Source organism: Pedobacter sp. Leaf170 (assembly GCF_920984665.1).
GTDB lineage: Bacteria > Bacteroidota > Bacteroidia > Sphingobacteriales > Sphingobacteriaceae > Pedobacter.
On sequence record NZ_CAKLBP010000007.1, the window covers coordinates 1 to 230,686 of the forward strand.

Genomic DNA, 230,686 nt, shown 5'->3' on the forward strand with positions numbered 1-230,686 from the left:
GGATGGTGGACTACAATTACCATCGACCACACCAGGCATTAAACTTCAAATCTCCTGTAGATTTATTGCAGGAAATTTGAGGACAAAATTATACTTTTGAATGGTCTGAAAAACAGGGGAGCTTACATATTCATCCCTAAGTTGTTTTGTGCTAAAGACCAAAGCAGCCTTTATATCATCAGCTTCGAGGATGGGATGCTCCTCTAAAATTTGTTCGTGTGTCATACCAGATGACAGAAGTTCCATAATATCAATGACGGTAAAACGATTGCCTCTTATTGTTGGCTTACCGCCCATAAGTCCAGGGATGAATGTAATTCTTTCTAATAGTTTACTTTCCTGACTTTTCATATTTAAAGATAAGAAATAATTATATCATAAAAAAAGCGCTAAGTAAATACTCAGCGCTCATTGCGAAATCTTTGCGTTCTATGCGGTTAAATTTAATAACCTAAAATCTTCAAAACCTGCTTACTATTTTGTTCCTCACCAAAAACCTCAAAATTGAAACTTTCATCTCGGTTTCTGCGAATTAATACGTGTTTTGGACTTGGCAATAAACAATGATGAATGCCTCCGTAACCGCTTAAAACTTCCTGATAAGCACCTGTGTGGAAGAAACCCAAATACTGAACTTTACGTGTTTTAGGCATAAATACACTATTCATGTGTGCTTCCTGGTTGTAATAATCCTGCCCATCGCATGTTATACCACCCAAGTTTACCCGCTCGTATTCAGCATCCCAATTGTTAATAGGTAAAAGGATATATTTTTGGTTTAAAGCCCAAACATCAGGTAAGTTAGTAATAAAAGAACCATCTAACATTAACCAACGCTCACGGTCGTTTTGCTGCTTTCTACCTAAAACTTTATATAAAATACCAGAAGCTTCAGCAACCGTATATTTACCAAATTCGGTAATAATATCAGGTTCCATCACATCATGGATTGCACAAATCTCTTTTATCCTTTTTACAATTTCGTTTACCATGTATTCGTAATCGAAATCGAAAACTAACGAATCTTTAAATGGCATACCGCCACCAATATCCAAAGTATCTAAATCCGGATTAATTTTTTTGAATTTGCAATAAAGCGTTACGTATTTTTCTAACTCATTCCAGTAATAAGGCGAATCAGTAATTCCCGAATTAATAAAAAAGTGTAATAATTTAACGCGGAAATTAGGGTTATGAACGATTTTATTATTGTAAAATTCAATAATATCTTCCATACGTACGCCCAAACGCGAAGTATAGAATTGCGAATCTGGCTGTTCCTCAGCCGCAATACGAATACCTAAATTACAAGGTGTATCAATATCAACCTCATCATCAAAAAGGTTAAATTCCTCTTTGTTATCTAATACGGGAATAATGTTTTTATAACCATCGTGCAACATATCAATAATATATTGCTTGTATTGGTAGGTTTTAAAACCATTACAAATAATGGTTGTATCTTTAGTTAAATGCCCTTTTTTCTCCAAAGCATCAACCATTGGCATATCAAAAGCCGAAGAAGTTTCTAAGTGAATATTGTTTTTTAAAGCTTCCTCTACAATGTGGCGAAAATGCGAACTTTTTGTGCAATAACAATATTTGTAATCGCCACGGTAATTGTTCTTTAAAATAGCAGTCTGGAAAAGAATTTTCGCTTGCTGAATTTTCTTGCTCACCAAAGGTAAGTATGTGAAACGTAGGGGAGTACCGTAAGTTTCAATCATTTCCATCAGGTTTAAATCCTGAAAATATAATTCATCATCTATAACATCAAAGCCTTCTTGCGGAAAGCCAACACTTAGATCAAGAAATTCTGAGTAACTCTGCATTTATAATTAAATAATTTTTGCAAAAATGTAATTTTAAATCGAGAATTAATCCTTATTGAAAATATTTTTACTGTATAGAAACGCAATAGTTTTTGGCAATAGCCTTCATCACCTCATTTGTAAATTCTTAAATTAAATTCGTCTTTAAATCATCTCAAAACATGCAGTGTTCTTTCTGCGAAAAAAAGCAGGCTTTTCAGAGTAGTTTTTTAAAATCTGCCTTTATCATTATAAATCTTCAAGAAATTTTTTTTGAAAAGCAACTGCAGTGCTCATCGCTCCCGAAAGCCCTGCCATTCGCTGTAGCCCTCGTAAAAAACTCGGGGCTGTCGCTGCTGTCAGGTTTAAATTACGCAGTTAGTTATTACTATTTATGTTTTTTTTAAATGCCAAAATCTTCGTCCTTAATAGATGTTGCAGCAAATTAAAATTTTTAGATATGTAATTGATTTAAATTTTAATTATCTTTAAATCAGTGTATTAAACAATATTTTAGTTTTTTTAAAGTAATTATTTCTATCAAACGTCTTTATTAAAAACCTTAAACATTACATCTGTAAATATCTTTAATATGATTTCGATATTTAAAACCAATATTCAATCAGGAGTTGAATTAAATCAAATTGCACAACATTTAAACAACTTATTGTCTGGTGCAAGCTGGAGTGTAGATTTGGCCGACTGCGATAAAATACTCAGAATAGATTCTAGCGTAGATAAAATTGGCGACGCGGTTTCGCTATTAACCAAATTCGGTTACAATTGCGAGAACTTGCAGAACTTTTATGCACCGCCGGTTTGGTAGGGAATTGATCGTAAATGGCAGGTAAGAAGCAATCTATTAATGAACTGCACTAAAGAGTGTTTCCCCGAATTGTAGGGGCATGCTGTGCCTCGCAATGACATGAATATTTATTTTTACCCTTTTCTTAAGTATTTTGTTAAAATCACGATGGTTTGCCCTTCAACCTTGCCTTCAATTTGTTCGGTATTATCATGTACCAAACGGATATTTTTAACCACAGTGCCTAATTTTGCACTTAATGTAGAGCCTTTAACATCCAGTGTTTTAATCAGCACTACCGTATCGCCTTCAAATAAACGGGCGCCATTGCTATCCTGGTGAAATTCAACAGTGCCATCCAATTCATGGTCGCCGGTTTTCTTTGCCCAGTCCAGTGTTTCATCCTCAAGGTGCAAAATGTCTAAGCTGTCAGCCGCCCAGCCTTCATTTCTCAATCTACTTAACATTCTCCACGCTACAACTTGTACCGCCGGAAACTCAGACCACATCGTTTCTGTTAATATTTTCCAATAATTAGCATCAAGTTGTTCAGTTTTTTCAATTTGATCTAAACAAGTTTTGCACACTAAAATGCTATTATCTGTATTGGCGTTGCTTGTTGGAGGAACTTCGTAAACGTATAAATTATTTTCAGCGGTGCATAATTCGCACTTATTGTCAGCACGTTTTTGCAATTCTTGTATTAAAGACATTTCAATATTGGATTTTTGGCGAAAGTAATAAAACTATCTTGAATGGATTGTGAGGTATATCACATTTGTTTCTGCCAGTGAGACATCAGCTGATAGAGAGGATGAATTAATTTAGATTCATCATTGCGAGGCATGAAGCAATTTTGGGCGATAGATTCTCTAAAAGATTGCCTCCCCGAATTGTTGGGGCAGGCTTTGCCTCGCAATGACGCAAATAGTCTAATGCTTAATTTCAGGTAAATGAATTTCAGCCAACATACACCTTGCGCTACCGCCACCATTTTTTTCTATGGTGTAAAGCGGTGCATAAATAATCCGCGAATATTTTTCTAATGTATTGATTTGATTTTTTGTTAATGAACGATAAGCTTGCTCAGACATTACTAACAAACTTTCTCCGTCTCCAGTAGCAACTTGCAGCATATTACCTGCAAAATGGTTCATCTGGTCAAAGCTTATCGTAATAATTTCCTTACCAGTTGATGTGATTACTTTATGTACAAAATCGCGTTCATAAAGATTTGGAATTGAATCTAAACAGATTACTGCAAACCGATCACCAATGCACATCATCACATTGGTATGGTATATCGGGAATCCACTTGCATCAACTGAATTAAATATAACCGATTTATAACCGGCTAACTGGCAAAAATTATTAAACGCCTCTACTTCGGTTCGGATGCTTAAACATGCGTAAGCGATTTTGTTTATCCTATCTAATACCATGCTACCGGTACCTTCAAGGAAAATATTGGCAGTTTCGTAAAAACTTAAATCGTTAATATAACTAACTTCAAATTTATCTTTCAAACCATCTAATATCTCTTGTCTACGCTCCAACCTGCGGTTTTCAGAAAACATTGGATAGAGAAAAATAGCTCCATCATCATGAAACGAAACCCAATTGTTTGGGAAGATAGAATCCGGCGTTTCTGGTTGTAAGGTATCATCAACAACTGTTACATCAACATTGTTGGCTCTTAATAAATCTACAAAACCATCAAACTCTTTCAAAGCCTGAACTTGCACATCACTTTCGGTTGAAGCAACCTGAAATTTATTATTTTCTGCCGTTTGCTCGTTGAATTTAAAATCAACCGGGCGTATCATTAAAATGTGGTTTGTTGTTTGCATTTTTAGGTTGTAAGTTTTAGGTTATAAGTTTTAAGTCGTGTGTTCTAATCGTATCACGTATAACTTAAAACCTATAACTTAATTCGTCTCTCAAAATTGGTAAACTCATGCAATGGAAGCCTCCACGGGCACGAGATAATTCTGCCGAAGGCATTAAAATTAAGGTATCGGTAATGGTTTCGGTATCTACTTTCCCACTTTCTAAATCCTGTATCAAATCTTTAACATCCACCACATCAAATCCGGCGGCTTTAAAGGCTTCAACTGTTTTATCGTTTCTGTCGTAACCCAAAACAACGCCTTCTTTAATGGCTAAAAGATTGCAAGAATCTGTCCATTGTTCCCGAGAATCATAAGGAAAAGTATTGTTTCCGCTGTAGATAATTTTGGTTGGTTTATCACTTTTTAAATCGTTCTGACTGATGTCGTTCAATAGTGCCTCTACGTGTTCGAACACCTTAGGCTGACCAGGGTTTGATTTCGTGAATTGAATTGCTGTGGTGGACTCAAGCTGTTCTGGCTCTTTTAAAAAATTTATAGGCTCATGCGGGTTATACTTGGGCGAATGCGCTATTGTGTTCAAAATTACCCATGTGTTTCGGTTTACTTGCGTAAAAACCGTATCCAGGTGCATATAATCTCTTTTACTCGGGATTTTAACCACCGTTACTTTTTCTACAACATTATTCTCGAACAGCAATTTAATAGCTTCATTTGCGCCATGTTCTGATGTTCGCTCACTGCAGCCAATCAGTACATGATTTTCGCTCACCATCATTACATCGCCGCCTTCAAGCGTAGTGCTAAAAGCAGGTTCATCGCCGGGGCGAAGGAAATGCATGGTAACATCAGGTATTTCGAGTACATTTTTGCGATAAGCTTCAAATAGCGGATGGTTAAAGAATATATAACGCATTAAAAGCGTTTCGCGAACGCGGGCTTTTTTTGCCGGTTTATTTAAAAGTATATAATTGTTAATTGTGGTGCCAACATCCCTGGTAAAAATTAAGTTAGGGATTGGTGCAAAAATCATCGTATCGTTGCCTAAAGTTCCGGATATAAAGATTTCGGCTAATTGTTTAGGGTCGGTATCAATTAATTCTAACTGAACTTTGTAGGTAACACCTTCTATTGCACAAACGGCTGCAACCAATTTTTTTCTAATTGATTCATTTTCGAGCATTTCGCTTAATAAATTCTGAATCTCGATAACAGATTTAGAACTATGAAAATCTGGATGGTTTGGTTTGTAGAAGTTTCTGTTTCCTTCTTCCGAATCAATTTCTGCAAGCTTTCCTTTGATTTTTTCAGGGTCGAGGAAATACATGAGCAACTTTATGTAGTAATCGTACTCACCTTTGCGGATGGTATCTAAGTGCACAATGTCTTCAAAAAGCCAATCTTGTGCTTTTGATGGCACAACTTTTCCTAAACCACTATCAGGACTGTGAATTAACAACTTACGCAACCGACCGATTTCGGTTTTTACGTTTACTTTAAAATTCTGATTTTCTGCGCTCATATATAAGTTAGTTATTGCAAATTTATTAGAATTATTCAGATATGAGAATTGAGATTGTAGATTTGAGATAGTGCTGCACAATAACGGTTCTTTATAGCACAAGCCCGGATTAACTAAACCTTCAATTACCATGGTCTGTGTCTTTACATGTAATTTAGTTTGATAAAAGATGTATTTCGGTCTGTGGAGACACAAACCGAGGCGTTAACTCAGCATTTAGATGCACAAAGCTGGATATGCACGCAGTAAGAAGGTACTTGGTTTATTGCATAAGCCCGGGTTAATTAAACCTCATAGCAACGGCAGCGCCCGATTTTCGATTTTTCATCGAAATAAATCGGGACTAAAGTGGATAGGAGGACTGATGTGCGCCAAGCGTACTGAAATTGCTTTTCAAAATTTAAATATTATAGCTCAGGCTTTGGTCTTTCAGCTTTCCGCTATAATACCTATTTTTGCGCCATGAATTTTATTATTACCGCTACGCTTGATGCTGTTAAAGCGCTTTATAACGAAGAAATAGCTGAAAGTGTTATCAATATACAAGAAACCCGCAAAGAATTTGAGGGACAGTTTACTATTGTTGTCTTTCCGATTACCAAAATTTCAAAGAAATCTCCAGAACAAACTGCAAACGAAATAGGCGAATATTTAGTTGTAAAAGTTGAAGAGGTTACTGCTTTTAATGTTGTAAAGGGATTTTTGAACCTGAGCATTTCAGAAAGTTATTTTTTAAAGCAGTTTAATGAAGAAACCCTTGCTGATGATTTCGGGGTTTTTAAAGCAAACGGAAAAAAGGTAATGGTAGAATACTCATCTCCAAATACCAATAAACCGCTGCATCTTGGTCATGTTCGGAATAATTTACTAGGCTATTCGGTTTCTGAATTGCTAAAAGCATACGGGTATGATGTTGTAAAGGTTAACCTGGTTAACGATAGAGGAATCCATATTTGTAAATCGATGCTGGCCTGGCAAAAATGGGGTAATGGAGAAACGCCGGAAAGCTCGGGTTTAAAAGGCGACCATTTAGTTGGTAAATACTATGTGATTTTTGATAAGGAATATAAAAAAGAGATTGATGCGCTAAAAGCTGAAGGAAAAACTGAGGAAGAAGCAAAGAAAAATGCACCGTTAATTAAAGAAGCACAGCAAATGTTGCTGGCATGGGAGCAAGGCGATGAAGCAGTAGTTTCGCTTTGGAAAACCATGAATGAGTGGGTTTATGCGGGTTTTAACGTTACCTATAAAAATCTGGGTGTTGATTTTGATAAATTTTATTATGAAAGTAATACCTATTTATTAGGGAAAGATACGGTTGATGAAGGTTTAGCGAAAGGTGTTTTCTTTAAAAAGGATGATGGATCTGTTTGGATTGATTTAACTGCCGATGGTCTGGACCAAAAACTGGTTTTACGTGCCGATGGAACATCGGTTTACATTACGCAGGATTTAGGAACTGCTGCAATGAAATATGATGATTACCAAATGGATGAATCTATTTATGTTGTTGGAAATGAACAGGATTATCATTTTAAGGTATTGTTCTTAATTTTAGATAAACTGGGTAAAAGTTGGGCAAAAGGTTTATATCATTTATCTTATGGTATGGTTGATTTACCAAACGGTAAGATGAAAAGCCGTGAGGGAACCGTTGTTGATGCGGATGAACTGATTGCGGATATGATTGCAACTGCTCAGGAAAAAACGGAAGAATTGGGTAAAATCAATTATTTCTCGGATGAATACAAAACAGAGCTTTACAAAAATATTGGTTTAGGTGCTTTAAAATACTTTTTACTTAAAGTAGAACCGAAAAAGCGTTTGCTTTTCGACCCAAATGAGAGTATTGATTTTCAGGGTAACACCGGACCATTTATCCAGTATACGCATGCCAGAATAAAATCATTGTTAAGTAAAGCTGCATACAAACCTGAAGTGGTTGGTCCGGATGCTGGTGCGTTGTTGCCTGTAGAATTGGAAATGATGATGTTGCTGACAAAATATCCTTCAGAAATAGAGATAGCGGCCAAAGCGCATAGTCCCGCGAGTTTAGCAAACTATTTATATGAACTAGCTAAGTTATTCAATAAATTTTACCATGAGATTCCGCCGATTGTAAAAACGGAAGCTGGCGCAAGCAAACAATTCAGGCTTAACTTGAGCAAGAGAACAGCAGATATTATTTATAAAGGTATGTTGATTCTGGGAATTACTTCGCCAGAAAGGATGTAAGAGCTATGCATGTTGTTTGATGGAGATGGATGATGTAAAATGGAAGATGGATGATGTTTGATGGAAGATGGAAGATGTACAGTGGAAGGTGTTTGATGGGAGATGTATTTTAGGGAGTTTTTTCCTGAAATCTTTAATCAACTTGTATGTATGAATTAATTTTGCTTTGCATTGCAGCCTTTGCTGCAGGATTTATAGATGCAATTGTAGGTGGTGGCGGTTTATTACAGACGCCTGCTACCTTGCTGATTCTACCAAATTATCCGGTGGCAACCTTGTTGGGCACAACTAAAATTCCATCGATTGCCGGAACCACTCTAGCTGCCATTAAATATTCGAAACATGTAAAATTTAATTACCAGGTTTTGGTGGCTTGTGCAATTACAGCATTTTTTTCTGCTTTAATGGGTGCATTTTTGGTGAGTAGGATTGATAATTCGGTTATAAAGCCTGTTATTCTGATTGTTTTAATTTTGGTTGCGTTATATACCTATTTCAACAAGCAGTTTGGTATTCATCAAGCTAAAGCTCATTCTATAAAACAGCAGGTTTTAATGGCTATGCTTTTTGGACTAGTTATTGGTTTTTATGATGGTTTAATTGGCCCGGGTACAGGTTCTTTTTTGATATTAGTTTTTATAGCCGTGCTTGGTTTTGATTTTGTAGCGGCAAGTGCACATGCTAAAGTTGTAAATATTGCAACCAATTTAGCTGCAATATTATACTTTAGTTCAACCGGACATATTTTATTTCAATATGCCATTCCAATGGCTTTATTTAATATTAGCGGAGCATATTTTGGTACTAAATTAGCTTTGCTAAAAGGAAATAAATTTATACGAATCTTTTTCTTAATCGTTGTTTTTGGTACAATATTAAGGTTTGCTTATGATGTTTTATTGAAATAATCTGTAATCAATTATCAAATAATTAATAACAAATTTCAATATCTAATAATCAATATTTAATATATAACATCAAAGGTTTTAATTGTTATTGATTCAATACACGTTGCTCCTTACCGAATGCCCGCAAGTCGGCAAACAATTTCCAATCTTTAGTAGATAGCATACTTGCGCAATTTTCAATTAATTATGGACAAGTATTTTAGGAGCACAACAGTTTAAATTTGTTAAGCTTTGTTGACCTTCTTTAATCTTGTTTTACAGCTACAGCCTTCTTTTTCCTGAATGTTGGGAAACTCATCGGGCTTTTTGCAGGTCTTTCATCACCCAATAGGGCACCCCATTGTTTAAATATATCGGTGCGGTCGAAAATAATTTTTAACACCGCTACTATCGGCAAGGCTAGGAACATACCGGAGACGCCAGCGATACTTCCCCCAATAAATACCCCTAAAATAGCAAACAATGCATTAATTTTTACTTTAGAACCAACAATACGTGGCATCAGAATATTGTTATCTAAGAATTGAACGAATGCGATAACTCCTAAAACCGTTAATACCGGCCATAATTCTTGTGATGAGGTTAGTGTTAGCAGTACGCCAATCAGGTTTCCGATTAATGCGCCTACATAAGGTATTAAATTTAATATGGCGAAGATTACACCAATTAGCAAGGCGTGTTTTATGCCGATTAACATTAAAATTCCACCCAATAAAATAGTCATATAAGTAATCTGAATCAATAATCCTATCAGGTAGCTTTTGATGATAGATTCTGTTTCGTAAATAGCATCTTTAACCTTTGGATGGTGTTCTGTGTTGAACCACATAAAGATAAATCTTAGTAAAATATCTTTATAAAAAAGCATTAAGTAGATATAAATTGGCAGTAAACCAATAAATACAAATACACCACTTAAGGTTACTGCCGCACCACCAGCCATTGATGTGCCCATATTCATCAAATCATCACTTTTGTCCTGGATAAAGGCTTTTTGTTGGTTGGTATCGTATTTAGAAACCCTGCTTATCCATTCGCTCAATGATGAAATATGTTGATTAACGTTTTGCTTTATTTGCGGGAAATCCTCTGCCAGGATGCCAATCTGATTGGAAAAGAACCAGATGATTAATCCGACAAAGAATACCATCAATAAAATTGGCAAAATGATAGATAAGGTTTCCGGGAACTTTTTACTTTTTAAAAAGCGATAAACCGGAAGTAGCATAATGCTTATGAAAAATGCCATTAAAATCGGCATTATAATGTCGCGACCGACCACCATTACCGCTACCAAAGCGATTAGGCCTAGTAATTCAATCGAACGTTTAACGGTTAAAGGTAAATTATTAGTCATAGTTTTGAGGTTTTCAGATAAACAGCCATTGCATCTAAATGTTTTAAGAATAATGATAATTGAGTTTGTTAATGTTTAATCGCTCCTTTCAACATTGAAAATTTGTTTAACAGGATATTGTTTTTATTTAATCCTTTAGATATTGAAAATTTGTCTAACTAGTTATTGTTCACTTGCTCCTTTGTACATTGAAAATTTGTTTAATTGGTTATTAATAATTGGCTTTTACCTAATTTAGGTATTAGCAAGTTAAACCCAGTGCGATATATTTTCCTTAAATTATTACTTTATCCTCATACTATTCATCATTTATTAAATTATTTTTGCGCTCGCATTAAAATAAGACATGGACAATCAGGATACTATCATTGCATTATCAACGCCACCAGGTTCGGGTGCTATTGGCGTTATACGTTTATCAGGCCCTGATGCCATACGCTTGAGTAATGCTGTTTTCTATGGTAAAAACCTTGAGGAGCAGGCCAGTCATACTTTACATTTTGGTTTAATTAAAGATGGTGAAAGTATTGTTGATGAGGTTGTTGCGGGATTGTATGTGGCGCCAAAGTCTTACACTAAAGAGCATGTTGTGGAGATTTCCTGTCATGGCTCTAACTATATTATTCAACAAATTATTAACCTGCTGATTAGTAAAGGGGCGAGGGCTGCAAAGCCTGGTGAGTTTACTTTAAGGGCTTTTTTGAACGGCGCTTTTGATTTAAGTCAGGCAGAGGCAGTTGCCGATTTAATTGCTTCAAATTCTAAAGCTTCTCACGATGTAGCCATGCAGCAAATGCGTGGCGGCTTTGCTACCGAACTAAAAGCTTTACGAGCGCAGTTAATTCATTTTGCATCGATGATTGAGCTTGAACTCGATTTTGCGGAAGAGGATGTAGAATTTGCTAATCGCGAACAATTACGTGCATTAGTTACTAAAATCAATCAGGTTTTAGGTAGATTGATTTCTTCTTTTGAAATGGGTAATGTAATTAAAAACGGTGTCCCCGTGGTTATTGCCGGTAAGCCTAATGTTGGTAAATCGACCCTTTTGAATGCACTTTTAAATGAAGAACGAGCCATTGTTTCGGACATTGCCGGTACTACCCGTGATACAATTGAGGATGAATTGACAATTGGCGGCGTGGTGTTTCGTTTTATTGATACCGCCGGGATTCGCGATACCGCTGATATTATTGAAGCGCTCGGCGTAGAGCGTACGCTCGAAAAAATGAAGCAGGCCAAGCTGATTATTTATATGGCAGATGCCAGCCAAAGTATTGCAGAGCTTGAAGAACAAATCCGTGGTTTGGTTCAGCTTGATATTCCTTATTTGATTTTATTGAACAAGGCCGACTTAATCAGTGATGAGCAGCAAAAAGCTTACAAGGATTTAAGTGTTGTCTTTATTTCTGCAAGGGATAATAAAGGTATTGAAGAGCTTAAGGCAACTTTGTTAGAACAAGTGAATTTACACCACATTAATACCAGCGAAACATTAGTAACTAACATCCGCCATGTTGAAGCATTAAAACAAACGGAAAATGCTTTGCAAAGGGTATTGGATAATGTAGATAATCCGGTTACTTCTGACTTTTTAGCAATGGATATTAAACAGGCACTTCACTATCTGGGCGAAATTACGGGAACGGTAACTACGGATGATTTGTTAGAAAATATCTTTACTAAGTTCTGTATCGGGAAATAGCATCCATCATTAATTAAACATCATCTTCGATTTGGCGGGACACATCTCCATAACTATTGGATTAAAAAAGCTGAAAAATCAATTTAGTACTATTACAGTACTCTATCTATGCTTTATCCCTACTTGATCTACGCTTTATCTGTACACTTGCGTGGGGGTTGAGGGTCATAAGGTTTATACGATAATTACTGTAGCGTGATATGTTTGAAAGGATGGGTTTTAGAACCTGTAAACAGGTTTTTTATGGAAAATAATTACCAATAAACCATTCGCTATCAGTTAAGTTTGGTATAACAATTTCTTATTTTTGAGTATGTCTGGAACATTAAATATTAAAAACAATGGTTCAATAGCTTACATCTGCATAAGTGAACTGCCATTATATGAGCATGAGCCTTTTTTCTTTGTTTATTGAGTTTTTGGATACTTTCCTAAACGTTTTGTTCCAGCGTCTCTTATCGTGTTTTTCGGTTTCCGCTGTAGTAATAGAAAAGATTTTATTTTTTCTTTTAGACCTTGACATGTGTAAATATATGAATTAGATATTTTCACTGAAGGAACGAAAAATAATTTTATCCTTAATTATTATATGAATTTGCATATAGTTGGGTGAAATGTTTTATTTTATATCTTTTTGAATATAATTAACTATATTTGATTGAAATACGAGTAATTGCATATAATGGAAAATCTTTCTCAGTTTATAAAAGCAAAACGCAGAGAAGAAAAGTTAACCCAAGAAGAATTCGCAGATAGGGCAGGTGTTGCCCTTACAGTGATACGTAAGATTGAACAGGGAAAACAAAATCTAAATTTATCTAGCGTAAATCAAGTACTAAAAATGTTTGGCTACGTGTTAGTTCCAATTGAAGAAAATCGTGTTTCTCAAAATAATGAAGTATGAGAGTAGCTGAAATATTTTATCAAGATATATTGGTAGGATTACTCATTGAGACAAATGATGGAGAGTATACGTTTGAATACGATAAGGATTATATCGAAAACTATCCAAATCAATTTCTTACTTTTTCTATGCCAGTAGTTATAGGAAAATATAAAGAGAATAGATTGTTTCCATTTTTTGAAGGCTTAATTCCAGAGGGATGGCTTTTGGACATTGCATCAAAAAACTGGAAAATTAATCCCAACGATAGAATGGGTCTACTTTTGGCCTGTTGCCAAAATTGTATAGGTGCTGTGAGTGTTAAACCCGTAAATGCAACCGATGAATAAGAACTGTTTATATTGTTATAATCAACTGCTAGAAGGAACAAAAGGAGATTTTCACGAGGATTGTACTTTAGATTTTTTTGGTACAAAAGAACAGCCGGATTTTTCATATTCTTTAGAGCAAATGGACGAGTTGGCGCAGCATGTTATCGAAAGAAGTATCGCAGTTCCTGGGGTACAGCCAAAGTTATCTTTGACGATGGTTAATTCTGCCTTAGATGATGGCAAGAACGGTAGGCTTACTGTAGTTGGTGCTTTGGGAGGTAATTATATATTTAAACCACCTTCGTCAATATTTCGAGAGATGCCACAAAATGAACATTTAACAATGCGAATGGCTAAAGCTTTTGGAATGAAAACTGCAAAATCTAGTTTAATTCGTTTGAAATCTGGGGAACTCTCTTACATCACCAAAAGATTTGACCGAACTGATTTGGGTGAAAAGAAACATATGATTGATATGTTTCAAATTTTGGAAGCCTTTGATAAATATAAAGGTTCCATGGAGAAGGTGGGTAAAGCAATAGGGCAATATTCCAATCGTACTGCATTTGACCAACTTTATTATTTTGAGCTAACTGTTTTTAGTTTTTTGACAGGTAATAATGATATGCACCTTAAAAATTTCTCGTTACTATTAGATAATGATAGGTGGAGTTTATCTCCGGCTTACGATTTATTAAATGTGGCAATCGTGAACCCTGAAGATAAAGAAGAACTAGCTTTAACATTGGAAGGCAAGAAGAAAAAACTAGGGGTGGAGCATTTTCAGTATTTGGGAAATAAGCTTGAGCTTAATAAAAAGCAAATCAACAACGTGTTTAAGCGCTTTGTTAAATTTAAACCTTTAGCAGAAGATTGGATTAGGCGTTCCTTTTTATCAGAAGAATACAAAAAAAAGTATCAAATTCTATTAGAAAGCCGATATAACGTTTTATTTAAAAATATGTAGATTTTTAACTTTTGTACCTTAGTTAACTACCTAATAATCAAAGTTACTCTACTTTCTGTATCGGCAAATAAAATCGATGTTTGAAGATGTTATCCTCATCCTCAATTCTTTGCAATACTATCGAAGGAAGATAAATATCCTCCAAATTGAAATTTTTAGTTCTGGAGGCATTGATTTAAATCTAAATATTCTATCAAGCTCTTTATACACTTTAACAATTGTTAAATGCTTGATGCCTATGCATTTAAAATTATGACTATACACGTTAAAATGCAATAGATTTTGAGCAATATCAAAATGTAATATTATTTAAATTCTCTATATTATTGTTATGTAATTATGGCAGAAGCTTAAAGAAATTATAACAGGAGTTGAGATTGTAGTATCAGCTTTTTGGATTTATTTATGCGCTGTAATTATTGAAATTATGTTAGTTTGATAAAAACATTAAGGCGAAACCGGATGGTTTCGCCTTAATAACTTAATTTAATTATTTGTGTAAAAATCTGGCTTAATTTCTTAATAATTCCAAATAAATCTTCTTTCGGTTGTTGGGTCAATTGCCACGTCAATATTAAACTTAGCTTCTGATTTGTAAGTTTTATCTTTATAAGTAGCCGGAATCCATTCCACATTAAAAACTTTATTGTCGAGGTCTACACTTGTTTTGTATTCGTAACCATCTAAAACATATTTTACGAAATATTTTACACGACCTGTTTCGCTGATGAGGGCAGTAACTTCACCCTTTAAATTAGCTTTTGATGTTTTCTGCTTTGCAGGAATTTGTTGAATGAATTCAGAAATCAATAAGCCTTTAAATTGTTCTGCAGAACAGATAGGAAAGGGTGCCTGAAATTTTTCTTGCACTTCGGCATTGCTGTCATCCACTTTAAATTCGTAATCCGCAATTTGCTTTTCTGATAACAAAATCAGTTTTTTTAGGTTGTAATTATACCTTAAAGTCACATTTCCGTTTCTATCAAAACAATACCAATCGTTTACCCGATTGCCATCTTTGTAGCTACCACTTAGCAAAATTCCTCCTTTGGAACTTGTAATCTTAAAAGGTCCGGATTTTTTACCGTTTTCATCGAGCTGATAATTCGCCACCGAATTATCTTTTAGTTTCTCCGTTTTATCAACATTAACTATTAAAACACTTAAAAATAGTGTCGAGACCGTGGTAATAAGTAAGCTTTTCATATTTTAAAATTTAAATAATTTAGATAGAATAAATTTAGTGTACAATGTGCACAGTTGCGCAAAATATGCTAAGTAAATGAGAAAGCGACCAAATAAAATACTTGGTCGCTTTCTTATGTTTGAAGCTAAAAAAACTTCATATTGGTAATCCTTTTTATCGGTTATCTAGAACCTTTATATTTTATTTTCAAAGAATAAACGCGTTTGGTTGACGTTTGATTCCAATCAAAGTTTAATGTAAAAGTTTTTGTAGCAGGATCGTATCTGTTTACAGAACCAGGTATGTTTGCTAATGTGGCATTACCTAGGGCTTTCATTGTAACCAGGTTTGTAGCCGGGTCAACTGTAGCTTGTAAGTTATCAATACCGCCTACACCTGATGAACCACCAGACCATCTTAGGTTACCAATTTGTACAGTCGTTAAGCTTACTGTAGTTAATGTAACATCAGGGTTTGTACCAGTCGGACCGTTTAATGCATCACCGGTAGTTGGTGTGGTCGGGTTTGAATAACGCTGAACAAAACTACCTTCCTGAGGTGTATAAATGCCGTCGTAAGCATTTTTTGCGTTTACGTTTAACAATATGGTTCTAAAGTTACCGCTAATTACTCCTGATGATGCTGAAGAAATGGTAATAGGCAAAACCTCTTGTTTACTAAAATCGAACTGACCCGGTTTTAAAGGAATTGTAAATGTAGCCTTGTTAGTACCTTGTTTAATAACTACACTTGTACCGGTAAAGGTAAAGCCATTGCCGTTTAACATTGAATAAGTTGTGCCTATCGCTGTATTATAAGTATCAATTGTACTAGCCGGGGCTAAGCCAATATTAACTGTAATATCTTGCGGCGCAAATTCCTGCGGACCAGAATAGCTTACCGTAATTGGTAAACTAGGTGTTTCTGTTGTTGCATAAGCAAAGGTATATAAAGAGTATGGTGCACCGGTTTTTACAATAGCAGCCGGATTAGCAAACTCGATAACATTTACACCTTTAGAAGGGTCAAGATCTGTTACACTATCCTTCAAACATGAAGAAAGTGTTGTAGCAATTGTAAGTGCTAATAGTGAATTAAATATGATTTTTTTCATTTTTCGATTAATTAGGATCCCAAAAAATTAATGATGTAAATTTATTGATGTTAGTCGGAACATTTGCTGGGTTTAAGTTATACTCCCTTTGACTATATAAAACTCTGGTTGGCAATCTATCAACATGGGTTGAAATAGATTTTAACGATGCAAATGTTAATATTGGATTAGTTGAAGTATTTACAATTCTAGGATACGTTGTTCTTCTAAATTCATTGAATGCTTCATCATTTGAAATCATATTTAAAGCAATATATTTTTGAGTGATGATTGCTTCAATTTTTTGGTCTGTAGTTGTAGCCAACGAAAAATTTACCAAAGGACTTGTTGCATTCAGCGTTCTGTATGAGGCTACATCAGTAGCAACATCTTTTGTGCCTGGAACAGTATTTGAAAAATCTTTGTACAAATAATTAAACGATTGCGTAATACCATTGTAGAAAGCAGTTTCCGCGTTGCCGGCAAGATAATTTCTGGTATAAGCTTCTGCTAATAGGAAATTTGCTTCAGTTGCTAAAATTAGTGGTGTTCCCATTGTTGGGCCTTTAACTACACCAAACAGAGGTGATCCAGATACGCCATCAGAAGCGCCACCGGTAATCCATGCAGAACCAGCAGCAGCAGCAGCAGGAACTGAAGATGATTCATCACCTAACTGGTTGATGATGTTAGATGGGAAACCTCTGTAGATAACTTTTCCTCTGAAAGCATCAGAAAGTTTGTTACCGTCGTAAAAGCTGTATATCCATTTTGTAGGAATCCTACTTGTTGTTGTGTTGGTACCTGTTGTCGTAAATCCTATTGAGTTGTAAATTGGATTTGGTCTATCTGTTTTAACATAACCAGGTTGAACAATCGCATCTGCTGTAAGCACACCAATAGTTGTATTAAAGCTGCTGAACGCTGGAGTTGTGTAAGCTTGTAAACTTGGTACACCAGCCATTTTAATCAGCATTCTTAATTTAACTGTATTGGCAAATCTTTTCCAGTTGTTCATGTCGCCACCAAAAAGTGGGTCGGCACTTGTAGCAACTTTTGCTGTTGCAGCATTTGCCTGTCCGGCTGTAATGTCAACAATTGCTTTATCTAAATCGGCAATACATGCTTTATATACATCGCTTGCAGGATCATATTTAGGTGATAAAACCGCTGTTCCTTTTAAGGCCTGAGAGTAGGGTACATCATTAAATTGATTCACCAAACGCTCAAAAGCAAAGGATTTCATAATTCTTGCAATAGAAGTCGAATAAATCAAAGTTGGATCTGTAGTCGTGTTCTCCAAAACATATTGGAAATCCTGTGCATTATCGTAAGTTGAATTCCACAACCCTTCGTAAGCATCAGTACCGAAATCGTAAGTTACTACCGAACCAAAGCCACCAAAACCACCTGCATTAGCTCTGGCTCCAGAAAAATCTGCTAAGCTTAAGTTAAATGAATTGCTAATAGAGGCTGCACCTACAATAGCCTGAGGTAATATTAAATTTGGGGTAGCCGATGTTAAACTGTTCGGATTGGTGTTTACATCAAGATACTTCTTACAAGCACTTGAAAAAATCACCATCCCACTAAGTAATATATATTTAAAAATCTTTTTCATATTCTTCTTTTGCTTATAACGTTACAGATAAACTAAAGCCGTAGTATCTTCCTGGAGGCGTTTGACCTAATGAAGAGAAACCAATGGCATTACTTGATGCACCTAAAGCACTATACTCTGGGTCTGTGTAAAGGTTTGTTTTAGGCGTAAATAACAATAAGTTACGTCCTTGTAAACTAATTGTAGCTCTTTTCACAAAGCCTACGCTTTTTAATACTGATGCTGGTAAATCGTAGCTTAATGATGCCTCACGTAATTTCCAGAATGCAGCAGAGAATGTATAGTTACTGTTAACTGCTGTATTTGTTGGTCCGTTTGTCCAAAAATCTACACCACCTGTGTATGTTGTAATGTTTGTGTTTTCAACATAAGTGTTGGTTGCAGGATCAAGGTATGACGAGTTTGGTACAACAAAACGTTCTCTGTTAAAGAAAGTTGTTCTGATACCAGCACCAGAGAAATCATAACTGCCAGCCCCAAAATACATTACATTACCAGTACGGTATTCCCAAACGGTTGCAAAACGTAAGCCTTTGTAAGATACACTAGCATCTAAGCCTAAACGTGTTTTTGGTTCAGTAATACCCAAAGTAGAGATAGTTGTGGTTGCAGATGGCATACCTGTAAGTCTATCAACAATTACTCTGCCTTGATTATCTTTTTGGTATGTTGTTCCTTTTAACAGTGGGAAAGGCTGGCCAACTTCTGCAACAATTTGTGCACTTCCGAAACTACCTAAATTGATGAACGATTGATCTGTACTGATTGAAAGTACTTTGTTTGCATTGTAAGTGTAGTTTGCACCAATGCTTACTTCAAGGCCACCAGCAGTTCTGATAGGGGTAACACGAACAGCAGTTTCTATACCTTTATTTTGCACTTCACCAGTATTAGTCAGGTAATTTGTGTAACCTGTTGATGAAGGAATCTGAGTACCGATAGTTTGGTCAACCGTGTTTGATTGATAAACGGTTAAGCTTGCTGTTAATCTGGACTTTAACATCTCTAAATCAAAACCAGCTTCAACCTGTGTAGTTACCTCTGGTTTAATGTCTGGAGATACTACCTGGTTACCAATTGTAAAACCTGGGACGTTGTTATACGGATATCCGTATGCTTGTCCGAAGGTTGTGTTTAATGCGTAAGCACCAAGGTTTACCAAACCTACTTTAGACCAACCACCACGTAATTTTAAGCTTTGAATGGTGTTTGAATTTTTTAAGAAAGGAATAGCATCAGAAGCTATGAAAGCTAAATCTGCCGCAGGGTAAAATAAAGATCTGTTTTCAGGATTCAATACTGATCTCCAGTCATTTCTACCGGTAACGTGTAAGTATAAATAATCTCTAAAACCTAAACGGGCATCTACATAAGCACCAAACTGTCTAACTAAAGAGTTTGATTCTGATGCACCAGGATTTTGCGTTGTATTACTAATGTTATATAAACCACCAATAACCATTGCTGATGAAGAAACGCCAATACCTTTAGCTATGTTGTTACGTGAACTTGCACCTAAAATAGCATTTAAAGAGAAATCTTTGTTCAGTCTTTTTTGATATTGTGCCTGAAACTCAGGGTTTAACTGTGTTGAATAATTTGCACCATCACTAACACCACCAACTATATTCTGGAAGTTTGAAGTAATTCCAAGTCTGTAATCAGAATATGTAAATTTATCTGTCCAAGCTTTATTAGATGAATTTTGAGTTGATAAACTTACACGGAATAAGATAGATAATTCTGTAATTGGTTTATAGCGTAATTGAGCATTACCAGTCAAATAATCATTTCTTACTAACTGACGGTTATTATCAATTGCGAAATATGGATTTTGATAATACTCATTGTAGTATCCGTTAGGATTTGAGAATGGATCTTCTTTCCAGTTTTTGTAAATAGTAAGCGGAATTTGTCCGGGAGTTTGTAAAACGTTATCAAATACTGAAGAGGTTGCAGTAGTTAAATTGTAACGGTTTTGAACATAGTTTGCATTAAATGAGAAATCAAACTTATCGCTTATTTTACGGTCGCCATTAACTCTGATGCTAAAACGGTTGTATTTATCGCCTGGCATTGTTGCCGTTTGGTCGAAATACTGACCTGAGATATAATAACTGCCTTTTTCATCACCAGAAGAAATACTTAAATCTTCCTGGTTACCAATACCAGTTTCCCAAAAGCTGTTTTTGTTTTGACTAGAATTAAATGAGTAAGGTACAGTTTGAATTGAACCATCAACTAATGGCTTACCAATCGGACGTAAAGAGCCATCAAATGCCGGACCATACTGCTGGTTTTCATACGGTGTGTAGGTTTTAATATCATCCGGACCGGTACCAGAACCAAAACGTTCTTGAATTTGAGGTAAGAATGCAGTTGATTCAAAAGTGCTTGTATGTGATGCTTTAATTTGAGCAACACCTGCTTTACCTTTTTTAGTTGTGATAATCAAGGCACCATTTGATGCATCCGAACCGTACAAGGCAGCAGCACCAGCACCATTTAAAACCTGGATATCTTCAATATCCTCAGGATTTAAATTACCTAAGATGTTACTTGGTACGATAACGTTATCTACAACTACTAATGCCTGGTTGTTACCAGTTAAAGAGCGGTTACCACGTAGTACAATACGAACGTTGGGGTTAACACCAGAACTTACCGCATTTACCTGTAAACCGGCAACTTTACCACTCAATGCACTGGCAACGTTAAATGCCTTACCTTGAGTAAGCTCGCCTGCCTTAATGGTTGTAGCCTGGTTACCTTGTTGTCTACGCTGGATGCTAACACCCCCAGCTGTTACCACAACTTCATTTAATGCCTGCGCATCAGAACTTAAGGAAATGTTAATTACATTACCTGTAGGGATGCTTGTTTCTGTAGTTTTGTAACCTAAGAAAGATACTACAATTGTTTTTGCATTTGCAGGAACCCTAAGGCTGAATTTTCCATCAGCTCCTGTTTGTGAACCCACGCCTGTGATGTTCTTTACTCTCACTGTTGCACCAGGGATGGGAACTCCGTCATCTTGTGAAGTTACTGTACCGGTTACTGTTCTCTCTTGTGCCATTGCAGTGCCCGCAACGAATACAAGTATGAACAAACTCTGTAAAAGTTTTTTCATGAATAATCGAATTTAGTTTAGTTAATGTTAAGTTAATTAGCTAAAACTAGGTCGAAAACTGCATGAAACAAAATTATTACATGCTAAATCATAGCAAATTTTGGAGTATTTGGCAAACCTGCAAAAATGCAATAAGTCAAGGTGAAAATATTAGCACATTTTTGCTGCGAAGATTTATTTTGGAGTTGATTTTGCCCTAAAACATTAGTTGAAATTCTATAATTTGTAGATTTTTCTTCTTTTTTTTTATATAAATACAAAAGCCCACTCTATTTTTAGATAAAGTGGGCAAAAAAGACCTTAAAAATGTTATATTAACTTAAAATTATCCAGTGAGCATTTCAAAATCATGAATGTATGCCTTTGGAGATTTGCCTACAATAGATTTGAAAACTCTATTGAAGTTTGGTATGCTGCTAAAACCGACCTTATATGCTATGCTGGATATATGATCTAGTTTTCCATCAAGAATTAAGCTTTTGCGGGCATAATTAATTCTAACTTCATTTAAATAAGAGACAAATGTGTGCCCGGTATGTTTTTTAAAGTATCTGCAAAAAGCTTGTGGTGTCATAAAAGCAATGTCTGAAACATCTTCGAGTGTAATGGCTTTATGGTAATTATCGGATATGTAATTAACAATCCGAACCAGTCTGTCGCCATCACTGTCAATTTTACCCAATTTAAACATATCAGAACATATTGGCGTAAAGTGTTCTTCTATTGTTTGTAAGGCAAGCATTAAATCAACAAAGTTAGAAAGCAATTTAACGCCGATTGATTTGTCAATAGCTTTCATCAATGAATAAATCATCTCTGCATGCTCTTCAGATATTTTAAAACCATTTTTATTCCTCGCTAAAAACTTTTTAACTGTTTTCATCTCAGGTAATGAAAATAGCGGACCTAGTTTCGCATCAACATCAAAATAGACAGAATGTGAGGAAACTAAGTTTACTTGATTTTGAGCTTCATCTATAGCGTTTTTAAAAAGATGGGGTAGCCCTGAACCGATTACAAATAAATCGCCGCTTTTAAAGTGTTGCATGTCATTGCCTGCAATAAGCGTACCGGTGCCGTGCTCAATGTAAGTGATTTGCCACTCCTCATGCCTATGCAGATATGGATAAAAATTGGGCGATTCAAATCGCTCAGACACTACGCTCTTGTCTTCAGAGACGAGAAAGGTGAATGGAAATACTTTCATTGTTTAGAGATGATTATAGGAAGGGAGCGCAAGTGTTAAATTAGATATTTTAGCACATTAAATGCAAAAAAATATAATGATATGTTAAAATCCAATTACATAATGTTAAAATAGTAACGAATTAGATACTTAACTATGGTTTGGCTTGTTAATTGTTATTGCAATAGCCTCCATTTTTAAAATTATTTAATTATTGTTTAGCATAAAATCATTTGTCATCAGGTACAGATGCTCAGTTTTTTTATATTATTCTGTGTAAATAAATACGGATAATTAGGTTTCTCAGATTTCGCTATAAATTAATTAGTTTGTATTTAAAGATTCTATTAATCAATAGTTTATAAAGCTGTTAGATTAGAATATCGTGCACCTACATTTCAATGGCATAGAAAAGAGAGCCGTAAATGGTTTGAAGACTGTTTATTACTCTATTTTTAATTTATCGATTAGAATTATCGCGATACAAAAATTCTGAAATATTAGAAAGTAATTGATAAAAAAAAGGAAATTTTTACCACGATAAATTTTCGCAAAAAAGGGGCTTCACAAAGCATTTTTTTTGGATGTTGTTTTTGCAAAATCTATTTTAGATATTCTGAAGCGCATGTTCAACAACTTCGCTTTCAAGCGGCTTAACAAAAAATGCTTTAACCATTGAGTATGTTTTCGCTTTTGCCTTATCTAAATCATCTACAGAAGATGTTAGAATAAATACGCGAACAGCATTTTTTAATACCATTTGTTCTAAGTTTTCTAAAACGGCCCAGCCATTCATAACGGGCATATTTAAATCCAGAAACATAAAAACCTGCTTATCCTGGGCGATTCGCTTCAAATAATTTAAGCCAAGTTCGCCGCTATTAAAAGCATGTATGGGTAATTCTGTATGTGCACTAATTATTTCCTTATTGATGAATAAACTATACTCGTCATCATCAATAAGCAGGATTTCATTTTCTATCATAGGGTGTATCAATAGAAATAGATTGTAGTATTAATTCGATTTTTAAATTCAAAAAACCGGTTAATAGTTCTAAAACTAATAATATCAGCAAACTAAGTAAAAACTTTACCATTCCACGTTATCCAGATAAATTAAGTATAAATAACCGGCATACGTATTATTTACAGAAAATCGTATTTATGGGCATTTTAACCATTGGAACAAACAATTTGGCACTTAAAACCTGCGTAGTCGCTCAACTTCGCTTTGTAATTAAACAATTACAAAATACTAAAATTTAAGTTATTGAATTGTTGTTTATTTAATAACTTAGAGGCTCTGAATTAATCGTCTTGAAATTTTTTTGGTCTGCTCTGACTATTTAAAATCGGCGTGTTATTTACGAAAAATGCAACCCTATGATAAATTTTGACCAAACATGTAATTTACTAAAAGAATCTAGTTTCTACTACATTATTATTGTAAACATGGAAGGCAAATACACTTTTACAAATGATAATTATTCGCAAAGATTTTCTCATGTATCAAGTGGTTTAATAGGTCAGCCGTTTCACATTACCATGCATCCGGATGATGTTGCTACCTGCGAAATGGTTTCTCAGGAATGTTTCCAGCAGCCAAATAAGTTATTTCCTGCAACCATCCGTAAACATGATGGTCAAGGCGGCTATATATTTACCCAATGGGAATTTCGGGCTATGTTTGATGAAAATAACCAGCCATCGGGTATGTTTTGCCTGGGTTATGATATTTCTGAACTGATGTTGGAAAGGCAACAATCTAAAAAGGTATCAGAAGAAATTAACGCACAATCAAGCTTGCTCGAAGAAATTGTATTTACGCAAAGCCACACTGTTCGAGCGCCTCTGGCAAACCTTTTAGCATTAACTCGGATTATGAAGAAAAATCTACACAACGAAAAATACATAGGACAGGTTTGCGATATGGTTCTCGATTCGGCTAAAAAATTAGATGAAATTATTACTGATATAGTTTTTAGCGTTAGGAAACATACCGACTCCCGCTAGTCATTCAAATGAGCATACAACCGCTCACAAATTATCTCTGGTGCATTTGGTTTCATGCATTAAAGCATCGTAAAAAAATATATCCTGTTGATATAATCTCGAAACTTTTTCCGATTCCTTAGGTTTCATTTTTATATGGAAACACATTTGGATATCTTGGTAGAAAAAAATTCTGCAGCGAATAAAAAACTTTACGATTACCAGCATCACGATCTAAATTTATTGTTCGAAAAGCTTTCTGCTCATGCCAATCATAAGGCGAAACTGCTTTATCAATTACCAACCGGTGGTGGTAAAACAATTATTTTTTCAGAGATAGCAAAGCGATTCATTCTTAATTATGGTAAAAAGGTAATTGTTTTGAGCCACCGTATTGAACTTTGCCAACAAACTACCAAAGCACTTAAAGGTATGGGTGTGGTAAACCGGGTAATAGATAGCAAGGTAAAAAAGATATCCATTAAAGACCATTTTGAATGTTATGTTGCGATGGTTGAAACGCTAAAGCGCCGGATTGATGAAGGACTGATAAATACATCTTCTGTTGGATTGGTTATCGTTGATGAAGCACATCATAATTCTTTCCATAAATTACTTTCTAAGTTTCCAAATGCTGCTGTAATTGGGGTAACGGCAACACCTTTCTCATCTGATGTTAATTTGCCTATGAAAGGTTTTTATGATGAATTGTTGGTTGGCGAATCTATTTCAAACTTAATTAAGCAAGGCTTTTTAGCCAAACCAAAACTGCACAGCTATGATGTTGAACTCAATACGCTTAAAACCGGTTTAACCGGCGATTTTACTGTAAGTACATCCGATGCCTTATATGGCTCGGAAGTTATGCTGGACTTGCTTTTGCATGCTTATGAATCTCATTCTATGAGAAAAAAGACCTTGATATTCAATAACGGGATATTCACTTCCAACCGTGTTGAGGAGGTTTTTAGCAAGGCAGGGTATGCTATTCGTCATTTAGATAATAAAACATCATCCGCAGAGCGGAAAGAAATACTAAAATGGTTTAAACGAACAAAAGGTGCAATTCTTAGTTCTGTTTCTATTTTAACAACAGGATTTGATGAGCCAAGCATTCAATCGGTTATACTTTACCGGGCCACCACATCATTAACTTTATACCATCAAATGATAGGGCGGGGTGCTCGCTGTTGTTCGGGTAAAAAGAAATTTTCGATTATAGATCTCGGTAATAATTGCGAAAGGTTTGGCGAATGGAATAGCGAAATTGATTGGAACCATGTATTTAATCATCCAGAAATTTACCATGAAAACCTTAGCCGTAGTACACAACAAACTCATGTTATTCCTATTGAGATGAGAAACACCTTTCCCAATAGTTTAGAGGTGTCTTTTGATGTTGTAGCTGCCTATCATAAAGCTCTGGAAGATGGTCAGAAGGCCAAAATTGTAATAAGGGATTCTATTCGTCAACATGCTTTAATGTGTTTAGATAATGCTGAAGGCGATTTAGCGAAAGCATTAGAGCTTTGCCATGTTTTGGATAAGGAAATTGATTACCGCATTAAGCTTTATGGAAAATGCCTGTCAAAAGTAACCAGAGATTACATCACTTGGCTTGGCGATGATTATCGTTTGAGATTAAAAAAAATGATTCAAAAACTTATGGCGAAAAGCATGACCTTGCCTGTAGCGAGTTAATAAATGCATCTTAAGAATTACTAAAAATTTGCGATTAGATAAATACTTAAAAATAATTTAAATAACATACAATGGATAACTTTAAAATTAGTGTAGAAGAAGGTGATTATACAGTTGAGCCGCAAGAAAATGGAACATATCGAATTATGCAGGACGAGCATAAACTTGGCGTAATCTATGCAGAAGCTGTTGATGAGCACATGCAATGGCGCACAATGGATGAATTTGATGATGCTTTGGTTTTACATCTTGGTGAGGCCATAACAAAACACAATGATAATCAAGAAGTTTAGGTTTAATAAATGCTAAGGCTGTCCATTTGTAATTTAAGGATGGCTTTAGCTTTATTTTTAAATAAAAGGTTTTTCATCTAGATATAATTTTTTAAAAATTAGTGAATAATCGTAAAACAAAAAAGGCTCTTTTTTTATTTTAGTGACATCACGATAAAACTATGGCTCATCCTTCCCAAACGCACAACAAAAATTACGATATTCCACATTCTACCGTTTCTCTACATACATTTTTGATTACGGTTTTTACAGGAATTATCCTGGTATTTTTTATTCTTGCTTATAAATCTTTGGAAACCAGAAGTATTATCAGGGAGCAGAAAGTTGAAAACGAACGTTTTAGAAACCGCATTACCGGCCAGTTAGATTCTACGCTGAAGAAGCAATTGGTGCTTTTTAGTAAACCAATGGTTTGGGCCATTCGTCAGAAAATGCTGGAAGGCGATATGCAAGCGGTAAACCAATACATTCATCAACTGGTAACTGAAGAAAATTTTAAGGAAGTTTCCATCGTAAATCCAAAAGGGTTAATTATTGCTTCGAGCGATAAATCAGAACTTGGACTTCCTTACTCAACATTTTACAATAAGTATTTTTTAGATGTAGATACGGCAAGCCTAAATGCACAGAGAGGGCAAAATGTAATTATTACAAGTCCAATTTACGGATTAACCAGCCGCATAGGCACTTTGTCTATCAATTATATCATGCCAAAAAAAGATTGATTATAGTATTCTTCCCAGATTAAATTTTCGCCAATTTTCAAACAAATTTGTTGAGCTATCTGTTAAAACAGGTATGACATTTAAAGCATTAATCTTCGTAGGCATAACCATTGGGTTTGTATCATTTTTTGGGATTCGTAAAATAATCAGAGATAATCAAATTGATAGGGCAGAATAATCAAGTCCATCTTTTATACTAAAATATTCAGGCTCCTATTAGTTGTTCCGGTTTTTAGTTTTAGGTCGATTTTTATTAGTAGTTTGAATTCTTATCCATTCAATGGCTTTGTTCATTGGTTCTGCTGAACTTGAGGTATTATGACCTAATTCGGGAAATTCGATGTATTCAAATAGCCTGCCCTCAGCTTTCAGCGCATTAATTTTAGCTTTTGAAAGTTCTACTGGGATTTGTATGTCTTTGGATCCAAAAATCCATAATCCTTTAATTTTAAGTGTTGATAATGCGTCTCGGGGTTCAGTCGGAGTAAAATTATATCTATCTGTATCGTTTTTAATATGGAGCAAAGCATCTGTTTGGCTATGCGAGTCCCAAAATTTATTGTTGCCATTGGTATAAAACTGGAAACGTAACTGCTCGAGTGTATTGACCACCGGGCCACTAAAAATTATCATAAACTTTATCGCATTTAATTTTTGTGCGGCAATCGGAATAATCCATCCAGCCTGACTAAAACCCATTAAGCCGAGTGGTATTTGTTTAGTTGATAAATGTTTAATCATAAAACTGCCTGCTGCAGCTGCATCCAGGGCTAATAGTTGCAGGTTTGCAGAATCAATATTGTTGGTGCCAACTTCTGGCCCTCGATATTGACCGCCAGATTCGCCGACACCACGTTTATCATAGGTTAAAACAGCAATGCCTTGTTTCGCTAAATCCTTCGCCAGATTTAACATTCGTTTTTCCTGGCCAGATCCATGTATCAACACCAAAGCTGCATGCGCATTTTTAGGCAAAAAAATGGAACCAGCTAATGTGGTTTCAGCACTTTTAAATTTTACATTCTGAATGGTGTAGGGTTTCCCAGTTTTATTTTTAACAGTTTGTGTTCAGAGAGCATGACCTAAAAATAGGAGTGCAAGCATATAAATCAGTTTCATGGTGCATTATTTTTATGCAAGATATAGTTGCCCTTATATAACTGAATATAAATGTGATGGATAGACGTGAAAATGTGATGAATTATTAATTTAGTTGTTATAATGATGTAGAGTTAGGCATTCCTGTTGTTAAACGAGTTTTTTAAGTTGCTATAAAGTATAAGTAATCAATTATTTATACTTCAATTCTCATTAATAAAACCACCTTATTATGGCGCATCTGTTGATTTAGCATCTATTATTTGATCGAAAGCTAATTTACTATTTCCTTCGCCACGTCCGGTTTGTCTGTATCTGCCTACCCAGTTATACGTTTTACCATTGTACCAGCGGCTTCTTTGCCATGCTCTGCTAATCAATGTGCCTGCATACGGAATTTCTTCCTCATTAATAAAATATGGAGCTTCCTGTTCATTTAAAAGTCTGCCTTTTGCTTTAACAGTATCTACAGGTGGATTTCCGAGTTTTGGCATTGAAGCTCTCTGGAAATGAATATCCTGATGATTATTGGGTAGCTGCATCGGTAAAAACGGAATCCAGTTTTGAGGTACTGTATTGCCAAGCATGTAACGTATTAACGCTTTAGCATCTGGTATTGGTTCGGGTAGAATACCTTCTTTATGAGCAGCTTCATTACCATCAATACCAATTCCTGTTCCATCCGGAATAATTTCTTCAATCGCCCAAACCATATTTGCCATTTCATCACGCATAAAATTAACCTGCTCAATTGGTGCGCTTTGTAAAGTGCTTGCTAAAGTAGATGTTAAGAAAAATTGTCTGTTATAGGCTCCGATATGGTCTTTATTGCTTAAGTTGAACATGCTCCATTTTTGCCATTGATTATCCAAACCTGCGTCAGCAGCTTGAATTAAAGTACGGTCGCCAAATACATCCTTAACCACAAAACCATCAATTTCGCAAAGCGTATTGGTTTTCATCCTATAAGGAATTACAAACCAATCATTTCCATAAACTAAACCAAATTCTGCAAATAAAAGTAGTAGTTGGTCGTTTGTTTTTGCATTCAACGTTCCGAAGTTTATAGAAGCATCTTCCATTTCCCAAAAGCGCTGATTTGGCATGCCTTTAAAAGCTGTAGCTGTTGGAATAAAAGATATGGCTTTATCTTTTGTTAATTCAGGTTGATAATTTGACTGTTCTAAATCAAGCGACCTTTTATTTAGGTCGACATCGAAATTGTACCAATCCAAGTTGCCGCTATGGTAATTTGAGCTTTCCATAACCAATTGTGTACCATCAGGTTTTGGTGCGGCTGTAGAAAATCCATAACTCAGATTTTGGCCGCTCCAGGCATCTTCATTGTCGCTGGTTGGTTGTGTGTAAATTCTCTTGTACCAATTAATTAAGTTATTGGTGATGACTTTCATTTCTGCTAAATCTCCAGGTGCTATATTCACCTTTGTACTAAAGCTATCGTTTGCAACATCAGCAAGTAAAAGTTCACCATCAATTGAGCGTTTTACCGTACTGTTTAATAATTGTAAGCTATTTTCCTGATTCTCAAAATCAGGATTAGACGCTACGGTTATCGGGTAAATATTTAAATACTTTGAGAAATAAGCAGATTTTAACGTGGCGGTGTGTAAGCTTAAAAAATATTGAGATATCTGTATTTTCAGTGCTAAACTAAAAGGAATTACCTCTCTTTCAATTTGGGCTTCCATGGGCATTTCATTATTATATAACAATGCCGGGTTTTGCTGAACCGCCATTCTATCAATATGGATTTGTTTAGTGATTAACCTGGCATCAATTGCAGAGCCGGCATCTTCACTTTCTAATTCGCCCATTTGCCATTGGCGGGTTAAAAACCATAATCCATCATGTACGCAAGCTTTTAAACTCTGGTCGAAGTTTTCAGTACGTGCCCGCGGTTCTAGTCTGTTGTAGGCCGTTATAGATGCTATGCGATAGTCTTTCAACAAAACATCCGGAGAAAACTGTTTGATTTTATCGGTAAGTTGAATCATGATTGTTTAATTAAATTTTGAATGACTTTGGCAGCTGTGTATTTTACTGAAATGTTTAAGGAGTAGTCTAAGGAAATATTTGTAGAACGATTTGCGCTAAACTCAGCCATTGTTGCAGGTAGGAGGGTGGTTAAATTTGGCATCGTATCTACATCATCCGGTTCTATGGCACGTTCTTTTGCTCTTTGGAAAGTATTTAAAACAGTGTTTGTTAAATCGTTCCAAGACCAGTTGCCGGTTTCATTGGGGCTTACGGCTAAAAGAATTGCCTGCGGCGGGCTACTATTTGGTTGATTGTAGTTAAAGGTTATGCCGGTAACTTCTTCCTGATTTGGTATGGTTTCCGTCCATTCATCTATTAATAAACCAATTTGCGTTGCATTAGGATTAAAGCCTTGCGGCGCATAATAAACAAAAGATGTAGTATCATTAAGTAATTCAGTTTTTTTGGGAAATTCTACTGCTAACCAGCTATCATTGTTTTTGTGAGGTAGTTGCAAAGGCATTGCATCTAAAACTTCCTGATTAAAGTTTTCGTTTAACAATCGCACCATTTCCAGTGTGTGCATTTTTTCTCTTACTAATGATGCGCTATGTAAAAATTCGCTAACCGGTTTGGTTATTCCAGGTCCGGCATTATCTCCTAAAGCAGGGTTTGAAGGTTTTTTTGCATAAGTTAATAAATCATCTGATGAAGAAAAAGCGGCATCCATTTCAGCTTTATCTACAAAATTATATTTAGGAAGTACCATAAAATTATCTCCAAGAATGGTTTGAATCATTTTTATCAGCTTGATGCTTTCCTGTTCAATTTCACCTGTTGGATTTAGTTTGGCATTTTGTGCCTGATAAGCATTTTGCACTTCAAATAATCTTAAAAGCACAGCTTTTCCCTGCTCAATTAATGAATCTGCCGCTTCCTGGCCTTTATCAAAAGCATAATGAGGTTGCGCATAATTGAAATGAATATCTGCAATTCCTTTCAGCGTGGCTCGCAAATTTTCTATGGTTGTATCTGTTAAGTTTATCTGAATTGCATTCAGCGCATTTTGAAGTACCGAGATTGGCGATTCAAGAAAGTTTTGGTAAAGATTTATTGTTCGGTTCTTCAGCTCTGCTAAATCAATTTCTGCAGGATTATTATTTGCCGGTGATGTAGGTTTAGAAGGAAAATCTTTTGCATTAAGTGGCCTACTATTTCCTATAAGTTGGCGGATGTAGTTTGCAAAAGGTAATATTTCTGCAAAAGATTTTTTTGATAAATCAGCAGGGCTATCTGTTTCAGCAAACTGTATGTTTATTATCGTTTTATCTGATAGTAGTTGGTCTCTTAGAAAATAATACCGGATACGGCTTTCCAATTCTGAAGCGCCGGAGGTTTCCAGTTTATTGCGAATAAGCAATACAAAATCCAATGCTTGTATTTTTAGGTTTTCTAAACTTACCGGAAGCCTGATTTCGTTTCCTACGGCATCTTGCGCTGTAACTACACACAAGATATCTGCTGGGTTTCCTAAGCGATTAGCTACCCAATTATTTAAAGCAGGTTCGGTTATAGATTTTGCACTTTGGTTAACATTTGGCCACGGATTTGAATTTAATGAACTATCAAAGGTTAAGGCAATTCTGTTGGTGAAAGTCATTTGCGAACTTCTTGCTGTATTGATAACTTCCACTTCTGGTGGAATGGTTCCGTTGGCAATGGCCTGCATTACCGCAGTGGCACGGTCAAAATTACCTGTAGCCATCTGGTAAGCGCTTTCGGCGGTTAGTAAATCTTTTACAGCATCTAAAGTGTTTTTTAAATTGTTTCTTTCTTGTTCCAAGGCAGTAATCTGGGCAGCATTTAGCGTTGGTAGATTTGTTATCCCGAATGGAAAAGGCAACACTACTTCTGCTAAAGCTAAACCATTAACCACTTCGTAACTTTCGGTAACTTCTTCAGGGCCGGTAACATTTCCTTCTTGCGGAACTTTAGTTTTTTTGATGGGAAAAGCTTTTCTGAAATCTGGCTTAAGCTGATTTAAAATAACCGGATTGGATGATCTGGTGCTCCAATCATGCAATCCTCTTTCAAATTGGTAACCTAAAAGCGCATCGAGAGTTTGGCCATTTCTTATTCCTTCTAAAATTGCTTTGGCTCTTCTAACGCGTTCAGATGAAAGATTGACAGCTAATGCATCTGCATTTTGCTGATTTGCATGGGTTAAATAACCGTTGCGTAATATAGCTGCGGCAGTTGCATGATTTAGGCTTGGCGCATGTACATAACCGCCATTTTCATTCTCAATATATAAATTGTCTTCGTTTTCAATAAGTCCATCCGGGAGCATAGACTCCGCAACCTTTTTCCTCGTATTGCGCATCTTAACATTTTCAAGGTAACCATAACTACCAAGATAAATACCTGTTTTGCGTTGCTTAATTCCGCCTTGTAAATTTCGTTGACTCACTATGCGTTGGTCAAAAAGAGAGGTTTGCCAACTATCCAAACGGTAGCTTAAACTATCTATATGCTCTACAAAGGTTCTTTGTAAACGTGCTGTTGGTAAATCTTTTAAAATATTTAAAGCCCATTTATTTTGTTGAAGATTATTGGTGATGGTAAAATCGATAACTGATTTATGAACATGATTAAATATTGATGCGGTAGATTGTTCTGTATCTACAATTCTATTTACAGGCGCTTTGTAAATCTCCCATGGGCTAACAGAGGCTGAGGTGCTCATGTTCATAAATTTTCTGCTTTGCATTAATTCTGATGCATGGATATCCTTTGTAGCTAAAAATTTAAATATGCTGTGGTTGGTTTCCAGCAGTAAACCATTCTTCAACATCATGTAAAGCAATGGTTTTGGCTTTTCTTTATCGCCAAAATTGTCTTTCTCTAAACTTTTTTCGTTATCGATGTTGGCAAGCAACCAATCAATATAATTTAAATCATCGTCCTCATTAAAGGCTTTTATTTTATTTTCTTCTGATAGAGGCTGAGCATCAATTAGATTTTCTTTATCTAACCTTGTATTATAATGCTGAAATATAATTTCTAATAATAAAGGAGGTGTTTTTTTTGTGCCATTTTCCTTTTGCGTTTTATAACCCCAGGATTTTAGCAGATTCGTCATTTGAGAAGAATTTATTGCCATTAACATCGTATCTGCAAAATACTTTCCGTTGTACTCAAATTTTTCAAGGTCTTTCAAGTAATCGTAACTATAGCCTTTCCGCTGGAAAAAATCTACTGACAAAGGATGTAAGCCCAATACTTTTAATAATGTGGCACCTGCATCTCCACTTTTTGTTATTTGCGGTAAATTTTTGGTTTTGTCTTTCCAAAAAGCCGCCATATAGATAAGAATGTTATACATTTTCTGGTAAAATGCAGACATCTTATAGGGAAGGTTTATGCTAAAATCTTCAAATCTGGATTGTTTATACATCCAATTATCAAAGTCGCTGGTTACAACAATTCCATAAGGCTGGTTTCCAACCCTTATTGCAGCCAAAGGACCTCGGCCGCTAACAAAATTCAAGTAATGATTTCTTAATGCATTCGTATCTGCATCACCTAAAACACCGTTTAACATGGTGTTGGTGAAATAACCTAATGTACCCGGATACATTGCTGTATTCATGGCTATAGCTTCCTTGTGGTCGGTTATGCCACTATTTTTTACAGATTGAAAAATAGCGTAGTCTAAGCCAAAATATTCAGCAAGTCTTTGTCCATCGGTAGCTTCATGCGCATCATCGGTAGGGGTAAAGAGGATTTGATCTTGTTCTACCTCCAAAGCCATATCATCTATCGTTTCATGGTTTTTAAAGCCAGAATCTCCCCCTTCGGTATTATTTGTTGGTGTACCTTGCTTAATCAAGGCTAAACCTTCCTCACTGTATTTATGGTTTTCTATAAGAGCTTCAAACATCTCTTTGCTTTCATTTTCATCAGCAGAAATTTTTAAGCCTAAAACCAGCAACTGTTCGTAACCTAGTTTTAAATCTTCATCGCTTTGCGAGATAATAAATCCCAAACCTTGGGCAACAGCTAAATCGAAGTCTGCCATCCAGGCATAATCCGCTCCATATTGAATCCGATTTTCCTGTTCATCTCTGGTAAATGCAGGGTCGTTCTCATCAATTATTGGAGCCGGACCAACGGTTACTATATCTTTAATTTGTTGGCCAACTATTTGTAAAACTTCTTTACCGTTTCTGTAGGCCATTAAAACAAAACGATCAGGCAAAACATTTGTATGTGCTGCAGCTGTCCAGCTATCAGGTTTTGTTTCTAAGTCTTCAAAAATTAAATCTTCTACAGTGTTTAAATCAGTACGTTGTTGCCAATTGGTTGGTTTAGTGCTTTTGGCTACCCAAACTGCTCTGTTTGTTCCAAATTTATCATAAAGCAATTGCCATGCTTCTTTTTTTACGCTTAGGTTTGCGGAGTTTTTAAATAAAATCTCCCAATGCTTTCTTCCATAATCGCTTTCATCTTTAGTTAGCAGCTTTTCATGGGTTACTATCGAAATATCGTCCGGATATACCCTCACCATTAATTGCGTACCCCGAATGCCTTTTCGGTATTTAGTTTCTAAACGAACCGGAAATAGGGTAATGGGTATATTATCCTGCCATTCTTCAATGAGTTGTTGAGGCTTGAGCTTAAGGTATAAATTGTCAATAACCCTGTGGGTCATATCTGTCAGGTCCTTCTTCTCCGTGTTCCGTTTTTGAATTTGGTCTTTTAAATTTTTAAGCTGCGCTTGATATTTCTCATTAGGCGAAGCATTATTTTTGCGATCAAGATTTATAAATTGCAGTTGCAGTTTATACAATTCATCTGCAGTTTTATCTCTTTGGGCTTTTGCCTGCTTAATTTCTTTTAACGATTCAAGATATCCCATGGTTACGATAAATTAGCGGGTTATATACTTTTTAACATTTCCTTTGCGTGTACAGCTATCATCACCGGCTTTTGATATAAGATATGTCCCATTCTGGCAGAATTTTGACCCCAGTCATCTACATTTTCAGGTGCTGCAGGTTTAAAATCACCGTTCGGTTTAACATCAGTATTGATAAAACCATCAGTTGGCGTGTATTTATCCCATCTTAGGTCATCCCAGGTTACTTGTGTTCCACTTTTTTCAAAGTTTACATCCATTCCAAAGCGTGGTTCTCCCGGTATTTGCTGAATGATGAAATACCATCCCCAGTCATCTGTCTCAAGTTTAGGTTCATCTTTTCCCATTGCCTGTGGTACGGTTAAATCGAAGCCAAAGAATTTTATATCCGGATTAATTTCTGCTTTAAACATTGGAAATTTAATTTCTGCAGCCATTTCTGCCTGCGTTTCTACTGCTTTTATTACAGGCTGTTTGTTTGCATTTATTACACCGTTTTCATCTTTAAATATGTGTGCTTTCTGAGCGTAAATAATGGTGTTTGGATATTTTTTAAGCAATTCGCCTCTCACCACTAATACAACTTGTTCTCCATCTGGAGCTTTTCTTTTAGGATGTGTGCCTAACGCACTGTTGCTGTACCATTTATCTATGGGTTGTATATCTTTATATTCTTCTTTAAGCTGATTAGGATCCAGATTATTGTTATTGCTGATGATGCCTTTTACATCCCAGAATTGCCTAAAATAACTACCTCTTTTATCTGTTGGATATTCTCTCCAAAGTAATTCTTTGCCAAATTCATGGTTTAATCCAACCATATAAGATTCTATAAACTCCGGGTTGGTTACCAATAAAGAAATTGTATTTTGTGGAATCAGTTTTAAATTAGGTATTAGCAGCTCTGAGGATATATCGCGGAGTTTTTCATACATCGGTTCAGGCATGTCTGGGTAAGCCATAGCGGGTACCAGATTGTCAAAATTAAACAACCAGTTTTTATTAAAGGTGTAAATAACAAATGAGGCCAGCATTTTAGGAAAAACTTTTCTCGGATCTGTTGCTTCCTGCAATTTTAAATGAGCATTACCAATGTCAAAGCGGCTAAATTTTCTTTCAGGCGTTTTAATAGATTCAAGCTGATTTAAATGAATTGCCGCAGCCCTGAAGTTTGCCGCTTCTACACTATCTTTTCCATTAGCGCCGGGCGTAAATGTATTTGTAAAAGTATAAGCTAATCCATCTTCACCGCTAACTGTTTCTTTGGTTTCGCTGCTTACCTTAGTATTTCCACTATTTGTTTCAATAATAAGTGGATTGGTTTCCTGGAATACAAAATCCGGTTGCGGTGGCGATTGCTCGAGATTTTTTACTATTTCTTCAGGGTTATTTAAATCCTTAGGGTTAATATTAGTTGCCTTACTATTTTTTGCCTTAAAGTAATATGCAATTGCAATTATTGCAGCAACTAAACAGAAATACCATGCACCCGTTATTAAACCAAAAATCAAAATCGCCACTAATATGAGTATTAAAAATAGCAATAGATTTTGAAGAATCCAGCTTAATAACGGATGCTGAGTTTTGCCTGGCATATTATTAAGTTTTTCATCTATCCTAGGTAAACCTACAGGTATAATTTTTGGCGGAGCTGCCGTTATTTTGCCATCATTTATATCGTTTACAAGTGTGCTATGATTAAAATTTGGATTTACAATTGCGATTTTTTTAAAGAATGGTCCTCTTGGCCTAAGTATTTTACGCAAAGCTGTATTTACAGCCGCAGTTGGTACAAAGCTTTCTTCCAGTTGATATTGCAAGGTTGTTGGTGAGCCTTTAACTTTTTTAAGTAATGGCGATAAAAAAATAAGCGACTGTGCCGGTTGAAGTTTGCTTGTAAAATTGGTTTTTAATGTTTGGCTTACCTGCATAGCAAAGGCAGCAAACTTAATCCTGATGTTTGCCTTTTTTACATTTTCAACTTGTTTCCATGCCTCTGCAACATATTTTTCCTGGTCTTTCTGCACAACGTTGGTTCCAAATCCAGCCGGCACTCTGTTTCTTGGATCTTTATTTAACTCATGTAACCAACCCGCTTTTTGTGTGTCGATTTCATTAGTAAGGGCATGGTTTTGGCCATAAATTGGCGGACTAACAACTGGATCGGTTTCCGTGTTAGAAGCTTTTTTAATTTTTTCAGGAAAATTTAATACATCTTCCAGTTGATTGAAGAAGGGCTTAGTGGTATCTAAAACTTTAGGCTCCGAAACTGTAGTTGGCGCTTTTAAGGCGCCTTCCAAACCAACAACATTTAATGCTTCTGTAATGCCAATGTCTGTGCCTTCTGTTAAGCCAAAGCCCGGTTTCGAACCATCCATATCTCTGATACCGAGTTTTGAGTCCATTATTCGAGGCTCCAAAATCTTTACCAGTGATTCAAAATCCTGATTATCTCCGGTTTTAAAAAACCAATGATAGTAAACCGGAAATTCTATGTTGTTCGAGCTTGCGTTCCATGATGGTTTTTGCGCATCAACTGTTTCATTTTCTAAACCCAAACCTGAAAGTCGCCCGGTTTCAAAAGCAGGGATCAAAAAAGCACGATAGGCTGTATTGCTATCAAGTTTACGTGGACAAAGCAGTCTGCCAATAATTTTGTCGCTGTTTTCGTTGTCTAAATCATTTAAGGTTTTCAGAAAAGCTTCAAACTCAGTTGTCGAATCGTGACCTTCGTTTATATGAACATGGCTCCATGCCCAAATTTGATTTGAAGGAGGCAGATTGTTTCCATGCTTTACAATTACCGAAGGTAAAGGCAGTTTTTTTTCATTGAAAGTGAATTCTTCGTTTCCCGCTGGTTGCTCATCTTTTAAAACAATAAGTGCAAGCCATGGCCTCAGTTTATCACCGTTGGCCTGAGCCGGAGTATATCGCCATAAAAAGTCCTCATCATAAAATTCAATAAATGGTAAATAGTTTGGCTCAAAATTCGTTATCCAATTTAGCGGCTCGGTACGCACTATCATGGCTGGATTTACACCAATAATATCTCCGGGACTAAGCAATTCAAAATTTTTGCTTTCTAGGTGGTCATTTATTTTTACTTCAATATTAACAGTAGAGCGAAGGGTGTTTGATGTTGCCCCACTGCCCAAATTATCGGTAGTGGTAATACGACCGCCAATGCCTTTACGCATCCAAGAGCCAAAGGTATATTTTGCTACTTTTATACTCATCTTTAGTTTAGTTCAAATTGTGCAACTACTTGTAATTGATTCTTTAATGCAGGATTTTTCCTTAGTAAATCATCTTGCAAAGCATAAGCCTCCGCTTCTGAGTTAAAGCTTGTTGTATTGCCATAAGTGCTTAAATCTTTTGTATTTACGATACTGTACAAACGTGTATTTATTTTTATTGTGGCAGGGCTTATGGTTGCCAATTTATTACTTACAGAATATGTATTCTTGCTTATCGCGTTTCCTTTAGAAAATATATTAAACACTTTATCTAATAATTTAAAGCCAGTAACTTTAATAATAAAGGCTATTCCTTTTTTGCGATGAACATAGCTCAATTCATAATCTACTTCTTTTTGTAGTTCGGTACCATGTAAAATTTCGTTAGAAGTTTGAAATTTAATGCCGCTTCTCATCCGTTCAAATGATTTACGGGAGAGTTTTTCGCTATCTTTTAGCCTGATGAAATTTCCAATTGCAAATTCTTCATCCATTGGCTGCGTTGCAGAATTATCAGTTACCGAAAGTGAAAACTTAGTCTCATTAGCTGGCTTATCATTTCCAAATTTGTTGATTTCCATATCCAATGGCGTAACCTTTTGGCTTAAGGAGAGCATGGTAAATGGATGGACGACTATCTTACCTGCAGGAAGTTCAATTTTACGCAGGGTAACATTAGTATTTGTGTTTGCTGGTAAATCTGCCTTCCAGTTGCGGTCATCCCTTATCGCATCAATAATCAGTTGTTTTACGTCTATTGGTTTTTCCAACTGAGGTGGCGCCTGGTCGCCCCAGGTAACATCGAACTTAACACTAATTTTGACGAATAATATTTTTAAACTTGCTTTACCAAGTGCTCTCCACGGGGTTGGTCCGCTTAACTGGCCAGCAAGGTGGATTCCGGCAATTTCGCTGCTGCCTCTACGCAAGGCAATACCAGCTTCAATTTGTGCAATAAAATAGAAAGGATTAAACTGTACCAGTAAATCATATCCTAAGTAACCAAATGCATTAAAGCCGCAAGCTTCTGCATAGAGCTCTACTCTGGCACCAGATTGTACCGTGTTTGAAGTTACGGCAAAGTAAGTTGCAACACTAATCCTAGGGTTTTTACCAGAAAGTAATGAAATGGTTATCCGTTTCATGTTTCTTAAATCCGTTGGAATTTCGTTAAATGATGGGTGAAATCCACCTACAGATAATATAAACATTGGCTGGTTGCCCCATCCAATTCTTAATGCCATCTCTCCTGTTAAAGTAAAGGCCAGTAAGCGTGAATCAAATAAAACAGCATTGAAAGATATGCCCTGGTTAAAATCTATAACACCTAAAAAGTTAACCTGTAATTTTAGCAGCGGTGCTTCTTCGGTTGGCAAAATGCAGCGTAGTACACCTAAAATAATAATTTTGGTTGCTGGTATATCTATAATGATACCCATCTCGAGTGAGATTAAGGTAGGCGTTCCCCAACCAATCTTTGCCATTGGGGCAATTATAAATGTGCCTTTCGATATTGGGAAGACCTGCTGTAAATCACTTATAATTCTGGTAATATTGTTAACGATATCCTGAGGGAATAAAATGCTATTGATAGCGCCAGTGCGTAAACCCTCTTTTAAGGCATCTACTTCTGTTCGTCGGTTTACGGCTAACAAACCGCCAACACCAACAAGTGTAAAGCCAAAGCCGAGCTGGATAGGGGCAAACTCAGCCGTAATCAGGATAAGTAAAGCAAAGCCTTCGCTTCCATCAGGCATTTTTGTAGATATAATTGCAATTGCCTTTAAATCGATAAACCCTTGAAACGACAATTCCAGGGCACCAATATATTCTCCTTTTTCAATATCAACACCTAAAAATCCACCGCCTTTTATTACGCCTGTATCAATAGATAAGCCCACCCGTGTGGGCGGAACAAATTCAATTCCCAAATTGGCAAAGGCCATATTTCCATCTAAATTATTAGGAAAGCTAATTGGGAAGTGTGTTCCAATACCATCAATAATGGCAACCAAAGGGCCTAGATTAGTTTTTATGATGACCGTTAAACCAACTTTTAAAGTTGCTGAGTCTGATATTGCGGCCTTAAAATGAAAGCCTTCGATAATTATTGCAACTAAATCTATATGTAGCGGAATTAAAATATCAAGCCCGGCACTTCCGGCTATGCGAAGGCCATTTGTAGGATCCCAATTTGCTTTTAAATCAAATGCAGCTTCTGCCTTAATATTGGATAGTAGCGTTGTTATAAATCCGTCGCCGCCGCTAAAATCAATAATCAATTTTCCGCCTTCCAAACTGATTTGTACAGAAGGGCTGATTTGGGTTTGCGAATTTACTGCCGCAGTATTTAGACCTAAACTCGCCTGAATTTTTTGAGCTTCTAACCTCGTTCCACCTGATGCGCCAATAAGCATAAAGGCGTCGTTATTACTCTTGCTACCGGTAAGAGATAAGGTGGTGTCCATTAATGCATTACCATTAACAGGTTGTAAAGTTAATTTAAGTGGAAACGCTAATTTACCGGTTAATCCTGCTCCAAAAGAACGTGTATTTTGAACTCTAGCTTTCCAAATACTAGAGATGTTGTAGCTTTTATCAAAAGTATTATTTCCACTAACTTTAATTTCAAATTTTATTCCCGGAGGATTTAATGTTGAATCATATTCTGCTTTAAAATAATCTGATTCCAGTACAATCGGCCCGGTTCCTATTTGAGTTATTTCAGCAGGAATGCCAAGCTCAATGAGTAAAGCACGGGTTTTTTCGAGTATTTCTTTGCCGGTAAAAGTTGGCAAACCTAGCTTAAAAGTATCTTGTAGGTAGGCTTGTGGATTAGACAGCATTTTGAAAAGCCTGTCGAAATATATTCTGCGTGGTGTAATTGCAGGAAGTGGTGTAGTTAATACCATTCCTGGAGGTAGAATGATTTCTTTATCAATTGTGCCAAGTAAATTAATGGCTCGTGTTAGTAATGGAAAGTACTCGTTCAGATAACCGATTAAGCAATACTCAATTATCCTGATTGGAAGATTATCTGCAAGCGCTTTTAAGTCTGCCTGTACATTAGCTGGCAAACCTAATATTGCAGTATTTAAGGCAATTCCTAATTCCTTTATTTTCTTAAGGATATCGATAATTAATTTGGTGAGTTTTATGCCTTCTGCTATAATTTGCGTTACATCTTTAGCGCTTATTGCGGCTTCTAAAATCGAAATTGATGAGGGTAAGCCCGTAACGAGCGTTTTAGTTTCTGCCAGTTTACTTAATATACCCGCATTGTTCTCTAAGCTTTGTGGTAGAGGCACACCTAGTTTTGCAAAAATATCGGGTGTTAACAGAGTAGAAAGCGGTTTTAAAGCTTTTCCCAATGCTAATGTAATGGATTCAATTGTGCCAGCCGCTGCCATATACCAAAATTTTAGGTTATAACTATGCAAAGCCAAAAAGCGGCCTTGATAGAGTTTGGAAATTTGTTCTAACCTTTAAAAAGAATTCACACTGTGTGCTGGTATGCGGAGTATCAGATAAGTAAATGAAACAGATTCATTAAAAAAAAGGAGTGCCTTTTAAAATATACTCCAATGTAAGTGATTGAATTTGAATTTCCAAATCATTTTAGATATTTATTTGCTATTAAGTGCTTGATGCTCTTTGTGTTCGGCTGAACATGCACCCTTATTTAATATCTCAATGACAAAGGTAAATGGTTGTGAAATTAGGATAAGATAAACACAATAAACTAAATTGAATTGTATCTCCTTGATAGAAATTGTAGCATAGCCAATATTTAGCCGATAAATTATGAATGTTTCATATTTTGCTGGTTGAGAATGGTGTTTGTAAATCCATCATTAAATTATTCTTACTCCATTTATTGTTTCTAGATGCAAGAGGTGCTGTGCGATTATCTACCGAAAAAAAAATCTGTACGTTTTTAGGGGATATTTTATTCGCATTAGCTTGTCATCATCCAAACATTTATTTTTACGTAGCCTGGGTAGGTTATAAAAAAGGGATAGTTATAATTAAAAGCATGGCCACGTGCTTTATCAATATTAACAGCATCAAATGTTTTGGCTTAAATTGGCATAAAATATTATGATGAGCCGCTGCGTAAAGGGCTTACGCAGGAATTTTGTTAAAATTACGATGCCTGATTAAGGGAGCGTTTAGTGAAATCATACTTAATAAGTTCGTACTCGGTAGCCGCCATCGATAAAGTTTTTATTTCAGGGATTTCTTCTGCAGTAACAATAGGGTTTGTATTGTGCAGTAAGTTTTTAATTTCAGCAATTACGAGTTTATAATCTTGCTCCGTTTGTATCTTGACCATGGTTTATATTTGAATTATCTAAAAATAATATATACTCAAAATCAATATAAATGGTTTTTTTTAACAGATGTTAATAACTGAAAATATGTGTTTTTATTAAATTCCTTTGATGAAAATCTTTCATCGGGATTTCTTTTACCTAATTACTGTTAACATTTTCTTGGTCGAAGCAAGGTGGGATGTAATCTGTTTTTACTAAAATTAGTAAAACAATGAATGTAAACATTTCAATGCCTTTAATGTTGTAGCCTTATGGCTAAACTTCAACAAAGCGTTTATATTTTATTCTTTATTACCTTAGTTTTTGCTGGATTATATTTCGCAGCTCCATTTCTGATCCCTATAACCCTGGCGGGTATATTTTCGATGGTTTTTATTAGGCTGTGTAACTGGTTAGAAAATAATGGAATTAAAAGAGGGTGGGCAAGTTTGCTTTGCGTTCTGTTATTTATTTTAGCAGTTGCGCTGATTGTGTCATTATTATACTGGCAATTAGGAAGTTTAACCGAAAACTTAGATCAAATGAAATCCAGGCTGAGCACTATGGTGGTCGATTTGAGAAACTGGATTAATCAAAAATTAGATATAAATGGTAGGCAACAGAAAGAAATAATTAAAGCTGGCAGCGGTAGCACCGGAAATTTACTTGCCAGTTTTGCAAGTGGCGTTATGGGCGTAGCCGTAAATACCATTCTTGTTTTAGTTTATATGTATTTATCGCTTTATTATCGTTCGCATATTAAAAAGTTTATATTACAGCTCGTTCCAGATACCGAAGAACATAAAGCTTCGGTAATTGTACATGAATCGGGAAAGGTGGCGCAGCATTATCTAAGCGGGCTTGCGGCAATGATTGGTGTGTTATGGGTGCTTTATGGCATCGGTTTTAGCCTAGTGGGTGTGCAGAGTGCCATATTTTTTGCCGTACTGTGCGGTCTTTTAGAAATTATTCCTTTTGTGGGCAACCTTACCGGCACCTGTTTAACCTTGCTTGCTGTAATAGGGCAGGGCGGCGATTCAAAAATGCTGATTGGCGTATTAGTGGTTTATGGTTTGGTGCAATTTCTTCAAACTTATATATTGGAGCCACTTATTGTTGGCGAACAGGTTAACATTAATCCGTTATTTACAATCTTATCTATTGTATTAGCGGAATTTATTTGGGGCGTTGCAGGTATGATTTTGGCCATCCCGATTTTCGGAATAATTAAAATTATATGCGATAGAATACCTGAATTAAAGCCTTATGGATTTTTATTGGGACCAGAAAATCCAAAGGTAAAATCCGAAAACTGGTTTTCGAAATTGATAAAAAGTAAAAAATCATAATATAGATTTTAAAATTTAGCTAATTTCAAAGTCTTAACAGAGGGATGTTTTTTTAACCATGGATATAGTATCATCATTTAAAGAAAGTTTAAACGCCGCTGAACCTCCAGCTGGTTTGTCAATTCAGCTTAATGCTTTGTGGTATGATGAAAAAGGAGATTGGCATAAAGCACATGCATTAGTAGATCAACTTAACGACCAATCCTCAGCGCTGGTGCATGCATATTTACACAGAAAAGAAGGCGATATCTGGAACGCTGATTATTGGTATAGAAAAGCAAAATCCTCCAGACCAGCTACATCTTTAGTATTAGAATGGGAGCATCTGGTTAATCATTTTATAGAATTAAACAGAAATCAATAGATAATTTTAAACATTAGTAAAATTTCCACTTGTAGTATTGATGGTAACCCTAACACTTGACCCTAATAAAATCCGATAATCTTTAATCCTTTAGCACGATAAAAGATTATCGGATTTTAATTGAAAAAAAAAAAGTTATCAAAGACAAATTAGTGGTTAACGTCTGCAGGTGCGTTTGTGGTAGAATCTGCTGTGCTGTCTGTAGCAAGAGAATCTAATACCTTAGTGGTATCAGTGTATTTATACATACTGTCTGCATTTTCCTTATCTGCTTTATTTCCGTTACAGGCTAAAGCCATTGCTGCAAATGCGCATAATATTAAAAGTTGCTTTTTCATAGTTTTTGCTTTTTATCTACATTAATAATCGGCTAAACCATAAATTGTTTTTAATTTTTGTTATTAGAGGGCTTTATATCGAATTACTAATCAGCTATCCAACTGTGTGTAAAGGCAAAGAGAAATAAAACACAGAGCCTTTTCCAGGTTCACTTTTAAATTTTAATTGTGCGTTATGGAGTTTTAAAATTGTGGCGCATAAATATAATCCTATACCAAAGCCTGGAATAGATTTAGTCTGCTCATTTTCTACCCGGTAAAATTTCTGAAACATATTTAATTGGTCGTGAGCAGAAATACCAATGCCCTGATCTTTTACGCTGATGGTTACGTTTTTCTCATACACTTCGCAAGAAATATATATTGTTCCACCATGTGGTGAATATTTTTGAGCATTGCTAATTAAATTCGTTAACACCAGCGTAATTTTTTCTTCATCAGCAAAAACATTTATTTCAGATAAGCCATCATAAATTATAGAGTGTTTACTGCTTGCAATTTCTGCATTTTCAATACAATCTGTAATCAGTTTTAAAATATTAAAGTTCGAATTTTTTGTATTGATTTGTCCGTTTTCAAAACGAGATACATTTAAAAAATCACGAATTAAATGTTCCATTTTTCTGGTTTGCATTTCTGCTTTCACTAAGGCTTTGTGGATAAAATCTTTATCGTTCATTTTAATCAAAGCCATTTGCAGATAAGACTTTAGTGAAGTTAAAGGAGTTTTAAGCTCATGACTTACAAAGCTCACAAATTCGTCTTTTTTCTTTTCTATCAGAATTTTTTCAGTAATATCTCTAGCTATTTTCGATAGGCCGATTACATTGCCTTCCAAATCTTTTACCGGAGAAATGCTTAAAGAAACATTAATCAATGTTCCGTCCTTTCTTCGTCTAACGGTTTCAAAATGTTCTACACGAGTTCCTTTTCTAAGCTGAGCTAAAATTTTAGGTTCTTCGTCTAATCTATCTTCAGGAATAATTTTAAGTATCGATGTTCCAATCATTTCTTCAGCCGTGTAGCCGAAAATACGCGTGGCTGCCTGATTCCAGCTCATGATGATGCTATTAAAATCTTTACTTATTATCGCATCATCAGATGATTCTACAATGGCAGCCAGGCGTTGCCCAACCGATTCGGCTAATTTATCTTTAGTGATATCTCTTACAATCTTTGATAAGCCGATTAAATCTCCGTTGGAATTATTAACTGGAGATATGGTTAAGGAAACATCAACCAAAGAGCCATCTTTACGTAAACGCTGGGTTTGAAAATGTTCAATGGAATTGCCTTGCTTAAGCTGTTCTAAAAATTTTAATTCTTGTTCCTGAAGGCTGTCAGGTATCAAGTTAAAGATTGAAACACCAATCATTTCCGCTTCCTCGTATCCAAAAATACGTGAAGCCGCATTGTTCCAGCTCGTAATTGTACCATCTAAGCTTTTGCTTATAATACCGTCATCTGTAGATTCGATAATAGAATTGAGTATAGCACTTTTCTCTTCGGCTCTTCTTAGCTCCTCAATTATTTTCCTCAATTCAGAATTGTTTAATTTAAGCTCCAATTCTTCTTCCTGGTATTGATTTATTTTTTCAAAAATCTCCTTGCGCTCAATCATTCTTAATATTCGAAATAGGATGGAAATATAAATATATCTCTATTAATTTAGGTATTTGATTGGAATAAAAAATTCTTAGTTAAAATTATAGGTATTTATTGCAAGCATTTATTTTTAATAATGTGGTTAATCATAAACAACCTGAGTAATTATACAGCCATTAAAAAGAAACGAATTGTTTAATAATTGAAACGTTATGCTTAGATAAATAAATAATATTAGATCATATTTATATTTCTAAAAATCTAACAAAAGCTAACCAAAAACACTTTACGAGCAAGTAAAATTACTATGAACATCAAACTAATCTTTTCTATCATTTTATTTCTGCTTGTAAAAAATTCTGGCGCACAAACTTTCACCAATCCATTGCTTCCGGCTGGTGCCGACCCATATAGTTTTTATAAAGATGGCTATTTCTACTATACCCATACCACCGGCAACCGTATAGAATTATGGAAAAGTAAAAGCCTGGAAGGATTAAAAGATGCACCACATAAAACCATTTGGAAAGCACCCGCCAGCGGACCCTATTCTAAACAAATCTGGGCACCAGAGGTGATGTTTTTGCAAGGTAAATGGTATGCTTATTTTGCTGCTGATGATGGTAAAAACGAAAACCACAGAATGTTTGTACTGGAGAATTCATCTGCCGATCCGATGGCGGGTGAATGGATTTTTAAAGGTCAGATAACCGATAAAACAAATAAATGGGCAATTGATGGAGATGTAGTTGCCATCAAAAATAACTTGTACATGGTTTGGTCTGGTTGGGAAGGCGACACCAATGGAAAGCAGGAAATCTATATCGCCCGGTTAAAAAATCCATGGACGGTTGAATCAGAAAGAATCAAGATATCTACGCCGGCTTTTGAATGGGAAAAACATGGCGATTTAAATTCTGCCGATAATCCACCGCATGTAGATGTTAATGAAGGACCTCAGTTTTTAATCCGTGGAAATAAAATCATGGTTGTTTATTCAGCCAGTGGCTGTTGGACTGATTTTTACGCCTTGGGAATGCTATCAGCTGATATTAATTCAGATTTTCTTAATCCAAAATCGTGGGTGAAGAGTACAAAGCCATTATTCAGTAAATCAGAAGAAAATGGCGTTTATGCACCGGGTCATAATTCATTTTTTAAATCTCCTGATGGAAACGAAGAGTGGATTTTATATCACGCAAATGATAAGCCTGGACAAGGTTGTGGTGGATTTCGATCGCCACGGGCGCAAAAATTTACCTGGAACACAGATGGTACACCAAATTTTGGAATCCCGGTTAAAACCGGTGTTGCGTTAAAAGCGCCATCAATGTAAAAAGATTGCAGTTTAAAATCAATTTCCTTTTTTCATTTGGGCAAAACTAAGTTCTGTTCGCCATCTATTACCGATAAACCGGCAGATTTTATAACTATTCTTATACAAAAACTGCAAGATTGATTATTACTCATTTAATAAATTAATGTAGCTTGCAAGCATCTTATTATAAGCACTTTACTTATTTTTATTTGGCTGTTTCTGCACCTGCCAATTAATCTATGTTATTTTTTATTTAGATTTTTTCAGATTTAGTGTAACACTTTTTAATAAGTTGCGACTAGGATATAGAAGCACCTTAAATATTGGAAAATTAAAGCTCTTGCAATTGCCACCTTTAGAACAAACAACCGATAAGTATTTGATAGATTTATGCCTTAATGGGCGTGATGAAGGCTATACGGGCTTATACAATCGTTATTCGAGGCAGGTTTATAATTCTATCAGCCGTATTGTAAGCCATAGTGGCGAGGCTGAAGATATTCTTCAAGATACTTTTTGCGCAGTATTTAACGAGGTTGGTAAGCTTGCAAATGTTTCTAGTGTGGAGGCTTGGGTAAGGCGATTGGCGATTAATCGTTCTATTTCTCACATCCGAAGAAGAAAAATGACTTTTTCTGATTTAGGCGAAATGGATATGCCCGATGAAATTGAAGATGGTACCAATGCTGATATTTTTGATGCAAGAGTTGATGATGTTAGAAAAAGTATAGAGGAATTGCCCGAAGGATATAAAACAATTGTTAACCTGCACATTTTTGAAAAACTTACCCATGAGGAAATTGCAGTGATGCTCGATTTGACAGCAACAAATGTTAGAACTCAATATCATAGGGCTAAAAAGAAGATTTTATTATCATTAAAAGATAAATGTTATTATGAGTGATGAGATAAGAGATTTTGTAGACAGGAATAGGGAGGAATTTGATCACCTTGAAGCGCCGGCTTTTGATTTGGCACGCTTTAAAAATACGCTTCCTAAAAAAGAAGTTTTAATAAAGAAATTGCCTTTTTATAAATCGCCAAAATGGTTGGCAGCAGCATGCGTATTAATTGTGGTGGCTACAAGCTGGTTGGTTTATCAACAAAAAACAGCTGTTGAAACTGTTTACACAAAAACAAAAACGGTAAAAAAAGAAGCAATAATTAATGCTCCTGTTGCTGTGGTAAAAGATGCGCAGCCTAAAGCAAATGCTAAAGAAAATCAGGTTTCTTTTGTGAGTTTAAATAGCGAACCAAAGCAAAAGAAAACTAAACCGAATGTTAATGTTGATGAATATAAGGGGCTGAGAGACAGTAGCTCAGCAAGTATGAGGTTGTTAGCTATTATGGAAATTGAAAAATCGGACAACATCAATAACAAAACAATTGATATGCTTTCCAAAACTTTAAACCACGATGGTAACACTAACGTTAGACTTGCGGCATTGAGTGTGTTGCAAAAATACAGTTTCGATAGTCATGTAGCATCACTTTTAGTTAAATCTTTAGATAAACAAAACGACCCAATAGTTCAGCTTGGCTTGCTTGGCTCTGTTGGAAAAATGAAAAATGTAAATATTGACGAAAAACTTTACGCACTTGCAAATAATCCGGAAACATTTGTAGCCGTAAGGGATGAAGCCAATAAAATATTATTAAATCAAGACAAATTATAAACCTTATTAAAAGAAATAGAAATTATGAAAAAGCAATTTATCGTTCTTCTTTCTTTGCTTTCGATTACGTTATCGGTATCTGCACAGAAAGAATACAAATTAAGTAAATCATCAGGCCAACTAAATATTAATGTTTCTGGTGCCATAATAGAAGGTTACAGTGGAAACGAAATTGTTTTCTCTATGCCAACCCGGAAAAATGAAGTTGTGGATGAGAGAGCAAAAGGTTTAAGGGTAATTACAGGTTCTGGCTTTGTAGATAACACAGGCTTAGGAATAGATGTTACTGAAAAAGGTGGTGAAATCGTTGTAAACGCAGTAGACAAAAATCTTGATGGAATTTTAACTATTAAAGTTCCTCAAAATATAAAAATCAAGTTTTCAAATCAAAGTAATATGTATCATTCTGATTTGATGCTGAAAAACCTTAAAAATGAAATCGAAATTTCTACAAGTTATAATAAAATCAAACTTGAAAATAATAGTGGTCCGATGAGTATTAAATCTCTATTCGGAGACATTGATGCTTCATTTCAAAACGAAATCAAAGGCCCGGTTTCTATCATTTCAGTTTATGGCCACGTTGATGTGCTTTTGCCTACTAACGTTAAAGCAAATGTAGAATTGTCTTCTGGTTACGGCAAGCTATATGCTGCTGATGAACTTAAAATTGCGATTGACAAAACTGAAAGAACGCAAACAGAACAGCAAGCGAGTGCTAAAAATACCAATGGAAATACGGTAGTGAATGGAATAAGAATTGCCGAAGGTGTGAGCACTATGACCAGCACATTTAGCGGTGCAAGAAGTGGTTCGATTAATGGGATTGGTTTAGCAGCTTATGGTGGTCGTAGTTCTGAAGATATTAAAGGAACGATTAATGGCGGCGGCAGCAATTTAATTTTAAAATCGAGCTACGATAATGTTTACCTACGCGTTAAATAACTCTTCAATTTTCTAACGGCTCATATATGCTTCCCGCAAATCTCTGAGCCATTAATATTCTAAATTATGAAACCAATATTGTTTTGGCTATTTACAGCCATAGTGCCTTGTATTGCCTTTTCTCAAAGCAAAATCGTTAAAAATTATCCGGTTAATAAGGGTCAAACTGTTTCTTTTAATTTTGATTTCCCGAAAACGGTTCGCTTTAGTACCTGGGATAAAAATGAAGTATCAGTAGAAGCCACTGTAAAAGTTGAAGGGGTTGATGATAATAGTGTTTTCAGTATTGAGAAAACTGAATCAGATGGTAAAATCGTTATCAAGAACAAATTGGATATGGAGAAAATTCCATACAGTTATTTTGTAAGTGTAAACGGCGTTAAACATCGTTTTACAAACAAAGCTGATATGGATGTTTTTATGAAGGAGCAAGGTAGTTCTGTAAAATCAAACTATCAAACCAGAGATATTGAAATTGTTATTGATGTAAAATTACCGGCAAGTATTAATACAGAAGTTACCTCTGTTTATGGCTTTGTAGAAGTTCAGGATTTTAAAGGGCCAATTAAAGTTGATGCAACATACGGCGGAATTGAAGCCAAATTAAATCAGCAATTAATTGGAAAGATAAAAATGACCAACCGCTTTGGTAAAATTTATACCAATTTAGATTTAAAACCTAACGAATTAAAAGAAGAGCGTTTCTACACCGCAATAAATGCTACACCAGGTAAAGGACCGAGTTATGATTTCAATTCATCTTACGGGAATATTTATTTAAGAAATCCATAATATTCTAATCTCATTTTATGATTAGGGCTTATAATTGAAATAAATTTTTTGTCAGATGCAACGTTTCAAAAATTATTTCGTCTTATCTGAAGTTATTATGCCCTAATCATTCTTTATTTACATCTACCTACCAAATTACATGCGAAATCCTAAATTATCACTCCTCAAAAAAAAATGCTTTCAAATTATTTTCCTTTTCCTTTGCACTCTGTTTTACAGTGTTTCATTTGCACAACAAAACCCAATTGCTGTTAAAGGAGAAGTAATTGATTCAGCATCAAAAAAACCGTTAGAATTTATAACCCTTGCCATTAAAAAAGATGGCGTTGTGGTTAAAACGACTGTCACATCAGAGAAAGGTTTGTTCGAGTTTAGCAACATTGCTTCAGGAAAATATACCTTAACTGCAATAGCCGTTGGTTACAATTCTAAAACGCTAAACTTTGAATTGAATGAAACGAAAAACACTTTCGATGCCGGGGAAATTAGTGTCGCCTCGCAAGTAAACAATCTTAATGAAGTTGCTGTGAATGCTATGCGGCCAATAATTAAGCAAGAAGTTGACAGAATTAGCTATGACATACAGGCCGACCCGGAAAGCAAAGTTCTGACTGCACTGGATATGATGCGGAAAGTGCCATTGTTATCATTAGATGCTGATGATAACATCAAACTTAAAGGTAGTGGAAACTATAAAATTCTCATAAACGGAAAACCATCGAGTATGGTTGCCCGAAGTCCGAAAGATGTTTTGCGTAGCATGCCAGCATCATCTATTCAAAAAATAGAGGTGATTACAACACCACCGGCAAAATATGATAGTGAGGGTTTAGCTGGTATCATTAACATCATCACCAATAAAAAAATTGATAATGGTTATAGTGGAAGCTTAAATCTTCGTCACCAATTTCCCGTTGGCGGTCCTGGAATTGGTGGTTTTTTAACCGTAAAGCAAGGTAAACTGGGTATTACAGCTTATGGCGGTACCGGTTTTTATTCGTCACCAGAAACTCAGAACACAAATACCAGAACAACCTTAGGTGCTAATCCATCAGATTTAATAAATATCGGTAGAAGAAAGTTTGATAATAATTACCGTTATGGTGGCGTGGAAATTAGTTTTGAAATTGATACGCTTAACCTGATAACCGCAGAGATTAACCCATACAGCGGCTACAATAAATCTACTAATAATCAGACTTTTAGATTGAGTTCGCCAGCGCAACTTACCGCTTACGATTTATTGGGACAAAACCGCTTTGATTGGAATGGTTTGGATATGACTCTGAATTATCAGCTTGGTTTTAAAAGTAATAAAGAGCGTTTGCTAACTTTCTCATACAAATTTAATAATGGGGGCAACCCGCAGAGAAATGAGTTAACATTCTCTAACAGACAAAATTTTACGGAACCAAATTATATACAGCAAAATGATAGCCGTTCAAAAGAGCAAACCATTCAGTTAGATTACGTTCATCCGGTAGGAAAATTAAATATTGAAGGTGGTTTGAAAGGAATTTTGAGGGATAACAATAGTAATTTTGAGTACAGACAATTTAATGCCGGCACCGGAGGATTTGAAATTGTACCAGCAAGAACAAATATTTTTGATAACAATCAGGATGTTATTGGCGCCTACAATTCCTACTCATACAACCTTACTAATTGGGGTTTTAAAGCTGGCGTTCGGATTGAAGAAACGTTTGTAAAAGCTGATTTTATCAGCAATGCTTCAAATGTTAATACCGATTACTTTAACATTATACCATCATTTTCTGTAAACCGGAAGTTTAAAAATCAAAGCAATTTAAATTTTGGTTTTACACAGCGTATCGAGCGACCGGGAATTGATAATTTAAATCCTTTTGTTGACCGTTCTATTCCAAATTTTGAATCAACCGGAAATCCAGACTTAAAAGCTGTTTTGAGTAATAATTTTGAATTGACGTACAGCCGATTTAAGAAAGGCTCTATAAATGCTGGTTTAGCCTATAGTTTTGCTAATAATACCATTCAAACAATATCTATTTACAACGATGTTAATAAAATTACCAGAACAAGTTTCGCCAACGTTGGTAAAAATAAAAACTTGGGTTCCAACATAAATATAAATTATCCATTAACCACAAAGTGGAATTTAAGCTTAAGCGGCAACCTAGGCTATGCCTGGTTGGAAGGCACAATTAATGGTATGTTGACTAAAAATGAAGGTGTTTCTGGATATGTTTATTTAAACACAGGTTATAAATTTGAAAAGCAATGGCGAGCAAATGCAAGTTTTAATTATAGCAGTGCTGATGTTTTATTACAAGGCCGTTCTGGTGAATATTATTACATGTCGTTTAGTGGAAGCAAGGAAATTATTAAAGATAAGTTAACGATTTCGGCAGGTATAAATAATCCATTTATAAAATACCGGATTTATGAAACGCTAACTGAAGGACCAAATTTTACACAGCGTTACCGTGGCGAAAACTACAATCGTTCGTTTAACATGAGTTTAAACTGGAAATTTGGAAAGCTGAAGGATTCTATTAAAAAGAGCCAAAGAAGCATCAGTAATGATGATGTGAAATCAAGCGGTAGCAAATCAGGAAGTTAATGTTGTAAAGCTGAACATTACGCTGTTATGGATTGGTTTTACACATCATCGTCATTCTCTTGAAAGCGGGCATCTTAAAGCGTAACGAAATAATAATATGCTTTAAGATGCCCAGTCAAGCTGAGCCTGACGGCCTCTCTAAATATTATTTCTTAAACACTTACTCATTCAATAAACTATCCACTTCCTTATTAAACTCCTCTACAAATGCAGTATAAAATTTTCCGGTTGCTGGTCCGCTATAACCGGTATGAATCTTGGCAACTTCGCCTTTTTTGTTAATAAATATGGTTGTTGGGAACGATAAGAAGTTATTCAATGCAGGTAAAGATTCAGAAACTAATTTTTTATCTGGTTTACCGGCAATCACCTGGTCGTATTTTATATCAAACTTCTCACGGAAACCGTTAATGGCTTTCTTTAAATAAGCAGAATCCAATTGCCTTTCGTAATGGATTGCAATTACTTCAACACCTCTCTTCTTGTTTTCTTTGTACCAAGGTGCAATAAACGAGGCTTCATCAACGCAATTTGGGCACCATGTTCCGGTAATGGTTATGATAACAGGTTTACCACGGTATTTTTCATCACTCAGTGAAATCTTTTTTCCGTTAACATCCGGAAAAGAAAAGTCTAAAGTTTTGTAACCCTCTTTCAAATAGGTTAGTTTATAAGCATCAGGTAACTCAGCATTCTGGTTTTGGATACCTGTAAAAGCTATACTTCCTCTTGAATTTATAGATTCTCCGGTAATTTCTCCCTTTTGAGAAAAACTGCCTTTGTAGTAAGCAGGAGCCATGCCAATAAAACTGGATAAGTAAAAGTTATTACCTTCCACTATACCTTCCAGATAACGCGAATCTCCTGTAACTCTTAAAAAAGTTCCTGTTAATTTATTACCAGTTTGCTTAAAAACACCAACAGATTTTTCGTCTTTTCCGCTTGGATTTTTGAAAGTGACATCATAAGTGCCAGAAAAATTTGCTGCAGGTTTTTCTCCAGAAGTTTTAAACCTAAAATTTTCACCTTTTTTTGCAATTAAAGCCAGTGGTTTTCCAGAATTATCTTGCTTTCTTAACGTACCTGTTAAAGAATCGCCTGTAAGCTTTACCGCAATTTCGTTATCAAACTGGTCCAATTTTATCCTTAAAGAATCATCCTTCTGATAGACTTTACCACCATCAAAACGTTCATCGCCATTAAGAAAAACTATTTTGTCATTATTAATTTCGAAGTTAAAAGGAACTTCTACACCAGGCTTAATTTGAAAAAGACCTCTCCAATTGCCATTTGCAGTTTTGTTAACCGTTGATGATATTTTAGATGGTTGCAGTTTTTTATTGGTTTGGGCATGTGCATTTATTATGCTTAAGCCCAAGCTTAATATGATGAGTATTGACTTTATTTTCATGGGATGATTTTTAATTCCGGCTCAAAGGTAAGCACTTAAAATAATATTTTCAATAAAATCTATAGAATTTGTAGACTATTAAAAAAATATACTATCTTTGCAGCAGTTATTTTAAAATGCTTATCGAGAAAGGTGGAGGGAATGGCCCTTTGAAACCTTAGCAACCAGCCTTGTTTGGGTATGGTGCTAATTCCAACCCGTAAAGGGGTAGTTAAGTCAGTTTGATGCTAAGTAAATATTGATGACAATATATGAGAGCACTTCTGATTTTTCGGAAGTGCTTTTTTTATAAAAGTATTTCTTTGGAATGAAACGATTTGCTTTTTAAATGGCTCTTAAAAAATATTTAAATGAAAAAACCTGACGAGCAAAAGTTAAAAATTTCTACAGTTCCTAACTGTAAAACCATCCGAATGTGCATGGAGCTATGTTGTAGCTCATAAAGCTGAGCGCTAAGCTCCCAAATCTAAGATCAATTTAATGTTACAAAAAAATCGACACAGAGCGATGTGGCATTGCTTTGCCCAAAAAATCAAAAGTATAATTAATCATTTCTAATTAAGTTAACATGTATAAAAAAGTAAAGCTATCAGCATTTTTGTTTTTGCTATTGCTATCTACATTTGTTCGTGCTCAAAATATAGCAGTATCGGGCACTGTTAAAGACGCCACCGGAGAGGTTTTGCCGGGCGTTTCTGTATTTGTAAAAGGAACAAAACAAGCCGTTATATCAAATAATGAGGGTGCATTTACCTTTAACCTAAATAGTAAGGGAACACTCGTTTTTTCTTATATCGGCTATACAACTAAAGAAGTTGAAGTTTCATCAAGTACATCATCACTATCGGTTGTATTAAGTGATGGAAATAATTCGTTGGATGAAGTTGTAGTTACAGCCTTAGGCATCTCTAAGCAGAAAAAATCTTTAGGATATGCCGTTCAGGAGCTTAAAGGAGAAAATCTGGCCGAAGCCAAAGAAACAAATTTAGTTAATGCGCTTGCGGGTAAGGTTGCGGGTGTAAGGGTTACGAACAGTCAGGGCGATATGGGTTCATCCAGAATTGTAATTCGTGGAGAAACTTCAATTTCTGGTAATAACCAACCGCTTTTTGTTATCGATGGAATACCGGTTGATAATTCGCAGCTTAATTCTGCCGGAGCAAGAGATTATGCCAACACCATTTCAGATATCAACCCAAATGATATTGAATCGATGAGTGTTTTAAAAGGTCCAAATGCTGCGGCTTTGTACGGTTCTCGTGCTGCGGCTGGTGTAATCATCATCAAAACAAAATCGGGTAAAACTAAAAAAGGATTAGGCGTAACTTTTAATTCAAATGCTGTAATAGAAGGTTTGCTAACGCTTCCAAAATATCAAAACGTATTCGGACAAGGTTCTGAAGGTAAGTTTAGTTATGTTGATGGAAAAGGTGCAGGGATTAATGATGGTGTTGATGAAAGTTGGGGTCCAAGAATGAACGGGCAGCTTATACCTCAGTTTTTTTCTAAAGGCGTGGCCGTTCCATTTGAGGCACACCCCGATAATGTTCGCGATTTCTTTGAAACAGGTTATGCCTTAACCAATGGTTTATCAATTGAAGATGCTGGCGAAAAATTTGATTATCGCTTATCTTACAATAACCTTAAACAGGTTGGTATTGTTCCAAACTCAGGACAAGGGAAAAACTCCTTTGCTTTAAATACAACCTTAAGAATTAATCCAAAATTAACTTTAACGGCTAATGCAAATTATAGCAAACTTGGTTCTGATAATTTGCCTGGCACAGGTGGTTCTCGTTCTACAAGTACCATGCTTCAGTTTACCTGGTTTGGCAGGCAGGTAGATATTAATCGCCTTAAAAATTATTTAGACGAAAACGGAAACACGTTTAACTGGAACAATAGCTACTACAGTAATCCATATTGGGTGGCTTATGAAAACACGGTTTCTCAAAACAGAAACCGAATTATAGGTAGTATTGGCTTAAATTATAAAATTATTGAAGGCTTAAATTTTAACTTCCGTACCGGAACAGATTATTATAACGATAGAAGAAAGATTAAAATAGCTTATGGTACAAATGGTACGCCATTCGGTTCTTACACAGAAAGTGCTTTTACCGTTAACGAAAATAATACTGATGCGACTTTAAATTATAGCAAGCAGCTTAATGATGATTTTAGTGTAGAAGCATTATTAGGTACAAACATTCGCTCACGCTACATTGAGCAAAACGACCAAAGTGCGCCACGATTGGCTGTAGCAGGTTTATATACGCTTAGTAATTCAAGAGATCCTTTAACGTCTTCTAACAATTATAGCAAGCTAAAATCATATAGTGGTTATGCTTCTGCGCAAATTGGATTTAGAAATTACTTGTATGCAAATATTACTGCCCGTAACGATTGGTCATCTACACTTCCGGCGCAAAACAGGTCTTATTTTTATCCTTCATTTAATGGAAGTTTTGTAATTACCGAGGCTTTTGACATTAAAAGCGATGTGCTTGATTACGCCAAACTTAGAGGTGGTTGGTCTAAAGTTGGTAAAGATGCAGACCCTTACCGCTTAATTAATACCTACGCTTTTGGTGCGCCATTTGGTACTAATCCACAACTTACGGCATCTACAACAGATCTAAATCCGGATTTAAAACCTGAAACAACTACTTCATCAGAATTAGGTGCAGAAGCAGTTTTATTTAAAAGACGTATCCGTTTAGATGTAAGTTTATACAATACCAATAGTTATGATCAAATTTTAAGTGTTGATGTTAGTCCGAGTACAGGATTTAGATCCAAGCTCCTTAATGCCGGAAAAATCAACAACAAAGGAATTGAAGTTCAATTAGGCATTACACCTGTTAAAAAAGCTTTTGTTTGGGATGTTGATGTAAATTATGCTGCAAACAGAAGTAAAGTTATCGAATTGGATAAAGCCGGCTTATTGCAAAACTATGTTGTGGCAACCAATTCAGCACAAGTTATTGCAGCCGTTGGTCAGCCTTACGGAACACTTTTTGGAAATGCATTTTTGAGAGATGGCAGTGGCAATATTGTTGTTAATGCAACCGGTGCGCCTCAAACAGATCCAACTAAAAGGGTTTTGGGTAAATATACACCAGATTGGATTGGTGGAATTTCGAACACTTTTACTTACAAAAATTTAAGTTTAGGCGTTTTAATTGATGCTAGCTTTGGCGGTTCTATTTATAACGGCACTTACGCAACCGGAACTTATACTGGTGTTTTGGAATCAACTTTACCTGGTCGTGCTGCCGAATTTGGTGGAATTTCTTATTATTATCCAGGTAATTTAAAAGCAAACGGAACAGTAAGAGTAACCGCAAATAATACAGCTCCCGCAGATGTTACGGTTTATGATGATGGTATGATCTTCGAAGGTGTAACAGCCGATGGTAAAAAGAACGAAAAAATTCTTCCTGCTCAACAGTATTATAAATCTTTCCGTACAATAGATGAGGCAAATATTTTCGATGCTTCTTATGTAAAACTTCGTGAGGTTAGGCTAAGTTATAATCTTCCTGCTAAATGGCTTAAACCACTAAGCTTGCAAGGCGTTTCTGTAGCACTTGTTGGTCGTAATCTAGCAATTCTTCATCGTAATGTTACCGATATCGATCCCGAAGTTGCATTCAACACAGGAAACGGTCAGGGTTTAGAAAGTCTTTCTAATCCAACCACACGTACCTATGGTATAAATCTTAACATCAAATTTTAAATCCCATGAAAAAGAATATAATATACAGCTTTTTATCTTTATCGCTTTTGCTGGCTTCATGTGCCAAAGAATTGGATGAAGTGAACATTAATCCAAATGCTACAGAAAATGCACAGCCCGACTATTTGTTAACGGCAGCCATTAAAAACACAACCGATGCCTATTGGGGCACAACGAATAACATGAACTCCAGTTTGCTGTTTGCTCAACATTGGGCAAAAGTTCAGTACACTGAAGAGGATAGGTTTATTTACTCAAATAGCAGTTTCACATCATTATGGTCTACGCTTTATTCGCAAAGTATAACTGGTTTTAATAAAATTATCGAAATTGGGAATGCAACAAGTAATTCAAACTATAAAGGTGTTGCACTTACCTTACGTTCCTGGTCATTTTTGTTGTTAACTGATGCTTATGGCGATATTCCTTATAGTCAGGCAGGGAAATTAAACGAATACATCACTCCGGTTTACGATAAACAAAAAGATGTTTATTTTGGCTTGCTGGATGATTTAAAGGCGGCGAAAACTGCTTTAGACCCGAATGGAAAGGCAATTGCAGGCGATATTATTTATAGTGGCAACATCACAAAGTGGAAGAAGTTTGCCAACTCGCTAAGGTTAAGAATCGCTTTGCGCATTGCGGATAAAGAGCCAGCAAAAGCTAAACAGGTTTTAGATGAGATTAAAGCCGATGGCGATTTATTTATCAGTGATAATACAGATATCGCACAGCTGATTTACCAGATTTCTCCGCAACAAAATCCGGTTAGTGCGCAGTTTGATACTCGTGATGATTACCGCATCAGCAAAACAATTGTGGATAAATTATTTGCCTTGAATGATCCACGTTTATCTGTCTATGCAAGTAAAACACAAACGGCTACATCTCAGGAGTATGTTGGTTTGCCAAATGGATTAACAAATTCTGAGGCAAGTAATCTTGGCTTTGCCAGAACATCAAAACCTGGAGCTTATTTTCTTGCACCGCAATCTCCGGCAGTTATTTTCAGTTATGCTGAATTACTTTTTGATAGAGCGGAAGCTGCTGCAAGGGGTTTAACGTCAGAAAATGCTGCTGATTTGTACAAGCAAGGTATTACTGTCTCATTAAAACAATTTTCTGTTGGCGATGCTGCGGTTGCAACTTACCTGGCACAGGTTACTGTACAATATGATGCATCTAATTACAAAAAATCAATTGGCGAACAAAAGTGGATTGCTTTATTTGGACAAGGATTGGAAGCGTGGGCAGAACGTAGAAGGTTAGATTATCCTCAATTAACGGCATCTGTGAATACGGTGCTTAACGGACAAATACCGGTTCGTTTCATATATCCTGGCACAGAGCAATCTTTAAACGGACAAAGCTACAGGAATGCAGTCGCAAGTCAGGGAGCAGATTTGCTAACTACAAAATTGTGGTTTGATGCGAATTAGTAGGGTTTAGTTTTTTTTTATTTTGAAAGCAGTTCTTTTATAGGGCTGCTTTTTTTATTTTATGATTGATAGGAAACCTTTTTCTTTATTTTCAAGGGGGGGTATTCTAAATATTAGGCATGTTTTTGTCTTTACCAGACAGGCTTTTTCTTTTGTCTTGATACAAAAGAAACAAAAAATCAAGGCTGGCATCTTTTGCTGCATAAAGCGAAGAAAATACGGATAGCGGACATGTGAGGTCCCGAAGAAAAATCGGGACTGCAAATCTCCTTGGTTAATCGTAGAATGAAATAAGTACAAGTATTTTCTTGCTTTCTGCTTCCAAAATCTGCTAGGCCGGATAGCATGGAGCGAATGCTATAACGCAATTTCGTCATTGCCTGCCTTCGGTAGGTAAGCTAGGCTGATTTTTCATCAGCCGTGGCAATCTCTTTTTAATGTTTAAAAATGTTTAGGAAAAACTTCCTTTTCTGATTTCAAGGGGATTTTATTCTAAATAGTAGGCATGTTTTTGTCTTCGCCAGACTGGCTTTTTCTTTTGTCTTGATACAAAAGAAACAAAAAATCAAGGCTGGCATCTTTTGGCGCATAAAGCGAAGAAAATACGGATAGCGGACATTTGAGGTCCCGAAGAAAAATCGGGACTGCAAATTTCCTTGGTTAATCGGAGAATGAAATAAGTACAAGTATTTTCTTGCTTTCTGCTTCCAAAATCTGCTAGGCCGGATTGCATGGAGCGAATGCAAACTCCTGATTTCGTCATTGCTGCGATGGGTAGGTTAGCCTAATTTTTCATCAGCCGTGGTAATCTCTTTTTAATGTTTAAAAACGTTTAGGAAAAATTTCCTTTTCTGATTTCAAGGGGATTTTATTCTAAATATTAGGCATGTTTTTGTCTTTGCCAGACAGGCTTTTTCTTTTGTCTTGATACAAAAGAAACAAAAAATCAAGGCTGGCATCTTTTGTCGCATAAAGCGAAGAAAATACGGATAGCGGACATTTGAGGTCCCGAAGAAAAATCGGGACTGCAAATCTCCTTGGTTAATTGTGGAATGAAATTAGTGCAAGTATTTTCTTGCTTTCTGCTTCCAAAATCTGCTAGGCCGGATAGCATGGAGCGAATTCTAACTCCCGATTTCGTCATTGCATGCCTTCGGTAGGTAAGCGAGGCTGATTTTTCATCAGCCGTGGTAATCTCTTTTAATGTTTAAAAAGGTTAAGGAAAAATTGCATGTATTATTTTCAAAGAAGTTCTGTTACGAGAAATTAAAATATGAACCTAAGCCATCCATCACCATTGTAAAATATAGATTGATACTTGAGGAATATTCATAATTAAAATTACTTTAGTTAAATGAATCTACCCAAATATCTATTGCTAATCATTTCATTACCTTTTATTAACTTTTCCTTTGCACAAAATATAATCAACCCGGTAATTCCTGGTGACTTTGCCGATCCATCAGTCATCAAAGCTAAAGACACATATTATGCTATTGGCACATCATCAGAATGGGCACCGCATTTTCCAATCTATACCTCAAAAGATTTAAAAAGCTGGAAACAGTCTGGATATGTCTTCGATAAGTCACCAGATTGGACTTCAGGCTCTTTTTGGGCACCAGAATATGTTTATCACAAAGGAACTTATTTCATCTATTATACAGCGAGGAGAAAGAAAGATAATATTTCTTGCATTGGCGTTGCAACATCCAAATATCCGGATAGAGATTTTGTAGATCATGGCGTAATTATCGAACATGGAAAAGAAGCTATCGATGGTTTTGTTTTTGCTGAGAATGGTATTCGGTACATTACTTATAAAGCTTATGGACTTGATAAAAGACCAATCGAAATTTTAGGCGTCAAACTTTCTGATGATGGCTTAAAAACAGAAGGCGAAACATTTTCTATGATGAAAGATGACGCTGGTAAAGGTTTAGAAGGGCAAAGCTTTATGAAAGTTGACGATTATTTTTATATGTTTTATTCTGCAGGAGCTTGTTGTGGAATTCAGTGTGATTATAATGTTGGCGTGGCTCGTTCAAAATCGTTCAAAGGACCTTATGAAAAGTATGCTCAGAACCCGATTTTATCCGAAAATAGCGATTGGAAATGCTCCGGGCATGGTACTTTTGTTAAGGGAGATAATGAAAAAGATTACTACTTGTATCATTCTTATAACAAAAAAACTACTGTTTTTTCTGGCCGGCAAGGTATGTTAGCAGAATTAATATGGCCAGAAAAAAATGGCTGGCCAAAGTTTAAAGAAGTTTCAGCACCAAATACTAATCAAAACTTAACTTTCAATTTTAATGATAAAAATGTAAGTCAAAGCTGGCAATGGGATTTTCGAAATTCTACACCTATAATTTCACAACTTAATGGTAAATTAAAAATATCAGGCGCTATTTCGAGCTCAAATTTAACTGGTATCGTAATAACGGTTCGCCCGGTTTCTGCAGTATTTGAAGCTACTACAACTGTAAGTAATTCAAACGATGCGCGAAAAGGCATCTGTTATTATGGCGATGCAGGCGCTGCAATTGGTCTTAGTGTTTCTGGTAATCAAGTGCAATTCTGGAAAGTTCAGAATAAAGAAAAAACTGTTTTATCAAATCAAAAAATTAGTGGAAAGGGTAGTATAGAATTAAAATTTAAGGTAAATCCTAATTTAGAGGTAAGCACATTTTACAAACAAGGTGCAGATGATTGGAAAACACTTAATTCTGATAACAAAGTTGATGTAAATTTTCTCCCACAATGGGATAGAAGTCCACGAATTGGTTTGAACTTTAATGGTAAACCTCACGAATTTGCTGAATTTTCAACTTTCGAATTAAAATATTTTTAGTAGTTATACAAGTATTTGTTGTACAGTTAATTAGAGTTATATTAGTTTTAAAATCTCATTCTAAATTTAAAGCTATGTCAGTTTATAAAATCGTTACCAGCCTTACGGCCAATACTTATAAAACTGTTCCTACGGCCTCAAAAAAAGGTGGTAACAACACATTGCTAATGGGCTCTTATGTAAAGCTTTTAGGGCAAAGCCAAAATAATTTTTCGTTGGTTAGTGCTTTCGGAATTGATGGTTGGATTGACAATGCAGACATTGGAGACGAACCAGGCTTAAAGATTTTTTTCGTAGATGTTGGTCAGGGTGATGGTGCTTTAATTGAGGTTGGCAACAATTTTAAAATGCTTATTGATGGCGGACCAGGCAATAATATGGCGGCATATTTAAACAAATGGCAATACACTTATTACCATAATTTAAATCAGAAAGTTCATATTAATTACATTATTGTTAGTCATTTTGATAAAGACCATTACGAATGTTTAATTGATATTATTAATGATGTGCGGTACACATTCGGTACAATTTTACATAATGGAATTGCAAAATTTAACGAGGATAATGAAAACTTTGCTACGCTCTTTAATTGCGGTTTAGGTAAGAAAGAGAAAATTGAAGGTAAATCTTTTTTAACAACCACTTTTGATAGTATTGAAGACTTGAACAAACTTAAAGATACTGGAATGATGCAGCGATTGCATGAAAAATTCTGTTTTGCAGTATCAAATGCCAAAAAAGAGGGGCGTTTAAAATCTTTCAAACGTGTTGATCATAAAACCCGAACCATCAATTTAAACGAATTTACAAACGTAGATTTTAAACTCGATATATTAGGTCCGGTTACGGCAAAAGTTAATGATAAAACCGCTTTTGATTATTTTAAAGATGATGCCCATACCGTTAACGGACATAGCGTTGTTGTAAAATTAATCTACGGAAAAAGAAGCTTTTTATTTGGTGGCGATTTAAACATTCCATCAGAAGAACATCTTTTGAAGCATTATAAAACCGATAATCCTTTCAGGGTTGATGTTGCGAAATCCTGTCATCATGGTGCATCAGAATTTACTGTTGATTTTATGAAACAGGTGAGTCCGATTGCTACGGTGATTTCATCTGGCGATAATGAAAGTTACGCACATCCAAGGGCAGATGCAATTGGATGCGCAGGGAAGTATTCAGCTTCAGATAGACCACTGGTGTTTTCTACCGAACTTGCCCGTTCTATTAAATCAGCCAATGAAATCAAATTTGGAATGATAAACCTAAGATGCAATGGCACCGATTTTATCATGGCACAAATGAAAGAAGTTGCCAGGCAAGGTTCGGTATGGGATTTATACAACCCGAAATAACAAAAATCATTATCTATCTATTATCATATATTTGCTCCTTTGCATCAAACCTATCTAATTTTATGAAGTTTAAATTATCCATCATTTTATGTCTTTGTGTAATACTTATAGCCACTAAAAGCAGTTTTGCTGCAACGGTTGATACCGTTTTAACCCGCAGTAACGCAATGAAAAAAGATATAAAAGCTGCAGTTGTTAAGCCAAACGGATACAGCAAAGGCACAAAATATCCTGTACTGTATCTGTTGCATGGTGCTGGTGGCAAATTTTCTGATTGGATAATCAATACACCAAATAAAGAAACGGTTAAAAACCTATCCGACCAACACAACATAATTGTAGTTTGCCCTGACGGGGGCGTTACCAGCTGGTATTTCGATAGTCCGGAAGACGCAAAATATAAATATGAAACTTATGTTGCTACTGAACTGGTTAATTATGTTGATGCTAATTATTCGACCATACAAAATAGAACCGGACGAGCAATTACCGGGTTAAGCATGGGCGGGCATGGTGGTTTGTACCTTGCGTTTCGCCATCAAGATATTTTTGGTGCTTGCGGGAGCATGAGCGGTGGGGTAGACATCAGACCTTTTCCTGAGAATTGGGATTTGTATAAAAGATTGGGCAAATACAGTGAACATCCTGAACGTTGGGAAGCAAACACGGTTGTGAATTTAACGCATCTATTAACACCAAATAAACTTGCCATAATAATTGATTGTGGAACCGGCGATTTTTTTTATAAAGTAAATGTTGCACTTCATGATAAGCTTTTGGATAGGAATATTCCACATGATTTCATTACCAGACCAGGGGTTCATAATTTTGAATATTGGGGTAATGCTGTTGTTTATCAAGCCTTATTTTTTAGCCGGTACTTCGAAAAGAACAAGAAAAACTAATTGTTAGTCTTTTTAGAATTCTCATAAAATGCTCCTGAGATTTATTTGAAAGTTTTTAAAACTTAATTTCTTACAATGTGGTTGTCTTTTTATCTATGAAAGCAAATACAACCCCTAAAACCCCCGTAAATTATTTAGTAAATAGCCTCGCAAAATCAAGAACCTTAAAGAGAACGATTGGGCCTGGTTTTTCAATCATAAATAGTTTAATGAGGGCAAACTTTACTAAAAAGGGTTCTACACCTTTTAGTTTACAGAGAAATATTGAGTTTGGAGCTGCTGGTGCTATTGCGGCATATAACCTTTACAAAGGCATCAAAAAACATAAAAAACATTTGGTTTTTCAGGCTGCAATGATTGGTATAGCGATTACCGGTTTACTAATTTTATCTGCTGCTGAAAAGAATAAGGTTGCAGAGAATAGTATAAAAGCCTAAATTCTTTTTATTCACTCATTATAATCGTGATTTCTTCCCTTTTAACGTCAATTTTATTTTCCTATCCTACAGTTAATTATGTAGGTATGTATAAAATTTATGTCTGATTATTTGCTTGCTAAAAATATTAGTATACTTTTGCCTTATTCTGCTGCGTTTTTGATGCATACAGAACAGATTAAAAAGAGGAAGATACTTTATGACAATTACGGTACTTGCAATAACAGAAACGGATTTTGTGCCCGATATTTCTTTGGGAAAGATAATGAATGAACGCTTGAAGCAGGCCGCTGCCGAACTTCAGGATATTCATTTACAGCCACTGCTTTCGGTAGGGGAAAGAAAAGACGACCTTGTTGTTTACATTAGTTATAACCCAAAATATAAAATAAGATTTAGAGTAGTTAATGATGTAACGGAAGATGTAGAAAACTTTGTAGGCTACGTTTGTGGTAATTTGGGTTACATAAAATGGAAAACTAGTGTTTTAAACGTTTTTAAAGGAAATGGATAGTGTAGATGAAAATCTGCTAAAATATTTTAATGGAGATTTAACAGCTTACCCGAACGATCCATTTGAAAAGTACCACAGGGAAAGTACGTGGCACAAAAACTGGAAAAAGGCATTTCCAATAGAATATCGTGAGAAGGTTTTTTGTTGTCAGGATACAGGCGAATTACATAGAGCGGATGTTTATACAAATTGTGGTACAGCTATAGAATTCCAAAATTCGCCAATTACTTTGTTTGAAATGCAAAGCAGAGAAGCTTTTTACCCTAAGATGCTCTGGGTTTTAAATGGCAAAAAATTCAAAGGTTTTAGAGTGCTAAAAAATCTTCCAGATCCTTACGATCCCAAACTTGAAGCTTTTGAGTTTTGCAATACCGACCATCTTTCGATGTTTAGCAAATCAGAGGTATTATCTGGAATTGTTAAGCCCAAAGTTTTAAATTTCTATCATCCAGAATTAAAAAAAATTAAGCTTAGTTCAAATTATTATCATTTCTGTTGGAAACAACCACATGCGGTTTGGTATGCTGCAAAAGCTCCAATTTTTGTCGATTTAGGTGGTTTATTTCTTTATAGATTAAAGATAAGAAAACAAATTTCTGGAGATTATGCGTACCTGGAAATGATTAACAGGAAAAAGTTTATTGAAGATTTTCTTTAAGTTTAATTCAAATTAAAAGTATTTATCAATGCTTAAACCGTAGGTTAAATTTAAGTTTTCGCGTTGTGTTACGTTTAATCTGTTATAATTTAATGCTGTAGTAAAGCTAATCCATTTTATAATTTTTAAGCCTAGCGTGGTATTCGATCTGATAATATAATCTCCTTTACGGCTATAAGAATTTTGCAAAAAATGGCTTCCATCTATCGTAATAATATCCTTTATAAGAAAATGATATTGTAGCCGTAAAGAGTTTCTAAAAGTACTGTAATCTGCTAATTCTACTAGGCTGCTTCTATCGAAAAGTACGCCATTACTTAAATTTATGTATGCGTTTGTAGTATCAATAAAACTATAAGCAACACCTACACCAGCTAAAAGCTGATTTTTTAATTTGAGCGAATAACTTGTGTTGTAATTTACCAATCCCCAATAATAAAAATTGGTAAAGGTTTTATACAGATTTAGATTCATTGTAGTAGAAAAATCGTTATTGCTTAATGCATTATTTTGCTTGCCATAAAGCCAGCTGGTTGTACTGTTAAAAACAATACTTTTCTTTTTTAGTCCAAAATTGATGTTGTTGTTTAATAGATAAGCACGATCGTTATTGGTTTTGTTTATCGAGCCAGTTGACGATGCTACAATGTGGTAATTTGCGGTATCGCTAAATTGGGCAGAGGCATAAATAGATGGACATATCAGTAAAAGCAGTATAAAAATCTTCATACCACTTGAACATATATTGTTTACTGTATGTTTGAAGTAAATAAACTGTTTGACTAAGGTCATATCTAAAATGCAGCAGATTCTTTGGTTAACTAAAGGATATTTTTGTAAGTAAAATTGTAACATATATTCGTTTAATGGAAAATCTACTTAAAAATATACCATATTCTGTTTTAGATCTAGCAACCGTTTTAGAAGGGCATACCGCTGCCGATACTTTTAATACAAGTTTAGAAATGGCCCGGCAATCAGAAAGTTTGGGTTATAACCGCTATTGGTTTGCCGAACATCATAACATGGCAGGCGTAGCGAGTTCTGCAACGGCAGTTTTAATTGGTTATATAGCAGGTGGAACAAAAACGATAAGGGTTGGCTCTGGCGGAATTATGTTGCCAAACCATTCGCCTTTAATTGTAGCCGAACAATTTGGAACATTAGCTTCATTATATCCTAACCGGATTGATTTGGGTTTGGGTAGAGCGCCAGGAACTGATCAGGTTACGGCTATGGCCATTAGAGGTCAAAACATACACGCCGCACATAGTTTTCCCAAAGATGTAGAAAGGTTACAACAATTATTTTCTGCTGATAACCGAAATTCGAATGTTAGAGCAATACCTGGCGAAGGCTTGGAAGTTCCGATTTGGATTTTAGGCTCGAGTACGGATAGTGCCAGATTGGCTGCTGCAAAAGGTTTACCTTATGCATTTGCCAGTCACTTTGCGCCAACTTATTTTGAACAAGCCATCGAAATTTATAAAAATGAATTTCAAGCTTCTGAGGTTTTGCAGAAACCTTACGTTATGGCTTGTGTAAATGTGGTTGCAGCCGATACTGATGAGGAGGCAGAAATTTTATCAAACTCTGTAAAAAGAATGTTTTTGGGCGTAATTACTGGTAAACGTGAGAAACTAAAACCACCCGTTCAAAATATGAATCTGGTTTGGGATGCAATGGAAAAGGATGCTGTTGAGCAAATGCTTTATTACTCATTTATTGGCAGTGGCGCTACGATAAAAAATAATCTGGATGCTTTTGTAACTAAATATGGCGTAAATGAAATTATGAGCACTTCTCATATTTACGATCAATCTGCTAAGCTGCACTCAAACAAAGTTTTTGCTTCACTCTTTAAATAATTGTATCGATTTGTAAAGTAAATTAATTTAAAATCTAAATCAGTTTTAAATTAATTTACCTTTGAATCCAATATGAAATCTTACCTAAATCTGTTCGACTTTACGCAGAAAGTAAATTACCGTAATGAAATCTTGGCCGGACTCACCGTAGCCATGACGATGATGCCGGAATCTTTGTCTTTTGCAATTCTGGCAGGTTTTCCACCCTTAGTTGGTTTATACGCAGCCTTCATTATGGGTTTAATTACGTCAATTTTTGGCGGTCGCCCGGGTTTAATTTCTGGTGGGGCAGGTGCTACGGTGATTGTTCTAATAGCTTTAATGAAATCAAATGGAATTGAATATGTTTTTGCAGCAGTTATTTTAGCCGGAGTTATTCAAATCATTGTCGGTTTATTTAAACTCGGCAAATTTATAAGGTTAGTGCCACAACCAGTAATGTATGGTTTTGTTAACGGTTTAGCGGTTATTATTTTCTTAGCACAGCTTGAACAATTTAAAACGGTTGTAAACGGACAATTGGTTTGGCTTTCTGGTAACGCACTTTATTTGATGGCTGGCTTGGTTTTGCTTACCATCGCTATCGTTTGGATTGTTCCAAAATTTACAAAAGCTATTCCGCCATCATTAATCGCAATCGTAATCGTTTTTCTTATTGTCTTAGGTTTTAATATCGATACAAAAACAGTTAAAGATATCGCTTCAGTAAGTGGTGGCTTTCCTCCATTTCATATTCCAAAAATTCCATTTGAATTTGAAACCTTAAAAATTATTTTTCCATACGCATTAATTATGGCGGGTGTGGGTTTAACAGAAGGTTTGCTAACCCTTAATTTGGTTGATGAAATTACATCCACTAAAGGAAACAGTAACAGAGAATGTTTAGCGCAAGGAACGGCAAATATTGCAAATGGTTTTTTCTTTGGCATGGGTGGTTGCCCAATGATTGCGCAAACTTTGGTAAATCTTTCATCAGGTTCAAGAGCCAGATTATCGGGCATTATTGCATCCTTAACTATTCTTACCATAATACTTTTTGGCGCTCCCTTAATTGAAAAAGTGCCAATGGCAGCGCTAACAGGGGTAATGATAATGGTTGCAATTGGAACCTTTGAATGGGCAAGTTTCCGCATAGCGAATAAAATGCCTAAGCATGATATTTTTATTGGAATTACCGTTGCACTAATCACAATTTTCTTGCACAATCTTGCGCTTGCAGTTTTAATTGGGGTAATTATTTCGGCATTGGTTTTCGCCTGGGAAAGTGCCAAAAGAATTAGAGCAAGCAAATCTATTGATGAGCTTGGGGTTAAGCATTACAAATTGTATGGTCCGTTGTTTTTTGCTTCTGTAACTGCGTTTAATGATAAATTTGATATTGCAAACGATCCTGAAAAAGTTGTTATCGATTTTTCTGAAAGCAGGGTAGCAGATATGAGTGGGATTGATGCATTGCATAAACTTACGCAGCGATACGCACAAGCGGGCAAAGAATTACACTTAAAAAATTTGAGCTCGGATAGTAGAAGGCTTTTGAAAAACGCTGAAGAGATAATTGAAGTCAATATTTTAGATGAACCAAAATCTAAATTTCTAACGAACAAATAACCACTACAAAATCATTCTGCCTTTCAATTAAACCTAATAGATGGATATTAATTCCAAATTTTACGCTTCGTTTTTGCAGTTAAGTATTTTCTTTTAAATCCTTTTAGGTAAATAATTTGTTGTAAAATAACGTAGCTAAAAGGATTTACTATATTTACTGCCTAACCACAGATATAATGAAATTTTGGAAACTACTCATCCCTTTAAGCGTCTTAGTAAGCTTTAGTGTTTATGCACAAACCAGCTGGTCTTACAAAAAAGATAAAATTGTAACTGACTTTGCTGCACAGGTAAATCCAAATGCGCCATTGCCAGAATATCCACGTCCACAATTGGTTAGAAACGATAATTGGAAAAATTTGAATGGATTGTGGGAATATGCAATTATTCCGAAATCAGCTAAAGAACCCACGAAATATGACGGAAAAATCCTGGTTCCTTTTGCTGTAGAATCGGCACTATCTGGTGTAGGGAAAACAGTTGGTAAGGATAGTATTTTATGGTACAAAAATAACATTACAATTCCTTCGACATTAAAAAATAAGGAGGTTCTATTACATTTCGGTGCGGTTGATTGGCAAACCGAGGTCTACGTAAATGGCAAACTAGCAGGCATGCACGAGGGTGGTTTTGATCCTTTCAGTTTTAACATAACTGCCTTATTAAAAAAGGGTAACGTACAAGAAATTAATGTAAAAGTTTGGGACCCAACAGATGAAGGGCCTCAGCCAAGAGGCAAGCAAGTTAAAAAACCAGAAGGTATTTGGTATACTCCTGTAACCGGAATCTGGCAAACCGTTTGGATTGAAGGTGTGGCTAAAACACACATCCAAAATACTAAACAAACTCCAGATATTGACGCTAAAACAATTTCTGTTTCTGCAAATATTACCTCAGCACAAGCTGCCGATTTAATTAGAATAGAGGTTTTAAGTGGTAACAAAGTTATCTCACAAAATCAAGTTAAAGCTGGTGAAGTAGCAGTCGTACCAGTAGAAAATCCGAAGCTTTGGTCGCCTGATAGCCCTTTTTTATATGATTTAAGGATTAGTATTATCAGACAAGGCAAAATTATTGATGAGGTAAAAAGTTACTTCGCTATGCGGAAAATTTCTACCTGTGTTGATGCCAATGGAATTAAAAGGATGTTTTTAAATAACAAATTTTTATTTCAGTACGGCCCGTTAGACCAAGGTTTTTGGCCAGATGGTTTGTATACGCCACCAACAGAAGCCGCAATGAAATTTGATATCGATGAACTTAAAAAAATGGGTTTTAATATGATAAGGAAACACATTAAAGTTGAATCGGCCAGATATTATAATTATTGTGATAAAATCGGAATGTTGCTTTGGCAAGATATGCCGAGTGGCGATTTAGGAAATGGCTGGGAACCAAATCCCGGAATTATTGGAAGAGGAACTGAGCAAAAAAGAACAACTGAATCTGAAGGCTATTACCGCAAAGAATGGACGGCCATTATGGATGCTTTGCATAATTATCCATGCATTGTAGTTTGGACGCCTTTTAACGAAGCCTGGGGACAGTTTAAAACCGAAGAGATTACAGAGTGGACAATGAAAAAAGATCCATCTCGATTAGTTAATAGTGCGAGTGGAGGAAATTTCTTTAATACCGGGCATTTTACAGATTTACACCATTACCCGCAACCAGCAATGCCTCGTCCTGATTTATTTGGAAAAAATACAATATTGGTTTTAGGCGAATTTGGTGGTTTGGGTTTGCCGGTAAACGGCCATACCTGGCAAAATAAAAATAACTGGGGTTATCAGAGCTTTAAAACTGCTGATGAAATGTTAAGTAAATACAAAACCTTTATGGAAAAGATGGTCGAGCTGATTCCTTTAGGTTTATCGGCAGCCGTTTATACGCAAACTACAGATGTGGAAGGTGAAATAAATGGCTACATGACTTATGATAGAAAGGTAATTAAAATGCCATCTGCCGAGTTGTTCAAGCTCCATAAAAAGCTTTACAATACTGCTTTGGTAAAGTAGATTTTAATTCGAATAACAACAAAAAGGGAAATTATTAATTTAATTTCCCTTTTTAATTAGGTGCGTATTTTCCTACGCGTTCAGCAAAATCATTTAAATCAAACGGTTTGTTTATAAAATCTTCGGCGGTGCATTTAGATTTTACTTGTGCTAAATGGTTATTTGCAGACATCATCATAACCGGAATATTGTGTGTTCTGGCATTTGTTTTCAGCGCCGTGCAAATGTCAATTCCATTTCCATCGGGTAACATGATATCTAAAATTATCATGTCTGGGGCTTGCATTTGCATTTGCTGCCAAAATGCTTTGGTATCCTTACAAGTTTTAACTTCATAAAGTTCTTCGGTTAGTAGAAATTCTATAATTTCTCTAATGTTAGGATTATCCTCTACAACATAGATACACTTTTTCATAAGCTTAATTCTATGCTTTAAAAACGAAATAATAGAACTTTTGGTTTACGTTATTTATTCACAATCATGCATTTATCAACGTTCAGGTCGTTTAAAATAACAGCTAATTTTTATCGTACCAATTGGGAACAGCAATGTAATTATCGTCCCAAATAATTTCGTTTTCGTCAGTTTTAAATCCTGAAGAAATATATTTAATCTCCGGTTCCTCTTCAGATAACTCATTTTTGAATTGATAAGCATCCGTAGCTAAATGTTGGTAAAGTTTAAATTGATCTGCTTTGCTTTCGGTTAATAAAATCAGGGCCTTTTCTCCAGATTTTAGCGTAATAACCACTGTACCTTTTATTCTCATAATGGATGTATTTATTAAAACAACCTCTGTAATTGTTAAATGGTTTTAATAATATTCTGATTATCAGATATATGCTGATAAATTTTATTTTGAAACCTTTGCGTTTACCTATGGTTTTATATTATGTAGTTTAATATTTAGCTGATATGAGTTTAACAAAATATAAATCGAAACGGGATTTTTCTAAAACAGCAGAACCTAAATCTGGTAAAAGTTCTAGTAAAACAAAGTTGATTTTTGTGATTCAAAAACATGACGCATCTCGTTTACATTACGATTTTAGGCTGGAGATGGATGGTGTTTTAAAAAGCTGGGCAGTGCCAAAAGGTCCATCTACCGACCCAAAAAATAAGCGATTAGCAATGATGGTTGAAGATCATCCATTCGATTATCGAAATTTTGAAGGCATTATACCAAAGGGTGAATATGGCGGTGGTACGGTTATCGTTTGGGATGAAGGAACTTATGAGCCCATTGAAAAGATAAAAGGTAAAGCAGCCCAGGAAAAGCACTTGTTGGAACAGCTTAAACAAGGTTCGTTAAAGGTTATTTTACATGGTAAAAAGCTAAAAGGCGAATTTGCATTGGTTAAAACAAACGGAATGGGCGAAAATGGCTGGTTACTTATTAAACACAAAGATGATTTTGCATCAGCTAAAGATATTACGAAAGAAGATAAATCTGTGCTTTCTGGTAAGAACATCAAAATGATGGAAAAAACACCTGAAACCGTTTGGAAGGATGGCCATGAAGCGCAAATAAAACCTGCAAAAAAAACACAACAGGATAAATTAGAACAGAAGATAGATACGGAAGAAAATGATAAGAATTTTGATGTAAAGAAATTACTTGCAAAAGCTAAAAAGACAGCGATGCCAAAAAACATCAAGCCGATGCTCGCTACATTAGTTGATGAACCTTTTGACGATGATGAATGGCAGTATGAAGTTAAATGGGATGGTTACAGGGCTTTAGCGTTTATAAACAAGGGTAAGGTTGATATTCTTTCCAGAAATAATAAATCATTTAATGATAAGTTTTACCCGATATACGATTTATTGGGTAAGCAGAAGATTGATGCAGTTTTTGATGGTGAGATTCTGGTTTTAAACAACAAAGGCATATCAAACTTTGGCGCTTTACAAAATTGGAGAAGCGAGGCTGATGGAGAACTGATATTTTACGTATTTGATTTGCTTTGGTACAACAATAAAAATCTGATGGATTTGACCTTGGCCGAACGCCAGGCTATTCTGGCAGAAATATTGCCAACAGATGATGACAGAATCAGGTTGAGCAAAGTTTTTAAAGCTAACGGTATCGATTTTTTTGATGCAGCCAAACGAATGGGTTTAGAAGGGATTATTGCTAAGAAATCAAATAGTACCTATGTGTTAAATAAACGCTCTAAAGAATGGTTAAAAATTAAAGTTAGCAAAAGGCAGGAAGTCATTATTGCCGGCTATACAAGAAACGATGATACATCAAAAGCATTCAGTTCGCTTCTACTTGGTGTTTACGAAGGAAAAAATTTAAAATACGTAGGAAAGGTTGGTACGGGTTTTTCTGATAAGTTGCAAAAAGAAATGATGGCTGCTTTCGAGCCATTGGTAACAAAGAAAATGCCTTTTGATGAATTACCGGATGTAAATAAACCTTCGAGGTTTAGGCCAAATCCGCCGAAGGCGAAGGCAATTTGGTTAAAACCTGAATTAGTTTGTGAAGTTGCTTTTACTGAAATTACTGATGATGGCGTTTTTCGTCACCCATCATTTCAAGGTATGCGAGCAGATAAGAACGCAAAGGAAGTAATAAGGGAGGAAGAAATTCCAACAGATGAGTTAATTGATGATACAGAAAACCATGCAAAAGCACTTAAGCCACCAAAGGCTCAAACCTCTAAAACTTTATTAAATCCGAAGGATGAAACGCAGGTAAGAAAAATTAAAGGCCATGAATTAAAATTTACCAACTTAAGCAAGCTTTACTGGCCGAAGGATAAAATAAGCAAAAGAGATATGTTTAATTATTACTATCAGGTTGCTGATTATATTTTGCCTTATTTAAAAGACCGGCCTCAATCTTTAAATCGTTTCCCTGGCGGGATAGATGGTCAAAGTTTTTATCAAAAAGATGTTAAAGGTAAAGCGCCAGAATGGGCAGAAACTTTTCCTTATGAAAATGGGGAAGGAGAGAAGAAAGAATATTTGGTAGGCAACGGAGTTGATACATTACTTTGGATGGCATCTTTAGGTTGTATAGAAATCAATCCTTGGTTTAGCAGAATTCAAAAACCTGATAATCCGGATTATTGTGTAATTGATTTGGACCCCGACAAACATACTTTTAATCAGGTTATAGAAGCGGCAAATCAAACCAAAACGATTTTAGATGCCCTGGATGTTCCAAGTTTCCCAAAAACATCTGGTTCAACAGGTATCCATATTTATATTCCGCTAAATGCAAAATATACATACGAGCAAAGCCAGATGTTTGCAAAAATTATTGTGAGCCTGGTTAATAAACAAATACCAGATTTTACCACACTAGAGCGGACAATCTCTGCAAGAAAAGGCAAAATGTATCTTGATTTTCTTCAAAACCGACCAGGTGCAACCATTGCCGGACCATACTCATTGCGGCCAAAACCCGGTGCAACAGTTTCAATGCCATTAGATTGGAGCGAAGTTAAACCAGGATTAAAAATGACTGACTTTCATATTTTCAATACATTAGATAGATTAAAATCGGAAGGTGATTTATTTAAAGGTGTTTTAGGTAAGGGTATTGATTTAAAAAAGGCAATTGCTAAAGCGAAAGAAACCTTTGGGTAATTTAATCAGCTTTGCTTTGGATTATAGAAATAAAAAAGGATAGGCACAAGGCCTATCCATATCTAAACCCAAACATGCGCTCAAACATGAATGAATCAAACAAAGGTATCAAATATTTGATCTTAAATCATTATTTACATCATTAAAAACAATGTTAATTCTTTGTTACAGTTATTTTTAAATGGTGTTAATATTTAAAATTCAATGCTAAATAAAGCAATGCCGCGAGTGCTGCACCGCATATTGGGCCAACAATAGGCACCCATGCATAAGCCCAGTCGCTAGACCCTTTACCCTTCATTGGTATAATGCTGTGAATAATCCTCGGGCCTAAATCTCGCACGGGGTTTATGGCATAACCTGTAGTGCCACCTAAGGCAAGTCCAATTACCCAAACCAAAAATGCAACCGGAATTGCACCAATAGAACCTAATCCGATGGGTGTTTTATCGGTTCCCATTTCTGCATTTGTAAAATAAAAGATAACGAAAATCAATACGAATGTTCCGATAATTTCTGAGAATAAATTGGATTTATAATTACGAATTGCCGGTGCTGTAGCAAATGGTGCAGCTTTTAAACCCTTATCTTCTGTTGCATCAAAATGGTCTTTATAAATTAACCAAACCAAAATTGAACCAAGCATGGCGCCACAAAGTTGGGCTAAAATATAATATGGAACTTTTATCCATGCAAATTTTTGGGTTATTGCCAAAGCGATTGTTACCGCCGGATTTAAGTGTGCGCCGCTGTATGGTGCTGCAATTACAACACCTACAAATACTGCAAGCGCCCAGGCAGTTGTAATTACCATCCATCCGCTATTATTGCCTTTGGTTTCTTTTAATACTACATTGGCAACCACACCATTTCCAAGTAGAATTATTAGCGCTGTGCCTATAAATTCTGCTACAAATTCTGTCATTTTTATATTTGGTTAAATATTAAATATCGTAAATATTTTAATGTTCTGCACAAACTCTTGCTGCTTTTACCGCTCTGTTCCATCCTTTAATATTTTCGGTATTATCAATGCCTTCGGTAGCAGTAAAAGTTTTATTAATTTTCCATTGAGAACGAATTTGTTCTATGCTATCCCAAAAACCCGTAGCCAAACCGGCTAAATAAGCGGCGCCAATTGCGGTTACTTCAGTTACCTGAGGCCTTACTACTGTGCTGTTTAGCAAATCAGCCTGAAACTGCATAAGTAAGTCGTTGGCAGTTGCACCACCATCAACACGTAACTCGGCAATATTTACACCTGCATCAGCTTCCATAGCTTTTAAAACATCCATGGTTTGGTAGGCAATACTTTCGAGTGCTGCTCTGGCAATGTGCGATTTATTTGTTCCTCGGGTTAAGCCTGTAATGGTTCCGCGGGCATGTTGATCCCAGTGTGGTGCACCTAATCCTGCAAAAGCAGGTACAATATACACACCTTGCGTATCGGGAACCTTTTTAGCCAATGTTTCTACATCGGCAGATTTTGAAATTAAACCCATTTCATCCCGAAGCCACTGTACAACAGCACCACCAATAAAAATACTGCCTTCTAAAGCATAATGTACCTCATCTTTTATTTTCCAGGCAATTGTGGTTAACAAATTATTTGCAGATATTTTAGGCTCCGTTCCAATATTCATCAGCATAAAACAACCTGTACCGTAGGTATTTTTAACCATTCCAACCTCTGTACACATTTGTCCGAAAAGTGCTGATTGCTGGTCGCCTGCAATTCCTGCAATAGGTATTTTTGCAGCGAGTATTTTTCCGGCGGTTTCTCCATAAACTTCACTTGATGATTTTACCTCCGGGAGCATTTCTTTTGGGATACCGAAAAGCTGAAGTAATTCTTTATCCCACGAAAGTGTATGAATATTGTATAACATGGTACGGGAAGCATTGGTAACATCAGTTACATGTTTATCTCCTGCTGTAAGTTTCCAGATTAACCAAGTATCAATCGTTCCAAAAGCAAGTTTGCCGGCCTTTGCTTTTTCCATTGCACCATCAACATTCTCCAAAATCCATTTAGCTTTTGTTGCGGAGAAATATGCATCAATAATTAACCCGGTTTTTCCTTGAATTTTCTCTGATAAACCCTGGGCTTTAATTTCATCGCAGTATGCAGATGTTCTTCTGTCTTGCCAAACAATAGCATTATATACCGGAATTCCGGTTTCTTTATCCCATACAACAGTTGTTTCACGTTGGTTGGTAATGCCAATTGAATTAATGTCATTTACCGTTAAGCCAGCTTTTACAACTACCTCTGCAACAACCGAAAGCTGGGTTGACCAAATCTCTAATGGATCATGTTCTACCCAACCAGCCTTTGGATAAATTTGTGTGAATTCTTTTTGTGCTATGGCAACAATTTCGCCATCGTGGTTAAAAATAATTGCCCTCGAACTGGTGGTTCCCTGGTCGATAGACAAGATAAACTTGCTCATAATGTAATATTAGGTTAGGTTACTGTTCGGTTAAAACCGATTGTGCTTTTTTATCGTTGTTGTAAATATAGCCTTGCGCCAAATTATTAAAAATTTCAATCTGGTTATGTTCCCAATCTGCATTTGCCTGTAACGCTTTTGCTAAAATTGATGCTACTTTCGGTGCCATTTCCATTGCTGCTTTGGCATCAATGAATAAAACCCGTAAACGGCGACTTAATACATCTTCAACAGTTTCGGCCATTTCATTTTCTATTGCCCAAACCACTTCTGCTTTATTGTAAGGAAAATCTGGATGTAGTTTTTCGCTTAATTCCGGATTTTTAGCCATCAATTCTTCAATGGCAGACTTATCTGTTCCATAAATATCGAGGAAATTATTATCACTAAAATTGTTGCAACCATGAATTTTTAATGTTCTGGTTTTGCAATCATTTGATTTCAGATTAGCATGCATAATGGCTAAGTTCACCGTTTCTTCTGCCATGCGGCGATAGGTAGTCCATTTGCCGCCTGTGATGGTTATCAATCCTTTCGCAGAGATTAATAACTTATGATCGCGACTGATTTCCTTTGTGCTGTTTCCATCGTTATTAGAAGGTGCTGCTAATGGGCGTAATCCGGAGAAAACACTCAAGATATCACTTTCCAAAGGTTTACGATTGAAGTATGATGCTGCAGTTGCTAATATAAAATCTACTTCCACTCGTAATGCTTTTGGTTCTAAACTGTGCTCATTTATTGGAGTATCGGTAGTTCCAACCAATAAATGCTTATGCCATGGCACTGCAAAAAGCACTCGTCCGTCTGATGTTTTTGGAATCATCAATGCAGAGTCTGTATTTAAAAAGCTTTTATCAAGCACGATATGAATACCTTGACTTGGCCTAACCATATTTTTGGAGTTAGGGTTGTTCATCTTCAGAATATCATCAACAAAAACACCTGTTGCATTTATAATAACTTTTCCTTTAAAGTTATTCCTTTTACCGGTAAGCGTATCTTCTGTTTCAATACCGGTAATGCTTTCCCCATTTTTTTGCAAGGAAATTACCTTGGTATAATTTAATAAAGTAGCCCCGTTTTCAATAGCTGTTTGAGCAATATTTATGGCCAATCTTGCATCATCAAACTTGCCATCAAAATACTTTATTCCACCTTTTAAGCCCTTCGCTTTAATTTCAGGCATCAAACTTAAAGTTTCACGCTTCGATAAATATTCAGATTTTCCGAAGCTGTACTTTCCTGATAACCAATCATAAATAGTTAAACCACTTAAATATTTGATAATCGAAAACCAACTGTAGCATGGTATAATAAAAGCTTCCTTACCAACCAGGTGTGCCGCATTTTTTTGTAATAATCCTCTTTCTTCCAGAGCATGTTTTACCAAACCGATATCACCTTGTGCCAAATAACGAACGCCACCATGAACCAGTTTGGTGCTTCTGCTCGATGTTCCTTTGGCAAAATCAGATTGCTCTACCAAAAGTGTTTTTAAACCTCTTGTTGTTGCATCTAAGGCTGTTCCTAAACCGGTGGCACCACCACCAATAATGATGATGTCCCAATTGGCATTTTCTTCAATAATAGGATTATGTAATCTAGTCATTTAAAACAAAAGGTAATAAAACGAAACAATACGCAATTATACGTAATCATAATCGAAATAATATAATCTTCACGTTAAAAAATTATTATTTTATTTATCCGATTGACTTTTCAAATTCTTAATTTGTGGCGTTTGAAAAACATACCAAACTGTTATGATGAATTTAGCCGAGAGGCACCAGTTAATTTTAAGTCGCTTACAAAGAGATCAATACATCAATGTTGTAGATTTGTGTAAGGAACTGAAAGTATCTTCTGTTACGATAAGAAAGGATTTAAAACTCCTTGAAGATAAAAATCTTTTGTTCAGAACGCATGGTGGTGCAACCATGAATAACCCATATACGGTAGACAGGCCAGTAAATGAAAAGGAAAAGCTGCAATCTTCTGAAAAAAATAAAATAGGATTAGCTGCCGCTCAATTACTTAGCGAGAATGAATCAATCGTTATTGCATCAGGCACCACTGTATTGTATTTTGCTAAAAATATTCCGGCCGGTACCAATTTAACCGTGGTAACATCAGCATTAAATGTGGCTTTAGAATTAATGAGAGAAAGCAGTATTGAAGTTATACAATTGGGTGGCTTGCTGAGAAAAAGTTCATCATCTGTAATGGGTAGTTATGCCGAACAAGTGTTAGGTGATTTTTACTTCAATAAACTTTTTTTAGGTGTTGATGGTATAGATTTAGACTTTGGTTTAACCACTACAAATGCCATGGAAGCGCATTTAAACAGAAAAATGATTAACGTTTCGCAAAAAACAATTGTACTTGCAGATTCTACAAAATTTGGCAAGAGAGGCTTCGGTAAAATTTGTGGATTAGAGGAAATCGATCACATTATAACAGATAAAGGAATTTCTGAACAAATTGTAAAACATTTAGAAGGTTTAGGTGTTACTGTTACTATCGTATAGTATATTTTCGATATTTAAACCAAACAATAATTTGAACTATGTCAAAAAAACGCATACACATTTTAGAAGATGATCAGGAAATCAGAAATGTAATCGAGATTCTTTTAAAAGAGGAGGGTTTCGAACTTCAACTTTCATCATCATTTTCAGAGTTAAAAAAGAACATTCAGGATGCAATGCCGGATTTATTTTTGCTTGATGTAATGTTACCTGATGGGAATGGAGCAGAAATCTGCGAAGATTTAAAAACAGATATTTTTACTAAGCACATCCCAATTATAGTAATGTCTGCACAAAATAACAGCGAGCAAAAAGCAATTGATGCATTTGCTGATGATTATATTAGTAAGCCATTTGATATTTATGATGTACTTGAACGCATAAATACTCAAATTAATAAGGCCAGAGAAGGAAAAGAAGCGAAAGCTTAAATGAAAATCATAAATGAAAGCGGGTTTTGCATGTAGCAAAACCCGCTTTTTTTTATTTAAAATCTTTTACAATATCGCCTTCTAAATTGTTAATGAACACAACAATATCTTCGAGTCTATTGGCGGTTTTTAATCCTGAAGGCGTTTCTGCACTATATGTGAATTTTATACCTTTAAAATCAGCTAATCGCTGAGTAGATGTTGTATAATATAAACCCCCACTGTCTACAAATCGAACATACCAATACAATATTTCAGGTTGATTGGTTGTTGCATTTAATGTTGTTGTAGTAAAAACGTTAAGTTTTATAACATCTGGTTGCGGTATTGATTTTTTACATGCAGTAAAAGTAATTAAAAGCAAGAGGGCTAATATTGATTGTTTCATAAATCTAATGTTGGTAAGCCCAAAAATAATAAATTCTGCCTTTTTAACTATTTATCAAATAAAAAATTAATTCCATTTAAAAACAGTGTGGGGATTAGTTTAGCAAATTAAAACATTGATTAGCAATTTCATACTCTTCATTGGTTGGAATCACCAAGATATTAACATTTGAATTTTCTTCGCTTATATTTAATAATTGACCACTATATGCTCTGTTCTTCGAATCATCTAGATTAATACCTAAATAACTTAAGTTTTTGCATACCGAATACCTCATTTTAGCATCATTCTCTCCAACTCCGGCGGTAAAAACTAATGCATCAACACCGTTTAAAACAGCAGTATAAGCGCCAATAAATTTTTTAATCCTGTAGGCATAAATTTCAAGCGCAAGCTGAGCAGATTCATTTCCCTCATCAGCTAATTTATTGATATCACGCATATCACTCGATCCGCCAACGCCTAACAAACCTGATTGTTTATTAAGCAATGTACTTAATTGCTCTAGCGTGTAACCAGAATGTTCCATTAAATGAAATATTACTGATGGATCGATATCTCCCGAACGAGTTCCCATCATTAACCCGCTTAAAGGACCAAAACCCATACTTGTATCTATTGATTTTCCATTTTTTATGGCAGTGATGCTGCATCCATTGCCTAAATGCACACTAATTATTTTCGATTCACCTTTGTTAAGGTATTTAATAGCCTGTTCGCTAACGTATTTATGGCTTGTACCATGAAATCCATAAACCCTTATCCCGTGTTCTTTGTAGTAAGTTTCAGGTATCGCATAGCGATAAGCATCTTGTGGGATAGTTTGATGAAAGGCTGTATCAAAAACCGCAATTTGTTTTGCAGCACTAAAGGTTTGCTCTGCTACTTCAATACATTTATAATTAACAGGATTGTGTAATGGGGCTAAAGAAAATAATTTCTTAATCTGGTGTTTTACATCGTTATCAATTAATGTTGCACCGGCAAAATGTTCTCCTCCATGCACTACTCGGTGTCCAACCGCTGTAATATCTTTTGGACTGGCAATTACTGCATTTTGCCCTTCAGATAATAAACTTAAAACTTGTTTTAACCCCTCCCCATGATTGGAAATAAATCCTTCCTTTTCTATCGTTAATTTTTCTCCATTAGGAAAAACAACATGTTTTATAAAAGAACCCTCAATACCGATGCGCTCTACCAACCCACTGCAAACGGGTTTCGGCGATGGCATTTTAAATAATTGATATTTGATTGAGCTACTTCCTGAGTTAATTACTAAAATATTCATAGGTTATTTTATATCCTGACATTGAATTGCGGTGATAACTACGGTATTAAAAATATCATCAACAGTGCAACCTCTGCTTAAATCGTTAATTGGTTTATTTAACCCTTGTAACATTGGGCCAATTGCCAATGCACCGGTTTCTCTTTGTACAGCTTTGTAAGTGTTATTTCCTGTATTTAAATCGGGAAAAATTAAAACGCTGGCTCGTCCGGCAACTTCAGAACCTGGTAATTTTTGCTGACCAACCAAAGGATCTACGGCAGCATCATATTGTATCGGGCCTTCAATTTTTAATTCCGGGTGTTTGGCTTTCACAATTGCAGTTGCTTCGCGTACACGCTCCACATCTTCGCCTTCGCCAGAACTTCCAGACGAGTAGGAGAGCATGGCAATTCTTGGCTCTATACCAAATTTTGAACTGCTTTCTGCTGATGAAATTGCAATTTCGGCTAATTGTTGTGCAGTCGGATTTGGATTTACTGCGCAATCGCCAAAAATGGCAACACGCTCTGGTAAGCACATAAAAAATATGGAAGAAACAACAGATACGCCTGGTTTGGTTTTCACAAATTGTAAGGCAGGCCTGATGGTATGCTGCGTAGTATGAACCGCTCCTGAAACCATCCCATCTGCATCGCCTTTATAAACCATCATGGTACCGAAATAAGAAACATCGGTCATCATATCCCGGGCCATTTCCATATTTACGTTTTTATTTTTGCGTAGTTCATAAAGGGTTTCTACATAATCATCGTATTGCGGAGATTGTGCCGGATTGTGAATATTTATTGAATTGATATCAAGATTTAATCCCAACCTTTTAATAGAAGTTCCAATTTCCAAAGGGTCGCCAAGCAATGTAATGTTAACTACATCCTGGGTAATTAATTTTTCTACAGCTTTTAATATCCTGTCATCGTTCCCTTCGGGCAAAACAATGTGTTTTTTCTCGCCTTTTGCCCATTTCACCAAATTGTATTGAAACATGTGTGGTGTTATGCCTTCGTAACTAAAAGTGATGATTTTATCATCTAATGCTTTCAAATCAACATATTTTTCAAATAGTTCAATGGCGAGTGAAATTTTCTTTTTATTATCAATCGTGATTTTTGAATGAATAGAACCGATTGCCGTCGTAGTTTCAAAAGTGCCTTTTTGAACCGAAATAATCGGAATTATAGTCTGTAATCCTTCAATCAACTTAATCATTGGCTCATCAGGCAAACTGCCCGCAGTTAATACAATACCTGCAACCTTTGGGTAGTTGGCAGATAAATTAGCCTGCAATGAACCGATAATAATATCGCCACGGTCGCCTGGTGTAACAATTAAGAGATTATCCTTTATATGCCTTAAAAAATTGGGCAACATCATAGCGCCAGTTACAAAATTATCTACCTGGTTATCCATCAAATCTGCTCCAAATAGAACCTCAGCATCTAATGCTTCTGTAATTTCTCTCATTGTTGGACTTTGTAAGCCGCTTTCAATAGGAATTACAGCAATTAATAACTCGGGCGGTAATTGATTAGTGAGTGCTTGTTTAATCCGTTCAGCTTCTTCTGGGTTAACCATGTTTGCAACAACACCCAAAACCTGTACATCTCTTAGCAAGAAATTACGGTATATATTTATAGCCGATTTAAAAAGCTGACTAGCGGTTTTGTTTTTACCTGAAACGACAATTAATACCGGGGCTCCGAGGTTTTTAGCCATTAATGCATTTGATTCAAACTCAAAAGCCATTCCTTCACCCAAAAAATCGCTTCCCTCAATTACAGTAAAATCGTAATTATCTTCTAATTTTTTGTATTTGCTGATGATTGTATTAATGACATCTCCACTATTTTGATGTTCATGTAGCATATCTTGCCTGGTGAAAGCAAAGGCATCTTCATATTTAACCGGCAGAGAAAAATAATCAAGCATTGCCTCCACATGTTTATCTTTTTCATTTACATCATCCTGAGCAATAATTGGCTTAAAATAGCCAACTTTTTGCGTTTTGGCGAGCAACATATTAATCATCCCGAAAGCGATTACCGATTTGCCGGTATATGGTTCTGCAGAAGCAATGAAGATATTTTTAGTCATACGAAGAGTTATTTTATAGATAAACCAACAGCCCGCAAGATAGTTGGAAAAATTTAAATTGCGATTTGTAAATTGTAATTATTTAGAATAATTCTAATGTAGCTTTTACCTTCGGTTCGCTTTTTTTTAAAAATCAAAATCCTGCTAAAACAAAAAATCCTGATATCTTTCGATTCAGGATTTTTTAGCTTTTTGAGCGGAAAGCGAGGGATTCGAACCCCCGGACCTATGACAGTCAACAGTTTTCAAGACTGCCGCATTCGACCACTCTGCCAGCTTTCCGGAGGCAAAAGTACAAACTCTGCTCAAATCTGCAAACTATGATGTGCTTTTTTTTATATAAAATTGATAATTGCTTAACACAGAGGAAGAAAAAAATTATTTTTTAGAAATATTTCCTTCAATATGGTCGCTTTCTTTGAATAGATTAAAGGTGGGGCGAATAATTTTCACACTTTTTTTACTCACATCGATACTTGCATTAAGCTCAAAGCCTATTAATAAAATCAGGGAGTTTAGATAAAGCCAAATCATTATAACGATTAAGGTTCCGATAGAACCATAAACTTTATTGTATGAACCGAAATTGTTGATGTAAAAGGAAAATCCCCAGATGGTTAAAAAAGCTAAAATAGTGGCCAACCAGGAGCCTGCACTAAATAGTTTCCATTTCTTTGCGTGTGATGGTCCGTATCGGTAAAGTATAGAGATTGTGATAAAATAGAGCGCTGCTAATAATGTCCATCGCGTAAGCTGAATGGCATAAACGGCTAAGCTATCTTTAATGTGAAGTTCTGTTTTAATGTAATTCAAAAGCAATTCGCCAATGGCCATTGCGCTGATGCAAATAATGATAGAGAAAAAAATTATCATAGTAAGGATTAATGCAATAAGGCGTTGCTTTAACCAGCTTCTGGTTTCTATTACCAGCGAAGCTTTGTTAAAAGCTTTCATTAGATTTTGAACGCCGTTTGTAGCAAAAAAGATTGCCGACAGAAATCCGAAGGATAATAAACCTCTGTTTTGGTTGTTGATGATATCTTTTAACGTTGTTTCGAATGCTTCAAACGCATTGTGAGGGAGAATCAATTCTATTAAACTTAAAAGCTTTTCTTGAAAACCTGAAATTGGTATAAAAGGAATTAAAGTAAATAGAAATATAATACTTGGGAAAATGGCCAGCATAAAGCTATAAGCCAATGATGATGATTTATTAACCAACGATTCTTTCTTAATTTCTCTGAAAAAGAAGGTTGCTACAGTAAAAAGGGGCAATGGGCTGAAACCAGGCAATACGCAGGATTTAGTCCACTCAATAAAGTTAGAGTAAAACCTGAAATTTAATAATTGCCTATGTAACCATTCCATTAATTAATTATACAAAATGAGGTTTAACTCCATCCATAAATTTCTTTGGTGGATGACATGGCCTGCGTGTTGTTTTATCTACAAAAACCAATACCGTTTTACCGATATTAATTAATTCTTCCTTTTCGTTATAAATCTCGTACTCTACATTAAGCCTTACGGTAGGCAGTTCTTTTACAATTGATTTAACTGTTAAAACCTGATTATAAAGGGCCGGTTTCAAGAATTTTGATTGCAATTCTAAAAGTGGCAACATCACACCATCTGCTTCCATTGATTCGTATGTTATTCCCGAGCAAGCTTCAAAGCATTCAGTTCTGGCTATTTCATAATACAAAGCGTAATTTCCGTGATGAACTACACCCATTTGGTCAGTTTCCGCATAGCGAACTTTAACCTTAGTTTCGTGTACAAACATTATTTAAAGATGTTTCTTTTATTTAATGCATCACGATATTTCTTTGCATTGATTTCGTGCTCTGCTTTGGTTTCTGCAAAATTGTGGTAGCCGGAAAAATCTTCTTTGGCACACATATAAATGTAATTGTTCTTATTGTAGTTTAAAACTGCATCAATTGCATTTATGCTTGGCATCATAATCGGTCCCGGAGGTAAGCCAGCATATTTATAAGTATTGTATAACGATTGAACCTGCAACAATTTATTGGTTACTCGCTTTACAGTAAAATCATCATTGGCAAAAATTACCGTTGGGTCTGCTTGTAATAGTATGCCTTTGTTTAAGCGATTTAAATATAAACCCGCAATAATCGGCATTTCCTTATCGTAAAGCGCTTCCGCATCAACTATTGATGCCAAAGTGTAAACCTGAGCAGTTGTTAAGTTTAAGCTAGCCGCTTTTTGCTTACGATCTGCAGTCCAGAATTTTTCATATTCCTTGTGCATTCGCTCAAAAAATTCTACCGGCGATACATTCCAATACATTTCGTAGGTGTTTGGAATAAACATCGTATATACATTATCTTGATTAAAACCATATTTACTAATAAAATTAGTAGAGTCCATCAAGCTGATAAAACTTAAAGAATCGGCTTCTAAATTACTTGCTAAATAAGCTGCAAAATTTTCTTTTTTACGGATGTTTTGAAATTTAAGTTTTACAGGTTCCTGGTTGCCGGCTTTTATCATGTTAATTAAAGTACGGTTTGTCATTCCCTTTTTTAGACGATAACGACCGGGCTTAACACTTGTAGCAAGATTCATTTTACCTGCAGCACTTGCAAATGATGAAGTGCTTTTTAGAATATCTTTAGTTTTTAAATTGTTGATTAAATCATCATAACTAGAGTTTGTTTTGATGTAAAGATATTTTTGATTTTCGGTAACGTTTGGTGCAAAGTATAACTTATAAATATTCAACGCAAAGTATCCGCCAATTAATATGGCCAAAACCAGTACGGTCAAAGCAATTTTTTTACCTGTTGTTGGGCTCTTTTTTTCAATCTCGCTCATTTGTGTAATGCGTAAAAGATTATAATTGTTTATTAGATAATGTGATGTTTATTCTTGTGCCAATCGCTACTTTGGTTAACGAATCTAAAGGCGATGGATCTTGTTTGGTGATTACTGCATTTGCACTATCCGTAATCGTACCTTCGTAGATGATGTTCCCCAGAACTAAAGCAGAACCTTTAAGCGAAAATTTAGCTTCATCTATCGTTAAACCGGTTAATTGAGGTATATCAACTTCCTCGTTTCCTCTACCATCACCGAGCACTAAATCAATCCTTGAACCTACCGGGATGGTTTGCCCTGCCTGAATGGCTTGTCCGCCAAAAGTTGCTTCTAAGACTACATCACGACTAACATCTGGTTTATAAGTTGTATCGCCAAGTTTTAAACGAGAACTCTCAATAATTGCCTGTGCTTCTCTAAGTGTTTTAAAAGCAATATCGGGGAATTTAGTATTTGGCGTATTGGCTGTATTAATGGTTAGGTAAATAGTGCGGTTATCTTTAACAAAGGTATTTGCATCAGGATCCTGGTCAATCACAATGCCTGCAGGTTTATCCATAATGTAAACCGAATCTACCTCGTACTTTAAACCAGCCTCTTCAAGCTTAACTACAGCATCAGCAAAAGATAAGCCTTTTACTAATGGTACATTAAGCCCTTGACCATGTTTAGTGTAAAACCTTAAACTAAAAAATGCAACCAGAAGCAATACAAATACTGTTAAAACAGCTGCAATAAGGGTTTTTCTGAAGGATTGTGTTTTTAAATATTCTATAAATTTAGACATCAATTATGAATTCTTTGTTAAAGCGATTAAACTCAAATGTAGGCAAATTTTAATTATTGGTTTGTTGTATTGCATGCCTTTAAGCAATAAGCTTACCAACTCTATTATTTCTCTTAATCAAAGTTAATTTTGCACAAAGATATTTATATTTTTGAGGATATATTTACATCAATTTCTAATTATAAAAGAATCTACAATGAAAAAAACTATAGCCTTACTAACAGGCGGAACCACAGGCGAATGGGTTGTTTCAGTTAAAAGTGCAGCTACAATTGCTCAGAATATTGATGCTGAATTATATGATGTTTATAAAATAATGCTTAACGATAAAGGCTGGTTTTATGAGCCCGCCGATTCAGTAAAGATAGATATTGATAAAAATGATTTCTCCTTAACTATAGAGGGTAGAAAAATAAAATTTGATGGTGTTTTTATCGCCATTCATGGTTCTCCTGGTGAAGATGGAAAGTTGCAAGGCTATTTCGATATGCTTGGCATTCCATATACAACTTGTGATGCTTTAACTTCTTCAATAACCATGAATAAAGGTTATACCAAAGCTATTGTTAATGGAATTGATGCTTTATACATTGCAAAATCAGTTCAAATATTTAGAAATGGAAATTATAACCTGAATCACATTAAGCAGGATTTGAAGCTGCCATATTTTGTAAAGCCAAATAGTGGTGGTAGTAGCATCGGGATGAGCAAAGTAAAACATGCTGATGATTTGGATGTTGCTATAGAAAAAGCTTTTAAAGAAGATACACAAGTTTTAATAGAAGAATTTGTAAGTGGCAGAGAGTTTTCTATCGGTGTTTTTGGTGCCGAAGGCGAGATTGTAGTTTTGCCAACCACAGAGGTTATTCCGGCAAATGAATTTTTTGATTTTGAAGCCAAATATACTCCAGGCGCTACTGAAGAAATTACACCAGGCAATATGAGTGAAGAAGAAGTAATTCGGGTAAATCGTATTGTAACTGATGTGTACAAAAAGTTAAACTGTAGGGGAGTGGTTAGGATAGATTATTTTTTAGAACACGAAACCGGTAATTTTTACTTTATTGAAATCAACACCATTCCAGGTCAAACGGCAACTAGTTTTATTCCTCAGCAAGTTGCGGCTATGGGTATAAGCTTAAAAGAGTTTTATACCAGATTGATGAAAGAAACGCTTAAAGGATAGTCTGTTAATGGATAGACAGAAGCTAATAGATATGGGTTGCCCGGTTCGAAAATATGCTAAAGATGCTATAATTTACGAACCGGGAACACAGCCTAAAAACGTTTTCTTTGTGAAAACCGGCGAGGTACGGATGGTAACGGTTAATGAAGATGGCAAGGAATTTATTCAAGGTATCTTTCAATCCGGACAGTATTTTGGAGAACCAGCGTTGTTAGTTGATAAACCATATTTAGCCTTTACAATAGTGAGTAAAGCTTCTGAAATTATAATTGTAAGTAAGGAAAATTTTTTTAACTTGATAAAAACCGATGCAGATTACAGTATGAGTTTAATTAAAGTTTTGAGTAACAGATTGTTTTATAAATCCATGATGTTAGAGGAACTTGCAAACGAAAAGGCTGAACATCGGTTATTAACAATGATAAACTATTTATTTAGCAATGCTGATAAAAGCCAGAGTTTGGGTGTTACCAGGCAGGATTTAGCAGATCTAACAGGCTTAAGGGTAGAAACAGTTATTAGAGAGGTTAAAAGTTTGGCTGCCAGGAATTTCATCATCATAAAAAAGGGAAAAATCTACAAGGCTTAAAAAAAAATGTATGATATATGATTTAGGTCATATTTTTTTATTGTATTTGAGCCTACTTTTGTAAGTAATTAAATAAACTATGGCTGAGCTAACAAAATTTCAGGCGGTATTGAAGTGCAAATGCCCCCGATGTAGAAAGGGTGATATTTTTACAGGCAATGCTTATGCGTTTAAACTTCAAAAAACAAATATCAATTGCCCATACTGTAATTTAAAATTTGAGCGAGAGCCTGGCTTTTTTTATGTAGCCATGTTTGTAAGTTATGCAATGAATGTTGCCGAAATTATAACCATTGGTGTAGCCTCATACGTATTAGGTTTGCCGCTTATCTACGAAAATTTGTGGTATTACGTAGCACTGATTTTAGTAGGGGTTTTTTTACTTTCACCAATAAATTACCGTTACTCAAGGGTTATATTATTGCATTGGTTAACCCCGGGATTAAGTTACGTACCAGATATACCGGCACATAAATCCTAATAATTGGCTAATTAATCACCGGAACCGGGTGCTGTATGTACTCTATTAATTCTACTATTTTGCCTTTTTTGAATTTAACTTTATTGTACAGATAAACGGTATCAATTTTACCTTCTTTTGTGATGTTGATTTGTTCATACCAGAGATTTACAGATTCTTCACTATCATTAACCAACGGTATCACCTCGTAAACAGTAATTTTAAATGTATTCATTCTATTAAATTCGTTCTCCATTTGCTGTAGCAATCGGCTCCTGCTGCCATTAAATCTATAGCCATCTAAAAAGAAAATTACTGTATCCGCCATTTCGGCGCTCATCATTGCGGTATCTAACTTTTCAAATCCTTTAAGCAGTCTTAACATTTTAAAAGAATTGGTACTATCTGTTCCAAGTTTCCAATTTTTAAATTCCTGAATTTTGTAAGGGCTTTGGATGGTATCTGATGAAAAAACGTCTTTTAAATTCTTTCCACTATATTGGCAGGCCATTAATAGCGGTATAACACCAATTAAGATTGATGAGTTTTTCATGATTAATTTATTTGGATGCTTAGTTGCGTAAATTTACTAATTATCTGAAAATTAATCAATTAAAATTATTTATGTATTTTTAAGGTTTTGGCAGTATTCTTTATAGGGGTAAGGATAATTATTCAAAATTTCAACTAATTCTTTAACAGTATCTTCTGATGTTAGCTCATATTGATATTCATCTTCGATACTTCCCATTTTGGTTTCAGCGTTTCTGTATATCATTTTGCTGTTAACATAAGCCTTTGCTGATGCATGAAAATCATTCGCTCCAGTTTCTGTTATTAAAGTTTTTAAGTTGTTTTTGTTTATACCTGCTCCAGGCATTATAGCAATTCTGCCATTGGCTTGTTTTACAAGCTTGGTTAATGTTTTTATACCGTTTATAGCAGTAGATGCGCCTCCTGAAGAAAGCACACGAATGATGCCTAAATCGATTAAATCTTCCAAGGCTTTTTCCATGTTATTGGTCATATCAAAAGCACGGTGGAACGCAACTTTCATTGGCGAAGCTAATTGAATTATCGCTTTCATACGTGCTAAATCTATGCTTCCATCTGCTAAAAGAATTCCTGTAACTATACCATCACAATTTAGTGATTTAAAGTGCTTTATGTCTTCCTGTATTAGCGCAAATTCGAGCTCAGAGTATAGAAAATCGCCTCCTCTCGGACGGATAATTGGCCAAATTTCGATAGATAAATTTTTCTTGGCCAATGCAATTTGGCTATGGCTTGGTGTGGTTCCGCCTTCAGCTAGATTATCACAAAACTCAACACGTTTGGCACCACCATTTTGTGCTGCTAACGCAGATTCATAACCATTTGCGCAAACTTCTAAAACTTTACTCATTATTGTTCATTTATAAGCCCTAAAACTTTCCAGCCAATATCAGATTTAAAAGTATTTAATTTTTGAATTGATTTTCCACCATCAGGAAACCAGCATATTTCTGTTATAATGCAGTGATTCTCATCAATCATTTCCCTTTCGAAGGCATTTTGTAAGCCTGAAAAATTCGGAAAACCTTGTTCCTCAATATTTTTAATAAATGAAACCTCTAAAACTTCTGCAGTTTTGGCAATCATTTCTTCATCTGCATTGGTGTTAAGTGCGGAAAGCATCATTTTGGCTTCTTCATAAAAATTTTTACAGGCAATTGCTGCATCTAAGTTTTTATCATTGTAAGCATTTTCAAGGGCTAATATGGCGCCTTCGGGTGTATCAAGATTGGCCTTAAAATAATCAACGCCTTCATCAATATACAAGCCAATGCTATTATCGAATGCTGCCCTTTCATTTTCAGGAACACCATCTCTAATGGCTCTTATGGTATACCCTCCAATTAATTTACCGTTTTCAATTGTCATCCAGTCAGAAATCAAATTGCGGTCAATGCCAATCTTTTGATTCAGTTTTACTGTGTTAACATTTACCGGTTCATTTCCTACTGTTCCATAAAGGTTGCCTTCAGCATCAAAATGGGGTTCGGTTAACCAAATGTGTTCTCCATTTTCTCCATCAATTATATGAACTTTTACAGAAAAATAAGCATGATGAGCTTGAGGGTTTGCAAGGCTTTCTTCAAAATACCAAAGGGTTAGTTTAGCTTTTTCAATAGCCCAGTTCATACGTTCATCTTCGTTAGGAACATAGACCATATCAGGCTCACCTTTGCGTTCTTCTACATTTTTTTTGCCAAAAATTTTAGATAATAATCCCATGTTTTATTTATTTAAAGATTAATGAGGGATGATATCTGTAATTAGTAATAACTTTTTCCTTTAATTAATAGATCTTGTTTTTCTGCATTGCAAACTGCGTAACTAAAACCTTGCTGAATTGCATAAGCTCCGTATTCGCCTTTCTTATTAATGGCTAAAAAGCCAACCTGAATATTTTTAGCAGTTTCGGGTTTCTTTTTAATAATGCGCATTACGGCCTCTTTACATGCTGCTTCTGGCGAATAACCTTGACGCATCAATTCCACCACCAAAAACGAACCAACGTTGCGCACCACTTCTTCACCAACGCCTGTAGAAGTTGCGCCACCAACTTCATTATCTACAAATAAACCTGCACCAATTAACGGACTGTCGCCTATTCTTCCGCGAAGTTTATAAGCCATTCCACTGGTTGTACATGCACCAGAAATGTTTCCTTTCGCATCAATTGCCAACATCCCAATGGTATCGTGGTTATATTGATTTCCTGGTAATTTTTGAGGAGCAGCTTTATCATAAAGCTTATTCTCAATATTCATCGTAGGCTCGTATTTGGATGTTTTTAGCCATTCCTTCCATGCTTTTTCGCTAGCAGGCGTAAGCAAATTTTCCTTTTTAAAACCTTGCTCCAGTGCAAACTGTAATGCACCTTCGCCAGCAAGCATAACATGAGGTGTTTTCTCCATCACCTTACGGGCCACTGATATTGGGTGTTTAATATGCTCTAAAGCTAAAACAGCACCACAATTTCCGTTTTCATCCATAATACAGGCATCCAAAGTTACTTTACCATCTCTATCAGGCAAACCACCATAACCAACAGTTTGATTTTTTTCGTCAGCTTCTGGTACCCAAACGCCTTGTTCAACTGCATCTAATGCTTTTCCACCTTTTGAAAGAACCTTCCACGCATCAGCATTGGCTGCAATACCAAAATCCCAGGTAGAAATTACGATTGGGAAATTAGCGGCAGTATTCTTTTTTTGAACTGGAATTGCGTTTGCAATACTACTTTTATCAACAGCTAATAAACCTGCAGAAAGGGCAGAGGCTTTTATAAATTTGCGACGGTTAAACATGTAAGATTGAATGATTTAGGATTTGGTTTTATTGTAAATTGAAAATTTTTATTATAGATTGAAAATTATACTTTGTTTATTGATGTTTGTACTTTGTTTATTGAGCTTTGTAATTTGATTATTGATTATTGTACTTTGTTTATTGAAAATTGTTACTTATTTATTCTACCTGAACATTAATCTTCAATTTCAAATTTATCTGCATCTTTTAAGAAAGGAAACTGTCGCCTTATCTTCGCTAATTCTTCGTAATTAATAGTTACAGTATACATATCTTCATCTTCCGGTTTATAGTAAACCGTGCTTCCATAAGGGTCAATTACCATCGAATGGCCGCCATGATAAACCTGATTACCATCATGCCCAACCCGATTTACGCCAATAACGTAACTTTGATTTTCGATAGCACGAGCCGGAATTAATGCCCGCCAATGCGACGAACGTTTATCGGGCCAGCTTGCCACTAATAGTAAAATATCGTACTCTTCATTAACATTTCGCAACCACACAGGAAAACGTAAATCATAGCAAATGGCTAATCTAATTTTCCAGCCTTTTAACTCTACTATCAATTTATCTTTACCGGCACTAAAGTTTTTATCTTCATCGCCCATTCCAAATAAATGGCGTTTATCGTAATATTTATGGTCGCCATTTTGCTCCATCCAAATTAAACGGTTGTAATATTTGCCGTTTTCTTTTATAATTAAACTTCCGGTAACGATGCAATTATACTGATGTGCAATTTTTTGCATCCATTGCATGGTAAAACCGCCCATTTCTTCAGCCAAGGCTTCAGAATTCATACTGAAACCGCTGTTAAACATTTCAGGAAGTATAATTAAATCAGTTTTTTCCCTAACGCCCGATGATAACCTCAATCCAAGATTTAAAAGATTTTTTTCTATGTTTTCCCAAAATAGATATGCCTGAAAAATCGTGACTTTCAGGTTTTCTATTTGAGTGTATATAGGTTTTTCCATGTATGTTTAGTTTTTAGGGATGTTAAACATTTTTTAATTTCTCTGCAGCCGATGCTAAAGTTGAATTTTCTTTGGCAAAACAAAAGCGGATTATTTTGTAGTCGGTTGCTTTTTGGTAGAATGCCGAAACTGGGATGGTGGCAACTCCAAACTCTTTTATCAGTCTGATACTGAAATCAGTATCTTTTTCATCGCTGATTTTACTATAACTTGCACACTGAAAATATGAGCCATTGCAAGGCAATAAGTCAAAACGGCTTTCGGCTAAAAGGCTTCTGAAATAATCACGTTTTTTCTCAAAAAAAGCCGATATTCCGTTGTAATTATTTGGCTCTTTAATGTATTGGGCAATAGCTTGCTGCATAGGGCTATTAACGCTGAAAACGTTAAATTGGTGTACCTTTCTAAATTCCTTGGTTAGTATTTCTGGTGCTAAACAATATCCAAGTTTCCATCCGGTGGCATGTAAAAGCTTTCCAAATGAGGCTACTACGAAACTTCGCTTCCTTAATTCAGGAAAAAGCATTACACTTTTATGCTTTTGTTCGTCGAAAATTAAATGTTCGTAAACTTCATCGCTTAATATCAGAATATCGGTATCATTAACCAATTTTATAAGCGAGTTCATATCATTCTCTGATAATATACTCCCAGTAGGATTTTGCGGCGAGTTTAAAATTATCATCCTGGTATTGGCCGTAAACAACTTTTTAACCATATCCCAGTCAATTCCATAATTTGGTGGGGCAAGCTCGTAAGTTTTTACAATACCACCTAATAATTTAATGGTTGGTGCATAACTATCGTAAGCCGGCTCAAAAATTATAACTTCATCGCCCGGATTAATAATAGCCGTTAGCGCAGTAAAAATGGCTTGCGTGCCACCGGCGGTTACAGTTATTTCCGTATCCGGATTATATTTTACGTTGTATAAATTTTCTACTTTTTCGGCAATGGTTTCCTTTAAAAAAATGTTGCCCGGCATGGGTGCATATTGGTTGTAGCCATCTTTCATGGCCTTTTCAACAAGCTGGGTTAATTTTGGGTCGCAAGGGTAATCCGGAAAACCCTGCGATAAATTAATTGCATTATAATCTGCCGCAAGTTTAGACATTACCGAGAAAATGGTTGTACTAACACCCGGAAGTTTTGATTGTATATTCAACATGTATAAGCGAAAATAGCAAAAAAACCTTTAGGAATAGACAGCTTAATGTTATATCAAGTCGGGATATTTTTTGGAAAGCACTTGCAGTAGTAAATGGCTTTGGGTTGGCCCCGCTTTGCAATCGGGTTTAGGTGGCGCCACTATAATTCCTATTAACGTTTTTGGCGCAGTGCAAACAGGTAAATACAAAATGAGATCAAAGCAGATGGATAATTGGATAATAAATTTTCAAAAGAACGAATAACCTTTTGTTTTCAAACCCGACAGTAGCGAACACGGAGTGCAACGAAGTAAAGCGGATGGCGGGACGGAAAGCCACTATGAAATGGGAGCTTTAATTTCCAAATCATTTTAAAAGATAATGCCTATTAAACCCTGGTGCAGTAAAACTTAATGCGCTACTATGCTTGCATCTGCTGATGCTTCAATTTCGGTTTTAATAAATCTTTTGCCAAGCACAAGGCAAATTAAGGCAACAAAAGCTGCAGCTGTCATAACCAATGGCATTGGCACAACAGAATGCTCGCTGAATAAACTAACTAAAACCGAAGCTAAAGCGCCCAAACCCATTTGTAATGCACCCATTAAAGCAGAGGCACTGCCGGCATTTTTGGTAAATGGCGCTAATGATAAGGCTGCTGCATTTGGATTTATGAAACCTAAACATGAAAGAAATAAGGCAATAAAACCAATTGTTGAATATAAATTAAGCCAGTTGTTAATGGCAAAAGCCAGAAATATTAAACTGAAAGCACATTGCGCTAATAAGGCGTAGTTAACAATTTTTTTACTGCTAAACCATCTCAAAATGAAGCTGTTTAATTGGCTCGAACCAATAAAAGCTACAGATAATAATGCGAAAATCCATCCGTAACCGGTTTTGCTTACGTCATAAATTTTCATAAACACAGTTGGGGAGGCAGATACATAAGCAAATAAACCAGAAAATGTTATAGCACTGATTAATGCGTAGGTTGTAAACTGTGGCTCTCTTAAAACGCTTAGAAAGCTATTGATGATTGGCTTTGGTTTTAAAGAATAATTTGGGTCTGGCTTGTAACTTTCCGGCAGCTTAAATATAGTAGCTAAAAGAATTATCATTGCCATAATACCTAAGAAAACGAAAACGTATTTCCAGCCTAAAGCTGCAATTAAATAACCGCCGGCAGTTGGTGCTAGCATTGGCGAAACGGCAATAACCAACATCAGCGAAGCGAAAACTTTTGGACTTTCTTCAACGGTAAACAAATCTCGAACCATAGCAACTGATGCTACAGCTGTAGCACAACTCCCTATTGCCTGTACAAAACGTAAAACAATAAGTTGATTAACATCGGTAACGGCTAAACATAAAAATGATGCAAGAATATATAAAGCCAGGCCAAAATAAAGGGGTTTTTTACGTCCATATTTATCTAAAAGCGGTCCGTATAATAATTGACCTGCAGAAATACCTATAAAAAAACTAGAAAGAGAAAGTGCAACTGTTGATTCTGTACTTCTTAAATCTTGAGCGATATCAACAAAACCCGGCAAATACATATCGATAGAAAAAGGGCCAAGAGCTGCTAAAGAACCTAATATAAGTATTAAAAAGAAGTGCTGTTTTTTAGCCATTTTATTTAGTTTTTTCCGAGCCGCAAAGATTGGGAGATTAAATTGCTAATCCTATTATTAAGGTTAATGGATTGTAAAAAGTAACGTTTCAAAAATATAACGTTTAAAAAGTAAATCTGATTTGATTTATATTTAGATTTATAGGCTATGACTTTTAAAACTAAAGAAAGCCGTTTACTTCTCGTTCTGGGATGTTTTTTTGTGGCAAATGCAATCTTATCAGAATTTATCGGTGTAAAATTATTTAGTGTTGAAGAAACTTTAGGTTTAAAAAAGTTTGATATCAACCTTTTTGGTGTGCCAAACTTATCTTTTGTAATGTCGGCTGGGGTGCTAACCTGGCCAATTATTTTTATCATGACCGATATTATCAATGAGTATTTTGGGGTAAAGCAGGTTCGGTTTTTGTCAATCCTTACATCGATTTTAATAGCTTTTGCATTTTTGGTTGTTTGGGGTTCCATGCATTTAAGCGCAGCTGATTTTTGGGTTCATCAAAAAATAAATGGCGAAGATTTGAATATGAACAATGCTTTTGCCGGGATTTTTGGTCAAGGAATGTGGATTATTGTAGGTTCGATTGTAGCTTTTATTGTGGGCCAACTTGCCGATGTACTTATTTTCCACAGAATTAAAAGAATAACCGGCGATAGAGCGCTTTGGTTAAGGGCGACAGGTTCTACACTCGTTTCTCAATTAATAGATAGTTTCGTGGTAATTTTTATCGCTTTCTATTTAAATCCTCAATACAATTATAGTTGGGAAATGGTTGCTGCCATAGGCTTAGTTAACTACACCTATAAATTTGTTGTAGCCATTTTAATGACCCCGATTTTATATGTTGTACATACCATAATTGATGGTTATTTAGGAAAGGATTTAGCTAAAAAATTAATTGATATGGCAAGTAGGGGTTAATAAAATACAAATTATGAAATCTAAATTCTTAATTCTGATGACATCAATTTTAATGTTTTCTTGCAATGATGATGCTGATAAAATGGACAAAAGCAAGCTTAACATTCAAGGAACCTGGAAGTTAATTTCTGGCACCATTACCGATAATAAATCTGGCAAGCAGCGTAATTATCCTATGGATTTTGAAATGATTAAAATCATTAACGATACGCATTTTGCTTTCTTAAAACATAGCTTGAATAAAAAAGATACATTAGGATTTGACGCTGGAGGTGGTAGCTATAAATTGAGCAACGACAGCTACATAGAGCACCTGGAATATTACAATAATAAAAATTGGGAAGGTAAGCACTTTGATTTTAAGCTGGCTTTACATGGCGATACGCTAATTCAAACTGGTATAGAAAAGGTAGAAAAAGAGGGAATTGATAGAGTAATCGTAGAAAAATATATAAAAACAAAGAAATAACGCAAAAGGTCGGAATCGCTCCGACCTTTGTGCTTAACAACAAAACAAATAAAAAAATTAACCTTAAAAAATCTTAAATCGCAGCTAAATCTTCAGCGTAAACATTATCTGCAACCTTTTCTTGCTTGTAAATTTGCCTACCCGTGTAAGCAATGAATACGTTTTTATCCAGAAGCAAGTCGCGGTTTTTAATTAAGTGACTTAGCTTTACCGTACCAATAACATATTTATATTCGCTTGCCGAGTAACGTTCACTTATGTTATCAAATTCCAATAAGCTGATTAAATCTTCATCTGCATAACGCAAATAAACTTCTAACAAAATATCTTCTGTGTGTTTAGCACCGTTTTCTGAATGATATTTTTTGTACTCGTAGCGATAATCGTAACGTAAAGCAGCAATATCCGAAAGCACTGCCGCACCGGTTGGATGTCCGCCCGCACCTTTACCAAAGAAAAATTGTTTATCAGCGAAAGCGGCCTGAACCGTTACTGCGTTGTATTCATTCTCAACATTGTACAAGAAATCATCTTTAGCAACAAGCTTGGGCAAAACGTAGGTAACAATATCTTTTTTATTAACCTTTCTGGCGGTTGGTACTAACTTGATTTTAAAGTTCTTCTCACGGGCATATTTAATATCGTAATGCGAAAGATTTTGTATGCCAATATTTAAAATATCATCTGGATTGACAAATAAACCATAGGCGTGAGCCGTTGCAATTGCCAATTTATATTTTGGGTCGTAACCGCCGACATCTAAAATTGGGTCGGTTTCTGCAAAACCTAAATCTTGTGCCTCTTTTAAAGCTGCACCATAGCTTTGGTTTTCATTAAATATTTTTGATAAAATATAATTTGATGAACCGTTAAAAATTCCACTTAAGGCATGGAAAAGTTCGTTGTCATAATATTCTTCAAGGTTTCTAATGATTGGGATACTTCCGCATACTGCGCCTTCATAAAGTAATGAAGTGCCATGTTTTTGCTGCAAATCTACCAGCTCTTTTAAATGCGTAGCAATCATTTTTTTGTTTGCCGAAACTACATTTTTGCCATTTTTTAATGCTGTGGTAACAATATCATAAGCAGCATCTGCATCATTTATCAATTCTACAATCGTATTAATTTCTGTGTTATTCAGAATTTCATTTTTATCGGTTGTAAATAAATCTTTATTCAGCGTACGCTTTTTTCTCGGGTCTTTTATAGCAATTTTTATAATTTCAAGGTTGAGATTCTGGCTTTGGATAATATCCAACAAACCCTGGCCTACAACGCCGAAACCAAATAAAGCTATTTTTAAATTTTTACTCATGGTGTTTATAGTATCAAGTATTTAGTATCAAGTATCAAGACTGGAAGCCTGAACACCTGCTATTAAATTTTATTATATTTTGCCACAGAATTGCAGATTTATATAGAATGCAATCCCTTATTTTATTTATATCTGTTTACGTGGCTGATTAATTATTTCAGCTTTAACTTTAGTCTTTTTGCTTTAAGCTTAAGCAGTATGTTGCAATTTGAAAATTTTTTTATCTCTGCTTTCCTTAATAAAAGTTCCGATGATGTTTGTTAAAGCATTTGTTTCAATTAAGAAACCATCATGTCCATATTCAGAATGAATCGCAACAAACTCGGCATCTTTGATGTTATCGGCTAAATATTTTTGTTCAGACACCGGAAAAAGGAAATCATTTTCAATTCCAATAACTAATGTATTTGCCTTAATTACCTTCAATGCTTCGGCAATAGATTTTCTATTTCGGCCAACATTATGGCTATCCATTGCTTTAGTTAAATAATAATAACTATATGCATTAAAGCGATTTATCAATTTCTCTCCTTGATAATTTTGATATGAAGATGCACGGAAATTGTCAGTTTTATCATTTACACTTTCTACCTGCGTACTGCCATAAGCATTATAAGTTCTATAACTTAGAAGTGCAATGCTACGGGCGGTTTTTAAACCCTTGCTGCCGCCATCAGGCTTATTTGCATAAAATGTTCTGTCGGTTGTTATCGCTAAACGTTGACTTTCGTTAAAAGCAATTCCCCATGGAGAGTGTACCGCATTTGTAGCCACCAAAATCAGGTTTTCTATTTTAGCTGGCTCAGTGATGGCCCACTCAACCGCTTGCTGACCGCCTAATGAGCCACCAATAAGCAGTTTAATCTGGTTAACACCTAAATGATTAGCTAATAATTGATGCGCAGAAACAAAATCTCTGATGGTAAATTGTGGGAATGCTAAATAATAAGGCAAACCTGTTACCGGGTTTTTGCTTAATGGATTTGTAGTTCCATAATTGGAACCTAAAACATTTGCACAAATTATATAATGGTCGTTTGGGTTAAACAAAGCATTTTGCCCAAATAAACCTTCCCACCATTCAAAAACATCGGCATTAGCTGTTAAAGCATGGCAAACCCAAATTACATTATCCTTGTTGGCGTTAAGTTTTCCATAAGTTTGATAAGCAATTTGCAGATTGCGAAGTTTCTTTCCACTCTCTAACTTAAATTGTTTTGGGTAATTATATGTTGATGAAATACTCATTATAAATTGTTCAATCGTAGTAAAAACGTGTTTATGTTAGCAAATTTATTCTGTAATTCCCGAGCCGATACTTGCAAAAGCTTGCTCAAAATCTGCCTTAATATCATCAATATGCTCAATACCAACAGAAACCCTTAATGCATTTGGTTTTACACCAGCGGCTAATTGTTCTGTTTCGCTTAATTGTTGGTGCGTTGTAGCTGATGGTTGAATTATCAATGTTTTAGCATCGCCAACATTAGCTAAGTGCGATACTAACTTCAAGCTGTCGATAACCTGAGTTGCGTTTTCTTTTGTACCATTAAGTTCGAAAGTTAACACGCCACCAAAACCATTGCTTAAATATTTTTTAGCTAAATTATTGTATTTGCTGCTTGCCAATCCCGGGTATTGCACTTCCTTAACCAGAGGATGATTTTCCAGCCAGGTTGCTAATTCTAAAGCATTATCTACATGGCGTTGTACACGAAGTGATAAGGTTTCTAAACCTTGTAATAATAAGAATGAGTTGAAGGGAGATAGGGCAGGACCTAAATCTCGTAAACCTTCTACACGTGCACGGATGATGAATTGAATGTTCCCGAAAGGACCGCCGATACCAAAAACATCATTAAAAACCAAACCGTGATAACCCTCTGATGGTTCTGTAAATTGTGTGAACTTACCGTTGCCCCAATTGTAATTTCCGCCATCAATGATAACCCCGCCGATGCTTGTTCCATGGCCGCCAATCCACTTTGTTGCAGATTCTACCACAATGTTGGCGCCATGCTCTAAGGGTTTAAACAAATATCCGCCAGCGCCAAAAGTATTATCAACAATTAAAGGAATGTCATATTTTTTCGCGATAGCGGCAATTTTTTCAAAATCTGGAACACTAAATGCAGGATTACCAATTGTTTCAAGATATATGGCTTTAGTTTTTTCTGTGATTTTTTCCTCGAATTCTTCCGGAACATCAGGATTTGCAAAATCAACATGAATACCTAAACGTTTAAATGAAACTTTAAACTGGTTGTAAGTTCCACCATATATATGTGATGATGAAACAATGCTATCTCCAGCCTCTAAAATATTATGCAAAGCGATAAACTGAGCTGCCTGACCTGAGGCAACGGCCAAAGCTGCTACTCCGCCTTCTAATGCTGCAATTCTTTTTTCAAAAACATCAGTTGTTGGGTTCATTAAACGGGTGTAGATATTCCCAAACTCCTTTAATGCAAATAAATTTGCGCCGTGTTCCGCGTTTTTAAATCCGTATGATGTTGTTTGGTAAATCGGAACAGCTCGTGATCCCGTAGTTGGGTCTATTTCTTGTCCGGCGTGTAATTGTAAAGTTTCAAATTTATATGAGGTTGACATGTTCTTAATAATTAATGTAGTGAATGTTTAAATGCTTAGGTGTCTGATTACAAATTGGTAACTACGATAATTTAAATTTGCGTATCCCGATTATTCGGGACCTTCCAATTTGATAAAGAGACAAGAATGGAAGATTTTTAGATTACTGTATGCAACAGCACATACACGTAGTCGCCTGCATATCAAAACACATCAATGAAATTGAAGAAAGTTCTAACTTTTTCAGCTTTGTAATTTTCTCGCTTTGCGATTGAAGATTTAATGTTTTCATCAGTTATAATTTATATCTCCGGTTAACACCTTGTTATCCGGTCAGGAATTGGCACCTTCTCTTTCTGAGGGTTGCCAGTGGGTCATCGAGCCAGTCTCTCGCCACTTCTTTATAAATCAATCTGATTAAAGATTGACTTTTATTTAGCTTTTCGCCAAATAATGTTTCAAATGTCTGAATAATATTTTAATTCACAAAATTAAATTCTGTATTTTTTATAAAAAGATGAATTTGAGGCAAATAAATTTTAAATATTTAATAATCACATTAAAATTTACACAGAATTAATTGTAAAGTTCTAAGTTTGTGATACCTGCAAAATCTAATCATCAATGAAAAATTTAAAAATAATGCTCTTTACGCTAGCTTTTTCAGCAGCTAACCTAACCGCTAATGCCCAATTTGGCGGATTAAAAGATAAATTACTTAAAGTTGGAACAGCTCAAGGTGCTAAAGCGCTCGGCGTAGATAAGTTTTTAAAGCAACCAGAAGCCATTTCAACAAATTTTGAAGATGTTAATCGCGAAGGCGAAGAAATGCCCGGCTTCAATGCCAATGCAAAATTCCAGCCCTTATATTTATTGCCAAAAAATCCGGATGGTGGTTTTGTTTTATGTGAGGGATTTTATGAAATGACTAACAAAAGTTATTGCCTTAAAGCTGGGACTTTTGCACCATCAAAGGGCGATGGATATATGTTTGCACCAGTTTTAGGTCAGAAAGAAGAAATAGTGGTATCCATTTTAAAAAGTGCCGAAAAACATCCTGAAGTTGAACAACATGATATTCAGGTTTTATTATGGACCATCATCGCCAGAACAAAATTTGCAGATTATGCCGGACAAGTTAAAGTTACCGCTATCAAATTATTAACTCCAAAACAACTTACTCAATTAGAGGGCGGTGCATTAGGAATTTTACCATTCGATGTAATGGAAAAAGCTAAAGACCAATTGCCATCAGGTCTGAAAGCCGTATTTGAAGCCGAAAATAATATCCGTCAATTGGTTTCTTCTGGTAACTACACCTATGCAGATATGGAAAAATATGCAATACTTGCGGGTATGGCTCCACCGCGTGCTGATGTGCCAAGCGGAATCTGGACTAAACATCCCGATGGTTATTATGTTCGCTATTTTCCTTCAGGTTATGCTATTACTAAAGTTCAGGTTTATGTGCCCAAAGATTTGGTAGCCAATGGAAATAGATTAGTTTACGATGCAGCAGGCGATATTGCTTGTCCGGCGAATACAGGTTCTCAGCGATTGGCGCAAACCAACGAGCCATTAAATGCCAATTATTCGGCAAAATTGTCTACAATTTGTAATCCTAAATAGATTTATAACAAAAAGCTAAAGCAAAAAACTATTTGTAACTATATTCGTATATAAAATAAACATAAAATGATAAGCACAATTTTAATCCTCCTGAACTTTTTGATGCCTTCGCCACCAAAAAATGTTTACGATTTCAGTTTTAAAACCATTGATGGTAAAGAAATTAAACTTTCTAAATTTAAAGGAAAGAAAATTTTAATTGTTAACACCGCTTCTAAATGTGGTTACACGCCACAATATGAAGATTTGGAAAAACTTCAAAAGCAATACGGTAAAAAAGTTGTTTTAATTGGTTTTCCGGCTGGTAATTTCGGCGGACAAGAATTTTCTTCTAACGCAGAAATTAAACAATTTTGTACAGGTAAATACAATGTATCTTTTTTACTTGCCGAAAAAAGCAGTGTAAAAGGTGATGATATTACGCCATTATTTAAATATTTAACTACGCAAACCAATACAGAAGAGCAAGGTGATATTAAATGGAATTTTGAGAAGTTTTTAATTAATGAAAAGGGTGAGTTGGTTCATCGTTTCCGTTCAAAAACAAAACCTATGGACGAGGCAATTGTAAAAAACCTATAATGACGTAGGATGAGAGATGGAATAAATTTCTGAAGTATAATAGCTAAAAAGGGTAAAATGGAAATTCCATTTTACCCTTTTTATTTTGTGCTCAATATTCGATTTCTGAATTACCAGAATAGAGAATGTATATAGATTTTTTGATGTTTTTTACATCTTCCATTATCCATTTTACATTTTTAACTAGTTTTTCTCTAAAATAGTTTTCCAAACTACAGCGCTTAAAATGGCTCCAGTGATAGGAGCGAGGATAAACAACCAAACCTGACTTAGTGCAACACCACCTGCAAGCACAGCAGGACCAATGCTTCGGGCAGGATTTACAGATACGCCCGTTATCTGGATGCCAACGATATGAATAAGCACAAGGCTTAAACCGATTGCCAAACCGGCAAAACCACCATTAATATTTTTTGTAGATGTTGCACCGAAAATAACCAATAAGAAGATAAATGTAAAAACGGCTTCGGCAACAAATGCAGCCATGGTATTATATTCACCCAAATAACCTGCACCCCAACCGTTAGAACCGAGTGCCCATGGTTTCATTTCGAAACCCGGATGGTTGCTTTCTATAAGAAGCAATAAAGCAGCGCCTGCAATTGCACCTAAAATTTGCGCTACAACATAATATGCTGCTTCGCTTGCTTTCATTCTGCCAGCTACAACCATACCTATAGATATTGCCGGATTGATATGGCAACCAGAAATATGACCAATTGCATAAGCCATTGCTACTACAGATAAGCCGAAAGCAAAAGAGATACCTAATAAGCCAACGCCGGTTGTTCCGTTTGCTCCGGCAATTACTGCACTACCGCAGCCCATTAAAACCAATACTAAAGCGCCAAGAAATTCGGCAGTAAATTTTGAGAATTTTGATGTTTCCATATAATAATTGTTAAAAGTTTTTAAGCTAAAAAATTATATAAGGACGATTCGTTGGCAAAGTAACGAAAAAACATCAATTGATATAGCAAATAAGAATATTCAGGTGTGGACTGTTTTGATTGTTAACTTTTAGGACAAAAAAAATCCCGAATGTTTTCACAATCGGGATTATACTATATTTTAAAATTAATCTTTAAACTAAAAATCCGCCGCCAAGTAAATCATTACCTTCATAGAATACAGCTGATTGGCCAGGTGCAATGGCAGAAACATTATGATCAAAAACCACACGCATTCTGTCTTTTTCCTGTACAATTGTACTTAACATACCTGCGTCTTTGTATCTGATTTTTGTAATTACATCATTCAAAGGTTCTTCAATACTAGCATATTTTACAAGGTTGATGTTTCTAACCATCGCTTCCTTACGTTCTAATTCTTCGGCTCTGCCCAAAACAACGGTATTACTTTCTGGTAGTATTTGGGTAACAAACATTGGTTCGCCAAAAGCTACACCCAAACCTTTACGCTGGCCAATAGTATAAAATGGATAACCTTTATGTTGTCCAACCACCATTCCATTGCTTAGAATGAAATTTCCACCTGCAACACGGTCTTCTAAATCTTCAACCTTATGGCGTAAAAATGCTCTGTAATCATTATCTGGTACGAAACAGATTTCATAGCTTTCAGATTTTTTTGCAAGCTCTTCCTGCCCCATATCTAAAGCCATTTGTCTTATATCCGCTTTTGCGAAACTGCCCAAAGGGAATTTTGTACGAGAAAGATTTTCTTGAGAAACACCCCACAAAACGTAAGATTGGTCTTTATTTTCGTCTTTACCTTTCGAAATTACATAACGTCCGCTGTCTTGTTGGCGGATGTTGGCATAATGTCCGGTTGCAATAAATTCGCAATCTAATTTGTTAGCACGTTTTAATAAAGCTTCCCATTTAATGTGCGTATTACATAAAACACAAGGATTTGGCGTTCTTCCTGCTAAATATTCATCGACAAAATTATCGATAACATAATCGCCAAATTCATCTCGAATATCCAAAATATAATGAGGAAAACCATAATTTACAGCCAATGTGCGGGCATCATTAATACTATCCAGCGAGCAACAACCAGTTTCCTTACTGCTGCCGCCAGAAGATGCATAATCCCAGGTCTTCATCGTAAGGCCGATAACTTCGTAACCCTGTTCATGTAACATAACTGCAGCTACCGAACTATCAACCCCGCCACTCATGGCTACCAGAATTCTACCGTGTTTACTCATCTTAAAATTATTGGATGCAAAAATAAGGTTTTCTTCCCTCAATTTAAGTAAAGCAAGTCAGTTACTTGTAAAAACCTAAGTTTATGGTTTGATAGAATTTGTAAAGCAAAAGCAGTGTATAAATTAATGTTCGTCCAGCTTTTTGCTCATACCTACCTGCGGTAGGCAAGCGCCTGCAGGTCTTAATCACAAGGCCAGTATCCGCTTAAATCTGGTTTTAAAACTTTAAACTAAAACCAATGACAACTGTAGTCATTTCGATTGGAGCGCAGCGAAATATAGTAATCATTGAACTTAATTTAAACCTAAGTTAAAAGATTTCTCCGCTTCGGTCGAAATGACGATTGCGCTATGAGCTGAAAGCCTATTAAACCCACAAAATTTTCCTTCATTTCATTGGTGCACAACGAAATAGAGAAATCTTTGAACTTAATTTAAACCTATTTTAAAAGATTTCTCCGCTTCGGTCGAAATGACGATTGCGCTATGAGCCTTCAAACTAAACCCGCAACCTCTGCCGTCATTTCGATTGGAGCGCAGCGAAATAGAGAAATCTTTGAACTTATTTAAAACCTATTTTAAAAGATTTCTCCGCTTCGGTAGAAATGACGATTGCGCTATGAGCTGGCAAACTAAACCCGCAACCTCTGCCGTCATTTCGATTGGAGCACAACGAAATAGAGAAATCTTTGAACTTATTTAAACCTATTTTAAAAGATTTCTCCGCTTCGGTAGAAATGAGGATTGCGCTATGAGCTGGCAAACTAAATCCGCAACCTCTGCCGTCATTTCGATTGGAGCGCAGCGAAATAGAGAAATCTTTGAACTTATTTAAAACCTATTATAAAAGATTTCTCCGCTTCGTTAGAAATGACGATTGCGCTATGAGCCTGCAAACTAAACCCGACATGGCGAAAATACTTTTTGAGGTACTGACTTTAATAAATTGGAACCCTTAACAAAAAGATTGCCTGCCTGCGGTTGGCAGGCAGCATTTGGCGGGACTACAGCAACCGAGAAGCAATACAACTGCTTTTCAAAATATTTATATAAAACATTGTATTTTTTTAGTTAGTTAATCGATTTAGACTTACTTTACATTATCAATTACAGATAAATTAATACCTTAGAATCTTTAAATTTTAAAACTGATATGATTAAAAAGATTATCCTGCCTTGTTTGCTGTTTTCTGCTTTTGCAGTTTCTGCACAGCAAAATTTGGTGCAGTATGTTAAGCCGATAATTGGTACATCAAAAATGGGGCATACTTATCCAGGTGCTACAGTTCCATTTGGCGCTGTACAACTTAGTCCGGAAACTGATACTTTATCTTACGAAGTAAATGGAAAGTATAATGGTGATGTTTACAAGTATTGTGCTGGCTATAAATACGAAGATAAAACCATTACAGGTTTTAGTCACACGCATTTTAGTGGCACAGGCCATTCAGATTTGGGCGATTTTTTAATCATGCCAACTCAAGGTAAATTGCAATTAAATCCTGGTACTGCAAGTGATCCAAAATCAGGTTATCGCTCTGCATATTCGCATGCAAATGAAGTTGCTGAGGCTGGTTATTATAAGGTAAAGCTAGATGATGATAATATCACAGCTGAATTAACAGCTACAACCCGTGTTGGTATGCATCAATATACCTTCCCAAAATCAGATCAATCGCACATTATTTTAGATTTGATGGCTGGAATTTACAACTATGATGAAAAAACCGTTTGGACTTATGTACGTGTTGTAAATGATACTCTGGTAACAGGTTATCGCCAAACAAATGGATGGGCCAGAACAAGAACGGTTTATTTTGCAATGAGTTTTTCTAAACCATTTAAAAGCTATGGCAGAAAGAGTTACGATGCAAAACAAGCTTACAGGGGTTTCTGGGGTAAATTTAACCAAGACAAAAACTTCCCCGAAATTGCCGGTAAAAAGTTAAAAATGTTTTTCGATTTTGATACAGAAGAGGGAGAGAAAGTTAAAATTAAGTTCGCTTTATCTCCGGTAAGCCAGGAAAATGCTTTACAAAATATGCGTGGCGAAATTTACGGTTGGGATTTTAATAAAGTTAAGCAACAGGCACAAAGTACCTGGAACAAAGAGTTAAACAAGATTCAGGTAAATGCATCAAATGATAATAAAATAAACTTCTACACGGCACTATATCATTCATTTATAAATCCAACGGTTTATACAGATTTAAACGGAGAATATAAAGGTTTGGACCAAGGAATACATAAAGCTGATGGCTTTACAAATTATACCACATTTTCTCTTTGGGATACTTACAGAGCTCTTCATCCATTTTTTAACATCATGCAACCGGGTAGAAGTAATGATATGGTAAAATCAATGATGGCACATTTTGACCAAAGCAGTTTACACATGTTGCCAATTTGGTCGCATTATGCAAATGATAATTGGTGCATGAGCGGTTACCACAGTGTTTCTGTAATTTCTGATGCGATTATTAAAGGAACTTACAATGGCGATGCGAACAAAGCATTGGATGCTTGCATTGCAACGGCCAACCATCGCGATTATGAAGGAATTGGTTATTACATCGACAAAGGATTTATTCCAGCGGATAAAAGTGGCGTTTCAGTTTCCAATAATTTAGAATATTCTTATGATGATTGGGCTATTGCGCAACTCGCTAAAAAGCTAAATAGAATGGATGTTTACGATGATTTTATTAAACGTTCTAACAACTGGAGGAATAACTGGGATGCAGCCTCAGGCTTTATGCGACCAAAATTGGCAGATGGAACATTCAAAAAAGAATTCGATCCAAAAGATACTGAAGGGCAGGGTTTTATAGAAGGAAATAGCTGGAATTACAGTTTCTTTGTTCCGCATGACCCGGCTGCGCTTATGGAAGTGATGGGTGGTAAAGCGAAATTTGCCTCGCGTTTAGATACATTATTTACCATGCATTTACCAGATGAATTTTTTGCGCATACTGAGGATATTACCCGCGAAGGAATAATTGGTGGTTATGTACATGGTAACGAGCCTGCGCATCACATCGCTTATTTTTACAATTGGGCTGGTCAGCCTTGGAAAACCCAGGCTCAGGTTCGCCATATTTTAAATATGCAATATAAACCTACTGCAGATGGTTTAGGTGGAAATGATGACTGCGGGCAAATGAGTGCCTGGTATATGTTTTCGTCGTTAGGATTTTACCCCGTTTCTCCAGGTTCTGATGTTTACTCATTAGGCAGTCCGGCTGTGAATAATGCGGTTTTAAATCTCGAGAATGGTAAAACTTTTACAGTTGAAGCAATAAAACAAAGTCCTAAAAATGTTTACGTGCAAAAGGTTATGTTAAATGGTAAAGAAATTACCAATTACCAAATTAAACATAGCGACATTACAAATGGTGGTAAATTAACATTTTACATGTCGCCCAAGCCGAAGAAATAACACATCCTATTAGATTTGCTTACCGCTGGCATAATAACCAGCGGTTTTTTTGTTTCTATAAATACCTTAACCACCAATTGCTGTGTGTTTGTTTATACTTTTTAAACCATTTACATGGATAATAAAGCGATGCAACCACAAAAATCCATATTGCATAAACTATCCATAAATTATAGCCAAAAGCAACCGGTCGAAAGAAAAATGGCATCTGGATTATCTGAGCGGATGTGTTTCCCTCTAAAAAAAATAAAGCCACCAGAATGGTGTGCAATAGGTAAAAGTGCAAAATGTAATAAAAAAATGGAACGGAACCATATACGGAAAGCACTTTGCTTAGCTTATTAACAGCACCTTCTGTAATTGCCAAAAGAAGCAAGGCAACACCAATAGTCATCCCAGTAAACTGAAGTGATGGCGGATACTTGCTGACATTAAAAAACGACAATAAGTTTTTAACTAAATCGTGATATTCTTTGCGTGGAGCCGGGTCGCCGTAAACACTCAATAAACGTAAGCCCACGAAAATGACCAAAGCCAGTGCCCCAAAGTTGAGCAGATTTCTGTTTCTCTTAACTGGATTAAAATCTTTATTAAACCATTTTCCTGTGGCGTAGCCGAGAAACATTACACCGGTCCAAGGTAGGATAGCATAGAAAACCCCAATAAAATGGTTATTACCGATGGGTACAACAGTACCAAAAGCCGTAAAAAATATTTTTAAAACAAGGTTGAGGTTTTCATCATTCGGTGCTGGAAAGAGATTGAAAATATTATGGCCTAAAACTAAAAGTAAGCCAAATACCAGCACGAATTTGTAGGAAATCCGACTAAAAATAGCCAGAAAAATCATGCTCCAGCCAATAGCCCAGATTACCTGTAAAATAACAAAATTATATGTAGGATTAAATGTTAAGCCAAGCGTAACGATTGCAACCTCAATAAAAATTAACCATAAGCCCCTTTTAAATAGAAAAGCGCTCGATTGCGATGGCGTTTTATTTTGAGCAGAAAGATATGCAGATAGCCCAGATAAGAAAACAAACGTTGGCGCACAAAAATGAGTAATCCATCTGGTAAAAAATAAAAATGGCGTTGTGGTATCAGGATTTAAGGGGTCGCCCGTCATGGCTTGAATGTGAAAAAAATCTCTTGTATGATCGAGTGCCATGATAATCATTACAAGTCCTCTCAGAATATCAATAGAAACAATTCGTTTTGATAAAAGCTTTTGTTCAGCATTCATGATTTCGGGATGAAATTGATTAAAAGTTTGGTTAGAATAGTAATTGTAGAATTAAATATACGCAGTAATTGAATAATTGTTAGAAAAAATCTTTTGAAAAAAATCAGATAAAAATTAAAAACAGGTAAACTAAGAATATATTCCTAAAAGGAGTGAATTTAGAAATGTTAATAACCTTGACTTATTACTAATATTAAAATGCAAAATATGGCTTGATTAAGCTCAATATAAATTTTCGATAACATTATGATGTTGATAAAATTCATAAAAAATGTTGATAATGCTTAAGAATAAATATTTAGGTTTATGTAAGCCATTAATTATCCCTAATTAAAAGCTGGTTGAAGTTGCAGGCAAAATTTGCAAATGAAGCTGGTTTTTATAAAAGAATTTCAAAATGCCTAACCTATTTCAAACTCCAGGAGTTTACATCGAAGAGATTAGCAATCTAATATCTCAGGATACACTTATATCCATATCTACACAAGGATTTTCTTATCAAGACGGAATAATTAATAAAAAGATATCTTCAAAATTTATAGATATTCCTGATTTCAGATTATACGCATCCTTAAGCCCAGTTAAGCAATCTGCATTCAATAATTCTCAACCTAAAATTTATTAATCTAATAAAGCATCTTATGATCTTATTTTCATCCATCAGAACAAAGGCAGATAGATTGACCAATATCTTGCCTGATAATCAAACTGAAGATCCATTTCTTCAAAGCGATTGCATTAATAATAAAAAATTCAATCAAAATATAGCCGACAGTGATTTAGAAGACTTTATGAACGACTATGAAGCTTTGGCCTTTTATGTTACCCAAGGTATAAAACCAGAGTGGTTACCTTTAAACGCCACATTTGAGCCTTCAAAAATTCTATTGGATCTGCATAATAATTATGCAAGCTTATTTGCCGATTTTATTCAATCTATAAAAAATAATTGCGATTGTTTAGAAAGAGCGATTAAACTTATTGATAGACATACCTACAGTTTCAATCATAGTTTCCGGGCAGAAATTTCTAACAGTTCTGGTTTTACAGAAATAAATCACGATTGGCTTTTTCTTTTAGCTTCTGATGGTTTGGCAGAGACAAACCAACCTTTAGCAAAATCAGATTATTAGTTTCCTTTCATCAAGGTACCCATTCAAGTCACTAAAACCACTGCTTTTAGTATATGCTTGTAATATCTTTGGTACGTATAGCAAAATCGATTTAGTAATACCTCAATTGCCTTTTTTGATTTTGAACTTCAGAAAATTTTAATATATATTTGTTTTAGTTCTAACCGGATTATTAAATAAGTTAATCAATGCACTTAAGCATATAGCGGCATTTATCTACCATTGTATATAAAAAACCTGAAATAAATACACGATAATATAATTATGAAAAGACGAACTTTTATTCAAAACACGAGCTTATTGGGTGCAGGTGTTGTGGCTTCGAAATTTTCTTTTGCTACAGCATTAGCTCCAGAATTTCCAATAGTTAGAGTTGCTGAAGGTAAAAGACATTTCAAAAGTAAAGCAGTAGACAATGCAATTAAAACATTTCAAAGCAAAGTTAAAAACCCTGAATTGAACTGGCTTTTCGAAAATTGCTTTCCTAATACTTTAGATACTACAGTTTATTATTCAGATAAAAATGGCAAACCAGATACTTATGTAATTACTGGAGATATTGATGCCATGTGGTTGCGTGATAGTTCTGCCCAGGTTTGGCCATATTTACAATTTGTAAATGAAGATGAGCCTTTAAAAAAGCTAATTTCAGGGGTTATTAGCCACCAAACGCAATGCGTTCTAAAAGATCCTTATGCAAATGCCTTTTATGGTGATGCAACAAAAGTAGGGGAATGGAAAACAGACCGTACAGATATGCAAGCCGGTGTACATGAGCGTAAATGGGAAATTGATTCGTTGTGTTACCCAATTCGTTTGGCCTACTTTTACTGGAAAAAAACCGGCGATAAGGCGCCTTTCGATACTAACTGGAAAAAAGGAATTGAAACAACTCTAAAAACTTTTAAAGAACAACAGCGTAAAACTAACAATGGTCCTTATCATTTTCAGCGTAATACGCAACATCCAACTGATTCGTTGCCAATGGCAGGTTATGGTTTTCCTGTTAATCCTGTGGGTTTAATTTGTTCGGCTTTTCGCCCAAGCGATGATGCAACAATATTTCCGTTTTTAATACCATCAAACTTCTTTGCGGTAACCAGTTTAAAGCAGGCTGCAGAAATGATAAAAGCTTTGCAAAGCGATGCCAAATTAGAGAGCAGTTTATTAAATCTTGCTGATGAAGTAAGTGCAGCAATTCAAAAACATGCTATTGTAAATCATCCTAAATATGGAAAAATCTATGCCTTTGAGGTTGATGGTTTTGGAAGCACTTATTTAATGGATGATTCTAATGTACCGAGTTTATTAAGTTTGCCTTATTTGGGTGCTGTTAAACTTGATGATCCGATTTATCAAAACACCAGAAAGTTTGCGCTCTCACTTGATAATCCCTACTTCTTTAAAGGCACAGCCGCTGAAGGTATTGGTGGGCCACACGTTGGACAAGATATGATTTGGCCAATGAGTATTACGATGAGGGCTTTAACCTCAACAGATGATAAAGAAATTAAATGGTGTATAGAAACCTTACAGAAAACACATGCTGGTACGGGTTTCATGCACGAAGCATTTCATAAAAACGACCCGGCCAAATTTACCCGCTCTTGGTTTGCCTGGTCAAATACCTTATTTGGTGAGTTACTTTGGAGAACTTACCATGAAAAACCTGCACTTTTAAAAGTTTAATTGTTAGCCCGTCTTCAATAAAATGAAGCGGGCTTTTTAACTTAATAAGTTCTGGTGCGAAAATGATAAATCGATTTAGGTATTCATAACGCTGAATGTTTATTTGATATCTAACCTAATCTACTAATCCTGATGAAAAACCTTAATCATAAATTTCTTTGTTTAATGCTGTTGCTTTTGTTGAGTACAATAAGCAGTAGGAGCCAAAATTTTGGTAAATACGTAAATACTTTTATCGGCACAGCGCCATTAATCGAAAAAAAAATTTTAGGTTATAAATTGCCAGATGGATGGCGTTCTTGGGCGGGGTTAACTTTTCCCGGGAGCTCGTTGCCCAATGCAATGGTTCAGCTAAGTCCTATGACTGAGTACGGCTCTGGTGCAGGATATGAGTATGAAGATTCGACAATTTTAGGCTTTACGCACACAAATAAAGGACATTGGAATCTTTGCAATATTCCAATATTGCCAATGTCTAATCCGGGTGAAAAATTTGGCTCAAAGTTTTCACATAAAAAAGAAAGTTCGGCACCAGGTTTTTATCAGGTTTATTTGGATGATTATGATGTGAATGTTAGTCTGACTTCAACGCTAAGGGCGGGTTTTCATAAGTACGAATTTAAAAATAATACCAACCGCCAAATCCTGTTTGATATGGGCAAAGCAAACAGCCGTGTATCAACCTGGGCAATAGAACAAGAAGGCGACAATGTAATTAAAGGCTTTCAAGGAGGAGAAAATGTTTATTTCTATGCAATCATCAACACAAAAATTAGCAAATTAAGTAAAACTGAAGTGGGCAAAAGAACCGGCTATGCAATTGCCCATTTAGCTGATGGTAATAACCAACCGGTAGAAATTAAAATCGGCTTATCTTTTGTAAGTACAGAAAATGCCAAAGAAAATGTGCTTTCAGAGATTGGTAAAAAATCTTTCGACGAAATTCGTAAAGAAGCCACTTTAAAATGGGAGAAAATTTTATCGTCGATACAAGTTAAGGGTGGAACCGAAAAGCAAAAAGTTATGCTTTATTCGTGCCTGTACCGTTCTTTTTTATGGCCGGCGTTACGTAGTGATGTAAACGGACAATTTACTGATGCAAATAAAAAAGTGGTAAAGGCCGATTTTAATTATTACACAGAACCTTCTTTATGGGATACTTACAGAAATAAAGATGTTTTGTTGGGGCTGATTTCTCCCGAAGTTACACTTGATGTTATCAAATCTATGAAAGATGTGGGCGATAAGAAAGGATTCATTCCAACCTTTTTTCATGGCGATCATGGTTCTTCATCAATTGCAGGCGCTTATCTGCGAGGTATTGATAATTTCGACATTAAAGGAACTTATGAAATTCTATTGAAAAATGCCAATACACCGGGTGGTGCACGTCCACATGTAGAAGAATACATTAAAAAGGGATTTATTTCAGACCCTGATATTCCAAATCCAAAAGTTGAGACCAAGGCAGCGGCTGGTGTTTCTAAAACATTAGAATACTCTTACGATGATTATTCTGTAGCTCAAATTGCTAAGAAATTAGGCGATACGGCAAATTATAGAATTTTAATGGCCCGTTCTAAAAATTATAAAAACATGTTCGATCCATCAACAAGGTTTATGCGTGGTAAATTGGCCGATGGTTCCTGGATTAAACCGTTTAATCCTCAATTTCCTTATTACGAATATATGTATAGAGAGGCTAATGCCTGGCAGGTTTCTTTCTTTGCTCCGCATGATATGAAAGGATTAGTTGAGCTTTACGGCGGACCAAAAGGCTTTGAATCGAAATTAGATTCTTTATTTACTGTTCCATGGAATCCAAATTACATTGCAAGAAATGTAGAAACAATGATTGGGCAATATTGCCATGGCAACCAACCCGATCACGAAGCACCTTTTTCTTACCATTTTATAAATAAGCCAGAAAAATCTCAAAAAATACTGGATACGATTATGAATACTTTGTATGGTATTGGAGATAATGGACTGGCATTATGCGGAATGGATGATGCCGGTGAAATGTCATCTTGGTATGTTTTTAGTGCGTTAGGCATATATCCTTTTTCTGCAACCGATGCCGAATACATCGTTACCGCACCACTTTTTGATGAGATTAAATGGCGTACTAGCAACGGAAAAACCATCACAATCAGTAAACCTAACAAAGGAAGAGCTTTATCATCTATCAAAGTTAATGGAAAATTAAATGAAGGCTATTTTGTATCTCAAGATTTGTTTAAAAATGGAGGCCGATTGGAGATTTTAACGCGATAATGATATAGGGCAATCAATAATTATAAAGTTTAACAATCACATTATCAATTTTTCATAAAAAATTGATTGAGGATAAATTACTGGTCTAATAGAATTTTAATATCGCTTTTGGAAGGTATAGATTAATTTGTTTATACTTATGTGTCAAAATTATTTCGTGAGTAGTTTTTGATTTAAAATCCCAACAAAAGTTCGTAAACATGAAAACAAACCTGAAGTGGTTTAGCAGTATATTTTTTTCAGCCATACTTTGCACCAGCGTTTTTGCCCAAACTAAAAACAGCATACCCATTTATAAAAATCCGAAGGCCAATGTTGAAAGCAGAATTAAAGATTTGCTTTCGCGTATGAATATTGAGGAAAAAGTTGGACAAATTTCTATGCCCTTAGGCTGGCCAATGTACGCCAGAACGGGTAATGATATTGAGGTAAGCGATGAATTTAAAAAATCATTAAAAACAGAGCATACCGGAATGCTATGGGCAACTTTAAGGGCAGACCCCTGGACAAAAAAGACATTATTAAACGGGTTGAATCCAGAGCTGGCTGCTAAAGCTACAAATGCTATCCAGAAATATGCCTTGGAAAATACCCGTTTAGGTATTCCAATTTTACTTTCTGAAGAATGCCCACACGGGCACATGGCAATTGGTACTACAGTTTTTCCAACTTCGATAGGGCAAGCAAGTACTTTTAATCCTGATTTGATTAACCAAATGGCAAAAGTGATTGCCTCAGAAACCCGTTTACAAGGTGGACATGTTGGTTATGGTCCGGTGTTAGATTTAGCCCGAGAACCCAGATGGTCTAGAGTGGAAGAAACTTATGGGGAAGACCATGTTTTAAACAGCAAAATGGGCGAGGCGATGGTTAAGGGTTTTCAGGGTAATAGCATTAAAAGTGGTGCAAATATTGTGGCTACATTGAAACACTTTGCTGCTTATGGCGCACCAGAAGGCGGTCATAATGGTGGAAGCATAAGTGTAGGCATGCGTAGCTTAAATCAGTTTTATTTGCCACCATTTAAAGCTGCTGTTAAAGCGGGAGCTTTATCGGTTATGACTGCTTATAATTCTATTGATGGTGTTCCGTGTTCTTCAAATGAATTTTTATTGAATGATTTATTAAGAAGCCAATGGGGATTTAAAGGTTTTGTAGTTTCTGATTTAAATAGCATTTCCGGACTAATGTCAAACCATAATGTTGCTGCAAATGCAACCGATGCTGCTACACTTTCTATCAATGCTGGTTTAGATGCTGATTTAAGTGGCGTAGGTTATGGAAAGGCACTTCGCAATGCTGTAAAAGCGGGAAAAGTTTCTACAAAAACTTTAGATACGGCGGTAAGTAGAGTATTAAGAGTAAAATTTAATATGGGGCTTTTTGAAAATCCTTATGTTAATGTTGAGCAAGCCAAGAATAACATCAGAACTAAGGAAAACATTGAACTGGCCAGAAGGGTAGCTCGTGAATCAATAGTGTTGCTTAAGAATGAGGGCAATGTATTGCCTTTGAATAAAAGTCTAAAAAACATTGCGGTTATAGGCCCAAATGCAGATAATATTTACAACCAACTTGGCGATTACACTGCACCCCAATCAGAAGAGAACGTAGTAACGGTATTGGAAGGTATTAAAAATAAATTATCATCAGATACAAAAATAAATTATGTAAAAGGTTGTGGGATAAGAGATACGCTCAACAGCACTATTGATGAAGCGGTATCAATTGCTAAAAAATCTGATGCAGTGATAATTGTTTTAGGTGGCTCTAGTGCCAGAGATTTTAAAACAGAATACATTGAAACCGGTGCCGCTAAAATTAGCACAGCTGATAAAGGTTTGAGCGATATGGAAAGTGGTGAAGGCTTTGACAGGTCTACTTTAGATTTATTAGGCGACCAACTTAAACTTTTAAAAGCAGTTGCAAAAACCGGAAAACCTGTTGTTTTAGTGCTTATAAAAGGCAGGCCATTAAATTTAAACTGGGCTTCGGAGCATATTCCGGCTATTCTAGATGCATGGTATCCTGGTCAGGAGGGAGGAAATGCAATTGCTGATGTAATTTTTGGCGATTACAATCCTGCAGGTAGATTACCTATTTCTATTCCTAAATCGGTAGGTCAGTTACCAGTTTATTACAATGCCCGCTATCCTGAAAAGCATGACTACCTTGAGGTTGATGCAAAGCCTTTATATAGTTTTGGCTATGGCTTAAGTTATACAACTTTCAATTATCAAAACCTTAAAATTAAAAATGAAACCAACAGCCACACGATTAAAGTAAGTTTTGATTTAAAAAATAATGGCACCATGGATGGAGAAGAAGTGGTTCAGCTATATCTTAAAGGCAAAACTTCATCTGTAGTTTTACCAATGAAGCAACTAAAACAGTTTAAAAGAATTTCCTTAAAAGCAGGTGAACTAAAGACTTTAAACTTTACTTTATCAAAAGATGACTTGGAAATCTATAATCAAAACAACAAATGGGTGGTTGAGGCAGGAACCTATCATTTGATGGTTTCATCATCATCTGATAATGTGAAATTGGAGCAAGATTTTACTGTGGGTTCTACATTATGATAAACAAGTATCAAAAGGTTTCTTCATAAGAAAAACCAATTTTTTTTAGAATTTTTATAACAACTTAAAAATAAACTATATCTTTAGGTAATCAATTTTAGGTAATTGATTAATTGTTCTTAGAGAAAACAATTATAGGAGGGGTAGTGTTAATTCACTGCCCTTTTTTGCATTATATACTTAATAGTTCTTTGCTATTTCGTATTGAAAATCTTGATATTCGGCACTGTTATAGATTGTTTTCTCTACAATTTGTATCCAATTATTGCCAGAATTAGAATATACTGTAACCTTACTAGGGAATTTTTGAACTAAATCTTTTTTGACAACTGATTTTTGTTCGGGTTGTATAATTGTTTCTACCAGTGCGAAAATTTTGAATACGTTGGCACCTAAAGCATGGCTGTAAATGCCTGTAACCAACGTTTTGGTAATAGAAGCTTTTTCGAGGTTAGTTTTGCCAATAAATTTTGCATTCCATTCTGATGGTTTTTTCGGTACGCAAATTATCTTCGCATACATATTATCGGCTTTATTTAAAACAAGCATTGGCACATTAGTCAATCTAACACTGCTCTTATTAGATTTTATATAACCAAGCCATCCGGCCTTTACATCAGAGGTTTTACCAAACAAATCTTTGCCTTTTAACAAATCTATTTCAGGTGGACTGAAACTTAAAAAAACAAGCAAGTTAAGCAAAAAGGCAATATTCATTAGAGGGATTTTAACCTGCAAGATAATGCAAATTAATACGTCCAAATGGCCTAAATGTTTTTATGACATTCTGTAAAGTATTGAGTATCAATAATTCTGTATTCTGCATAAGCTGCCTTACAATTTTTAGTATCTTTAAGAAGTTATTGCAGTATTTAAAAAAAGTTGTAAATGTAGTACAACATCATACACGGCTGTAATAAATAAAGATTTAACTACCATTATTCTTTCGCAATTAAAACACCCGAAACATTCCAGGCGTTTGTCATCGAGCCTTCTGCTTTGCCCATAGGGATGGAGACTTTTATTGTATGTGTTCCTGCTTTTAAATCTCCCAGGTCGATAAAGTTTGGGTTAGTTACCGTTCCGGGGCACCAGTTTGAGCGGCTTAAATCTGACGATGATAATCCTGTTTCAAAATTTCCTGATGCAGGATTTGAAAGGCGATAAGAGCCACAATCTTGTCTCCATGGCACAAACGAAAAGCTTTCTTTTCCATCCAGCCAAATGCTGTTTTTTTTCGGTACAAATTCATCTCCATTGCCCCAACCGCCATGCCCGGTTGTTATATAACGTAGCCTGGCATTTTTAATATTTTTATCCAATGTAAAAGAAACCTCTAAACCTTTGTCGATACTAAACATGGTTGCGTATTCTTGCCCTGCCATTTCCATTACGTTTGTGGTATTAAATAAAGGCATAATTAATTCTTTATCAGGTTTTTGCCTGCCAGCATTGTGCAAAGTAATATTTAAAGAAACCTTATGTCCGCCCTTATCGTAATTTCCTACAAATACGGCAACCCAAACTTCCTTGCCATTTATTAAGGGAAAAAGCTCTGAAATATCCTGGCGATAAAAAACTTGTTCAGCCCAGGTTTTACCTTTCAATTTCAAATTATTGTATTTGCCAACCCCAAAAGGCGTAAAAAAGCGCATCAACTCTACAACAGGTGTAAAATCCTGATTAGCAATTACACCCTGATATTGTTTGCCGTTTCCGTTATCATAGACAGGAAGTACTTTAACAGAATTTTTCAAAGCATCCATCAAGCTAATTTTTTTATCCGTTGGGATGATAAACACCGAACCGGTTCTGTCATAAGCGTCGCCATTAGATTGTTCTGTTAAATCTGCAAAAACGTTTTGGCTATTTTCAATAAACGGGAATTTTACTTTTCTAGCGATTACTGTGCCGCCTGCAAACCTAAAAATACTATCGTTTGATTGTGGTTTGTCTATAAAATTAATGGTTTCATTATCAAATATTTTCAGTGTGGTAAAGCGGCTTTTCCATAACAAATCTTTATAAGTTAGCGCATCTGTTAATTTAGATTTTGAATCCTTAAAATCCTTTAGATCAGAGCTTTTTATTTCTTGTATTGAAGCTGCTGTTAAATAGCTGTTTCTGTTTCTAACTTGTTCTAAAACTAAGCCTAAATTCTGACCAAGAACTGTTGGTGCAGCCTTTATTCCGGCATCGGTGGTAAACCATAAATCTATTCGATTTGAATTAACAACGGTTGTGGCCTTTTTACAGTTGTAACCTAAAATTACTTTGGTTTCATTACTAAATTCAATTATTTGTTTTGAAATCAATGTACTATCAGCAGTAGCAATCTGTGTGTTTCTGCTTAAATCGGCAATTTGAAATAGAATGTTTGAAGGTTTTTCTATTAAACTTTGTTCAAAAGGGTAGCGGCCTTGCCCATCAAATATTGACGCCGTAGTAATTAAATTCTGGTTTGCCTTAGCAACTACGATTACTGGGTTTCTATCATCCTTAGGCTTTCCATCTGCCGAACGCCAATAGGTAATTTTATAGTTAGCAGTTGGTTTTAACTTTTGCTGAGCAAAAGCAAGGAATGGAATAATAAAAATAAAGGAAAGACTGTAAATATATTTCATTTTTTAGGCTGATTTAACGAGCTAAATATATTACAGAATTTTGGCTTATCTACATGAATAAGTCAAATGATGCTTAAGTATAGAAGATTTTACATAATTATCATTCGATAAAATGAATCATCCGGGAATATTGGAGAATTAACTTTAAATTAGATAATCTAACCAACATCAAACCCTAAAAAATGAAGAATATTAATGTTTTAATTGGCTGTATTTATTGTTTACTATTTTTATCCTTTGTATCAAAAAGTTTTGCGCAGCAAATTCCGAAACTGGGAATAGTATCTTCAATTTCGAGAGACAGCATCATTCATGCAGCAGGATTTAAATATATTGGTGAATCAGTTTCGAACATGATTTCACCAGCTTTAAGTATTAATGCATTTGAATCAAATTTAGAAAAGATAAGAAACGCCAAAACAAAAATTTTGAGTTGTAATGTATTTTTTCCGGGTAGTATTAAAATTGCTGGTCCGGATGTAGATTTAGCTAAAGTTTTAACTTATGCCGATGGTGTGCTCTCTCGAGCGAACAAAGCTGGTGTAAAATTCATCATTTTAGGAAGTTCATCAGCGAGGTCAATCCCGGAAGGTTATGATAAAGAAAAAGCAAAGTCTGATTTTGTTAAAACTTGTGCCGAACTGGCAAAATTGGCGGCTAAACATCATGTTATCATTGCGTTAGAGAATCTTCAATCTTCTGAAACCAATTTTATTAATACAGTTAGGGATGCAGCTGATGTGGTTAGAAAAGTTAACAACCCATCTTTTCGTTTAAATGCAGATATTTTTCACATGATGCGGGAAAATGAATCTCCGGAAGAAATTGTAAAAGCAGGTAAACTGCTAGCCTTTTGCGAGCTTGCAGAAAAAGAGAAACGCACCCTGCCGGGCGTAATGAAAGATGATTTTAAACCTTATTTTAGTGCTTTAAAGCGTATTAGTTACAGCGGTTATCTTTTTATCGAGGGAAAAATTGAGCATCCGGAAGTTGAAATTCCTTTTGCATTTAAGTATTTAACACAACAATTAACCGAAGTTTACAAGTGATAGGGGTTTAATTTATCCTTCCTCTGTCTCGGCATTTATTTTTTCTTCAGCTACTTCTAAATCTGCTTCTGTAGCCACAGGCGAATCATTTAATTTTTCAACCTTTGGATTATATTGTAAATCAACAAACATCGGGAAATGGTCCGAATTACAATTGGGTAGCCGCTTAATGGAACTCAAAGAAAAATCTGAAGAGCAAAAAATATGGTCTAATGGAAACCTTAAAAAAAAGTATTTTGCATTAAAACTATTGAAAAATCCGCGACCTCTTCTTGGGTCTAGCAACCCACTTATTTTCCCAAAAAGCTCTGTGGTATAACTCCAGGCAACATCATTCAAATCGCCCATAACAATTACAGGATATTCTGATTTTTTAGCCTTCTCTGCAACCAGTAAAATCTCTTTATCTCTCTCCGTAGATTTTGGATTTTCTTGTGGCACCGGAGGTTCGGGATGTAGGCAGAAAAGCTTTACAAGTTGCCCTGAAGGCAGCTTTATAAGTGTTTCTATTGATGGAATATCTTTCTTAACTAAATATTTAACTGAACTATCCGAAAGTTCTAACTTAGAATACAATAGCATACCATAAGTATTGTCTATTGGAACTTTTAACTGATGAGGATAATCCTTTCCGATGACATCCATTTTCGCCTGCCACCATTCATGTGTTTCAACCATTAAAACTACATCAGGATTACAAGCTTCAATTAGTTTTAAGTAAGCTTTTGAGTTACGGTTTTCTTGAAAAACATTGGCAATAAAAACCTTCAAATTGTTATCGTTTGGTGGATTTATAGCACCAACAATTTGCTTGGAGCCTAATTTTGTAAAGGGAAATATCAGATAGATTAGGTAAGTAATGTTTAATAAAAGCATCCCTAAAATTATATATTCCAATAAGATACTTGGAAAGCTAAAGCACAGGATTATAATGATGAGGATTACGTTTAAAACCAGTTTCTGCAAGCGGGGAAATTCAAAAACACGGAACACCCAAAAATCATGACGAATAAACGGGATTAATGTTGTTAAAACAAGCAGTACACTCGTGTATAAAAGAATATCGTGAATCAAGAATTTATGGTTTTAAAATTTCTACAAATAGTTTTATGCTAAACCAACTACAAATAAATATGTTTTATTGATATTGAAGGCTCAAATATATTAAAATCTGTTACAAAGATTTTAATGCTAACAATCTTCCGATTTTTCAACAAAACAGCCTTACAATGCATAATCATGCTATCTTTATAGCTTTTGCAAATTAATTTCAGTTTTGGCTAAAGATACGAATAAAGAAACCCCGTTAATGCAACAATACAACGCCATCAAAGCGAAGTATCCGGGTGCACTTTTACTTTTTAGGGTTGGAGATTTTTACGAAACCTTTGGCGAAGATGCCATTAAAACCGCTCAAATTTTAGGCATTGTATTAACCAGAAGAGGTACTGGCCCAAATGGTGGCGCCTTGGAACTGGCTGGATTTCCGCATCATTCTTTAGATAATTATCTTTCGAAATTGGTTAGGGCTGGGCAAAGGGTTGCCATTTGCGACCAGCTTGAAGATCCTAAAGCCACAAAAACTATTGTAAAACGTGGTGTTACAGAATTAGTTACGCCCGGAGTTGCTTACGGCGACAATATTGTTAATCAAAAATCTAATAATTATTTAGCATCGATTTTTTTCGATAAAACGCAGATTGGCGTTTCTTTTCTTGATATTTCTACTGGCGAATTTTTAATTGCTCAGGGCAATAGCGATTATATCGATAAACTTTTGCAAGGCTTTAAGCCCACTGAAGTTATTTTTCAGAAATCGAAACGACAGACTTTTACAGAACAATTTGGTGATAGATTTTACACTTTTGGCTTAGATGAATGGCCTTACACTTCTGATTATGCCGAAGAAACCTTAACAAAACATTTCGATGTAACTTCATTAAAAGGCTTCGGTATTGAGCGTTTGCAAAGCGGAATAATTGCCGCCGGTGTGGTTTTGCATTATTTAGGCGAAACCGAGCATCGAAATTTGCAACATATTACATCCATCAGCAGAATTGAGGAAGACCGTTATATGTGGTTGGATAGGTTTACTATTCGAAATTTAGAATTGGTAAATTCTGCTAATGATAATGCAGTTACGCTATTTGATATTTTAGATCATACCTGCACACCAATGGGTGCTCGTTTGCTGCAAAAGTGGATAATTATGCCACTAAAAGAGCTAAAGCCAATCGAAGAGCGCTTAGGCATGGTTGATTTTTTTGTCAAAAACGAAGATATTCAACACGAATTTTTAACGCATATCAAGCTGATTGGTGATATTGAAAGACTAATTTCAAAAGTTGGTTTGCAGCGTGTTGGTCCACGAGAATTGGTGGCGCTAAAAAGAGCCTTAACGCATATCGAAGCAGTAAAAAAGCTTGCTGCAAATTCCAAAAATCCGTTTTTAATTAAAATTGCCGACCAATTAAATCCATGTTTAGCTATCAGGGAAAGGATTGAAAGAGAACTTCAGCCTGAACCGCCTGCATTGCTTATTAAAGGAAATGTAATTAACGATGGTGTTGACGAAGATTTAGATCGTTTGCGTAAAATCGCCTTCGGCGGAAAAGATTATTTGGTTCAGATTCAAAAACGCGAAGCAGAAGCAACCGGTATTCCATCTTTAAAAATTTCTTTCAATAATGTATTTGGTTATTATTTGGAGGTTACACATACGCATAAAGATAAAGTTCCCGAAGGTTGGATTCGTAAGCAAACTTTGGTTAACGCAGAGCGATACATTACACCGGAACTTAAAGAATACGAAGAACAGATTTTAGGTGCCGAAGAAAAAATTCAGGCTATTGAAATTCGTTTGTATAATGAATTAATGTATGAAACAGCAAGTTACATCAAGCCTATTCAGCTTAATTCATTTTTAATTGCACAGTTAGATTGCTTATTATGTTTTGCGCAACTGGCTGAGAAAAATCATTATGTAAAACCATCTGTTAACAAAGAAAAAGTTCTTGATATTAAAGGTGGCCGACATCCGGTTATAGAGAAACAATTACCTGTAGGACAAGAATATATTACTAATGATGTTTACCTGGATACCGACTCGCAGCAAATTATAATGATTACGGGACCCAATATGGCCGGTAAATCTGCTATTTTAAGGCAAACCGCACTTATCGTTTTAATGGCTCAAATGGGCAGTTTTGTACCTGCAAAAGCTGCTGATGTTGGTTTGGTTGATAAAATTTTTACTCGTGTTGGCGCTTCTGATAATATCTCATCAGGAGAAAGTACGTTTATGGTAGAGATGAATGAAACTGCAAGCATTCTAAATAATATTTCTGATAACAGCTTGATTTTGTTAGATGAAATTGGTCGCGGTACAAGTACCTACGATGGGATTTCTATTGCATGGGCAATTGCAGAATTTTTGCATCAACACCCAACTTCTCGTCCGAAAACGTTATTTGCTACACATTACCATGAATTAAATGAGTTGGCCAATACCATGCCTCGAATTAAGAATTTTAACGTTTCTGTTAAGGAAATGACTAACAGAGTTATTTTTTTAAGGAAATTAGTTCCAGGTGGTAGTGAACATAGCTTTGGTATTCATGTTGCAAAAATGGCCGGAATGCCGCCAAAATTAATCGGTAGGGCTAATGAAATTTTAAAGAAATTAGAAATTGACCGCACAGAAGGGCAGAGCATAAAAGACAGCATTAAGAAAGTTCAAAATCAGGCCTATCAGTTGCAAATGTTTGCTATTGATGATCCTGTTTTGGTAAGAATTCGGGATACATTAAATAATTTGGATGTAAATGCGTTAACTCCTGTAGAAGCTTTGTTAAAGTTAGATGAAATACAAAGGTTGATAAAAAATTAGTTTGGACACAAATTAAAGCTTGCCACGAAAACACGGGATTTTTCTGCGTTTTAGCTTTTAGTAAAAAATTAATCTGAGGGGAAAAAATAGTGTATGTTAAAAACGAAAAATTATTTCTGGTTGATTTTATTACTATCTGTTGTTATAACATCTTGCGGAAGTAGAAAATATACAACTAAAAGTGATACAAAGGCCTCGAAAGCGGCTGATGCCATGTCGAATCTTAAAAGCAAACAGCTCTACAAATTTATTACTGATTGGACAGGTGTTAGATACCGTTTTGGTGGATTAGATAAGAATGGTATTGATTGCTCGGGCTTTGCTTATTTACTACAGAAAGAAATTTATGGCGTTACTTTACCAAGAATTTCCCGAGACCAGGCGAATGTAGTGAAGCGTAAAAGCGTAGATAATTTAAAAGAAGGCGATTTGGTATTCTTTTCTTTCGGTGGAAACAACGTAGATCATGTAGGCGTATATCTAAATAATGGCTTTTTTGTGCATGCAAGTACAAACAGAGGTGTTATTGTTGATGATTTGAATATGCCGGCTTATCAGCGGGTTTTGGTAAAATCTGGTTCCGTTAATTAAGTAATTTTTAAAGACAGCTATACTGAAAACCCAGATTAAATCTTTAAAATTTATAGTGTAAAATTATGCGTATAATTTTTATAATTTGCTTATCTTTAATAGTTTACATGGCAGGAGCACAGGTTAAACTGCTTACTTTAGATGATTTAGATAAACGCATTGCGAATGGGAAAGATACCACTTATGTAGTTAATTTTTGGGCAACATGGTGTGCACCATGTGTTGCAGAACTACCAAATTTTGAAAAACTTAGAATTTCAAATTTGAAAAAACCAGTAAAAGTTATTTTGGTGAGTTTGGATTTTAAATCAAAGCTTGAGAAAGCGGTGATTCCTTTTGTTGTAAAGAATAATATTAAAGCGGAAGTTTTTCTTTTAAACGAACCCAACCAACAAAAATATATTGAGCGTATTGATAAGAAATGGTCGGGGGCAATACCGGCAACTTTATTTGTTAATAAAAGGATTCGGCGCTTTTATGAAAAGGAATTTACAGAAGTAGAATTAAATAATGCTTTGTTAAACTTAAAATAGATTTGTTATGAAAAACTTCTTTCTGATTGGTTTTATGCTAATTACATGTTATGCCTATGCACAAACCGAAGGTTATAAAGTTGGTGATATTGTCAAAGATTTTTCATTGAAAAATGTAGATGGTAAATCTGTTTCGCTTGCAGATTATAGTAATGCAAAAGGCTTCATCATAGTTTTTACATGTAATACTTGCCCGGTTGCTAAAGCTTATCAGGATAGAGTTTCTGCATTAAATTCATCTTATGCATCAAAAGGATTTCCAGTTATTGCAATTAATCCAAACGATGCAGACGCTGTTCCTGAAGAAAGTTTTGAGAAAATGCAAGCATTGTCAAAAACAAAAAACTTCGGCCATCCATACTTATTTGATCCTAATCATATCGTAACCAAGCAATTTGGTGCATTAAAAACTCCTCATGTTTTTCTACTGAGCAAAACTGATAATGAAAATGTTGTTGAATATATTGGAGCAATAGACAATGATTCTGAAGGCGAAAATCCTGAAAAGATTAACTATGTTCAGAATGCTATAAGTGATTTGTCAAATGGTAAAAAACCTACAGTCTCTTCTACTAAAGCAGTTGGTTGTAGTATAAAATGGAAAAAGGGATAATTTCTTATCCCTTTAAATCAAATCGTCATTAATATAGGTCGCCCCATAAACGGCTTCAGTTCAGTATATTCTTTTAATAAGCTAGTTTTGTTTCTTTAAGCTTCATCAAAATTTGTGGCAGTTGCCAATGCTTTCCAGGCTTCCATATCCTTTTGCACATCTGCAATTTTTGCATGAGCAACCTGGTAAGCATCCGGACCTAAAAATAGATGTAAAGGTGCATTTTCACTTTCTGCAGCTGCTATAATCACATCAATGCCTTTTTCCGGGTCGCCGGGTTGTTGGTTATTGATTTCGTTTTGGTGGGCTGCCTGAGAATCACGTACTTCCTTATATGCATCAATCGGATTTGCTGGAACCGCCAAAGAGCCAGATGTTAAAAATTCTGTTCTGAAATATCCAGGTTCAACAACTGTAGCCTTAATCCCTAAAGATTTTACTTCTGCAGCTAATGATTCTGTAAAGCCAGCCACTGCAAATTTTGTAGCACAATAAATTCCAAAACCGGGGAAATTTCCAGAGAATCCTCCGATGGATGAAATATTAAAAATATGCCCTGATTGTTGCTTTCTCATCTGTGGTAATGCTTTTCTAATCACATTTAATGAGCCGAAAACATTCACATCAAAATTTTCACGAGATTCTTTATCACTTAATTCTTCTAAAGCACCAAGCATTCCATAACCAGCATTGTTAACAACAATGTCTATAGAACCAAATAAACTAATTGTTTGCTTTACAGCACTCTCCACACTTTCCTCACTCAATAAGTTAACCGCAATCGGCAAAAAATTTTGGTGTGTACCAACTGCCTTCGATAAATCATTCACATTTCTTGAAGTTGCAGCTACTTTATAGCCAATACTCAATAATTTCTTCACTAATGTTAATCCAAGTCCTTTTGAAGCACCTGTAACGAACCATACTTTTTTATTTTCCATGATTTTTATATTAAATTTTATATTTGATTATTTATACTTTCTTTCTCTTTTTCTGATGATAATTGCTGTTTAATCGAAATCTGTAGAAATTGTTATTGCTTTCCAGTCTTTAAATTCCTTTGTTAGTGCATCAGTTTTTGCTGTTGCTCTTTGCAATGCATCATTTCCTAATAATAAATGGATAGGAGGATTTGGCATACTTGCCAAAGAAATCATCGCGGCAGCTGCTTTTTCAGGGTCGCCAATTTGTGCGCCATCCATTTTTAAATACCTTGCATGTACGGCTCTAACATCCTCGTATTCTTCAATTGGATTTTTGGCTAACACCAACGATTCCGTAGTTAAAAAACTTGTTCTAAAAGCTCCTGGAGCCACAACAGTTACTTTGATGCCGAAAGATTTTACATCTTCAGCTAAAACTTCTGATAGTGCAATAACAGCAGCCTTTGTAGCAGAATATATTGCCCAACCGGTTGCACCATTTATGCCTGCAATTGATGAAATATTAATGATGTGTCCGGAGCGTTGACCTCTTAAATATGGTAATGATTTTCTAATCACATTTAAGGTTCCGAAAACATTAACATCAAAACTGTTTCTGGTTTCCTCATCAGTTAATTCTTCAATACTGCCTCCAATGCCATAACCTGCATTATTAATAACAATATCAATTTTGCCAAATTGAGCTACGGTGGAGTTTATAGCTTGTTCGACATTTAATTCATTACCTAGATTTACGGCTAATGGAAGAAACTTTTCAGAATTTGAGTTTACGGCAGTAATTAAATCGTTTATATTTCTGGAAGTGGCCGCAACGTATTGTCCGGCTTTTAATAATTGATTAACTAAGCTTAATCCTAATCCTTTGGATGCGCCGGTAATAAACCAAACTTTTTTAATTCCCATAATTTTATCCTTTTTGTTAAGACAAAATTACAGCAGACAAACAGTTTCTTTATTACATGATTCAAACTGATGATTACGAAATTCAAACAATCCTGTAAGATGTAGGCGTATGATTGGTTAACTTTTTAAAAAAATTATTGAAATGGGTAGGTTCTTCAAATCCTAAGCAGTAGCCAATTTCAGATATATTCCAATCCGTATGCTTTAATAATGCTTTGGCTTCGCTTAATAGACGTTCGGTGATGTAATGCGTAGTAGTTTTTCCTGTTGTTTCTTTAATTGCCCTGTTTAAATGATTAACATGAATAGCAAGTTGGCCTGCATAATCTTTCGCAGAGCGCATTGTAAATCTTTGGGATGTCGTTTCGATGGGAAACTGTCGTTCTAAAAGTTCTGTAAAAACAGAAGTAATTCTGGAATTTGCATCAGGGTGTTTAAATAAAGCCTCAGATGGTTGTGTTTTTAAAGCGAAGTGCGTTATCTCCGTAACATAATTTCTGAGTAAATCATATTTGTAAATGTAATCGGTATTTATTTCTTCTAACATTTTTAAAAAGATGGATGCAACATGAGCATCTTGCTTTTCCTCTAAAACATAAGCGGGTTTACCGCCAGGGGCGAACATGGGTAAATCGCTAATGTTTCCACGTATTTTTTCGGTAAAAAAAGCTTCTGTAAAAATGCAGAAAAAACCAGTAACATCAGCTTTTGTGCCGCTCGCTAATTCCCATGTGTATGGAACCAAAGGATTGAAGAAAATTAGCGCAGTTCCATTTATCTCAATACTTTTATCAGCATAGTGGTAAATATTGTGCCCGCGATTGAGTGCGATTTTATAGAAATCCCGCCGATTGTAACTCATTTGCTTATTGTCATCACGAAGGCAATCTTCCAGCCTAAAAACATTAAAATGGCCTACACCATTTTGCAAGTTCTCTGGTAAAAAATTAAATTTCTTCTGATAAAAATCTTCAATGGTTTCAGTTGGGCTCATAAATCAAAGTTACAAAATTCAAACTTAAAAGTTATTGCCATTTATTTTCCTTTTAAAAGGTGAATGTTGAATGGATTAGGAAAGCATTCGTGTTAATTTGAACTAAATGAGTAATCGGTTTAATGAGCACTTATTAATATGATAAAAAATAAACCATCATTCTTTTTCAGAATGGCGATATTTGCCAGCATTGTTGTAAACGAGTGTTTTTACGACTTTTATAAAAACTAGCATAAAATGAAACGAGTAGTGGTAACTGGCTTAGGGGCAATAACGCCTTTAGGCAATACAGTGGAAACCTTTTGGAAAAACATTTTGGATGGTAAAAGCGGCGTTGGACCGATTACCAAATTTGATACCAATAAATTTAAAACGCAGTTCGCCGCAGAAGTAAAAGATTTTAATGCAGAATCCTTTATCGATAAAAAAGAAATTAAGAAGTACGATTTATTTACACAATACGCAATAGTTTCTACCGACCAAGCCATTGCAGATGCAGGTTTGGATTTTACAAGCATGACAGACGATGAACTTGCTGAAGTTGGTGTGATTTGGGCCACAGGTAATGGAGGTATATCTACTTTTGAGCAGCAGCTGGCAGAATTTCATCAAGGAGATAAGACGCCGAGATTTAATCCATATTTTATTCCGAAAATGATTGTGGATATTGCTGCAGGTGTTGTATCCATTCGTCATAAATTACGTGGTCCAAATTATTGTACGGTTTCGGCTTGTGCATCATCTAACACGGCAATAATTAGCGCCTTTGATACCATTCGTTTAGGGAAAGCGAATATTATGGTAGCCGGAGGTTCTGAAGCTGCTATCACAGAAGCTTCAGTTGGTGGTTTTAACGCTGCTCAGGCTTTATCAAAAAGAAATGATAGTCCGGAAACAGCATCGAGACCGTTTGATGAAAGTCGTGATGGTTTTGTGATGGGTGAAGGTGCAGGTGCTTTAATTTTGGAGGAACTTGAACATGCAATCAATCGTGGGGCAAATATTTATGCAGAAATTGTTGGTGGCGGAATGGCCGGAGATGCATATCATTTAACAGGTACGCCTCCCGATGGAATTGGAGCAACTTTGGGCATGAAAAAAGCTTTAAACGATGCTGGAATTTCAGCTGAAAAAATCGATTACATTAATGCGCATGCAACTTCTACAGGTTTAGGAGATATTAGTGAACTTGTTGCCGTTAAAAATGTTTTTGGCGATTTGCCGGTTACAATTGGCGCATCAAAATCTATGACAGGGCATTTACTTGGTGCTGCCGGTGCTGTAGAAAGCTTAATCAGTATTTTAGCCATTAGAGATGGAATTATACCTCCAACGATAAATACCAAAAAGCTTGATGAAAAAATCCCACAAGGATTAAACATAATACTCGCTCAGCCTATAAAAAAAGAAATCAACTATGTTTTAAATAACACATTCGGTTTTGGAGGGCATGTAGCCAGCACAATATTTAAAAAGTTTAACGGATAATTATTTATCCATCAAGAGATTAACCAATTCTTTAAGTTCTTCAATTTCTTGCTCTAACTTCAATATACGATTTTCCAACTCTTCGCTGGGTTGGGAAATTGTTTTTTCTACAGTTTGATGTTCTGGTTCAGAAACTTCTGGTTGCTCACCAAACAAATGGATAAATCTCGCTTCCTTTTGTCCGGGTTTTTTAGCCTGTAATTTAACAAAAGCAGGCTCTTCTTCCGAAAGCTTTTGCAACTGTTCTACAATATCTTCAATACTATCAAATTCATAAAGTCTGCCAGAATTACTATTGATTTCGCCAGGTGTTAAAGGACCACGTAATAATAATAAGCATAATATTGAAAGCGCTGATGGAAGTAAGGGATAAACGATTCCGAGGTTATGTTTATACTTTATTACTCTACTTGAACCCCCTGTGGCGGTTGATATTAATCCTTTAATTTTTAAAGAATTTAAGGTCAACGTAACAGTTTCTTCATCATAATTTACAACAGGATTTCTCGAACTTTTTTGATTACATGCAGCCGTTAAACTATTTAAAGTCATCGGGTAATAATCTGGTGTAGTACGGCTTTTCTCAATTAAAGCGCCTAAAACGCGTTGTTCTTCTGCTGATAAATCTGGTAATGGTTTAAAATCTTCCATTTGATAAAAGTAGAAATTGAGATTTCATTTTGGAAATTATTTTCTGTCAACTTGTTACTTTTATTTAATTGACAAAAATTTCTTCACTTCTTTAGTTATGACGATTAGTTAAATATCTGGATAAATAGTTGTAAAATCCCTCTTATTAGAATTATTCTAAATTTCTAAATTCCAGGTTTTTACAGTTTAGATTACCGAACTTAGGAGAGCAACATCTCAAAACAAAAATATGCAACCATCTGACAAGAAAAGTGCCCAAGGCGATACAAGGAGGGATTTCCTCAAAAAAAGTTCGCTAATTACGGCTATTGCGCTAACGCCCGGGGTGGCGATTAAAGCGGCAGAAAATCAAGCCGATGAACGTTTCGCCGAACTTTTCGAAAAAATTCCTTTAAACTTAACCGTAAACAATAAAGCCTACAAAAGTTCTGTTGAGCCGCGAGTTACACTCTTAGATTATTTAAGAGAAGAATTGCATTTAACAGGTACCAAAAAAGGTTGCGACCATGGGCAGTGTGGAGCTTGTACCGTGCATGTAAATGGTGAGCGGGTAAATTCTTGTTTGAGCTTAGCGGTGATGAATGAAGGTAAAAAGATTACCACTATTGAAGGTTTAGCCAATGGCGATGATTTACACCCAATGCAGGCTGCTTTTATAAAACATGATGGTTTTCAGTGCGGTTATTGCACACCCGGCCAAATTATGTCGGCAGTAGCCTGTGTTAATGAAGGGCATACAAATTCTCGTGCAGAAATTAGCGAGTATATGAGTGGAAATATTTGTAGATGTGGTGCTTATCCAAATATAGTTGATGCAATTGTTGAAGTATCGAAAGGAGGAAGCAAAGCATGATAAACTTTCAATATCTCCGCACAACTTCTGCTAAATCTGCTTTAGCTTTATTGCTTAAAGATAAAAACTCAAAGTTTATTGCCGGTGGCACAAACCTAATCGATTTAATGAAGCGTGGTGTAACATCGCCAGAAAAATTAATCGATATCAACCATGTTCCGCTAAAGCAAATTGAACTGGTTGGCAATAAAATTATTATTGGTGCATTAGCTTCAAATACGGCTGTTGCAGAAAATTCACTGATTAAAGAAAAGCTTCCACTATTGGCCATGGCCTTAAATGCAGGTGCATCTGCCCAATTACGCAATGTTGCAACAGTTGGTGGAAATATGATGCAGCGAACCCGATGTGGATATTTTTATGACACCGAAATGCCTTGCAATAAGCGTGTACCTGGCTCGGGTTGCGCGGCTGTTGGTGGTTTTAATCGTATGCATGCCATTTTTGGAACATCGGATAAATGCATCGCAGTTCATCCAAGTGATATGTGCGTAGCTTTAGTTGCTTTAGATGCAGTGGTTGTTGTAGCTAATCAAAAAGGTGAACGTAAAATTTTGTTTAAAGATTTTCATCGCCTTGCGGGAGATACCCCTCAACTAGATAACAACTTAAAAACCGATGAGATGATTATTCGCCTGGAAATCCCAGCAAATAATCTGGGTAAAAATTCAAATTACTTAAAGGTTAGAGACAGGGCATCTTATGCGTTTGCATTGGTTTCTGTAGCTGTAGGTTTGGAAATTTCAAACGGAAAAATAAGCGATGTTCGCTTGGCCATGGGTGGTGTTGCACACAAACCCTGGCGCTTAACTGAAGCCGAAGATTTCTTGAAAGGGAAAGATGCCAGTATCGAAAATTTTGAACAAGCTTCGAAACTGGCAATGAAAGGAGCAAAAGGATTTGGTGAAAACGATTTTAAGCTCCAAATGGCGCCTAATACAATTATTGAGGCTTTAACTGTTGCAAAATCTAAAGCATAACCATGGAAAACAGATTTATAAATGATGAAAACGACCGTGTGGATGGCGTTTACAAGGTTACAGGAAAAGCTAAATATTTTGCAGAATACGAATTGCCTGGTTTAACTTATGGTGTTTTAGTTACCAGTACCGTTACTAAAGGGAAAATTACTGCGTTAGATACCAAAGCCGCAGAAAAGGCACCGGGCGTGATTGCGGTTTTATCTCACTTAAATAAACCTTCGGCGCCTGCCTATGAACAAGAAGGCGGACCTGCAATGAAGATTTTTTATACGGATAAAATATTCTTTAATGGGCAGCCAATTGCAATTGTAGTTGCTAATACCTTTGAAAGGGCAACTTATGCGGCATCTTTAGTGAAAGCATCATACGCAAAAGAAGAATTTAATACAGATTTTGAAAAGGCAATATCTGATGCAAAAGCCAAGAAATTACAAGGTCAACCTGATTATAAGCGTGGAATAGAGAATGCTTACAAAACGGCAGAAGTACAAATTGAAGCTAAATATCATTTGCCAATAGAAACGCATAATCCAATGGAGTTACATGGGATTATTGCCGATTGGCGCCCAAATAACCAAGTAACGGTTTATGCAAAAACGCAAGGTGTAAAGGCCACACAAGGAACAATTGCAAATGTGTTTAAAATCCCGATTGAGAACATCCAAGTTAATTCTGAATTTGTTGGTGGCGGTTTTGGGATGGCTTTAAGGACATGGCCAGCAGAAATTGCAGCGGTAATGGCATCAAAACATATCTCTAAGCCGGTAAAGTTGGTTATCACACGGATGCAAATGTTTACGATGGTTGGTAATCGTCCGGCCGCTGTACAAACCATTGGTTTAGGTGCCAGTAAAGATGGTAAACTAACCGGAATTACACATCGGGCTTTTGGCGAAACCTCGGCTTATGAAAACTTTACCGAAGGTGTGGTAAACATGGCAAAATTTATGTATCAATGCGAAAACGTAAACACACAATATACTGTTGTTCCGCTTGATTTAGGTGTTCCGATTTGGATGCGTGGACCTGGGGAAGCAACCGGAGCTTTTGCTTTGGAAAGTGCCATTGATGAAATGGCTCATGCTTTGGATATGGACCCGCTGGAATTTAGAATTAAAAACGACCCTGAAAAAGATCAGCAAAGAAATAAACCTTTTTCTGATAAAAATATTAAGGAAGCTTATCGTGTTGGTGCGCAAAAAATAGGCTGGAGTGAGCGAAAAAATAAACCAGGCAGTTTAGTTGATGGTCAATGGAAATATGGTTATGGTGTAAGTATTGGCGTTTTCAATGCAAATAGAGGTAGGGCAAGTGCAAAAGGAATTTTAAAAGCTGATGGTACATTGGTTTTGCAAAGTGCCACAAGTGATATCGGGCCGGGTACAGGAACGGGAATGACTCTTATCGCCAGTAAACTATTAAATATTCCGGTTGAAAACATAAAATTTGAATTAGGAGATTCTTCACTTCCACCAGCACCAAGTCAGGGTGGTTCGGCAACACTTTCTACTGTTGGTTCGGCTGTAAATGATGTTTGTTTAAGCTTAAAATCTACAATTGCAGAGCTTGCAGCCAATTCCAATATGGATGCGACATCAAACTTTGTTGATGTACTCAAGAAAAATAATTTACCATCAATTGAAGTAACCAAACAATCGCAAGGTGGCAAGGAACGTGATGAATATTCGATGTATTCCTTTTCAATCCACTTTGTGAAAGTAAAAGTACATAGCCTGACTGGTGTTGTAAAGGTTGATAAAATTGTTTCAATAGGTGATTCGGGAACAATTGTAAGCCCGAAAACGGCCAGAAGCCAAATGGTTGGTGGTGCAGTTGGAGGTGTAGGCATGGCATTACATGAAGAAGCCGTAATCGACCATCGTTATGGAAGATACATCAATAACAATTTTGCTGATTACCATGTTCCTGTAAATGCAGATATTCCTGAAATTGAAGTGCATTTCATCAATAAACCAGATCCGCATATTAACCCTATGGGTGCAAAAGGAATGGGAGAGATTGCATTGATTGGATTTTCTGCCGCCGTTGCTAACGCAGTATTTAATGCAACTGGTAAAAGGATAAGATCGTTACCAATAACGCCTGATAAGGTTTTGGCAGGATAATTTTACATACTTTTAACGCTTTTAGATCGCTTCGTACCTCACAATGACGACTCATTTATTTAGCTTTGAATTTTAAAAAATAATATATGATAGCTGCAAAAGGATATGCTGTTCACAGCCAAACCGATAAATTGGCTCCATGGAACTTCGAAAGAAGAAATGTTGGACCAAAAGATGTTTTAATTGAAATTTTATTCAGTGGAATTTGCCACTCAGATATTCACCAGGTACGTAGTGAATGGGGACCGGCTCGTTATCCGATGGTTCCCGGACATGAAATTGTTGGTCGCATAACCGAAGTTGGCACTGATGTTACCAAATTTAAAGTTGGTGAGTTAGCGGGCATTGGTTGCATGGTTGATAGCTGTAAAGAATGCCCGACATGTAAAGGCGGCCAGGAACAATTTTGCGAAAATGGTGAAACCGTTTGGACTTACAACAGCTTAGAACGTGATAAAAAGACACCAACTTATGGTGGTTACTCAAATAAGATTGTTTGTACAGAAGAATTTGTGGTAAGTGTTTCTGAGAAATTACCTTTAGAAGGGGTTGCCCCATTGCTTTGTGCTGGAATTACAACTTATTCACCCATTAAAAGATGGGGCATTAAAAAAGGACACAAAGTTGCCGTATTAGGTTTAGGTGGCTTGGGGCACATGGCAGTTAAATTTGCTGTTGCATTTGGTGCTGATGTTACGGTTTTAAGTACCTCACCATCAAAAGAGGGAGATGCTAAAAAACTTGGTGCACATCACTTTGTAATTACAAAAGACCCTGAAGAATTGAAAAAATACGCTAAGCATTTCGATTTTATCATTGATTCAGTTTCTGCTCCGCATGATTATGAAATGTATTTAAAGTTGCTTAATGTTAATGGCGTACACATTTGCGTTGGTTTGCCACCAGAACCTTTAAAATTTCCAGGTTCTGCTTTAATGCAAGGAAACAGAGCACTTACAGCATCGAGCATTGGCGGTATTGAGGAAACTCAGGAAATGTTAGATTTTTGTGCAGAACACAATATTGTTTCAGATGTTGAAGTAATTAACATCAATTATGTTAACGAAGCCTATGAACGTGTTTTAGGTAGTGACGTAAAGTATCGTTTCGTAATAGATATGGCTACTGTTTAGAAAATCTAAATGTTAGGTTACAAAAAAGGCGTTCCGATATTGGAACGCCTTTTTCGTTAGTGTGCAAACTTATTTATCGAAAGTTTATTCTAGTAAGTTGCTGCTAATTTTAATGCATTGTATGTATTTACGATACCACCACTAATTGATAAATCAGAGAATGGAACAGAAACTGTTTCGCCATTTTCATCTTCGCCTTTTTTGTAAGATACGTTGTGATTTACTTTAGTTACTGATTTCAAGATTATCTCTTTTACTTGTGCTGCACTTAATTTAGGATAATAAGAACGAATTAATCCAGCTAAACCAGCAACCACCGGAGAAGCCATACTTGTTCCATTTTGTTCTTTGTATTTTGAACCTGGTATAGTTGAATATATTTTAACACCTGGCGCAAAAACATCAACCTGAGTTTTACCAAAGTTTGAGAAGCTGGCTTTTAAAGTCTCATCATCTTTTGGTCCGGAAGCACCAACAGTTATCCATGATGCAATGGTTTTTTCATCCAAACCCTTATGATTTGGAAAGTTGTTTTCCGTATCAATATCTTTATTTTCGTTTCCTGCGGCTTGTACCAGTAAAACATCTTTTGAAGCCGCATATTTCATAGCATCGTTAACAACAGCCTTATTCCAGGTGTACGCTTTACCGAAGCTCATATTAATAACTTTTGCACCGTTATCAACCGCATAGCGGATACCGTTTGCAACATCTTTATCACGCTCATCGCCGTTTGGCGTTACACGTACACCCATAATAACAACATTATCAGCAACGCCTAAAATTCCTAATTTGTTGGTTCTGTCTGCTGCAATAATGCCGGATACGTGTGTACCATGAGTCGCATCAGGACCTTTAACATCATTATTTCCATAAAATTTTTCTGTATCATCATTTTGATTATCTCCAACAATGCTTCTTGGGTCGTAACTTACATTAAGGTTGTATTCTACCTGCTCTGAATAATATTTTACGCCTTCAGTAATTTGTGATTCGTAAAATTCAGAGAATGTAGTCTTCTTTAATTCATCAGATAATACTTCCTGAATACGTGCATCTGCATTAGTAGCAGGTTTAAAATTTGCAAAATCTTCTGCTGTTGGATTGGTTTTGCCAATTTTCTTAACAACATTATCTAAAGCGTTTTTAAATCCGGTTAAACCAGCTAAGTTTTGGTTAGCCTCTCCTAATTTTTGCTCTAAATCAGAACGCATTAGTTTAAACGCTTCGTAATCTTTCTTGTCTTTCTCGCTAACATTTGCATCTGTAACGTTTGCAAATCTAACTTGGTCGCGTCTAACCATTCTGGTTAATTCTAAAGTTTCATGGTCTACAGAACCTTTAGGGCCGCCAATGAAATTCCAGCCATGAATATCATCTATGTAACCATTTTTATCGTCATCTTTTCCATTACCAGCAATTTCTTTAGCGTTAACCCACATAATTCTTTTCAAATCTTCATGAGTTGCATCTACACCGCCATCGTTTACAGCAACAATTACTTTTGTAGATTTTTTGCCTTTTAGAAGCTCTTTATATGCTTTTTCGGTACTTATTCCGAAAGTAGAATCGGTTTTTAAATCAAGATTTTGCCAGTTAGTTTTCTGAGCAAATGCAAGGTATGGCAAGGCGCTAATCAATGCGATATAGAATACCGACTTGCAAATTTTATTCGTGTTCATTAATGTGTTTTTTTTGTAATTAACGGGAAAATATAGCTTTAATTTTCTTAAACCAAAATTTGATTAAAATTTATTTTTTTTATGACGGTTGCAAAATAAAAAATCCTGCACTTTTGGCAAGAAGCAGGATTTTCTGATATTTAATTGTTTTCTATTTCAGGTTGGCTGCAATTTCTTTTGCTTTTACAGTATGCGCTTCAATAACCTTTAATGTATTACTTGCCCAGGTTTTTAATCCGGCATCTCTATTTTGTATTCCTTGTTGGAAAAGCGTAACCGTTTTTTCATGATCATTAACCATCATATCAACGTAGTGCTTATCAAAATCAGCGCCTTTCATTTTTTTCATGGCATCCAAATGAATTTGATCTTCTGCAGGTAATGCATCTGGCGTAATTACTCTTTTTGATTCTGCAAATTCTTTTAATTCTTTGTTAGCTTTGCTATGGTCAGTAATCATCATTTCAGCAAAACTTTTAATTTCTGTATTAGAAGAATTGTTGAGTGCTACTTTAGCAGCTTCAATTTCCATTATTCCGCCAACTGCAGCTTTTCTTAAAAAAGTAGCACCTTCTTCATCTAAACCACTAGCAGTGCTTTCAGCACCAGTTGTATGCGTACCGTTAACCATTGTTGTATCGCCAGAAACGCTATCTTTTGTAGTTGCAGATTTTTTATCGGCCGTTTGACAAGCCTGAAAAGCCGAAGCTGCCGAAATCGCTACTGCGATAAAGAATATCTTTTTCATCTATTATGTGTTTTTGTTTTATTGAAAACACGAAAGCAATGAAAAGGTTTTTTTGCTACTGGCTACTTTCAGCTTGATAAACATCTGCTACCACAATACCCATTTGCCGTTCAGGATTTTGTAAGGCTTTAAATCCAAATTGTTCATACAATCCATGAGCATCTAATGTAGCCAATTGATATCGGCGCAACCCTTGCAAATCCGGATGAAAAATCATAAAAGACATTAGCTTTTTTGATAAACCTTTTCCACGATGTTCATTTTCTACATAAACATCACAAAGCCAGGCGAAGGTTGCCTTATCAGTTATCCAGCGGGCAAAGCCAACTTGTTGGTCTTCTTTATAAATTCCAAAGCAAAGCGAATTTTCTATCAAAATTTTAACCCTTTCAAGCGGGATGTTTTTTGCCCAATAAGATTCTGTACTCAAATTATGTATCGAATCTATCTTTAAAAGGTCTTTGCTATCCGAGAAAATGTAGCCATGTTCTTTTATCTGCATTTTTATAAATTGATGTACAATTTAGTTACGCATGTTAATATATTGTAACGGCTGGCCAAAATCCTCGTTTCTGCAAAGATTAATCACAGCCTGCAAATCATCAATCTTTTTAGCAGTTACTCTAACCTGATCATCCATAATTGCAGGTTGTACCTTCAAACCACTTGCTTTAATTTTAGCAACAACCTTCTTTGCAGCTTCTTTATCTAATCCTTCTTTAATACTGATTTCTTTTCTAATCATATTTCCAGAAGCCTGATGCTCATCACCAAAATTTAAACTTTTTGGGTCTAAATTTTGCTTCATCATGCGAGATATGATAGAGCCTTCTATGGCTTTTAAGCGCATATCATCTTCAGTAACAATGGTTACGGTGTTTGTTTTTTTATCAAGTTCGATGGTGCTTTTAGAATTATTGAAATCAAAACGATTCAAAATTTCTTTCTTAGCATTATTAATAGCGTTATCAAGTGTTTGCGCATCAACTTTACTTACAATATCAAAAGAAGGCATGGTTTTAGCTTTAAAGTAAAAAATTAAGTAGATTTAATTGAAATTAAATAACCTCACAAAAAAACGAAAAATAATATGAAAACTACTAAATCTAAGTCTCTAAAAAAGGTAACAAAAAAGGAGGTTAAAAAGCAGTTAGAGCAATCTATAACTGATAAATTTTTAGAAGTAATAAAAAGCCTGGGACACGATGCTTCAGAAATTAGTACAGAAATTGGAAAAGCCAGCAAAAGAGTGGCTAAAAAGTTAACAAAGAAATTTACTGTAATTAAAGCAGATGTTGGTCAAAAAATTGATGATTTAGTGCATACAACAAAAGCTAAACAGAAAGATGTTAAAAAGCCTATTGCTAAAGGCGTTGCTAAAGTAGAAAAAACAGCTGCAAAGGTTGTTAAAAAAGCTGTTTCAAAAGCTAAGCCAGTTGTTCAAAGCGTTAAAGTTGCCGCGATAGCTTCTGAAGAAAAAGCAGAAAAATTAATATCTAAAAGCACCAATGCCGCAAAAAATGCAGTTTCTGAGGTGAAAAAAGCCACTCCAATTGTAAAAGAAGCCCAAACTGCAGTTAAAAAAACAATTTCTCGAGCCAAACCAGTTGCCAAAGAAACAGTAGCAAAATCTGCCACTGCTACTAAAGATGCAATAGATTCTGCAAACAAAACGATTAAAAAAGCTACAAAATCAGTTACAAAAAAATAATTTGTTAATATTAATCGGTTTATGAATTAACATCGATTTAACAAATAAATTTGCAGTTTTGAACATCCCTGTTTTACAGGGATTTTTATTTTTATAGATGAGCAAGAAGAAATTACCTTTTTTTAATAGAGAAATAAGCTGGTTGTATTTTAATGAACGCGTTTTACAAGAAGCAGCAGATGAAACTGTTCCTTTAATTGAGCGCATAAAATTTCTCTCTATTTTTTCATCTAATTTAGAAGAGTTTTACAGGGTTAGAGTGGCAACAATGACCAGGCTTACCAATTTGAATGATAAAGCAAAAGCCTTATTAGGCTTCAATCCTAAAAAAATCCTTAATGAAATTAAAAATATCGTTGTAAAGCAAGAGCGAAAATTCGATCAGCTTTTTCAAGCGACTTTAATTAATGAATTGGCTCAAAACCGTATTTTCATTTTAAATGATACCCAGTTAAACGTTAGCAGAGGCGAGTTTGTAAAAAATCATTTCAGAGATAAAATCCTTTCGAACCTGGTTCCGATAATGCTCGATTTGGATAAGCCATTCCCCGAGCTTAAAGATCGTTTCCTTTACTTCTTTGTTAAGCTTTCTAAGAAAGATACTAAGGTTAGGGAAAAGTACGCCTTAATTGAAATGCCGCACAACCTGCCAAGGTTTTTGGTGTTGCCAGAAACAAATGATTTGAAATTTATCATCCTTGCAGAAGATATTATCCGTTATTGCCTTGATGATATTTTCTATGTGTTTAATTATGATAATTTAGAAGCTTATTCTATTCAGCTTACGCGAGATGCAGAACTGGATATTGACAAAAATATTAACGACAAATTTATTGATGATTTAAAAAGTAGCTTAGAAAAACGTAAAAAAGGTAAACCCATGCGTTTGCTTTATGATTCGGCTATGCCACTTAATATGCTTACCGTTTTAGTTAATAAATTAAAGCTTGAAGCAGAAAGTTTAATTCCTGGAAATCGATACCATAAATTTGGTGATTTTATTGCTTTCCCAAATGTTGGTGGAAAAGAGTTAGAATATTCGCCGATTGTTCCGTTAAAAGTTCATGGTTTACATAGAACCGAAAGTGTTTTTAATAAAATTGCTCATAAGGATTATTTAATTAATCTTCCTTATCAATCATACGACTATATTATTTTATTCTTACGCGAGGCTGCGATAGATCCAAAGGTGGTTGAAATTCAAATTACTTTATATCGCCTTGCAGAAAATTCTAAAGTTATAAATGCTTTAATTAATGCTGCAAAAAATGGCAAAACGGTTTCTGTTTTAGTAGAATTGAAAGCACGATTTGATGAGCAAGCCAATATTTTTTGGACTAGCCGTTTAATGGAAGAAGGGGTAAAAGTTAATTACGGTTTAACTGATTATAAAGTACATTCTAAAATTTGCCTTGTTAAGCGTATAGAAAAAGATAAACCCGTTTATTATGCAAATTTAGCCACTGGAAATTTTAACGAAAAAACAGCCAACATATATTGCGACCATAGTATTTTCACTGCTAAAAAAGAAATTACAAACGATTTAGTAAAACTTTTTGATGCCTTAAATAAAAGAACTGTAACTAAAGGATTTAAGCACTTAATTGTTTCTCCGCTCGAAAGCCGTTCTCGTTTAACCAATTTTATCAATCGAGAAATCAGAAATGCAAAGGCTGGTAAAATCGCTTATATTTTATTAAAAGTTAATAGTTTAGCCGATGAAAGCATCATTAACAAACTTTATGAAGCCAGTAATGCAGGCGTTAAAATTCAGCTTATTGTAAGGGGAATTTGTTGCCTTGTTCCTGGTATTAAGGGTTTTAGCGAAAATATTTCTGCTGTAAGTATTATCGATAAATTTCTGGAACACGCCCGTGTTTACATCTTCAGCAATAATGGTAAAAACGATATGTATTTATCATCTGCAGATTTAATGAGCAGAAATATAGACCATAGGGTAGAAGTTGGTTTTCCGGTTTTAGACCCAGATGTTAAGCAAGAAATTCAGGATATTATTGATATACAACTTCAGGATAATACAAAAGCCCGCCAAATAAATGCTTTAAACAATAATAAATACCATAAAAACAGATTAAGTAAGAAAACCCGTGCTCAGGTAGATATTTATAACTATTTGAAAACGAAACATCAATAATATGTTAAGATACGCTGCCATAGATATTGGCTCAAATGCCGTTAGACTTTTAATCGCCGATATCTCTAAACACGACGGTAAATTTAAATACAAGAAAAATACCTTAATTAGGGTTCCGTTAAGACTTGGTGATGATGCATTTTTAGACCAGAAAATATCTGCTAAGAAAGCAGAAGACCTGGTTAAAACCATGTTGGCTTTTAAAAACCTTATGGATGTTTACCACGTTACAGAATATTTGGCCTGTGCTACATCAGCTATGCGTGAAGCTGATAACGGACAAGATATTGTGAAATTAATTAAAGAGCGAGCCGAAATAGATCTAGAAATTATTGAAGGTCAGCGTGAAGCTAATATAATTTATGCCAACCATATCGAACAAGATTTGGATCAAAGCAAAACATATCTTTATATTGATGTTGGTGGAGGTAGTACAGAACTTTCGGTTTTTGTAGATGGCATTCCGGAAGCCTCAAAATCATTTAATATCGGTACCATCAGAATGCTTGATAATCAGGATAAAGAAGAAACATGGGACGAAATGAAAACCTGGGTTAAGCACCACACCAAAAATCATAAAAATCTGGCAGCCATTGGTACTGGTGGTAACATTAACAAGCTTTTTCGCATGGCGGATGAAAAGGATGGCGCACCAATGTCTCTACAAAAACTAAATACACTTTATAATAAACTAACCAGCTATTCATTAAAAGAAAGAATTCATACTTTAGGTTTAAATCCGGATAGGGCAGATGTTATTATACCTGCCAGCGAAATTTATCTTACTTTGATGAAATGGACTGGGATTAAAATGATTTATGTACCTAAGGTTGGGATGGTAGATGGTATAATTAAACTCTTAATAGAGGAAAAATTAGATTAATATTCTTCTGAATAAGCTTTGTTTAGATAACTTTTTACTTCAGTATTTATATCGTCGTTAAAATACAATCGCAGATGATGATTATATTGGTTTGTTCCGAAAACCTGAGCAATTTTTGTGAAACATAAATTATCTTCAAAGCAGACATTGAATGGAATTACAACGTGAACGAAGTTTTTACCCAATTGGGTTACATAAGCGATTTTGTTTTTCCCTTTAATGGCGATCATAGATTTTAAGGGTTGCAATTCTACCGGGCCAATCTTATTAAATTCATCAATAAAAAAACGGAATAACTCAAGAGTATATTCCGTTTTTCCTTTTAAAAAATCTGATAGTTCTTTGTCAGACATATTTTATTCTTCCAATAATTTGGCTGCAGCTTCATTAACAAACCAGGTTAATTTACCATCAACTGGATTTATAAGTTGCGCAGGGTAAGTTGCAAAATCTTTTGTTTCATCGCCAATAACATGCCTTAAAGCCTCTGCTTTATTTTCGCCAAATGCCAGGAAAGCTATATTTTCAGCTTTATTGATTAAAGGCGCCGTCATACTTACTCTGTAGGTATTAAGTTTTTCTACAAATACTGCGGCAACATTTACCTCTTCATCATTTACCAAATCAGTATGTGGGAAAATAGATGCGGTATGTGCATCATCGCCCATGCCAAGCAAAATTAAATCAAAAACAATATCGCTTCCTTTAAAATGTGCGTCGATACTTTTCTTATATTCAATTGCTGCTTTTTCTGGCGCTAACGTGGTGTTAACATAAAAAATATGATCTTCTGCTACGTTTAAATTATCAAAGAAATTCTTCTTCGCCATTAAGCCATTGTAGTTTTCATCGGTATTTGGCACATTTCGTTCATCCCCAAAAAAGAAATAAACCTTTTCCCAGTCAATCCTGTCTTTACAATCAACAGATAAAATTCTGTATAATTCTTTTGGCGAATTTCCACCGGTTAAAACAAAATTAAAACGATCGTTTTCTTCAATTGCCATTTCAGCAATTTTTATAATGTAATCAGCTAAATCCTGATTTAATTCTTCGAGCGTTTTATAAATAAGTAGGTTCATGTGTTGTAAATTGGATGTCATGTTGAGCTACAAAGCAATCTTAAAATAAACTGATTTACTAACGCTTTAAGATTGCTTCGTGCCTCGCAATGACAGGTAATGAGTATTAATCTTTATTCTTTAATGGCAAATTAAACCAATGGAAGCCATCTCTTGCAATAAGTGCTTCGGCTTCTTCTGGTCCCCAACTATCAGCAGGGTAATTTGGAAAATTGATTGATTTTTTGCTTTCCCATGTATTTAAAATAGGCATTACCAATTCCCATGCAGCCTCTACCTGGTCGCCACGCATAAACAAAGTTTGGTCGCCCATCATGGCATCAAGCAGCAAAGTTTCGTAAGCTTCAGGTGTATCACCTTCATACGTTCCTTTATAATCAAAAACCATATCAACAGGGTTTAAAATCATATCTAAACCTGGTCTTTTAGCTTGTACCTGCATGCGGATGCTCATTTCTGGCTGCAAGCTGATAATTAATCTATTTTGTTGCCAGTTTTCGGTTACACCAGATGAAAAAATTTGATGCGGAACATCTCTAAACTGAATAGTAATAAGTGATGAAGTTTGATTTAAACGTTTTCCGGTTCTTAAATAAAAAGGAATACCTTGCCATCTCCAGTTATCAATATGGAATTTTACAGCAGCAAAAGTTTCGGTATTTGAATGGTCGTCAACGCCTTTTTCCTGGCGATAACCTGGAACTTCTTTACCTTCAACCCAACCTTTGCTATACTGCCCGCGAACGGTATTGAAACGAATTTCATCTGCATTAAATGGTCGCATTGCTCTTAAAACCTCAACCTTTCGGTTTCTAATTTCATCTGCATCAAAATTAATTGGTGCTTCCATACCAATCAAACATACCAATTGTAGCAAGTGGTTTTGAATCATATCTCTTAATGCACCAGAACCTTCATAATAACCGCCTCTATCTCCAACACCTAATTGTTCAGATACTGATATTTGCACATGGTCTATATAGGTTCTGTTCCACAATGGTTCGAAAAGTGCATTTGCAAAGCGGAAAGCCATCATGTTTTGTACAGTTTCTTTACCTAGATAATGGTCTATACGATAAATCTGCTTTTCAGTAAAAATTGTACTTAATAGCTTATTTAATTCTTTTGCAGATTCTAAATCATGACCAAAAGGTTTTTCGATAACGATGCGACTATTGTCTTCGTTTTGCGTTAACTTATATTTATGCAAACATTCTGCAATAATAGGGAAGAAGTTCGGTGCAACTGCCAGGTAAAAAATAACCTGCGTTTCTGGTCCGAAATCTTTTTGATATTTCTCTACCGCTGCTTTTAAGTTTTCGAAAGTTTTTGGTTGCGCAAAATCGGTAGGGCAATAGTGTATAGTATTGCCAAAATCTTCCCACTTCTCTTTTTTAACCTTTCCAGAACGCGAAAATTGGTTTACAGCATCCTCTAATGCTTCATTATAACTCTTATCTGTAAACTCTGTTCTACCTGTTCCAATTATTGCAAATTTATCAGGCATGTAGCCTTCCATAAATAAATTGTAAAGCGCAGGAGCAAGTTTACGTTTATTTAAATCGCCGGTGCCACCAAATATTACAAATATTGTAGGGCTTAATGCGGTGTTTGATTTCATTTTATTTGTTTATTAAAACTAGGGATGCGTTTATGAAAGTTTATTCCAATCGGCATGGAACACACCATCTTTGTCAATTCTTTCAAAAGTATGAGCACCAAAGAAATCTCTCTGAGCCTGAATTAAATTTGAAGGCATTCTTGCCGTTGTTATGGTATCGAAATAAGTTAGCGTAGATGCAAATGCCGGAATACCTACACCTGCGTTTACACAAGCAGAAATAGTTTTGCGTGTGCCTTTTAATGTGTTTTTAATGATTTCCTGTATGCCAGAATCACCAAATAAATGTTCTAATGAATTATTTTTATCGTATGCCTGATAAATATCCTCTAAAAATTTAGCTCTGATGATACAACCACCACGCCAGATTTTAGCAATTTCTTGTAATTGCAAATCATACTGATATTCTTTAGAAGCTTGTACCAGTAAGTGCATGCCTTGTGCATAGGCGCTAATCATCGAGAAATAAAAAGCATCTTCTAATTCATCAACAGAAACATCAATTTTGCCATCTTTTTTGCCAAATGCTTCTTCTAATGAAACTCTAAGCTTTTTAAATTTTGATAAATCGCGATTCGATACAGCCTCATTAATAGTTGGCACCGGAAGTTGTAATTCCATTGAAACTTCAGAAGTCCATTTTCCTGTTCCTTTTGAACGGGCTTCGTCTTTAATCTGATCTAATAAATCATTTTGAGTTTCGGTATCTTTAAATAGGAAAATCTCTGCAGTAATTTCCAACAAAAATGATTGCAGGCGACCTTCGTTCCATTTTTTGAAAACCTTATATATTTCTTCGTTTGAATAGCCTAAACCATTTTTTAAGATTCCGTAAACTTCGGCAATGAGTTCCATAATTGCATATTCTATGCCATTATGCACCATTTTAACAAAGTGACCAGAGGCACCCGGACCTATATAAGTTACGCATGGGTCGTTATTAACTTTTGCGGCAATAGCATCGAAAATATCTTTTACAACATTGTAAGCTTGTTTATCGCCACCCGGCATCATACTTGGGCCAAAACGTGCGCCTTCTTCGCCACCAGAAATACCCATGCCAAAGAAGTGCAAGCCTTCTTTTTCTAATTCATCAACACGGCGGTTTGTATCTGTAAAGTGAGAGTTTCCGCTATCGATAATAATATCTCCTTTGCTTAAAAGTGGTTTTAACTCGGCTATAACGCTATCAACAATTGGTCCGGCAGGTACAAGTAACACCAAAGTTCTAGGTGTAGATAAATGACTGATAAAATTTTCGATATTATCGAAACCTTCGAGATTATGTTTTTTACCTTCTTCTTCGAGTTTTGCAATCATTTTCTGGTCTTTATCGTAACCAGTAACAGAAAAACCTTTATCGGCCATGTTTAGTAAAAGGTTACGGCCCATGGTGCCTAAACCAATCATTCCTAATTTGTATTGCTTTGAATCGCTGTTTGCCATTTTTATTTCTTTTATACCCAAAATTAGGGTTTACAAATTAATATATGCGTGTGTGTTGTTAATTGATTGTAATAAAAATCTAATCGGTTATTCAATTATTTCTTTGGGCTCACAGTTGTGATGTTATTGCCATCATTTAGTTTCCAGAGTTTTGCACCACCTTTAATTCCATCGCGATTTGATACTACTTTTATGTTGTCATCAAGCTTAAAATCGATGTGTTTAGAATTACCACCACCTATATATAAAGTATCGTAATTGAAAACTGTTTTATAAATTTCAATAACTTTCTTTAGTCTTTTATTCCACCTTTCTGGTCCAATTTTTTCGAAGGTTTTATTACCGATGTAATCATCATAATCTTCTTCCTTATTAACAGGTAAGTGAGCAAGCTCTAAATGTGGTAACAATCCACCATCAAAAAGCAAGGCTGTACCAAAACCTGTTCCTACGGTAAAAACAATTTCAAAACCTTTACCCTCTACAACGCCTAAACCTTGTTGGTCTGCATCGTTAACAAGCCTTACTGGTTTATTTAATGCATCAGCAACGCGTTGAGCTAAATCAATATCTTCCCATTTGTTTTTTGCAAGGTTAGGTGCAGTTTTAACAATACCATTTTTTACATAACCAGGAAATCCAATCGAAACCCTGTTAAAGGTATCTGGAATTGGTTTTATCAAATCAACAATTCCCGAAACAATATCTTTTGGAGTAGCGCCTTCAGGGGTTTTACTTTTCATGTATTCTGATAACATGTTTCCATTTTCATCCAAAAGCACTGTTTTAATGCTTGTTCCGCCGATATCTATAGATAAAATGTTGCTATTTTCTGCTTGTTTTTTTGTAGCCATAACTTTGCTTTTTGTTGGAATCGAAGTTCTATAAATAATTTAAAACCACAAAAATAAAATAGAGTAATAAAAGATTAGTTTTAAACTACTAAATCTATATAATTAGTAGAATATTTTTAAGTTTGCATAGTTTCACTAAAAAATGAGAATTAACATGTCGCACATTAACTATCTGGCCTTTGCAATACCTGCATTTTTTCTTTTTGTTTTTATTGAATATAGAGTTGCTCAGCATAGAAGGCAAAAAACCGTTTTTAAATACGAAAGTTCGGTGGCTAATTTTAGTATTGGCATAGCAGAGCGACTTTTAAATTTATTTATCGCAGCAAGTTTTTACCAGGTTTATTTTTGGGTTTATAATAATTACGCAATTTTTAATATTTCTGATAAATGGTACATGTGGTTTATTTTATTATTGGCTACAGATTTAGTTTGGTATTGGTATCACAGACTTGGGCATGAAATAAACTTTTTGTGGGCAGCACACATTGTACATCATCAAAGCGAAGAATTTAACCTTACCACGGCGGCAAGGATAACAACAATCCAGGCAGTTTTTAGAAATGTGTTCTGGTGTACTCTGCCTTTAATTGGCTTTCATCCAAATATGATAATTACAATTTTGCTCGCCCATGGCGCTTACTCATTTTTTACGCACACACAACTAATTGGTAAGCTAGGATTGCTTGAACATATTTTTATTACCCCATCGCTTCATGGAGTTCATCATGCATCAGATGAAAAATATCTTGATAAAAATTATGGCGACGTTTTTGTTTTTTGGGATAAGCTTTTTGGTACTTTCCAAACCGAAGAAGAAGCTCCTAAATATGGTTTAACGCACCCAATTAAAAGTTATAGCTTTTTATGGCAGCACTTTCATTATTATTTAGAAATTTTAGAGGCCTGCAAACGTGCTACAAGTTTTAAAGCAAAAATTAATGCAGTTTTTGGTAGCCCGGCATTGATGGACCAAAATATTAGACCTTACCTCGAAGAAAAATATCATCAGGCTAAGAAACAAACTAAACCAATACAATTTAAATTTTATCTGAATTTGCAGCTTGTTATTGTTGTAGGCTTATTAACGCTTGTAACACTTTTCTTTAAACAACTATCTGCCCTGGATGGCGCTGCAGTTCTTACTTTCATACTTCTTTCATTAATCAATATCGGAGCTTTGCTAGAACAAAGAAGGTGGATTTATTATTTAGAATGTTTTAGATTGATTTTGACTACAGCCTATATTTTTTACAGCTTTAATATTATTGAATATTTAGCCCTTCCAGTTTTGCTTTTCATTGTTTTAGAACGGGTTTTTTCGCTTAGCGATAAATACTATAAATATGTTTTAGATTATCAAAAAACTTCAAAATAGTATTTCTTTATCTTTCGATTTTTCTAACCTATAGTATTGTTACAATTGCTATGCTTTCGTAAAAGCGCTCAAATAAACTTGGTTCTGTTTACCTGGTTTATGATTAGTAACAAAATTATTACGGCATTTAATTTTAGAGATACTTTAATCATTTAGCCTCCAAATGGCTGTTTTTATTCGTTTTTGACCGTTCTGCTCATGTTAACAAATCATTAACTGGCTTATAAAAATCTTCATAATGATTTTATACACTTAACATGAGTTTAAATTATTTTTAGTTTCGATTTGTTTTCATAATTTTATTAACGAAACATTAAGAAATAAAAAACTAACAAATCGCAATTAAAAAGGGCAAGGTTGCAGATTTTAACAGTTAGTTAATATTATGTTAATGTAGGTGGGCTTATTTTGCCGGTAATCCGGCTCGAAAAAAATCAAAAATTAATATTCCTATAATCAGCATTACTAACCGGATTTAAACAATTTATGAACAAAAACTCTACCCAACAGAAATCAGGATTTCTTTGCAGCTTCTTTGCAAGAAAAAGTGGTCCGGAAGATTTCAAGAAAAACCGACAGTTTATCCCATCTCATTTATGGATAAAAACCCTGCTTTTACTCCTTTTAGCTTTTCCTCTTTACAGTCAGGATTTATTTGCTCAGCAAAACAATCAGAATGTTACTGTAAAAGGTAAGGTGCTGGATGAAGACGACAATCAACCTGTAATTGGTATTACAATAAGTGATAATAACAGAAGAGTGCTTGGAACAACTAATAACGATGGTAATTTTTCAATCACCATACAAAAAGGTACTACTATTTTATTTAACATGCTTGGCTATACTGTAGTTAGCCGAACCTTTAATGCGAATGAAAATAATGCGGTAATCAGGCTAAAATCATCTTCAAGTCAGTTAAATGATGTGGTGGTAACCGCTTTGGGTATTAAGCGTGAAGAAAAAGCACTTGGTTATTCAGTAACAAAAGTTGACAGCAGTGCTTTTACAAATGCTGTAGCCAGCAACTGGACAGATGCTTTATCTGGTAAAGTAGCAGGTTTAAACCTGGTTAGAAATAGCGGTCCGGCTGCATCAAATAAAATTATTTTACGTGGAGAGAATAACCTGACGGGGGATAATGAAGCGCTAATTGTGATTGATGGTGTTGTTGCAAGTAGCTCGGCCAGAAGAACTGCAGCCTCATCTGGCGGTGTTTACGGAACTTCAGGTGATATCATGCCACCGGATTTTGGTTCTGCTTTAAACGATTTAAACCCAGATGATATTGAAAATGTAACTGTTTTAAAAGGTCCTGGAGCATCGGCATTGTATGGCCAGCGAGGGGCGAACGGTGCAATTATCATCACAACAAAATCTGGTAGTAAAAACAGTAAAAAACTTAACATCACTTTTACTTCAAACAGTACATGGGAGCAGGTAAGCCGCGGACCTGATGTTCAAAATCAATTTGGGCAAGGGCAATTTGGCGTTTCATATTTTTCTTATGGTAACACAGAAGATGGTGGAAGCACAAACGGAACCAGTGCAAGTTGGGGTGCACCATTTGCAAATGGAGGCATGTTTTATCAATATGACCCTGCTACTAAAACCAGAGGTTTAACCAGAACGCCTTGGGTAGCGTACGAAAATCCGGTTGATGCTTTCTTTAAAACCGGTTTTGAATCCTCAAATTCTGTTAGTTTAGATGGAACGTATAAAAAAGTTGGAATGCGTTTTTCGGCAAGTCATGGAGATAACTCCTGGATTGTTCCGAACACAGGTTTAGAGCGTACGTCAGCTTCTTTTTCAGCAAATGCTGATGTAACCAAAAAATTAAGCTTAAATTTTAAAATTGCTTATAACAACAGGCATAGCGATAATTTACCGGCAACAGGATATGGAAACCAATCGCTAATGTATTGGTTTATGTTTGCGCAACCGAATGTAAACACAGATTGGTATCGCGATTATTGGGCGGTTGATAAAGTTGGAACTCAGTTTGTAAACATTACAACTACAAACCCTGAAAGTCCTTACGCAATTTCAGAACAATACTTAAACAAGCAGCGTAGAAATGGTGCATTGAGTAGTTTACAAGCCAATTATAAATTTACCGATGAATTAAGTTTATTGGTTCGGGGTTCGATAGATTATAATCATGATATCCGAGAAACGCAACGTCCGTTTGATGCTGCAGGAAACAAATTTGCTCAAGGTTCTTATCGTATTCAGGATATTAACTCGTATGAAGTTAATGCCGATTTCTTACTAAGATACGATAAAAAAATAACCGAGAATTTAAGGATGAATGCCAATATTGGTGGTAGCCAAATGCGTAACGAGTATAAAAAATCAGAATTACGTGCTGATGGATTAGTTACGCCAGGCGATTACAGTTTAACGAATAATGCTAGTCCATTAGTTTCTGTACCTGATACGGCACGTTATCGAATTAACAGTTTTTATGCGGCCATATCATTCAGTTATAAAAATTACTTGTATTTAGATTTAACTGGCCGTCAGGATTGGAGCAGTACACTAGCTACGCCATTCAGAACAGATAATGTTGGTTTCTTTTATCCATCGGCAAGTGTATCATTTGTGCCTTCTGATTTATGGAAAATGCCAAGTCAAATCAGTTTCTTTAAGCTAAGGGCTTCAGTTTCTCAGGTTGGTAGCGGTGGAACAACACCTTACCGTACAGCCTATAACTATAATCTTGCATCAAATGGCATTTATCCGGATAGCGCCATGTCTAACCCAACGATATTGCCAAATCCGAATTTAAAGCCATTAAAAACCACCACGATTGAAGTTGGTACTGAATTGCGTTTATTTAAAAATCGCTTAAATTTCGATTTTGCAGCTTACCTTGGTAATACCAAAAATCAAATATTAAGCCGTATAGTTGATAGAGCAACAGGTTACAATGTTGCCGTGTTTAATGTTGGTAAGGTAGAGAATAAAGGTATCGAGCTTGCCGTGAACGGAACGCCATTAAAGGCGGGCAAGTTTAAATGGGACCTTACCGGAACATTTACTGCTAATAGAAATAAAATTGTTGAATTAGCAGATAGCTCGGTTGTATTAAGAACCGGTGCTTTAGGTGGCGGGCAAATTGTTGCCAATGTTGGGGGCAGTATGGGCGATTTATTTGGTAATGGTTATCTACGTTCTCCAGATGGCCAGATTGTTTACGATGCCGTGACCGGAAACGCAAAAACCAGCACAGGATTAGTTTATTTAGGTAATACAATGCCGAAATTCAGATTCAGTTTTGGTTCAACTCTTACTTATGGCAGTTTCAGTGTTAACGGTTTGTTCGATGCTCAATTAGGTGCTGTAGCACATTCATTAACTTTTTCGAGAATGGCATCTTTGGGTAAATTAAACTTAACATTACCTGGTAGATATAATGGTGTAGTGGGTGACGGAGTAATCCAAAATACAAACGGAACCTATCGTCCTAATGATGTTGTTGCTACAAACTTAGAAAGTTTTTACACATCACTTTACGGTTCAGACCAGGCAGAGGGTAGTGTTTTCAGAACCGATTATTTAAAATTCAGAGAAGCAAATATCACTTATGCTTTCAATCCTAATTTCTTAAAAAGAATTGGTTTCACAAAAATGACCATTGGTGCTTACGGTCGTAATCTTTTCATCTGGTCACCATGGCCGGCTTTCGATCCTGAGTTTGGAACACTATCCGGAACTGATATCGTTCAAGGCTTTGAAACGGGTCAGTTACCATCTACCAGAACTTATGGTGTGCGTTTAGTTGTGGGCTTATAATTGAAATAAAATGAAAACTATAAATAAAATAACCAATTATATATTGCTGGGCGTAATTAGTTTATCTATAAGCTCATGCAAAAAAGATTTTAACGAAGTTAATACCGACCCGATTGGAAAATCATCGGTAAAAGCAAGTCAGCTTTTAGCGCCATCATTGGTCAATATATTATCTGCAAATATGGTTCGTAACCGTAATTTTAATAATGAGTTGATGCAGGTAACTGTTGATTTGAACGATGCAGAAGGACGTGTTTTTAGGTATGATGTTAGGCGCACCTGGGCAGATTATACCTGGAATAACTGGTATCCCGAATTAACTAATTTAAGAGATATCTACACAATTTCCAATAAGCCTGAATCGTTAAATGCATCTTACAAAGGTATATCATTAATTGTACAGGCCTGGGTTTTTCAATTATTGACTGATGTTTACGGCGATGTTCCTTATTCGCAGGCAAATCAAGGTAAAGAAGGGAATTACGAACCAGTATTCGACAAGCAAAAGGATATCTATCTTGATTTATTTAATAAACTTGAAGAAGCAAATAAATTGTTATCCGAAGGGAAATCTATCGTTACAAGTAGCGACCCGGTTTACCAGGGCGACATTAGTAAATGGCGTAGATTTGGTAACTCTTTATACTTACGTTTATTGCTACGTATATCCGGCAAAGCCGAAGTAAGTGCCCAGGTAATTTCTAAAATAAAAGAAATAGCAGAGACCAATAAGGCGGGTTATCCTATTATGGAAAACAATACACACACAGCTAAAATATTATGGAACGGAACCAATAGCAGCACAGCAGTTTATTCTTCTCCATTTATGATTAATGTAAGAGCGGTTGATTTTAGAACACCAGCAATTACAGATTTCTTTATTGGAAATTTAGCCATTTGGAATGATCCTCGTGTAAGCGGAACCTATGGTGTAAATGGCGTAAGCCGATTCGGTATAGCACCTGGTCCAGCCGGCTTAATTGGTGTTCCGAGTGGTTATGATGCGGGTACATCTGTGTTAAAACAATCGTACTTCTATTCAGATTCTCAAAATGCAGGCGTTACTTTACAAACCGCTGCTAATACGGGTATAATTATGAACTGTGCAGAGGTTGATTTTATTTTAGCCGAAGCTGCAGCAAAAGGCTGGATTACCGGAACAGGCGAGAGTTACTACATGAAAGGGATAGCAGATGCAATTAATTACTGGGTTCCAACTTTGTTTACTTCGGCTTCAGACCCTGCTTTAGCAAGCTATGTAGTTGCGGCAGACATTCAGTGGAACAACAGTTTACCTCTAAATAATACTGCAAATAATTCGCCAAGCAAGTTGCAATCCATTCATCTTCAAAAATACTATGCTTTATTCTTAGTCGATTTCCAACAATGGATTGAGTATCGCCGTACTGGCCATCCATTTATTCCTAAAGGAACAGGATTGGCAAACGGAGGTAGAATGCCTGCGAGATTAAATTATCCATTAGTTACACAATCAACAAACCCAACCAGTTATAAAAATGCTGTCGCATCTCAAGGTGCTGATGATATTAACACACTAGTTTGGTGGCAAAAACCTTAATCATATCTAAAAACAGTATGAAGAAGATAATATTATTTTATGGTGCGTTAGCAGTAATCTGCGGTACCTGGATGGGATGTAAACGCGATACCGATTATGTCAAGGTATCCGTTAGTCCGTATATCTCAAATTTCGATTTGCGTAAACTTTTTAAAGGTTCAGATTTACAACTTAATGAAGATAATCTTGGCGGCGCTAATTTTATAAAAGGCATTGTTGTTTCAAATCAATCGGGCGGTAATATTCCTGCCGGATTATTACTTGTGCAAAATAGCAGGATAGCCGGTAACGGAATAGATTCGTTAAGAGGAATCGCTTTTAATGTAGGTGCGGAGGCTAGTAAATATGTCCCGGGAGATTCTGTTCATGTGAGCGTAACAGGCACAACACTTAAAAGAGTAAATGGTAATCTGCAAATTGAAGGCGTTACTGCAACAGGTATAGAAAAAAAAGCCAGTGGCCGGAATATTATAGTAAGAGCCGTTAATACCGGAATGTTAGCTACCCGACCAACGTTTTATGAAAGTACATTAATCACCATCAGTAAAGGAAAAATGAATCCTGAACCTGCACAAGGTGATGTATTTAGCGGCAATAAAACCATAGGTGATGGTTTTGGAACGGCTATAGTTCATACTGAAGCCAGTGCAACATATGCTAAACAAGAAGCTATCCCTTTTGCAGATTATACAGGTATTGCCTTTTCGAGCTCAACTGGTATGCAACTGTGGCCAAGAACTACTGATGATATCTTCGCATTGCCAGAAATCAAGCCATCAGCTTTAATTATAACAGGTTATTTAACCGACCCAACTGGTAGTGATGCAAATTATGAATACATCCAGTTTAAGGCAACAAGAGATATCAATTTTGCTACGACGCCATTCTCGATAGTAGTGTGTAATAATGCAGGTATTTTAGCAGCGCCGGCAACCGGTTGGGCATTAGGTGGCATCAGAACTTATAAAATTAACATCAATTCTGGTACGGTTAGAAAAGGTCAATTCTGCTATGTTGGTGGTAATAAAGTGATTTGGGGTGCTGGTTCAACTGATATAAGTGCTGCAGCATGGATTGCAAGTAAGCAGTACTCAACTGTAGATGGCGATGGTTTTGGAACCGCAACCACAAATTTACTTGCAAATAGCGGAAACGTTGCAGGTATAGCCGTTTTCGACGGGCTTACAGTAACTGGCACTTCTGTCCCTTTAGATGTTATTATGTATGGTGGTAATGGAGCAGTTTATGCTGCCGGACCGCCCGAAGTTGGCTACAGAATTACAAACACTGATAAATACAGTACCATTCAAAACAAAAAGGTGGTGGCATTTTACGGTGGAGGTACAAATACCAATAAATTTGGATTCCCAGGTACAAGTAACTTTACAATGTTAGGCGGGGTTTACAATGCTGCAACAGGTATTTGGAGTACTGGTAGAACTGCCACAAACATTACATTAACCCCAACATCGCCTTTATCAACTATAGAGCAAGCTGCTGGATTTACCACGATAACAAATTAATAAAATAAAGGCAAGCCATCTAAATCAGGTGGCTTGTCTATTATAAACATCCTAATGAATAGAAGATCATTTATCCAAAAGTCGACCTTACTTGGTACAACTTTATTTGTAAGTCTTAAAGCGTTTCCGTTCTCTTCAACTTTTTTAGATAATAATATATCAGGTAAAATCACAAGTAAAGGCAAAGGAATTGCTGGCGTTGTAGTTTCTGATGGTTTTAATGTTGTACAAAGTGATAGGCTTGGTAACTACACTATTGATATAAACCCTTTAGCCAAATTTGTTTGGATAAGTACACCTTCGGGTTACGAGTTTAAAACAGAAAGCCATATTGCTAAATACTACGAAAGTGCAATCGGTAAAACTAATTTAAACTTCGAATTAAATCCGCTTAAGTTTAAAGATGAAAAACATAATTTTATTATTTGGGCCGATCCTCAGGTAAAAAACAAAAAAGATGTAGCTCAAATGATGGAAACCTCTGTTCCGGATACGATTAAAACCATCAAGGCAATGAACCCGAAAATTCCTGTTCATGGAATAACTGTTGGAGACATTGTTTGGGATAACCACGAACTTTTTACAGATTACAATACAGCAGTTGCAAAAATGGGCATTCCATTTTTTCAGGCATTAGGCAATCATGATATGGATTACAGATTGGGTGGAGATGAAACATCTGATAAAACATTTCAAGAGCACTACGGACCAACTTATTATTCGTTTAATAGGGGCAAGGCGCATTATGTTGTTTTAGATGATGTTCGCTATTTGGGCACTGAAAGAAATTACGATGGTTATATAAATCAGCAACAGCTAGACTGGCTTGCCAAAGATTTGAAATACGTAGCAAAAGATGCTTTACTGATTATAAATCTTCATATTCCGGTGCATAATGCTGTAAAAAATAACACAGATTTTTATGCGGTTTTAAATGGCTTTACAAATGTGCACATCATGTCTGGGCATACCCATTACAATAGAAACGTAATTACTAACGGAATTTTTGAGCACAATCATGGTGCGGTTTGTGGCGCCTGGTGGACCGGTCCAATCTGTGAGGATGGAACACCAAGAGGATATGGTGTTTATGAAGTTGATGGAACAAACTTAAAATGGTATTATCATCCAACAGGTTCAAATAAAAAGGAGCAGGTTCATGTTTATGTTGATGAATTAACAAATCAAAAACGTTTAATTGCAAACGTTTGGAATTGGGACCCGGAATGGAAAGTAGAATATTTTCTGGATGGAAAATCAATGGGTGCTTTAGAACAGCAAAAAGGTTACGATCCCTTATCAGTGAGTTTATATAAGGGTGATAAATTGCCTGCCGGAAGAACATTCCCGGAGCCAAGTAAAACCGACCATTTGTTTGTAGCACATTTTGAACCTTCAGTAAAAAATGTAAAAGTTGTTGCAACAGATCGTTTTGGAGAAAAATTTGAATCCGAGTTTAAAGGTTAATTTATTTCAAAAGATGAAAACTTCAAAAAAAATTATTGTTGCTTTATTAGCAATGGGATCAGTTAATGCATCAGCGCAAGTTGCAGAATTTCCTAAATTTAGTGCAGAGGCCCATCGTGGTGGGCGTGGCCTATGGCCCGAGAATACAATTTTAGCTATGCAAAATACCATGAAATTTGATGGTATAACCACTTTAGAAATGGATACACACATTACTAAAGATGGAAAAGTTGTGGTTACGCATGATGATTATTTAAGTCCGGCGTTTATGTGTACACCTGATGGAAAAGATATTTCAGCCGCTGATTCAAAGAAATATCCGGTTTTTCAGATGGATTATAAAAAACTAAAATCTTTTGATTTAGGTTCAAAAGATTTACCGGGTTTCCCAAATCAGCAAAAAGTTAAAACTTATATTCCTTTATTATCTGATTTAATTGATGCCGTTCAGAAAGATATTAAAGCAAATAAAAGACAACAGTTTTTTTATAATATTGAAACTAAATGCAGTGCAGCAGGCGATGGAATTACAAATCCAACACCAGAGGTTTTTGTAAAACTTTTAATGGATGTAATTCAAAAGAAAGGAATTACACCTTATGTTGTTATTCAATCATTTGATAAACGAACCATTCAAATCCTCCATGAAAAATATCCGAATGTCAGAACCTCATTTTTAGTTGCGAATAAGAAAACATACGAAGAAAATATTGCAGATTTGGGTTACAAACCTTTTATTTTGAGTCCGGTTTGGCAAATGGTTAACGAAGATTTAATTAAAAAAGCCCATGCTGATAACGTAAAAGTTATTCCCTGGACACCAAATACGGTTGCAGATATGAAGGCTTTAAGGGCATTAGGTGTAGATGGTATCATTTCAGATTACCCAGATTTACTGATTCAATCCAAATAAAACAAAACTATGAAAGCTATTTCTTTTAAATTATTAATCTTTTTAGCAACGCTAACTTTTTGCTTTTCGGCAGATGTTAAAAGCCAGACCGTAAAATGGGACAGCACATACAGGCCGGGTAAATACGTAGAATTGGTTTCTAAGTTTAAAGCTGAACCGAAATCGAAAAAAGATTATATTTTTTTAGGGAATAGCATTACGGCAGGTACAGATTGGGTCAAGCTACTAAATCTACCGCAAGCAAAAAATAGAGGTATTTCTGGCGATATCACTTTTGGTGTTTTAGAAAGGCTACAAGAAGTTATTGATGGTAAACCAGCAAAGGTTTTTATCCTTATTGGGATTAATGATGTTTCGAGAAATATTCCTGACAGTGTGATTTTGAAAAACTATAAACTAATGATTAGCCGGATAAGAAAAGGCTCAAAAAAAACGCAGATATATTTTAATACGCTTTTGCCTGTAAATAGTGCTTTCGATAAATTTAAAAATCATTACGGAAAAGATGAACACATCCTTTGGTTAAATACGGAAATAAAAAAGCTTGCCGCCAAAAATGTTACTGTAATTGATTTGTATTCACAATTTACAGATAAGGATAAGCATTTACGTGCCGAACTTACTAAAGATGGGCTCCATCTTATACCAGAAGGATATAGGGTTTGGGCAGATTTTTTAAACTCTACAGGCTATTTGAAATAGCATTTGCTGTAAATAAATAAAGCGTTCCGAAAAATATGGAACGCTTTATTTATAATATTAAAAATTTATTTTTATCCCTGAGCAGGAGGGTTTGAAACAACCGGAGCTTTATCTTTTCTTGGCTTTCCTGGTCCTTTTCTCATCTTATCACCTCTTTCTCTTGCTTCGGCTCTAAAAGCATCAAGCTTTGTTTTTTGCTCTGCAGTTAAAATGTTATCTAATTTAGTTTTTGAAGCGTCCATATCTGCTTTTCTTGATTTCATTTTATCTTTCATAGCAGACCTGTCTTCATTTCTAAAAGCATCCATTTTCTTTGCTCTATCTAATTCAATAGCATAAACCTTTGTTTTTTGGTCTGCTGTTAAACTTAGTTTCTTATCCATTGCATTGGTGGCTCTTTCGGCTCTTTGCTCAATGGTAAGATTTGGCATTGGTCTTCTTGCTCTACGTGTCGAATCTTGTGCGAAAACTGCAGTAAAACCCATTACTGCAATTGCCATTGTTAAAATTAATTTTTTCATGTTTATGTGTTTTATCTAATAGATACTAAAACATGAAAACGGTTTAATCGCTAACTGTTAAAATTTGTTAATTCTTATTTAACTGAGAAATTGATTTTTGCATCTGAGCCATCATTTGGGTTAAGGTTTCCATGGTTGGGTCTGGTGCTGGTTCGGGTAATGATGTTGAAATATAAGCCTTTGCACTCCAAATTTCGAGTATGTCATCTGCAGCTATTGTATAAGGATCATATACTTTATTATCAGAAACAAGTTTTAAATCTTTATTTTCTCTGAAACGATTGCCTGCACGTTTATAAACTACGCCTTCATTTTTACTTATAATGATGTATGTTTCACCGGTTTTAACCTCGTTCCAGTTATCCAAATATTCGCCTATAATTACGCTTCCTGGTTGAACAGGCAACATACTATCGCCCATAATTTCAAAAGCACGGAAAGTTCCCTGGCGTAAGGCAGGAATTGGCAGTTGAAATTTTGGTAAATCACTTATGTACTGCGGATCAGAAAAACCATTTAAATAACCTGCACTAGCTTTAACGGGTACAAGCTCAATATTTTCTCTATCATTTGCATCAACAGAAATACTTAAAACCCGAAGATTTGAACCTTGGCTTTTAGGTTTTGGTTTCCAGCTATCAGAAATTTTTTCATTGATAAATTCATCAATGGTTAAATCGAAATATTCTGCTATTTTTTTTAGCAAATCATATTTTGGTTCAGCCCGGTCTTCTTCGTATGCACCAATTAGCGATCTTTTAATTTCCATAATATCAGCAAATTGCTGCTGCGTATGGCCCTTTTTCTTCCTTAGGTACTTTAAATTATTTGAAATATTCGACATAAAAATAAATTTTAAAATAAATTTGGAATTACTAAAATAGTTAGTAATTTTATGCTCATAAAGTTAGTAATATTATTTTGATTTGCAAGAGGGGATACTAAATAGATTAGTTTTTAATTTTAAATACGTTATTATGAAAAAGTTTGTTTACATCGTTACCGACAGAAATCGTACTAGTATGCATGTTGGCATGAGTTCTGATTTAATGAAGACTTTAGATTTTTATAAGCAGATGCCAAACTTATTTTTTGATAATGGCAAGCAACTAACCCGTTTAGTTTATTTTGAAGAATTTAAAACTGAAGAACAAGCTTTGAGCCGTTTTAAATTAGTAAGTAGATTTACACGCGTGCAAAAAGAGCGTTTGGTACGTTCTTGCAATCCTGATTGGATAGATTTAACTATTGGTTTGGATTTCGAAAATATCCTTTTGCACAGAAACATAACCAACCAGGTTAAATTATCCTTTACGAGTTTATCATAAAATATCATACATAAAAAAATCGCACCTTAAACAGATGCGATTTTTTTTAACTCATTTTTTGCTTACCAACCCGGGGCAAAAGTTAAACCAAAAACACCGGTTTTAACATCCTTTCGCTGAAAAGGTATTGCGTAATATGGCTCTATTACAAAGTAGCCAAATACGTTTACTCTTAAGGATAAACCAACGCTCATAACCGGAACACGTTCTGTAGTGGCCAGGTAAGAGCCTGTTTGGGTACCATCAGCACCAATAATTGGTGTGGCAACATAAGTTGGTTCACTTTTAAATGAAACCTGAGTCTCATTAGTCCAGGCAACACCAGCATCAAAAAACAAATTTAAATCAGAAAATAAAAATTTTGAGGGTACTGCAGCCAATTTTTTAGGGCCTGTAAATGGTAATCTAACTTCAAAATTAAATACGGCCATTTTACTACCACTCAATTGATTAATATCGAAAGATTGATTGGCCCTTTCTGTAGTGGTTTTATAAATAGAGTTAGATTCGTAACCTCTTATTAAGTATGGATAGCCTAAAAATAGTGGATACAGTCTATCAGCATCTTTGCCCAATCTTAACATGTTGTAACTTCTAACGGCAAGTGTTACTGGTTTAAGCCTCCAATATTTTCTTAAATCAATTGTTGCACCTGCAAAGCTGTACGTGCCCAGATATTTTTCTCCGCTAATTCTATATCTAAAACCATCTAAAGGCGCAGTTAATCCGAAGATAGAATTATCGCCAACAAAGCCGGCATTTAATTGATACAAGGTAAATGGATTAAATGGTACGCCATAATCTTGGGTAGCCTGCTCATTTGACACTTTGCTACGCTCTGAACCTACATAGAAACCAGTGTTGTTGTAATAATTGCTGTATCTGTCAATTCTGTAGCTGTAACGAGAGAAGGCGGCCCCAAGTTCAAACCTATGGATTTTGCTAAGCGGATAAGCTCCAAATAGTTGAACCTGATCTTCAAAAGTTCTGATGATATCAGTTCGCTGATTGATTACATCAATGGTACCTGAACCCGATGGCAGCCTCTCATTTCCATAAGAATTAAAACCTGTAACGTAAGGGATATGTGATATCGCAAGTCCCCAATTAATTCTACTTTTTTGATTAATGTAACCAACCAAACCGCCAAAATCATAAATCTCACCGTTTACAGATAGGTTTGCAATGATTTGATTTGTACCTAAAATATCGCTAAACATTCCAACAATACCTCCTTGTACACCGGTACCAAAGCGACTGGTTGAAACGCCAACACCACTGTTTGCCAGGTAATCTAATCTAAATTTAGGGCGATATGGAACAACCCGCATAGAATCTGCAATTACCTTTTCAAATCTATCAAAATTTATCAGGTTGGAATTAATGATGTTTACGCCAACATTTTCCATCGGTGGCAAAACAGCTGCATCAAAATTTTCATCGCGGCTATTAATTCTTTTTGGTTTAAAACTATTTAGGTTTGCATTATACAAGGTGTAGCGCTGGTAGCGGTAGTAACTGTAAACAATATCATTAGTTTGCGAAACCGAAATTGCCGGAGAGAACTCCGTTATTCCACTTATACCAGTAAAATAATCAGTTAATTGATCTACAGTATTATCAGTAAAACTGTATTTGTAAAGATTTCTAAAACCATCTCTGTTAGATAGGAAATAAACGCTTTTACTATCTGGAGCAAATTGTGCGTTTAAGTTATTTGCACCTGGAAAAACATCAACATTGTTAACGGTTTTAGAAGCAATATCATAAACGACTAAGTTTATTGGATGTACAGCCGTAATATTATTGCTTTGAATGGCTCCTCTATCTGATGAAAATACAATTTTTGTTCCATCTGGTGAGTAATTAGGTGCATAATCTGAGTATGCATCATTTGTTATCGGTGTAACCTTTTTAGTATCTAAATTGTAAGAGAAAATATCACTTTGGCCTTCAACCATTCCAGAAAAGGCAATGTCTTTACCATTTGGCGACCAGGTTAAATTACCGAACTGGCTAACTTCGCCCATATCTGTTTCTAAAACCGTGCTGCCGTTGCTCACATTAATAATCATCATGCGGTTTTTACCACCACTAAAAATACTAAAGGCAAATTGCTTGCTATCCGGAGACCAGGCACCTGCAGATTCTATAAAGTTAAAATCATCTATGTGGCCATTTGAAATCTGGCTTGTTAATTTTCTAATTATTTTTCCAGTCTTTGCATCCGCAAGGAATAAATCAATACCAAATAAATCTTTTTCAGACATAAACGCCACAAATTTACCATCAGGGCTAAGGGCAGGAGCTACGTTCATATTTCCTGCGTTTTTATTATCTAAAATCTTTGTTCCGGTAATTTTAATTTGAGAACTATCTGCTTTTAACATAGGTTTATAATGCTCATCAATTGCATTTTTCCATAAACCGGATAGTGTTTTGTCATCATAGCCAAATGTATACCTGATGGCATTTTCATAGCCATATTTAGCTGTATTTTTAAATAAAGGTACAATTGTAGTATCGCCATATTGCGAACCAATATAGGTCCAAAAGGCCTGACCATAACGGTATGGGAAATATTTATTAGAATTTGTAAGGTCTTTTAATGAAGGAATATCACGGTTAAGCATTGCATCACGCATCCACATTGACGTAAAAGCATCCTTTTTGCCGATGGATAAATATTCAGCCATACCTTCAACCATCCATAAAGGCGTTTGGCCAACATTATCTAAACTAATCGAATCTTTTTCTAATAAAACATGGTATTGAAAGGCGTGAACCAACTCGTGACCTAAAACGTGCCTGGTTTGATTGTTAAGTTCCATAACCGGCATAATAACCCTATTTTTTAGGGCTTCGGTAACACCGCCTGTACCTATACCAATTTCGCCGTTAAGCGCTGTAGTTTGCTGAAAATCAGGATGGTTATTGTATAAAATAATCGGGTTTTTCTTTAGAAAGGTATCTCTAAATACTTCCTGATGCATCTTGTACCAGGTTTCGGCATCTTGAGTAAACTTTTTTAAAAGATTATCATTTTTGATATAATAATAGATTTCGAAATGTGGTGTTTGTAAAACCTTAAAATCTAACTTTTTATATCTGACTTTATTTTGTCCGAAGTATTGTGCCTGTGCAGAAAATGCAATAAAAAGTAGGAGTAAAGCCGGTACAAATTGCCTTAATAAAGTAGAGGTTTTTTTCATACGTGTGGTTTTTATTTATGCAGTTTAAAAAAACTGATTTTAAATTTATCTGGAAATAAAAATAGTGATTGTTTAAATCACTATTAAAATTTTAACATTATTTAAAAGAGTAAATTAATTATCGCCATTCTTTCTCTTTTCACGCTCTTCCTGGCGCTGCTTTCTTTTAAGTTCACGCTCTTCTTTTTTTGTTAACGGAACTACAGCAGCAGGTTGATTTGGCGCAGGTTCAGTTTTCTTCTCATCCTTTTTTACTTCCGTTTCCGTTGGTACTGCAGCTGGAGTTGTTTCACCAGGCACTGCCTCCTCAACGGCAGCAGTATCTACTGCTACACTGTCAGTAGAAGTTGTATCCTGAACATATCTCGGACTAGGGCAGTTATAACTTCTTGTAATTTCTACCGTAGCTTTTGGAAATTGACCATACGTGTAACCCGATTTTGGATCTAAATAAACCTTCTCCATAAATTTAGCAAAAATAGGCAGGGCAGTTCTAGAGCCTTCTCCTTGTTCGCCATTTTTAAAATGTGCAGTTCTTTCATCGCATCCTACCCAAACACCTGTTACTAAATCTTTGGTAAGACCCATATACCAGGCATCTACATAATCAGATGATGTTCCGGTTTTGCCACCAATCTGGTTGTTCTTTTTAAATAAATCGGGCCATTCCCAAAGCGCCTGAGAAGTTCCTCTTGGCTCTTCCATACCTCCGCGAAACATGTAAGTCATTAACCAGGCGATTTCTTCGCTTAAAACTCTTTTTGTTTTCGGCTTAAATTCATCAATAATATTATCATCCTGATCAGTAATTTTTTCAACTAAAATTGGATCAGTTTTAACGCCATTATTCATAAATGTGGCATAAGCCTTAACCATTTCGTAAACTGTAACATCGTTTGAACCCAATGCAACAGATGGAACAGACTCTAAATGACTATCAATACCGCATTCATGCGCCCATTTTACCACATTATCCCATCCCACTTTTTCTGTTACCTGTGCAGTAATGGTATTAACAGAACGTGCCATAGCCAAACGTAAACTCATATCCTGATAACTAACGCTGTAATCTGCATTTTTTGGCTCCCAATATTCAGTTTTGCCTTTATTTTGATAAGCTATTTTTACAGGCTTATCGGTAAATTTATCGCATGGACTCATGCCTTGCTCTAGGGCAGTTAAATAAGCAAAGGGCTTAAATGTAGAACCCGCCTGACGTTTTGCCTGATTTACATGGTCATATTTAAAGAATTTATGATCGATACCACCAACCCAAACTTTAATTTTACCACTTGATGGTTCCATAGTCATCATGCCGGTATTCATAATTTTTCCGTAGTAACGAATAGAATCTAAAGTAGAAAACAATGTATCTCTATCACCTTTGTAAGTAAAGATTTGCATCTTTTTCTTCCTGTTAAAATAGGCCGTAACAGAATCAGGATTATTAGGGAATTTCTTTTGTAGCAGACCATAAATTGGCAGGTTTTTCATGGCTCTATCCGGATAATCAACTTTGTTTTTTTCTGAATCGTACCACGGGTCTTCATTTCCCCAAACGCTGTAAAACCTACGCTGAATAACCCTCATTTGGTCTTGAACAGCTTCTTCAGCATATTTTTGAAGTTTCGAATCAATAGTGGTATAAATTTTTAATCCATCTTCATACAAATCATATCCATTATCTTTACACCATTTTTCTAAATACTTTGCAACAGCTGCTCTTAAATACGAGTCACCATCGCTGCCATCTTCCATTTTACCTTCTTTAAGTTTTATTGGTTCTTTAGCAAATTGAGTTAAACTATCCTTACTTAAAAACTTATACTTATTCATTTGGTTTAGAACAGTATTTCTTCTATCTAAGGCTCTTGTTGGGTTTTTTACCGGATTGTAGTATGTTGTTCCCTTAAGCATTCCCACAAGCATTGCCGCTTCATTTGTAGATAATTCTTTTGTTTCTTTATCGAAATAAATTCTACTTGCGGTTTTAATTCCGTATGCATTATTTCCAAACGATACCGTGTTTAGGTACATGGTAATAATATCTTGCTTAGAGTAATTGGATTCTAATTTTACAGCAGTCATCCATTCTTTAAGCTTAAAAATCATGGTTTTTACCAGTGGGATTTTGTTTAAAACCCCTTGAGATTTGTTGTAGCGGGTACGATAAAGATTTTTAGCTAATTGTTGGGTAATTGTACTTGCCCCACCTTCTTTACCAAAACCTACCACTGCACGGCCCACCGCTTGCGCATCAATTCCCCAATGCTTGTAAAACCTTACATCTTCTGTAGCTACTAGCGCATTTATTACACTTGGCGAAATTTCATTATAATTTACGGGTGTTCTGTTTTCTTTAAAATATCTGCCTATAAGTTTTCCATCTGCGGTATACAATTCAGAACCTACTCGCAGGGTTGGTACTTTAATATCGCGATAGCTTGGAGAATAGCCAAACAGCCACAAAAAGTTGAGCTGAAGTGCAGAAAAGAAAATAATTACAAAAAAAACAAAAATTGAGGTATAACGTAAGTACTTGTTTTTTATCTCTTTAAACATATAGTGTAAGATGTTGAGTAGGTAAAGGCAATAGGGATAAATATAAAAAAAACTCTAAATACAAATTAACGTATTTAATTTACTTATTTTTTAGTCTATATTTAAATAAATCACGTTAAAATTGAAGCTTTATATAGAAATGAAAAACGAATTTAAAAGCCTAATTGTACAAGGCGATAAAAAATTTTCGCTAAAAAATGTTAAAACCGATTATACTGGAGAATATAATAAAGAGAAAGCGAAGGATGCACTTGTAAAATCAAAAATAGAGGTTAGTCAGCTACAAGAAAAATTATATGCTTCTGGTAAATATTCTCTGCTAATTATATTTCAGGCGATGGATGCTGCCGGAAAAGATAGTGCAATTGAACATGTTATGAGTGGTTTAAATCCGCAAGGTTGCCAGGTATTTAGTTTTAAAGTGCCGACAGCAGAAGAATATGAACACGATTTTTTATGGAGGCATTATAAAGCATTACCAGAAAGGGGCAGGATAGGTATTCACAATCGTTCGCACTACGAAAATGTATTGGTTTGTAAAGTGCATCCAAATTATATTTTAAGTGAAAATATTCCGGGATATGCAAATGAAAAGGATATCAATAAAGATTTTTGGACACAGCGTTATAAAAGCATCAGAAATTTTGAAGAGCATTTAACCGCAAATGGCGTTGTGATATTAAAATTCTTTTTAAATGTTGGCAAAGATGAACAAAAGCAACGCTTTTTAGATAGGATAGAAGACCCAACTAAAAACTGGAAATTTTCTTCGGGTGATATAAAAGAAAGAGCTTTGTGGAAGGATTACATGAAAGCTTATGAGGATGCAATTAACGAAACAGCCACCAAAGATGTACCTTGGCATGTTATTCCGGCAGATAAAAAATGGTTTGCAAGGTTGGCAATAAGCGAAATTATCGAAGATAAGTTAAAAAGCATGGATCTTAAATTTCCTGTATTAGATGAAATTGAACAAGGAAAACTGATGGAAACAAAAACAACATTGCTTGCTGAAGAAATAGATTAGCATTTGCATGCCTGAGCTTGTAGAGAAAGATTTAAAATATATTTAAATTGTTTTTTCTACAAGCTCAGGCAAATCTAGTTTTTACTAATTTACAATAGGAAAAGCTGAAATCCTTAATCTCGCTCCGCCCATTGGTACTAATGTAATTTCCTTTGCAGTTTCCTTACTGTTTAAAGGACTTTTTGGTAGAACATCTACCAAGCCATATTGGTCTATTTTCCATTCAGGAATAAGTTTGCCCTTAGCTTTAATTTCAATTGGTGCATTTGTATTGGTAAACGGATTATTATCCTTTGGCCATTGTTTTTTAATAACCGAAAAAGATTTCTCAATATTTGATTTATCAATCACCAAACCATAATTCCAATCCGTTTTTGGATGTATTTCATACGATGGCCATTTTTTCGGGTCTGCACCATTTTGCCATCTCGAATCGCCAATGGCAGTTTCTTTACTATCTTTCTCCACATAATTTTCATCTATTTTTAAAGAATATGTTAACGGGCCGTAGTTTACGCTTACGCTATTTTTGTTTTTCTCCCACGCTCGCAGTACTAAATTCATAGGAAATTGCAAAGCGATTTTATCGCCATTTTTCCAGAGGTTATCTAATTTAATGTATCCACCAATGTGTGCATTAATACTCAGTTCTTTTCCATTAATTTTAACCTTTGGATTTTTACACCATGCCGGTATACGTAGATACAGCGGGAACGCCACTGGTTTGGGTGTGGTTATAGAAAGGCTTATCCTATCTTCAAATGGATATTTGCTTACTTGATTAATTGTAATTTTCGTGCCAGATCCAACTCTTGCGGTTACCGATGATTCTGCATAAAGCTGTGCTGCTATTCCGTTATCTGGAGTTGCCATCCAGGTATTCTCTGCATAATAAACCCAACCTGCCGCGTGGTTATGTTGGCAACAGCGACTGCTGAAAGGGTTCATCATTAAAAACGGTCCGGTATTATCAATTCCAGGATGATGATTTTTTGCATCGCTGATAACCATATTTGGAGCTGTTAGATATCTTAAAGCTTTGTAATCTGGTTTAAATGCAGCCGAGAAAGTGTTAAATGCTACATCTTCACAGTTTTCTGCCCAATAAGTATCGCCAGTCATAGAGAGCATCATCTGGTCTGATGTCATTTGCTCTACCATACCGCAAGTTTCAACTGCTTGTCGAGGATCATCATAACCTTTTCTGGAGTTTTCATCGCCACCAAACATCCCGCCCGGAACCTGACCATAAATATCTCTGATAAGTTTTTGATTGTTGTAACTCGCCTCTAAATCAGATTTATTATGGCTCTGTAAATAATAGGTTGCGGGTTCGCGGAAACATTGAGCAATATTAACATTGTGCCAATTCGGTAAATTGTTTTTTTGTCGCCAATCTGATGTGTTTTTATCAATTTTAGTGGCTAAATCAAGTAAAAATTTATCTCCGGTGCGATTATAAAGCCAATAAATACTTACAATATTATCTCCACCTCGGCTTTTTTCCCAATAATCTTCCAAAAGTTTCTCATCAGGAATAGAAAGTTGCCACTTGAAGTATTTGGTCATCATATCAATTACCCTCTTATCACCGCTGTACTCATAGTAGGCTTGCAAACACCATAGCATTGGCATGTTAGTCCACAAATCTCTTTTGCCTTCTCCTTTTTCTACTAAAGGTCCAAAATCTCCGTCAGGGCGCTGATTGTTGATGGCAGCATTTAACCAAAACCTTGCTTCAGATATCATTTTCTGATCATTGAGCATATAACCAATGTTTGCATATCCTTTTAACCAATACGGAAGTTCCTCCCAGCCATACTTACCTTTACCATCTTTGTGCAACCAGGCATTATCTTCCTTCGATAACCAAATACTAATCTCACCTAAATTACCTGTTAATCCATTTTTCTGAAGATTTAAAGCATTTTTTAACCATCCGACTGGTTTTATACTTCCTATTGGCAGTTTTATAAAATGGTTTTTTAAAAGTGGTGCTCTGTTATTTTGATAGAATTTATTATCTAGGTTATTGTTGGTGTTTTTAACAACTAAAACTTTTAGGCTTTGTGCATTTAAATTTAAACTACCTAAAACTCCAAAAATTAATAAAGTTAATAGGGGAGATTTGTGGCTCATAAAATCGATTTAGCTAATGGTTAGTTGAATAAATTTAAAATTTTTATTCGATTTAGTAACCGAATAAATTAGAAATGTTACATGGTAATATTTCCCTTAATAATTTTGAATAATTCACTAATTTTTACCACTTTGTTATCAAATAAAATCCTCATGAATATCTCATTCCGTTTAATTTTATCCATAATTCTAATTGGATTAACTCAAAAAACAATGGCTCAAACAGAACAAAAACCAGCGCCTGCGGTGCTAAACCATATTGCTGTCTATGTTGCTGATTTAAAGACAGCAAGCGATTTCTATGAAAGTCTATTCAATTTGCCACAAATTCCAGAGCCTTTTAAAGATGGTAAGCATACTTGGTTTAGCTTGGGGCAGGCGGGTCATTTACACATTATTCAGGGTGATGATAGTAAGGCCACCTTTAATAAAAATAACCATTTATGCTTTAGTGTGGCTTCTATAGATGAATTTATTAAAAAGCTAAATGCAAAAAATATAAAATTTGAAGACTGGCCAGGCAAACCAGGTGCAGTTACCGTACGTGTTGATGGTGTTAAGCAAATTTATTTTAAAGATTTAGACGGTCACTGGCTAGAAGTGAACGATGCCAAAGAGTAGGATGTTGAAAATACTTGAAATTGCAAACAAATACCGGTTTTTAAGGAAGCATTAAATCTATTTATTAATTTGCGGTCCATCTTATTGTTATAAATTTAAAAATGCAGAGCGAGATATTTTGTCAGATTGGTGACACCTCAAGAGATATTTATTTTATTTTCAACTACGGAACTAAAGAATTTGATTATTTAGGACCGGCATTCGAACCAATATTTGGATTTGATCGGCATTCGGTTAAGGAAAATCCAATAAAAATAATTGATTTTGTTCATCCAGAGGATGTAAACCTGGTTTTAGAGTTTTATAGAGAAAGTTCGCAGGAAGCCGTAAACCGAAAGTACGAATTTCGGATTATTGATGCAGAACAAAACACCAAGTACATTAGGGTTAGTGCCTACCCGATGAAAAAAGACGGAAAACTGTCTTGCATATCCGGCATTGCCGAAGATGTTAGCGTAGCTAAGCATAACAATTTCCACATTGAAAAAATAAATGCAAGAAAGAATACTACACTCGAAATTGTTTCTCACGATTTAAAAGAACCAATGGCCATGATTAGTATGGCAGTTTCTGATTTACTTAAAGATAAACTTTTTGAAGGGCAGGATAGGATTTTAACATCGCTAACATTTATTCAAGATATGTGCGAAAGAAATATTTTGCTCATCAGAAATTTAATAAATCATGAATTTTTAAGATCATCAGAAATTGAAATTCGGAAAGAACGGGCAGATTTAGTTAGCGAAATTAGAGATGTGCTTGGTTTTTACAAAAAAGCAGAATCTAACCTGTTCAGGAATTTTATTTTTACATGCGAAGAAGAGAAATTATATGCTGCAATAGATAGTATGAAGTTAATGCAGGTGATTAACAATTTAATATCTAACTCCATAAAATTTACTGAGATTAATGGAACAATATCTGTTCATGTAGAAGATAATGGAGAAAATGCATTAATAACTGTAAGTGATGATGGTATAGGAATTCCTGAACATTTGCAGCCTTTTATATTTGATAGATTTGGCGTAGCTATGCGAGATGGATTAAATGGCGAAGATTCTTGGGGTTTGGGGATGGCAATTGCACAAGCAATTGTAAAACTTCATAATGGTAAAATCTGGTTAGAAAGTGTAGAGAATATGGGCGCTAAATTCTTCATCGAAATACCTAAATAAAATTATTTTTATTCATTTTTTTTGATTTTGTATTCATTCATTTCTCTTTTATTTTATTCACTTTATTCATACCGATTAAAATTTTAACATTTTATCTAATTTGTGGTTAATCATAAAAAGCTTATCAGGATTGGAAGCAATGATTAATTTAGAGGATTGCAGGTTATGCTAATGTAGCCTGCAATTTTTATCTTCAATTAGAGTAATTAATCATTTGCATCGGTTTTGGTATTTTAAATCTAAAATATCATGATAGAAGTTAATCACAATACACCTTCACATGAATTGGATAACATTAAGGAAGGCGATCGAATTTGCTACAAACATGGCAAGTTAGGTTTGGTAGAAAAAATTCAGGTTATTCTTTCAAAAGGGCGACGAAAATATTTTTACAAATTAAAAAATGATAAAATACTTTTTTTAATACGATAATATGGTTTTAGCAAAAAAACAAAGCCCCGAAATTTTTCAGGGCTTTGTTTTTTGGTTCAATTTGTTTTGTTGTTATGAGGTGCCTGCCCTACACGGATACCCCGCTCACAGGACTTATTTTCTGCTTATTTGTTGATAACAAGTTAGTGAATGAAAGGTTTCGTTTCAAAAAATAATTATAAACAAAAGCATAAAAATGTTAATAACTACATGATGATTAAACTTCCATTTTGCATCAGATTAAAGTATCAAAATAGGGGTCGTTATAATCTTTAACAACTTTTAAAACATTTGGGTAATTAATAAAATCTTCAGCAGGGTGAGCAGTGCTTAAAACGATACAATTCATGCCGGCGTTAAATGCTGCTTCAACGCCTTTTGGTGCATCCTCAAATACCAGGCAATCGGTGGGCTTAACATTTAATATGGTTGCGCACTTTAAAAAAGTTTCTGGATGAGGCTTGCTCTCTGCAACATCATTTGCGCTTACAATAGCACTAATGTAATTTCTGATATTTAAACCATCCAAAACAAAATCGATATTAAATGGTATGGCTGCAGAACCAATAGCCATAGGTAATCCCAAAAATTTTGCCTTATCTATTAGTTGAGCTAAGCCATCAATTAATCTTAAATCTTTCTGATAATCTCGCTGGTATATTTTTTCCTTTTTAATGGATATGTCGTCCATTTGCTGCTGTGTAAAATAGCCCTTACCAAATACACGCTGAAGCAGCTCATCGTTTTTACCATACATTTGGAGCTTAACATCTTGATAGGAGATGTTCGCATTCAAATCATCATTCAAAATGGTGTGCCAGGCTTTATTATGATAGTCCATGTCATCTATCATCGTACCATTCAAATCAAATAAAAGAGCTTTCGGTTCAAATTTCATTTATCAGTATTAAGCCCTAAAGATATAGAAATAGGAAAAATCATCGAAGATTTAATTTAAACTATTTAATTAGTTATATTAGTTTAAGAATACATAAATACTTTATATGAGATATTTAAGCTTAATTTTTCCGTTTTTAATTATAATCGGATTTATATTTTGGAAATATAACAAGAAGGATGATAAAGCAAACCTAGTTAATAAGGAAGGAAAAATTATTAAATACGGCATACAATGGGAGGATAGTTTTCATGATCAAGTACCAATAAGTTTAGATACAACCATAATAATAGATGATTCCAACGGAAAGCCTTTAAGATTTCATCAATATATTAAGCCAATTTTTAATGGTGATGCAATGATATTTTTAGAAAAGGGGAAATGGAAATTGCAGCGTTTCACAAAATCTGCAATAGATTCTTTAATGAATGATGATTTTGCGATTGCCCGTGCAGATAGGTATCAGGCGTATCGTAATCCGGATTCGTCAAATTCAGTGAAAGAAAAATTCGCAAACATAGCCCACAGATTAAATATGGCTGATAATATCCTGGTTATAAAACATCAGCGTAAAATGTATATACAGCGAAAGGGTAAAAATCTGTTACAATTTAACATCAATTTGGGCGGTAATCCGATAGGACATAAACAGTATGAAGGCGACAATAAGACACCTGAAGGCATATACCATCTTGATACTAAATTTACCAGAACAGATAAGATTTACAAAAGCTTTATGATTTCTTATCCAAACAAAACTGATAGAGAAAACGCGGTTAAGAAAGGATTAAAACCAGGTTCGAGCATCTTAATTCATGCAAGTACGGTGAAAAGAAAAAATGCCCGAGACTGGACAAACGGCTGTATTGCTTTAACTAATGCAGAAATGGATACACTTTTTAATCATGTGATTGAAGGAACCAGAATAGAAATCAAGAAATAGCAGGTTATTCGCCTGCTGTTTCTTTTGCATAAGTTTTAAGGTATTTTTTAAGCATATCTCTAGCTACAAATATTCTCGTTTTTACCGTTCCTAATGGTATCTGAAGCATATCTGCAATTTCATGGTATTTATAACCTTCAAAATATTTAATAAATGGTGTATGGTAAGCTTCTGGTAATGAAGCTAATGCTTTATTAATATCACCAACAACAAATTTACCAACGGCGTCATTTTTTGTTGAGCTATGCATTAAACTTGATGAGGAAATTTCATCAGTTTGTGTAATTAAGGTTCGGGTTTTTGATATTCTTCTGTAATTATTTATAAATGTATTACGCATAATTACGAAAAGCCAACCTTTAATATTTGTGCCTTCCTGAAAATTTTTATAAAACCTTATTGCTTTTAATAATGTTTCTTGAACTAAATCATTAGCATCTTCAACATCGTTGGTAAATTTTAATGCATGTAGCCTTAAAGAAACTGCATGATCATTAATAACGTGGTTAAACTCAAGTGTGGTCATAATATTTAGTTTTAAGATGTACCCACCTTGTTTACAAAACATATACCACGTTACAAATTTCTAATTTGACCTAAAAATACAATTAGACCAAATAGACGGTTTCTTTGTTTTCAAGATAGTTTAAGAATTTAAGTATAAAACTTAAATGGTATTTATACGCAGTTAATTGGGTATTTATCAGAATAGCTAAAATTATTCCAAAGGGATAAAATGATTATTTATACGGTCAATTTGTAGAGGTTTTGGACATAATAAAGGTGGTTAAACCCACAATTCTACATTTAAAACATCTGTATGCCTCAAATTCTGCTTAGATAAATCGTTTTTTTAACCTTAAAAACCGAATCTGAAATAATTTTAATTGGGCACTACGTTGTCAGGCTTTTTGAAATAGTAATAACATAACGGGAACAGGCAGATTAAACCCAACAAAAAGCCTCCAACTGTATCAGTAAACCAATGTGCCCCGAGGTATATTCTCGAGGGGGCAATCATTACAACTAAAAATACAGAAACATACGTAATCGCGTTTCGAAGATTTTTTGGGATGGTTTTTAGCCTTTGCATTAAGATAATTAGAAAGCCAAAAAAAAGTACATAAGATAAAACATGTCCGCTAGGGAAACTTTGAAAGCGATTTACCTCCACCAATCTTACATAAAAGCTTGTTGGCCTTGGTCGGTTGATAATGTTTTTTATACAAAGGATAATTAAGCCAGAGCATAATACCGAAGCAATAAAGTAGCTTTCGCGTTTATAATTTTTATAATAGAATATTGCTGCAATAACTAACACTGAAAGTAATGACCATGGCAATTCGCCAAAAAAACTTATTGCCAACATCAATTTGTCTAGCCATGCCGTCTGGTATTCCTGCACATCTAATGAAACATTAACATCGAAAGGGAGAACGGGATGTTTAGCTATATAAAAGCTGAGGATGATAAAACTGATAATTAGTAGAAAAAGAATTGTTAAAAGAAGGCTTTTGTTTTTAATCATGGCAGATGTTATGGAAATCCAAAACTATAAAATTATTTTTAATGCCTTTAAACATATCTGAAATCTTATTTAAATATGAGTTTGTAATGCATATTATCCTTTCTATCAAGGATTTTAAATTGTTTGTATAAACTAATTTGTAATACCAATTAGTTTGGCAATCTTCGAGCAGATTATAGGAAATCTAAGCTTAAACAGTCGGCACAGCTACCTCTCTGTCGACTGTAAAAGCAATCTAAATTAACGCTCTTTTAGTATACCCAAATACTACCTATAAAAAACCGCTCTTTATTACACGCTCAAAAAACAGATTAGATGAAATAACAAGTCTAATCTGTTGTGTTTTTTAATGATAGATTTTTTGAGGAGCGATACTTATTAAAAGCTAGCCGAAATAAATTTTGCTTTAACGATTAAACTTTAATTCAAAAATTATTTTACCACAATTTGCTTTGGTTCAGTTACTACAATTTGATATTTACCTTTAAATTCGCTCACAATGCCAGTAATACAGATGTTGTTGCCTAAATACATCGTTGCCGGCTCTGATGAAAATTTTGAAATATCTGCTTTATTTATGGCAATGGTTAGCAGCTCTTTTGGATAAGCCCCGCCTAAATTTATTAAGCTAATCTTTTCTAAAGCCTTAGTACTATACACAGAATCGCAAATGGTTACGGTTTTACCTACGTATTGTGCAGCATCTTTAGTTAAAATTAATGTTTGACTTTTGCTTGCATAACTTAGCGAAGTTAAAAGCAATATTACAAATAGCTTTTTCATAAAATGATTTGAGGGATAATTGTTGGTGTGTAGTGCAAATATACAACGCTAAGCTCATTTTTATACAGTATATTTTTTTCAACAACAATATTACCCGATAAACTAAATCATTTGCATACATTTTAAAACATTAATTTATATTTAACATATATAATTAACCAGCACCTTTAATGAAAACTGTAACCTCCATTGCCATTACCGGTATTGCAATAACATTTCTTGCTCTACCATCCTTATTAACGAAAAATTCTTTCTCCATAAAAACAAGTGAAGATGGTTCGAAAAATAAATCAATATTAAGAATAGATACTCCAGACCAAGACCGGTTTGTTAAAGTTAACCTTGTTCAGGGGCAATTTACGGAGCCTACTGAAATGGCTGTACTTCCAAACCTTGATATATTGGTGGCGCAAAGACGAGGTGAGTTGATGCTGTATAAAAATCAAACTAAAAAACTGTCTCAAGCGGGCAAATTAGATGTCTATTTTAAAACCGGATTAGCTGATGTAAATGCAGAGGAAGGTTTATTGGGATTAACAATCGACCCAAAATATAGTATAAACAAACACGTGTATCTATTTTATAGCCCAATGGGAAGTTCGGTTAACCGTTTATCAAGATTCAAAATGGTAAACGATATGCTGAGTATGTCTTCAGAAAAGGTAATCCTTGAATTTTACTCTCAACGAGAAATTTGTTGTCACACTGGTGGCTCGCTCGCTTTCGGACCTGATGGTTTGTTATACATTTCTACAGGAGACAATTCAACGCCATTCGATGTTCCAAATCAAAAGTTTGTGAATAAAGGCTATGCGCCATTAGATAACAGACCTGGCTTGCAACAATATGATGCAAGGCGTTCTGCAGGAAATACGAATGATTTACGTGGTAAAATTCTTCGAATAAAAGTGAATGAAAATGGCAGTTATAGTATTCCCGAAGGAAATTTATTTGCTAAAACGGATAAAGGACGACCAGAAATCTACGTAATGGGGAATAGAAATCCGTATAGAATATCTGTTGATCAGAAAAATAGTTATTTATACTGGGGCGAGGTTGGGCCAGATGCTAGTAATGATGATGAGTTGAGAGGACCCAAAGGTTATGATGAGGTAAACCAAGCCAGAAAAGCCGGTAATTTCGGTTGGCCGTTATTTATTGGAAACAACTATCCATATAAAGAATACGACTTTACAAATGGCTCCAATGGAGAAGCATTTAATGCAGCAAAACCTGTAAATAATTCGCCAAATAATACAGGCTTAAATGATTTACCTCCAGCACAGGCAGCATTTATATGGTATCCTTACAGAGAATCAAAAGAATTTCCGCAGGTTGGTTCTGGCGGGCGAACTGCAATGGCCGGTCCAGTACTTTATACTGATAATCGCTCTGCTTACCCTGCGTACTACAATGGTAAACTAATTATTTACGAATGGGTTAGAGGATGGGTAAAAGCGGTAACGATGGCCCCTAATGGCGATTATTTAAGCATGGAGCCAATAATGTCGAACTTATCATTTGCAGCTCCAATTGATATGGAACTCGGGCCAGATGGAAAAATATATGTTTTGGAATATGGAAAAGGCTGGTTCTCAAAAAATCCTGATGCTGGAATTGTTAGAGTAGATTTTCTTAAAGGCAACAGACCGCCAGTAGTTAATGCATTAGAAATTGAAAAACCAAGCGGTTTATTACCATACAAAATGATAGCAAAAGTTGATGCCCGTGATGCTGATGGCGGAAAATTAACTTATATATGGAGTTTTGGGAATGGCTTAAAGAAAACTACAACGATACCTCAAATAACGCATACTTTTACAAAAGCAGGCGAGTATCCGGTAAGCGTTTCTGTTGTTGATAATGCTAACGCGGCAACCAAAAGTAAAACAATTCAGGTATTTGCCGGTAATGAACATCCAAAAGTTGATATTAAAATAGCAGGCAATAAGTCTTTTTATTTTCCGGATAAAGCCGTTAACTATGAAGTATTGGTGTCGGATAGAGGTACAACTGTAAGTAAGGATAGAATCTTTATCTCAAGCAACTATACCGAAGGCACTGATATGGCTGGTGCTCAATTAGGTCATCAACAGGTGGCGCAAACTATGATTGGAAAATCATTAATGATGAAATCTGATTGCAGCACTTGTCATAAAGTTTCAGAAACATCCATCGGGCCTGCATTCAGTAAAATTTCTCTTAAATATCAAAAAGACCCAAAAGCTGTTGATTATTTAGCCTCGAAAGTGATAAAGGGAAGCACGGGTGTTTGGGGAGAAGTTCCTATGCCAGCACATCCATCAATGAAAGAAAGCGAAGTTAAACAGATTGTGGAATGGGTGATGAGCTTATCTGCAAAAGAGAATAAAGTAGCATCGCTGCCAACAAAAGGTTCTGTTACACCACCAAAAACAATTAATAAAAATAAATCTGTTTTAACTTTTAAAGCAAGTTATGCAGACCTTGGCGCTAATGGATTAAAGCCTTTAATTGCGCTAACAACTTTAAATTTAAGAAGCAATAGCATTAGTAGCAATGATATTATCGGTAAAAATTTATCGGGTTTTAATCGTAATGATGATGGGAGTTTAACGTTAACCAAAAAAGAAGGATGGATAAAACTTCAAAATATTGATTTAACAGATATAAAATCAATCCTACTTTCGCCTGAAATGAGTTCTGATGAATACGAAGTGGACATTAGATTAGATAACGAAGCCGGTAAAATTCTTAAAAAATCTACATTTAACAATGGATTATTCCCAATAATGGAAGTAACTGATGGAAACTTCCACAACGTCATTATATCCTTTAGGCAAATAAAGGATACGAATAATAAACTCTATATAAAAGAAATAATCTTTAATGCTAAATAAAAGAAAGGGCTTTGAAAATTCATCAAAGCCCTTATTTGTTTAATATTAAAAAATTAGTTTTGTTGCATCAGGTTTTGCTTAACAAAAAGAACAAAAGAATCTTTGTATTTATTCGCTAAGGAAGTTGCTAACCCACCGGTTAGGACAATCTGATCGCCCAAAAAACTTTTTATATGTTGCTTTGATATAATAGTTGAAGTATTAATCTGTATAAATGCCGGATGCTTGCGAAGCATTTCTGCAATTTTATTAAAGCTTAAGCTAAAGCTCATATAATTATCGTTAATGGTTTTAAAATAAACCATATCGTTAATTTGTTCAAAAATAACTAAGTCGTTAAAAGCAATTTCAACTGTATCAAGGCTATTTTCTCTGAGCTGAACAAAAAAAGAATCTCCCAAAATTTCATCACTTAATGGATTTTCGTTTGGATAGAGGTTATTAATCGCTTCAGAAAAATGAATGCAAGAATATGGTTTTAATAAGTATCCATCGGCAGCAACATTAAAGGCATCCAAAGCATATTTAGAATGTGCCGTTGTAAAAATAAGGTGTTTGGTTTTTTTTCTGATTAAAGAAGCCAGTTCAATGCCGGATAATACTGGCATTTCAATATCCATAAAAATAATATCAACCGTTTCGGCTGATGAAATATCTGTTAAAGCCTGTAAAGGGTCGGTAAAGCTTTTTATAAGCTGTAAATCAGGAATTTTAATCAAACAGGAATTTAAGTTCTCTAAAGAACTTGGGTCATCATCTATCGCAATACAGTTAATCGGCATGTAAAAGAGGTTTTGAGATTTTAATTTAAATTAAATTTTGCTTTAGATTATTAATCTAAGTAAAAAATAAGATTGTACAAAATTTACTGCCTTGCTTCATCAAAAACAATTACAGTTCGGCTAATTTATGAATTATCTTTGTTAATTTCCTGCTTTTTTATTGTCATATCTACATTAAAGTGTTCATTATCATCTATGTAACTATTAATGTTAGCCTGTAAACCATAACTATAATTCAATCTTTTTCTGATGTTATCCATTCCAATACCAGACCGATTGAGCTCTTTTGGCTTCTGTTTTATTAAATTTTTGGTTTTGATACTTAACACATCTCCGTTCTTATTAATAGATATTTCTGCGGGCTGCTCCAATCTAAATAAATCGCCATGCTTAAAAATATTTTCAACCAGCGTTAATAATACCATCGATATAATTTTTTCAGATTTTACTTCATCATCATACCAAAACCTAATTTGTAAATTATGACCATTTCTTAACTGATGCAAGTTTATCAAAGTCTCGGCTTGTTCTATTTCATCTCCAAGTAGCACAAATTCATCTCTGTGGGTGCTATCAGCAGCATATCTCATAATATCAGATAAGGCTACAATTGTTTCTGCAGCAACTGGCGAGCTATCTTTAGTATTTAAATAGATAAAATCTAATGTGTTAAATAATAAATGAGGCTGTATTTGTGCTCTTAAAAAAGCATTTTCTGATTTTGATAACTGAATAATGTTATGAAGTTTTTGTTGCTCGAGGTTTTCGGTCTTTTTTCTTTCTTTTATATAGGTTGCCAGAAAATAATATGCAGTACCAAAAACAACAAAATATAATGCCCTGATAAAACCGCCTAAGAAAAAATTTCTGTTTATTTCAATATTGTTTACTGTTATAATATGTGTATATCTATTTATGAAATGATATGCACAATACATAATTAACAGAAATAGTGCAATTTCTAAGACTAAGTAAAGTGGTAACTTCCATATCGCAGATTTTGGGTTTTCTAAGCCCAATTTTAGCACAAGTAATGCGTGGCTGTAAAATATACCAATGTTTATCAGGTAATGAAAAATATACCGGCCAGGCTCACTAAACTGGCCTGAATACAAACCAACAGCAACAATCTCGTAAAATAAAAATACGGCCCAGAAAATAAAATGGTATTTATTTGAAACGAACCAGTTCCATAAAAATAAATTTTTGGCGTTAGAATTTTGAGGCATTAATATTATGATCTACCGGTTTTAATTGTCTTTTCTTTAATGTATGCTAATATTTCATCGCGATAATTGTTGCCGATATTTACTTGCAGGTTATTAGTCATTTTTAAAGTATAACCTTCTAGCTTTTCGATGTGATTTCTGGAAATTATAAATGACCGATGTGCTTGTAGAAAATTTGCTCGCTCCTTTAAAATTAATTTAATTTCAGATAAACCGATGTAAGCTACAATATTCTCATCTTGCGTATATATGCGAACATAATTTTGCAAACTTTCTACGGCAACGATATCATTATATTTAACTTTTATCAAGTTATTATTGTCATTCTTGTTCCTAATAAAAAAATAATCTTCTTCGGTTTGAGAAGAAAGAATATTAGTTGTTACAGGACTTGAAGGATATAATCGGTTAATGGTTTCGGCAAAGCGAGCAAAGGTATAGGGCTTTAACAAATAAGCACTTGCTAAAATCTCAAATGCTTCGTAGGCATATTTACTATGAGATGTGGTAAAAATAAGTTTGTCAGCTTTGTGGCGAATAGATTTCGATAGTTCTATCCCCGATATCAACGGCATGTCTACATCCATAAAAATTATATCAACATGCGGACCGGCAACGATTTCGTTGAGCGCTTTTAACGGATCTGAATAAACTTCTACCAATTGAAGGTTGGCTAGTGATTTAATGTATGTTTTGATTCCCTCAACAGCGTGAGCATCATCTTCAACAACAATACATTTTAATTTTATATTTGGCATCGGCATAAACAGCTGCAAATTAGCTTATCCTAAATTAAAAATAAAAAATAATCTATTCGTATCGTAATTATATCTATCAGTAAAGGATGGAGTTCTATTCGTGTAGCAATCTATCATTACCATGCTTTAAAAACGAGTATGATTTTTGTGCAATTTTTTGATAAAAGTCAAATTCGCACGACAGTTTACATAACTTTATGTAAATAAATTACAGGCTTTGCCTCATAAGTAAAACCGGTTGGATAGCTTTTGTATTATTTATGCCTATAGTTTAAAATTTGGCAACTAAAATTGAAATAAAGTGATAATTTTATCGGAGAATTGATTTAAAGGGTTTTTGTGCACATTAACAACAATTTTTAAATTGAATTTAAGGCTAACACATAAAAAATTCTCCCTAAAATGAAGTTATTATTTGATCAAGTTTCTGAAGAATGCAGTAAGCTTACCACAAAACGATATAGCACCAGTTTCTCTTTCGGCATTTATTTTTTAAATACTAAACTTCGAATGCCAATTTATTCCATTTATGGTTTCGTACGCTTCGCGGATGAAATTGTAGATAGCTTTCATAATTATGATAAAAAATATTTATTAGATAAGTTTTCATCAGATACTTTCGAGGCAATTGAATTGGGTATCAGCCTTAATCCTGTGCTAAATTCTTTCCAAAAGGTGGTTAACCATTATCATATTGATAAGGAATTGATTACACTTTTCTTAAACAGTATGCAGATGGATTTGCAAGAACAAGTTTATACGCCAGCGCTTTACAAAGAATATATTTTAGGTTCGGCAGAAGTTGTTGGCTTGATGTGTTTAAAAGTTTTTACAAACGGTAACCAAAGCGAATACGAATTGTTAAAACCTTACGCAATGAAGCTGGGCTCGGTTTTTCAAAAGATAAATTTTTTACGAGATTTAAAGGAAGACCACAAAGGATTAAAAAGAACGTACTTTCCTAATGTTAATCTTTCAAATTTCTGTGATAACCAAAAGAAATCTATAGAAATTGAAATTGAAGAGGAATTTAACGATGCTTTAGCCGGAATTAAAATGTTACCTAAGTCATCAAGAATTGGCGTTTATTTATCCTACATCTATTACAGAAAACTTTTTATAAAAATAAAGGCTTTATCAGCAGAAAGAATAATGAAAGAGCGCATTAGGATTTCTAACCCCCGAAAAATAGGGTTGATGTTTGATTGTGTGATTCGGCATAAATTTAATGCCATATAAAATAAGTATAGATAGAACCTAAAAACAGTTAATTAATGGAAGAACAAGTTATACTTGTTGATACAAATGATTTGCCAATTGGTAAAATGGCAAAAATGGAAGCACACGAAAAGGGCATTCTACACAGAGCATTTTCAGTATTTGTTTTTAATTCGAGAAATGAGTTGTTACTACAGCAGCGAGCAAAAAGTAAATACCATTCCTCGGGTTTATGGACTAATACCTGTTGCAGTCACCCACGATGGGCAGAAAGTAATATTGATGCTGCAAACAGGCGGTTAAAAGAAGAAATGGGAATGGAATGTGATTTGCGCTATGCATTTAATTTTATTTATAAAAGTGAATTCGAGGATGGCTTGATTGAGCACGAACTCGACCATGTATTTTTTGGTCAATCTGATGTTTTACCAAAGATAAATATAGATGAGGTTGAAGATTACCGATATATGAGTTTACCAGATTTACAGCAGGATATTTTAAATAAGCCTAAAGATTATACAAGCTGGCTAAAAATATGCATTGAGAAGGTTATTGAAGCTATTTAACTCCCTAAAACAAAAAACGGGCATACAACTTTCGTCGTATACCCGCATCTAAATTAACGCTCTCGAGGACAAAGATAGAGTTAGTTATGATATTTTCTAATTTTTTTTAACATATCTTTTATTTTTTTTCATTTTATTTTTCAAGCCAAATTTTTCAGCAAAAGATTGCAAATGTCTTTTTGCTTAATTTGGAAGCAATGGGCTATTTTTCCTTCAATTCTGATTCTTCCTTTGCCGCTCTTATTTTCTCTTTCTTCAGGTCTATTCTTATCAGATTATATAAACTCATATACACATTGGCAATCCATATTATTGAAAAACCAGCTAACAAATAACCACGCCAACCTTCGTAAAGTAATGTATATTTTGTTATGATTAAAAGTAAAATTGTAACGTAATGACTAAAGCAGTACTCGCAGGTAAATAAGTAAAAAAATTTTCTTTTATAAAGCTTATCGCAGCTTTGTGAGCGGGCAACACAAAATTCTCTGGCCTCCTTAAAAACTTCTTCTTTAGTAACTGTCCACGCTATGCAAGCCACCGGAATGGCTAATATAAATATGTAATAAATCGTGTGTTCCATAATTTGATAATCTAGACTATTAACCTTCGCTCTTTTCTAAATGTTTTTGTAAACATTAATTAATATCAAATGTTTCATATTCAAACATTTAATAATGGAAAGAGCAGAAATAAAATCTCTACTTGAGGTTATTGAACAACAAATTAGTTCATCGATATTAGGAGGAATGGATGAACAATATGAAGAATTAGAATCGCTGGGTTTTATAACCATAAATAAGCAAGCTGTGCAATGGTCTGCAACGATTACACCGGCCGGGGTCGATTTCCTCCACAACAACTAGGGCCTTTACCATCATTGTTTTTTGGCATCGCTAACAGTATCGTTTAATTCTGTAAATTTGAGGCTTGCTAAAACTATAACATAGTTTAGCATCAAAACTATGGATAAAATTAATTTACGAACCGTTAATGTAACCCGATATGTTACGCCACTTCGCGAGGGTGGCTCAATGCCGGCTATTGCAGAGGCAGACGATGATTTTCTTTACGTACTAAAATTTAGAGGTGCAGGACAAGGAGCCCGTGCTTTAATTGCTGAGTTAATTGGAGGAGAAATAGCCAGAATTTTAGGCTTTAAAATTCCTGAACTTGTTTTTGCAAATTTAGATGAAGCTTTTGGTAGAACTGAACCTGATGAAGAAATTCAGGATTTATTAAAAGCGAGTGTAGGCTTAAATTTAGCGCTACATTATCTTTCTGGTGCCATAACTTTCGATCCTACGGTAACGAAGGTTGATGCGAAATTAGCTTCTCAAATTGTTTGGTTGGATTGTTTGTTAACCAATATGGATAGAACCTGTCGCAATACAAACATGCTTATGTGGCATAAAGAATTGTGGTTGATAGATCATGGCGCATCTCTATATTTTCATCATTCATGGCAAAATTGGGAAGAACAGGCTAAAAAACCTTTTGTATTGATTAAAGACCATGTACTATTGCCATGGGCAGAAAATCTTGAGGAGGTAGATGCTGAGTTCAGTGCTATTTTAAAACCTGAACATTTGCAAAAAATTGTGTCACTTATTCCTGATGAGTGGCTGGAAGGCGAACACATTTTTGAAACCAAAGATGAACATCGCCAGGCTTATGCAAAATTCTTAGCAATAAGATTATCTAATTCGAATGTATTTTTAAAAGAAGCACAGCATGCAAGAGAAATTCTTATTTGAGTATGCTGTAATTCGGGTTATGCCTAGGGTAGAACGCGAAGAATTTATTAATGTGGGTATTATTTTATACTGTGCTAAGCAAAAATTTTTAAAAAGCATTTATATAATTGATGAAAATAAGCTAAAAACATTTTCACCCGAAATTGATATAGATGAAATTGAAGCAAACTTAATAGCTTTGCAGCGAATAAGCGCAGCAGCAAATGGTTCGGGCACTATTGGCACTTACGATATGGCTTCCAGGTTTCGTTGGTTAACGGCTACCAGAAGTACGGTTGTTCAATGCTCAAAAGTACATCCGGGCTTTTGCCTAAATGCTCAAGAAACATTAAATAGACTGTACGAACAATTGGTACTCTAAATTCACTAAAGCATTAACAGATACAACACACCGAAAATCGTTGAATAAATATTTTGAAGAGCAGTTAGAATTGCTCAAAATGGAGCGTAAAGCCGACCATGATGCGTATATAAAATTAACACAAAATAGTTCTGCTGCAGACAGGCGTAATCTGGGCTTAACCTGGTACCCAATCGCTATTCGCAATACGGAAATCGGGAGGGGAGATTACCTCAACATTGAAATCGAACGAACAACACATAAAGATTTATCGCAGCAATTTCGCTTTGGCTCATCAGTTGTTTTATTTTCAAATCATAACGCTAAAGAGGATAGGATTGAGGGCGTAATTAGCCACTTAAATCGCGATAGGATGAAAATTAGTTTAAGGTTGGATGAATTACCAGACTGGACTAAAGATGGGAAACTCGGAGTTGATTTATTATTCGACAATAATAGCTATGATGAAATGCAAAATGCATTAAAATCTGCCAGTTCGATTATTGATGATGATGATAAAAACAGATTAGCAAAAATTCTGATTGGCAAAGAAAAAGCAACCTTTAGTGCTTTAGAAACTCCTTTCCATTCTTCAAACTTAAATTCATCACAAAACGAAGCCATAAATAAAATTTTAACGGCTAATGAACTGGCAATTGTTCATGGTCCGCCAGGAACCGGAAAAACCACAACATTGATTGAAGCCATTAAAGCAGAACATAAACTAAAAAAGCAAAAAATTTTAGTGGTAGCGCCAAGCAATACCGCTGTAGATTTATTAACTGAAAAGTTAGCAGAAAATGGTTTAAATGTAGTTAGAGTTGGTAATCCGGCAAGGGTTTCAGAGCATTTGCTACATGCTACGCTTGATTATAAAATGTATGCACATGCAGAAATGAAAAACATTAAGGCTTTAAAAAAGCAAGCTGCTGAATACAAAAACATGGCTCATAAATATAAAAGAAGTTTTGGAAAGGCAGAACGGGAGCAGAGAAAAGCTTTGTTTGATGAAGCACATAAAATTGGTCGTGAGATAGAAAATGCTGAAAAATATATTGCTGAAAATATTTTTAATAACGCCGAAATTATTACCGCAACCCTGGTTGGTTCTAACCATTATTCAGTCAAAAATTTGAAATATGGAGCTGTTTTTATAGATGAAGCCGGGCAAGCTTTAGAACCAGCCTGTTGGATACCGATTTTAAAAGCTGATAAAGTTGTTTTGGCTGGAGATCATTTCCAGCTCTCTCCAACAACAAAATCGAATGAGGCTGCAGATAAAGGTTTAAGCAAAACGCTGCTTGAAAAATGTGCGGAGCAGCATAATGAAACTGTAGTTTTATTGCAAGAACAATATAGAATGAATAGTCAGATAATGGGTTATTCATCCAAAATATTTTATAATGATAAATTAATTGCAAATGCTTCAGTTGCGAATCATCAACTTTCTGAAAACGAATCACCTTTAATGTTCATCGATACATCAGGATGCAGCTTTGATGAAAAAGCTGACGGAACGAGCACTACAAATCCAGATGAAGCTGTTTTTCTATTAAATCATCTAACAAATTTAATTGAAAGTTTAAAAGCATTAAATGCTGATTTACCGAGCGTTGGCGTAATTTCTCCATACAAACAGCAAGTTTATCTTTTAAAAGAATTGATTAAAGACAATCCGCTTTTAGCTGAAAATGAAGGTAAAATATCTATAAATACGATTGATAGTTTTCAAGGGCAGGAGCGGGATGTAATTTACATCAGTTTAACCAGAAGTAATACAGATGGTGTAATTGGCTTTTTATCAGATATTAGAAGAATGAATGTTGCCATGACGAGAGCCAGAAAAAAACTTGTTGTTATTGGCGATGGCAGTACCTTATCAAGGTTTCCTTTTTACAACAATTTTATAAAATATGCTGAAGATTTAAATGCTTACCATAGCGCCTGGGAATATATTGCCATTTAAAATATCTGATTTTCTGCTTGCTACTCGATAAAATTATTATTTTTGAATATCATCCCATATTGGCAGCGAACATCCTATTTTATCAAACCTTCATGTGGTGCATGTTTTTTTACGTGAATAATCATCCCAAAAAATTAAATGAAGGAGCATATCAAAATCCTAATAGCCGACGATACGGAGTTAATGCGTTTGGTTATGCGTAGTTTTTTTAAAAAACTTCTGCTAAATCCACAAATATCAGAAACTGAAAATCTAAATGATACACATCAAAAACTGAGCGAAGAAAAGTTCGATTTGTTGTTGTTAGATATCAACATGCCTAATGGCGACAGCAATCCAAATACGGTAATAGAGATTAAGAAAAAATACCCTGAACTACAAATTGTAATGTTTACCGGTAACGATAAAAGCACTTTGGAAGCCGAATATGCTGCCGCCGGTGCTGTCGGATTTATTCAGAAAGATGAAAATATGAACGTTTACGCAAAAGAAATTGTAGCTAAATTATTTGGCTAAAACAGCATCTTTCCGCTCATCAATTTTACCTGATATACTTGCACCTGCAACCAGCAGTTCGGCGGTAATCGTTTTAGTATATTCTTGAATTTCCTGCTTAAATTCTTTAACAGAAGCACCTGAGCGTATTTCTTCCAGTCGCTTTTCCCACTGACCAGTTAATTCTGCCTGGGCTATACGCTTATCTTTAACAACATCATAAACCGCTAATCCTTTATTTGTTGGCACTAAATTTCGTTTCTCCCTGCTAATATATTCCCTGGTAATTAAGGTTTCAATTATCGATGCCCGGGTTGCAGGAGTTCCTAAACCACTATCTTTCATTGCGTATCTAAGCTCTTCATCCTCAATCTCTTTACCAGATGTTTCTAAAGCTTTTAATAAGGAAGCTTCATTGTACATTGCCTTTGGTTTTGTTTGTTTTTCTAAAAATGCTTTCTCGATGATGGGCAATGCTTCGCCAACTGTAACCTTTGGTAATGCAGCATTATCCTCATCTTTCTTATCATCTTCAGTTTCGTTGAAAACAGAGCGCCATCCCGCAGAGCGGATAACAGTTCCATTCGCTAAAAAAGTTGTTCCGGATTGTATTGTAATTTTAGTTATCTCTTTTAAACATTCTTGATGAAAAGCTTCAATCATTCTTCCAACAACCATATCATATATTGCTTGTTTATCAGCACTTAAGCCATAAGCATCTTCTCCGGTTGGTAATATGGCATGGTGATCGGTTACTTTTTTGGCATTTACACTACGCTTATTTAAACTTACGGTTTGCAAAAAGCTTGCTTGCTTTCCAAAATCATTATGATTAGTAAATTTCGAAATTAAAGCGGGTACACCTGCAAACACATCATCGCCAATGTAACGGCTCCCCGTACGCGGATAAGAAACCAATTTACTTTCGTATAAATTTTGAAGCAGATTTAGGGTTTGGTCGGCAGTGAAACCTTTTTTCTTATTCGCTTCTTGCTGTAATGAACTTAAATCGTGTAATAGTGGTGGCGGTTCTTTGCGTGGTTTGGCTTCCACAGCACTAATATTTCCACCATTGGTAAGGCCTGAAGCTACGTCTTCTACCAGTTTAAAAATAGCTTCTGCTTCACCCTTATCTTTGTAGTTATTTGTAGAAATGGCTTTAAAAGCTTGTTCGTCCTTAATTAGTTGAATACTAATTTGGTAATAGGTTTGTGGTACAAAGTTTTTGATTTCTAAAAAACGGGCACAAATCATTGCAAGGGTAGGTGTTTGTACCCGACCGAGCGAAAGTACCGTTCTGTTACCTGCAGATATGCTTAGGGCTTGTGTTGCATTCATTCCAACTAACCAATCAGATTCTGAGCGGCAATGTGCTGAATTGAATAAGGTATCGTAATCGGTTCCAGGCTTTAAATTTCTAAAACCGTCTTTTATTGCTTCATCAGTTTGTGATGAAATCCATAAGCGCTTAAATGGTTTTTTACATTTGAGATAGTAATAAATGTAACGGAAAATTAATTCTCCTTCACGTCCCGCATCCGTTGCAACAATAATTTCTGTAGCCTCATCAAAAAGTTTCTTTATGGTATCAAGTTGCTTTCTAACCGCTGGGTCTTCAACAAAGCCATCCTTAGTTTTAATTTTTCTAATTGCAAGCTTAAATTTTGCTGGTAACATTGGCAAATGTTGTTTTCTCCAGCCAATAAAGCCATAATCTTGCGGGGGTGCCAATTGTAATAAATGCCCAAAAGCCCAGGTAAAAGAATAGCCTTTACCTTCAATGTATCCATCTTTTCTGCTTGTTGCGCCAAAAACTTTTGCTAATTCTCTACCAACTGAGGGCTTTTCTGCAATTACAATTTTCATTAATAACTTTGGTGTTTTGAACCTCAAAGATGATTAAAATTATGCTCTCGCAAATCAAAAAATTATACACAATTGGATTTGAAAAAGCTAAAATGCCTATCCTTGTAAACAAAACAATTGATTTTCAGTAATATCCAATTTTTATCTTAACAATTTGATATTTCATCTGTCTTATCATTATTAATCAGTTAAAATGGATAAGGTTTACCAGCTCTGCAACAACAAAATTAAGGTCAGCATTCAGGAAGGTTTGATTCGCTTAAAAAGCGATAAGGCGCTTTGGACCTATCTTGATGGCGCAACTTTAGAAAGAACATTATCATTAGTAAAGCTTATTAAAGCCGACTATATAAACGAGTATAAAAGAGCACTTAACATATCCAACGATTCTTTAGTAGTCGAAATTTGGGCTCATGTTTACAGCCATTATTTTGGCTTGCTGATTAATCGGAACAATAAAATTAAGTGGCTTAAAAAACTTTTAGCTAAGGGAATAAATAGGGCTGAAATAATAGATTGCGGTGAAAAACAAATAGATACGAATAGATGGTTTTGGGATTTGATTTCTGTTTTTAAATTGCCAATATCGTGGTTTACACCAAAAAATATTGCCAATAGAAAATTAATTTCCTAATCAAAGTTTGATGCCAAAACCTCTGATTGCTCATTAAGTGCAACATTAGCTGCCAAGGTTTCATCTAAATATCTCGAATTATAAGATTGCCCCGATCCATTAATAAATAACACCGTTTTATCAGCAATTGTATTTATAACTTTATTGGATAATTTAGATGATACAGCCGGACAACCCTGGCTTCTTCCTAAACGCCCCAATTGGTTAATACTTTCCTGACCAACATAATCTGCTCCATGAACCACAATTGCCCTTTCTCTGGCATTGTTGTTAAAACCATAATCCATACCATCAAGCTTTAACGAGCGACCATGTTTACCGAAGTAAATTTCTCCTGTTAGGTAAAAACCCAGACTGCTTTCATTAGAATTTTTGGAATTTGAAAAATGCGAAGGTTTATCGCCACCACTATTTAAGCCATGGGCAACCCAGGTATTTAATATCAGTTCTTTCTTATCTAAATCTATAACGTAAAGTCGCTTTTTGCTGCTTTCCTGGTCAAAATCTGCAATGGTTAATATAGATTTTGAATGCATTAAACCAGAATGTTTAATATTATAGAAGCCTGTTAAAGCCTTTTCAAAAACATTAACATTTAAGCCAGCAGAATCAAGACCAACCTGGTGATAGAGCTTCTCGATATGCTGATTGTAAAGGCTATCGGATGAAATATTGACCGCAATAAGATTTTTATTTTGATAATCTACCGGTTTCCAACTTGTTAAAATGATGCTGATGCCTGATAAAAGGCATATTGCCGTACTCACTAATCTTTTTCTCATCAAGGGATATTTGTGTGATTCTTAATTACTTATACGAACAAATACGAGAAATATTGTAACAGCGATGATACGAATTGAAGATTAACACCATAATGACATTCATCTGATGGATAGAAAATCAGATTTTATGGTAGATTTATCAGCATAAAAAAAAGTTACATTAATTTAGATTTATCTCAATTATGCCCAATCAAGATAAAGATTATTCATTCTGGACCAAATACAAACGCTTTGCAACAACCGAAATTATAATGTATTTGATAATGATAGTTGGAATAACGCTTGGCATTATTTTTTTAAGCTGAGAATTAGCTTATATCTATCTGATGTGTTTACATCGCTGATAAATTTATTAAACTCTGCATAAGCTTCAGGCGGAAACGTACCTTCATTAAGCATTAGCTTTCTATAATAACTAAGTTTATTGCCTTTTAAAGTTGTTGTGGATATATACTCACCAAACTGATTTGAAAATTTTTTATCATTTGGTGGAATTTGTGTTGTTATAATACCTTCGGGTAAGGTGTAGGTAATACTATCCTCATCGGTAAAGCCTCTATTTAAATAAAGTGGTTTAGTTCTAACCCGCGATTCCGGAATGTTCCCTTTTACATTGAAAGCATTCAGCACCAAAAATAATTTATCGTTATTTATAACTGCATACTTATTAATATTGATATTTAATTCCTCAATTATGCGTGGCGTACTGCTCTTATCTTTAGTGTAATTTATTTTATTAAATGCAATATTATCAACATCGTAAGCATCTGTTAAAAGCTTTTGCTGCTCTGAGAATGGTTTACCTATAATGCTTTCATTATTATCATACTGTGAACCAGAAAATATTGTTTTAACGGTTCCTTTAATATCTCCACCTGCAAGAATTGTTAATTCTGCCATTCTAATTTGCTTATTATCCTGTGTTTCAAGTTTTGGCGTTTTTAATAATTTTCCACCTTCAGCTGTGCAAGCTAAAACCAGCCTGTCATCTGTAAAATCGCCAAGAAACCCGAACGGAGCTTTTTGACTTGTACATTCAAGCCAGATTGTATCGCCTTTTAAGGGCAAACATAAGATAACATGATTTCCTTGCACCATACTTGCATAATTTGCATCAAAGCTTTTCTTTTCATTTCCAGCTTCTACAACGCAATAATAGGATTCTATGCCTGCAACACTTAACAAACTTTGTGTGTAATTAACCAATGCTTTACAATCTCCGTAGCCAAGTTTATCAACTTCAGAAGCTGCTACCGGTTGATTGCCTCCAATACCAATCTGCACACTTATATATCGCGTTTTATTTTGCATGTACTGATAAATTTTTCTTGCTTTTTCTTTATCATCAGTTTCATTTTTTACCAATTCTTTTATGGTTTCAATTGTATTTTGCGGCAATGCAGAACGCCCTTTTAATAAATTTTCATATATCCATTTGCCCAATTCATTCCAATTATGATAAGAGCCTTTGTAGTTATAGAAGAAAAAATCTTTAGGCGCTATTTTTACACTGGTTTCGTAAGTTTCTCTATCCGGACTGTAAGGTTCTGGTTTAGCTGCCGCGATATTGCTAACCGACCAAACGTATGTTTTTTGCTTGTCGGTTAAAGTTTCCAAAGGATTTCCAGCATAATTTTGAGCTTTAATTCTCAATTCATCCGTTGGTTTGCAAATAAATGTGTAATTACTTTTCTCTACCGAAACATCGCTTGCAGGCTTAGGGTTCCAATCCGGAATGGCAAGATTTTGCTTGTGTTTTACCTCATAATTATAAACTACAGTATAAGGATATACATTCTCGTTAGGCAAAAAATGCTTAACTCTATCATCAACAAACAAAGAAAATCCATCTGCGGCACTTTCATCGCTAAAATTACTTTGGGTAAATTTACTGGTTAATTTGCCCGCTGCGTTATAAACTTCGCCCTTAATGCCTTTAATCGCAGTGCTTTTATCATAAAATAATACCAAGCGAGCAGCATTTTCGCCATTTTTATTTAAAACGGTTATTACTTTTTTTACAGTTTGAACCACATTATCTGGCGTTCGCATATCAATAACCGTTTCCTGATTTCTTATGGTAGCATTTGCCCGGCTTTTTAAAGTTTGAGGAATTAAATCGGCATCATAATTATCCTGAGCAGATGTTTTAAAAAAAATTACGCAGAGCGATAGAAAAAGCAATACATATTTCATTATTTAACTTTTTTAAGTAAAAGTTCGGCCTTTTGATTTTGAATGATTTTGCTGTAAAACTCTTTTAAATAAAGATATTCTTCGGGCATGTAAGTCGCTTTGTTTAACTGCATAATTTGGCTCAAAGAAATCAAATTATCTTCAATTCCTGTTTTAAGCAAGTATTTTCCGCCAGCATTTGGTAAGGCAATTGCCAAATCTTTAGGCTTTTCTTTGAGTTCATATTTGCCCGGAAGTTCGATATTTATGAGTGTTCTTGTATCTGAAGATGAACCTAAATCTACCGGATAAGTTCTAGAGGCTAAATTAAATGGATTTTTGGCAACCGGACTAATCATAAATGGATTGAAATAAAGTTCATCTTTATCTGCACTAGATTGTGAAGCAAATTCTACCTCATAAATTTCGGTCAATGTATTTTCAACGCTGTCCAAATTCCTAATCTCATGCTTTAGAATTTTTATCTTAGCCATCGATTCATCAAGTTTTTCTACGTAGTCATCAATGCTATTGCTCTTTTTAATTGCCTTTCTCTTGTTAAATGCTTCATAGCCTGTGCTATGTGTTATAATGGTTCCCGATATCGTTCCATCGATATTCAATTTTCCTTGTAAAACGTAGCTGGTTGATGATTTTTGTGCCGCAACCAAATCAATCCAATAAGAAGGCTTTTTTAAATTTATTACCCTGCCTTGATCATTAATGCAACGCAATGGCAATAATCCAAATGGTAACAAAGGTTCAGTAGCATCAAGCATATAACTTTTATCACCAATATTAACTTTTGCAACCAGATAATTAAAATCGCTTATGATAGGGAAAAGTTTATTCACAGTACCATTATCGCGGGTAGAGAGCATAACAGCCTCTGTGTCAAAGTTAGCGGCCGAAAGTGCGGCAATCAAATTTAAATTAACATCAGCAACATTACCAGAGCGCATATCTAAAGCTTTTTTAATATTGTCTTCGCTGTATTTTCCATAATAATTATTCCACTTAATTTGATTTTTAACAAAATTGTAAATGGCTTTGGCTTTGCTTAAATCATCGCTGGCATTTTTTAATGTCGATGGCAATAAATCTTTATAGATATCCTTTCGTTTCATTTGAGAACCGAAATTTCTTTCGTTTACTAATTCATAATCAACATCTTTCCATGTTTTTGTATAACTAATTCTCGATCCTGTGGTGGTAACTTGGTCTGATAATTCAAAATTAATAGCCGATTTAAAATTGCTTGCCGCAGTCATGTAATCCTCTTCAACAAATGCAGGTATATCTTTCATAACATACCAAATTTTAGAGCAATCTATTGGCGTTCCATTTAATCGCAAACACTCTCTTGCTACCTCACTTTTTGTGCTACTTAATTTTTGAAAACCCCGTAACGATACATTGTAATTATAAATTGCCGGGATATTAACCAAATATTCACTATAAACTTTTGGAATATCAGTCTGAAAATTCCATGTTTTAAAATTAAATATATTTGGAGATTCCAGCCTGTAACTATATTCTATAATCGAACCATCTTTAATATTTGGTAAAGTAAACTTTGTTAGCGTAGCATATTTAGAGCGAACTTCATTAAATATAGCCTTCTTATCCATAATGGTTTCTACAAATCTTCCATTCTCATAGTTAAAGGTAGAGGCCTTTATATCTGTAATTATCTCTTCACGGCTATCATCTTTATAAATAGGGATAATAACATTAGCCTGATCATAACCTTCTTTGTTGTAGATTTTAATTTTTACATGATATTCAAAGTATATGTTTATGCTATTAGTTCTGTCACTTACCTGCATGGATGACGTTCCAAACTCTCTAAGCACTACAGCATTTGCATTACTATCTAACTTATTTCTGTCAAAATCGTTATCATCATGAGTTATTCTACCAAAATCGAAATTTTGTGCAGAGCAGTAAATCGTAAAAAGAGAGAAACAAAATAATAATAGAAGTTTACGCATTGAGTTTGGTTAATTTTTGGCAATTTAATTTTAAGCGCCAACATTTAGAAATAAATGTTAATTAATATTTAAAATTTAAGGTGGCTTTATAAAAAACAAACCAATCCTTTTTAGCACTTTTGGTTTAGAAACATTACCGGCGTTTGAGCGTCAAAATATATATCATAATGAAATTAAATTTAAAACGCCCCTTAGCATTTTTCGATTTAGAAGCAACAGGGATAAATGTAGGTGCAGATAGAATAGTGGAAATTGCTATTTTGAAAGCTATGCCTGATGGTGAAGAAATTGTGAAAACATGGCGTGTTAACCCAGAAATGCCAATTCCCTTGCAAACATCACTAATACATGGTATTTATGATGAAGATATTGCTGATAAACCAACATTTACTGAATTAGCGAAAGAAATTGCAGAATTTATTGGAGAAAGTGATTTAGCAGGCTATAATTCAAATAAGTTTGATATACCAATGCTTTTAGAAGAATTTTTACGGGCAGATGTGGATTTTGATATGAGCGAACGCAAGTTTGTAGATGTGCAGAATATTTTTCACCAGATGGAACAAAGAACTTTAAAGGCAGCTTATAAGTTTTATTGTAATGATGATTTGGTAAATGCCCATGCTGCAGAAGCCGATGTAATAGCTACTTACAAAGTTTTGCTCGGTCAGTTGGAGATGTATGAGGATAAAGAATTTGAAGATAAGCAAGGCAATAAATCAAAACCGGTTGTTAATGATGTTGATGCTTTGCATATTTTCACAAATATAAATAAACCTGTTGATTTTGCCGGAAGATTAGTTTATAATGATAAAAACGAAGTTTGCTTTAATTTTGGGAAGCATAAGGGCAAAACAACCGAACAAGTTTTTAGTATCGAACCAAGTTATTACGCATGGATGAAAAACGGCGATTTCCCGCTTTATACCAAGAAAAAACTTGATGAAGAATGGGCAAAGTTTAATGCTAAAAAGAATGAAAACAGACCTCCTAAAACTCAAAACCAAGCTCAACAAGCTAAACCACAATATAACAAACCAAAACCTCAGGAAAAACCTGCTCAACCGCTAAATACTGATATGTTAGAGCAGTTGAAAATGAAATTCGGCAAATAATTTTAAACCACAGATAAAGTGGATAAATACAGATATCGATTAATTTGATAGAACTTAATCTCATAACAGAAAAAATTATTGGTGCTGCTTACACAGTTTCAAACACATTAGGTGCAAAATTTTTAGAAAAAGTTTATGAGAACGCAATGTTTCTCGAAATCTCAAAAATGAACTTGAACGTTGTGAAACAACAATCATTAAATGTTTTGTATGATGAGCAAATTGTTGGCGAATATTTCGCTGACCTCATCGTAGAAAATCAAGTAATTGTAGAAATAAAAGCTATTAGAGAACTGACCGAAATCCATCAAGCTCAATTAATGAACTATTTAGTTGCTTGCAATAGGCGATGTGGCTTACTAATTAACTTTGGAAAGCCGAGAATAGAAATCAAAAGAATGCTTAACGGATATTAATTAAACATCACTATTTATCTGTGTGCATCTGTGGTTAACCTAATCTTTAAACATGAAATTTTTAAAACTTATTGCCCTTTTTATCCTTACTGGAAGTTTGGCAATTGGCCAAACCAAACTTCCGGTTGAATCCGTTTTTGAAAGAACTTACCAAAACAAAACCAGAATTTTTGATGGTAAACCAGGTGAAAAATACTGGCAAAATTCTTCAAACTACAATCTTAAAGTAAACTTTAACCCGATTAGCAGATTGTTATTTGGAAAGGTTGATGTGGTTTATACCAATAATAGTCCGGATACTTTGAAAACAATTTGGTTTAAGCTCTATCCAAATTTGTATAAAAAAGGTGTTCCGCGTAAAGCGAAACTCTCTGAATCGGATTTGGGTGATGGTGTTAAAATTGAAAGTTTGGCAGCTAATGGAAAAACCATGAACGATTATAACATTGATGGGACGAACATGACCGTGAACGTTCAGCCCCTTTTGCCTGGTAAAACCATAAATTTTAGCATTTCTTATCATTATATTTTAAACAAAGGTTCGCACATGCGTACCGGACAAGTTGATGAAGGCTCACATTTTATTGCTTATTTCTTTCCAAGAATTGCAGTTTATGATGATGTTGATGGCTGGAATAAATTCCCTTACACTGGCGCTGAAGAATTCTACAACGATTTTGATAATTTCAATGCAGAAATTACTGTTCCGGGTGGCTATGCTGTTTGGGCCACTGGCGATTTAAAAAATGCCAATGATGTTTTTCAAAAGGAAATTGTATCCAGAATTTCATCTGCAGAAAAAAATGATGCAGTTACAGATGTTATAACTGAAAAAGACCTTGCCGATAAAAGGGTAACGCAAAATAAACCATTCAACACGTTTAAATTTAGTGCGAAAAATGTAACTGATTTTGTATTTGCGCTTAGCGATCATTACTTATGGAAATCATCAAGTTTAATTGTTGATTCAACAACAAAAAGGCGAACAAGGGTAGATGCCGTTTTCAATCCTAAACATAAAGATTTTTATGAAGTGATTGAATTCGCCCGTAAAACCGTTGATGCCATGAGTTTCAAATTTCCTAAATGGCCATTCCCTTACAGCCATGAAACAGTTTTTGATGGTTTAGACCAAATGGAATACCCAATGATGGTAAACGATAATCCGGTTGATAGCCGTGAAGACGCGATTACCCTAACCGATCATGAAATTTTTCATACCATGTTTCCTTTTTATATGGGAATAAATGAAACAAAATACGGCTGGATGGATGAAGGTTGGGCAACGATTGGCGAATGGCTAATATCACCGATGATTGATTCGACAATTGTTGATGAATATGGTATTCAAAATACAGCCTCAAGCTCTGGTGGCAAAGATGATTCGCCGATTATGACTTTAACACCCGACTTAAAAGGTTCTGGTTCTTTTACCAATTCTTACCCAAAACCAGCTTTAGCTTATTTATTTGTTAAAGATTATTTGGGTGATGAATTATTTACTAAAGCTTTGCATCAATACATAAAAAATTGGAATGGAAAACATCCAATGCCTTACGATTTCTTTAATAGCATAAATAAGGGTAGTGGAAAAGACCTGAACTGGTTTTGGAAACGCTGGTTTTTTGAAGGTGGAGTAACCGATATGGCCATTAAATCAGCAATTAAAACTGCTGATGGATACACAATCACTATAGAAAATAAAGGAAAACCGCTACCGATTGATTTAATGTTGAAGTTTGATGACGGCTCAACAGAAAAAAACCACAGTACCATTTCTGTTTGGGAAAAAGGAAATAATGAAACAATGATTAATATTAAAACACAAAAGAAATTATCCAAAGTTGTAATGGGCGATGCACATACACCTGATAAAGCTAAATCAGATAATAGCCTTTCTATAAATTAAAATTTAATAGTTGCGAAGCATGAACAATTGAAAAAGATTGATTCGGGCTTCGCAATTTCTATTTAAGTAGATTTCAAGAAATCGATATTTCTTTTTAAACCAGCATATTTCGTTCGTTTAACTGCCGAACCTTTGAAAACTTTCTTAAAAACTTCATCCGTAATTTCAGTAAGTTCTTTTGCCGTTAAATCCAGTAAACCGCTTTCTGGTAAAAAAGCCTGTTCATTGTGGACTTTAGAAAATCGGTTCCACGGACAAACGTCCTGACAAATATCACATCCAAACATCCAATTGTCCATCTTATCTTTAAACTCATTCGGAATTTCATCTTTAAGCTCGATAGTTAAGTAGGAAATGCATTTTGTACCATCAACTATCTGAGGAGCAATTATTGCATCAGTTGGGCAGGCATCTAAACATCGGGTACAGGTACCGCAATGGTCTGTTTGGAAAGGGTGGTCGTAAGCTAGCTCTAAATCAATAATCAGCTCTGCTAAAAAGAAAAAAGAACCATGTTGTTTACTAATTAAGTTTGAATTTTTGCCTACCCATCCAATGCCCGATCGTTTTGCCCAGGCACGATCTAAAACAGGAGCAGAATCAACAAACGCTCTTCCAGAAACCTCGCCTATGTTTTCTTCAATAAAATGAGTGAGTTCTTTTAATTTATCTTTTATAACCGTATGATAATCTTTTCCGTAAGCGTATTTTGAAATTTTTGGCGCATTTGCATCTTGCTGCTTATCCTCGGTATAATAATTTAAAGATAGAGAGATAACTGATTTTGCACCCTCAACCAATAAGCGAGGATCAAGCCGTTTATCAAAATAATTCTCCATGTACTTCATCTCGCCATGATGATTATTGTTAAGCCAATGCTCCAAACGCGGCGCTTCCTCTTCTAAAAATTCTGCCTTGGAAATACCACAATCTAAAAAGCCTAAGCGCATTGCTTCGCTCTTAATCAATTGACTATATTTTGCAGAATTACTGTACATCGATTTGCAAAGATAGGGCTTAGAATTAAAACCTTTTGCTTAATCGCTTGTTGTTATTCGAAAAGCTATTTAAATGATTAACATCATTGAAAATTTAATTAGCCCGAATACGCCAACTAACGCAAATTTTTTATAATGGAAAATATAGATCCGAAACATACGGAAAGCGGAGAAGCTCCAAAACCGATAGAAAAAGATTACGAAAATCATAAAAACGACCCAGGACCTGCGAAACCGGCAGTTACAGAAAGAGACGAAAACGGAGCGGGTTCTGTTTTAAAATGGATATTACCAATAGCCGTATTAATTGGCTTAATAGTATGGTTCGCCCTGCGAAAATAATTAGCTTTAGTACAATTGAAAAGCCGTTTATCTTTATGATAACCGGCTTTTTTTTGTGAAGAATTAGCTTTATTTTAAAAGTTTCACCTGATACAAATCTTTTCTTCTATCCTTTAAAACCTTTACCGTTCCGTAATGATGCAATTCATCTAAAAGGTGTAAATCAACATCAACTACTAAGACCATTTCGGTATTTGGCGTGGCTTCAGCTTTTACTGCATTTGTTGGAAAAGCAAAATCAGATGGAGTAAAAACAGCAGATTGAGCAAACTGAATATCCATATTATTCACCTTTGGTAAATTTCCAACGCAGCCTGCAATAGCTACGTAACATTCATTTTCAATTGCCCTGGCTTGCGCACAATGCCTTACACGTGTGTATCCGTTTTGGGTATCCGTTAAAAATGGAACGAATAGAATTTGCATTCCCTGGTCGGCATAAATCCTGCTCAGCTCAGGAAATTCTACATCATAACAAATCAAAATTCCAATTTTACCACAATCTGTATCAAACACCTGAACTTTATCGCCACCAATCATTCCATAGTATTTTTGTTCGTTCGGTGTGATGTGGATTTTTCTGTATTCATCAATTTTACCCGTTCTGTGGCATAAATAGGTTGCGTTATATAATTTGCCATCATCCAATAAAGGCATGCTTCCGGTAATAATATTCACGTTGTAACTTAAGGCATATTCGTGCATTCTATCCACAATTTCCTGCGTTTTCTCAGCTAACTTTCGCATGGCTTCAATCTCTGGTAAATGATTGTAAGGCTGGAGCAATGGTGTATTAAAAAGTTCCGGAAACATCACGAAATCAGATTTATATCCACTTAATGCATCAACAAAGAATTCTACTTGTTCATAAAAAGTGTTCAAATCAGGAAATAATCGCATTTCCCATTGTACAAGGCCCAATCTTATCGTCATTGCAGAACGGGCAGATGCATCAATACCCTGATAGTAAATGTTATTCCATTCAATCAAAGTTGCATATTCCTTTGATTCCTTATCACCGGGAAGATAATTTTTAAGCACTTTTCTAACGTGAAAATCATTAGAAATCTGGAACGTAAGGGTAGGGTCGTAAATTTCCTTTGCCTTAACTTTATCAATATATTGTCTTGGTGTAAGCGTTTCAGCAAAGGTATGGTAACCTGGAATTCGTCCGCCGGCTATAATGCTTTTTAAATTTAAGCTTTCGCAAAGTTCTTTTCTTGCTTCGTAAAGCCTTCTGCCTAATCTTAAACCTCTAAATTCTGGATGAACAAAAATTTCTATTCCGTATAAAGTATCTCCATTCGGATCGTGAGTAGTAAAAGAATAATCTCCGGTAATCAATTTATAAGTATGTCTATCACCATATTCATCATATTCTACAATAATCGATAGCGAGCAGGCAACCACTTTATTATCTACAGCAATACAAAGCTGTCCTTCAGGAAAAATATTTATGAGCTTGGCAATACTCGATTTCGGCCAGATAGAACCACCCATGCTATCATAGGCTTGCAGCATAGATTCTTTTAGATCGGCATAATCTTCGATTGTTAATTTTCGTAATTCGATATTCATAATTTGCTGGTTTTACAACTTATGAACAGAAAAGTTTGGTTAATGTTTTTCTTTCTACCTGTTTTAATTGTGGAGGAAGATACAGTTTTACTCTTATCTGGAATAAATATTATTATTTTTAAAAATGACAGAGAATGAAATATCTTATATAATTCGCGGTTGCGTATTTAGAGTTTATAATATTTTAGGACCAGGGTTATTAGAATCCGCATACGAAGCAGCTTTAAAATACGAGATTCAAAAAGAAGGTTTGAAGGTAAAAAGTCAGGTCTCTTTGCCGATGGTTTATGAAGAGATTTCTATTGACGTAGGATACAGACTTGACTTACTAGTTGAACAAAAAGTGATTTTAGAGCTTAAATCTGTAGAAATTATAGCACCAGTCCATCACAAACAGTTATTGACCTATTTAAGATTATCTGGTTTGAAATTAGGATTGCTTATAAATTTTAATACTGATAATATTTCAGATAATATTTTCAGAAAGGTTAATAAGCTTGATTAGCGTGCTAGTTCTCTCCCGCAGATTTCCGCAGAAAAGAAACGCAGATTTAAAATGATTTTTACTTATGAGTGTTCAAAATAGATTGATGTGATTCACGAATGCAAATAGTTCTCTCCCGCAGATTTCCACAGAAAAGAAACGCAGATTTAAAATGATTTTTACTTATGAGTGTTCGAAATAGATTGATATGATTCACGAATGCAAATACTTCTTTCCCGCAGATTTCCACAGAAAAGAATCGCAGATTTAAAATGATTTTATCTTTTGGCAATAATCCGCGAAAATCTGCGGATTTTATCATTTTAAATCTGCGGGTAAAATTAAAACAACTTCCCGGTTTGCCCAGGAAAACTTTTCTTAAGGTGCTTATAAGCCGCTTCGGTAACTTCCCGACCGCGAGAGGTGCGCATAATGTAACCTTCCTGAATTAAAAACGGTTCATAAACCTCTTCAATCGTACCTTCATCTTCACCTACAGCCGTTGCAATAGTTTTTAAACCAACCGGACCGCCTTTAAACTTATCTATAATGGTTACTAAAATCTTATTATCCATTTCATCAAGCCCATGCTCATCTACATTTAAAGCATTTAAGGCATAACTTGCAATTTCAGTATCAATTTTGCCATTTCCTTTTATTTGAGCAAAATCTCTGGTTCGGCGTAAAAGTGCGTTAGCAATACGTGGTGTACCCCGACTGCGGCGGGCAATTTCATAAGCACCTTCATCACTAATAGGCGTTTTTAAAATTTCTGCAGAACGTAGAACTATGGTAGTAAGCAATTTAGCATCGTAATAAGCTAATCTTGCATTAATCCCAAAACGAGCCCTTAAAGGCGCAGTTAACAAACCCGAACGGGTTGTTGCACCAACTAAAGTGAAAGGATTTAAAGAGATTTGAACCGACCTTGCATTGGGTCCGGTTTCAAGCATAATATCTATCTTAAAATCTTCCATTGCAGAATACAAATATTCTTCTACCAAAGGTGATAAACGATGAATTTCATCAATAAAAAGGATATCTCCTTCATCTAAACCGGTTAATAATCCGGCCAAATCACCAGGTTTATCTAGTACTGGTCCGGAAGTTACCTTTATGCCGGTAGCCATTTCATTAGCTATAATGTGCGATAAAGTTGTTTTCCCTAATCCCGGAGGACCGTGAAGTAAAACATGATCTAAAGATTCTCCACGAAGTTTGGCTGCCTGAACAAAAATCTTCAGGTTTTCCATAACTTTTTCCTGCCCGGTAAAATCCTCAAATGCCTGCGGACGTAAAACACGTTCAATATCTCTATCTATTGGTGTTAAATTGTCTGCTTCCGGATCAAGATTTTCATTCATATTGGCAAATATAAAATTAAATGCTAAAAAAATTAGGATTTTTTAAATTTATCAGCAACTACTAAATCCTTCGAACCAGCAGTGTATTTATAAAAACCTTCGCCAGTTTTTACACCTTTTTTACCAGCCCTTACCATATTTACAAGAAGTGGGCAAGGAGCATATTTTGGATTTCCAAAACCATCATTCAGTACATTTAAAATCGCTAAGCAAACATCTAAACCAATAAAATCTGCTAATTGGAGTGGACCCATTGGATGTGCCATTCCTAATTTCATTACGGTATCAATTTCATAAACACCGGCAACTCCTTCATATAAAGTAAAAATGGCTTCATTTATCATAGGCATTAAAATACGGTTGGCCACAAAACCAGGATAATCATTCACCTCAACCGGTGTCTTTTGTAAACTTTCTGAAAGCGACATAATAGTTTTAGTCGTTTCATCACTGGTTTGATAACCTCTAATAACTTCAACCAATTTCATCACCGGAACGGGATTCATAAAATGCATTCCGATAACTTTATCGCCACGATTGGTAGCAGCGGCAATTTGTGTAATAGATATCGATGAAGTATTTGAAGCTAAAATTGCATCGGCAGGAGCGAAGCCATCTAAATCCTGAAAGATTTTTAATTTAAGCTCCACATTTTCCGTAGCTGCCTCAACAACCAAATCAGCTGTTTTTACACCATCACTTATTGATGTAAATGTTTGGATATTATTTAATGCATCAGCTTTTTGCTGCTCTTTTAAAGTTCCTTTACCAACTTGTCTCTCTAAATTTTTATCAATTGTTGCAATTGCTTTATCTAAAGCGTTTTGATTAATGTCAATTAAATTTACCTGATAACCAAATTGAGCAAAGGTATGTGCAATTCCGTTGCCCATGGTACCCGAACCTATTACTGAAATATTCTTCATTTTAAATCTTTAAAAATTGATGTTCTTTTCTGATGGCAATAAAATAAAATTATATCAATTTATGGCGCTAACCTGTTCTTTATCCAAGCGCCTTTTACCAGTTCAAAATTGATTCTATCGTGCAAACGACTCCGGCGTCCTTGCCAAAATTCTATTCTGGTTGGTTTTACGATATAACCGCCCCAATGGGCAGGTTTAGCAATTGATTTACCATCGCTTTTAGTTTTAAGTTCCTCAAATTTCTCTTCCAAAAATGCTCTGTTTGGTATAACCTGACTTTGAGGAGATGCTACCGCACCAATTTGACTTGCAACAGGGCGTGTTATAAAATATTCTTCTGAAGTTTCCTTATCAAGTTTCTCAACTGTACCCTCTATTCTAACTTGTCGTTCTAAATCAGGCCAAAAGAAAACTAATGCCGCAGAAGGATTTCTTTTTAACTCTTTGCCTTTTGCACTTAAATAATTAGTGAAAAATCTGAAACCATCTTCGTCAACACCTTTTAAAAGAACAATTCTTGCATCAGGTTTTCCTGATTTGTCGGCTGTAGCTAAAGTCATTACGTTGGGCTCATAAATCTGAGCCTCAACAGCATTATCAAACCATTTTTTAAACTGGGTAATTGGATTATTATCAACGTCAGATTCATCTAACGTGGCGCTTTTGTAATCTTGGCGCAGGTTTTGTAGAAATTCATTTGTAACTTGCATAAACAAACATAAGCATCTTTTATGGTGCTACAAATGATTATCATCATGCTTAATAACATAAAACCAAAAACTGGCCGATTATTAATTTCTGAGCCTTTCATGGCCGATCCTAATTTTAAACGTTCAGTGGTTTTGGTAACAGAACATGGCGAAGACGGGACTATAGGTTATATCCTTAATCAGGTTGAAAATATTCTTCTAAAAGATGTAATACCAGATTTATGGGATGCGCATAACCACATTTATTTTGGTGGCCCGGTTGCTGCAGATACGTTGCATTTTATTCATCGTGCTTACGATAAACTACAAAGTGGTGAAGATATTGGTAATGGAATTTATTGGGGTGGGAATTTCGAAACCCTGAAAATTCTCATCAACACAAATGCAATTCAAGAAGATGAAATAAAATTTTTTATGGGGTATTCCGGATGGGATAACGGACAATTAACCAAAGAATTACATCAAAATGCCTGGATGGTTAGTGATATTTCTCATCCTGATATAATTTTTGGAAACGATGATGAGCAATTGTGGAGAGATGTAATCGTAAACCTGGGCCCGAAGTATGCACATATTAGCAATTTCCCTACAGACCCAAGTTTAAATTAATTAATTTGTCATCCCGAGTTTGCCGAAAGATTAAATGTTTTAGACAAGCTCAACACGACATTTATATTTGGCTCATCTCATTAGCACTTTCTTCAACTTTTTTTCTCAAATCATCTTTATAAGCCTGCATTTTCACAGTTAAAGAATCATCAGCGGTAGCTAAAATCTGAGCAGCTAATAAACCAGCATTTTTAGCTGCGTTTAAAGCCACAGTTGCAACTGGAATTCCGTTTGGCATTTGCAAAATTGATAAAATGCTATCCCAACCATCAATAGAATTGGATGATTTTACAGGAACGCCAATAACAGGTAAGGTAGTGATGGATGCCACCATGCCAGGTAAGTGTGCAGCGCCACCTGCGCCAGCAATAATTACCTTTAAACCTCTGCCTTGTGCTTCCTTTGCATAATTAAACATGCGTTCAGGCGTTCTGTGAGCAGAAACAACGGTTATTTCATAATCAATTCCAAATTCTTTTAAAATATCAGCAGCATCTTGCATTACAGGCAAATCTGATTTGCTGCCCATAATTATTCCAACTTTAGCACTCATTCTTAATTCTTTATATCTTTTAATTTCAATTTTATCCTTGTGCTTTACTCCATCAGGCAATTACCTTTAAAGTTTTTTGAACATATCTGGCTTTTTCAATTGCTTTTTCTCTGTCGATATCGACAATGGTAACGTGTCCCATTTTGCGGAAAGGTTTAGTGTATTTTTTGCCATATAAGTGTACAAACACGCCATCAATAGCCAAAATCTTTTCCAGATTTTCATATTGTGCTACACCTTCAGAACCTTTTTCGCCTAATAAATTAATCATTACAGCATTGGTAATACTCGTTGTATCGCCTAAAGGCAAATTATAAATAGAACGCAGATGTTGTTCAAACTGAGAAACATAATTGCCCTCAATAGTTTGGTGCCCACTGTTATGCGGACGAGGTGCTACCTCATTTACTAACAATTCTCCGTCTTTACAAACAAACATTTCTACAGCTAAAATTCCGGTTATATTCATTGAAGAAGCAATATTCATTGCAATGTTTTCTGCTTTTTGCTGCAAACTTTCTGCAAAAGTTGATGGTGAGATCAAAAACTCTACTAAGTTAGCTTCAGGATTAAATTCCATTTCAACCATCGGGAAAGTTTTCATATCACCTTTAGAATTTCGAGCTACAATTACTGCAACCTCCTTCTCAAAATCTACTAATTTTTCGATAATACAAGGTGCATCAAAGGCTTTGTCTAAATCAGCCGAACTGTTAATTCGCATCACGCCTTTCCCATCATAACCATCTTTGCGTAATTTTAAAATGTAAGGGAAAGGAATTTGACTGTTTTCGATATCTTCCTTAGTATTTACAATTTGAAAAGGAGAGGTGGGGATGTCATTTTCTTTAAAAAACTGCTTCTGAACACCTTTATCCTGAATCAATCTTATCACTCTCGATTGAGGAAACACTTGCTTACCTTCTTTTTCTAACTGCTCTAAAGCTTCAATATTAACTTTTTCAATCTCGATAGTAATAATATCAGCCTTCTTTCCGAAATTATAAACGGTATCAAAATCGGTGATAGAACCATTCTCGAAATAGTTTGCAATCTGCTTGCAAGGCGCATCTGGGTCGGGGTCTAAAACTAATGAGTTTACATTATAATTTATCGCTTGCTGAATAAGCATTCGGCCTAACTGTCCGCCTCCTAAAATACCTAACTTTAATTCGCTAATCTGTTTTGCCATCAGTAAAGATTGAGTTTTTAAGACGCAAAAATAGCAAAAAGAACAAGGATAAAGGCACAAACATCAATTTGTATCATTTAAGTTTCGTAGCGTAATTGTGCTATATAAAACAGACAATACTATAACCTTAAAACTTATAACTTTGCAAAATGAATGCTGATGCAATAATTATTGGTGCTGGTGCTTGCGGATTGATGTGTGCGGTACAAGCCGGATATATTGGAAAGAAAGTAATTATACTCGAAAAAAATGAAAAGCCGGGCGCCAAAATTTTGATTTCTGGCGGTGGCCGATGTAATTATACAAATCAATTAGCCTCAGCCGAGCAGTTCATATCATCCAATCCACACTTTATCAAATCATCTTTCACGCAATGGACAGTAGATGATACCATCAATTTTTTTGAAACTTATGGTATCCAGGGAAAGGAAAAAACTTTAGGCCAATTATTTCCTGATGATAAAAATGCTAAAGATGTTGTAAAAGTTTTTACATCAATTTGCGAAGATTTTGGACAAGAAATTCGATGCAATGCTGATGTGAGAGAAATTGAAGTTCTGCCTGATGGATTTCAGGTTCTTTACGAAAAGAATGGTAAACAAATTACGATAAAGGCAGAAAAACTGGTTATTGCCACTGGTGGTTTACCAATACCAAAAATGGGTGCAACAGATTTTGCATTACGTTTTGCCCGTAAACATAATTTAAAAATTATCCAAACTGCACCTGCATTAGTTCCACTAACCATTACTGGTAAAGATGAAGAATGGTTTGCACAACTATCGGGTAACTCTGTATTTTGTAAAGTTAGCAACGATGAAATTTCTTTCGAAGAAAATATACTATTTACGCATTGGGGCTTAAGCGGACCGGCAATTTTACAAATTTCTTCATTTTGGCGTAGAGGTTCAATAATTAATCTAAATCTTCTTCCAAGCCATAATATTGTTTCATTGCTGGATAATGAACGTAAATCGAATGGTAAAAATATGTTATCAACTTTGCTGAACAGATATTACACCAAAAAATTTACGGATGCTTTGGGTAAATTTTTACCGCTTTCAAAGCCAGTAGCAACTTTAACAAAAGCCGAAATTGATTTAATAGAACAAACTATACATCATTTTAAAGTTAAACCTGCCGGCGATAAGGGTTATGATAAAGCCGAAGTAATGCGTGGCGGAATCGATACAAATGAAATTTCATCGAAAACTTTAGAATGTAAAAAGATTCCGAATTTGTATTTTGGAGGCGAATGTTTGGATGTTACCGGTTGGCTTGGTGGCTACAATTTTCAATGGGCCTGGACAAGCGGTTTTGTTATAGCGCAGAATTTGTAGTTTATTTTAAAGATTATAAAACAAAGCATTGTCTGTGACTTCCGCGTTTCCATGGCAAAATGATAAGTAACTACAAATAAACGTTCGGCATAATTTCCCAGGCCCAGGGCTTTTTAAACGTTTTAAAAGTTCTCAACTGCGAAAAATATAAAACCTCACTTGTTCTACGATTTGCTACATCTCTTCTATGCAAATTGCCAACCGTTGTAAACAATTCACGTGTTTTAAAATCATAAACTCGCTCCGTCATATCGCCAGTATTCTGGTTAAAATACAGATTGATAGCACTTGTTAAAAACCAATCTTTATTTTCAAATTTGAAAGTATAACCCATTTCCCAGCGCCATTCTGCACCACCTTGAAAACGTAAATACAATTGCTGGTCTTTAATCCCGATTTGGTTTAGAGGGTCACCAAGCTTTCCGCCTTCTTCTGAACGTAGTATAAAGTCGTTATTTTGTATTGATAAGTTATAATTTCCCGTTGATAAATTTTTAAAAAAGATTGCTAGAATACGTGGTTTCTGTGTTTCTTTAATAATGTCTGAATTGTTATCTCCGTAAGTTCTGGTTTCATCTATAATTCGATTAGATTCAAAAATTATGGCGAGATCTGCCTCACCATCATCGTTCAAATCGCCATTCGCCTTATCAATAACTGTCCAGTTAACTGGCGTGAGTTGTTCAATTGAATTGCCTTGTGATTTCACTTTTGGAAAAGTAAAAGATTTTTGGGCAAAAGAAGTTAGTGCAGAAAATATAAATAAGAGGATTAGCAAAAATCTCATTTAATAAATGGCGTTGATGTAGGTATAAAACGTTTAAATTAGGCTTTTAGTTTAACTACTATCTTAACAAATTCGCAATGCTAAATTTTGTGTAGCATCTTTAAAGGCTAAATACGCTTAAATAAATTCAGAGTGACGACCTTTTTATAAACCAATCTTCTAAAATTCCTTTACTTTTGCATTTTAAAAACTCCTTTTGAAGACCGACGTTTTAATTGTTACTCCGCCATTCACCCAACTGAATACTCCGTATCCAGCAAGCGCATATATAAAAGGTTTTCTTAACACTAAAAATATCAGTTCTACACAGGCAGATTTAGGTATTGAGGTGATTTTAGAATTGTTTTCAAGAAAAGGTTTAATCGATGTATTTCAGTTAGAGAATTCAAAAACCAAAAGTGATAATGCCAGGCGTATTTTAGCTTTGAAAGATGAGTATTTGAAAACCATTGATGCTGTAATCTCTTTTTTACAGGGAAAAAACCCAACATTGGCTTTGCAAATTTGCGGTGATGATTTTTTACCTCAAGCTTCTCGTTTTGCGCAATTGGAAGAATTAGATTGGGCATTCGGCGCTATGGGAACTCAAGATAAAGCCAAACACCTTGCAACGCTTTATTTGGAGGATATTTCGGATTTTATTGTAGAACGTGTTGATGAAAACTTTGGTTTCAGCCGTTATGCAGAGCGTTTGGGCAGAAGCGCAAATTCTTTCGATGAGCTTTACCAGGCTTTAGGTCAGGCGCCAAGCTATATTGATACGATTTTAATATCTATCTTAAAAAAATACATCGAAGAAGTTCAACCTAAATTATTTTTGATTTCCGTTCCTTTTCCAGGTAATTTATATAGTGCCTTTTGTTCGGCTCAATGGGTGAAAAAACATCATCCTGAAATTAAAATTTCGATGGGTGGTGGTTTTCCAAATACGGAATTGCGTTCACTTTCTGATAAACGTGTCTTCGAGTTTTTTGACTTTATCACTTTAGATGATGGAGAATTGCCAATTGAATTGTTGATTCAAAACATCAGCGGAGCAATTCCAAAAGAAATGCAAATGTACAAGCGTACTTTTTTGCTCGAAAATGATGTAGTGGTTTACAAAAATGATTCTTTCAGAAAAGATTATAAACAAGCCGATGTTGGTACACCGGATTACACAGGTTTACTTTTAGATAAATATATTTCTGTTATTGAAATTGTTAACCCAATGCACCGCATGTGGAGTGATGGCCGTTGGAATAAACTTACCATGGCACATGGATGCTATTGGGGTAAATGTACTTTTTGCGATATTTCTTTAGATTACATTAAGGTTTATGAACCTGTACAGGCAAAGCAAATTGTAGACAGGATTGAAGAGCTGAGTTTAAAAACCGGCCAAAATGGTTTTCATTTTGTGGATGAAGCTGCACCGCCTGCTTTAATGCGTGAAGTTGCCCTGGAAATTCTTCGTAGAAAACTCGCCGTAACCTGGTGGACTAACATTCGTTTTGAAAAAAGTTTTACAGCAGATTTGTGTCTTTTACTGAAAGCATCTGGTTGTATAGCGGTTTCTGGAGGTTTGGAAGTTGCATCGGATAGGTTATTAAAACTGATTGATAAAGGCGTTACGGTAGAACAAGTTGCTCGTGTAACCAGAAATTTTACAGAAGCTGGCATCATGGTTCATGCATATTTAATGTATGGTTACCCTACGCAAACCATTCAAGAAACGGTTGATAGTTTAGAAATGGTGCGTCAGCTGTTTGAAGCCGGAATTTTACAATCCGGATTCTGGCATCAGTTTGCTATGACGGCACACAGTCCGGTAGGGATGTATCCCGAAAAATTTGGTGTGATTAAAGAAACAGAAAGCATTGGCACTTTTGCAAATAACGATATCAACTACATCGATAAAACAGGTATCGACCACAATAAATTTAGTTTTGGATTGAAGAAATCGCTTTTCAATTTTATGCATGGAATTTGTTTTGATTATGAGCTGCAAGATTGGTTTGATTTTAAAATCCCAAGAACTAAAATTCAATCTGATTTTATTGAAAAGGCAATAAATGAAGAGAATAATTTCAATACAAAACCTACTGCTAAAGTAGTCTGGATATGCGGACAGCCATCTGTAGAATTCTTTACTAAATCAAAAAAGGGACATACTTGGGAAATGGCTTCTTTAACTATTTACGATAAAAAAGAAAGCTTAACGATTCAAACCAATAAAAATGAAGGGGAGTGGTTGGTGTCAATTTTGGATAAAATCCACATCTCAAATGAAAAGGTTTTTTCTTTTGCTGAAGTTAAAGCTGATTTTGAAAATGAAATGGAAAATTTTGAGTTGTTCTGGTACTCCAAACCAATAAATACTTTGAGGGAATTTGGGTTGTTGGTTTTGTAGCTATTTAATTTGTCGTGCTGAATTTATTTCAGCATCTCTTAGCAAAAAAACCTGTAATAAATTAAAGGTGATGAAAAATCACTATATCAAGGAATGTAAATTCATATAAGTTTTTCTTGTTACGTCATTCCCGTGAAAACGGGAATCCTAAAACGATATGCAAAATCTAAGCATTAGGATTCCCGCCTACGAGGGAATGACGAAAGTGTAACTAAATTAATCGCAATGCGGAACGGTATAGGTCCAGGTTTCTGATTCACCATTAGGAATTACATAACCATTTCCACGAGCGTTTTCAAACCACAATTTGCCACGTAGTTTCTCTCTCGTACCCACTTCATTCATAGTCGCACTATCGTACAAGCGTCCGTTAATCATCACATATTTAATTTTTTCCGAATTGCGAATATCATCCAAAGGATTCGCATCCATAATTACTAAATCGGCCAATTTTCCAACTTCTAAAGAGCCAATTTCTTTGTCCATGCCTAAATAATGTGCGCCATTTAAAGTTGCGTTTCTGATGGCCTGCAGAGGTGAAAAACCGCCTTGCACAAACATCCACAGTTCCCAATGTGCTCCTAAACCTTGAATTTGGCCATGAGCGCCTAAATTTACTTTCGTGCCTCCATCAGCAATTTGCTTAGTGGCTTTTGCGATATCAATGTGGTTGTAATCGCTATATTCTGAAGTTGTTCTACGTCTTGCTCTCGAATCAATAATAGAACGTGGTGTGTAAGTCATTAATTTTTCATTTTCCCAAACATTGGTTCTATCGTACCAATAATTTTCACCCCATTGTCCGCCGTAAGCTACAATTAAAGTCGGCGTATAACCAACTGTAGTATTATTCCAAAGCGTGGTAACATCTTTATAAACCGGTAAAACCGGGATGCTGTGTTCAATTCCCGTATGTCCATCGGCAACCATATTCATGTTATGAAAAAATGTAGAACCGCCTTCAGGTACAACTTCCATTTTTAATTGACGGGCTGCTTCTAAAATTTGCTGACGCTGCTCTCTACGTGGTTGATTGTACGATTTTACAGAAAATGCTCCAACAGCTTTTAAGCGTTTTAAATTAGCTAAAGCATCATCCAAACTATTTATAACAACTTTAAAATCTCCATCAGCACCGTATAAAATTCCACCTGTTGAGTAAACCCTTGGCCCAACCATTCTACCGGCTTTAAGCATTTCACTTTGACTGAAAACCATTTCTGTATTGCTTGATGGATCATGCGAAGTAGTTACACCAAAAGCCAGATTTGCCAAATAACTCCAATCACTTTGTGGTGTAATGCCATCCGGACTTGTACGTAAATGCGCATGCACATCAATAATTCCAGGCATTATAGTTTTGCCATTTACATCGATAATTTTTGCGTTTGAAGGAATAGTTACCGCATCGGCTTTGCCAATAGAAGTAATTTTGTTTCCATCTGTTAGAATTACACCGTTTTCAATAACCTCATCACCTTTCATCGAAATGATTCTTGCACCTTTAAGTGCAACAATTCCCGTTGGCGCATCAGATTTTAAAGTTAAATTTATATCAATTGAACTAGCCTGCGTTTTTGGTGCAGAGCCATCAAAGTTGAATGCGCTATTCACATCAATGGTAAAATATTTTGGACCTAAAGTCCAATGCAGGTTTTTACTATCTGCACTCCATTGAATATATGTTCCGCCATCGGTAGTAACTTTTGCAACAGGAATTGCTTTATTTCCAGCTGATGCATCTTGTGCAACGCCAACATTTATCATTGGTGTGATGTAAACATTAAATAACTCGTTAAAAGCCACCCATTTATTATCCGGACTGATAACGAATTGGTTAGCATACTGAGAAGTAAAGTGCGTTCTTTCGTTTGCGCCATTTAAATCAATGCTTTTCAAAGCTTTTTTACCATCAGCATAACTTTGAAAATAGATTCGGGTATCTGTATTGTTAAATTGCGGGCGAATACCATTTTCAGAAATTAAAGTTTTAGCCCCGCCGTTAGAAGCCATAGTAAAAATACCTGTTCCGCGGCCATAGTTATAACCCAAAACATCATTTCCACTGCCTTTTCTAAAAACAATTTTATCACCTTTTGTAGAATATTGAGGCGAATAATAAAAGCCCTTTTCATCAGTTAAAGTAATTGTTTTGCCCGATTTTAAATCAGTCCTTTTTATTGCGCCACGCAATTCATCACTCCAACTTACGTAAACAATATATTTTCCATCCGGACTGAAACCTGGTTCAAACTCGAAATCCAAACCATTTGTTAAGCGTTCTGGCGTTCCATTTGGCAATTCTTGTTTATATAAAAACCCGGCTGCATTAAACACAATGGTTTTGCCATCAGGCGATGTAGTTAATTGGCGCAACATTTTAGCAGAAAATTCATTACTAAAAACCTGTTGCTCGAAATGTAATGCTTGTTGTACCGTTTGAACGGTATTTGCCTGAAATGGAATTGTTGAAGTTATTAAGTTTTTAATTTCAGTTTTTCTGATTTTTCCTTTAGCATAAAACACCAAACTTTTACTATCTGGGGTCCAGGCGAAATTAGGGTAAACACCAAAAATTGCCCAGGTTTCCTGCTGGTCATGTGATAACTCATCATTAACAGCCCATTCTTCACCGGTTTTAATATTTTGAACATACAACGTAGATTTTAACCTTACACGTTTCACAAACGCAATCAAATTTCCATCGGGAGAAACCTGCGGCCTACAAGCACCACCTTGCTCGTTAATTAATGTTGTTATTTTACCGCTCGTTAAATCTAATTGGCGAATGGCGTAAATTGTTCCATTTGGATCTTTACTGTATTCGAAATTTGGACCTGGAGTAACATCCTCACTAAAATAAACGTATTTGCCATCAGGCGAAACATTTGGTTCGCCGGCATCTTGCTGGTCGTTTTTACGTTTAGTTAATTGTACACCATCACCACCGTTAATGTTATACATCCACATTTCGCCAGCACCTAACGAGCGGCCAGCAGTAAAATGTTTTCTGGCTACGATATATTCGCTATTTGGCATCCAGGTAGCATTATTGAGCAATCTGAAACTCTCTTTTGTTACTTGTTTTTTATTTGAACCATCTCGGCTCATAATCCAGATATTATCTCCTCCACTTTTATCACTTGTGTAAGAAATATACTTACCATTTGGGCTAAAACGTGGCTGAACATCGTAAGCAATGCCTCCACTAATTAGTTTTGCTTGTCCGCCGGCAATAGGCATTGTATAAATATCACCCAACAAATCAAACACAATTTCCTGCCCATCCGGACTAACATCTAAGTTCATCCAAGTACCTTCATCAGTATTTAGCGTGAAATTTTTAGTGGTACCTTGATATTTTTCTACATCCCATTTCTTATCCTGGGCTTTTGTAATGAAAAATAGAAATGAGAGTGCAGAAAGAAAATAGAGTTGCTTCATCTAAATTTTGATTAATTGTGGTGCAATTTAGTAATATCAAGAGCTTTTTTATAGTTTTGATACCGCCGATTTATGACAGCAATAGAGATTTTACAAAAGTACTGGGGCCATCAAGCTTTCAGACCATTACAACAAGATATTATTACTTCTGTATTGGAGGGAAAAGATAGCTTGGCTTTATTGCCAACGGGCGGAGGCAAGTCTGTTTGTTTTCAGATTCCGGCAATGGTAAAAGAAGGAATTTGTATTGTAGTTTCTCCATTAATAGCCTTGATGAAAGATCAGGTTGAAAACCTAAAAGAAAAAGGCATAGAAGCGATTGCAATTTATGCCGGGATGGGCAAACGTGAAATCGATATTCTTTTAGACAATTGCATCTACGGCAAAATCAAATTCCTTTATTTATCACCAGAGAGATTATTATCAGATTTAGTTCGGGTAAGGATTTCTTACATGAATGTGAATTTAATCGCTGTTGATGAAGCGCATTGCATTTCGCAGTGGGGTTATGATTTTCGACCTCCATACCAGCAAATATCAAAGCTTAGGGAAATTTTACCAGATGTACCCATTTTAGCATTAACCGCCACAGCAACAGACTTTGTTAGAAAAGACATTATAAAGAAACTGGAGATGAAAAATCCGCAGGTTTTTATTAAAAGTTTTGCTAGAGATAATTTAAGTTATGTTGTTTTTAATAAGGAAGATAAATACAAAAAGCTTATAAATATTTGTAGGAATGTTAAAGGTACGGGTTTAGTATATGTTAGAAATCGTAGAGAAACTGCAGAGGTTTCTAATTTTATCAACAGAAACCAAATCAAGGCTGATTTCTACCACGCTGGTTTAGAAAAAAACGAACGTTTTCAGAAACAAGAAGACTGGAAACAAAATAAAACCCGCATAATGGTTGCAACCAATGCTTTTGGGATGGGAATTGATAAAGCTGATGTTCGTTTTGTTGTGCATTTAGATTTACCAGAAAGTTTAGAAGCTTATTATCAGGAAGCAGGTAGAGCTGGTCGGGATGAAAAGCGAAGTTATGCCGTTTTGCTAGCCAATCAGTCAGATATTTTAAGTCTTGAGGCTCGGTACATAAATAGTTTTCCATCACCAGAAGAAATCAGAAAGATTTACCATTATCTGGGTAACTATTTTCAGTTGGCATTTGGAGCAGGCGAGGGACTAACCTTTGCTTTTGATATAGCCGACTTTTGTAAACGTTTTAATGTTAGTGTTTTAAAAACTATTTCGGCTTTAAAATTTTTAGAGCATGATGGTTACGTAATACTGTCGGAGAGTGTTTTTCTGTCCTCAAGATTAATGTTTACGGTAGGGCACGAAGATGTGTATCGCTTTCAGATTGAAAACAAAGCTTACGACAATATCATAAAAACCATTTTGCGTTCTCACGGGGGTGCTTTTGATGGTTTTGTTAATATTAATGAAGCAGATTTAGCGAAGAAGACTGGCTTATCTTACAAAGAAATTGTTGCCTTTTTAAATAAGCTGCAATCTATAGAACTGCTTGCCTACATTCAACAGACTGACCAGCCGCAATTGCAATATATAAGGCCGCGGGTAGATATGGAGCATTTTGATGTTGACGTAAAATACCTTGAATTGCGTAAAGATATTTTACTCAAACAAATAAATGCAGTTGTAGCTTATGCATCATCAAATATTTGCAGAAACATACAATTATTAAACTATTTTGATGAAATGAATGCGAGCAGATGTGGTGTTTGCGATGTTTGTTTAGCAGAAAAGAGAGTTGATAACGATGTTCAGCTTAATGATGAAATTGAATTTGAAATCATTTCGCTTTTGCAACATCAGCCTTTAATTTTAGATGATTTGGTTATCAACATAAAAAATGGTTCGGAAAATGAACGTATAGATACAATAAGAGAATTATTAGATGCTGGCAAGATTAAAACTGATGGAAAGAAATATTACATTTGATTTTTGATTTAAGAATTACGATTTTAGATTTCCATCCACAACTTTCGAACATTTAACGCTTATTCATGATAGAAAAAGATAATAAGAAAACCATTCGCTCATGGGCTTTCTTCGATTGGGCAAATTCTGCTTACAATTTAGTTATCACTTCAACAATTTTTCCGGTTTACTATGTAGCAGTAACTACAACCGAAGCACATGGTGATGAAGTTACCTTTTTTGGAAAAACCTTTATTAACACGGTTTTATCTAACTATGCTCTGGCATTTGCTTATTTAATTATGGTGGTTTTACTACCAATCTTATCTTCCTATGCTGATGCAAAAGGCAAAAAGAAATTTTTTATGAAATTGTTCACTTATGTGGGTTCAATTTCTTGTATGTGCTTATTTTTCTTCAAGCTAGAAACGCTGGAAGCTGGAATTATTTGTTTCGTTTTAGCTGCAATGGGTTATGTTGGCGGCGTAATGTTTAATAATTCGTATTTGCCAATCATCGCATCTACTCAAAACCAGGATAAAGTGAGTGCGCAAGGTTTTTCTTATGGATACGTTGGCAGCGTAATTTTACAGCTAATTTGTTTTGTATTTGTGTTAAAACCAGAGCTTTTTGGCATTACAGATAAATCACTTCCTGCACAGATATCGTTTTTACTAGTTGGGATTTGGTGGCTTGTATTTGCTCAAATTCCATTCAAGGCATTGCCAAAAGATATTCCTGTTTTATCTGCCGAAGAAAAAGGCATTTTAAAAAGCAGTTTTGGAGAATTTGAAAAGGTTTGGAATCAATTAAAACAAATGAGTTTTTTAAAGACCTACTTAATTGCGTTTTTCTTCTATTCTATGGGGGTACAAACCATAATGCTTGCAGCAGCAGGTTTTGGGGCCAAAGTTTTAAAGCTAGAGTCGGGTAGTTTAATTGCGGTAATTTTAATTATTCAACTCGTAGCCATACTAGGTGCATGGCTAATGTCTAGGTTAGCCAAAAAATTAGGAAACGTTAATGTATTAATTATTGTAGTAATCATTTGGATTGCCTGCTGCATATATGGATATTCAATCACTACAGAATATCAATTTTATGGTTTAGCGGCAATTGTAGGCTTAATAATGGGCGGCATCCAATCCTTATCACGTTCTACGTATTCTAAACATATACCCGAAAATACTACCGACACGGCTTCATTTTTTAGCTTTTACGATGCTACAGAAAAGTTAGCAATTGTAATCGGTTTATTCAGCTTTGCTTTAATTGAAGGACTTACGCATAACATGCGCCAATCCATTATCGCTTTGGCATCATTTTTTATTGTTGGATTAATCTTTTTGGTAATCTTAAGAAAAAACGAACGCAGAGAAAACTAAAAGTGTAAGTTTGTAGCTCCAATTGTAATGATAAATAGATGAAAGTAGAATTGTTTGTTCCCTGTTTTGTAGACCAATTATATCCCGAAACCGCATTTAACACTTTAAGGTTATTAGAAAAATCGGGATGTGAGGTAGAATACAACTCAAAACAAACCTGTTGCGGACAGCCTGCTTACAACGCCGGTTATTGGGATGAGGCTAAAGAAGTTGGAACAAAATTTTTGAACGATTTTACGGAAAATACCTATGTGGTTGCACCATCCGCATCATGCGTAGGAATGGTAAAAGCTGGTTTTAATGATTTATTTACCAATACAATTGTTCACAATAAATGCCGCAGTTTGCAATCAAACATCTGGGAACTATCTGATTTCTTAATTAATGTGGCGAAGAAGGATTACTTCGGAGCAGAATTAGAAGGAAAAGCTGTTTACCATGATTCTTGCAGTGCTTTAAGAGAATGTAAAATAAAAGACGAACCACGTCAGCTTCTATCTAAAGTACATGGTTTAGAAATGCTTGAGTTACCCGATAACGATATGTGTTGTGGTTTTGGTGGTACTTTTGCTGTAAAATTTGATGCAATTTCATCTGCCATGGCAGAACAAAAAGTTAACCATGCGCTTGCCCAACAAGCCGATTATATTATTTCTACAGATTTATCTTGTTTGCTTCATCTTCAAGGTTATATCGAAAAAAACAATCTGCCAATTAAAACCATGCATATTGCAGATGTTTTATGTAACGGTTGGTTAGAAAGCACAGAATATTAACAAACATATTACTTCTGTTTGCTAAGCGTTTAACACTTTTTAACATGCTTTGCGTTAAATAAAAATATCTTTGTTAAACCTTTTTTAACCTTTCATATCTAACAACAAAAACATAACAAAATGAAAAAAGTAATTCTCGCTTTTTTAGGCGTTTTATCTTTAGCATCTGTAGCGAGCGCACAAAAGAAAACATCTGGAGCAATACAATATGAAACTACTATTGATCCTGCTACGATGATGGCAGCAAGTGGTATTAAAATCCCCGAACAAATGGCTGCAAGAATGCCGTCTACAAGTAAATCAAATTTTGAGTTACTATTTAATGCCACAAATGCGAGTTACATGCCGGTTGAAGAAACAGAAGATAGTAACGGTGCTGGCGGTGGCGGCGGTGGAATGGGTCGTATGATGAGAGGTTTTGGTGGTGCAGGTGGTAACAGAGAATATTACTACACATTTGCTGATAAAAAATTAGTTGAGGTTTTCGATTTAAATGATACTACTTATGTTATGCAAAGCGGATTAAAACTGAACACCTCAGGACCTATAAATACTTTTGGCGGTATGGGTAGAAACAATCCTAACGATACAACTAAACCTAAACCTATTGTTCCTCCAAAAATTGAGGTGGTTAAAACTGATGCTACTAAACAAATTTTAGGTTTAAACTGTAATGAGGTTATCGTAAAATCAACTCGTTCAGTTAAAATTTTAGGTATGGATAAAGATGTGACCGAAGAAACTCACATTTGGTACACTAAGGATTTAGGTTTTGATTTCTCACCAAATCCAAATATGTGGACAGAAGGAACTGTTTTAGCAATTGAGGGCAGAGGAAACAGCACAATTGCTAAAAGCATTGAATATAGAAATGTTAGCAACAAAGATGTAACAGCACCAAAAAAAGCCATTGCTATTACCGATGCTGAATATAAAGTGAAGATGGAAAACATGATGAAACGTTTTAGAGGAAACGGAAACAACAGACCAGCCGGAGCTGGCGGACAAAGAGTTATCGTGGTTAACTAATTTAAATAAGTTATTTTATTAAGCCTGCACAATTAAATTTGTGCAGGCTTTTTTAATTTATCTACTATTTAAAAACAATAGCGACTGTATATTTCCGGTTACATTTTGGCTAAAAACCACAATTGTTTAAATGTAATTTCAATATGAATGATTATTATTGACTATATCTAACATTCTTCAAAATGCAAAACAACAATTCCTTACTGAACACAAAAAAACATTTCGAAATTTTAGATGGGTTAAGAGGAGTTGCCGCCATATCTGTAGTACTGTTTCATTTCATGGAGATAATTTTCCCTCCCAAAGAAAATGTTATTGTTCATAGTTTTTTGGCAGTAGATTTTTTCTTCTGCTTATCAGGCTTTGTTATTGCCTATGCCTATGATAGTAGGATAGCACATCTTGGTGTTTGGCAATTCATAAAACTCAGACTGATTAGATTACATCCATTAGTAGTGATTGGTTCGGTTTTAGGTTTACTAACTTTTTTCTTAGATCCTTTTAGCAATTTTTATCCAACTTATGGATTCGGCCAGACATTGCTGATGTTTCTAGCCTCGGTTTTTTTAATCCCTTATCCTTTGATGGAGGAACGTTTTTTTAATTTATTCAATTTAAATGCGCCAGCTTGGTCGCTCTTTTGGGAATACATTGCCAACATTTTTTATGTATTCGTTCTGTATAAGTTTAGTCGCAACACATTGCAAATTTTCACTTTCGTTGCCGCTGCATTAATTTGTTTTATCGCATTTAAATCAACCAATTTAATGGGCGGCTGGAGCGGATCAACATTTTGGGATGGTGGCGCACGTGTTTTATATTCTTTTTTAGTTGGAATGTTAATTTTCCGCTCAAACTGGGCAATTAAAAATAATATAGGGTTTTTAGGATTATCAGCTTTGCTGTTGTTGGCATTTATAGTTCCTTTTAATGATAATTACAATTGGCTCACCGAACCCTTAATTGTGTTAATTTACTTTCCTGTTTTGGTTGCTTTGGGTGCTGGTGCAACGATAAAACCTAAGTTAGAGCCTTTGTGTAAACTTTCAGGAGAAATTTCTTACCCCTTGTACATGATTCATTATCCATTCATTTGGGTATTTTTAACCTATTTTGTAGAGATTAAACCAGAGATGGCTTTACTCAAATTTACAGTGCCAGTTTATATGGTCTTATTAATCGGTTTTGCGTATTTAACAATGCGTTTTATTGATGTACCAATTCGTAATTATCTGAAAAATAAATGGGTGAAAAATAATAGATAATTGACTTGTAATTTTATTCATGAAATCAATTAGTATTAATCAAAACTTGCATTTTAACGCAAAAAACAGCATCTTTGCAGCAAATAAAATCACTTTGTATGTGATTTAGAAATAAAATTATTTGTAAACCGTTCCAATATTCCAGCGTGATGAGGGGCAAAATCATAGTTGTAGATGATTAATATTACTTTACCTGACGGCTCCGTTCGTCAGTATGAAAAGGGCACTTCTGCTCATCAAATTGCATTGTCAATTTCCGAAGGTTTAGCAAGAAACGTTTTAGCTGCAGAAGTTAATGGCGAAGTTTGGGATTCAACACGTCCAATTGAAGCAGATTCTTCTGTAAAATTACTAACCTGGAATGATGCTGAAGGCAAAACTACTTTTTGGCATTCATCGGCACACTTAATGGCCGAAGCTTTAGAGGCGCTATATCCTGGTACAAAATTCGGTATAGGCCCGGCAATTGAAACTGGTTTTTATTACGATGTAGATTTTGGTGACAAGGAATTTTCTTCGGATGATTTCAAAGCCATTGAAACAAAAATGATTGAATTGGCTAAGCAAAAAGAAACTTTCAAACGCGAAAGTGTAAGCAAAGCTGATGCAATTAAATATTTTACAGAAAAGGGCGATGAATACAAACTTGATTTAATTGATGGTTTGGAGGATGGAAAAATAACTTTCTATTCTCAGGGAGCTTTTACCGATTTATGTCGCGGTCCGCACATTCCAAATACTAGTTTTGTTAAAGCAGTAAAACTGATGAATGTTGCAGGTGCATACTGGAGAGGTGATGAAACTAAAAAACAATTAACACGTATTTACGGTGTAACTTTTCCAAAAGCAAGCGAGCTTACCGAATATCTTGCAATGATTGAGGAAGCTAAAAAACGCGATCACCGCAAGCTGGGAAAAGAGCTTGAGCTATTTGCTTTCTCAGAGAAAGTTGGAATGGGTTTACCTTTATGGTTACCTAAAGGAACAGCTTTGCGTGAGCGTTTGGTAAACTTTTTAACTAAAGCGCAGGCAAAAGCTGGATATGAACAAGTAGTTACGCCACATATTGGCCATAAAAACCTGTATGTAACTTCTGGTCACTGGGAAAAATATGGTAAAGATTCATTTCAGCCAATAAAAACGCCTCAAGAAGGAGAGGAGTTTTTCTTAAAGCCGATGAACTGCCCGCATCACTGTGAAATTTATAAAACAAAACCACGTTCATACAAAGATCTTCCGGTTCGTTTTGCCGAATTTGGAACAGTATATCGTTACGAACAAAGTGGCGAATTACATGGTTTAACTCGTGTACGTGGCTTTACTCAGGATGATGCACACTTATTCTGTATGCCGGAACAAGTAAAAGATGAGTTTAAGAAAGTTATTGATTTGGTGCTTTATGTATTTAAATCTTTAGGTTTTGAAAACTATACCGCTCAAATTTCGTTAAGAGATCCTGATAATAAAGCTAAATACATTGGCTCTGATGAAAATTGGAAGCTTTCTGAAAATGCTATTATCGAGGCTGCTGCAGAAAAAGGCTTAAATACTGTAATTGAATATGGTGAGGCTGCCTTCTATGGCCCGAAGCTGGATTTTATGGTTAAAGATGCTTTAGGCAGAAAGTGGCAGTTAGGTACAATTCAGGTTGATTATAACCTTCCTGAGCGTTTTGAATTAGAATACACTGGTAGCGATAATCAGAAACACAGACCAGTAATGATACACCGTGCACCATTTGGTTCACTAGAACGTTTTATTGCAGTTTTGATTGAACATTGTGCCGGAAACTTCCCTTTATGGTTAAGTCCGGAGCAATATATTATTCTTCCTATTTCAGAAAAATATGAAGAATATGCAAAAAAAGTTTTAGATGAATTAAATAATTCCGATATTCGCGGGCTGATTGACTTTCGAGATGAGAAAATCGGTCGCAAAATCCGCGATGCGGAGGTTAAAAAAATCCCTTACATGCTCATCATTGGTGAGAAAGAAATGGCTGAAGGTAAAATTTCAATCAGAAAACATGGCGAGGGAGATTTAGGTGAAATGACGTTGGAGGAGTTCAGCGGCTTATTATTAAAAGAAATAACAGTTTAAATTAAAATTAATATTATACAAATTTGGCATTAGGAAGACCAGGATTTAACAGGGGACCACGTCCGCCTTTTAAGAAAAAAGAAGCAGAACATAACATTAATCAGTTTATTAAATCGCCTGAAGTGCGTTTAGCAGGCGATAATGTTGAACCGGGGATTTATCCTTTGGCTAAAGCTTTGGCACTTGCTGATGAACTGGAATTAGATTTGGTAGAAATTTCTCCGAATGCTGTACCTCCGGTTTGTAGAATTATAGATTACAGCAAATTCGTTTACGAGCAGAAGAAAAAGCAAAAGGAAATTAAATCTAATGCTAAACAAACTGTTATTAAGGAGATTCGTTTCGGTCCTAATACAAACGACCACGATTTCCAGTTTAAATTAAAACATGCCATCAGCTTTTTAGAGAACGGTGAGAAAGTTAGAGCTTATGTGCATTTTAAAGGTAGAGCAATTGTTTACAAAGAGCAGGGAGAAATTTTATTACTAAAATTTGCTCAGGCTTTGGAAGATGTAGGAAAAGTAGAGTTATTACCGAAGTTAGAAGGTAAACGTATGTTCCTAACAGTTGCGCCTAAAGTAGCAAAAAAATAAAAATAGGTTTATAAATTAAAAAACAGGTTATGCCAAAAATGAAAACCAATTCCAGTGCTAAAAAGCGTTTTTCGCTTACTGGAACAGGTAAAATCAAAAGAAACAACGCATACAAAAGTCACATCTTAACAAAGATGAGTACTAAACGTAAACGTGCACTTGGAAATGCTAGCATGGTAACAGCAGCAGATACTGGTAACGTTAAACGTATGCTTTGTATCGGAAAGTAATTTATTAATTCACCAGGTATCAGGCATTAAAGTTCCTTTAAATTAGGACGCCGCTTACCAAAAAACAACAACAACATGCCACGTTCGGTAAACGCAGTAGCTTCGAGAAGAAGAAGAAAAAAAATCCTTAACCTTGCAAAAGGTTATTGGGGAGCAAGAAGTAAGGTTTATACTGTTGCTAAAAACACAGTAGAAAAAGGTTTGCAATATGCATACCGTGACCGTAAAGTTAAGAAAAGAGAATTCCGCGGATTATGGATCCAACGTATTAATGCAGGTGCTCGTCAGCACGGTATTTCTTACTCTCAATTAATTGGTAAACTTGCTTCGAAAGAAATCGGTTTAAACCGTAAAGTATTAGCTGATTTAGCAATGAATCACCCTGAAGCTTTCAAAGCTGTAATTGATGCAGTAAAATAGAAATTTTCGCTTCGGCGATAATCATATTTTAAAAAAGTCCTGATGCAAATCAGGACTTTTTTTTTGTTAAAGCGTTTGGTCATCAATTGATGCATCAGGTGCATTACTTTTTACCGATGCGATGCCATTATCTCTAGAAGCTTCACTTTCGTACATTTGGCTCGAACCAATAATTTGCCCGTTAGTAGCTTTAAGGTTGAAATAAGCTTTGTCGTTCGTGGATGTTTTTTTCTCAAACTTAGAATCATCCTGTGAGTTTTTTCTTACAGATTCGATTCCATTTTCGCAGTTGGCTTTTGTTACATAGCCTTCACTGCTTAAAATCGTTTGTCCATTACCGGCGTTTAAATTAAACTGAAATTCGCCATTTTTTCTTTTACTGATTACAAATTTTCCCATTTCTAATTTTTAAATAAATAATACCAATTATCTATAGGAGATGATTTTATTTAAAGTTATAAAATCAGTTTCAAATTAAAAACTATTTGTAATCCATCTTATATTTTGAAAGATTAGGCTTGTTATTCTTCTTTCTGATTAATTCAGCTTCATAAATAGTTCTGCCTAAGTTTTTCATAAAAGGAAAGCATACGGTTTCGTATTCATATTTATTATCATTGTAAATGCCATTTTCATTACTTTGAACAACTGCTGTTAGTAAAAATTCAATGCCATTTTTAAAATCTATGAAATATGAATTATCAATGATAAAACCGTAGCTATCTCCATACTTATTAAAAATTCTTATGTTTTCATCCGGT

At 35.3% G+C, this 230,686-nt stretch carries 189 protein-coding genes, 1 tRNA gene and 2 riboswitches (1 of these 192 cut by a window edge); of the genes, 98 read left to right on the top strand and 92 right to left on the bottom strand.

Going from position 1 to position 230,686, the window contains the following annotated elements; translation table 11 throughout:
• Window positions 1-45: 45 nt before the first annotated feature.
• Entirely contained in the window at window positions 46-351 is a 306-nt protein-coding gene (locus tag LUA90_RS15770; RefSeq protein WP_231491615.1) for a DUF433 domain-containing protein, read from the bottom strand.
• A gap of 92 nt (window positions 352-443) precedes the next feature.
• On the bottom strand, window positions 444-1,832 hold the full coding sequence (locus tag LUA90_RS15775) for an arginine decarboxylase (RefSeq protein WP_231459821.1): 1,389 nt from the start codon (window positions 1,830-1,832) through the stop codon (window positions 444-446).
• Between the two features lie 571 nt (window positions 1,833-2,403).
• Here LUA90_RS15775 and LUA90_RS15780 point away from each other — a divergent pair.
• Window positions 2,404-2,637, top strand: coding sequence for a hypothetical protein (locus LUA90_RS15780; protein ID WP_231459820.1), 234 nt, complete (start codon window positions 2,404-2,406; stop codon window positions 2,635-2,637).
• Window positions 2,638-2,750: 113 nt separating this feature from the next.
• On the opposite strand, the gene LUA90_RS15785 is transcribed toward LUA90_RS15780, so the two are convergent.
• The 3 genes from LUA90_RS15785 to LUA90_RS15795 all read right to left on the bottom strand — a co-directional run bounded on the left by LUA90_RS15785 (window position 2,751) and on the right by LUA90_RS15795 (window position 5,988).
• Window positions 2,751-3,329, bottom strand: a complete 579-nt coding sequence (locus LUA90_RS15785) for an alkylphosphonate utilization protein (RefSeq protein WP_231491616.1) — start codon at window positions 3,327-3,329, stop codon at window positions 2,751-2,753.
• A gap of 219 nt (window positions 3,330-3,548) precedes the next feature.
• Window positions 3,549-4,466: a citrulline utilization hydrolase CtlX gene (gene ctlX / locus LUA90_RS15790; RefSeq protein ID WP_231491617.1), complete on the bottom strand. Its 918-nt coding sequence runs from the start codon at window positions 4,464-4,466 to the stop codon at window positions 3,549-3,551.
• A 64-nt stretch (window positions 4,467-4,530) separates the two neighbouring features.
• Entirely contained in the window at window positions 4,531-5,988 is a 1,458-nt protein-coding gene (locus tag LUA90_RS15795; RefSeq protein ID WP_231491618.1) for an arginine deiminase family protein, read from the bottom strand.
• 462 nt (window positions 5,989-6,450) lie between these two features.
• On the opposite strand from LUA90_RS15795, the gene argS reads away from it, so the two are divergent.
• Both argS and LUA90_RS15805 read left to right on the top strand, forming a co-directional pair.
• Window positions 6,451-8,223, top strand: a complete 1,773-nt coding sequence (argS, locus tag LUA90_RS15800) for an arginine--tRNA ligase (protein WP_231491620.1) — start codon at window positions 6,451-6,453, stop codon at window positions 8,221-8,223.
• Window positions 8,224-8,369: 146 nt separating this feature from the next.
• Entirely contained in the window at window positions 8,370-9,131 is a 762-nt protein-coding gene (locus tag LUA90_RS15805; RefSeq protein WP_231491621.1) for a TSUP family transporter, read from the top strand.
• 244 nt (window positions 9,132-9,375) lie between these two features.
• Here the strand turns inward: LUA90_RS15805 and LUA90_RS15810 are convergent, their stop codons facing one another.
• Complete coding sequence (locus LUA90_RS15810; RefSeq protein ID WP_231459814.1) at window positions 9,376-10,488, bottom strand: AI-2E family transporter; 1,113 nt, start codon at window positions 10,486-10,488, stop codon at window positions 9,376-9,378.
• A gap of 346 nt (window positions 10,489-10,834) precedes the next feature.
• Here LUA90_RS15810 and mnmE point away from each other — a divergent pair, with 346 nt between their 5' ends.
• From mnmE to LUA90_RS15830, 4 genes are all read left to right on the top strand, one after another.
• Window positions 10,835-12,193, top strand: a complete 1,359-nt coding sequence (gene mnmE / locus LUA90_RS15815; RefSeq protein WP_231491622.1) for a tRNA uridine-5-carboxymethylaminomethyl(34) synthesis GTPase MnmE — start codon at window positions 10,835-10,837, stop codon at window positions 12,191-12,193.
• 682 nt (window positions 12,194-12,875) lie between these two features.
• On the top strand, window positions 12,876-13,097 hold the full coding sequence (locus tag LUA90_RS15820) for a helix-turn-helix domain-containing protein (protein WP_231459812.1): 222 nt from the start codon (window positions 12,876-12,878) through the stop codon (window positions 13,095-13,097).
• Window positions 13,094-13,426, top strand: coding sequence for a HipA N-terminal domain-containing protein (locus LUA90_RS15825; protein WP_231491623.1), 333 nt, complete (start codon window positions 13,094-13,096; stop codon window positions 13,424-13,426). The genes LUA90_RS15820 and LUA90_RS15825 overlap by 4 nt, the downstream gene beginning before the upstream one ends.
• Window positions 13,419-14,375: a HipA domain-containing protein gene (locus LUA90_RS15830; RefSeq protein ID WP_231459810.1), complete on the top strand. Its 957-nt coding sequence runs from the start codon at window positions 13,419-13,421 to the stop codon at window positions 14,373-14,375. Before LUA90_RS15825 ends, LUA90_RS15830 begins: the two co-directional genes overlap by 8 nt.
• Before the next feature lie 519 nt (window positions 14,376-14,894).
• On the opposite strand, the gene LUA90_RS15835 is transcribed toward LUA90_RS15830, so the two are convergent.
• The 6 genes from LUA90_RS15835 to LUA90_RS15860 all read right to left on the bottom strand — a co-directional run bounded on the left by LUA90_RS15835 (window position 14,895) and on the right by LUA90_RS15860 (window position 23,576).
• Window positions 14,895-15,581, bottom strand: coding sequence for a hypothetical protein (locus tag LUA90_RS15835; protein ID WP_231491624.1), 687 nt, complete (start codon window positions 15,579-15,581; stop codon window positions 14,895-14,897).
• 161 nt (window positions 15,582-15,742) lie between these two features.
• On the bottom strand, window positions 15,743-16,675 hold the full coding sequence (locus tag LUA90_RS15840) for a DUF1735 domain-containing protein (RefSeq protein ID WP_231491625.1): 933 nt from the start codon (window positions 16,673-16,675) through the stop codon (window positions 15,743-15,745).
• 7 nt (window positions 16,676-16,682) lie between these two features.
• A complete protein-coding gene (locus LUA90_RS15845) occupies window positions 16,683-18,275 on the bottom strand; it encodes a SusD/RagB family nutrient-binding outer membrane lipoprotein (protein WP_231491626.1) in 1,593 nt (530 codons plus the stop codon).
• Between the two features lie 13 nt (window positions 18,276-18,288).
• Window positions 18,289-21,405, bottom strand: coding sequence for a SusC/RagA family TonB-linked outer membrane protein (locus LUA90_RS15850; protein ID WP_231491627.1), 3,117 nt, complete (start codon window positions 21,403-21,405; stop codon window positions 18,289-18,291).
• A gap of 325 nt (window positions 21,406-21,730) precedes the next feature.
• Window positions 21,731-22,612: a helix-turn-helix domain-containing protein gene (locus LUA90_RS15855; protein ID WP_231491629.1), complete on the bottom strand. Its 882-nt coding sequence runs from the start codon at window positions 22,610-22,612 to the stop codon at window positions 21,731-21,733.
• Between the two features lie 586 nt (window positions 22,613-23,198).
• The gene (locus LUA90_RS15860) at window positions 23,199-23,576 is read right to left on the bottom strand and encodes a two-component system response regulator (protein ID WP_231459804.1); all 378 of its coding nucleotides are present in this window, start codon (window positions 23,574-23,576) and stop codon (window positions 23,199-23,201) included.
• 398 nt (window positions 23,577-23,974) lie between these two features.
• Between LUA90_RS15860 and LUA90_RS15865 the strand changes: the two genes are divergently transcribed.
• The 4 genes from LUA90_RS15865 to LUA90_RS15880 all read left to right on the top strand — a co-directional run bounded on the left by LUA90_RS15865 (window position 23,975) and on the right by LUA90_RS15880 (window position 27,302).
• Window positions 23,975-24,604 carry a PAS domain-containing protein gene (locus LUA90_RS15865; protein WP_231491631.1) on the top strand — a complete coding sequence of 210 codons (630 nt, stop codon included), beginning with the start codon at window positions 23,975-23,977 and terminating at the stop codon, window positions 24,602-24,604.
• 135 nt (window positions 24,605-24,739) lie between these two features.
• Window positions 24,740-26,284 (top strand): DEAD/DEAH box helicase, encoded by a 1,545-nt coding sequence (locus tag LUA90_RS15870; RefSeq protein WP_231491633.1) that lies wholly within the window; start codon window positions 24,740-24,742, stop codon window positions 26,282-26,284.
• A 71-nt stretch (window positions 26,285-26,355) separates the two neighbouring features.
• Window positions 26,356-26,577 carry a hypothetical protein gene (locus LUA90_RS15875; protein ID WP_231491635.1) on the top strand — a complete coding sequence of 74 codons (222 nt, stop codon included), beginning with the start codon at window positions 26,356-26,358 and terminating at the stop codon, window positions 26,575-26,577.
• Window positions 26,578-26,738: 161 nt separating this feature from the next.
• A complete protein-coding gene (locus tag LUA90_RS15880; RefSeq protein WP_231491637.1) occupies window positions 26,739-27,302 on the top strand; it encodes a hypothetical protein in 564 nt (187 codons plus the stop codon).
• A 216-nt stretch (window positions 27,303-27,518) separates the two neighbouring features.
• Here LUA90_RS15880 and LUA90_RS15885 read toward each other — a convergent pair whose 3' ends face one another.
• The 6 genes from LUA90_RS15885 to LUA90_RS15910 all read right to left on the bottom strand — a co-directional run bounded on the left by LUA90_RS15885 (window position 27,519) and on the right by LUA90_RS15910 (window position 42,891).
• A complete protein-coding gene (locus LUA90_RS15885; RefSeq protein ID WP_255717721.1) occupies window positions 27,519-28,277 on the bottom strand; it encodes a S9 family peptidase in 759 nt (252 codons plus the stop codon).
• Window positions 28,278-28,630: 353 nt separating this feature from the next.
• Window positions 28,631-30,415: a hypothetical protein gene (locus tag LUA90_RS15890; RefSeq protein WP_231491640.1), complete on the bottom strand. Its 1,785-nt coding sequence runs from the start codon at window positions 30,413-30,415 to the stop codon at window positions 28,631-28,633.
• Window positions 30,412-35,319 (bottom strand): hypothetical protein, encoded by a 4,908-nt coding sequence (locus LUA90_RS15895; RefSeq protein WP_231491641.1) that lies wholly within the window; start codon window positions 35,317-35,319, stop codon window positions 30,412-30,414. Before LUA90_RS15895 ends, LUA90_RS15890 begins: the two co-directional genes overlap by 4 nt.
• 20 nt (window positions 35,320-35,339) lie before the next feature.
• Window positions 35,340-38,555: a hypothetical protein gene (locus tag LUA90_RS15900; RefSeq protein ID WP_231491642.1), complete on the bottom strand. Its 3,216-nt coding sequence runs from the start codon at window positions 38,553-38,555 to the stop codon at window positions 35,340-35,342.
• 2 nt (window positions 38,556-38,557) lie between these two features.
• On the bottom strand, window positions 38,558-41,965 hold the full coding sequence (locus tag LUA90_RS15905) for a DUF6603 domain-containing protein (RefSeq protein ID WP_231491643.1): 3,408 nt from the start codon (window positions 41,963-41,965) through the stop codon (window positions 38,558-38,560).
• 737 nt (window positions 41,966-42,702) lie between these two features.
• Entirely contained in the window at window positions 42,703-42,891 is a 189-nt protein-coding gene (locus tag LUA90_RS15910; RefSeq protein ID WP_231491644.1) for a hypothetical protein, read from the bottom strand.
• A gap of 252 nt (window positions 42,892-43,143) precedes the next feature.
• Between LUA90_RS15910 and LUA90_RS15915 the strand changes: the two genes are divergently transcribed.
• Together LUA90_RS15915 and LUA90_RS15920 are read left to right on the top strand one after the other, a co-directional pair.
• A complete protein-coding gene (locus LUA90_RS15915; protein ID WP_231459793.1) occupies window positions 43,144-44,220 on the top strand; it encodes an AI-2E family transporter in 1,077 nt (358 codons plus the stop codon).
• A gap of 58 nt (window positions 44,221-44,278) precedes the next feature.
• A complete protein-coding gene (locus tag LUA90_RS15920) occupies window positions 44,279-44,584 on the top strand; it encodes a hypothetical protein (protein ID WP_231491645.1) in 306 nt (101 codons plus the stop codon).
• Between the two features lie 149 nt (window positions 44,585-44,733).
• On the opposite strand, the gene LUA90_RS15925 is transcribed toward LUA90_RS15920, so the two are convergent.
• Together LUA90_RS15925 and LUA90_RS15930 are read right to left on the bottom strand one after the other, a co-directional pair.
• Entirely contained in the window at window positions 44,734-44,922 is a 189-nt protein-coding gene (locus tag LUA90_RS15925) for a hypothetical protein (protein ID WP_231491646.1), read from the bottom strand.
• A 94-nt stretch (window positions 44,923-45,016) separates the two neighbouring features.
• A complete protein-coding gene (locus tag LUA90_RS15930; RefSeq protein ID WP_231491647.1) occupies window positions 45,017-46,543 on the bottom strand; it encodes a PAS domain S-box protein in 1,527 nt (508 codons plus the stop codon).
• 291 nt (window positions 46,544-46,834) lie between these two features.
• Between LUA90_RS15930 and LUA90_RS15935 the strand changes: the two genes are divergently transcribed.
• The 6 genes from LUA90_RS15935 to LUA90_RS15960 all read left to right on the top strand — a co-directional run bounded on the left by LUA90_RS15935 (window position 46,835) and on the right by LUA90_RS15960 (window position 53,860).
• Window positions 46,835-47,863 (top strand): family 43 glycosylhydrolase, encoded by a 1,029-nt coding sequence (locus LUA90_RS15935; protein WP_231491648.1) that lies wholly within the window; start codon window positions 46,835-46,837, stop codon window positions 47,861-47,863.
• Window positions 47,864-48,191: 328 nt separating this feature from the next.
• On the top strand, window positions 48,192-48,749 hold the full coding sequence (locus LUA90_RS15940; RefSeq protein WP_231491649.1) for an RNA polymerase sigma factor: 558 nt from the start codon (window positions 48,192-48,194) through the stop codon (window positions 48,747-48,749).
• Complete coding sequence (locus LUA90_RS15945) at window positions 48,742-49,521, top strand: HEAT repeat domain-containing protein (RefSeq protein ID WP_231491650.1); 780 nt, start codon at window positions 48,742-48,744, stop codon at window positions 49,519-49,521. Before LUA90_RS15940 ends, LUA90_RS15945 begins: the two co-directional genes overlap by 8 nt.
• A 24-nt stretch (window positions 49,522-49,545) precedes the next feature.
• Complete coding sequence (locus LUA90_RS15950; protein ID WP_231491651.1) at window positions 49,546-50,466, top strand: DUF4097 family beta strand repeat-containing protein; 921 nt, start codon at window positions 49,546-49,548, stop codon at window positions 50,464-50,466.
• 66 nt (window positions 50,467-50,532) lie between these two features.
• Window positions 50,533-51,258, top strand: coding sequence for a hypothetical protein (locus tag LUA90_RS15955; RefSeq protein ID WP_231491652.1), 726 nt, complete (start codon window positions 50,533-50,535; stop codon window positions 51,256-51,258).
• A gap of 139 nt (window positions 51,259-51,397) precedes the next feature.
• A complete protein-coding gene (locus tag LUA90_RS15960; protein WP_231491653.1) occupies window positions 51,398-53,860 on the top strand; it encodes an outer membrane beta-barrel family protein in 2,463 nt (820 codons plus the stop codon).
• 160 nt (window positions 53,861-54,020) lie between these two features.
• Here LUA90_RS15960 and LUA90_RS15965 read toward each other — a convergent pair whose 3' ends face one another.
• Window positions 54,021-55,271, bottom strand: a complete 1,251-nt coding sequence (locus tag LUA90_RS15965) for a peroxiredoxin (RefSeq protein WP_231491654.1) — start codon at window positions 55,269-55,271, stop codon at window positions 54,021-54,023.
• Window positions 55,272-55,388: 117 nt separating this feature from the next.
• Window positions 55,389-55,489, top strand: a riboswitch (SAM riboswitch).
• 350 nt (window positions 55,490-55,839) lie between these two features.
• On the opposite strand from LUA90_RS15965, the gene LUA90_RS15970 reads away from it, so the two are divergent.
• The 8 genes from LUA90_RS15970 to LUA90_RS16005 all read left to right on the top strand — a co-directional run bounded on the left by LUA90_RS15970 (window position 55,840) and on the right by LUA90_RS16005 (window position 67,181).
• A complete protein-coding gene (locus LUA90_RS15970) occupies window positions 55,840-59,013 on the top strand; it encodes a SusC/RagA family TonB-linked outer membrane protein (RefSeq protein WP_231491655.1) in 3,174 nt (1,057 codons plus the stop codon).
• A 5-nt stretch (window positions 59,014-59,018) separates the two neighbouring features.
• The gene (locus LUA90_RS15975; protein WP_231491656.1) at window positions 59,019-60,452 is read left to right on the top strand and encodes a SusD/RagB family nutrient-binding outer membrane lipoprotein; all 1,434 of its coding nucleotides are present in this window, start codon (window positions 59,019-59,021) and stop codon (window positions 60,450-60,452) included.
• Between the two features lie 1,354 nt (window positions 60,453-61,806).
• Window positions 61,807-63,306 carry a glycoside hydrolase family 43 protein gene (locus tag LUA90_RS15980; protein WP_231491658.1) on the top strand — a complete coding sequence of 500 codons (1,500 nt, stop codon included), beginning with the start codon at window positions 61,807-61,809 and terminating at the stop codon, window positions 63,304-63,306.
• Window positions 63,307-63,380: 74 nt separating this feature from the next.
• The gene (locus LUA90_RS15985; protein ID WP_231491660.1) at window positions 63,381-64,667 is read left to right on the top strand and encodes a ComEC/Rec2 family competence protein; all 1,287 of its coding nucleotides are present in this window, start codon (window positions 63,381-63,383) and stop codon (window positions 64,665-64,667) included.
• Between the two features lie 62 nt (window positions 64,668-64,729).
• Window positions 64,730-65,572, top strand: coding sequence for an alpha/beta hydrolase family protein (locus tag LUA90_RS15990; RefSeq protein ID WP_231491662.1), 843 nt, complete (start codon window positions 64,730-64,732; stop codon window positions 65,570-65,572).
• A 95-nt stretch (window positions 65,573-65,667) separates the two neighbouring features.
• Window positions 65,668-66,009, top strand: coding sequence for a hypothetical protein (locus tag LUA90_RS15995; RefSeq protein ID WP_231491664.1), 342 nt, complete (start codon window positions 65,668-65,670; stop codon window positions 66,007-66,009).
• A 199-nt stretch (window positions 66,010-66,208) separates the two neighbouring features.
• Complete coding sequence (locus tag LUA90_RS16000; protein ID WP_231459776.1) at window positions 66,209-66,523, top strand: hypothetical protein; 315 nt, start codon at window positions 66,209-66,211, stop codon at window positions 66,521-66,523.
• Entirely contained in the window at window positions 66,516-67,181 is a 666-nt protein-coding gene (locus LUA90_RS16005) for a competence protein (protein WP_231491666.1), read from the top strand. Before LUA90_RS16000 ends, LUA90_RS16005 begins: the two co-directional genes overlap by 8 nt.
• Before the next feature lie 12 nt (window positions 67,182-67,193).
• On the opposite strand, the gene LUA90_RS16010 is transcribed toward LUA90_RS16005, so the two are convergent.
• Entirely contained in the window at window positions 67,194-67,910 is a 717-nt protein-coding gene (locus tag LUA90_RS16010) for a DUF481 domain-containing protein (RefSeq protein WP_231491668.1), read from the bottom strand.
• Window positions 67,911-68,047: 137 nt separating this feature from the next.
• Here LUA90_RS16010 and LUA90_RS16015 point away from each other — a divergent pair, with 137 nt between their 5' ends.
• The 3 genes from LUA90_RS16015 to LUA90_RS16025 all read left to right on the top strand — a co-directional run bounded on the left by LUA90_RS16015 (window position 68,048) and on the right by LUA90_RS16025 (window position 72,675).
• Complete coding sequence (locus tag LUA90_RS16015) at window positions 68,048-69,049, top strand: LLM class flavin-dependent oxidoreductase (protein WP_231491669.1); 1,002 nt, start codon at window positions 68,048-68,050, stop codon at window positions 69,047-69,049.
• 72 nt (window positions 69,050-69,121) lie between these two features.
• Window positions 69,122-70,657, top strand: coding sequence for a SulP family inorganic anion transporter (locus LUA90_RS16020; protein ID WP_231491671.1), 1,536 nt, complete (start codon window positions 69,122-69,124; stop codon window positions 70,655-70,657).
• 176 nt (window positions 70,658-70,833) lie between these two features.
• Window positions 70,834-72,675: a glycoside hydrolase family 2 protein gene (locus LUA90_RS16025; protein WP_231491672.1), complete on the top strand. Its 1,842-nt coding sequence runs from the start codon at window positions 70,834-70,836 to the stop codon at window positions 72,673-72,675.
• Window positions 72,676-72,727: 52 nt separating this feature from the next.
• Here LUA90_RS16025 and LUA90_RS16030 read toward each other — a convergent pair whose 3' ends face one another.
• Together LUA90_RS16030 and LUA90_RS16035 are read right to left on the bottom strand one after the other, a co-directional pair.
• Complete coding sequence (locus LUA90_RS16030; RefSeq protein WP_231459770.1) at window positions 72,728-73,090, bottom strand: response regulator transcription factor; 363 nt, start codon at window positions 73,088-73,090, stop codon at window positions 72,728-72,730.
• A gap of 103 nt (window positions 73,091-73,193) precedes the next feature.
• Window positions 73,194-73,445 (bottom strand): hypothetical protein, encoded by a 252-nt coding sequence (locus LUA90_RS16035; RefSeq protein WP_231491674.1) that lies wholly within the window; start codon window positions 73,443-73,445, stop codon window positions 73,194-73,196.
• Window positions 73,446-73,591: 146 nt separating this feature from the next.
• On the opposite strand from LUA90_RS16035, the gene ligD reads away from it, so the two are divergent.
• A complete protein-coding gene (ligD, locus tag LUA90_RS16040) occupies window positions 73,592-76,279 on the top strand; it encodes a DNA ligase D (RefSeq protein WP_231491675.1) in 2,688 nt (895 codons plus the stop codon).
• A 187-nt stretch (window positions 76,280-76,466) separates the two neighbouring features.
• On the opposite strand, the gene LUA90_RS16045 is transcribed toward ligD, so the two are convergent.
• The 3 genes from LUA90_RS16045 to LUA90_RS16055 are packed head-to-tail and all read right to left on the bottom strand — an operon-like array spanning window position 76,467 to window position 80,344.
• Window positions 76,467-77,204, bottom strand: coding sequence for an MIP/aquaporin family protein (locus tag LUA90_RS16045; protein WP_231491677.1), 738 nt, complete (start codon window positions 77,202-77,204; stop codon window positions 76,467-76,469).
• Window positions 77,205-77,241: 37 nt separating this feature from the next.
• On the bottom strand, window positions 77,242-78,732 hold the full coding sequence (gene glpK, locus LUA90_RS16050; RefSeq protein WP_231491678.1) for a glycerol kinase GlpK: 1,491 nt from the start codon (window positions 78,730-78,732) through the stop codon (window positions 77,242-77,244).
• 19 nt (window positions 78,733-78,751) lie between these two features.
• The gene (locus tag LUA90_RS16055) at window positions 78,752-80,344 is read right to left on the bottom strand and encodes a glycerol-3-phosphate dehydrogenase/oxidase (protein ID WP_231491680.1); all 1,593 of its coding nucleotides are present in this window, start codon (window positions 80,342-80,344) and stop codon (window positions 78,752-78,754) included.
• Between the two features lie 154 nt (window positions 80,345-80,498).
• Between LUA90_RS16055 and LUA90_RS16060 the strand changes: the two genes are divergently transcribed.
• On the top strand, window positions 80,499-81,263 hold the full coding sequence (locus tag LUA90_RS16060) for a DeoR/GlpR family DNA-binding transcription regulator (protein WP_231459764.1): 765 nt from the start codon (window positions 80,499-80,501) through the stop codon (window positions 81,261-81,263).
• A gap of 38 nt (window positions 81,264-81,301) precedes the next feature.
• Entirely contained in the window at window positions 81,302-81,694 is a 393-nt protein-coding gene (locus LUA90_RS16065) for a response regulator transcription factor (RefSeq protein WP_231491682.1), read from the top strand.
• 52 nt (window positions 81,695-81,746) lie between these two features.
• On the opposite strand, the gene LUA90_RS16070 is transcribed toward LUA90_RS16065, so the two are convergent.
• From LUA90_RS16070 to LUA90_RS16105, 8 genes are all read right to left on the bottom strand, one after another.
• Complete coding sequence (locus LUA90_RS16070; protein ID WP_231491683.1) at window positions 81,747-82,082, bottom strand: hypothetical protein; 336 nt, start codon at window positions 82,080-82,082, stop codon at window positions 81,747-81,749.
• Window positions 82,083-82,176: 94 nt separating this feature from the next.
• Window positions 82,177-83,373, bottom strand: coding sequence for an acetate/propionate family kinase (locus LUA90_RS16075; protein WP_231491684.1), 1,197 nt, complete (start codon window positions 83,371-83,373; stop codon window positions 82,177-82,179).
• Between the two features lie 3 nt (window positions 83,374-83,376).
• Window positions 83,377-85,467, bottom strand: a complete 2,091-nt coding sequence (gene pta / locus LUA90_RS16080; protein ID WP_231459760.1) for a phosphate acetyltransferase — start codon at window positions 85,465-85,467, stop codon at window positions 83,377-83,379.
• Between the two features lie 197 nt (window positions 85,468-85,664).
• Window positions 85,665-85,749: transfer RNA gene (locus LUA90_RS16085), tRNA-Ser, on the bottom strand.
• A gap of 96 nt (window positions 85,750-85,845) precedes the next feature.
• Window positions 85,846-86,835 carry a YihY/virulence factor BrkB family protein gene (locus tag LUA90_RS16090; protein WP_231491685.1) on the bottom strand — a complete coding sequence of 330 codons (990 nt, stop codon included), beginning with the start codon at window positions 86,833-86,835 and terminating at the stop codon, window positions 85,846-85,848.
• Between the two features lie 7 nt (window positions 86,836-86,842).
• Window positions 86,843-87,253 (bottom strand): thioesterase family protein, encoded by a 411-nt coding sequence (locus LUA90_RS16095; protein WP_231459758.1) that lies wholly within the window; start codon window positions 87,251-87,253, stop codon window positions 86,843-86,845.
• On the bottom strand, window positions 87,253-88,308 hold the full coding sequence (gene mltG / locus LUA90_RS16100; RefSeq protein WP_231491686.1) for an endolytic transglycosylase MltG: 1,056 nt from the start codon (window positions 88,306-88,308) through the stop codon (window positions 87,253-87,255). The genes LUA90_RS16095 and mltG overlap by 1 nt, the downstream gene beginning before the upstream one ends.
• Before the next feature lie 19 nt (window positions 88,309-88,327).
• Complete coding sequence (locus LUA90_RS16105; protein ID WP_231459756.1) at window positions 88,328-89,098, bottom strand: PASTA domain-containing protein; 771 nt, start codon at window positions 89,096-89,098, stop codon at window positions 88,328-88,330.
• Window positions 89,099-89,294: 196 nt separating this feature from the next.
• On the opposite strand from LUA90_RS16105, the gene LUA90_RS16110 reads away from it, so the two are divergent.
• The 3 genes from LUA90_RS16110 to LUA90_RS16120 all read left to right on the top strand — a co-directional run bounded on the left by LUA90_RS16110 (window position 89,295) and on the right by LUA90_RS16120 (window position 91,354).
• Entirely contained in the window at window positions 89,295-90,284 is a 990-nt protein-coding gene (locus LUA90_RS16110; protein WP_231491687.1) for a D-alanine--D-alanine ligase, read from the top strand.
• Between the two features lie 7 nt (window positions 90,285-90,291).
• Window positions 90,292-90,873: a Crp/Fnr family transcriptional regulator gene (locus LUA90_RS16115; protein ID WP_231459754.1), complete on the top strand. Its 582-nt coding sequence runs from the start codon at window positions 90,292-90,294 to the stop codon at window positions 90,871-90,873.
• Between the two features lie 79 nt (window positions 90,874-90,952).
• Window positions 90,953-91,354, top strand: coding sequence for a DUF983 domain-containing protein (locus LUA90_RS16120; RefSeq protein WP_231491688.1), 402 nt, complete (start codon window positions 90,953-90,955; stop codon window positions 91,352-91,354).
• Between the two features lie 7 nt (window positions 91,355-91,361).
• Here LUA90_RS16120 and LUA90_RS16125 read toward each other — a convergent pair whose 3' ends face one another.
• The 7 genes from LUA90_RS16125 to LUA90_RS16155 form a co-directional block, all read right to left on the bottom strand.
• Entirely contained in the window at window positions 91,362-91,886 is a 525-nt protein-coding gene (locus tag LUA90_RS16125) for a hypothetical protein (RefSeq protein ID WP_231491689.1), read from the bottom strand.
• 69 nt (window positions 91,887-91,955) lie between these two features.
• Window positions 91,956-92,738 (bottom strand): copper homeostasis protein CutC, encoded by a 783-nt coding sequence (locus tag LUA90_RS16130; protein ID WP_231491690.1) that lies wholly within the window; start codon window positions 92,736-92,738, stop codon window positions 91,956-91,958.
• Window positions 92,738-93,610 (bottom strand): YegJ family protein, encoded by an 873-nt coding sequence (locus LUA90_RS16135; protein ID WP_231491691.1) that lies wholly within the window; start codon window positions 93,608-93,610, stop codon window positions 92,738-92,740. The genes LUA90_RS16130 and LUA90_RS16135 overlap by 1 nt, the downstream gene beginning before the upstream one ends.
• A gap of 41 nt (window positions 93,611-93,651) precedes the next feature.
• On the bottom strand, window positions 93,652-94,689 hold the full coding sequence (locus tag LUA90_RS16140) for a N(4)-(beta-N-acetylglucosaminyl)-L-asparaginase (RefSeq protein ID WP_231491692.1): 1,038 nt from the start codon (window positions 94,687-94,689) through the stop codon (window positions 93,652-93,654).
• A gap of 176 nt (window positions 94,690-94,865) precedes the next feature.
• Window positions 94,866-95,672 carry a nitrilase family protein gene (locus LUA90_RS16145; protein ID WP_231491693.1) on the bottom strand — a complete coding sequence of 269 codons (807 nt, stop codon included), beginning with the start codon at window positions 95,670-95,672 and terminating at the stop codon, window positions 94,866-94,868.
• Between the two features lie 22 nt (window positions 95,673-95,694).
• A complete protein-coding gene (locus LUA90_RS16150; RefSeq protein WP_231491694.1) occupies window positions 95,695-96,840 on the bottom strand; it encodes a methionine aminotransferase in 1,146 nt (381 codons plus the stop codon).
• A 390-nt stretch (window positions 96,841-97,230) separates the two neighbouring features.
• Entirely contained in the window at window positions 97,231-98,457 is a 1,227-nt protein-coding gene (locus tag LUA90_RS16155) for a multidrug effflux MFS transporter (protein WP_231491695.1), read from the bottom strand.
• Window positions 98,458-98,604: 147 nt separating this feature from the next.
• Between LUA90_RS16155 and LUA90_RS16160 the strand changes: the two genes are divergently transcribed.
• Together LUA90_RS16160 and LUA90_RS16165 are read left to right on the top strand one after the other, a co-directional pair.
• Entirely contained in the window at window positions 98,605-99,375 is a 771-nt protein-coding gene (locus LUA90_RS16160; RefSeq protein WP_231491696.1) for a queuosine precursor transporter, read from the top strand.
• Window positions 99,376-99,388: 13 nt separating this feature from the next.
• Window positions 99,389-99,844 carry a hypothetical protein gene (locus LUA90_RS16165; protein WP_231491697.1) on the top strand — a complete coding sequence of 152 codons (456 nt, stop codon included), beginning with the start codon at window positions 99,389-99,391 and terminating at the stop codon, window positions 99,842-99,844.
• A gap of 73 nt (window positions 99,845-99,917) precedes the next feature.
• On the opposite strand, the gene LUA90_RS16170 is transcribed toward LUA90_RS16165, so the two are convergent.
• The 3 genes from LUA90_RS16170 to LUA90_RS16180 all read right to left on the bottom strand — a co-directional run bounded on the left by LUA90_RS16170 (window position 99,918) and on the right by LUA90_RS16180 (window position 103,772).
• Window positions 99,918-101,162, bottom strand: a complete 1,245-nt coding sequence (locus tag LUA90_RS16170; RefSeq protein ID WP_231491698.1) for a homoserine dehydrogenase — start codon at window positions 101,160-101,162, stop codon at window positions 99,918-99,920.
• 189 nt (window positions 101,163-101,351) lie between these two features.
• Window positions 101,352-102,410: a homoserine O-acetyltransferase gene (gene metX, locus LUA90_RS16175; protein ID WP_231491699.1), complete on the bottom strand. Its 1,059-nt coding sequence runs from the start codon at window positions 102,408-102,410 to the stop codon at window positions 101,352-101,354.
• A 45-nt stretch (window positions 102,411-102,455) separates the two neighbouring features.
• Window positions 102,456-103,772, bottom strand: a complete 1,317-nt coding sequence (locus LUA90_RS16180) for an O-acetylhomoserine aminocarboxypropyltransferase/cysteine synthase family protein (RefSeq protein ID WP_231491700.1) — start codon at window positions 103,770-103,772, stop codon at window positions 102,456-102,458.
• Window positions 103,773-104,050: 278 nt separating this feature from the next.
• A riboswitch (SAM riboswitch) is annotated at window positions 104,051-104,161 on the bottom strand.
• A gap of 214 nt (window positions 104,162-104,375) precedes the next feature.
• Between LUA90_RS16180 and LUA90_RS16185 the strand changes: the two genes are divergently transcribed.
• Window positions 104,376-105,380, top strand: a complete 1,005-nt coding sequence (locus LUA90_RS16185; RefSeq protein ID WP_231491701.1) for a hypothetical protein — start codon at window positions 104,376-104,378, stop codon at window positions 105,378-105,380.
• A gap of 66 nt (window positions 105,381-105,446) precedes the next feature.
• Window positions 105,447-105,962: a glutathione peroxidase gene (locus tag LUA90_RS16190; RefSeq protein WP_231491703.1), complete on the top strand. Its 516-nt coding sequence runs from the start codon at window positions 105,447-105,449 to the stop codon at window positions 105,960-105,962.
• 183 nt (window positions 105,963-106,145) lie between these two features.
• On the opposite strand, the gene aqpZ is transcribed toward LUA90_RS16190, so the two are convergent.
• Window positions 106,146-106,853, bottom strand: a complete 708-nt coding sequence (gene aqpZ, locus LUA90_RS16195) for an aquaporin Z (RefSeq protein ID WP_231491705.1) — start codon at window positions 106,851-106,853, stop codon at window positions 106,146-106,148.
• Window positions 106,854-107,046: 193 nt separating this feature from the next.
• Complete coding sequence (gene mnmA, locus LUA90_RS16200) at window positions 107,047-108,138, bottom strand: tRNA 2-thiouridine(34) synthase MnmA (RefSeq protein ID WP_231459736.1); 1,092 nt, start codon at window positions 108,136-108,138, stop codon at window positions 107,047-107,049.
• Window positions 108,139-109,291: 1,153 nt separating this feature from the next.
• Between mnmA and LUA90_RS16205 the strand changes: the two genes are divergently transcribed.
• The gene (locus LUA90_RS16205; RefSeq protein WP_231491706.1) at window positions 109,292-111,577 is read left to right on the top strand and encodes a GH92 family glycosyl hydrolase; all 2,286 of its coding nucleotides are present in this window, start codon (window positions 109,292-109,294) and stop codon (window positions 111,575-111,577) included.
• A gap of 55 nt (window positions 111,578-111,632) precedes the next feature.
• On the opposite strand, the gene LUA90_RS16210 is transcribed toward LUA90_RS16205, so the two are convergent.
• Entirely contained in the window at window positions 111,633-112,820 is a 1,188-nt protein-coding gene (locus tag LUA90_RS16210; RefSeq protein WP_231491708.1) for a DUF1624 domain-containing protein, read from the bottom strand.
• Window positions 112,821-113,217: 397 nt separating this feature from the next.
• Here LUA90_RS16210 and LUA90_RS16215 point away from each other — a divergent pair, with 397 nt between their 5' ends.
• From LUA90_RS16215 to LUA90_RS16235, 5 genes are all read left to right on the top strand, one after another.
• Entirely contained in the window at window positions 113,218-113,445 is a 228-nt protein-coding gene (locus LUA90_RS16215; protein ID WP_231491710.1) for a hypothetical protein, read from the top strand.
• A gap of 16 nt (window positions 113,446-113,461) precedes the next feature.
• Entirely contained in the window at window positions 113,462-113,953 is a 492-nt protein-coding gene (locus tag LUA90_RS16220) for a hypothetical protein (RefSeq protein WP_231491712.1), read from the top strand.
• 264 nt (window positions 113,954-114,217) lie between these two features.
• On the top strand, window positions 114,218-115,642 hold the full coding sequence (locus LUA90_RS16225; protein WP_231491714.1) for a glycoside hydrolase family 125 protein: 1,425 nt from the start codon (window positions 114,218-114,220) through the stop codon (window positions 115,640-115,642).
• Window positions 115,643-115,774: 132 nt separating this feature from the next.
• The gene (locus LUA90_RS16230) at window positions 115,775-117,919 is read left to right on the top strand and encodes a GH92 family glycosyl hydrolase (protein ID WP_231491716.1); all 2,145 of its coding nucleotides are present in this window, start codon (window positions 115,775-115,777) and stop codon (window positions 117,917-117,919) included.
• Window positions 117,920-118,119: 200 nt separating this feature from the next.
• On the top strand, window positions 118,120-120,501 hold the full coding sequence (locus LUA90_RS16235; RefSeq protein ID WP_231491718.1) for a glycoside hydrolase family 3 N-terminal domain-containing protein: 2,382 nt from the start codon (window positions 118,120-118,122) through the stop codon (window positions 120,499-120,501).
• Between the two features lie 180 nt (window positions 120,502-120,681).
• Here LUA90_RS16235 and LUA90_RS16240 read toward each other — a convergent pair whose 3' ends face one another.
• Both LUA90_RS16240 and LUA90_RS16245 read right to left on the bottom strand, forming a co-directional pair.
• On the bottom strand, window positions 120,682-121,218 hold the full coding sequence (locus LUA90_RS16240) for a hypothetical protein (protein ID WP_231491720.1): 537 nt from the start codon (window positions 121,216-121,218) through the stop codon (window positions 120,682-120,684).
• A 221-nt stretch (window positions 121,219-121,439) separates the two neighbouring features.
• Window positions 121,440-123,125, bottom strand: coding sequence for a PNGase F N-terminal domain-containing protein (locus tag LUA90_RS16245; protein ID WP_231491722.1), 1,686 nt, complete (start codon window positions 123,123-123,125; stop codon window positions 121,440-121,442).
• A 182-nt stretch (window positions 123,126-123,307) separates the two neighbouring features.
• Between LUA90_RS16245 and LUA90_RS16250 the strand changes: the two genes are divergently transcribed.
• Window positions 123,308-124,174 (top strand): sugar phosphate isomerase/epimerase, encoded by an 867-nt coding sequence (locus LUA90_RS16250; RefSeq protein WP_231491724.1) that lies wholly within the window; start codon window positions 123,308-123,310, stop codon window positions 124,172-124,174.
• Between the two features lie 12 nt (window positions 124,175-124,186).
• Here LUA90_RS16250 and LUA90_RS16255 read toward each other — a convergent pair whose 3' ends face one another.
• On the bottom strand, window positions 124,187-125,248 hold the full coding sequence (locus tag LUA90_RS16255) for an endonuclease/exonuclease/phosphatase family protein (RefSeq protein ID WP_231491726.1): 1,062 nt from the start codon (window positions 125,246-125,248) through the stop codon (window positions 124,187-124,189).
• Window positions 125,249-125,483: 235 nt separating this feature from the next.
• Here LUA90_RS16255 and mutS point away from each other — a divergent pair, with 235 nt between their 5' ends.
• The 4 genes from mutS (at window position 125,484) to LUA90_RS16275 (ending at window position 129,800) form a co-directional block, all read left to right on the top strand.
• Window positions 125,484-128,063 carry a DNA mismatch repair protein MutS gene (gene mutS, locus LUA90_RS16260; RefSeq protein ID WP_231491728.1) on the top strand — a complete coding sequence of 860 codons (2,580 nt, stop codon included), beginning with the start codon at window positions 125,484-125,486 and terminating at the stop codon, window positions 128,061-128,063.
• A gap of 93 nt (window positions 128,064-128,156) precedes the next feature.
• A complete protein-coding gene (locus tag LUA90_RS16265; protein ID WP_231491730.1) occupies window positions 128,157-128,654 on the top strand; it encodes a C40 family peptidase in 498 nt (165 codons plus the stop codon).
• A gap of 107 nt (window positions 128,655-128,761) precedes the next feature.
• A complete protein-coding gene (locus LUA90_RS16270) occupies window positions 128,762-129,187 on the top strand; it encodes a TlpA disulfide reductase family protein (RefSeq protein ID WP_231491732.1) in 426 nt (141 codons plus the stop codon).
• A gap of 7 nt (window positions 129,188-129,194) precedes the next feature.
• Complete coding sequence (locus LUA90_RS16275; protein WP_231491734.1) at window positions 129,195-129,800, top strand: thioredoxin family protein; 606 nt, start codon at window positions 129,195-129,197, stop codon at window positions 129,798-129,800.
• Window positions 129,801-129,895: 95 nt separating this feature from the next.
• Here LUA90_RS16275 and LUA90_RS16280 read toward each other — a convergent pair whose 3' ends face one another.
• The 3 genes from LUA90_RS16280 to LUA90_RS16290 form a co-directional block, all read right to left on the bottom strand.
• On the bottom strand, window positions 129,896-130,741 hold the full coding sequence (locus LUA90_RS16280) for an SDR family NAD(P)-dependent oxidoreductase (RefSeq protein WP_231491736.1): 846 nt from the start codon (window positions 130,739-130,741) through the stop codon (window positions 129,896-129,898).
• A gap of 69 nt (window positions 130,742-130,810) precedes the next feature.
• Window positions 130,811-131,647 (bottom strand): SDR family NAD(P)-dependent oxidoreductase, encoded by an 837-nt coding sequence (locus LUA90_RS16285; RefSeq protein WP_231491738.1) that lies wholly within the window; start codon window positions 131,645-131,647, stop codon window positions 130,811-130,813.
• Between the two features lie 82 nt (window positions 131,648-131,729).
• Window positions 131,730-132,641 carry an AraC family transcriptional regulator gene (locus tag LUA90_RS16290; protein WP_231491740.1) on the bottom strand — a complete coding sequence of 304 codons (912 nt, stop codon included), beginning with the start codon at window positions 132,639-132,641 and terminating at the stop codon, window positions 131,730-131,732.
• A 237-nt stretch (window positions 132,642-132,878) separates the two neighbouring features.
• Here LUA90_RS16290 and fabF point away from each other — a divergent pair, with 237 nt between their 5' ends.
• Window positions 132,879-134,129 carry a beta-ketoacyl-ACP synthase II gene (fabF, locus tag LUA90_RS16295; RefSeq protein ID WP_231491742.1) on the top strand — a complete coding sequence of 417 codons (1,251 nt, stop codon included), beginning with the start codon at window positions 132,879-132,881 and terminating at the stop codon, window positions 134,127-134,129.
• On the opposite strand, the gene LUA90_RS16300 is transcribed toward fabF, so the two are convergent.
• Window positions 134,130-134,780: a YceH family protein gene (locus LUA90_RS16300; RefSeq protein WP_231491743.1), complete on the bottom strand. Its 651-nt coding sequence runs from the start codon at window positions 134,778-134,780 to the stop codon at window positions 134,130-134,132.
• A 229-nt stretch (window positions 134,781-135,009) separates the two neighbouring features.
• On the opposite strand from LUA90_RS16300, the gene LUA90_RS16305 reads away from it, so the two are divergent.
• The 4 genes from LUA90_RS16305 (at window position 135,010) to LUA90_RS16320 (ending at window position 139,875) form a co-directional block, all read left to right on the top strand.
• A complete protein-coding gene (locus tag LUA90_RS16305; protein ID WP_231491744.1) occupies window positions 135,010-135,633 on the top strand; it encodes a (2Fe-2S)-binding protein in 624 nt (207 codons plus the stop codon).
• A complete protein-coding gene (locus LUA90_RS16310; protein ID WP_231491745.1) occupies window positions 135,630-136,613 on the top strand; it encodes a xanthine dehydrogenase family protein subunit M in 984 nt (327 codons plus the stop codon). The genes LUA90_RS16305 and LUA90_RS16310 overlap by 4 nt, the downstream gene beginning before the upstream one ends.
• A 2-nt stretch (window positions 136,614-136,615) precedes the next feature.
• Window positions 136,616-138,742 carry a xanthine dehydrogenase family protein molybdopterin-binding subunit gene (locus tag LUA90_RS16315; protein ID WP_231491746.1) on the top strand — a complete coding sequence of 709 codons (2,127 nt, stop codon included), beginning with the start codon at window positions 136,616-136,618 and terminating at the stop codon, window positions 138,740-138,742.
• 86 nt (window positions 138,743-138,828) lie between these two features.
• The gene (locus LUA90_RS16320; protein ID WP_231491747.1) at window positions 138,829-139,875 is read left to right on the top strand and encodes an NAD(P)-dependent alcohol dehydrogenase; all 1,047 of its coding nucleotides are present in this window, start codon (window positions 138,829-138,831) and stop codon (window positions 139,873-139,875) included.
• 89 nt (window positions 139,876-139,964) lie between these two features.
• Here LUA90_RS16320 and LUA90_RS16325 read toward each other — a convergent pair whose 3' ends face one another.
• From LUA90_RS16325 to LUA90_RS16340, 4 genes are all read right to left on the bottom strand, one after another.
• Entirely contained in the window at window positions 139,965-141,557 is a 1,593-nt protein-coding gene (locus tag LUA90_RS16325) for a S8 family peptidase (RefSeq protein ID WP_231491748.1), read from the bottom strand.
• Window positions 141,558-141,708: 151 nt separating this feature from the next.
• On the bottom strand, window positions 141,709-142,305 hold the full coding sequence (locus LUA90_RS16330) for a DUF4142 domain-containing protein (protein WP_231491749.1): 597 nt from the start codon (window positions 142,303-142,305) through the stop codon (window positions 141,709-141,711).
• A gap of 55 nt (window positions 142,306-142,360) precedes the next feature.
• Window positions 142,361-142,807: a GNAT family N-acetyltransferase gene (locus LUA90_RS16335; protein WP_231491750.1), complete on the bottom strand. Its 447-nt coding sequence runs from the start codon at window positions 142,805-142,807 to the stop codon at window positions 142,361-142,363.
• A gap of 21 nt (window positions 142,808-142,828) precedes the next feature.
• Window positions 142,829-143,320 carry a YajQ family cyclic di-GMP-binding protein gene (locus LUA90_RS16340; RefSeq protein ID WP_231491751.1) on the bottom strand — a complete coding sequence of 164 codons (492 nt, stop codon included), beginning with the start codon at window positions 143,318-143,320 and terminating at the stop codon, window positions 142,829-142,831.
• A 75-nt stretch (window positions 143,321-143,395) separates the two neighbouring features.
• Here LUA90_RS16340 and LUA90_RS16345 point away from each other — a divergent pair, with 75 nt between their 5' ends.
• The 3 genes from LUA90_RS16345 to LUA90_RS16355 all read left to right on the top strand — a co-directional run bounded on the left by LUA90_RS16345 (window position 143,396) and on the right by LUA90_RS16355 (window position 147,054).
• Window positions 143,396-144,016, top strand: coding sequence for a hypothetical protein (locus LUA90_RS16345; protein ID WP_231491752.1), 621 nt, complete (start codon window positions 143,396-143,398; stop codon window positions 144,014-144,016).
• Window positions 144,017-144,113: 97 nt separating this feature from the next.
• Window positions 144,114-146,171, top strand: a complete 2,058-nt coding sequence (ppk1, locus tag LUA90_RS16350; protein WP_231491753.1) for a polyphosphate kinase 1 — start codon at window positions 144,114-144,116, stop codon at window positions 146,169-146,171.
• Between the two features lies 1 nt (window position 146,172).
• A complete protein-coding gene (locus tag LUA90_RS16355; RefSeq protein WP_231459705.1) occupies window positions 146,173-147,054 on the top strand; it encodes an exopolyphosphatase in 882 nt (293 codons plus the stop codon).
• On the opposite strand, the gene LUA90_RS16360 is transcribed toward LUA90_RS16355, so the two are convergent.
• The 5 genes from LUA90_RS16360 to LUA90_RS16380 form a co-directional block, all read right to left on the bottom strand.
• A complete protein-coding gene (locus tag LUA90_RS16360) occupies window positions 147,051-147,407 on the bottom strand; it encodes a DUF5655 domain-containing protein (RefSeq protein WP_231459704.1) in 357 nt (118 codons plus the stop codon). The genes LUA90_RS16355 and LUA90_RS16360 overlap by 4 nt on opposite strands.
• Before the next feature lie 3 nt (window positions 147,408-147,410).
• Window positions 147,411-148,136, bottom strand: coding sequence for a 6-phosphogluconolactonase (pgl, locus tag LUA90_RS16365; protein ID WP_231491754.1), 726 nt, complete (start codon window positions 148,134-148,136; stop codon window positions 147,411-147,413).
• Window positions 148,137-148,242: 106 nt separating this feature from the next.
• Window positions 148,243-149,757: a glucose-6-phosphate dehydrogenase gene (gene zwf / locus LUA90_RS16370; protein ID WP_231459702.1), complete on the bottom strand. Its 1,515-nt coding sequence runs from the start codon at window positions 149,755-149,757 to the stop codon at window positions 148,243-148,245.
• 30 nt (window positions 149,758-149,787) lie between these two features.
• Entirely contained in the window at window positions 149,788-151,203 is a 1,416-nt protein-coding gene (gndA, locus tag LUA90_RS16375; RefSeq protein ID WP_231491755.1) for an NADP-dependent phosphogluconate dehydrogenase, read from the bottom strand.
• Window positions 151,204-151,298: 95 nt separating this feature from the next.
• Complete coding sequence (locus LUA90_RS16380) at window positions 151,299-152,057, bottom strand: ROK family protein (RefSeq protein ID WP_231491756.1); 759 nt, start codon at window positions 152,055-152,057, stop codon at window positions 151,299-151,301.
• 142 nt (window positions 152,058-152,199) lie between these two features.
• Between LUA90_RS16380 and LUA90_RS16385 the strand changes: the two genes are divergently transcribed.
• The 7 genes from LUA90_RS16385 to LUA90_RS16415 all read left to right on the top strand — a co-directional run bounded on the left by LUA90_RS16385 (window position 152,200) and on the right by LUA90_RS16415 (window position 163,414).
• On the top strand, window positions 152,200-153,435 hold the full coding sequence (locus LUA90_RS16385; RefSeq protein ID WP_231491757.1) for a sterol desaturase family protein: 1,236 nt from the start codon (window positions 152,200-152,202) through the stop codon (window positions 153,433-153,435).
• A gap of 486 nt (window positions 153,436-153,921) precedes the next feature.
• Window positions 153,922-157,230 carry a SusC/RagA family TonB-linked outer membrane protein gene (locus tag LUA90_RS16390; protein WP_231491759.1) on the top strand — a complete coding sequence of 1,103 codons (3,309 nt, stop codon included), beginning with the start codon at window positions 153,922-153,924 and terminating at the stop codon, window positions 157,228-157,230.
• A 10-nt stretch (window positions 157,231-157,240) separates the two neighbouring features.
• Window positions 157,241-158,809: a SusD/RagB family nutrient-binding outer membrane lipoprotein gene (locus LUA90_RS16395; RefSeq protein ID WP_231491761.1), complete on the top strand. Its 1,569-nt coding sequence runs from the start codon at window positions 157,241-157,243 to the stop codon at window positions 158,807-158,809.
• A gap of 17 nt (window positions 158,810-158,826) precedes the next feature.
• Complete coding sequence (locus LUA90_RS16400; RefSeq protein WP_231491762.1) at window positions 158,827-160,332, top strand: DUF5689 domain-containing protein; 1,506 nt, start codon at window positions 158,827-158,829, stop codon at window positions 160,330-160,332.
• Window positions 160,333-160,386: 54 nt separating this feature from the next.
• On the top strand, window positions 160,387-161,799 hold the full coding sequence (locus LUA90_RS16405) for a calcineurin-like phosphoesterase family protein (RefSeq protein ID WP_231491764.1): 1,413 nt from the start codon (window positions 160,387-160,389) through the stop codon (window positions 161,797-161,799).
• Between the two features lie 13 nt (window positions 161,800-161,812).
• A complete protein-coding gene (locus LUA90_RS16410) occupies window positions 161,813-162,712 on the top strand; it encodes a glycerophosphodiester phosphodiesterase family protein (protein ID WP_231491765.1) in 900 nt (299 codons plus the stop codon).
• Window positions 162,713-162,721: 9 nt separating this feature from the next.
• Window positions 162,722-163,414, top strand: coding sequence for a GDSL-type esterase/lipase family protein (locus LUA90_RS16415; protein WP_231491766.1), 693 nt, complete (start codon window positions 162,722-162,724; stop codon window positions 163,412-163,414).
• 71 nt (window positions 163,415-163,485) lie between these two features.
• On the opposite strand, the gene LUA90_RS16420 is transcribed toward LUA90_RS16415, so the two are convergent.
• A complete protein-coding gene (locus LUA90_RS16420; protein WP_231491767.1) occupies window positions 163,486-163,935 on the bottom strand; it encodes a DUF4890 domain-containing protein in 450 nt (149 codons plus the stop codon).
• A gap of 67 nt (window positions 163,936-164,002) precedes the next feature.
• Window positions 164,003-164,779, bottom strand: a complete 777-nt coding sequence (locus LUA90_RS16425; protein ID WP_231491768.1) for a LexA family transcriptional regulator — start codon at window positions 164,777-164,779, stop codon at window positions 164,003-164,005.
• A gap of 133 nt (window positions 164,780-164,912) precedes the next feature.
• On the opposite strand from LUA90_RS16425, the gene LUA90_RS16430 reads away from it, so the two are divergent.
• Entirely contained in the window at window positions 164,913-165,263 is a 351-nt protein-coding gene (locus LUA90_RS16430) for a GIY-YIG nuclease family protein (RefSeq protein ID WP_231459689.1), read from the top strand.
• A gap of 62 nt (window positions 165,264-165,325) precedes the next feature.
• On the opposite strand, the gene LUA90_RS16435 is transcribed toward LUA90_RS16430, so the two are convergent.
• Both LUA90_RS16435 and LUA90_RS16440 read right to left on the bottom strand, forming a co-directional pair.
• Window positions 165,326-168,475: a basic secretory protein-like protein gene (locus LUA90_RS16435; RefSeq protein WP_231491769.1), complete on the bottom strand. Its 3,150-nt coding sequence runs from the start codon at window positions 168,473-168,475 to the stop codon at window positions 165,326-165,328.
• A gap of 114 nt (window positions 168,476-168,589) precedes the next feature.
• Window positions 168,590-171,037, bottom strand: a complete 2,448-nt coding sequence (locus LUA90_RS16440; RefSeq protein ID WP_231491770.1) for a transglycosylase domain-containing protein — start codon at window positions 171,035-171,037, stop codon at window positions 168,590-168,592.
• A gap of 139 nt (window positions 171,038-171,176) precedes the next feature.
• Between LUA90_RS16440 and LUA90_RS16445 the strand changes: the two genes are divergently transcribed.
• The gene (locus LUA90_RS16445; protein WP_231491772.1) at window positions 171,177-172,064 is read left to right on the top strand and encodes a polyphosphate kinase 2 family protein; all 888 of its coding nucleotides are present in this window, start codon (window positions 171,177-171,179) and stop codon (window positions 172,062-172,064) included.
• A gap of 84 nt (window positions 172,065-172,148) precedes the next feature.
• Here LUA90_RS16445 and LUA90_RS16450 read toward each other — a convergent pair whose 3' ends face one another.
• The gene (locus tag LUA90_RS16450; RefSeq protein ID WP_231491773.1) at window positions 172,149-174,203 is read right to left on the bottom strand and encodes a beta-L-arabinofuranosidase domain-containing protein; all 2,055 of its coding nucleotides are present in this window, start codon (window positions 174,201-174,203) and stop codon (window positions 172,149-172,151) included.
• A 153-nt stretch (window positions 174,204-174,356) separates the two neighbouring features.
• On the opposite strand from LUA90_RS16450, the gene LUA90_RS16455 reads away from it, so the two are divergent.
• The 3 genes from LUA90_RS16455 (at window position 174,357) to LUA90_RS16465 (ending at window position 176,431) form a co-directional block, all read left to right on the top strand.
• Window positions 174,357-174,824, top strand: coding sequence for a VOC family protein (locus tag LUA90_RS16455; protein WP_231459684.1), 468 nt, complete (start codon window positions 174,357-174,359; stop codon window positions 174,822-174,824).
• A gap of 101 nt (window positions 174,825-174,925) precedes the next feature.
• Window positions 174,926-175,999, top strand: coding sequence for a PAS domain-containing sensor histidine kinase (locus tag LUA90_RS16460; RefSeq protein ID WP_231459683.1), 1,074 nt, complete (start codon window positions 174,926-174,928; stop codon window positions 175,997-175,999).
• Window positions 176,000-176,248: 249 nt separating this feature from the next.
• Window positions 176,249-176,431, top strand: coding sequence for a hypothetical protein (locus LUA90_RS16465; protein WP_231459682.1), 183 nt, complete (start codon window positions 176,249-176,251; stop codon window positions 176,429-176,431).
• 235 nt (window positions 176,432-176,666) lie between these two features.
• On the opposite strand, the gene LUA90_RS16470 is transcribed toward LUA90_RS16465, so the two are convergent.
• Entirely contained in the window at window positions 176,667-177,329 is a 663-nt protein-coding gene (locus tag LUA90_RS16470) for an HAD family phosphatase (RefSeq protein WP_231491775.1), read from the bottom strand.
• 106 nt (window positions 177,330-177,435) lie between these two features.
• Between LUA90_RS16470 and LUA90_RS16475 the strand changes: the two genes are divergently transcribed.
• Window positions 177,436-178,272 (top strand): murein L,D-transpeptidase family protein, encoded by an 837-nt coding sequence (locus LUA90_RS16475; protein WP_231491777.1) that lies wholly within the window; start codon window positions 177,436-177,438, stop codon window positions 178,270-178,272.
• Window positions 178,273-178,276: 4 nt separating this feature from the next.
• On the opposite strand, the gene LUA90_RS16480 is transcribed toward LUA90_RS16475, so the two are convergent.
• The 3 genes from LUA90_RS16480 to LUA90_RS16490 form a co-directional block, all read right to left on the bottom strand.
• Entirely contained in the window at window positions 178,277-178,798 is a 522-nt protein-coding gene (locus LUA90_RS16480) for an RNA polymerase sigma factor (RefSeq protein WP_231459679.1), read from the bottom strand.
• 357 nt (window positions 178,799-179,155) lie between these two features.
• The gene (locus LUA90_RS16485) at window positions 179,156-179,800 is read right to left on the bottom strand and encodes a phosphatase PAP2 family protein (protein WP_231491779.1); all 645 of its coding nucleotides are present in this window, start codon (window positions 179,798-179,800) and stop codon (window positions 179,156-179,158) included.
• A 432-nt stretch (window positions 179,801-180,232) separates the two neighbouring features.
• A complete protein-coding gene (locus tag LUA90_RS16490) occupies window positions 180,233-180,583 on the bottom strand; it encodes a hypothetical protein (RefSeq protein ID WP_231491781.1) in 351 nt (116 codons plus the stop codon).
• Window positions 180,584-180,753: 170 nt separating this feature from the next.
• Here LUA90_RS16490 and LUA90_RS16495 point away from each other — a divergent pair, with 170 nt between their 5' ends.
• Window positions 180,754-183,462 carry a PQQ-dependent sugar dehydrogenase gene (locus LUA90_RS16495; protein WP_231491783.1) on the top strand — a complete coding sequence of 903 codons (2,709 nt, stop codon included), beginning with the start codon at window positions 180,754-180,756 and terminating at the stop codon, window positions 183,460-183,462.
• A gap of 53 nt (window positions 183,463-183,515) precedes the next feature.
• On the opposite strand, the gene LUA90_RS16500 is transcribed toward LUA90_RS16495, so the two are convergent.
• The 3 genes from LUA90_RS16500 to LUA90_RS16510 all read right to left on the bottom strand — a co-directional run bounded on the left by LUA90_RS16500 (window position 183,516) and on the right by LUA90_RS16510 (window position 186,231).
• Window positions 183,516-184,244: a LytTR family DNA-binding domain-containing protein gene (locus LUA90_RS16500; protein ID WP_231459675.1), complete on the bottom strand. Its 729-nt coding sequence runs from the start codon at window positions 184,242-184,244 to the stop codon at window positions 183,516-183,518.
• A gap of 125 nt (window positions 184,245-184,369) precedes the next feature.
• Entirely contained in the window at window positions 184,370-185,473 is a 1,104-nt protein-coding gene (locus tag LUA90_RS16505) for a sensor histidine kinase (protein WP_231491785.1), read from the bottom strand.
• Window positions 185,474-185,478: 5 nt separating this feature from the next.
• Window positions 185,479-186,231 carry a LytTR family DNA-binding domain-containing protein gene (locus tag LUA90_RS16510; protein WP_231459673.1) on the bottom strand — a complete coding sequence of 251 codons (753 nt, stop codon included), beginning with the start codon at window positions 186,229-186,231 and terminating at the stop codon, window positions 185,479-185,481.
• A gap of 402 nt (window positions 186,232-186,633) precedes the next feature.
• Here LUA90_RS16510 and LUA90_RS16515 point away from each other — a divergent pair, with 402 nt between their 5' ends.
• Both LUA90_RS16515 and idi read left to right on the top strand, forming a co-directional pair.
• Complete coding sequence (locus LUA90_RS16515) at window positions 186,634-187,470, top strand: phytoene/squalene synthase family protein (protein ID WP_231491788.1); 837 nt, start codon at window positions 186,634-186,636, stop codon at window positions 187,468-187,470.
• A 35-nt stretch (window positions 187,471-187,505) separates the two neighbouring features.
• Window positions 187,506-188,015 (top strand): isopentenyl-diphosphate Delta-isomerase, encoded by a 510-nt coding sequence (gene idi / locus LUA90_RS16520; protein WP_231491789.1) that lies wholly within the window; start codon window positions 187,506-187,508, stop codon window positions 188,013-188,015.
• A 202-nt stretch (window positions 188,016-188,217) separates the two neighbouring features.
• Here the strand turns inward: idi and LUA90_RS16525 are convergent, their stop codons facing one another.
• Entirely contained in the window at window positions 188,218-188,598 is a 381-nt protein-coding gene (locus LUA90_RS16525; RefSeq protein ID WP_231459670.1) for a hypothetical protein, read from the bottom strand.
• Window positions 188,599-188,692: 94 nt separating this feature from the next.
• On the opposite strand from LUA90_RS16525, the gene LUA90_RS16530 reads away from it, so the two are divergent.
• The 5 genes from LUA90_RS16530 (at window position 188,693) to LUA90_RS16550 (ending at window position 192,594) form a co-directional block, all read left to right on the top strand.
• Complete coding sequence (locus tag LUA90_RS16530; protein WP_231491790.1) at window positions 188,693-188,881, top strand: hypothetical protein; 189 nt, start codon at window positions 188,693-188,695, stop codon at window positions 188,879-188,881.
• A gap of 99 nt (window positions 188,882-188,980) precedes the next feature.
• Window positions 188,981-189,772: a HipA family kinase gene (locus tag LUA90_RS16535; RefSeq protein ID WP_231491791.1), complete on the top strand. Its 792-nt coding sequence runs from the start codon at window positions 188,981-188,983 to the stop codon at window positions 189,770-189,772.
• Complete coding sequence (locus LUA90_RS16540) at window positions 189,750-190,133, top strand: DUF3037 domain-containing protein (RefSeq protein ID WP_231491792.1); 384 nt, start codon at window positions 189,750-189,752, stop codon at window positions 190,131-190,133. Before LUA90_RS16535 ends, LUA90_RS16540 begins: the two co-directional genes overlap by 23 nt.
• A gap of 40 nt (window positions 190,134-190,173) precedes the next feature.
• A complete protein-coding gene (locus LUA90_RS16545) occupies window positions 190,174-192,078 on the top strand; it encodes an AAA domain-containing protein (protein WP_370635372.1) in 1,905 nt (634 codons plus the stop codon).
• Window positions 192,079-192,216: 138 nt separating this feature from the next.
• Entirely contained in the window at window positions 192,217-192,594 is a 378-nt protein-coding gene (locus LUA90_RS16550) for a response regulator (protein WP_231491793.1), read from the top strand.
• Here LUA90_RS16550 and LUA90_RS16555 read toward each other — a convergent pair.
• Entirely contained in the window at window positions 192,583-194,439 is a 1,857-nt protein-coding gene (locus tag LUA90_RS16555; protein ID WP_231491794.1) for a DNA topoisomerase 3, read from the bottom strand. The two genes, LUA90_RS16550 and LUA90_RS16555, sit on opposite strands and share 12 nt — an antisense overlap.
• A gap of 193 nt (window positions 194,440-194,632) precedes the next feature.
• Here LUA90_RS16555 and LUA90_RS16560 point away from each other — a divergent pair, with 193 nt between their 5' ends.
• The gene (locus tag LUA90_RS16560; RefSeq protein ID WP_231459664.1) at window positions 194,633-195,073 is read left to right on the top strand and encodes a hypothetical protein; all 441 of its coding nucleotides are present in this window, start codon (window positions 194,633-194,635) and stop codon (window positions 195,071-195,073) included.
• On the opposite strand, the gene LUA90_RS16565 is transcribed toward LUA90_RS16560, so the two are convergent.
• The 3 genes from LUA90_RS16565 to LUA90_RS16575 all read right to left on the bottom strand — a co-directional run bounded on the left by LUA90_RS16565 (window position 195,070) and on the right by LUA90_RS16575 (window position 200,024).
• Window positions 195,070-195,855 (bottom strand): murein L,D-transpeptidase catalytic domain family protein, encoded by a 786-nt coding sequence (locus tag LUA90_RS16565; RefSeq protein ID WP_231459663.1) that lies wholly within the window; start codon window positions 195,853-195,855, stop codon window positions 195,070-195,072. The two genes, LUA90_RS16560 and LUA90_RS16565, sit on opposite strands and share 4 nt — an antisense overlap.
• Before the next feature lie 288 nt (window positions 195,856-196,143).
• Window positions 196,144-198,051 (bottom strand): DUF3857 domain-containing protein, encoded by a 1,908-nt coding sequence (locus LUA90_RS16570; RefSeq protein ID WP_231491795.1) that lies wholly within the window; start codon window positions 198,049-198,051, stop codon window positions 196,144-196,146.
• Window positions 198,051-200,024, bottom strand: coding sequence for a DUF3857 domain-containing protein (locus tag LUA90_RS16575; protein ID WP_231491796.1), 1,974 nt, complete (start codon window positions 200,022-200,024; stop codon window positions 198,051-198,053). Before LUA90_RS16575 ends, LUA90_RS16570 begins: the two co-directional genes overlap by 1 nt.
• Window positions 200,025-200,191: 167 nt before the next feature.
• Between LUA90_RS16575 and LUA90_RS16580 the strand changes: the two genes are divergently transcribed.
• The 3 genes from LUA90_RS16580 to LUA90_RS16590 are packed head-to-tail and all read left to right on the top strand — an operon-like array spanning window position 200,192 to window position 203,464.
• Window positions 200,192-201,139, top strand: a complete 948-nt coding sequence (locus tag LUA90_RS16580; protein ID WP_231459660.1) for a 3'-5' exonuclease — start codon at window positions 200,192-200,194, stop codon at window positions 201,137-201,139.
• Window positions 201,140-201,183: 44 nt separating this feature from the next.
• Window positions 201,184-201,555: a GxxExxY protein gene (locus LUA90_RS16585; protein ID WP_231491798.1), complete on the top strand. Its 372-nt coding sequence runs from the start codon at window positions 201,184-201,186 to the stop codon at window positions 201,553-201,555.
• A gap of 52 nt (window positions 201,556-201,607) precedes the next feature.
• Entirely contained in the window at window positions 201,608-203,464 is a 1,857-nt protein-coding gene (locus LUA90_RS16590; protein WP_231491799.1) for a M1 family metallopeptidase, read from the top strand.
• 62 nt (window positions 203,465-203,526) lie between these two features.
• On the opposite strand, the gene queG is transcribed toward LUA90_RS16590, so the two are convergent.
• Complete coding sequence (gene queG, locus LUA90_RS16595; RefSeq protein ID WP_231459658.1) at window positions 203,527-204,462, bottom strand: tRNA epoxyqueuosine(34) reductase QueG; 936 nt, start codon at window positions 204,460-204,462, stop codon at window positions 203,527-203,529.
• Window positions 204,463-204,597: 135 nt separating this feature from the next.
• Between queG and LUA90_RS16600 the strand changes: the two genes are divergently transcribed.
• Entirely contained in the window at window positions 204,598-204,804 is a 207-nt protein-coding gene (locus LUA90_RS16600; protein ID WP_231491800.1) for a hypothetical protein, read from the top strand.
• A 69-nt stretch (window positions 204,805-204,873) separates the two neighbouring features.
• Here the strand turns inward: LUA90_RS16600 and LUA90_RS16605 are convergent, their stop codons facing one another.
• The gene (locus tag LUA90_RS16605) at window positions 204,874-206,382 is read right to left on the bottom strand and encodes a carbon-nitrogen hydrolase family protein (RefSeq protein ID WP_231459656.1); all 1,509 of its coding nucleotides are present in this window, start codon (window positions 206,380-206,382) and stop codon (window positions 204,874-204,876) included.
• Window positions 206,383-206,506: 124 nt separating this feature from the next.
• Between LUA90_RS16605 and LUA90_RS16610 the strand changes: the two genes are divergently transcribed.
• Complete coding sequence (locus tag LUA90_RS16610) at window positions 206,507-206,887, top strand: GxxExxY protein (RefSeq protein WP_231459655.1); 381 nt, start codon at window positions 206,507-206,509, stop codon at window positions 206,885-206,887.
• 320 nt (window positions 206,888-207,207) lie between these two features.
• Here the strand turns inward: LUA90_RS16610 and ruvB are convergent, their stop codons facing one another.
• Genes ruvB through pdxH form a run of 3 tightly spaced genes read right to left on the bottom strand, consistent with a single transcriptional unit; the run spans window position 207,208 to window position 209,866 of the window.
• Complete coding sequence (gene ruvB, locus LUA90_RS16615; protein ID WP_231459654.1) at window positions 207,208-208,230, bottom strand: Holliday junction branch migration DNA helicase RuvB; 1,023 nt, start codon at window positions 208,228-208,230, stop codon at window positions 207,208-207,210.
• A gap of 32 nt (window positions 208,231-208,262) precedes the next feature.
• Window positions 208,263-209,156, bottom strand: coding sequence for a 3-hydroxybutyryl-CoA dehydrogenase (locus LUA90_RS16620; RefSeq protein ID WP_231459653.1), 894 nt, complete (start codon window positions 209,154-209,156; stop codon window positions 208,263-208,265).
• Window positions 209,157-209,215: 59 nt separating this feature from the next.
• On the bottom strand, window positions 209,216-209,866 hold the full coding sequence (pdxH, locus tag LUA90_RS16625; protein WP_231491801.1) for a pyridoxamine 5'-phosphate oxidase: 651 nt from the start codon (window positions 209,864-209,866) through the stop codon (window positions 209,216-209,218).
• Window positions 209,867-209,911: 45 nt separating this feature from the next.
• Here pdxH and LUA90_RS16630 point away from each other — a divergent pair, with 45 nt between their 5' ends.
• The gene (locus LUA90_RS16630) at window positions 209,912-210,475 is read left to right on the top strand and encodes a YqgE/AlgH family protein (protein ID WP_231491802.1); all 564 of its coding nucleotides are present in this window, start codon (window positions 209,912-209,914) and stop codon (window positions 210,473-210,475) included.
• 61 nt (window positions 210,476-210,536) lie between these two features.
• Here the strand turns inward: LUA90_RS16630 and purE are convergent, their stop codons facing one another.
• On the bottom strand, window positions 210,537-211,028 hold the full coding sequence (gene purE, locus LUA90_RS16635) for a 5-(carboxyamino)imidazole ribonucleotide mutase (RefSeq protein WP_231459650.1): 492 nt from the start codon (window positions 211,026-211,028) through the stop codon (window positions 210,537-210,539).
• A 52-nt stretch (window positions 211,029-211,080) separates the two neighbouring features.
• Window positions 211,081-212,220 (bottom strand): 5-(carboxyamino)imidazole ribonucleotide synthase, encoded by a 1,140-nt coding sequence (locus LUA90_RS16640; protein ID WP_231459649.1) that lies wholly within the window; start codon window positions 212,218-212,220, stop codon window positions 211,081-211,083.
• A 149-nt stretch (window positions 212,221-212,369) separates the two neighbouring features.
• Between LUA90_RS16640 and LUA90_RS16645 the strand changes: the two genes are divergently transcribed.
• On the top strand, window positions 212,370-213,560 hold the full coding sequence (locus tag LUA90_RS16645) for an NAD(P)/FAD-dependent oxidoreductase (protein WP_231459648.1): 1,191 nt from the start codon (window positions 212,370-212,372) through the stop codon (window positions 213,558-213,560).
• Window positions 213,561-213,630: 70 nt separating this feature from the next.
• On the opposite strand, the gene LUA90_RS16650 is transcribed toward LUA90_RS16645, so the two are convergent.
• The gene (locus LUA90_RS16650; protein WP_231459647.1) at window positions 213,631-214,347 is read right to left on the bottom strand and encodes a hypothetical protein; all 717 of its coding nucleotides are present in this window, start codon (window positions 214,345-214,347) and stop codon (window positions 213,631-213,633) included.
• Between the two features lie 196 nt (window positions 214,348-214,543).
• Here LUA90_RS16650 and LUA90_RS16655 point away from each other — a divergent pair, with 196 nt between their 5' ends.
• Complete coding sequence (locus LUA90_RS16655; protein ID WP_231491804.1) at window positions 214,544-216,739, top strand: radical SAM protein; 2,196 nt, start codon at window positions 214,544-214,546, stop codon at window positions 216,737-216,739.
• A gap of 216 nt (window positions 216,740-216,955) precedes the next feature.
• On the opposite strand, the gene LUA90_RS16660 is transcribed toward LUA90_RS16655, so the two are convergent.
• A complete protein-coding gene (locus tag LUA90_RS16660; RefSeq protein WP_231491806.1) occupies window positions 216,956-220,183 on the bottom strand; it encodes an amidohydrolase family protein in 3,228 nt (1,075 codons plus the stop codon).
• 72 nt (window positions 220,184-220,255) lie between these two features.
• Here LUA90_RS16660 and LUA90_RS16665 point away from each other — a divergent pair, with 72 nt between their 5' ends.
• The 9 genes from LUA90_RS16665 (at window position 220,256) to rplT (ending at window position 229,925) form a co-directional block, all read left to right on the top strand.
• Window positions 220,256-222,148, top strand: coding sequence for an ATP-dependent DNA helicase RecQ (locus LUA90_RS16665; RefSeq protein ID WP_231459644.1), 1,893 nt, complete (start codon window positions 220,256-220,258; stop codon window positions 222,146-222,148).
• A gap of 65 nt (window positions 222,149-222,213) precedes the next feature.
• A complete protein-coding gene (locus tag LUA90_RS16670) occupies window positions 222,214-223,512 on the top strand; it encodes an MFS transporter (protein ID WP_231491807.1) in 1,299 nt (432 codons plus the stop codon).
• Window positions 223,513-223,550: 38 nt separating this feature from the next.
• Entirely contained in the window at window positions 223,551-224,288 is a 738-nt protein-coding gene (locus tag LUA90_RS16675; RefSeq protein ID WP_231459642.1) for a (Fe-S)-binding protein, read from the top strand.
• Between the two features lie 120 nt (window positions 224,289-224,408).
• Entirely contained in the window at window positions 224,409-225,317 is a 909-nt protein-coding gene (locus LUA90_RS16680) for a hypothetical protein (RefSeq protein WP_231459641.1), read from the top strand.
• A gap of 182 nt (window positions 225,318-225,499) precedes the next feature.
• Complete coding sequence (locus LUA90_RS16685) at window positions 225,500-226,582, top strand: acyltransferase (protein ID WP_231491809.1); 1,083 nt, start codon at window positions 225,500-225,502, stop codon at window positions 226,580-226,582.
• A 174-nt stretch (window positions 226,583-226,756) separates the two neighbouring features.
• Window positions 226,757-228,682, top strand: coding sequence for a threonine--tRNA ligase (thrS, locus tag LUA90_RS16690; RefSeq protein ID WP_231459640.1), 1,926 nt, complete (start codon window positions 226,757-226,759; stop codon window positions 228,680-228,682).
• 23 nt (window positions 228,683-228,705) lie between these two features.
• On the top strand, window positions 228,706-229,275 hold the full coding sequence (gene infC, locus LUA90_RS16695) for a translation initiation factor IF-3 (RefSeq protein ID WP_109928230.1): 570 nt from the start codon (window positions 228,706-228,708) through the stop codon (window positions 229,273-229,275).
• Window positions 229,276-229,304: 29 nt separating this feature from the next.
• On the top strand, window positions 229,305-229,505 hold the full coding sequence (gene rpmI, locus LUA90_RS16700; RefSeq protein WP_056872807.1) for a 50S ribosomal protein L35: 201 nt from the start codon (window positions 229,305-229,307) through the stop codon (window positions 229,503-229,505).
• A 75-nt stretch (window positions 229,506-229,580) separates the two neighbouring features.
• A complete protein-coding gene (gene rplT / locus LUA90_RS16705; protein ID WP_025144714.1) occupies window positions 229,581-229,925 on the top strand; it encodes a 50S ribosomal protein L20 in 345 nt (114 codons plus the stop codon).
• A gap of 66 nt (window positions 229,926-229,991) precedes the next feature.
• On the opposite strand, the gene LUA90_RS16710 is transcribed toward rplT, so the two are convergent.
• Both LUA90_RS16710 and LUA90_RS16715 read right to left on the bottom strand, forming a co-directional pair.
• Window positions 229,992-230,324, bottom strand: a complete 333-nt coding sequence (locus LUA90_RS16710) for a YegP family protein (protein WP_231459639.1) — start codon at window positions 230,322-230,324, stop codon at window positions 229,992-229,994.
• A gap of 82 nt (window positions 230,325-230,406) precedes the next feature.
• A protein-coding gene (locus LUA90_RS16715) for a serine hydrolase (RefSeq protein WP_231491811.1) crosses the window boundary here: on the bottom strand, window positions 230,407-230,686 show its end. 968 nt of this gene lie beyond the right edge of the window; only the last 280 of its 1,248 coding nucleotides appear in the window; its start codon lies off the right edge, out of view — the gene reads right to left on this strand; the stop codon is at window positions 230,407-230,409.

Bases quoted from the DNA above. Each gene is read 5' to 3' on its own strand.
- LUA90_RS16075 (WP_231491684.1), bottom strand. From the start codon at position 83,373: ATGAATATTTTAGTAATTAACTCAGGAAGTAGCTCAATCAAATATCAA.
- LUA90_RS16035 (WP_231491674.1), bottom strand. From the start codon at position 73,445: ATGAGAATAAAAGGTACAGTGGTTATTACGCTAAAATCTGGAGAAAAG.
- LUA90_RS15825 (WP_231491623.1), top strand. From the start codon at position 13,094: ATGAGAGTAGCTGAAATATTTTATCAAGATATATTGGTAGGATTACTC.
- LUA90_RS16120 (WP_231491688.1), top strand. From the start codon at position 90,953: ATGGCTGAGCTAACAAAATTTCAGGCGGTATTGAAGTGCAAATGCCCC.
- LUA90_RS15900 (WP_231491642.1), bottom strand. From the start codon at position 38,555: ATGAGTATAAAAGTAGCAAAATATACCTTTGGCTCTTGGATGCGTAAA.
- LUA90_RS16515 (WP_231491788.1), top strand. From the start codon at position 186,634: ATGAAGTTATTATTTGATCAAGTTTCTGAAGAATGCAGTAAGCTTACC.
- LUA90_RS16230 (WP_231491716.1), top strand. From the start codon at position 115,775: ATGAAAAACCTTAATCATAAATTTCTTTGTTTAATGCTGTTGCTTTTG.
- LUA90_RS16450 (WP_231491773.1), bottom strand. From the start codon at position 174,203: ATGAGCCACAAATCTCCCCTATTAACTTTATTAATTTTTGGAGTTTTA.
- LUA90_RS16610 (WP_231459655.1), top strand. From the start codon at position 206,507: ATGACAGAGAATGAAATATCTTATATAATTCGCGGTTGCGTATTTAGA.
- LUA90_RS16495 (WP_231491783.1), top strand. From the start codon at position 180,754: ATGAAAACTGTAACCTCCATTGCCATTACCGGTATTGCAATAACATTT.
- LUA90_RS16210 (WP_231491708.1), bottom strand. From the start codon at position 112,820: ATGAATGCTGAACAAAAGCTTTTATCAAAACGAATTGTTTCTATTGAT.
- LUA90_RS16220 (WP_231491712.1), top strand. From the start codon at position 113,462: ATGATCTTATTTTCATCCATCAGAACAAAGGCAGATAGATTGACCAAT.
- LUA90_RS16155 (WP_231491695.1), bottom strand. From the start codon at position 98,457: ATGGCTAAAAAACAGCACTTCTTTTTAATACTTATATTAGGTTCTTTA.
- LUA90_RS15880 (WP_231491637.1), top strand. From the start codon at position 26,739: ATGGCTCATCCTTCCCAAACGCACAACAAAAATTACGATATTCCACAT.
- LUA90_RS16135 (WP_231491691.1), bottom strand. From the start codon at position 93,610: ATGGGATTATTATCTAAAATTTTTGGCAAAAAAAATGTAGAAGAACGC.
- LUA90_RS16395 (WP_231491761.1), top strand. From the start codon at position 157,241: ATGAAAACTATAAATAAAATAACCAATTATATATTGCTGGGCGTAATT.
- LUA90_RS16685 (WP_231491809.1), top strand. From the start codon at position 225,500: ATGCAAAACAACAATTCCTTACTGAACACAAAAAAACATTTCGAAATT.
- LUA90_RS16480 (WP_231459679.1), bottom strand. From the start codon at position 178,798: ATGACCACACTTGAGTTTAACCACGTTATTAATGATCATGCAGTTTCT.
- pta (WP_231459760.1), bottom strand. From the start codon at position 85,467: ATGACTAAAAATATCTTCATTGCTTCTGCAGAACCATATACCGGCAAA.
- LUA90_RS16425 (WP_231491768.1), bottom strand. From the start codon at position 164,779: ATGTCGAATATTTCAAATAATTTAAAGTACCTAAGGAAGAAAAAGGGC.
- LUA90_RS15840 (WP_231491625.1), bottom strand. From the start codon at position 16,675: ATGAAAAAAATCATATTTAATTCACTATTAGCACTTACAATTGCTACA.
- LUA90_RS15905 (WP_231491643.1), bottom strand. From the start codon at position 41,965: ATGGCAGCGGCTGGCACAATTGAATCCATTACATTAGCATTGGGAAAA.
- LUA90_RS16405 (WP_231491764.1), top strand. From the start codon at position 160,387: ATGAATAGAAGATCATTTATCCAAAAGTCGACCTTACTTGGTACAACT.
- LUA90_RS15895 (WP_231491641.1), bottom strand. From the start codon at position 35,319: ATGGGATATCTTGAATCGTTAAAAGAAATTAAGCAGGCAAAAGCCCAA.
- fabF (WP_231491742.1), top strand. From the start codon at position 132,879: ATGAAACGAGTAGTGGTAACTGGCTTAGGGGCAATAACGCCTTTAGGC.
- LUA90_RS16140 (WP_231491692.1), bottom strand. From the start codon at position 94,689: ATGTTTAACCGTCGCAAATTTATAAAAGCCTCTGCCCTTTCTGCAGGT.
- LUA90_RS16630 (WP_231491802.1), top strand. From the start codon at position 209,912: ATGCTTAATAACATAAAACCAAAAACTGGCCGATTATTAATTTCTGAG.
- LUA90_RS16015 (WP_231491669.1), top strand. From the start codon at position 68,048: ATGGAAAATCTACTTAAAAATATACCATATTCTGTTTTAGATCTAGCA.
- LUA90_RS16580 (WP_231459660.1), top strand. From the start codon at position 200,192: ATGAAATTAAATTTAAAACGCCCCTTAGCATTTTTCGATTTAGAAGCA.
- LUA90_RS16280 (WP_231491736.1), bottom strand. From the start codon at position 130,741: ATGGAAAATAAAAAAGTATGGTTCGTTACAGGTGCTTCAAAAGGACTT.
- LUA90_RS16385 (WP_231491757.1), top strand. From the start codon at position 152,200: ATGAGAATTAACATGTCGCACATTAACTATCTGGCCTTTGCAATACCT.
- LUA90_RS16560 (WP_231459664.1), top strand. From the start codon at position 194,633: ATGGATAAGGTTTACCAGCTCTGCAACAACAAAATTAAGGTCAGCATT.
- LUA90_RS16315 (WP_231491746.1), top strand. From the start codon at position 136,616: ATGGAAAACAGATTTATAAATGATGAAAACGACCGTGTGGATGGCGTT.
- LUA90_RS16600 (WP_231491800.1), top strand. From the start codon at position 204,598: ATGGAAAATATAGATCCGAAACATACGGAAAGCGGAGAAGCTCCAAAA.
- LUA90_RS16400 (WP_231491762.1), top strand. From the start codon at position 158,827: ATGAAGAAGATAATATTATTTTATGGTGCGTTAGCAGTAATCTGCGGT.
- LUA90_RS15850 (WP_231491627.1), bottom strand. From the start codon at position 21,405: ATGAAAAAACTTTTACAGAGTTTGTTCATACTTGTATTCGTTGCGGGC.
- LUA90_RS16125 (WP_231491689.1), bottom strand. From the start codon at position 91,886: ATGAAAAACTCATCAATCTTAATTGGTGTTATACCGCTATTAATGGCC.
- LUA90_RS16565 (WP_231459663.1), bottom strand. From the start codon at position 195,855: ATGAGAAAAAGATTAGTGAGTACGGCAATATGCCTTTTATCAGGCATC.
- LUA90_RS16225 (WP_231491714.1), top strand. From the start codon at position 114,218: ATGAAAAGACGAACTTTTATTCAAAACACGAGCTTATTGGGTGCAGGT.
- LUA90_RS15845 (WP_231491626.1), bottom strand. From the start codon at position 18,275: ATGAAAAAGATTTTTAAATATATATTACTTAGTGGGATGGTGATTTTT.
- LUA90_RS16640 (WP_231459649.1), bottom strand. From the start codon at position 212,220: ATGGCAAAACAGATTAGCGAATTAAAGTTAGGTATTTTAGGAGGCGGA.
- LUA90_RS16330 (WP_231491749.1), bottom strand. From the start codon at position 142,305: ATGAAAAAGATATTCTTTATCGCAGTAGCGATTTCGGCAGCTTCGGCT.
- LUA90_RS16000 (WP_231459776.1), top strand. From the start codon at position 66,209: ATGACAATTACGGTACTTGCAATAACAGAAACGGATTTTGTGCCCGAT.
- LUA90_RS16530 (WP_231491790.1), top strand. From the start codon at position 188,693: ATGGAAAGAGCAGAAATAAAATCTCTACTTGAGGTTATTGAACAACAA.
- LUA90_RS16410 (WP_231491765.1), top strand. From the start codon at position 161,813: ATGAAAACTTCAAAAAAAATTATTGTTGCTTTATTAGCAATGGGATCA.
- thrS (WP_231459640.1), top strand. From the start codon at position 226,757: ATGATTAATATTACTTTACCTGACGGCTCCGTTCGTCAGTATGAAAAG.
- LUA90_RS16525 (WP_231459670.1), bottom strand. From the start codon at position 188,598: ATGGAACACACGATTTATTACATATTTATATTAGCCATTCCGGTGGCT.
- LUA90_RS16180 (WP_231491700.1), bottom strand. From the start codon at position 103,772: ATGTCAACCTCATATAAATTTGAAACTTTACAATTACACGCCGGACAA.
- LUA90_RS16670 (WP_231491807.1), top strand. From the start codon at position 222,214: ATGATAGAAAAAGATAATAAGAAAACCATTCGCTCATGGGCTTTCTTC.
- LUA90_RS16165 (WP_231491697.1), top strand. From the start codon at position 99,389: ATGAAATCTAAATTCTTAATTCTGATGACATCAATTTTAATGTTTTCT.
- LUA90_RS16290 (WP_231491740.1), bottom strand. From the start codon at position 132,641: ATGAGCCCAACTGAAACCATTGAAGATTTTTATCAGAAGAAATTTAAT.
- LUA90_RS16455 (WP_231459684.1), top strand. From the start codon at position 174,357: ATGAATATCTCATTCCGTTTAATTTTATCCATAATTCTAATTGGATTA.
- LUA90_RS16060 (WP_231459764.1), top strand. From the start codon at position 80,499: ATGATGAATTTAGCCGAGAGGCACCAGTTAATTTTAAGTCGCTTACAA.
- LUA90_RS15785 (WP_231491616.1), bottom strand. From the start codon at position 3,329: ATGTCTTTAATACAAGAATTGCAAAAACGTGCTGACAATAAGTGCGAA.
- LUA90_RS15945 (WP_231491650.1), top strand. From the start codon at position 48,742: ATGAGTGATGAGATAAGAGATTTTGTAGACAGGAATAGGGAGGAATTT.
- gndA (WP_231491755.1), bottom strand. From the start codon at position 151,203: ATGGCAAACAGCGATTCAAAGCAATACAAATTAGGAATGATTGGTTTA.
- LUA90_RS16160 (WP_231491696.1), top strand. From the start codon at position 98,605: ATGACTTTTAAAACTAAAGAAAGCCGTTTACTTCTCGTTCTGGGATGT.
- ligD (WP_231491675.1), top strand. From the start codon at position 73,592: ATGAGTTTAACAAAATATAAATCGAAACGGGATTTTTCTAAAACAGCA.
- LUA90_RS16305 (WP_231491744.1), top strand. From the start codon at position 135,010: ATGCAACCATCTGACAAGAAAAGTGCCCAAGGCGATACAAGGAGGGAT.
- LUA90_RS16310 (WP_231491745.1), top strand. From the start codon at position 135,630: ATGATAAACTTTCAATATCTCCGCACAACTTCTGCTAAATCTGCTTTA.
- LUA90_RS16535 (WP_231491791.1), top strand. From the start codon at position 188,981: ATGGATAAAATTAATTTACGAACCGTTAATGTAACCCGATATGTTACG.
- LUA90_RS16360 (WP_231459704.1), bottom strand. From the start codon at position 147,407: ATGTCTGACAAAGAACTATCAGATTTTTTAAAAGGAAAAACGGAATAT.
- LUA90_RS15970 (WP_231491655.1), top strand. From the start codon at position 55,840: ATGTATAAAAAAGTAAAGCTATCAGCATTTTTGTTTTTGCTATTGCTA.
- rpmI (WP_056872807.1), top strand. From the start codon at position 229,305: ATGCCAAAAATGAAAACCAATTCCAGTGCTAAAAAGCGTTTTTCGCTT.
- pgl (WP_231491754.1), bottom strand. From the start codon at position 148,136: ATGAACCTACTTATTTATAAAACGCTCGAAGAATTAAATCAGGATTTA.
- ppk1 (WP_231491753.1), top strand. From the start codon at position 144,114: ATGAGCAAGAAGAAATTACCTTTTTTTAATAGAGAAATAAGCTGGTTG.
- LUA90_RS16285 (WP_231491738.1), bottom strand. From the start codon at position 131,647: ATGGGAATTAAAAAAGTTTGGTTTATTACCGGCGCATCCAAAGGATTA.
- LUA90_RS16205 (WP_231491706.1), top strand. From the start codon at position 109,292: ATGATTAAAAAGATTATCCTGCCTTGTTTGCTGTTTTCTGCTTTTGCA.
- LUA90_RS16645 (WP_231459648.1), top strand. From the start codon at position 212,370: ATGAATGCTGATGCAATAATTATTGGTGCTGGTGCTTGCGGATTGATG.
- mnmE (WP_231491622.1), top strand. From the start codon at position 10,835: ATGGACAATCAGGATACTATCATTGCATTATCAACGCCACCAGGTTCG.
- LUA90_RS15995 (WP_231491664.1), top strand. From the start codon at position 65,668: ATGAAAGCAAATACAACCCCTAAAACCCCCGTAAATTATTTAGTAAAT.
- LUA90_RS16620 (WP_231459653.1), bottom strand. From the start codon at position 209,156: ATGAAGAATATTTCAGTAATAGGTTCGGGTACCATGGGCAACGGAATT.
- LUA90_RS15960 (WP_231491653.1), top strand. From the start codon at position 51,398: ATGCGAAATCCTAAATTATCACTCCTCAAAAAAAAATGCTTTCAAATT.
- LUA90_RS16245 (WP_231491722.1), bottom strand. From the start codon at position 123,125: ATGAAATATATTTACAGTCTTTCCTTTATTTTTATTATTCCATTCCTT.
- ctlX (WP_231491617.1), bottom strand. From the start codon at position 4,466: ATGCAAACAACAAACCACATTTTAATGATACGCCCGGTTGATTTTAAA.
- pdxH (WP_231491801.1), bottom strand. From the start codon at position 209,866: ATGCAAGTTACAAATGAATTTCTACAAAACCTGCGCCAAGATTACAAA.
- queG (WP_231459658.1), bottom strand. From the start codon at position 204,462: ATGTACAGTAATTCTGCAAAATATAGTCAATTGATTAAGAGCGAAGCA.
- mltG (WP_231491686.1), bottom strand. From the start codon at position 88,308: ATGAGCGAGATTGAAAAAAAGAGCCCAACAACAGGTAAAAAAATTGCT.
- LUA90_RS15920 (WP_231491645.1), top strand. From the start codon at position 44,279: ATGGATATAGTATCATCATTTAAAGAAAGTTTAAACGCCGCTGAACCT.
- LUA90_RS15980 (WP_231491658.1), top strand. From the start codon at position 61,807: ATGAATCTACCCAAATATCTATTGCTAATCATTTCATTACCTTTTATT.
- LUA90_RS16025 (WP_231491672.1), top strand. From the start codon at position 70,834: ATGAAATTTTGGAAACTACTCATCCCTTTAAGCGTCTTAGTAAGCTTT.
- LUA90_RS16650 (WP_231459647.1), bottom strand. From the start codon at position 214,347: ATGAGATTTTTGCTAATCCTCTTATTTATATTTTCTGCACTAACTTCT.
- LUA90_RS15990 (WP_231491662.1), top strand. From the start codon at position 64,730: ATGAAGTTTAAATTATCCATCATTTTATGTCTTTGTGTAATACTTATA.
- LUA90_RS16105 (WP_231459756.1), bottom strand. From the start codon at position 89,098: ATGTCTAAATTTATAGAATATTTAAAAACACAATCCTTCAGAAAAACC.
- LUA90_RS15910 (WP_231491644.1), bottom strand. From the start codon at position 42,891: ATGGTCAAGATACAAACGGAGCAAGATTATAAACTCGTAATTGCTGAA.
- LUA90_RS15795 (WP_231491618.1), bottom strand. From the start codon at position 5,988: ATGAGCGCAGAAAATCAGAATTTTAAAGTAAACGTAAAAACCGAAATC.
- LUA90_RS16490 (WP_231491781.1), bottom strand. From the start codon at position 180,583: ATGAAAAAGCTATTTGTAATATTGCTTTTAACTTCGCTAAGTTATGCA.
- LUA90_RS16005 (WP_231491666.1), top strand. From the start codon at position 66,516: ATGGATAGTGTAGATGAAAATCTGCTAAAATATTTTAATGGAGATTTA.
- LUA90_RS16265 (WP_231491730.1), top strand. From the start codon at position 128,157: ATGTTAAAAACGAAAAATTATTTCTGGTTGATTTTATTACTATCTGTT.
- LUA90_RS16095 (WP_231459758.1), bottom strand. From the start codon at position 87,253: ATGTTTGTACACGAAACTAAGGTTAAAGTTCGCTATGCGGAAACTGAC.
- idi (WP_231491789.1), top strand. From the start codon at position 187,506: ATGGAAGAACAAGTTATACTTGTTGATACAAATGATTTGCCAATTGGT.
- rplT (WP_025144714.1), top strand. From the start codon at position 229,581: ATGCCACGTTCGGTAAACGCAGTAGCTTCGAGAAGAAGAAGAAAAAAA.
- LUA90_RS15865 (WP_231491631.1), top strand. From the start codon at position 23,975: ATGATAAATTTTGACCAAACATGTAATTTACTAAAAGAATCTAGTTTC.
- LUA90_RS15770 (WP_231491615.1), bottom strand. From the start codon at position 351: ATGAAAAGTCAGGAAAGTAAACTATTAGAAAGAATTACATTCATCCCT.
- LUA90_RS16555 (WP_231491794.1), bottom strand. From the start codon at position 194,439: ATGAAAATTGTAATTGCAGAAAAGCCCTCAGTTGGTAGAGAATTAGCA.
- LUA90_RS16475 (WP_231491777.1), top strand. From the start codon at position 177,436: ATGAGATATTTAAGCTTAATTTTTCCGTTTTTAATTATAATCGGATTT.
- mutS (WP_231491728.1), top strand. From the start codon at position 125,484: ATGCAACAATACAACGCCATCAAAGCGAAGTATCCGGGTGCACTTTTA.
- LUA90_RS16300 (WP_231491743.1), bottom strand. From the start codon at position 134,780: ATGGAAGATTTTAAACCATTACCAGATTTATCAGCAGAAGAACAACGC.
- LUA90_RS15925 (WP_231491646.1), bottom strand. From the start codon at position 44,922: ATGAAAAAGCAACTTTTAATATTATGCGCATTTGCAGCAATGGCTTTA.
- LUA90_RS16665 (WP_231459644.1), top strand. From the start codon at position 220,256: ATGACAGCAATAGAGATTTTACAAAAGTACTGGGGCCATCAAGCTTTC.
- LUA90_RS16340 (WP_231491751.1), bottom strand. From the start codon at position 143,320: ATGCCTTCTTTTGATATTGTAAGTAAAGTTGATGCGCAAACACTTGAT.
- LUA90_RS16430 (WP_231459689.1), top strand. From the start codon at position 164,913: ATGAAAAAGTTTGTTTACATCGTTACCGACAGAAATCGTACTAGTATG.
- LUA90_RS16240 (WP_231491720.1), bottom strand. From the start codon at position 121,218: ATGAATATTGCCTTTTTGCTTAACTTGCTTGTTTTTTTAAGTTTCAGT.
- LUA90_RS16605 (WP_231459656.1), bottom strand. From the start codon at position 206,382: ATGAATATCGAATTACGAAAATTAACAATCGAAGATTATGCCGATCTA.
- LUA90_RS16355 (WP_231459705.1), top strand. From the start codon at position 146,173: ATGTTAAGATACGCTGCCATAGATATTGGCTCAAATGCCGTTAGACTT.
- LUA90_RS15860 (WP_231459804.1), bottom strand. From the start codon at position 23,576: ATGATAGAAAATGAAATCCTGCTTATTGATGATGACGAGTATAGTTTA.
- LUA90_RS16115 (WP_231459754.1), top strand. From the start codon at position 90,292: ATGGATAGACAGAAGCTAATAGATATGGGTTGCCCGGTTCGAAAATAT.
- LUA90_RS16065 (WP_231491682.1), top strand. From the start codon at position 81,302: ATGTCAAAAAAACGCATACACATTTTAGAAGATGATCAGGAAATCAGA.
- LUA90_RS15805 (WP_231491621.1), top strand. From the start codon at position 8,370: ATGTATGAATTAATTTTGCTTTGCATTGCAGCCTTTGCTGCAGGATTT.
- LUA90_RS15835 (WP_231491624.1), bottom strand. From the start codon at position 15,581: ATGAAAAGCTTACTTATTACCACGGTCTCGACACTATTTTTAAGTGTT.
- LUA90_RS16010 (WP_231491668.1), bottom strand. From the start codon at position 67,910: ATGAAGATTTTTATACTGCTTTTACTGATATGTCCATCTATTTATGCC.
- LUA90_RS16030 (WP_231459770.1), bottom strand. From the start codon at position 73,090: ATGAAAAAGTGTATCTATGTTGTAGAGGATAATCCTAACATTAGAGAA.
- LUA90_RS15950 (WP_231491651.1), top strand. From the start codon at position 49,546: ATGAAAAAGCAATTTATCGTTCTTCTTTCTTTGCTTTCGATTACGTTA.
- LUA90_RS15985 (WP_231491660.1), top strand. From the start codon at position 63,381: ATGTCAGTTTATAAAATCGTTACCAGCCTTACGGCCAATACTTATAAA.
- LUA90_RS16500 (WP_231459675.1), bottom strand. From the start codon at position 184,244: ATGCCGATTAACTGTATTGCGATAGATGATGACCCAAGTTCTTTAGAG.
- LUA90_RS16550 (WP_231491793.1), top strand. From the start codon at position 192,217: ATGAAGGAGCATATCAAAATCCTAATAGCCGACGATACGGAGTTAATG.
- LUA90_RS15775 (WP_231459821.1), bottom strand. From the start codon at position 1,832: ATGCAGAGTTACTCAGAATTTCTTGATCTAAGTGTTGGCTTTCCGCAA.
- LUA90_RS16445 (WP_231491772.1), top strand. From the start codon at position 171,177: ATGAAAAACGAATTTAAAAGCCTAATTGTACAAGGCGATAAAAAATTT.
- LUA90_RS16325 (WP_231491748.1), bottom strand. From the start codon at position 141,557: ATGAACACGAATAAAATTTGCAAGTCGGTATTCTATATCGCATTGATT.
- LUA90_RS15915 (WP_231459793.1), top strand. From the start codon at position 43,144: ATGGCTAAACTTCAACAAAGCGTTTATATTTTATTCTTTATTACCTTA.
- LUA90_RS16510 (WP_231459673.1), bottom strand. From the start codon at position 186,231: ATGCCAAATATAAAATTAAAATGTATTGTTGTTGAAGATGATGCTCAC.
- LUA90_RS16680 (WP_231459641.1), top strand. From the start codon at position 224,409: ATGAAAAAAGTAATTCTCGCTTTTTTAGGCGTTTTATCTTTAGCATCT.
- LUA90_RS16110 (WP_231491687.1), top strand. From the start codon at position 89,295: ATGAAAAAAACTATAGCCTTACTAACAGGCGGAACCACAGGCGAATGG.
- LUA90_RS16250 (WP_231491724.1), top strand. From the start codon at position 123,308: ATGAAGAATATTAATGTTTTAATTGGCTGTATTTATTGTTTACTATTT.
- LUA90_RS15875 (WP_231491635.1), top strand. From the start codon at position 26,356: ATGGATAACTTTAAAATTAGTGTAGAAGAAGGTGATTATACAGTTGAG.
- LUA90_RS16540 (WP_231491792.1), top strand. From the start codon at position 189,750: ATGCAAGAGAAATTCTTATTTGAGTATGCTGTAATTCGGGTTATGCCT.
- LUA90_RS16150 (WP_231491694.1), bottom strand. From the start codon at position 96,840: ATGTTGAATATACAATCAAAACTTCCGGGTGTTAGTACAACCATTTTC.
- LUA90_RS16045 (WP_231491677.1), bottom strand. From the start codon at position 77,204: ATGACAGAATTTGTAGCAGAATTTATAGGCACAGCGCTAATAATTCTA.
- LUA90_RS16675 (WP_231459642.1), top strand. From the start codon at position 223,551: ATGAAAGTAGAATTGTTTGTTCCCTGTTTTGTAGACCAATTATATCCC.
- LUA90_RS16185 (WP_231491701.1), top strand. From the start codon at position 104,376: ATGAAAAATTTAAAAATAATGCTCTTTACGCTAGCTTTTTCAGCAGCT.
- LUA90_RS15870 (WP_231491633.1), top strand. From the start codon at position 24,740: ATGGAAACACATTTGGATATCTTGGTAGAAAAAAATTCTGCAGCGAAT.
- LUA90_RS15810 (WP_231459814.1), bottom strand. From the start codon at position 10,488: ATGACTAATAATTTACCTTTAACCGTTAAACGTTCGATTGAATTACTA.
- LUA90_RS16415 (WP_231491766.1), top strand. From the start codon at position 162,722: ATGAAAGCTATTTCTTTTAAATTATTAATCTTTTTAGCAACGCTAACT.
- LUA90_RS16390 (WP_231491759.1), top strand. From the start codon at position 153,922: ATGAACAAAAACTCTACCCAACAGAAATCAGGATTTCTTTGCAGCTTC.
- LUA90_RS16570 (WP_231491795.1), bottom strand. From the start codon at position 198,051: ATGAAATATGTATTGCTTTTTCTATCGCTCTGCGTAATTTTTTTTAAA.
- LUA90_RS15830 (WP_231459810.1), top strand. From the start codon at position 13,419: ATGAATAAGAACTGTTTATATTGTTATAATCAACTGCTAGAAGGAACA.
- LUA90_RS16070 (WP_231491683.1), bottom strand. From the start codon at position 82,082: ATGAAACAATCAATATTAGCCCTCTTGCTTTTAATTACTTTTACTGCA.
- LUA90_RS16170 (WP_231491698.1), bottom strand. From the start codon at position 101,162: ATGAGTAAAAATTTAAAAATAGCTTTATTTGGTTTCGGCGTTGTAGGC.
- purE (WP_231459650.1), bottom strand. From the start codon at position 211,028: ATGAGTGCTAAAGTTGGAATAATTATGGGCAGCAAATCAGATTTGCCT.
- LUA90_RS16335 (WP_231491750.1), bottom strand. From the start codon at position 142,807: ATGCAGATAAAAGAACATGGCTACATTTTCTCGGATAGCAAAGACCTT.
- LUA90_RS16270 (WP_231491732.1), top strand. From the start codon at position 128,762: ATGGCAGGAGCACAGGTTAAACTGCTTACTTTAGATGATTTAGATAAA.
- LUA90_RS16215 (WP_231491710.1), top strand. From the start codon at position 113,218: ATGCCTAACCTATTTCAAACTCCAGGAGTTTACATCGAAGAGATTAGC.
- LUA90_RS16275 (WP_231491734.1), top strand. From the start codon at position 129,195: ATGAAAAACTTCTTTCTGATTGGTTTTATGCTAATTACATGTTATGCC.
- LUA90_RS15855 (WP_231491629.1), bottom strand. From the start codon at position 22,612: ATGAAAGTATTTCCATTCACCTTTCTCGTCTCTGAAGACAAGAGCGTA.
- LUA90_RS16320 (WP_231491747.1), top strand. From the start codon at position 138,829: ATGATAGCTGCAAAAGGATATGCTGTTCACAGCCAAACCGATAAATTG.
- zwf (WP_231459702.1), bottom strand. From the start codon at position 149,757: ATGAAATCAAACACCGCATTAAGCCCTACAATATTTGTAATATTTGGT.
- LUA90_RS16485 (WP_231491779.1), bottom strand. From the start codon at position 179,800: ATGATTAAAAACAAAAGCCTTCTTTTAACAATTCTTTTTCTACTAATT.
- LUA90_RS16345 (WP_231491752.1), top strand. From the start codon at position 143,396: ATGAAAACTACTAAATCTAAGTCTCTAAAAAAGGTAACAAAAAAGGAG.
- LUA90_RS16575 (WP_231491796.1), bottom strand. From the start codon at position 200,024: ATGCGTAAACTTCTATTATTATTTTGTTTCTCTCTTTTTACGATTTAC.
- LUA90_RS16710 (WP_231459639.1), bottom strand. From the start codon at position 230,324: ATGGGAAAATTTGTAATCAGTAAAAGAAAAAATGGCGAATTTCAGTTT.
- LUA90_RS16660 (WP_231491806.1), bottom strand. From the start codon at position 220,183: ATGAAGCAACTCTATTTTCTTTCTGCACTCTCATTTCTATTTTTCATT.
- LUA90_RS15955 (WP_231491652.1), top strand. From the start codon at position 50,533: ATGAAACCAATATTGTTTTGGCTATTTACAGCCATAGTGCCTTGTATT.
- LUA90_RS15965 (WP_231491654.1), bottom strand. From the start codon at position 55,271: ATGAAAATAAAGTCAATACTCATCATATTAAGCTTGGGCTTAAGCATA.
- LUA90_RS16055 (WP_231491680.1), bottom strand. From the start codon at position 80,344: ATGACTAGATTACATAATCCTATTATTGAAGAAAATGCCAATTGGGAC.
- LUA90_RS16505 (WP_231491785.1), bottom strand. From the start codon at position 185,473: ATGCCTCAAAATTCTAACGCCAAAAATTTATTTTTATGGAACTGGTTC.
- ruvB (WP_231459654.1), bottom strand. From the start codon at position 208,230: ATGAATGAAAATCTTGATCCGGAAGCAGACAATTTAACACCAATAGAT.
- LUA90_RS16190 (WP_231491703.1), top strand. From the start codon at position 105,447: ATGATAAGCACAATTTTAATCCTCCTGAACTTTTTGATGCCTTCGCCA.
- LUA90_RS16380 (WP_231491756.1), bottom strand. From the start codon at position 152,057: ATGGCTACAAAAAAACAAGCAGAAAATAGCAACATTTTATCTATAGAT.
- LUA90_RS16465 (WP_231459682.1), top strand. From the start codon at position 176,249: ATGATAGAAGTTAATCACAATACACCTTCACATGAATTGGATAACATT.
- metX (WP_231491699.1), bottom strand. From the start codon at position 102,410: ATGAGTATTTCATCAACATATAATTACCCAAAACAATTTAAGTTAGAG.
- aqpZ (WP_231491705.1), bottom strand. From the start codon at position 106,853: ATGGAAACATCAAAATTCTCAAAATTTACTGCCGAATTTCTTGGCGCT.
- LUA90_RS16145 (WP_231491693.1), bottom strand. From the start codon at position 95,672: ATGGAAAAACCTATATACACTCAAATAGAAAACCTGAAAGTCACGATT.
- LUA90_RS16435 (WP_231491769.1), bottom strand. From the start codon at position 168,475: ATGAAAAAAACCTCTACTTTATTAAGGCAATTTGTACCGGCTTTACTC.
- LUA90_RS15820 (WP_231459812.1), top strand. From the start codon at position 12,876: ATGGAAAATCTTTCTCAGTTTATAAAAGCAAAACGCAGAGAAGAAAAG.
- LUA90_RS15935 (WP_231491648.1), top strand. From the start codon at position 46,835: ATGAACATCAAACTAATCTTTTCTATCATTTTATTTCTGCTTGTAAAA.
- LUA90_RS16440 (WP_231491770.1), bottom strand. From the start codon at position 171,037: ATGTTTAAAGAGATAAAAAACAAGTACTTACGTTATACCTCAATTTTT.
- LUA90_RS16020 (WP_231491671.1), top strand. From the start codon at position 69,122: ATGAAATCTTACCTAAATCTGTTCGACTTTACGCAGAAAGTAAATTAC.
- argS (WP_231491620.1), top strand. From the start codon at position 6,451: ATGAATTTTATTATTACCGCTACGCTTGATGCTGTTAAAGCGCTTTAT.
- LUA90_RS16090 (WP_231491685.1), bottom strand. From the start codon at position 86,835: ATGGAATGGTTACATAGGCAATTATTAAATTTCAGGTTTTACTCTAAC.
- LUA90_RS15975 (WP_231491656.1), top strand. From the start codon at position 59,019: ATGAAAAAGAATATAATATACAGCTTTTTATCTTTATCGCTTTTGCTG.
- LUA90_RS16235 (WP_231491718.1), top strand. From the start codon at position 118,120: ATGAAAACAAACCTGAAGTGGTTTAGCAGTATATTTTTTTCAGCCATA.
- LUA90_RS16420 (WP_231491767.1), bottom strand. From the start codon at position 163,935: ATGAAAAAATTAATTTTAACAATGGCAATTGCAGTAATGGGTTTTACT.
- LUA90_RS15890 (WP_231491640.1), bottom strand. From the start codon at position 30,415: ATGATTCAACTTACCGATAAAATCAAACAGTTTTCTCCGGATGTTTTG.
- mnmA (WP_231459736.1), bottom strand. From the start codon at position 108,138: ATGAGTAAACACGGTAGAATTCTGGTAGCCATGAGTGGCGGGGTTGAT.
- LUA90_RS16130 (WP_231491690.1), bottom strand. From the start codon at position 92,738: ATGAGTAAAGTTTTAGAAGTTTGCGCAAATGGTTATGAATCTGCGTTA.
- LUA90_RS16590 (WP_231491799.1), top strand. From the start codon at position 201,608: ATGAAATTTTTAAAACTTATTGCCCTTTTTATCCTTACTGGAAGTTTG.
- LUA90_RS16460 (WP_231459683.1), top strand. From the start codon at position 174,926: ATGCAGAGCGAGATATTTTGTCAGATTGGTGACACCTCAAGAGATATT.
- glpK (WP_231491678.1), bottom strand. From the start codon at position 78,732: ATGAGCAAGTTTATCTTGTCTATCGACCAGGGAACCACCAGTTCGAGG.
- LUA90_RS15930 (WP_231491647.1), bottom strand. From the start codon at position 46,543: ATGATTGAGCGCAAGGAGATTTTTGAAAAAATAAATCAATACCAGGAA.
- LUA90_RS16470 (WP_231491775.1), bottom strand. From the start codon at position 177,329: ATGAAATTTGAACCGAAAGCTCTTTTATTTGATTTGAATGGTACGATG.
- LUA90_RS15780 (WP_231459820.1), top strand. From the start codon at position 2,404: ATGATTTCGATATTTAAAACCAATATTCAATCAGGAGTTGAATTAAAT.